General features: G+C 67.1%; 213 protein-coding genes, 4 pseudogenes and 1 riboswitch (2 of these 218 cut by a window edge). Of the genes and pseudogenes, 103 read left to right on the top strand and 114 right to left on the bottom strand.

The genetic code is table 11. The annotated features are described in order from the left end of the window. The 12 genes in view from ACFWO8_RS15815 to ACFWO8_RS15760 are tightly spaced (at most 40 nt apart) and all read right to left on the bottom strand, a layout consistent with a single transcriptional unit that may run on beyond the window. A protein-coding gene (locus tag ACFWO8_RS15815; protein WP_378950499.1) for a TetR/AcrR family transcriptional regulator crosses the window boundary here: on the bottom strand, nt 1–671 show its 5' portion. It extends 586 nt beyond the left edge of the window; the window shows 671 of its 1,257 coding nt (coding positions 1–671); it begins with the start codon at nt 669–671; its stop codon lies off the left edge, out of view. Nucleotides 672–711: 40 nt separating this feature from the next. Continuing rightward, the gene (locus ACFWO8_RS15810; RefSeq protein ID WP_378950496.1) at nt 712–1,365 is read right to left on the bottom strand and encodes a hypothetical protein; all 654 of its coding nucleotides are present in this window, start codon (nt 1,363–1,365) and stop codon (nt 712–714) included. 11 nt (nt 1,366–1,376) lie between these two features. Next, the gene (locus ACFWO8_RS15805; RefSeq protein ID WP_378950493.1) at nt 1,377–2,561 is read right to left on the bottom strand and encodes an MCE family protein; all 1,185 of its coding nucleotides are present in this window, start codon (nt 2,559–2,561) and stop codon (nt 1,377–1,379) included. After that, a complete protein-coding gene (locus ACFWO8_RS15800; RefSeq protein WP_378950490.1) occupies nt 2,558–3,670 on the bottom strand; it encodes an MCE family protein in 1,113 nt (370 codons plus the stop codon). Before ACFWO8_RS15800 ends, ACFWO8_RS15805 begins: the two co-directional genes overlap by 4 nt. Then, nucleotides 3,667–4,761 carry an MCE family protein gene (locus tag ACFWO8_RS15795; RefSeq protein WP_378950487.1) on the bottom strand — a complete coding sequence of 365 codons (1,095 nt, stop codon included), beginning with the start codon at nt 4,759–4,761 and terminating at the stop codon, nt 3,667–3,669. The genes ACFWO8_RS15800 and ACFWO8_RS15795 overlap by 4 nt, the downstream gene beginning before the upstream one ends. Beyond that, nucleotides 4,761–5,768 (bottom strand): MCE family protein, encoded by a 1,008-nt coding sequence (locus ACFWO8_RS15790; RefSeq protein WP_378950484.1) that lies wholly within the window; start codon nt 5,766–5,768, stop codon nt 4,761–4,763. The genes ACFWO8_RS15795 and ACFWO8_RS15790 overlap by 1 nt, the downstream gene beginning before the upstream one ends. Beyond that, entirely contained in the window at nt 5,765–6,787 is a 1,023-nt protein-coding gene (locus tag ACFWO8_RS15785; protein WP_378950481.1) for an MlaD family protein, read from the bottom strand. Before ACFWO8_RS15785 ends, ACFWO8_RS15790 begins: the two co-directional genes overlap by 4 nt. Next, nucleotides 6,784–8,214: an MCE family protein gene (locus tag ACFWO8_RS15780; protein WP_378950478.1), complete on the bottom strand. Its 1,431-nt coding sequence runs from the start codon at nt 8,212–8,214 to the stop codon at nt 6,784–6,786. Before ACFWO8_RS15780 ends, ACFWO8_RS15785 begins: the two co-directional genes overlap by 4 nt. A 9-nt stretch (nt 8,215–8,223) precedes the next feature. Then, on the bottom strand, nt 8,224–9,087 hold the full coding sequence (locus tag ACFWO8_RS15775) for an ABC transporter permease (protein WP_378950475.1): 864 nt from the start codon (nt 9,085–9,087) through the stop codon (nt 8,224–8,226). A 1-nt stretch (nt 9,088) separates the two neighbouring features. Continuing rightward, entirely contained in the window at nt 9,089–9,937 is an 849-nt protein-coding gene (locus ACFWO8_RS15770) for an MlaE family ABC transporter permease (RefSeq protein ID WP_378950472.1), read from the bottom strand. Further along, nucleotides 9,934–10,116 carry a hypothetical protein gene (locus tag ACFWO8_RS15765; protein WP_378950469.1) on the bottom strand — a complete coding sequence of 61 codons (183 nt, stop codon included), beginning with the start codon at nt 10,114–10,116 and terminating at the stop codon, nt 9,934–9,936. Before ACFWO8_RS15765 ends, ACFWO8_RS15770 begins: the two co-directional genes overlap by 4 nt. Then, on the bottom strand, nt 10,116–10,340 hold the full coding sequence (locus tag ACFWO8_RS15760) for a hypothetical protein (RefSeq protein WP_378950937.1): 225 nt from the start codon (nt 10,338–10,340) through the stop codon (nt 10,116–10,118). The genes ACFWO8_RS15765 and ACFWO8_RS15760 overlap by 1 nt, the downstream gene beginning before the upstream one ends. Nucleotides 10,341–10,615: 275 nt before the next feature. Here ACFWO8_RS15760 and ACFWO8_RS15755 point away from each other — a divergent pair, with 275 nt between their 5' ends. After that, the gene (locus ACFWO8_RS15755) at nt 10,616–11,782 is read left to right on the top strand and encodes a thiolase family protein (RefSeq protein ID WP_378950466.1); all 1,167 of its coding nucleotides are present in this window, start codon (nt 10,616–10,618) and stop codon (nt 11,780–11,782) included. A 5-nt stretch (nt 11,783–11,787) separates the two neighbouring features. Beyond that, on the top strand, nt 11,788–12,684 hold the full coding sequence (locus tag ACFWO8_RS15750) for an oxygenase MpaB family protein (protein ID WP_378950463.1): 897 nt from the start codon (nt 11,788–11,790) through the stop codon (nt 12,682–12,684). Here the strand turns inward: ACFWO8_RS15750 and ACFWO8_RS15745 are convergent. After that, nucleotides 12,677–13,960, bottom strand: coding sequence for an MFS transporter (locus ACFWO8_RS15745; protein ID WP_378950460.1), 1,284 nt, complete (start codon nt 13,958–13,960; stop codon nt 12,677–12,679). The genes ACFWO8_RS15750 and ACFWO8_RS15745 overlap by 8 nt on opposite strands. Before the next feature lie 112 nt (nt 13,961–14,072). Between ACFWO8_RS15745 and ACFWO8_RS15740 the strand changes: the two genes are divergently transcribed. After that, nucleotides 14,073–14,483 (top strand): winged helix-turn-helix transcriptional regulator, encoded by a 411-nt coding sequence (locus ACFWO8_RS15740; RefSeq protein ID WP_378950456.1) that lies wholly within the window; start codon nt 14,073–14,075, stop codon nt 14,481–14,483. Nucleotides 14,484–14,651: 168 nt separating this feature from the next. On the opposite strand, the gene rox is transcribed toward ACFWO8_RS15740, so the two are convergent. After that, a complete protein-coding gene (gene rox / locus ACFWO8_RS15735; protein ID WP_378950453.1) occupies nt 14,652–16,076 on the bottom strand; it encodes a rifampin monooxygenase in 1,425 nt (474 codons plus the stop codon). A gap of 323 nt (nt 16,077–16,399) precedes the next feature. On the opposite strand from rox, the gene ACFWO8_RS15730 reads away from it, so the two are divergent. Further along, entirely contained in the window at nt 16,400–16,876 is a 477-nt protein-coding gene (locus tag ACFWO8_RS15730) for a DUF1772 domain-containing protein (protein WP_378950450.1), read from the top strand. A gap of 82 nt (nt 16,877–16,958) precedes the next feature. Here the strand turns inward: ACFWO8_RS15730 and ACFWO8_RS15725 are convergent, their stop codons facing one another. Next, nucleotides 16,959–17,399 carry an SMI1/KNR4 family protein gene (locus tag ACFWO8_RS15725; protein WP_378950447.1) on the bottom strand — a complete coding sequence of 147 codons (441 nt, stop codon included), beginning with the start codon at nt 17,397–17,399 and terminating at the stop codon, nt 16,959–16,961. Nucleotides 17,400–17,599: 200 nt separating this feature from the next. On the opposite strand from ACFWO8_RS15725, the gene ACFWO8_RS15720 reads away from it, so the two are divergent. Both ACFWO8_RS15720 and ACFWO8_RS15715 read left to right on the top strand, forming a co-directional pair. Next, nucleotides 17,600–18,613, top strand: a complete 1,014-nt coding sequence (locus ACFWO8_RS15720; protein WP_378950444.1) for an NADP-dependent oxidoreductase — start codon at nt 17,600–17,602, stop codon at nt 18,611–18,613. Nucleotides 18,614–18,680: 67 nt separating this feature from the next. Beyond that, nucleotides 18,681–19,376 carry a class I SAM-dependent methyltransferase gene (locus tag ACFWO8_RS15715; RefSeq protein WP_378950441.1) on the top strand — a complete coding sequence of 232 codons (696 nt, stop codon included), beginning with the start codon at nt 18,681–18,683 and terminating at the stop codon, nt 19,374–19,376. A 98-nt stretch (nt 19,377–19,474) separates the two neighbouring features. Here ACFWO8_RS15715 and ACFWO8_RS15710 read toward each other — a convergent pair whose 3' ends face one another. Next, nucleotides 19,475–20,104 (bottom strand): winged helix-turn-helix transcriptional regulator, encoded by a 630-nt coding sequence (locus ACFWO8_RS15710; RefSeq protein ID WP_378950438.1) that lies wholly within the window; start codon nt 20,102–20,104, stop codon nt 19,475–19,477. Between the two features lie 59 nt (nt 20,105–20,163). Here ACFWO8_RS15710 and ACFWO8_RS15705 point away from each other — a divergent pair, with 59 nt between their 5' ends. Next, on the top strand, nt 20,164–21,108 hold the full coding sequence (locus ACFWO8_RS15705) for an alpha/beta fold hydrolase (RefSeq protein ID WP_378950435.1): 945 nt from the start codon (nt 20,164–20,166) through the stop codon (nt 21,106–21,108). On the opposite strand, the gene ACFWO8_RS15700 is transcribed toward ACFWO8_RS15705, so the two are convergent. Next, nucleotides 21,103–21,573: a polyketide cyclase gene (locus ACFWO8_RS15700; protein WP_378950432.1), complete on the bottom strand. Its 471-nt coding sequence runs from the start codon at nt 21,571–21,573 to the stop codon at nt 21,103–21,105. The two genes, ACFWO8_RS15705 and ACFWO8_RS15700, sit on opposite strands and share 6 nt — an antisense overlap. A gap of 330 nt (nt 21,574–21,903) precedes the next feature. Here ACFWO8_RS15700 and ACFWO8_RS15695 point away from each other — a divergent pair, with 330 nt between their 5' ends. The 3 genes from ACFWO8_RS15695 to ACFWO8_RS15685 all read left to right on the top strand — a co-directional run bounded on the left by ACFWO8_RS15695 (nt 21,904) and on the right by ACFWO8_RS15685 (nt 23,498). Further along, nucleotides 21,904–22,101: a hypothetical protein gene (locus tag ACFWO8_RS15695; RefSeq protein WP_378950429.1), complete on the top strand. Its 198-nt coding sequence runs from the start codon at nt 21,904–21,906 to the stop codon at nt 22,099–22,101. 170 nt (nt 22,102–22,271) lie between these two features. Further along, nucleotides 22,272–22,622 (top strand): HNH endonuclease, encoded by a 351-nt coding sequence (locus ACFWO8_RS15690; protein WP_378950426.1) that lies wholly within the window; start codon nt 22,272–22,274, stop codon nt 22,620–22,622. A 315-nt stretch (nt 22,623–22,937) separates the two neighbouring features. Continuing rightward, the gene (locus tag ACFWO8_RS15685; protein WP_378950423.1) at nt 22,938–23,498 is read left to right on the top strand and encodes a nitroreductase family deazaflavin-dependent oxidoreductase; all 561 of its coding nucleotides are present in this window, start codon (nt 22,938–22,940) and stop codon (nt 23,496–23,498) included. A 164-nt stretch (nt 23,499–23,662) separates the two neighbouring features. On the opposite strand, the gene ACFWO8_RS15680 is transcribed toward ACFWO8_RS15685, so the two are convergent. Beyond that, complete coding sequence (locus tag ACFWO8_RS15680) at nt 23,663–24,145, bottom strand: NUDIX domain-containing protein (RefSeq protein ID WP_378950420.1); 483 nt, start codon at nt 24,143–24,145, stop codon at nt 23,663–23,665. A 167-nt stretch (nt 24,146–24,312) separates the two neighbouring features. Between ACFWO8_RS15680 and ACFWO8_RS15675 the strand changes: the two genes are divergently transcribed. The 3 genes from ACFWO8_RS15675 (at nt 24,313) to ACFWO8_RS15665 (ending at nt 26,430) form a co-directional block, all read left to right on the top strand. Further along, the gene (locus ACFWO8_RS15675) at nt 24,313–24,600 is read left to right on the top strand and encodes a hypothetical protein (protein ID WP_378950417.1); all 288 of its coding nucleotides are present in this window, start codon (nt 24,313–24,315) and stop codon (nt 24,598–24,600) included. 355 nt (nt 24,601–24,955) lie between these two features. Next, complete coding sequence (locus ACFWO8_RS15670; protein ID WP_378950414.1) at nt 24,956–25,723, top strand: MerR family transcriptional regulator; 768 nt, start codon at nt 24,956–24,958, stop codon at nt 25,721–25,723. 287 nt (nt 25,724–26,010) lie between these two features. Continuing rightward, nucleotides 26,011–26,430, top strand: a complete 420-nt coding sequence (locus ACFWO8_RS15665) for a VOC family protein (protein ID WP_378950410.1) — start codon at nt 26,011–26,013, stop codon at nt 26,428–26,430. Nucleotides 26,431–26,606: 176 nt separating this feature from the next. On the opposite strand, the gene ACFWO8_RS15660 is transcribed toward ACFWO8_RS15665, so the two are convergent. From ACFWO8_RS15660 to ACFWO8_RS15650, 3 genes are all read right to left on the bottom strand, one after another. Further along, the gene (locus ACFWO8_RS15660; protein ID WP_378950407.1) at nt 26,607–27,062 is read right to left on the bottom strand and encodes an ASCH domain-containing protein; all 456 of its coding nucleotides are present in this window, start codon (nt 27,060–27,062) and stop codon (nt 26,607–26,609) included. Nucleotides 27,063–27,183: 121 nt separating this feature from the next. After that, nucleotides 27,184–28,236 (bottom strand): hypothetical protein, encoded by a 1,053-nt coding sequence (locus tag ACFWO8_RS15655; RefSeq protein ID WP_378950404.1) that lies wholly within the window; start codon nt 28,234–28,236, stop codon nt 27,184–27,186. Nucleotides 28,237–28,406: 170 nt separating this feature from the next. Further along, the gene (locus ACFWO8_RS15650) at nt 28,407–28,847 is read right to left on the bottom strand and encodes a pyridoxamine 5'-phosphate oxidase family protein (RefSeq protein ID WP_378950401.1); all 441 of its coding nucleotides are present in this window, start codon (nt 28,845–28,847) and stop codon (nt 28,407–28,409) included. A gap of 199 nt (nt 28,848–29,046) precedes the next feature. Here ACFWO8_RS15650 and ACFWO8_RS15645 point away from each other — a divergent pair, with 199 nt between their 5' ends. Beyond that, entirely contained in the window at nt 29,047–29,367 is a 321-nt protein-coding gene (locus tag ACFWO8_RS15645) for a hypothetical protein (RefSeq protein ID WP_378950396.1), read from the top strand. A 113-nt stretch (nt 29,368–29,480) separates the two neighbouring features. On the opposite strand, the gene ACFWO8_RS15640 is transcribed toward ACFWO8_RS15645, so the two are convergent. Beyond that, nucleotides 29,481–30,137: a TetR/AcrR family transcriptional regulator gene (locus ACFWO8_RS15640; protein WP_378950393.1), complete on the bottom strand. Its 657-nt coding sequence runs from the start codon at nt 30,135–30,137 to the stop codon at nt 29,481–29,483. A gap of 45 nt (nt 30,138–30,182) precedes the next feature. Here ACFWO8_RS15640 and ACFWO8_RS15635 point away from each other — a divergent pair, with 45 nt between their 5' ends. Beyond that, on the top strand, nt 30,183–30,992 hold the full coding sequence (locus ACFWO8_RS15635; RefSeq protein WP_378950390.1) for a thioesterase family protein: 810 nt from the start codon (nt 30,183–30,185) through the stop codon (nt 30,990–30,992). A 219-nt stretch (nt 30,993–31,211) separates the two neighbouring features. Continuing rightward, on the top strand, nt 31,212–31,640 hold the full coding sequence (gene arfB / locus ACFWO8_RS15630) for an alternative ribosome rescue aminoacyl-tRNA hydrolase ArfB (protein ID WP_378950387.1): 429 nt from the start codon (nt 31,212–31,214) through the stop codon (nt 31,638–31,640). Nucleotides 31,641–31,659: 19 nt separating this feature from the next. Here arfB and ACFWO8_RS15625 read toward each other — a convergent pair whose 3' ends face one another. Continuing rightward, nucleotides 31,660–32,688 carry an alpha/beta fold hydrolase gene (locus ACFWO8_RS15625; RefSeq protein ID WP_378950382.1) on the bottom strand — a complete coding sequence of 343 codons (1,029 nt, stop codon included), beginning with the start codon at nt 32,686–32,688 and terminating at the stop codon, nt 31,660–31,662. 19 nt (nt 32,689–32,707) lie between these two features. Next, a complete protein-coding gene (locus ACFWO8_RS15620) occupies nt 32,708–33,193 on the bottom strand; it encodes a DinB family protein (RefSeq protein ID WP_378950379.1) in 486 nt (161 codons plus the stop codon). Between ACFWO8_RS15620 and ACFWO8_RS15615 the strand changes: the two genes are divergently transcribed. Beyond that, on the top strand, nt 33,183–33,338 hold the full coding sequence (locus ACFWO8_RS15615) for a hypothetical protein (protein WP_378950376.1): 156 nt from the start codon (nt 33,183–33,185) through the stop codon (nt 33,336–33,338). The two genes, ACFWO8_RS15620 and ACFWO8_RS15615, sit on opposite strands and share 11 nt — an antisense overlap. On the opposite strand, the gene ACFWO8_RS15610 is transcribed toward ACFWO8_RS15615, so the two are convergent. Next, nucleotides 33,335–33,844, bottom strand: a complete 510-nt coding sequence (locus ACFWO8_RS15610; RefSeq protein WP_378950373.1) for a class I SAM-dependent methyltransferase — start codon at nt 33,842–33,844, stop codon at nt 33,335–33,337. The two genes, ACFWO8_RS15615 and ACFWO8_RS15610, sit on opposite strands and share 4 nt — an antisense overlap. Before the next feature lie 87 nt (nt 33,845–33,931). Between ACFWO8_RS15610 and ACFWO8_RS15605 the strand changes: the two genes are divergently transcribed. Next, nucleotides 33,932–34,528, top strand: coding sequence for a helix-turn-helix domain-containing protein (locus tag ACFWO8_RS15605; RefSeq protein WP_378950370.1), 597 nt, complete (start codon nt 33,932–33,934; stop codon nt 34,526–34,528). Nucleotides 34,529–34,624: 96 nt separating this feature from the next. Here ACFWO8_RS15605 and ACFWO8_RS15600 read toward each other — a convergent pair whose 3' ends face one another. The 3 genes and pseudogenes from ACFWO8_RS15600 to ACFWO8_RS15590 form a co-directional block, all read right to left on the bottom strand. After that, nucleotides 34,625–35,446 carry a CPBP family intramembrane glutamic endopeptidase gene (locus ACFWO8_RS15600; RefSeq protein WP_378950365.1) on the bottom strand — a complete coding sequence of 274 codons (822 nt, stop codon included), beginning with the start codon at nt 35,444–35,446 and terminating at the stop codon, nt 34,625–34,627. A 214-nt stretch (nt 35,447–35,660) separates the two neighbouring features. Beyond that, entirely contained in the window at nt 35,661–36,584 is a 924-nt protein-coding gene (locus tag ACFWO8_RS15595; RefSeq protein WP_378950362.1) for a helix-turn-helix transcriptional regulator, read from the bottom strand. Nucleotides 36,585–36,588: 4 nt separating this feature from the next. Next, a pseudogene (locus tag ACFWO8_RS15590) lies at nt 36,589–36,651 on the bottom strand (hypothetical protein); the annotation flags it as partial. Between the two features lie 134 nt (nt 36,652–36,785). On the opposite strand from ACFWO8_RS15590, the gene ACFWO8_RS15585 reads away from it, so the two are divergent. Then, nucleotides 36,786–37,160 carry a VOC family protein gene (locus tag ACFWO8_RS15585; protein WP_378950359.1) on the top strand — a complete coding sequence of 125 codons (375 nt, stop codon included), beginning with the start codon at nt 36,786–36,788 and terminating at the stop codon, nt 37,158–37,160. 232 nt (nt 37,161–37,392) lie between these two features. On the opposite strand, the gene ACFWO8_RS15580 is transcribed toward ACFWO8_RS15585, so the two are convergent. Both ACFWO8_RS15580 and ACFWO8_RS15575 read right to left on the bottom strand, forming a co-directional pair. Next, a complete protein-coding gene (locus ACFWO8_RS15580; RefSeq protein ID WP_378950356.1) occupies nt 37,393–38,544 on the bottom strand; it encodes a hypothetical protein in 1,152 nt (383 codons plus the stop codon). Nucleotides 38,545–38,556: 12 nt separating this feature from the next. Then, on the bottom strand, nt 38,557–39,483 hold the full coding sequence (locus tag ACFWO8_RS15575) for a metal-dependent hydrolase (RefSeq protein ID WP_378950353.1): 927 nt from the start codon (nt 39,481–39,483) through the stop codon (nt 38,557–38,559). 120 nt (nt 39,484–39,603) lie between these two features. On the opposite strand from ACFWO8_RS15575, the gene ACFWO8_RS15570 reads away from it, so the two are divergent. After that, a complete protein-coding gene (locus tag ACFWO8_RS15570) occupies nt 39,604–40,212 on the top strand; it encodes a TetR/AcrR family transcriptional regulator (protein WP_378950346.1) in 609 nt (202 codons plus the stop codon). Between the two features lie 142 nt (nt 40,213–40,354). On the opposite strand, the gene ACFWO8_RS15565 is transcribed toward ACFWO8_RS15570, so the two are convergent. Both ACFWO8_RS15565 and ACFWO8_RS15560 read right to left on the bottom strand, forming a co-directional pair. Next, nucleotides 40,355–41,170 (bottom strand): SDR family oxidoreductase, encoded by an 816-nt coding sequence (locus ACFWO8_RS15565; RefSeq protein ID WP_378950343.1) that lies wholly within the window; start codon nt 41,168–41,170, stop codon nt 40,355–40,357. 4 nt (nt 41,171–41,174) lie between these two features. Beyond that, nucleotides 41,175–41,954 carry a crotonase/enoyl-CoA hydratase family protein gene (locus ACFWO8_RS15560; RefSeq protein WP_378950340.1) on the bottom strand — a complete coding sequence of 260 codons (780 nt, stop codon included), beginning with the start codon at nt 41,952–41,954 and terminating at the stop codon, nt 41,175–41,177. 250 nt (nt 41,955–42,204) lie between these two features. On the opposite strand from ACFWO8_RS15560, the gene ACFWO8_RS15555 reads away from it, so the two are divergent. The 3 genes from ACFWO8_RS15555 to ACFWO8_RS15545 all read left to right on the top strand — a co-directional run bounded on the left by ACFWO8_RS15555 (nt 42,205) and on the right by ACFWO8_RS15545 (nt 45,527). Next, complete coding sequence (locus tag ACFWO8_RS15555) at nt 42,205–42,624, top strand: YciI family protein (RefSeq protein ID WP_378914396.1); 420 nt, start codon at nt 42,205–42,207, stop codon at nt 42,622–42,624. A gap of 6 nt (nt 42,625–42,630) precedes the next feature. Beyond that, nucleotides 42,631–43,908, top strand: coding sequence for an RNA polymerase sigma factor (locus ACFWO8_RS15550; RefSeq protein WP_378950337.1), 1,278 nt, complete (start codon nt 42,631–42,633; stop codon nt 43,906–43,908). Between the two features lie 251 nt (nt 43,909–44,159). Then, nucleotides 44,160–45,527 (top strand): MFS transporter, encoded by a 1,368-nt coding sequence (locus ACFWO8_RS15545; protein ID WP_378950334.1) that lies wholly within the window; start codon nt 44,160–44,162, stop codon nt 45,525–45,527. A gap of 56 nt (nt 45,528–45,583) precedes the next feature. Here the strand turns inward: ACFWO8_RS15545 and ACFWO8_RS15540 are convergent, their stop codons facing one another. The 6 genes from ACFWO8_RS15540 to ACFWO8_RS15515 all read right to left on the bottom strand — a co-directional run bounded on the left by ACFWO8_RS15540 (nt 45,584) and on the right by ACFWO8_RS15515 (nt 51,721). Continuing rightward, entirely contained in the window at nt 45,584–46,060 is a 477-nt protein-coding gene (locus ACFWO8_RS15540) for a nucleoside deaminase (protein WP_378950330.1), read from the bottom strand. Then, a complete protein-coding gene (locus tag ACFWO8_RS15535) occupies nt 46,057–47,037 on the bottom strand; it encodes an ornithine cyclodeaminase family protein (protein ID WP_378950327.1) in 981 nt (326 codons plus the stop codon). The genes ACFWO8_RS15540 and ACFWO8_RS15535 overlap by 4 nt, the downstream gene beginning before the upstream one ends. A 28-nt stretch (nt 47,038–47,065) precedes the next feature. Beyond that, a complete protein-coding gene (locus ACFWO8_RS15530) occupies nt 47,066–47,992 on the bottom strand; it encodes an ABC transporter permease (protein ID WP_378950324.1) in 927 nt (308 codons plus the stop codon). Then, nucleotides 47,989–49,050: an ABC transporter permease gene (locus tag ACFWO8_RS15525; protein ID WP_378950934.1), complete on the bottom strand. Its 1,062-nt coding sequence runs from the start codon at nt 49,048–49,050 to the stop codon at nt 47,989–47,991. The genes ACFWO8_RS15530 and ACFWO8_RS15525 overlap by 4 nt, the downstream gene beginning before the upstream one ends. Before the next feature lie 110 nt (nt 49,051–49,160). Further along, nucleotides 49,161–50,723: an ABC transporter ATP-binding protein gene (locus ACFWO8_RS15520; RefSeq protein ID WP_378950321.1), complete on the bottom strand. Its 1,563-nt coding sequence runs from the start codon at nt 50,721–50,723 to the stop codon at nt 49,161–49,163. Between the two features lie 5 nt (nt 50,724–50,728). After that, nucleotides 50,729–51,721 carry a BMP family protein gene (locus ACFWO8_RS15515; protein WP_378950318.1) on the bottom strand — a complete coding sequence of 331 codons (993 nt, stop codon included), beginning with the start codon at nt 51,719–51,721 and terminating at the stop codon, nt 50,729–50,731. Between the two features lie 135 nt (nt 51,722–51,856). Between ACFWO8_RS15515 and ACFWO8_RS15510 the strand changes: the two genes are divergently transcribed. After that, on the top strand, nt 51,857–52,591 hold the full coding sequence (locus ACFWO8_RS15510; RefSeq protein WP_378950315.1) for a GntR family transcriptional regulator: 735 nt from the start codon (nt 51,857–51,859) through the stop codon (nt 52,589–52,591). 13 nt (nt 52,592–52,604) lie between these two features. Here ACFWO8_RS15510 and ACFWO8_RS15505 read toward each other — a convergent pair whose 3' ends face one another. After that, nucleotides 52,605–53,750, bottom strand: coding sequence for an LLM class flavin-dependent oxidoreductase (locus tag ACFWO8_RS15505; protein ID WP_378950313.1), 1,146 nt, complete (start codon nt 53,748–53,750; stop codon nt 52,605–52,607). Between the two features lie 76 nt (nt 53,751–53,826). Beyond that, complete coding sequence (locus ACFWO8_RS15500; protein WP_378950311.1) at nt 53,827–54,699, bottom strand: LysR family transcriptional regulator; 873 nt, start codon at nt 54,697–54,699, stop codon at nt 53,827–53,829. Nucleotides 54,700–54,770: 71 nt separating this feature from the next. Here ACFWO8_RS15500 and dapA point away from each other — a divergent pair, with 71 nt between their 5' ends. Continuing rightward, nucleotides 54,771–55,661 carry a 4-hydroxy-tetrahydrodipicolinate synthase gene (gene dapA, locus ACFWO8_RS15495; RefSeq protein ID WP_378950309.1) on the top strand — a complete coding sequence of 297 codons (891 nt, stop codon included), beginning with the start codon at nt 54,771–54,773 and terminating at the stop codon, nt 55,659–55,661. Between the two features lie 86 nt (nt 55,662–55,747). Beyond that, nucleotides 55,748–57,280, top strand: coding sequence for a DHA2 family efflux MFS transporter permease subunit (locus tag ACFWO8_RS15490; protein WP_378950307.1), 1,533 nt, complete (start codon nt 55,748–55,750; stop codon nt 57,278–57,280). A 65-nt stretch (nt 57,281–57,345) separates the two neighbouring features. On the opposite strand, the gene ACFWO8_RS15485 is transcribed toward ACFWO8_RS15490, so the two are convergent. Then, entirely contained in the window at nt 57,346–57,777 is a 432-nt protein-coding gene (locus ACFWO8_RS15485) for an SRPBCC family protein (RefSeq protein ID WP_378950305.1), read from the bottom strand. 297 nt (nt 57,778–58,074) lie between these two features. On the opposite strand from ACFWO8_RS15485, the gene ACFWO8_RS15480 reads away from it, so the two are divergent. The 5 genes from ACFWO8_RS15480 to ACFWO8_RS15460 are packed head-to-tail and all read left to right on the top strand — an operon-like array spanning nt 58,075 to nt 61,971. Then, complete coding sequence (locus tag ACFWO8_RS15480; RefSeq protein WP_378950303.1) at nt 58,075–59,454, top strand: sensor histidine kinase; 1,380 nt, start codon at nt 58,075–58,077, stop codon at nt 59,452–59,454. Then, nucleotides 59,432–59,845 (top strand): roadblock/LC7 domain-containing protein, encoded by a 414-nt coding sequence (locus tag ACFWO8_RS15475; RefSeq protein WP_378950301.1) that lies wholly within the window; start codon nt 59,432–59,434, stop codon nt 59,843–59,845. The genes ACFWO8_RS15480 and ACFWO8_RS15475 overlap by 23 nt, the downstream gene beginning before the upstream one ends. After that, on the top strand, nt 59,842–60,192 hold the full coding sequence (locus ACFWO8_RS15470; RefSeq protein WP_194827562.1) for a DUF742 domain-containing protein: 351 nt from the start codon (nt 59,842–59,844) through the stop codon (nt 60,190–60,192). Before ACFWO8_RS15475 ends, ACFWO8_RS15470 begins: the two co-directional genes overlap by 4 nt. Next, nucleotides 60,167–60,769 carry an ATP/GTP-binding protein gene (locus ACFWO8_RS15465; RefSeq protein WP_378950299.1) on the top strand — a complete coding sequence of 201 codons (603 nt, stop codon included), beginning with the start codon at nt 60,167–60,169 and terminating at the stop codon, nt 60,767–60,769. The genes ACFWO8_RS15470 and ACFWO8_RS15465 overlap by 26 nt, the downstream gene beginning before the upstream one ends. After that, nucleotides 60,766–61,971, top strand: coding sequence for a cytochrome P450 (locus ACFWO8_RS15460; RefSeq protein ID WP_378950297.1), 1,206 nt, complete (start codon nt 60,766–60,768; stop codon nt 61,969–61,971). Before ACFWO8_RS15465 ends, ACFWO8_RS15460 begins: the two co-directional genes overlap by 4 nt. A 21-nt stretch (nt 61,972–61,992) precedes the next feature. On the opposite strand, the gene ACFWO8_RS15455 is transcribed toward ACFWO8_RS15460, so the two are convergent. Then, entirely contained in the window at nt 61,993–62,388 is a 396-nt protein-coding gene (locus ACFWO8_RS15455) for a nuclear transport factor 2 family protein (RefSeq protein WP_378950295.1), read from the bottom strand. Between the two features lie 99 nt (nt 62,389–62,487). Here ACFWO8_RS15455 and ACFWO8_RS15450 point away from each other — a divergent pair, with 99 nt between their 5' ends. From ACFWO8_RS15450 to ACFWO8_RS15440, 3 genes are all read left to right on the top strand, one after another. Beyond that, the gene (locus ACFWO8_RS15450; protein ID WP_378950293.1) at nt 62,488–63,366 is read left to right on the top strand and encodes a siderophore-interacting protein; all 879 of its coding nucleotides are present in this window, start codon (nt 62,488–62,490) and stop codon (nt 63,364–63,366) included. Nucleotides 63,367–63,463: 97 nt separating this feature from the next. Then, the gene (locus ACFWO8_RS15445) at nt 63,464–63,922 is read left to right on the top strand and encodes a MarR family winged helix-turn-helix transcriptional regulator (RefSeq protein ID WP_378950291.1); all 459 of its coding nucleotides are present in this window, start codon (nt 63,464–63,466) and stop codon (nt 63,920–63,922) included. Beyond that, complete coding sequence (locus ACFWO8_RS15440) at nt 63,922–64,299, top strand: DUF5313 family protein (RefSeq protein WP_378950289.1); 378 nt, start codon at nt 63,922–63,924, stop codon at nt 64,297–64,299. Before ACFWO8_RS15445 ends, ACFWO8_RS15440 begins: the two co-directional genes overlap by 1 nt. Before the next feature lie 36 nt (nt 64,300–64,335). Here ACFWO8_RS15440 and ACFWO8_RS15435 read toward each other — a convergent pair whose 3' ends face one another. Then, nucleotides 64,336–64,890 carry a TetR/AcrR family transcriptional regulator gene (locus ACFWO8_RS15435; RefSeq protein WP_378950287.1) on the bottom strand — a complete coding sequence of 185 codons (555 nt, stop codon included), beginning with the start codon at nt 64,888–64,890 and terminating at the stop codon, nt 64,336–64,338. A 209-nt stretch (nt 64,891–65,099) separates the two neighbouring features. On the opposite strand from ACFWO8_RS15435, the gene ACFWO8_RS15430 reads away from it, so the two are divergent. From ACFWO8_RS15430 to ACFWO8_RS15410, 5 genes are all read left to right on the top strand, one after another. After that, nucleotides 65,100–66,338, top strand: coding sequence for a cytochrome P450 (locus tag ACFWO8_RS15430; protein WP_378950285.1), 1,239 nt, complete (start codon nt 65,100–65,102; stop codon nt 66,336–66,338). Between the two features lie 155 nt (nt 66,339–66,493). Further along, a complete protein-coding gene (locus tag ACFWO8_RS15425; RefSeq protein ID WP_378950283.1) occupies nt 66,494–67,285 on the top strand; it encodes an N-acetylmuramoyl-L-alanine amidase in 792 nt (263 codons plus the stop codon). 420 nt (nt 67,286–67,705) lie between these two features. After that, nucleotides 67,706–68,533, top strand: a complete 828-nt coding sequence (locus ACFWO8_RS15420) for a carbohydrate-binding protein (protein ID WP_378950281.1) — start codon at nt 67,706–67,708, stop codon at nt 68,531–68,533. 125 nt (nt 68,534–68,658) lie between these two features. Then, entirely contained in the window at nt 68,659–69,051 is a 393-nt protein-coding gene (locus tag ACFWO8_RS15415) for a hypothetical protein (RefSeq protein ID WP_378950278.1), read from the top strand. Between the two features lie 257 nt (nt 69,052–69,308). Next, complete coding sequence (locus ACFWO8_RS15410) at nt 69,309–71,372, top strand: AMP-binding protein (RefSeq protein WP_378950276.1); 2,064 nt, start codon at nt 69,309–69,311, stop codon at nt 71,370–71,372. Here ACFWO8_RS15410 and ACFWO8_RS15405 read toward each other — a convergent pair. The 4 genes from ACFWO8_RS15405 to pruA form a co-directional block, all read right to left on the bottom strand. Further along, on the bottom strand, nt 71,355–71,978 hold the full coding sequence (locus ACFWO8_RS15405) for a TetR/AcrR family transcriptional regulator (protein ID WP_378950274.1): 624 nt from the start codon (nt 71,976–71,978) through the stop codon (nt 71,355–71,357). The two genes, ACFWO8_RS15410 and ACFWO8_RS15405, sit on opposite strands and share 18 nt — an antisense overlap. Nucleotides 71,979–72,008: 30 nt before the next feature. Next, on the bottom strand, nt 72,009–73,436 hold the full coding sequence (locus ACFWO8_RS15400; protein WP_378950272.1) for an amino acid permease: 1,428 nt from the start codon (nt 73,434–73,436) through the stop codon (nt 72,009–72,011). Between the two features lie 128 nt (nt 73,437–73,564). Further along, the gene (locus tag ACFWO8_RS15395; protein ID WP_378950270.1) at nt 73,565–74,530 is read right to left on the bottom strand and encodes a proline dehydrogenase family protein; all 966 of its coding nucleotides are present in this window, start codon (nt 74,528–74,530) and stop codon (nt 73,565–73,567) included. After that, nucleotides 74,530–76,176: an L-glutamate gamma-semialdehyde dehydrogenase gene (gene pruA, locus ACFWO8_RS15390; RefSeq protein ID WP_378950268.1), complete on the bottom strand. Its 1,647-nt coding sequence runs from the start codon at nt 76,174–76,176 to the stop codon at nt 74,530–74,532. Before pruA ends, ACFWO8_RS15395 begins: the two co-directional genes overlap by 1 nt. Nucleotides 76,177–76,308: 132 nt before the next feature. Here pruA and ACFWO8_RS15385 point away from each other — a divergent pair, with 132 nt between their 5' ends. Both ACFWO8_RS15385 and ACFWO8_RS15380 read left to right on the top strand, forming a co-directional pair. Then, nucleotides 76,309–77,946: a PucR family transcriptional regulator gene (locus ACFWO8_RS15385; protein ID WP_378950266.1), complete on the top strand. Its 1,638-nt coding sequence runs from the start codon at nt 76,309–76,311 to the stop codon at nt 77,944–77,946. Nucleotides 77,947–78,057: 111 nt separating this feature from the next. Next, entirely contained in the window at nt 78,058–80,052 is a 1,995-nt protein-coding gene (locus ACFWO8_RS15380; protein WP_378950931.1) for an alkyl/aryl-sulfatase, read from the top strand. A gap of 5 nt (nt 80,053–80,057) precedes the next feature. Here ACFWO8_RS15380 and ACFWO8_RS15375 read toward each other — a convergent pair whose 3' ends face one another. Beyond that, nucleotides 80,058–80,861 carry a VOC family protein gene (locus tag ACFWO8_RS15375; protein ID WP_378950264.1) on the bottom strand — a complete coding sequence of 268 codons (804 nt, stop codon included), beginning with the start codon at nt 80,859–80,861 and terminating at the stop codon, nt 80,058–80,060. A 247-nt stretch (nt 80,862–81,108) separates the two neighbouring features. On the opposite strand from ACFWO8_RS15375, the gene ACFWO8_RS15370 reads away from it, so the two are divergent. Beyond that, entirely contained in the window at nt 81,109–83,148 is a 2,040-nt protein-coding gene (locus tag ACFWO8_RS15370; protein ID WP_378950262.1) for a CocE/NonD family hydrolase, read from the top strand. Between the two features lie 113 nt (nt 83,149–83,261). Next, complete coding sequence (locus tag ACFWO8_RS15365) at nt 83,262–83,744, top strand: gluconokinase (RefSeq protein ID WP_378950928.1); 483 nt, start codon at nt 83,262–83,264, stop codon at nt 83,742–83,744. Here the strand turns inward: ACFWO8_RS15365 and ACFWO8_RS15360 are convergent. Both ACFWO8_RS15360 and ACFWO8_RS15355 read right to left on the bottom strand, forming a co-directional pair. Next, nucleotides 83,735–84,481 (bottom strand): M50 family metallopeptidase, encoded by a 747-nt coding sequence (locus tag ACFWO8_RS15360; RefSeq protein ID WP_378950260.1) that lies wholly within the window; start codon nt 84,479–84,481, stop codon nt 83,735–83,737. The genes ACFWO8_RS15365 and ACFWO8_RS15360 overlap by 10 nt on opposite strands. 71 nt (nt 84,482–84,552) lie before the next feature. Beyond that, nucleotides 84,553–85,959: pseudogene (locus ACFWO8_RS15355) on the bottom strand (RNA-guided endonuclease InsQ/TnpB family protein); the annotation flags it as partial. 297 nt (nt 85,960–86,256) lie between these two features. Between ACFWO8_RS15355 and ACFWO8_RS15350 the strand changes: the two are divergent. Beyond that, on the top strand, nt 86,257–87,255 hold the full coding sequence (locus tag ACFWO8_RS15350) for an SMP-30/gluconolactonase/LRE family protein (RefSeq protein WP_378950258.1): 999 nt from the start codon (nt 86,257–86,259) through the stop codon (nt 87,253–87,255). A gap of 2 nt (nt 87,256–87,257) precedes the next feature. Here ACFWO8_RS15350 and ACFWO8_RS15345 read toward each other — a convergent pair whose 3' ends face one another. After that, a complete protein-coding gene (locus ACFWO8_RS15345) occupies nt 87,258–87,836 on the bottom strand; it encodes a pyridoxamine 5'-phosphate oxidase family protein (RefSeq protein WP_378950256.1) in 579 nt (192 codons plus the stop codon). Nucleotides 87,837–87,970: 134 nt separating this feature from the next. On the opposite strand from ACFWO8_RS15345, the gene ACFWO8_RS15340 reads away from it, so the two are divergent. Further along, complete coding sequence (locus ACFWO8_RS15340; RefSeq protein ID WP_378950253.1) at nt 87,971–88,798, top strand: NADPH-dependent oxidoreductase; 828 nt, start codon at nt 87,971–87,973, stop codon at nt 88,796–88,798. 14 nt (nt 88,799–88,812) lie between these two features. Here the strand turns inward: ACFWO8_RS15340 and ACFWO8_RS15335 are convergent, their stop codons facing one another. Beyond that, entirely contained in the window at nt 88,813–89,805 is a 993-nt protein-coding gene (locus tag ACFWO8_RS15335) for an LLM class flavin-dependent oxidoreductase (protein ID WP_378950251.1), read from the bottom strand. 145 nt (nt 89,806–89,950) lie between these two features. Here ACFWO8_RS15335 and ACFWO8_RS15330 point away from each other — a divergent pair, with 145 nt between their 5' ends. Next, the gene (locus ACFWO8_RS15330; protein WP_378950249.1) at nt 89,951–91,366 is read left to right on the top strand and encodes an amino acid permease; all 1,416 of its coding nucleotides are present in this window, start codon (nt 89,951–89,953) and stop codon (nt 91,364–91,366) included. Nucleotides 91,367–91,493: 127 nt separating this feature from the next. Continuing rightward, nucleotides 91,494–92,489 carry a hypothetical protein gene (locus ACFWO8_RS15325; RefSeq protein WP_378950247.1) on the top strand — a complete coding sequence of 332 codons (996 nt, stop codon included), beginning with the start codon at nt 91,494–91,496 and terminating at the stop codon, nt 92,487–92,489. 65 nt (nt 92,490–92,554) lie between these two features. Here the strand turns inward: ACFWO8_RS15325 and ACFWO8_RS15320 are convergent, their stop codons facing one another. Next, a complete protein-coding gene (locus ACFWO8_RS15320; protein WP_378950245.1) occupies nt 92,555–92,905 on the bottom strand; it encodes a hypothetical protein in 351 nt (116 codons plus the stop codon). A gap of 100 nt (nt 92,906–93,005) precedes the next feature. Between ACFWO8_RS15320 and ACFWO8_RS15315 the strand changes: the two genes are divergently transcribed. From ACFWO8_RS15315 to ACFWO8_RS15305, 3 genes are read left to right on the top strand one after another with little or no spacing between them, the layout of a single operon-like run. Further along, nucleotides 93,006–94,064, top strand: a complete 1,059-nt coding sequence (locus ACFWO8_RS15315; RefSeq protein ID WP_378950243.1) for a TetR family transcriptional regulator — start codon at nt 93,006–93,008, stop codon at nt 94,062–94,064. A gap of 12 nt (nt 94,065–94,076) precedes the next feature. Then, nucleotides 94,077–94,934 carry a metal-dependent hydrolase gene (locus ACFWO8_RS15310; RefSeq protein WP_378950241.1) on the top strand — a complete coding sequence of 286 codons (858 nt, stop codon included), beginning with the start codon at nt 94,077–94,079 and terminating at the stop codon, nt 94,932–94,934. 55 nt (nt 94,935–94,989) lie between these two features. Continuing rightward, nucleotides 94,990–95,613 carry a hypothetical protein gene (locus tag ACFWO8_RS15305; protein WP_378950239.1) on the top strand — a complete coding sequence of 208 codons (624 nt, stop codon included), beginning with the start codon at nt 94,990–94,992 and terminating at the stop codon, nt 95,611–95,613. A gap of 9 nt (nt 95,614–95,622) precedes the next feature. Here the strand turns inward: ACFWO8_RS15305 and ACFWO8_RS15300 are convergent, their stop codons facing one another. Both ACFWO8_RS15300 and ACFWO8_RS15295 read right to left on the bottom strand, forming a co-directional pair. After that, the gene (locus ACFWO8_RS15300) at nt 95,623–97,047 is read right to left on the bottom strand and encodes an MDR family MFS transporter (RefSeq protein WP_378950237.1); all 1,425 of its coding nucleotides are present in this window, start codon (nt 97,045–97,047) and stop codon (nt 95,623–95,625) included. A gap of 209 nt (nt 97,048–97,256) precedes the next feature. Next, the gene (locus tag ACFWO8_RS15295) at nt 97,257–97,805 is read right to left on the bottom strand and encodes a hypothetical protein (protein WP_378950234.1); all 549 of its coding nucleotides are present in this window, start codon (nt 97,803–97,805) and stop codon (nt 97,257–97,259) included. 108 nt (nt 97,806–97,913) lie between these two features. Between ACFWO8_RS15295 and ACFWO8_RS15290 the strand changes: the two genes are divergently transcribed. Further along, nucleotides 97,914–99,062 carry a sensor histidine kinase gene (locus tag ACFWO8_RS15290; RefSeq protein ID WP_378950232.1) on the top strand — a complete coding sequence of 383 codons (1,149 nt, stop codon included), beginning with the start codon at nt 97,914–97,916 and terminating at the stop codon, nt 99,060–99,062. Beyond that, nucleotides 99,059–99,703, top strand: coding sequence for a response regulator (locus ACFWO8_RS15285; protein WP_378950230.1), 645 nt, complete (start codon nt 99,059–99,061; stop codon nt 99,701–99,703). The genes ACFWO8_RS15290 and ACFWO8_RS15285 overlap by 4 nt, the downstream gene beginning before the upstream one ends. 72 nt (nt 99,704–99,775) lie before the next feature. Here ACFWO8_RS15285 and ACFWO8_RS15280 read toward each other — a convergent pair whose 3' ends face one another. After that, nucleotides 99,776–99,922 carry a hypothetical protein gene (locus tag ACFWO8_RS15280; protein WP_378950228.1) on the bottom strand — a complete coding sequence of 49 codons (147 nt, stop codon included), beginning with the start codon at nt 99,920–99,922 and terminating at the stop codon, nt 99,776–99,778. A gap of 280 nt (nt 99,923–100,202) precedes the next feature. Between ACFWO8_RS15280 and ACFWO8_RS15275 the strand changes: the two genes are divergently transcribed. Next, nucleotides 100,203–100,493 carry a hypothetical protein gene (locus ACFWO8_RS15275; RefSeq protein WP_174555379.1) on the top strand — a complete coding sequence of 97 codons (291 nt, stop codon included), beginning with the start codon at nt 100,203–100,205 and terminating at the stop codon, nt 100,491–100,493. Beyond that, a pseudogene (locus tag ACFWO8_RS15270) lies at nt 100,385–100,678 on the top strand (hypothetical protein); the annotation flags it as partial. The gene ACFWO8_RS15275 and the pseudogene ACFWO8_RS15270, both read left to right, overlap by 109 nt. 101 nt (nt 100,679–100,779) lie before the next feature. On the opposite strand, the gene ACFWO8_RS15265 reads toward ACFWO8_RS15270, so the two are convergent. From ACFWO8_RS15265 to ACFWO8_RS15230, 8 genes are all read right to left on the bottom strand, one after another. Beyond that, a complete protein-coding gene (locus ACFWO8_RS15265) occupies nt 100,780–102,030 on the bottom strand; it encodes a serine hydrolase (RefSeq protein WP_378950226.1) in 1,251 nt (416 codons plus the stop codon). 47 nt (nt 102,031–102,077) lie between these two features. Further along, nucleotides 102,078–104,816: a fumarate reductase/succinate dehydrogenase flavoprotein subunit gene (locus tag ACFWO8_RS15260; protein ID WP_378950224.1), complete on the bottom strand. Its 2,739-nt coding sequence runs from the start codon at nt 104,814–104,816 to the stop codon at nt 102,078–102,080. Continuing rightward, complete coding sequence (locus ACFWO8_RS15255) at nt 104,813–105,556, bottom strand: ABC transporter ATP-binding protein (RefSeq protein WP_378950222.1); 744 nt, start codon at nt 105,554–105,556, stop codon at nt 104,813–104,815. Before ACFWO8_RS15255 ends, ACFWO8_RS15260 begins: the two co-directional genes overlap by 4 nt. Next, a complete protein-coding gene (locus ACFWO8_RS15250) occupies nt 105,553–106,488 on the bottom strand; it encodes an ABC transporter permease (protein ID WP_378950220.1) in 936 nt (311 codons plus the stop codon). Before ACFWO8_RS15250 ends, ACFWO8_RS15255 begins: the two co-directional genes overlap by 4 nt. Then, nucleotides 106,485–107,915, bottom strand: a complete 1,431-nt coding sequence (locus tag ACFWO8_RS15245) for an ABC transporter substrate-binding protein (protein WP_378950218.1) — start codon at nt 107,913–107,915, stop codon at nt 106,485–106,487. Before ACFWO8_RS15245 ends, ACFWO8_RS15250 begins: the two co-directional genes overlap by 4 nt. 17 nt (nt 107,916–107,932) lie before the next feature. After that, nucleotides 107,933–108,160: a ferredoxin family protein gene (locus ACFWO8_RS15240; protein WP_378950215.1), complete on the bottom strand. Its 228-nt coding sequence runs from the start codon at nt 108,158–108,160 to the stop codon at nt 107,933–107,935. After that, complete coding sequence (locus ACFWO8_RS15235; RefSeq protein WP_378950213.1) at nt 108,160–108,936, bottom strand: GntR family transcriptional regulator; 777 nt, start codon at nt 108,934–108,936, stop codon at nt 108,160–108,162. The genes ACFWO8_RS15240 and ACFWO8_RS15235 overlap by 1 nt, the downstream gene beginning before the upstream one ends. A 188-nt stretch (nt 108,937–109,124) precedes the next feature. Beyond that, nucleotides 109,125–109,799 carry a PaaI family thioesterase gene (locus tag ACFWO8_RS15230; RefSeq protein WP_378950209.1) on the bottom strand — a complete coding sequence of 225 codons (675 nt, stop codon included), beginning with the start codon at nt 109,797–109,799 and terminating at the stop codon, nt 109,125–109,127. 158 nt (nt 109,800–109,957) lie between these two features. On the opposite strand from ACFWO8_RS15230, the gene ACFWO8_RS15225 reads away from it, so the two are divergent. The 5 genes from ACFWO8_RS15225 to ACFWO8_RS15205 all read left to right on the top strand — a co-directional run bounded on the left by ACFWO8_RS15225 (nt 109,958) and on the right by ACFWO8_RS15205 (nt 112,928). After that, on the top strand, nt 109,958–110,614 hold the full coding sequence (locus ACFWO8_RS15225; protein WP_378950207.1) for an HAD family hydrolase: 657 nt from the start codon (nt 109,958–109,960) through the stop codon (nt 110,612–110,614). A gap of 81 nt (nt 110,615–110,695) precedes the next feature. Continuing rightward, nucleotides 110,696–111,193, top strand: a complete 498-nt coding sequence (locus tag ACFWO8_RS15220; RefSeq protein WP_378950205.1) for a hypothetical protein — start codon at nt 110,696–110,698, stop codon at nt 111,191–111,193. After that, complete coding sequence (locus ACFWO8_RS15215; RefSeq protein ID WP_378950203.1) at nt 111,177–111,707, top strand: MepB family protein; 531 nt, start codon at nt 111,177–111,179, stop codon at nt 111,705–111,707. Before ACFWO8_RS15220 ends, ACFWO8_RS15215 begins: the two co-directional genes overlap by 17 nt. A gap of 19 nt (nt 111,708–111,726) precedes the next feature. Continuing rightward, nucleotides 111,727–111,936 (top strand): hypothetical protein, encoded by a 210-nt coding sequence (locus tag ACFWO8_RS15210; protein ID WP_378950201.1) that lies wholly within the window; start codon nt 111,727–111,729, stop codon nt 111,934–111,936. A gap of 56 nt (nt 111,937–111,992) precedes the next feature. Next, nucleotides 111,993–112,928, top strand: a complete 936-nt coding sequence (locus ACFWO8_RS15205) for an ADP-ribosylglycohydrolase family protein (protein WP_378950199.1) — start codon at nt 111,993–111,995, stop codon at nt 112,926–112,928. Here ACFWO8_RS15205 and ACFWO8_RS15200 read toward each other — a convergent pair. Together ACFWO8_RS15200 and ACFWO8_RS15195 are read right to left on the bottom strand one after the other, a co-directional pair. Next, nucleotides 112,895–113,677 carry an ABC transporter ATP-binding protein gene (locus tag ACFWO8_RS15200; protein ID WP_378950197.1) on the bottom strand — a complete coding sequence of 261 codons (783 nt, stop codon included), beginning with the start codon at nt 113,675–113,677 and terminating at the stop codon, nt 112,895–112,897. The genes ACFWO8_RS15205 and ACFWO8_RS15200 overlap by 34 nt on opposite strands. Then, a complete protein-coding gene (locus tag ACFWO8_RS15195) occupies nt 113,674–114,345 on the bottom strand; it encodes a FadR/GntR family transcriptional regulator (RefSeq protein WP_378950195.1) in 672 nt (223 codons plus the stop codon). The genes ACFWO8_RS15200 and ACFWO8_RS15195 overlap by 4 nt, the downstream gene beginning before the upstream one ends. A gap of 264 nt (nt 114,346–114,609) precedes the next feature. On the opposite strand from ACFWO8_RS15195, the gene ACFWO8_RS15190 reads away from it, so the two are divergent. After that, on the top strand, nt 114,610–116,271 hold the full coding sequence (locus tag ACFWO8_RS15190) for a 2-isopropylmalate synthase (RefSeq protein WP_378950925.1): 1,662 nt from the start codon (nt 114,610–114,612) through the stop codon (nt 116,269–116,271). Between the two features lie 24 nt (nt 116,272–116,295). Here the strand turns inward: ACFWO8_RS15190 and ACFWO8_RS15185 are convergent, their stop codons facing one another. Then, a complete protein-coding gene (locus tag ACFWO8_RS15185) occupies nt 116,296–116,556 on the bottom strand; it encodes a hypothetical protein (RefSeq protein WP_378950193.1) in 261 nt (86 codons plus the stop codon). Nucleotides 116,557–116,641: 85 nt separating this feature from the next. After that, a complete protein-coding gene (locus ACFWO8_RS15180) occupies nt 116,642–117,649 on the bottom strand; it encodes a YeiH family protein (protein ID WP_378950191.1) in 1,008 nt (335 codons plus the stop codon). A gap of 107 nt (nt 117,650–117,756) precedes the next feature. Here ACFWO8_RS15180 and ACFWO8_RS15175 point away from each other — a divergent pair, with 107 nt between their 5' ends. Further along, nucleotides 117,757–118,362, top strand: a complete 606-nt coding sequence (locus ACFWO8_RS15175) for a YdcF family protein (RefSeq protein ID WP_378950189.1) — start codon at nt 117,757–117,759, stop codon at nt 118,360–118,362. 36 nt (nt 118,363–118,398) lie between these two features. Then, entirely contained in the window at nt 118,399–119,319 is a 921-nt protein-coding gene (locus ACFWO8_RS15170; RefSeq protein WP_378950187.1) for a LysR family transcriptional regulator, read from the top strand. 12 nt (nt 119,320–119,331) lie between these two features. On the opposite strand, the gene ACFWO8_RS15165 is transcribed toward ACFWO8_RS15170, so the two are convergent. Beyond that, nucleotides 119,332–120,477 carry a glycosyltransferase gene (locus tag ACFWO8_RS15165; protein WP_378950185.1) on the bottom strand — a complete coding sequence of 382 codons (1,146 nt, stop codon included), beginning with the start codon at nt 120,475–120,477 and terminating at the stop codon, nt 119,332–119,334. A 57-nt stretch (nt 120,478–120,534) separates the two neighbouring features. Here ACFWO8_RS15165 and ACFWO8_RS15160 point away from each other — a divergent pair, with 57 nt between their 5' ends. Continuing rightward, a complete protein-coding gene (locus ACFWO8_RS15160; protein WP_378950183.1) occupies nt 120,535–121,128 on the top strand; it encodes a TetR/AcrR family transcriptional regulator in 594 nt (197 codons plus the stop codon). A gap of 155 nt (nt 121,129–121,283) precedes the next feature. On the opposite strand, the gene ACFWO8_RS15155 is transcribed toward ACFWO8_RS15160, so the two are convergent. Further along, nucleotides 121,284–124,550 (bottom strand): arabinosyltransferase domain-containing protein, encoded by a 3,267-nt coding sequence (locus ACFWO8_RS15155; RefSeq protein WP_378950181.1) that lies wholly within the window; start codon nt 124,548–124,550, stop codon nt 121,284–121,286. Nucleotides 124,551–124,863: 313 nt separating this feature from the next. On the opposite strand from ACFWO8_RS15155, the pseudogene ACFWO8_RS15150 reads away from it, so the two are divergent. The 4 genes and pseudogenes from ACFWO8_RS15150 to ACFWO8_RS15135 form a co-directional block, all read left to right on the top strand. Then, a pseudogene (locus tag ACFWO8_RS15150) lies at nt 124,864–124,977 on the top strand (MerR family DNA-binding transcriptional regulator); the annotation flags it as partial. Nucleotides 124,978–125,071: 94 nt separating this feature from the next. Then, complete coding sequence (locus tag ACFWO8_RS15145) at nt 125,072–125,440, top strand: ketosteroid isomerase family protein (protein WP_378950922.1); 369 nt, start codon at nt 125,072–125,074, stop codon at nt 125,438–125,440. A gap of 30 nt (nt 125,441–125,470) precedes the next feature. Further along, nucleotides 125,471–125,713 carry a hypothetical protein gene (locus ACFWO8_RS15140; RefSeq protein WP_378950179.1) on the top strand — a complete coding sequence of 81 codons (243 nt, stop codon included), beginning with the start codon at nt 125,471–125,473 and terminating at the stop codon, nt 125,711–125,713. A gap of 77 nt (nt 125,714–125,790) precedes the next feature. Continuing rightward, a complete protein-coding gene (locus ACFWO8_RS15135; protein WP_378950177.1) occupies nt 125,791–126,618 on the top strand; it encodes an IclR family transcriptional regulator in 828 nt (275 codons plus the stop codon). On the opposite strand, the gene ACFWO8_RS15130 is transcribed toward ACFWO8_RS15135, so the two are convergent. Continuing rightward, complete coding sequence (locus ACFWO8_RS15130) at nt 126,615–128,303, bottom strand: FAD-binding dehydrogenase (RefSeq protein WP_378950175.1); 1,689 nt, start codon at nt 128,301–128,303, stop codon at nt 126,615–126,617. The genes ACFWO8_RS15135 and ACFWO8_RS15130 overlap by 4 nt on opposite strands. A gap of 96 nt (nt 128,304–128,399) precedes the next feature. Here ACFWO8_RS15130 and ACFWO8_RS15125 point away from each other — a divergent pair, with 96 nt between their 5' ends. Both ACFWO8_RS15125 and ACFWO8_RS15120 read left to right on the top strand, forming a co-directional pair. Further along, nucleotides 128,400–128,612 carry a hypothetical protein gene (locus tag ACFWO8_RS15125; protein ID WP_358059451.1) on the top strand — a complete coding sequence of 71 codons (213 nt, stop codon included), beginning with the start codon at nt 128,400–128,402 and terminating at the stop codon, nt 128,610–128,612. Between the two features lie 183 nt (nt 128,613–128,795). Further along, nucleotides 128,796–129,449 carry a cutinase family protein gene (locus tag ACFWO8_RS15120; RefSeq protein ID WP_378950173.1) on the top strand — a complete coding sequence of 218 codons (654 nt, stop codon included), beginning with the start codon at nt 128,796–128,798 and terminating at the stop codon, nt 129,447–129,449. A 6-nt stretch (nt 129,450–129,455) separates the two neighbouring features. Here ACFWO8_RS15120 and ACFWO8_RS15115 read toward each other — a convergent pair whose 3' ends face one another. Beyond that, nucleotides 129,456–130,058, bottom strand: a complete 603-nt coding sequence (locus ACFWO8_RS15115) for a TetR family transcriptional regulator (protein ID WP_378950171.1) — start codon at nt 130,056–130,058, stop codon at nt 129,456–129,458. 149 nt (nt 130,059–130,207) lie between these two features. Between ACFWO8_RS15115 and ACFWO8_RS15110 the strand changes: the two genes are divergently transcribed. The 5 genes from ACFWO8_RS15110 to ACFWO8_RS15090 all read left to right on the top strand — a co-directional run bounded on the left by ACFWO8_RS15110 (nt 130,208) and on the right by ACFWO8_RS15090 (nt 133,657). Then, nucleotides 130,208–131,434 (top strand): alkane 1-monooxygenase, encoded by a 1,227-nt coding sequence (locus ACFWO8_RS15110; protein ID WP_378950169.1) that lies wholly within the window; start codon nt 130,208–130,210, stop codon nt 131,432–131,434. Beyond that, a complete protein-coding gene (locus tag ACFWO8_RS15105; RefSeq protein WP_378914549.1) occupies nt 131,431–131,607 on the top strand; it encodes a rubredoxin in 177 nt (58 codons plus the stop codon). Before ACFWO8_RS15110 ends, ACFWO8_RS15105 begins: the two co-directional genes overlap by 4 nt. Further along, a complete protein-coding gene (locus tag ACFWO8_RS15100) occupies nt 131,604–131,786 on the top strand; it encodes a rubredoxin (RefSeq protein ID WP_378914490.1) in 183 nt (60 codons plus the stop codon). The genes ACFWO8_RS15105 and ACFWO8_RS15100 overlap by 4 nt, the downstream gene beginning before the upstream one ends. After that, complete coding sequence (locus ACFWO8_RS15095; RefSeq protein ID WP_378950165.1) at nt 131,783–132,976, top strand: NAD(P)/FAD-dependent oxidoreductase; 1,194 nt, start codon at nt 131,783–131,785, stop codon at nt 132,974–132,976. Before ACFWO8_RS15100 ends, ACFWO8_RS15095 begins: the two co-directional genes overlap by 4 nt. A 180-nt stretch (nt 132,977–133,156) precedes the next feature. Further along, the gene (locus ACFWO8_RS15090) at nt 133,157–133,657 is read left to right on the top strand and encodes a pyridoxamine 5'-phosphate oxidase family protein (protein WP_378950163.1); all 501 of its coding nucleotides are present in this window, start codon (nt 133,157–133,159) and stop codon (nt 133,655–133,657) included. A 28-nt stretch (nt 133,658–133,685) separates the two neighbouring features. Here the strand turns inward: ACFWO8_RS15090 and ACFWO8_RS15085 are convergent, their stop codons facing one another. Both ACFWO8_RS15085 and ACFWO8_RS15080 read right to left on the bottom strand, forming a co-directional pair. Further along, nucleotides 133,686–134,906: a globin domain-containing protein gene (locus ACFWO8_RS15085; protein WP_378950161.1), complete on the bottom strand. Its 1,221-nt coding sequence runs from the start codon at nt 134,904–134,906 to the stop codon at nt 133,686–133,688. Between the two features lies 1 nt (nt 134,907). Continuing rightward, complete coding sequence (locus tag ACFWO8_RS15080) at nt 134,908–135,381, bottom strand: RrF2 family transcriptional regulator (RefSeq protein WP_378950158.1); 474 nt, start codon at nt 135,379–135,381, stop codon at nt 134,908–134,910. Nucleotides 135,382–135,567: 186 nt separating this feature from the next. Here ACFWO8_RS15080 and ACFWO8_RS15075 point away from each other — a divergent pair, with 186 nt between their 5' ends. Next, on the top strand, nt 135,568–136,452 hold the full coding sequence (locus tag ACFWO8_RS15075) for an NAD(P)H-binding protein (protein WP_378950156.1): 885 nt from the start codon (nt 135,568–135,570) through the stop codon (nt 136,450–136,452). 57 nt (nt 136,453–136,509) lie between these two features. On the opposite strand, the gene ACFWO8_RS15070 is transcribed toward ACFWO8_RS15075, so the two are convergent. The 11 genes from ACFWO8_RS15070 to ACFWO8_RS15020 all read right to left on the bottom strand — a co-directional run bounded on the left by ACFWO8_RS15070 (nt 136,510) and on the right by ACFWO8_RS15020 (nt 151,134). Further along, nucleotides 136,510–138,522, bottom strand: coding sequence for an SDR family oxidoreductase (locus ACFWO8_RS15070; RefSeq protein ID WP_378950154.1), 2,013 nt, complete (start codon nt 138,520–138,522; stop codon nt 136,510–136,512). 274 nt (nt 138,523–138,796) lie between these two features. Further along, nucleotides 138,797–139,909, bottom strand: coding sequence for a glycosyltransferase (locus ACFWO8_RS15065; RefSeq protein WP_378950151.1), 1,113 nt, complete (start codon nt 139,907–139,909; stop codon nt 138,797–138,799). Continuing rightward, a complete protein-coding gene (locus ACFWO8_RS15060; RefSeq protein ID WP_378950149.1) occupies nt 139,906–141,246 on the bottom strand; it encodes a glutamate-1-semialdehyde 2,1-aminomutase in 1,341 nt (446 codons plus the stop codon). The genes ACFWO8_RS15065 and ACFWO8_RS15060 overlap by 4 nt, the downstream gene beginning before the upstream one ends. Continuing rightward, nucleotides 141,243–142,580: a GNAT family N-acetyltransferase gene (locus tag ACFWO8_RS15055; protein WP_378950147.1), complete on the bottom strand. Its 1,338-nt coding sequence runs from the start codon at nt 142,578–142,580 to the stop codon at nt 141,243–141,245. The genes ACFWO8_RS15060 and ACFWO8_RS15055 overlap by 4 nt, the downstream gene beginning before the upstream one ends. After that, the gene (locus ACFWO8_RS15050; protein WP_378950145.1) at nt 142,577–143,935 is read right to left on the bottom strand and encodes a glycosyl hydrolase family 28-related protein; all 1,359 of its coding nucleotides are present in this window, start codon (nt 143,933–143,935) and stop codon (nt 142,577–142,579) included. The genes ACFWO8_RS15055 and ACFWO8_RS15050 overlap by 4 nt, the downstream gene beginning before the upstream one ends. Then, nucleotides 143,932–145,212 (bottom strand): GNVR domain-containing protein, encoded by a 1,281-nt coding sequence (locus ACFWO8_RS15045; RefSeq protein WP_378950143.1) that lies wholly within the window; start codon nt 145,210–145,212, stop codon nt 143,932–143,934. The genes ACFWO8_RS15050 and ACFWO8_RS15045 overlap by 4 nt, the downstream gene beginning before the upstream one ends. Continuing rightward, nucleotides 145,203–146,501 (bottom strand): hypothetical protein, encoded by a 1,299-nt coding sequence (locus tag ACFWO8_RS15040; RefSeq protein WP_378950919.1) that lies wholly within the window; start codon nt 146,499–146,501, stop codon nt 145,203–145,205. The genes ACFWO8_RS15045 and ACFWO8_RS15040 overlap by 10 nt, the downstream gene beginning before the upstream one ends. Before the next feature lie 44 nt (nt 146,502–146,545). Further along, nucleotides 146,546–147,562, bottom strand: a complete 1,017-nt coding sequence (locus ACFWO8_RS15035) for a glycosyltransferase (protein ID WP_378950141.1) — start codon at nt 147,560–147,562, stop codon at nt 146,546–146,548. After that, entirely contained in the window at nt 147,559–148,800 is a 1,242-nt protein-coding gene (locus tag ACFWO8_RS15030; RefSeq protein WP_378950916.1) for an oligosaccharide flippase family protein, read from the bottom strand. The genes ACFWO8_RS15035 and ACFWO8_RS15030 overlap by 4 nt, the downstream gene beginning before the upstream one ends. A 139-nt stretch (nt 148,801–148,939) precedes the next feature. Beyond that, complete coding sequence (locus ACFWO8_RS15025; RefSeq protein ID WP_378950139.1) at nt 148,940–150,076, bottom strand: glycosyltransferase family 4 protein; 1,137 nt, start codon at nt 150,074–150,076, stop codon at nt 148,940–148,942. Next, nucleotides 150,073–151,134, bottom strand: coding sequence for a glycosyltransferase family 4 protein (locus tag ACFWO8_RS15020; RefSeq protein ID WP_378950137.1), 1,062 nt, complete (start codon nt 151,132–151,134; stop codon nt 150,073–150,075). Before ACFWO8_RS15020 ends, ACFWO8_RS15025 begins: the two co-directional genes overlap by 4 nt. Before the next feature lie 221 nt (nt 151,135–151,355). Between ACFWO8_RS15020 and ACFWO8_RS15015 the strand changes: the two genes are divergently transcribed. Next, a complete protein-coding gene (locus ACFWO8_RS15015; protein WP_378950135.1) occupies nt 151,356–152,192 on the top strand; it encodes a glycosyltransferase family 2 protein in 837 nt (278 codons plus the stop codon). Nucleotides 152,193–152,257: 65 nt separating this feature from the next. Here ACFWO8_RS15015 and ACFWO8_RS15010 read toward each other — a convergent pair whose 3' ends face one another. Together ACFWO8_RS15010 and ACFWO8_RS15005 are read right to left on the bottom strand one after the other, a co-directional pair. Beyond that, on the bottom strand, nt 152,258–152,890 hold the full coding sequence (locus ACFWO8_RS15010) for an MspA family porin (protein WP_378950133.1): 633 nt from the start codon (nt 152,888–152,890) through the stop codon (nt 152,258–152,260). 211 nt (nt 152,891–153,101) lie between these two features. After that, nucleotides 153,102–154,190: a methyltransferase domain-containing protein gene (locus ACFWO8_RS15005; protein WP_378950131.1), complete on the bottom strand. Its 1,089-nt coding sequence runs from the start codon at nt 154,188–154,190 to the stop codon at nt 153,102–153,104. A 14-nt stretch (nt 154,191–154,204) separates the two neighbouring features. Here ACFWO8_RS15005 and ACFWO8_RS15000 point away from each other — a divergent pair, with 14 nt between their 5' ends. Next, nucleotides 154,205–154,768 carry a dTDP-4-dehydrorhamnose 3,5-epimerase family protein gene (locus ACFWO8_RS15000; protein ID WP_378950129.1) on the top strand — a complete coding sequence of 188 codons (564 nt, stop codon included), beginning with the start codon at nt 154,205–154,207 and terminating at the stop codon, nt 154,766–154,768. Here the strand turns inward: ACFWO8_RS15000 and ACFWO8_RS14995 are convergent. Genes ACFWO8_RS14995 through ACFWO8_RS14980 form a run of 4 tightly spaced genes read right to left on the bottom strand, consistent with a single transcriptional unit; the run spans nt 154,746 to nt 158,480 of the window. Then, nucleotides 154,746–155,780, bottom strand: coding sequence for an NAD-dependent epimerase/dehydratase family protein (locus tag ACFWO8_RS14995; RefSeq protein ID WP_378950913.1), 1,035 nt, complete (start codon nt 155,778–155,780; stop codon nt 154,746–154,748). The genes ACFWO8_RS15000 and ACFWO8_RS14995 overlap by 23 nt on opposite strands. 2 nt (nt 155,781–155,782) lie before the next feature. After that, nucleotides 155,783–156,445, bottom strand: a complete 663-nt coding sequence (locus ACFWO8_RS14990) for a PIG-L deacetylase family protein (protein WP_378950127.1) — start codon at nt 156,443–156,445, stop codon at nt 155,783–155,785. Beyond that, the gene (locus ACFWO8_RS14985; RefSeq protein ID WP_378950125.1) at nt 156,430–157,206 is read right to left on the bottom strand and encodes a glucose-1-phosphate cytidylyltransferase; all 777 of its coding nucleotides are present in this window, start codon (nt 157,204–157,206) and stop codon (nt 156,430–156,432) included. Before ACFWO8_RS14985 ends, ACFWO8_RS14990 begins: the two co-directional genes overlap by 16 nt. A gap of 8 nt (nt 157,207–157,214) precedes the next feature. Further along, nucleotides 157,215–158,480 carry a methyltransferase domain-containing protein gene (locus tag ACFWO8_RS14980; protein WP_378950123.1) on the bottom strand — a complete coding sequence of 422 codons (1,266 nt, stop codon included), beginning with the start codon at nt 158,478–158,480 and terminating at the stop codon, nt 157,215–157,217. A gap of 486 nt (nt 158,481–158,966) precedes the next feature. Here ACFWO8_RS14980 and ACFWO8_RS14975 point away from each other — a divergent pair, with 486 nt between their 5' ends. Next, a complete protein-coding gene (locus ACFWO8_RS14975) occupies nt 158,967–160,466 on the top strand; it encodes a sugar transferase (protein WP_378950121.1) in 1,500 nt (499 codons plus the stop codon). 52 nt (nt 160,467–160,518) lie between these two features. On the opposite strand, the gene ACFWO8_RS14970 is transcribed toward ACFWO8_RS14975, so the two are convergent. Genes ACFWO8_RS14970 through ACFWO8_RS14960 form a run of 3 tightly spaced genes read right to left on the bottom strand, consistent with a single transcriptional unit; the run spans nt 160,519 to nt 163,700 of the window. Beyond that, nucleotides 160,519–162,150, bottom strand: a complete 1,632-nt coding sequence (locus ACFWO8_RS14970; RefSeq protein ID WP_378950119.1) for an ABC transporter permease — start codon at nt 162,148–162,150, stop codon at nt 160,519–160,521. After that, the gene (locus ACFWO8_RS14965) at nt 162,147–163,076 is read right to left on the bottom strand and encodes an ATP-binding cassette domain-containing protein (RefSeq protein WP_378950117.1); all 930 of its coding nucleotides are present in this window, start codon (nt 163,074–163,076) and stop codon (nt 162,147–162,149) included. The genes ACFWO8_RS14970 and ACFWO8_RS14965 overlap by 4 nt, the downstream gene beginning before the upstream one ends. 3 nt (nt 163,077–163,079) lie before the next feature. Beyond that, complete coding sequence (locus tag ACFWO8_RS14960) at nt 163,080–163,700, bottom strand: TetR family transcriptional regulator (RefSeq protein ID WP_378950115.1); 621 nt, start codon at nt 163,698–163,700, stop codon at nt 163,080–163,082. Nucleotides 163,701–163,801: 101 nt separating this feature from the next. Between ACFWO8_RS14960 and ACFWO8_RS14955 the strand changes: the two genes are divergently transcribed. Continuing rightward, on the top strand, nt 163,802–165,733 hold the full coding sequence (locus ACFWO8_RS14955) for an acyl-CoA dehydrogenase (RefSeq protein ID WP_378950113.1): 1,932 nt from the start codon (nt 163,802–163,804) through the stop codon (nt 165,731–165,733). Between the two features lie 34 nt (nt 165,734–165,767). On the opposite strand, the gene ACFWO8_RS14950 is transcribed toward ACFWO8_RS14955, so the two are convergent. From ACFWO8_RS14950 to ACFWO8_RS14940, 3 genes are all read right to left on the bottom strand, one after another. After that, complete coding sequence (locus ACFWO8_RS14950; RefSeq protein ID WP_378950111.1) at nt 165,768–166,328, bottom strand: phosphatase PAP2 family protein; 561 nt, start codon at nt 166,326–166,328, stop codon at nt 165,768–165,770. 64 nt (nt 166,329–166,392) lie between these two features. Beyond that, on the bottom strand, nt 166,393–167,271 hold the full coding sequence (locus ACFWO8_RS14945) for a nuclease-related domain-containing protein (RefSeq protein WP_378950109.1): 879 nt from the start codon (nt 167,269–167,271) through the stop codon (nt 166,393–166,395). A 96-nt stretch (nt 167,272–167,367) separates the two neighbouring features. Next, a complete protein-coding gene (locus ACFWO8_RS14940; protein WP_378950107.1) occupies nt 167,368–168,765 on the bottom strand; it encodes a DUF2252 domain-containing protein in 1,398 nt (465 codons plus the stop codon). Between the two features lie 121 nt (nt 168,766–168,886). On the opposite strand from ACFWO8_RS14940, the gene ACFWO8_RS14935 reads away from it, so the two are divergent. From ACFWO8_RS14935 to gcvP, 8 genes are all read left to right on the top strand, one after another. Continuing rightward, complete coding sequence (locus ACFWO8_RS14935) at nt 168,887–169,522, top strand: CDP-alcohol phosphatidyltransferase family protein (RefSeq protein ID WP_378950105.1); 636 nt, start codon at nt 168,887–168,889, stop codon at nt 169,520–169,522. 42 nt (nt 169,523–169,564) lie between these two features. Then, nucleotides 169,565–169,963 carry a glycine cleavage system protein GcvH gene (gcvH, locus tag ACFWO8_RS14930; RefSeq protein ID WP_378950103.1) on the top strand — a complete coding sequence of 133 codons (399 nt, stop codon included), beginning with the start codon at nt 169,565–169,567 and terminating at the stop codon, nt 169,961–169,963. Nucleotides 169,964–170,139: 176 nt separating this feature from the next. Further along, a complete protein-coding gene (locus tag ACFWO8_RS14925) occupies nt 170,140–170,625 on the top strand; it encodes an FHA domain-containing protein (protein ID WP_056817657.1) in 486 nt (161 codons plus the stop codon). Between the two features lie 70 nt (nt 170,626–170,695). Next, the gene (locus tag ACFWO8_RS14920; protein ID WP_378950100.1) at nt 170,696–171,484 is read left to right on the top strand and encodes a MerR family transcriptional regulator; all 789 of its coding nucleotides are present in this window, start codon (nt 170,696–170,698) and stop codon (nt 171,482–171,484) included. Nucleotides 171,485–171,643: 159 nt separating this feature from the next. Continuing rightward, on the top strand, nt 171,644–172,117 hold the full coding sequence (locus ACFWO8_RS14915; protein ID WP_067446263.1) for a bifunctional nuclease family protein: 474 nt from the start codon (nt 171,644–171,646) through the stop codon (nt 172,115–172,117). A 158-nt stretch (nt 172,118–172,275) separates the two neighbouring features. Next, nucleotides 172,276–172,833, top strand: a complete 558-nt coding sequence (locus tag ACFWO8_RS14910) for a MerR family transcriptional regulator (protein ID WP_378950098.1) — start codon at nt 172,276–172,278, stop codon at nt 172,831–172,833. 158 nt (nt 172,834–172,991) lie between these two features. Then, nucleotides 172,992–173,738 (top strand): MspA family porin, encoded by a 747-nt coding sequence (locus ACFWO8_RS14905; protein WP_378950096.1) that lies wholly within the window; start codon nt 172,992–172,994, stop codon nt 173,736–173,738. A gap of 84 nt (nt 173,739–173,822) precedes the next feature. Further along, a riboswitch (glycine riboswitch) is annotated at nt 173,823–173,922 on the top strand. Between the two features lie 167 nt (nt 173,923–174,089). Further along, complete coding sequence (gene gcvP / locus ACFWO8_RS14900) at nt 174,090–176,900, top strand: aminomethyl-transferring glycine dehydrogenase (RefSeq protein ID WP_378950094.1); 2,811 nt, start codon at nt 174,090–174,092, stop codon at nt 176,898–176,900. Nucleotides 176,901–176,983: 83 nt separating this feature from the next. Here gcvP and ACFWO8_RS14895 read toward each other — a convergent pair whose 3' ends face one another. The 4 genes from ACFWO8_RS14895 to ACFWO8_RS14880 form a co-directional block, all read right to left on the bottom strand. Continuing rightward, nucleotides 176,984–177,844, bottom strand: a complete 861-nt coding sequence (locus tag ACFWO8_RS14895) for an ABC transporter permease (protein ID WP_378950091.1) — start codon at nt 177,842–177,844, stop codon at nt 176,984–176,986. Then, a complete protein-coding gene (locus tag ACFWO8_RS14890; protein ID WP_378950088.1) occupies nt 177,844–178,644 on the bottom strand; it encodes an ABC transporter permease in 801 nt (266 codons plus the stop codon). Before ACFWO8_RS14890 ends, ACFWO8_RS14895 begins: the two co-directional genes overlap by 1 nt. Next, nucleotides 178,641–191,789: an amino acid adenylation domain-containing protein gene (locus ACFWO8_RS14885; protein ID WP_378950086.1), complete on the bottom strand. Its 13,149-nt coding sequence runs from the start codon at nt 191,787–191,789 to the stop codon at nt 178,641–178,643. Before ACFWO8_RS14885 ends, ACFWO8_RS14890 begins: the two co-directional genes overlap by 4 nt. A gap of 865 nt (nt 191,790–192,654) precedes the next feature. Further along, nucleotides 192,655–193,245, bottom strand: coding sequence for a TetR/AcrR family transcriptional regulator (locus tag ACFWO8_RS14880; protein ID WP_378950084.1), 591 nt, complete (start codon nt 193,243–193,245; stop codon nt 192,655–192,657). Between the two features lie 73 nt (nt 193,246–193,318). On the opposite strand from ACFWO8_RS14880, the gene ACFWO8_RS14875 reads away from it, so the two are divergent. Both ACFWO8_RS14875 and ACFWO8_RS14870 read left to right on the top strand, forming a co-directional pair. After that, nucleotides 193,319–194,233 carry an ATP-binding cassette domain-containing protein gene (locus ACFWO8_RS14875; protein ID WP_378950081.1) on the top strand — a complete coding sequence of 305 codons (915 nt, stop codon included), beginning with the start codon at nt 193,319–193,321 and terminating at the stop codon, nt 194,231–194,233. Further along, nucleotides 194,226–195,074, top strand: a complete 849-nt coding sequence (locus tag ACFWO8_RS14870; RefSeq protein WP_378950910.1) for a virginiamycin B lyase — start codon at nt 194,226–194,228, stop codon at nt 195,072–195,074. Before ACFWO8_RS14875 ends, ACFWO8_RS14870 begins: the two co-directional genes overlap by 8 nt. Nucleotides 195,075–195,104: 30 nt before the next feature. On the opposite strand, the gene ACFWO8_RS14865 is transcribed toward ACFWO8_RS14870, so the two are convergent. The 4 genes from ACFWO8_RS14865 to ACFWO8_RS14850 all read right to left on the bottom strand — a co-directional run bounded on the left by ACFWO8_RS14865 (nt 195,105) and on the right by ACFWO8_RS14850 (nt 199,152). Further along, nucleotides 195,105–196,772 carry a substrate-binding domain-containing protein gene (locus ACFWO8_RS14865; RefSeq protein WP_378950079.1) on the bottom strand — a complete coding sequence of 556 codons (1,668 nt, stop codon included), beginning with the start codon at nt 196,770–196,772 and terminating at the stop codon, nt 195,105–195,107. A 130-nt stretch (nt 196,773–196,902) separates the two neighbouring features. After that, complete coding sequence (locus tag ACFWO8_RS14860; RefSeq protein WP_378950077.1) at nt 196,903–197,157, bottom strand: WhiB family transcriptional regulator; 255 nt, start codon at nt 197,155–197,157, stop codon at nt 196,903–196,905. Beyond that, entirely contained in the window at nt 197,154–197,696 is a 543-nt protein-coding gene (locus tag ACFWO8_RS14855) for an HNH endonuclease (protein ID WP_378950074.1), read from the bottom strand. The genes ACFWO8_RS14860 and ACFWO8_RS14855 overlap by 4 nt, the downstream gene beginning before the upstream one ends. A gap of 223 nt (nt 197,697–197,919) precedes the next feature. Beyond that, on the bottom strand, nt 197,920–199,152 hold the full coding sequence (locus ACFWO8_RS14850) for an MFS transporter (protein ID WP_378950072.1): 1,233 nt from the start codon (nt 199,150–199,152) through the stop codon (nt 197,920–197,922). Between the two features lie 84 nt (nt 199,153–199,236). Between ACFWO8_RS14850 and ACFWO8_RS14845 the strand changes: the two genes are divergently transcribed. Beyond that, on the top strand, nt 199,237–199,689 hold the full coding sequence (locus tag ACFWO8_RS14845; protein ID WP_378950070.1) for a winged helix-turn-helix transcriptional regulator: 453 nt from the start codon (nt 199,237–199,239) through the stop codon (nt 199,687–199,689). 58 nt (nt 199,690–199,747) lie between these two features. On the opposite strand, the gene ACFWO8_RS14840 is transcribed toward ACFWO8_RS14845, so the two are convergent. The 5 genes from ACFWO8_RS14840 to ACFWO8_RS14820 are packed head-to-tail and all read right to left on the bottom strand — an operon-like array spanning nt 199,748 to nt 206,944. Further along, entirely contained in the window at nt 199,748–201,301 is a 1,554-nt protein-coding gene (locus ACFWO8_RS14840; protein WP_378950067.1) for a GMC family oxidoreductase, read from the bottom strand. Then, the gene (locus tag ACFWO8_RS14835; protein WP_378950065.1) at nt 201,298–202,812 is read right to left on the bottom strand and encodes an aldehyde dehydrogenase family protein; all 1,515 of its coding nucleotides are present in this window, start codon (nt 202,810–202,812) and stop codon (nt 201,298–201,300) included. Before ACFWO8_RS14835 ends, ACFWO8_RS14840 begins: the two co-directional genes overlap by 4 nt. Nucleotides 202,813–202,823: 11 nt before the next feature. After that, complete coding sequence (betT, locus tag ACFWO8_RS14830) at nt 202,824–204,968, bottom strand: choline BCCT transporter BetT (protein WP_378950063.1); 2,145 nt, start codon at nt 204,966–204,968, stop codon at nt 202,824–202,826. 42 nt (nt 204,969–205,010) lie between these two features. After that, nucleotides 205,011–206,300 carry an acyl-CoA dehydrogenase family protein gene (locus ACFWO8_RS14825; RefSeq protein WP_378950061.1) on the bottom strand — a complete coding sequence of 430 codons (1,290 nt, stop codon included), beginning with the start codon at nt 206,298–206,300 and terminating at the stop codon, nt 205,011–205,013. Between the two features lie 2 nt (nt 206,301–206,302). Next, complete coding sequence (locus ACFWO8_RS14820; RefSeq protein WP_378950058.1) at nt 206,303–206,944, bottom strand: TetR/AcrR family transcriptional regulator; 642 nt, start codon at nt 206,942–206,944, stop codon at nt 206,303–206,305. A gap of 234 nt (nt 206,945–207,178) precedes the next feature. Here ACFWO8_RS14820 and ACFWO8_RS14815 point away from each other — a divergent pair, with 234 nt between their 5' ends. Continuing rightward, on the top strand, nt 207,179–209,356 hold the full coding sequence (locus tag ACFWO8_RS14815) for a malate synthase G (RefSeq protein WP_378950056.1): 2,178 nt from the start codon (nt 207,179–207,181) through the stop codon (nt 209,354–209,356). A 167-nt stretch (nt 209,357–209,523) separates the two neighbouring features. Here the strand turns inward: ACFWO8_RS14815 and ACFWO8_RS14810 are convergent, their stop codons facing one another. From ACFWO8_RS14810 to ACFWO8_RS14800, 3 genes are all read right to left on the bottom strand, one after another. Then, nucleotides 209,524–210,108: a TetR family transcriptional regulator gene (locus ACFWO8_RS14810; protein ID WP_378950054.1), complete on the bottom strand. Its 585-nt coding sequence runs from the start codon at nt 210,106–210,108 to the stop codon at nt 209,524–209,526. After that, nucleotides 210,105–210,848: a nuclear transport factor 2 family protein gene (locus tag ACFWO8_RS14805; RefSeq protein WP_378950052.1), complete on the bottom strand. Its 744-nt coding sequence runs from the start codon at nt 210,846–210,848 to the stop codon at nt 210,105–210,107. The genes ACFWO8_RS14810 and ACFWO8_RS14805 overlap by 4 nt, the downstream gene beginning before the upstream one ends. A 340-nt stretch (nt 210,849–211,188) precedes the next feature. After that, nucleotides 211,189–211,809 (bottom strand): TetR/AcrR family transcriptional regulator, encoded by a 621-nt coding sequence (locus ACFWO8_RS14800; protein WP_378950050.1) that lies wholly within the window; start codon nt 211,807–211,809, stop codon nt 211,189–211,191. Nucleotides 211,810–211,906: 97 nt separating this feature from the next. Here ACFWO8_RS14800 and ACFWO8_RS14795 point away from each other — a divergent pair, with 97 nt between their 5' ends. Genes ACFWO8_RS14795 through fadD11 form a run of 8 tightly spaced genes read left to right on the top strand, consistent with a single transcriptional unit; the run spans nt 211,907 to nt 221,012 of the window. Further along, complete coding sequence (locus ACFWO8_RS14795) at nt 211,907–212,800, top strand: metal-dependent hydrolase (protein ID WP_378950907.1); 894 nt, start codon at nt 211,907–211,909, stop codon at nt 212,798–212,800. 38 nt (nt 212,801–212,838) lie between these two features. Continuing rightward, nucleotides 212,839–213,873 (top strand): PDR/VanB family oxidoreductase, encoded by a 1,035-nt coding sequence (locus tag ACFWO8_RS14790; protein ID WP_378950904.1) that lies wholly within the window; start codon nt 212,839–212,841, stop codon nt 213,871–213,873. 33 nt (nt 213,874–213,906) lie between these two features. Then, nucleotides 213,907–214,416 carry an SRPBCC family protein gene (locus ACFWO8_RS14785; protein WP_378950048.1) on the top strand — a complete coding sequence of 170 codons (510 nt, stop codon included), beginning with the start codon at nt 213,907–213,909 and terminating at the stop codon, nt 214,414–214,416. Then, nucleotides 214,416–215,915 (top strand): aldehyde dehydrogenase family protein, encoded by a 1,500-nt coding sequence (locus tag ACFWO8_RS14780; RefSeq protein ID WP_378950046.1) that lies wholly within the window; start codon nt 214,416–214,418, stop codon nt 215,913–215,915. Before ACFWO8_RS14785 ends, ACFWO8_RS14780 begins: the two co-directional genes overlap by 1 nt. A 5-nt stretch (nt 215,916–215,920) precedes the next feature. Continuing rightward, a complete protein-coding gene (locus ACFWO8_RS14775; protein ID WP_378950044.1) occupies nt 215,921–217,381 on the top strand; it encodes a flavin-containing monooxygenase in 1,461 nt (486 codons plus the stop codon). Continuing rightward, nucleotides 217,381–218,265 (top strand): short-chain dehydrogenase/reductase, encoded by an 885-nt coding sequence (locus ACFWO8_RS14770; RefSeq protein WP_378950042.1) that lies wholly within the window; start codon nt 217,381–217,383, stop codon nt 218,263–218,265. The genes ACFWO8_RS14775 and ACFWO8_RS14770 overlap by 1 nt, the downstream gene beginning before the upstream one ends. A gap of 20 nt (nt 218,266–218,285) precedes the next feature. Continuing rightward, a complete protein-coding gene (locus ACFWO8_RS14765; protein ID WP_378950040.1) occupies nt 218,286–219,194 on the top strand; it encodes an alpha/beta hydrolase in 909 nt (302 codons plus the stop codon). 18 nt (nt 219,195–219,212) lie between these two features. Beyond that, nucleotides 219,213–221,012, top strand: coding sequence for a fatty acid--CoA ligase FadD11 (fadD11, locus tag ACFWO8_RS14760; RefSeq protein ID WP_378950037.1), 1,800 nt, complete (start codon nt 219,213–219,215; stop codon nt 221,010–221,012). Between the two features lie 209 nt (nt 221,013–221,221). Here the strand turns inward: fadD11 and ACFWO8_RS14755 are convergent, their stop codons facing one another. Then, entirely contained in the window at nt 221,222–221,938 is a 717-nt protein-coding gene (locus ACFWO8_RS14755; RefSeq protein WP_378950035.1) for a TetR/AcrR family transcriptional regulator, read from the bottom strand. Nucleotides 221,939–222,132: 194 nt separating this feature from the next. Between ACFWO8_RS14755 and ACFWO8_RS14750 the strand changes: the two genes are divergently transcribed. The 4 genes in view from ACFWO8_RS14750 to ACFWO8_RS14735 are tightly spaced (at most 8 nt apart) and all read left to right on the top strand, a layout consistent with a single transcriptional unit that may run on beyond the window. Beyond that, complete coding sequence (locus ACFWO8_RS14750) at nt 222,133–223,707, top strand: acyl-CoA carboxylase subunit beta (protein ID WP_378950033.1); 1,575 nt, start codon at nt 222,133–222,135, stop codon at nt 223,705–223,707. An 8-nt stretch (nt 223,708–223,715) separates the two neighbouring features. Next, nucleotides 223,716–224,528, top strand: coding sequence for an enoyl-CoA hydratase/isomerase family protein (locus ACFWO8_RS14745; protein ID WP_378950031.1), 813 nt, complete (start codon nt 223,716–223,718; stop codon nt 224,526–224,528). Further along, entirely contained in the window at nt 224,525–226,468 is a 1,944-nt protein-coding gene (locus tag ACFWO8_RS14740; protein WP_378950029.1) for a biotin carboxylase N-terminal domain-containing protein, read from the top strand. The genes ACFWO8_RS14745 and ACFWO8_RS14740 overlap by 4 nt, the downstream gene beginning before the upstream one ends. Further along, nucleotides 226,465–227,063, top strand: the 5' portion of a protein-coding gene (locus ACFWO8_RS14735) for an acyl-CoA dehydrogenase family protein (RefSeq protein ID WP_378950026.1). 550 nt of this gene lie beyond the right edge of the window; 599 of the gene's 1,149 nt are visible here — the first part of the coding sequence; its start codon is at nt 226,465–226,467; the stop codon falls past the right edge of the window. The genes ACFWO8_RS14740 and ACFWO8_RS14735 overlap by 4 nt, the downstream gene beginning before the upstream one ends.

The raw sequence follows: 227,063 nt of genomic DNA, 5'->3' as shown, positions 1-227,063 counted from the left end.
CGAACCAGCGCGGCACTTCGCTCACCCGACAGATCGGCGTCGATCAATGCCCAGGCGGTCGCTTTGAGCAGCGGGGCAAGCGCTTTCGCTGAGACGGTCGCGTGATGGTCGCCGATGCTGCTGATCACCGCGTACAGCGAAACGGTGCGGACCACGCGGTCGTAGCCGTCGAGTTCGGGGTGCACGTCATGGATGAGGCCACGCACCGCGGCGATCGCGGTGGTGAACTGTGCGGTGAACTCGGTGAAGTCGGCGGGCTCGAGGTAGCGGCGCTCCCACCGGGCCAGCGCGACGGTCGGGCGGTTGGCGATGGTGAGCGCGATGATCGCGTCCAGAACGTGATCGAGGCGCTGGCGCGGTGACCAGTCGGCAGCGTCGTCGGGGAGTTCGACGGCACTGCGCGCCAGCCCCGACAACCGCAGTAGTTCCTCCCGGAACAGCGCGTATTTGCTCGGAAAATGGCGGTAGAGGGCGGTGGAACTGATCTCGAGCCTGCGGGCGATGTCGTCCATGCTGACGCCGTGGTAGCCGTGCGCGCCGAACGCGGCCGCCGATTCCGCCGCGATCTGCGCACGCCGGTTCTTCGGCCTGCGCTTGACCACCCGTGGTGGCGCGTCCGCCGTCGATTGTGCCGCGTGTTCGTTCGTCGTCCTGCCCATCTCGTCTGTCATGTTATCGCCCGGTAACCGCGGGCTAGCTCACCGGATTCGCTCACTGGGCAGGCGCGGTCGGCGTCGGGGAATTCACCTTCTCGACGAGCCACCGGCCGTTGTCGGCGCGCAGGCTCAGCACCATCGACAGCTGGCCGGGCTTGGGTTTGTGCTGGGTTCCCAGGCTGGTGATGGTCTGGCGGATCACCACGATCGCCTCGGCCGAGTCCGCGTCGGCGGTGCGGATCGCGCACTGGGTGTCGGTGACCTCCGAGGTGACTTCGCCCTGGGTGAGCACCTCGCGCAACTCGGTGCTGGTCGACTCGAACTGCTTCTTCCAGTCGCCGGTCGAGCCGTCGAGCACCGCTGCGAAGTACTCGTCGAGCTGCAAGCTGTCGTAGTCGGCCAGCACCGGCCCGTAGTGGCAGGCGGCCTCGCGTGCCTGTTCCTGGGCTCGCAGGAGGTCCTTGTTCTGCTGGTTCTGCACGAAGAAGACGACCGAGGTTGCCAGCGAGGCGCACAGGACCACAGCCACACCGACGCACGCGACGACAGCGGCCGTGCGTCCCCGCAACCACGACTCCTCGCGGTCGGCGGTCGCAGCCGATTCCGTAGCCGGTGGTTCGGCGGTCGGCGTCGTCTCGGGAGCCGGGTCCGCCGTGGTCGCGCCGGAATCGGTGATCGGTTCGTTCGAGTCTTTGTCGTCGCTGGTCATGCTGGAACTCCTCAACGTGGTGCGGGGACGGCGGGCTGGGACAGTTCGTTGCCGGTGACGCCGGGGGGCGGCCCCGCGCCGTTGTCGGGCCCCGGCGGCCTCGGCGCATTGGCCGAACCACGCACCTGCAGGGCCGGATTGGCGGTGACGCAATAGTTGTAGAGACGCACCCTGGTGTCGGTGGTCTCGGTCGTCGGCACCACCGGGACGGTGTCGTATTCACACGTCGGCCGTGGCCACGGGTCGATGAGGGTGAAGAAGCCGCCGTCGTGTGCCGGAACGCCGATCGCATCGGCGAAGCGGCTCAGCGACGGGAACAGCGCCTCGAGTGCCGGTTGCCGGAGTTTGGCGGCCTTGGTGATGGCGACGAAGTTCGTCACCAGATCGGTGATCGGATCGTGGGTGCGCGAGACGAACCCGCCCAACGTCGCCAACTGACCCGGGCCCTGTTCCATGAGGTGCCGTACCTCGGCGTCGGCGGCGGTGAACTGCCGGAACAGGGCTGTGCCCGACGCGGTGAGCGTGCTGAGGTCCGGTTGCGCGTGCGAGGTCGTTTCCGCGATGACCTCGAGATTGCGCAGCAACTGCTGAGTCTGTGGCAGTAGCTCGGTGAGCCCGGCCATCGCCCTGCTGATCCCGGAGATCATGTTGCGCAACCGATCCGGGCCCCCGGCGAGCGCCTTGTCGAGTTCGTCGACGATCACCGTGAGCCGTTCGGGATTCATGCCGCCGACCAGACCGCTCATGTTCGCCAGCACCGATTGCATCGGCACCGGCACCGAGGTCTGCGCGCGCTCGACGACCGAACCGTCGCGCAGATAGGGCCCGCTCTCGGAGACGGGACGGAAGTCCAGGTACTGCTCGCCCGCCGCGGACAACCGGTTGACGGCGACCGTGCCACCGACCGGAATCCTTGTGCCCCCGTCGATCTCGGCCACCGCCGCGACGCCGTCACCGGACACGCGAACCGCGCCGACCCGGCCGACCCGCCAGCCACGGAAGGTGACATCGCTGCCGGCGGTCAATCCGCCGGAGGTAGCCAGCTCCACGGTCACCACATAGTGCGAACGGCTCGGATCGATCCGCAGCACCGCGCCGCCCAGATAGAGGCTGCCGAGGACGAGCACGACCACGAGCCCGGCATTGGCGACGGCGACCCGCCTGCGCACCAGCCATTGCCACAGCGGTGAATTCATCGCGGACCCTCCTGCGGTGCGGGTTGCGGGATGCTGGTCACGCGACCGAACACCTTCGCGAGAACCTCGGCGAGACTGCCGATGAACGCGGGCACATCGCCCGCTTCGGGCCAGCGGCTGCCCGACGGGTCGGTGAGTGCGCCGATGTCGAGATAGGACACCGTCGCCGCGACCGCCAGCGTCGGGCCCTGCAGGCTGGCCATCAGCGAGGGATAGAGCGTGTGCAGACCATCGAGGGTGCCGGTGAGGTCGTCGCCCATCAGGGTGAATCCCGACATCAGGTTCTGCACGCTCTGGAACAGGCTCACGAACTGCGGCCCATTGCTGGTGCTGAAGTCGCCGAGCGCGTCCATGGTGACCGCTACTTTGCCGATCAGGTCGACGATCGACTGGTTGTTCTCCGCGACCAGGCCGATCAGCTGCGGAAAGCTGTCGGCGACGGCGCCGAGTTCGGCCTTGCGGCCCGCGAGCTCGGCGGTGAGCACCTGCAAGCCGTGCAGGGTGGCGTCGAGGTCGCCGGTGCGCTGGTTGAGCGCACCGATGACGTCGGTCATCTCGGTGATCAGGTGACGCAGGTGCGGTGCGTGCCCGGCGAAGATCGAATCCAGTTCGGAGGTGATCCGCGCGGCCTGGTTGATGCCGCCACCGTTGATCAGCATCGAGATCGACATCATCAGCTGTTCCACCGAGGCTGCCGAGCCGGTGTGCTCGATGCCGATCGTCTCGCCCGCGCGCAGCGGGGCGCCCGCGTCCGCGTCGGTGGGCAGGGTCATCGCGACGAAGATGTCGCCGAGTGGGGTGGCCTGACGCAGTTCGGCGGTGGTACCGCGCGGCAGCTGGATGTCCTCGCGGATCAGCATTTCGATGTCGGCCAGGAACGACGTGGTCGAAATATCGGTCACGACACCGATATCGGTGCCGCCGATCTTCACCTGGGCGCGGTCGGGCAGGTTCAGTGCGTCGCGGAAAGCGGCGTGCAGGGTATAGCCGGGGCCACCGATACCGGGTTCGGGCATCGGCAGCTCGCGCACGGTGAGCGAGCACGCGGTGCTCGCCGACACGACAACCGCGGCGCAGGCAGCGGCGGAAACGGCTGTGCGCAGGTTCATTTCGTGATTCCCAACAGTGCGGCGGTGAGCCCGAAGTCCGGGCCGAAGTCGGCGATCTTGCCGGTGCGGCAGCCGTCGAGGCGCATCTGGACGCGTTCGCAGAACAGCGACAGTGCCTCGCCGTCGAGCACCGCCTTGTCGAGTAGTCCGTGCAGGCGCAGCGCTTGGCGTTCCCTGCTCATCGCGTTGTCGATGTTGTCGAAGAACATCGGTCCGATGTCGATGATCTCGGTGAGTCCGCGTGCGTTGGCCCGCATCTGGGCGGCGATGGCGACGAACTTGCTGAGCGCGCCCGCCAGCTGATCCTGATTCTGGCCGACTACCGAGGAGGTGTTGGTGACGAAGTCGTCGAGCTGGGTCAGCACGGCCTGCAAACCGGGCGCCTGCGCGCCGAGCAGGGCCAGCAGTTCGGTGATCCGGCCGCTGAAATCGCGGACGGTCTGGTCGTTCTCGGCGATGATCTGGGTGATTTCGTTGAGCCGGATGACCGTGTTCGAGATCTGGTCGGAATTGGCGAAGGTCACCTCGAAGGCCGACGACAGTGCCTCTAGGGTTTCGCGGAGCCGGTCGCCGTTGCCGTCGAGCAGCGGGAACAGCACCCGGCTGGCCATCGGGCCCGCCTCGCTGTCGCCTTTCAGGGCGGCGCCGAGTTGGTCGAAATTCTCCAGGATGCGGTCGAGTTCGACGGGAGTTCTGGTGCGGGACAGGGGAAGATGCGCACCGTCGGCCAGTTCGGGGCCGGACCCGGTATAGGCGGGCGCCAGTTCCACATGCCGGTTGGTGATCAGCTGCGGCGAGATCAGCGCGGCCATCGCGTCGGCCGGGATCCGCACATCGCTGTTCACCGACATCACCACCTCGACGTAGCTGCCACGCGGCGTCACCGATTCCACGACCCCGACCGGAACGCCGAGTACCGACACCTCGTTGCCCACGTAGAGCCCGGCCACGCTCTCGAAATCGGCGCTGATGCGCTTGTTCTCGCCGAAGTACCGGTCGCCGAGACTCGACACACTGCTGGGTAGCAGCGAACAACCCGAGGCGACAACAGCGGCCACGCACAGCGCCGCCAGTTTGATTCTGCTTCTCATCAGTTGCACCCCTGTACGGCCTGCGCGAAGCACAGCCAGTTGTCGGGAAAGACCCACGGTGCCCAGACCTCGCCGTAGGGGCCGTTGCCGACCACGTTGTTGAACTGGCGCAGGGTGACCGGGGCGATCTCGTAGATCCGGTCCAGGTTCTCCTTGTTCTTGGTCAGGCCGTCGGCCATGGTGTCGAGGTTGGCGATCAGCGGACCGAGCTCGCCGTTGTTCTCGATACCCATGTCCTGCAACAGCTTCGACAGCGCCGCGACATTGTCGAGGAGCTGGGTGAGCAGCGTCTGTCTGGTCTGGACCGCGGCGCCGATCGCCTCACCGCGGGTGAGCAGCACGAGCACGCTGTTGCGGTTGTCGGACACGAGCTGGGAAACCTGGTCCATGCTTTTCAGCAGCAGGTCGACTTCGTCACGGCGGGCGTTGATCACCTGGGCGAGTGCGCCGATGCTGTCCAGTGCCTGCACGGCCATCGCGGGGGAGTCACCCATCTGCTTGTCGAGCAGGTCGAGCGCGGTCCGCAGCTTGCTCGGGTCGAGGCGCTCGATCCGTTCGAACGAGGACGTGTACTGCGGGTCCTGGATCACCTTGCTCAGGTTGTAGGGCACCGAGGTGTTCTCGACGGTGATCCGGTTGCCGCTCAGCGGGGTGCCCTTGCCCGGCTTCAGGTCGATGTGGAGCCTGCCGAGAATGGTCGACATCTTGATCGCCGCCTTGGCGTCGGCGCCCAGTCGCAGGTCACGGCGCACGGCAAGGGTCACGTCGACCCGATCGTTGACGAGCTCGACCGCGCGCACCGCCCCGACCTCGATACCGGAGATATCGACGGTGGCACCCGGCCGTAACCCGGCGGCCTGGGCGAACTCCGCGTGAATCGTCTTGTCGCCCAGGCGGAGCTGGGCGAGCAGGCTGGACCCGCCGAGCAGCACCGCCACCGCGAGCACCGCGGCCAGACCGAGGCGCAGGTTGCGGTTGTCGCGCAGGAACGCGAGCTTGCCGATCATCGGCACACCCCCGACTGCGATTCGCCGCCGATCTGGGAGAACAACCCCGGCGGCAATACCACGTTCCACAGCGAGACGTCGAGTCGGCAGATGTAGGCGTTGCCGTAGGCGCCGTAGCTGGTGAACCGGGCGACACCGTTGAGGAAGTCGGGAAGTTCCACGGCGGCGCGGTCGAGCGCGGCACCGTTGTAGAGCAGCATCATCACGCCCTCGGTGGCGGTGCGCTGCGCCTCGCCCATGCCTGGTTTCACCTGGCCGATGAGCGTGACCAGGGAGTCGGTGGCGCCTGCCACCCGGTCGACGGAGCTCTTCAACGTCTGTCCTTCCGCGTAGAGCCCGTCCATCAGGCTGCGGGTCTGGGTGATCAGGGTTTCCAGTTCGCCGCTGCGGTTGGCCAGACCCGACATCACCGCGCTGAGGTTGCCGAGCACGTCGCCGAGGATCTCGTCGCGCTGGCCGAAGGTGTTCGCCAGTTCGGCGGCCTGGGTGATCAAGGCGGACAGGGAAACCTCATTGCCCTGTAGTGCCTGGATGAGGGTTTCCGACAGCGAATTGATCTGGTCGGGTTGCAGCACACTGAACAGCGGTTCGAATCCCGACAGCAATGAGGACACGTCGAAGGACGGCTCGGTGCGGGTGAGCGGAATCTGTGCCCCCGGCGGCACGGTCACGCCGGCGTCCTTGCCCGCGGCCAGGGCGACATAGCGCTGGCCGATCAGATTCTGGTAGCGGACAAGCGCTTTCGTCGTATCGGTGAGGTGCTGGCGCGCCTCGATCCGGAAGTCGACGCGGGCGGTGTAGTCGTCGGTGAAATCGATCTTGTCGATGCGGCCGACCCGGACACCGGCCATCCGGACGTCATCACCCACGCGCAGCCCGAGCACATCGGTGAACAGTGCCGAGTAGCTGTGGGTACTGCCCGGCACGCTGCGCTGCAGTGTCGACCAGACGGTATAGGTGAGTGTGACCGTGAGGGCGACGAACAAGCTGAACCCGATGAGCGCTTTCGTCGATTTCATTGCGCGGCACTTTCGGTGTCGGGGACGAGGGGGACGTTGCCCAGGATCGAACCGAGCAGCAGCAGCTGGGTCACCGTGGGCCGCCCGCCGACCAGTGCCGCCACCGCGTCATATCCCCGCAGTGAGATCGGTGTCGCCGCACCGGCATTCGGCAGCGGTGCGGCGGCCGGTGCGGTGATTCCGGGGATGGCGGGCAGCCCGGGAATCGACGGTAGTCCCGGAATCGCGGGCAGGCCGGGGATCGTGGGTGCGATGGGTAGGCCGCCGCCGATGCCGGGAATTTCCACCGTCGGTGCGGGACCGGCCGCCTCGACGCGTCGCGGGAGCTGCTGGGCCGGATACTCCTGTGGCGGTGCGACGTCCGGCACTGTCGGCCCACCGCAGCGCGGCCCGGACATGTCGCCGTAGCGCGGACAATCCGCCGCGGTGTACTGCTGGAACGGAGTGAACGAGACGTCCATCTTCCACACCATCTGCTTGCGCGGCCCGAAGTGGAACACCTGCTGCAGCTTGTGCAGCGAGACATTGAGATTAGCCGCGGCCGACTGCAGGGCGGCGGGATCCTTGGCCAACGCGCCGAACACCGTGTCGAGCCCTGCCGCCAGGTCCTTGCCCGAATTCGGGTTGGCGGCGAACAAGCTGTTCACCGCTTCGACGGTGGAGTTGCCCTCGGTGAGCAGCGCGACCAGCTGGGTGCGGTGCTCGTTGAGGGTGTTCGCGGCGGTCAGCGAATCGCCGAGCATGCCGACCAGCTCGGGCGCGGACTGGCTCAACGCCATCGACGCACGGCCGAGATTGCCGAGCAGACCGCCGATCTCGGGAATCCGGTGCACCTCGGTGAGCCAGGTATCGAGGCGCTCGATGGTGGAGCCGGGCACGCGCGCGCCACCGTCGAGCGCGGCGGCCAGCGTCGCCAGCACCCGGCCGAGTTTCTCCGGCTGGATGGTGGTGAGCACGTCGCGCAGGGTGTTGAGCGTGGTTTGCAACTGAATGGTCGCCGAGCTGGTGTCCTCGCGGATGGTGGCGCCCGCACGCAGCGTGGCGGCGGCCGCGCCGTTGTCGACCAGCTGGATCGAGGTGACACCGAAGATGTTGTCGGGGATCACCCGCGCGGTGACGGTATCCGGAATCGTCGCGGCGATACCGGGTTTCAGCTCGAGGGTGGCGTGCTGGAGCCTGCCCTTGGCGACCATGTCGACAGCTGAGACCGCTCCCACGATCATTCCCCGGTACTTGACGTCGGCGCGCTGGGGTAGGCCGTCGCCGGTGCTGGTCAGTTCGGCGCCGACCACCACCGTGTTTTCGAACTCGCCGTTGTAGCGCAGCGCGAGCAGGTACAGCGCGACCGCGAAAGTGAGGGCCACGGCCAGGCCCGCGAGGGTGAGCTGGAGCGGTTTGGGCCCGCGGCCACTGGGATCGAGCATCATCGAGGCGACCTATCCCGAGATCCGGAATCCGGGGTCGATGCCCCAGATAGCAAGGGTGAGAAAGAGATTGGTGAACACCATCACGACGATGACCATCTTGATCGCACGTCCGGCCGCCACTCCGACACCTTCGGGACCGCCGGAGGCGGTGTACCCGTAGTAGCACTGGATGAAAGTGGCGATCAGCACGAAGATCACGACCTTGAGCACCGAGAAGAACACGTCGCCGCCCAGCAGGAACTGGAAGAAGTAGTGGTCGTAGGTGCCCGCGGTGGTACCGCCGAGGAACAGCACCGACAGCTTGGTCGCCACATAGGCGACCGCGAGGCCGAGGGTGTAGAGAGGGACGATGGTCAGCGTGGCCGCGATCATCCGGGTGGTGACCAGGTAGGGCAGCGGGCGGATCGCGATGGATTCGAGCGCGTCGATCTCCTCCGAGATCCGCATCGAGCCGAGCTGGGCGGTGAACCGGCAGCCGGACTGGATGGCGAACGCCAGGGTGCCCAGGATCGGCGCGATTTCGCGGGTGGTGGCGAAACCGGAGATGGCGCCGGTGAGTGGGCCCATGGTCAACAGGTTGAGCGCGGTATAGGACTCCACGCCGACGGTGATGCCGCCGAACGCGCACAGCACCACTACGACACCGACGGTGCCGCCGCCCACGATCAGCGAGCCGTTGCCCCACCCGACATCGGCGACCAGGCGCGCGACTTCCTTGCGGTAGTGCCGCAGCGCGAACGGAATCGCGAACAGCGCCTGGAAGAACACGATGGCCTGATGTCCGACCCGTTGGTTGACTCGCACAGGCGCTTTCGCCGCCGCACCGACCACGCGCACCGGCCGCAGCACGGGCGGGATGTATTCGGCTGCCATCTCAGACCACCTTCGACGGGAAGAAGGTGTTGTACAGCTGGGTGACGATGATGTTGGTGGCGAACAGCATCAGCGCCGAGGACACCACCGCCGAATTGACCGAGTTCGCGACCCCGCCCGGTCCGCCTTTGGTGTGTAATCCGATGTCGCAGGCGATGATCGCGGTGAGCACGCCGAAGATGGCCGCCTTGACCAGCGCGACGATCAGGTCGTTGGCTACCGCGAACGAGGCGAACGAGCCGATGAACGACCCCGGTGTGCCGTGCTGGGCGTAGACGTTGAACAAGTACGCGGTCGCGAAGCCGACGAACACGATGAACCCACACAGCAGCATGCTGACCAGCACGGCGGCGGCCAGTCGCGGCGCGACGAGCCTGCGCACCGGATCCACCCCCATCACCCGCATCGCGTCGATCTCCTCCCGGATGGTGCGCGAACCCAGGTCGGCGCAGATGGCCGAACCCACCGCGCCCGCGATCATCAGCGAGGTGACCAGTGGCGCACCCTGGCGGATGATGCCGAGCCCGGCCACCGCGCCGATGAAGGTGGTGGCACCGACCTGATTCACCAGGGCGCCGACCTGGATCGAGACCACTACCGCGACCGGGATCGCGACGAAGACGGTCGGCAGGGCCGAGACGTTCGCCATGAACGCGCACTGCTTGATGAACTCCTGGAACGGGAATCGCCGTTGCGCGATGGAGAGGAACAGCTGCGCGATCGTGGCCCTGGCGAGCAGAACCTGCCTGCCCAGTGTCTCGATCGACTGCTGCGGGTGCCGTCGCCAGAGCCCGGTGGCACTGTCGACAATCTTGTCGAGTTCCGACGGTTCGGTAGCGGGTCGCGTCATACGCTCAGCCAATGTTCGAGTAGGACCAGGAGTGCGCCGACCGCGGCCACGCCGAGGACGAGCACGCAGAGCAGCGCGATCCACATGCCCACGCGGAGAACGGGATTGACCTGTGTCCGCCCGCCCAGGATCTTGACGACGATCACCACGATGTCGATGAACCAGACCAGCGCCATCATCAGGTCATCGTCACGTTCGCGAAGGTGAGCACCGGCCAGCACACGATGGACCCGAGGAACGATATGACCAGGTCGACGCCGTGAAGGTCGCGGAGGTGACCGGTATGGGTGAGTGTCCAGACGACCCCGACGAGACCGTAGGGGATGCCGATGATGATGAGCGTGCCGAGGTATTCCGACACCTTCATCTCGTAACTGAGAAACCTGTCCAGCCGTCGCAACATGGCGATACCGGTGTTCCTTCCTTCACGAACCGGTCGGTGACGATGGCTGGTGGCCGATGTCGTTGACGGTCCGATGATGTTGCCGACAATTCTTGTCTGATCTGATGATGTTTCCGACAATTCTTCAAAGATGAGCGATGAGGCGACTGTGATCAGCGGATAGCCACCCTGCATGCCAGTGATAAGTTACTACCAATTCTCCCCGATGAGTCAAGAATGGTGATTAACATAGTCTCGGAAGGGGCGCCGACGGTCGGCGACTGTGCAGGAGGTTCGTGATGTCCGCGGTCATCGTTGATGTGGTTCGTACGCCGTCGGGCCGGGGCAAGCCCGGCGGTGGGCTGTCATCCGTGCACCCGGCCACGCTGCTGGCAGGCGTGCTGGCGGAACTGGTCGTGCGCACCGGGATCGATCCGGTCCTCGTCGACGACGTGATCGGCGGCTGCGTCACCCAGAGCGGGGAACAGGCCAACAACATCAGCAGGACCGCTGTACTGGCTGCCGGATTCCCGGAATCGGTCCCGGCCACCACGGTTGACCGGCAGTGCGGGTCGAGCCAGCAGGCCGTGCATTTCGCCGCCCAGGGCGTGCTCGCGGGCGCCTATGACGTGGCGATCGCCTGTGGGGTCGAGTCGATGAGCCGTGCGCCGATGTTCTCCAACACCCAGGGCAAGGACTCGCTGCGCGGTCCGCTCGCCGCCCGCTATCCGGCCGGGCTGATCGGGCAGGGGATCGCCGCGGAAATCCTCGCTGCCCGATGGAAATTGGATCGCACGGCGCTGGACGAGTTCGCCGCGCGATCGCACCGGCTCGCGGCGGCCACCGCGGCCGTGGGCGGGTTCGACGCCGAGTTGATGGCGTCCGGTGAACTCACCGCCGACGAGACGATCCGCGCCGCTACCACCGTCGACGGATTGGCCGGCCTGCGTCCGGCCTTCACCGATCCCGCTGTGCTGGACAGGTTTCCGGAGATCGACTGGTCGGTCACCGCGGGCAATTCCTCACCGCTGACCGACGGCGCGTCGGCGGCACTCATCATGAGCGAAGCCATGGCGGCGAAGCTGGGGCTCACCCCCCGCGCCCGCTTCCACTCCTTCGCCGTCGTCGGCGACGATCCCACGCTCATGCTCACCGCTGTCATCCCGGCGACCCGCAAGGCGCTCGAGCGGGTCTCGCTCACGGTCGACGACATCGACACCTTCGAGGTGAACGAGGCTTTCGCCCCCGTTCCCCTCGTCTGGCAACACGAACTCCACGCCGACCCGGCCCGGGTCAATCCGCGCGGCGGCGCGATCGCACTGGGTCACCCGCTCGGTGCTTCCGGCACTCGACTGCTCGCCACGATGGTCAACCACCTCGAACAAACCGGTGGTCGCTACGGGCTGCAAACGATGTGCGAGGCAGGCGGATTGGCGAACGCGACAATCATCGAACGGATGTGAGCACGATGACCATGGACTCCGTGGCGCCCGATCACGCGCTGACCCTCGACCGCGTGCGCCTCCACATTCCCGACACCTACCGATCCCCCCGCAAACGCCCCGCCCAACTCGCCGACGCCTTGGACTTCTGGATGTTCGCCGGTGCGGCCGCGAACGTCGCGATGCAATTCGCGCACCAGGGTGTCGCGGCCGGGGTGATGGAGAGCAAGGTGGAATCCGGTGCGCTGATGGTGCATCCGTGGAAGCGGCTGCGCACCACCTCCGCCTACCTCGCGGTCGCCGTGCTCGGCACCGACGAGGACAAATTGGCGATGCGGGAGGCGGTGAACGTCGCGCACCGCCAGGTCAGGTCAGGGCCGGACTCGAAAGTGAAGTACAACGCCTTCGACCGGAACCTGCAGATGTATGTGGCGGCGGCGATCTACATCGGTTTCGAGGACACCCATCAGCTGCTGCACGGCAAGATGACCCCCGACGAGCTCGAGGCGTTCTTCCAGGGCGCGGACACTTTCGGCACCACCCTCCAGGTCCACCCCGACATGTGGCCGAAGACGCGCGCGGAATTCGACGAGTACTGGCTCGGGGCCTGCGAACACGTCGTGTGCGATGACGAATTCCGCGCCTACATCGACGATCTGCTCCACTTGCGGATGATCCACTGGTCGGTGCGCGTGACGTTCGGCAGCCTCCTGCAGTTCCTGACCGCCGGCTTTCTCCCGCCGCATTTCCGCGACCAGATGGCGATCGAATGGACCGATTCCGACCAGCGCCGCTTCGAGCACCTGTTCCTGTTCGTCGGCTTCGTCAACCGCTTCATCCCGAAGTTCATCAGGTTCGCGGGCACCAATGCGATGATCCGCGATGTGCGTCGCCGAATCCGGAAACAGAAGGCGCTCATCTGATTCGGGAGCCGGTGGTGCCGAGCGCGGCGGCGGTGAGGCAAGCGAGGGCGGCGGTGATCCAGAGGGGAGTGTAGGAGCCGTTGATGTCGCGGATCAGGCCGCCGGTGAGAGCCATCGCGCCCGCGCCGAGTTGGTGGAAGACGCTGATCCAGCCGAAGGTGAGCGCGCTGTCGGTGCCGAAGTAGTGGCGGCACAGGGTCAGTGTCGGTGGCACTGTTGCGACGTCGAGGATGCCGAACACCACGGCGAAGACGACGAGGTCGGGGGACCATCCGCTGGTGAACAAGACCGGAAGGACGGCGAGCGAGAGGCCCCGGCCGAGGAAGAACACGGCAAGGAGCAGCCGTGGTTCGATCCGGTCGGTGAGCCAACCCGCGGAGACGGTGCCGAGAATGTTGGTGACGCCGATGATGGCCAGCAGGCCCGACGCGGCGGTGGCGGCCATCCCGTGATCGTGCGCGGCGGGTGTGAAGTGGCTCCACATCAGGCCGTTCGTGGTCGCCCCGCACAGCGCGAACATCGTGGCCAGGACCCAGAATCGGGTGTCGCGCAAGGCGCGCAGCAGAGCGGTGATCGTGCGGGCGAACGGATTGATCCGGCGATCGGTGTCGACCGGTTCGGCGTCCGGATCCGCGCCGTAGCGGATGGTGCCGACCGCGGCGGGGCTTTCGCGCAGGAAAAGCAGAACGCCGAGCAGCGCCACCGTGGCCAGGGCGCCGCACGCGAGCACGGGTGCGCGCCAGTCGGCCCGTTCGAGCAGCACCGACAGCAGGGGCAGCATCGCGAACTGTCCGAATACGCTTGCCGCGGTGAGTAATCCGGTGGCGAGACCGATCTTGCGGTAGAACCACCGGTTCGCCACGGTCGCGGCGAACACCGTGGTGATCGACCCGGTCCCGACACCGATGGCGAGGCCGAACCACAGCACGAACCAGAACACCGACGGGGTGACGAGCGCGGTGAGAACCGAACTCGCGATCAGCGCGATCAGCGCGTACGAGGTGACACGGCGGATGCCGTAGCGGTCCATCATGGCCGCCGCGAACGGCCCGACCACCCCGTAGAGCACCATGTTCACCGCCACCGCGGCACCGATGCCGGTGCGACTCCACCCCTTCGTCTCGACCAGCGGTTCGGTGATCAGGCCCGCGATCGTGGCGAAGCTTCCCGCCGCGATGAGCGCGAGGGCGGCCACGGCCACGATCGTCCACGCCGGATGAAAACGGGGCACCCGCCGGATCACGCGCTGCTCGATATCGACTTCGGAAATACTCACCGGAATCCTTCGCGTTGCTCGACGTCCTTATCCTCGTTTCTATCAACCACCGGTCAGGATCAACAGTATGCACAATCTTGTCCATATGGACGAAGCGGATACCATCGAGCGTATGGCTACCGAGGACGAAGTCCGTGCACCGATCGTGCGAGCGATGCGAAGCTGCCCCGTCGAAGTGAGCATCGCCGTGCTCGGCGGCGCCTGGAAGATGACAATCGTCAAATACCTCCTCGACGAGCCCCTGCGCTACGGCGAATTGCGCCGCAAGGTCGGCGAGGTGACTCCCCGCGTACTCACCCGCCAGTTGCGCGAGCTGGAACAAGACGGCATCGTCAGCAGACACGCCTTCCCCGAAGTCCCACCACGCGTGGAGTATTCGCTCACCTCGACCGGGAAAGCATTGCGCGGCTTCGTCACCGAGTTGAACCAGTGGGGTGCGGAATACGTCGAGAGTCTGGCCGAATCCTTGCCTACTCCGAGCCGCGGATCCGCTTCAACCGAATCAGCGTCACCGGGCACATGAACCTCGCCGCGGGGACAGTTCGGTATCAACAGCGGGCGGCCGAGGGTGCCTTGGGGTTCGTGGTGGTGAACGGTGAGGGTACGGCGGCGGACATGGTTGATCGTGCGAAGCCAGTGTTCGGAATCGCGCTGAGCGCGGTCAGCGTTCGTGTCGGATGCTCGGGTGAAATCAGGTGGTGGGCTTGCCGAACCAGTGGGAGAGGTGGGTGTTCAGGTCTTGTTGGTGCTCGCCGATCCAGGCGACGTGGCCGTCGGGGCGAAGCAGGAGCGCTGGAATATCCAGTGCCACAGTGGGATCGGTGATGAGGTCGACTCGGTCGGACCAGCCTTCGACGGTCAGGTGTTCGGTGCGGTCGAGTACCAGGCCGCGGCCCTGATGTAGCCGGTCGTAGAGGCGGCCCTGTTTCAGGTCGAGGTCGGGCAGACGGCGGCCGAGTAGGTCGGGGCCCGCGCCGAAGTCGTAGCGGATGTCGATCGCGGTGATCTTCTCGATCAGGTAGCGGGCCACCTCGTCGAAGTCCATCAGTTCGGTGAGCAGTCTGCGCGCGGCCTGCGGGCCCGGTTCGGTGGAGGTCAGTTCCACCTGGGCGCGGGTGTTGTCCAGGACATCCGCGGCCACCGGATGACGTTCGGTCTGGTAGGTGTCCAGTAATGTTTCCGGTGCCCAGCCATGGATCTGTGCGGCCAGTTTCCAGCCGAGGTTGACTGCGTCCTGAACGCCGAGATTCATTCCCTGACCGCCGGCGGGCGGGTGGATGTGCGCCGCATCGCCGGCCAGTAGCACCCGATCGACCCGATATCGCTCCGCCAGCCGGGTGGCATCGCCGAAGCGGGACAGCCAGCGGGGGGAGTGCACGCCGAAATCGGTTCCGGCGATGGCGCGCAACTGTTGTTCGAAATCCTCGAGAGTGGGTGGTTCCGAGCGATCATCGCTGACTCCCGCGGCGGGGATCACAACGCTATAGACCCCTGCGCCGAAGGGCCTGAGGCTGAATCGCTTATCGCCGATTTCGGTCACGATGGCAGTGACCTCCTCCTGCGACACACCCACTTCCATCTCGCCCATCAGCGTCTCGGTCCGTGAGGGCTCGCCGGGGAAGCCGACGCCGAGCAGCTTGCGCACCGTACTGCGCGCGCCGTCACAACCGACGAGATACCGCGACCGCAGCCGCTCGCCGTCCGCCAGCTCGACGGTCACCCCCTCGTCGTCCTGCTCGAAACCGGCTACCGCACAACCGCTCCGGACCTGCGCACCCAGTTCGATCGCATGTTCTTCGAGGAGATGATTGATGATCGGCTGCGGGATGCCCAGCTGATAGGCGTACGCCGAATCCAAGCCCTCGGGCGTAGGTTTGGCGATCGCGGCGAAGACACCGCCGACGGGACGCTGTCGTCCGCGTTCGAGAATACGATCCAGCAGTCCGCGCATCGCCATCAGCTCGAGGCTGCGAATATGCAGGCTGACTATGCGGACGAACGACGCCACAGGCTCGGGTTCCTTCTCCAGAACAAGCACCCGCACATCGTGCAGCCGCAGTTCGGCGGCCAGCATCGCGCCGGTCGGCCCACGCCCGGCAATGATCACATCGAACATGAACCACCCATTCGCCCAATCTCGCCCACCCAGTAGCCGCGCATCCCCGTCCGCAGGCGCCGCGCGTGCACGCATCTCGCAGATTCCGGATTTCCGCAGGTCCTGGCCTCGGCCGCCCATTGTGCGGCACTCCTGAGTCTTGCCGCAAGCAGATTTTTGCGCGCTCGCGTCGCGCTTCGGCCGGAACGGCATGTGCAGCTTGCTGATCCGAGTGGATCGTGCGGCCGCGATCTGAAATCTAGCAGCGCTAGACAGGCTGGCGGACGGGTGTTACCGTTGCTCCAGTATCTAGCGATGCTAGAAAGTTGGAAAGGAAGCCGAAAATGCTCATTGTCACCGGCCAGCTCATCGCCGCCGTCGCCGTTCTCGCCAACGCCATCGTCTATGGCACCGATGTCTGCGGGGCCGTGATCATGCGGTCCGTGTACCGCAAGCTCGATGACGCGACGGTGACCGTGAGTGCGGGCTGGGGTCACTACTACGGCGACAAGCGCATGCCGGTCTTCGGGGTGGGCGGTGTGGTCACCGCGGTGCTCACACTGGTGATCGCGCTGGCGGCCGGCCGGATCGGCGCCGCTGTCGCAGCGGGGATCACGGTGGCGGCGCTGCTCACCTGGCTCGCCTTCTACGTCCGCATCGCCAAACCGATCAATACCCGGCAGACCGCCGCTGCCATGAGCGGCATCATCCCGGCCGATGCCCGTGCGCTGCAAGACAAGTGGGACAGCATTCTGAAGTACCGGGTCACCCTGCAGTTCACCGCCATTGCCGGATTGTGCGCCGCGCTCATCCTGTTCTGAGCTCAGCCCCCACGGTGCGGGCACACCTGAAATCGAATTCACCGAGGAGTATTTGACATGATCTCGAGGGGCAGTGGCGCGGTCACCTGTACCAGCTGTCACCCTCGGCGCCTGCTCGCCGTTGCAAGTAGTCGGTCAACGAACCGGCAACCCACTTGCGGTCATCGGTTTCGTGATCCCAGACATACACGCCGGTGTTATGTCCCGATGGCAGTCGGACGTAGGCGAACTGGTCACCACCGCCGTTGTCACCGAAAAACATCAACTGGTCGAAGGACATGTACAGCTCCGCGAATTCGGCATCATGGCGGAACTGGGTGTTCTGATCGATGATCTCCTCGACCGACCACACGAGACCGGACCCCCACTCGGCGAGCACACCGTTAGTGTGCCGCAGCAGATCTCGCAACTCGTTCGGAACGGCCTGGCCCAAATGGCTCTCGACTTGGTCTACCTCCGTGCCGGAAGCTTCAGGTGCGAATTCCGCATCCGCATAGAGTTCTCGGATCAGGTCCTTCCACATTCGCCGATCTTGCCATGCGATGAACATCGTTGAACCCGTGTCTCTTACGACGAAATCTTGCCGTTCGATCGGAGTCGTCGAGACGTTCCGCAATAGGCCATATCGCGTGGGAGAGAGCCCGTGATCGCAGGCTGAGTCTCCGGTGCGGAACCAGGAAACTCGGATGACAGTGATCGGATCGGTAGGTTAGCGTCGATGGGATGAATCGCCAGTGGATTCTTGTCCAACGACCTGCGGGCATGGTTGACGACAGTAGCTTCGAGCTCAGGATCGGCCCGGTCCCGACCGCTGGGCCGGATGAGGCACTCGTCAGGGTGGTCTGGCTGGCTTTCGATCCGACTCAGCGAGGCTGGCTCAATGACGGCCCGAACTACCTGGATCCGGTGCCACTCGGTGCGGTGATGCGGGCAGGTGGTGTCGGTCAGGTAGTGGCATCCCGCAACGCCGAGTATGCAGTGGGGGAGTGGGTTTGTGGGATGGTCGGATGGCAGGACTACGCGATCGCATCGGGCCAGGGGCTGCTGGGACTCAATATCGTTCCCCCGGGTATCGACCCCAAGATGATGCTCGGCATCTTCGGGGCGACCGGCCTGACCGCCTACTTCGGCATGATCGATATCGGTAGGCCCTCGGCCGGGGATACCGTGCTGGTGTGCGGAGCCGCCGGCGCGACCGGTTCCATCGCAGGCCAGATCGCGAAAGCCCTGGGATGCAGGGTGATCGGGATCGCGGGCGGTAGCGCCAAGTGCGCCTGGGTCACCGAGGTCGCCCGGTTCGACGAGTGCATCGACTACAAGGCCGATGACGTCGAAGCGAGGTTTCGCGAATTGGCTCCCGATGGTATTGATGTGTTCTTCGACAACGTCGGCGGCGCCATCCTGGATGCCGGACTGGCGAATATCGCCGAGCGAGCCCGAATCGTGGTCTGCGGCGGCATCTCTTCCGGATACGAAGCGGGTGAACCGCCTCCTGGACCACGCAACTACCTGCAACTCGGGCTCAAACGGGCACGGATGGAGGGATTCATCTTTCTGGACTACCTCGACCGATTCCCCGAGGCATTCGCCCGGTTGCACGAATGGATGACCCAAGGCCACATCGTGTACGCCGAAGATGTCGCCGAGGGTTTCGAACTAGCGCCGGCCACGTTGCGCGGCCTCTTCGAAGGGCGCAACCTCGGCAAGCAACTGCTCCGCATCGCACCCGAGCCCTGACCTTGCTCGAACGGTTGGTCGCCGGAATCGATGGGGTTTTCTCTAGTAGACGGGCAGGCTTGCGCGTATGAGCTGGAACGAGGCATTCGCGGATCACTATGACGAATGGTCGGCCGATATGACGGCGGATATCGCCTTCTATGTCGAGCTTGCCGGTCGCGCCGACGGGCCGTTGGTCGAACTCGCGATCGGCAACGGCCGGGTGGCCATCCCGGTTGCCCGAGCCACCGGGCAGCCCGTGATCGGCATCGACACGTCTCCTCGAATGCTCGAGCAGGCCATGATCCGGGCCGATGAGGCCGGTGTGCGGCTCGAATTGCGCGAGGCCGACATGCGCGATCTGCGTCTCGATCAGCCGGCCGCATTGATCTACTGTCCATTCCGCGCGCTACTGCACCTGAACACCTGGGCCGACCGCCGCCGCGTCTTCGAACGGGTAGCCGCCTCCCTGCGGCCCGGCGGACGATTCGCGTGGAACGCGTTCGCCTTCGATCACCACACCGCGGCCCGCCTGGACGGCACCCGCCAGCTCGGACCGATCCCGCACACAATCCGGTATGCGGTGGGCGACAACCGAATTGACCTCGTCCGCGACGATGGCGCGGTGAGCTCCCTGTGGTGGGCGACGAAGAACGAGTGGCTCGGACTCCTCGACGTGGCGGGGCTGGAACTCGAGGCACTCCATGGCGGGTTCGCGGGCGAACCGTTCAGCGAGGACAGTCGCGAATATGTCTTCGTAGCCCGACGCCCGGATGGTGCGTAGTACAGCCACTTACCGGTGTATGCGGCCGTTCGCAGGCGTCGGACGGCGCGGTACGTCCAGGAGATGCTGCCGCCGTGCGCCTGCCGGATCGGCCACTGTCAGGCGGCGAAGACGGTGCGGACGACGGACTCGTCGCCGTCGATCTCCACCAGTCCGAGGGCGAGGGCGTCGCTGAGGGTGAGGGCGCCTGCGGCCAAGCCGAGAATGTAAGCAGGGTCGGCGCGGACGGTCGCGTCGAGGTCGCGGTCATCGTGTTGGCCGACTTCGAAGCCGGAGTGCGTCGCGCGGAGCTGGAGCAGGGGACCGCCGATCTCGAGCCCGACCGTCGCCGACGGGCGGACCTCGACCCGGGTGTCGAGCAGGGCGGGGACGGCGAGGGCGAGCCAGCCGGGGCGGAAGGAATCACCGTCGGCGGGGCCGTGGACCATCAACGGGGTGGACCAGCGGATCAGGCTTTCGATCGGCTGGCGCAGCTCGGCGCCCCACGGCGTGAGGGCGTACTCGACGATGCTTCCCTCGCCGGCCAGCCGCCGCTCGACCACGCCGGCGGCCTCGAGGTCACGGAGCCGATCGGCGAGCAAGTTGGTCGCGATGCCGGGAAGGCCGTCGATCAGGTCGCGGTAGCGGGCGGGGGCGATCAGGAGCTGGCGGACGATCAGCAGGTTCCACCGGTCGCCGACGACTTCGAGGGACCGGGCGAGCCCGCAGTACTGGCCGTAGCTACGCATTATTCCCTACAATCGCTTGAAATTCTCAAGTGCACGTGACATGCTCAAGCATACCGTTGATGCCGAGCCCGGAGGGGGCCGCCATGGCCGATATCACCAAGAGCGTGCGGCCCGGTTGGGTCGACGACGATCTGTTCCCGTTCGAGAGCCGGTTCATCGACATCGACGGGCACACCGTGCACTACGTCGACGAGGGGTCAGGTCTCACACTCCTGCTCCTGCACGGCAATCCGACCTGGTCATTCCTCTGGCGCGACGTGATCCGCGCACTGCGCGATGACTTCCGGTGCATAGCCCTCGACTACCCAGGCTTCGGAGTGTCGACGGCGAAGCCCGGCTACCGCTACCTGCCCGAGGAACACGCGGACGTGGTCGCCGGGTTCGTCGACGTGCTCGGCCTCGATCGGGTCACGTTGGTCGGGCAGGACTGGGGCGGAATGGTCGGCTTGGCGGTCGTGCAGCGGCGCTCGGCCGTCTTCGATCGGCTGGTGCTCGCCAACACCTGGGCCTGGCCGGTCAACGGGATATTCCATTTCGAGTGGTTCGGTCGCGTCATCGGCGGACTCCCGTTCCGCTTCCTGGTCCGGCGGTTCAACCTCCTGGTCAAAGCCTTCATCCCCACCTGCCACCGAAGGCGGAAGCCGACCACTGCCGAAATGGCCCACTACAGCCAGGCGCTGAACACCCCGGAGCGGCGCCAGGCTTCCGCCGTGCTCCCCGGCCGGGTCCTCGCCAGTCGGGACTTCTTCGCCGCGGTCGAAGCCGGGCTTGCCGACATCGCGCACCTGCCGACACTGATCGTGTGGGGTGACGCCGACATCGCCTTCCGCCCCCAGGAGCGCGAGCGCCTGGAAGCGACGTTCACCGACCACAAGACCGTGATCGTCGAAGGCGCAGGCACCTACGTGGAATCCGACGCGCCCGAGGAGTTCGTCGCCGCGATCCGCGACTGGACAGCGACGCAGCGTCGAGACGCGACCCGGGCGGGTGAGACAGAACTATAGGCTGCTCTGGACGGTGCGGGCGAGAATGCCGAGGGTGGCGCGCAGTGCCGACTCGGGAATGATCGGGAAGATGGCCACCTCGCGATAGCGGGGCGCGATCTTGCTCCAGTCGTAGTACGAGGTAACCAGTGTGCCGGTCTCGTCGGCCTCCAGGCGATAGCCGTACCGGTGCTCGATCGGCGGCTTGATCGTGCCCGCGATCGTCCATTCGAGCTGGGTGTCCTGCTCGAATTCGGTGATGATCACCGTCACGTCGTATTTGCCCATCGGCAGGTCGTTGAGCGACTCGCGGTCCATGTGCACGATGAACTCATCCCCGACGCCCGTGACGGGTTTCCCTTCCGCCGATTGCAGCATGCCCGAACTGTCGATGGCTACGTGCCCTTCGGGGGAGCACAGCAGCGTGAAGATTTCCGAAGGTGACGCGGTGACATGCCGCTGGACCTCGAACCGTTCTACCGTCATGCCACTACCCTCGCATACTCGTCGTCGACGCAGGACCGGGTGTGAGCCGCCGGAGCTGGGGTGGCGAGGCGACCGTAATCAGTTGCGATTGGCGGGTATTCGGTCGTGGTGAAAACTGCGGCCGTTGTCGAGACCACTTTCACGTCAGTCGAGGGTCACCAGCACTATCGGATGTTCTGAGCCGCCAGGGGGTACGAACTGCCGGGCAGTGCCCCCGGATCCGTGGGCCACGGAACCGGGGTCTAGTGGCTGAGCTGATGCCCCAATAGCGTGATCTTCGCCGCTCGGGCAGTTGGACAGTTCGAAAACGCAGAGCAGTAAGGAATTTCGATGAAACGATCACTCGCTGCGGCCACACTGGCCGGTGCACTGATGCTGGCCCCGATGGCTACCGCCCAAGCCGCCACCGAACAGGTCGCCCCCGTCGCAGGGTGCGTCGAGTTCCCCATCGGCGCGCCGGGCGGGTGCGACTTCTTGCAGAACATCCTGCAACTGCTGAGCGCCGGCTCGTCCAGCCTCAGCGGGTAGCCCGCAGCATCCTGAACTGAATATTGCGAGCGACCCGGTCACCTCGAATGGGCGACCGGGTCGCTTCGCGCGGTCAGCAATGCCGTTCCACGGTCTGCGCCTGGTCTCGTCGAACCATTCACGCCAGTCCTGCTGCTCGGCCGGCACCGTGACGCGTAGTGTCACCCCCCGTGCCGACTGGTGGTAGCAAACAGGTTCGCGCCGCGCGTAAGCGTAAGAAGCGGATGGCGCAGGTCACCCACGACCTCACCGACGCGCAATGGGACGCGCTCAAGGTGTCCTGGGGCGGGTGTGCTTACTGTGGTTCCCCTGTCACCTCGCTGCAGAAGGACTGTGTGCAGGCAATCTCGCGCGGCGGCCGCTACACGCTCGGCAATGTCGTGCCCGCGTGCGGGTCGTGCAACGCCAGCAAGTGCAACGCCGAGGTGACCGGCTGGCTGCGGCGCAAGAAGCTCGACGAACGCTCGTTCCTCGTGCGCCACTACGAGATCGCGACCGAGCTCACTACCCGGTTCGCCTAGTGACGTAAATCGGTGATGGAAGTTCTCCAGTAGTCTCGGGGGACACATCCTATTCGGCTACTCCCGCGTTTTCCGATGTCGGCCGGCCAACCAAATCGCGCGCACCATGCGCCGCCGTGCTGGTGAGGGTGCAATCTAAGCCGTCGCAACGCGCCACTCCGACTCGCCCACTCCCGAGCCGGCAAAAGCTGACCCTCCGCACCGCCGGTGGTTTCCGCCGACTGAACTCCCGATGCTGGAATGCGAACAGTCACAAGCTATTCAGCTGCGAGTGAGTAACAGTCGAGGTCCGTGGAGCGACACCATCCTCGGCGGATGGAGAGCCATCACCGGATGGTGCCGGCGACGTTATTCGCGTTCGGCCTACCGATCAGCCGAGGTGAGCAGTCCAGACGAGAAGGTCTGGCGGGGAGGAAGATAATCATGGCTCAAACCGCGGAGCAATTTCGCCGCAAGGTCGAGAAGTTCAACAAGGTGATCATCAGACTGCAGAAGATGGGAATCGCCCTAGGGCCCCACTACCTGATTACCACGACCGGGCGCCGAACCGGCCAGCCACGGATCGCGGCGATCGGGGTGATTCCCATTGCAGGGCAACGCTACATCTTCCAGGCATACCCGAAAGCAGCCTGGGTCGCCAACGTTCGCGCAGCGCAGACGGTCACCCTCTCGCGGGGCCGTCGATCCTCGGTCGTGAAGTTGGTAGAACTATCCGTCGAGGAACGTCGACCGATACTGCGCGACCACATCGAGAACAGCCATGCACGGGTCGGCAAGCTGTTCGTCACGACCGGCTTGGTCGAGGATCCGACCCCGCAGGCTATTGCTGAGGCCGCCGATCGGATTGCAGTATTCCGCATCGACGCCCACTCCTAGCTCGCGCTCGAATGGCACGGCGGGGCCACCAACAACACCGCTCGGCCGACTCGCTGGCCGGGCGGTGGTCGATTCGTGACCAGAATCCAGCTGCAAGCCGCCCGACTGATGCCCAGACTGCGCGACCAACCGACACCAGACTTCACGACCAAAGCCACGCTTGATCACGCAATGACAAAGCCATCCTCGAGATAGGCGACGCCACCATCCCGGCGGAGTGAGCGCGCGGCGGCCACGCGGCGAGCCAGCACCGCCGGCAGCCGCTCCGAGACCTCCGACTCATCACACCAGGCCCAACTGACAAGCTCTTGCGCTTGCAAGGCTATGGCCGCAGTCTGATCGGCTCTGAGCTGCCCGCCGTCATAGAGGAACATCACCCCGTCGTTGGGATATAGACCTGGCGGAACCCAATCCACCACCAGTAACCGGCCCATCGACACCGTCAGGCCGAGCTCCTCATCGATCTCCCGAACAACCGCGGCAAGGGGCGACTCGTTGGCTTCGACGACGCCTCCCGGTAATTCCCAGTAGTCCTTGTACGTCGGCTCGACCAGCAATACGCGGTCACACTCATCGACAAACAAGGCACCCGCTCCCATCCGCTTCCGCGGCAGCTCGGAAACGTCTTCGACTAGTTCAGACCCCATGGGGCACAACACTATCCAGCCCGACCGTCAGACGTTGCGCAGCAGCTCAGGTGGCCGCGGTAGGCGGTATATGCAGACACGCCTAGGCTCGCTGAGTGCATCTGAAGCTGGTTAGTCAGGTTCGGTGATCAACGGAAAGTCGGCCCCTCATCGGTACGCTCGTGGACATGGGCGGGGACTTGTTACTGCTGATCGCAACGATCGGCCCGTTGGCACTGTTCGGATGGGCGGCTGTTCGGGCGAAGCACCGCGGTCTCGGGGGGTCGTTCGTCGGGCCGTTTCAGGAGATGTTCGATCCCGGCGCGGCGCGCGCACAGATCGTCATCGAGGAGATCGCGGAACTGCCGGATCCTGCGGACTCCGGCGACCCGGACAACCACGACGATGCGCCGAACACCGTGGTGTACAAGGATATTCGACTCTCCATCAACCCTGATAAGGCTCGGCGGCGGTGAGGTGACGAGACCACCAGCGGGCTGGGTGAGCACTCGGCTGGCCAACGCCGAGATGACTGGCTGGCTGCGGCGGATGCACACGAGACGAACAGTTTTCGAACAGCCGTACTGGTGAGAACGCCAGGCGCTGTGACTAGCAGCGGTAAGTGGCGGTGTTTTCGCGCCATCTGATGGCCTCTGCGGCGGCCAGGGCGGACAGGTCCCGCAACGTACTCTGCGCGGTACCGATGGCAGCAGTCGTCCCCACGGCACTGGCGTGGAGGTCTCGGGCGCGCGGGTCTTGAGGTTTACGTTGCGTGCATGTTTAGCGTCGAGGTGCCGGATCGGCCGGCGGAGTTCGAGCAGGAGGATGGGTGTGTTCTGGTCTGTTGCCGAGATTGCCCGCATGTCGGGCGTGACGCCGCGCACGCTGCGGTACTACGACGAGATCGGGCTGCTATCGCCCGCCGGTATTCGCAGCAACGGCTACCGCGTCTACGAGCAGGAGCAACTGCTGCGGTTGCAGCAGATTCTCGTGTTGCGGGAGTTCGATATGCCGCTCGATGCCATCGCGGCGATTCTCGACGGCCAGACCGACCACGTGCAGGCGCTGCGCGAGCACCACGCGAGCGTGACCGACAAGCGTGATCGTCTCACTCGGGTGGCACACACGCTTGCCCGCACCATCGAGGAACTCGAGAGCCAGAAGGGCACAGGAGCTGTGACCGAAATCAATAGGCCGGAAAACCTTTTCGAAGGTTTCGATCCGAACTTGTACGAGGCGGTAAAAGGCGTCGATTGGCCGGATCAGGACCAGGCCCGGCAGCGATCGCAACAGTTCATCGACTCGCTCAGCGTCGAGGACATCGAGCGAATGCAGCGAGAAACGACCGCAGCGATGATTCGGATGGCCGAATTCATGGCATCCGAGACCGCGGTAAGTGACCCGTCCGTACAGGCGGAGATCGAGACGGCGTACCAGCTCGTGCGCACGAGCTGGTACCCGGACGCTCGTGAGTTCAAGGCACTGGCTCGTACATATGAAGAGCCGGCCTACGCCGAGAATTTCGACCGTATCGCTGCGGGGCTTGCGACGTACTACCGCGACGCGATGGTGGTCTTCGCCGACACCCGGCTCACCTGATGTAGGCGGCAGCCGCAGGGTCGGGTCGGCCGACCTTGGACGCGCAGCTTCAGGTAGCTGACGAGCACCCTGTATTCGGCAGAAGCGGACGTTCCAGAGACTCTGGCGGCCAACAGCTCTGGGCGGCTGTCCAACGCGCGCTCCGCCGCAAAAGCGGGCATTCCACGCTGGCGCAGCCGTACTCGAGTTCTACAAGCAATCACGACAGAAGGTGTCGTGATTGCTTGACAGGCTGACTTGGCGACCGGCGGACGGCCCGATCGGTCACGCGTCAAAAGGAGCGTCGAGTGAGTTCTGGAGTCAACCCGTGCATCGTGTTCAACGGCAACGCGCGGCAAGCAATGGAGTTCTATCAGGAGGTCTTCGGGGGCGAATTGGAGCTCGGAACGGTCGCGGACTTCGGCTCACCGGAAGCGCCCAACGCTGAAAATGTCATGCATGCCCGGCTCGACACACCGGCGGGCTACACGCTGATGGGTTGGGACTTCCCGTACGACCGGCCCGGGCACCCGCCCTACCAGCCGGGAAACAACGTTGCGGTCTTCGTCGGCGGCGACGACGAACTCCGCGGATACTTCGAGAAGCTTTCGGTCGGCGGCACCGTAACGCTGCTACTCGAAGAGCAGGTGTGGGGCGACGAGGCGGGCTCGCTCGTGGACAAGTTCGGGATCAGCTGGATGTTCAATATCACGGCAGTGCAGCACTGATCGAGCACCGAGAAGTTGCATTGAACGACGACTGAACCCCAGACACCCCTGGCCGGGCAAACATCTGGCTGCTTGTCCCCGGTGCGGCGGAGCAAGGGTAGAAGCACACTGTATTCGGCAGATGCGGACATTCACGGCCGCGGTATGCGGCATTACCGGGCGTTGTTCACCTGCCTTCAATCATCGGGGTGAACGTCGGTGATGAGGTGGAAGCGTTCAAGTACCACTAGTGTCGCATCGTCCACAGTGAACACTGGGTCGTCTAACGCTGCGCGGAACTGGCTACTGTGCCAAAACAACTCATGGTCTGCCCGCCACTCCGCGACGCTAGCGTGGCCCTCACCCTCATCCACCACGTGCGCGAGCTCCACCTGCGCAAGTGGGACGACACGCACGTCAGCGACCTCGATCACCGCGACCGGAAAGTCGTTCGAATCGATAACCACCGAATGACTCCCGGCCTCCGGCAGAGCCGCTCCCTCATGCTCGTACTCGACGACGAGCCCCGTCGTGGAGGTTTTGGAACCGTCGAGGATCGCTGCCACCAGCTTGTCCCGCAACGGACCGGGGAAGGCGAACTCGGCCCTGGGCATTCTCGCGAGGTCCACCGGCGAGGGTGCGTCGTTCGTCATGCAGTCACCTCACCATGAAGAACGGGCGCTCTCATAGTCGGATGCGTCCGTTCGCGACCACGCGATAGGCGGCATGTGCGGATGTTCAGGGCTGGGATCGAGTTTGCGGCAGTTGGCAAAGTCAGTAGTTGAAGTCTGGCGCGTCGATGGGAACGACGGGGGGCCAGGGGTTGTGGTGTAGGTCGCGTTCGGGAATGGGTGTCCCGTGGAACCATCCGTGGGTGCGGTCTGTGGGAGTGGTCTCGTGGGCGTCGATGTAGTCCAGATGTAGCCAGGACCATTGCTGGTGGGCTGGGCAGGGGCTGGTGCGTATGCGGGGGTCTGTGACTACGTCGGATTCGACCAGGACGTCGAGGTGGTAGGCCGCGGAGAACCACTGTGCGGTGTCACGTTCGGCGGGTCGGGGGTCGCGGTGCCAGGTGGTACTGAGTGCGCGGTCGTCACCGAGGCCGCCGGCGCCGATCGAGCGGGCGGCCAGTCGGCGGACAACGGGAGCGGATTCGGTCAGGTCTGCGCACAAGCCTTGGGTGACAAGGGAATTAGCGTAGTGCCCAGGCCCGTTCACCGAAATCATTACGCCGCCGGGTATTCGGCGGTCGTGATGTCGCCGTAGATGGGCACCGGTGTGGAATAGCTGCACACTGCCTTTGAACAACCGCAGCACCCCGTCGCGCCCACGCAGCGGGAGGGCCTCGGTGTAGATCACGTCCGGGTGGATTGGTGCCAGTTCGGAGAGATACAGGGAGGCCAGATCGGTGCATAGCCGGGCGAATTCGGGGCCGGGGCGGGCATGGGCGAGGCGGCGACTGTTGAAAATCACGAGGAAGGCACTGCTTTCACCGCGTGCAGAGCGTTCCTTCCAGATCTGTCGGTCCCCGGCGATTGCTGCGGCGACCGCGTGAGGCCCGGCCGTGAGCATCTGCTCATCGATCCAGCACAGGTTCATCGCCAAACCGTGGGCGGGTGTGCCGGACTTGGTGGCCATCCGGCCGAAGATGCACGGCTGGTGTCGTGCGACCCATGCGAGGAACGCCTCTCGCTTCGCGTCCGCACCGGCGTCGGACAGCAGAATCTCATGGGCAGTGTCGATGTCGGGGCCGAACGATGTCCCGGTTGGGTATTGAGGGAGTTCGGACAGTGCGTCGAGCGAGATACCGGCCGGAATCGGTGTCATCGTTGCCTCGGTGTCGGGGGCGATGGAGCTCTGGACCGCGCAAGTCTGCCCTGCGATCTCGCCGATCGCCCGCCGCCACTCCGGGCGCGCGGACGGTGGTAATGCGCTGTTCGCATAACGATGAAGGCGTTATCTCCGAGGGAAGATCGGCCGGAGGCATAGATGGCCGATCAGTTTCTCCGGGTGACCCTTACGCCGCTGCCGGGCTGCCAGTGCTGAATTACGAGCAACTCTGTGGCCGCGTCGACGTAGGTGAGAACTGCGCCGGTGAGGTCGAGGCGGAAGTCGTGGACACCCGGTGGCGATCCGAAGGCTACCTTTGCCGGTCCGGTGATTTCGACCGCGACACCCATAACCTTGGCGTCACCGTCGCCGGGATGGGCGTGGATGGCACACCTCCCGTCGCGCCGCAGGTCGGCTGCCTTCATCGCGTCGGGCATGGAACCGAACATCAGGTCTGGTCCGATGAACTCCACCTCCGATCCGCTCACTCGCGGGGCGCCGTCCCGGCGCAGTGTGGCCAGCACATGTGTCTTGTGCGCATCGAACCGTGATCTCACGTGGGCAGCCAACTCGGGTGCCTCGCTCGCAAACTGCTGCCATGTCGCCATGAAAGACAGGATGTCACCGCCCGCTGACAGCTCTTGTCAGGTTTTCCAGATCTCGACGCGTTCTTCCTTACGGGAGCTGTTTCGAGTCCTCGACGGTGTCCGCGAAGTAGGCGATCTCCAGGGTTGCGGCTGCGTGGCCTGAGTAACATTTTCGATCACCCAGCGATCTTCCAGACAACATCGATTCAGGAGGTTCTCAATGCTTTCTGCGAAAAGGCTTGCTGCAAGTGCCGTTGTTGTTACCGCCAGTGCTGCCGCAACGCTCGTCGGTGTCGGCGGTGTAGCCCAGGCCGACGTTCCGGTGTGGCAGGCCAACTGCCACGTGTACAACATCTTCAACACCGGCGGGATGGCCAATTGCGAGCTGCCGACCTGGCATCAAGTGAAGCTCACTTGCGTGGCGTGGCCCGTCCCGTTCGTCTACTGGAAGTACGGCCCTGCGCAGTACGGGCAGAACCAGTCTTGGGCCAGCTGCGACTCGCTCAACGCAATGGTGGGGATCGAGGTTATCCAGGCGTAGCCAGCCCTGACAACCGCACGGTATGCGGCATCGTGGGATCGGTCGGCGGAGAGGCTGGCGGAATGGTTCTCGGCAGGTCGGCTATCGCCGCCGGTCCGCCGACCTCTCCGGGATCAGGGCGAGTGCAGCCTATTCAGGGCGGTAGCGAGTTCGGGGCTGGTTCGCACCTCGGGCAGGCGCGCTTGGAGGGCGACGCCGAAACCTGCCATGCGGATCGTGTTGTCGATGAAGTCGTCCAGGTCTTCGGGCCATGGCAGGTGCGGTTGGGTGATGAGCAGTGAGACGCAGCCGTGCGCAGCCGACCAGAGATGCAGCGCCAGTGTTCCTGGATCGCCGTGCATCAGGCCGGTGGCGACGCAGGTGGTGATCGCGTCGGTCATCAACCGGAAACAGGTTGTCGCGGCAGGATTTTCGGAACTGGACGTGCGCATCAGCAGGACCCGGTACTGCACAGGGTGCTCGAGTGCGAACTTGACGTAGGCGCGACCGAACCGCCCCAGCGAATGGAACGGGTCCGCTACCTGGCAGCGGTGGAACAAATCTTCCAGTTGACCCCAGACCCGGATGCAGACCGCTTCGAGCAGGGCTTCCCGGTCGGTGAAATGTAGATAGACCGACGGAGTGGAAACTCCGGCGGCCGAGGCGACGGCGCGCACCGTGAGCGCGTCCTCGGTACCGGCGGTTTCGAGCAACTGCTCGGCGGCCGCCAGGATCTCTTCCCGCAGCCGCCCGCCCTGTCCCGGATTGGCTCGCACCCTTCTGTCCGTCACCTCATCACATTGACATTGTCAACCTGACGGTGTCAACCTGACGGTATGCAGACCTTCGCCGACGCCACGGCGGTAATCCCCGGTAGCGACGCTTTCGCAGCAGACCTCGACCCGCAATGGGCCGTGGGCGACAAGCTGCACGGCGGCTACCTCCTGGCTGTGCTGGCCCGCGCGGCCGCTGCTCGTTCCGATCACCCGCACCTGACCACGATCAGCGCCACGTTCCTGGCGCCCCCGTCGCCTGGTGCGGCGACGGTGACCGTCGAAGTCCTGCGCGCCGGCCGCGCCTCGACGCAGCTGCGTGCGCGGCTGGAGCAGAACGGCCGATCCTGCACCGAAGCCCTGATCACACTCGGCTTGCTCGAGGATTCCGACCCGTGGTGGACGACCTCGACAGCCCCGGCCATCCCGGCCGAACACGACTGCTTCCATTCCCCCTCGAACCCGCCGGGCGCCCCATTTCCCGTGCCGCTGCTCGATGTCGTCGAGCATCGCCTCGACCCCTCGACCCTGGGCTTCGTCGTCGGCAAGCCGTCCATGGATGGTCGTATCGCCGCCTGGCTACGCCTGGCGGATGGCTCCGACTGGGATTCCTTCTCCCTGCTGATCGCCTTGGACCCGATACCCCCGGCTTCCCTGACCTTGGGCATGCCAGGCTGGGCGCCCACCATCAGCTTCACCGCCTATCTGCGCCGCCGCCCCGCCCCGGGCCCCCTCCACGTCACCATGCAGGCCACCGACGTCACCGCAGGTCGAATGCACGAGACAGCCGAAACCTGGGACAGCAAAGGCAATCTCGTCGCCCGCGCCACCCAACTCGCCGCTGTCCGCATGCCTGCTGAACGCGCACGGTAGTCGCGTGTGAGTCCGCTCGGTAACGCAATACCAGCATACCCAGGGGAGGTGTACAGGCGGCTGCCCGCCGACCTGGTCGACGACACCGGATCGAGGTTGGCCGGCCTTGTTATACGTCGACAAGGTCATCGCTATCATTCATGACAAGGTCAGCATTCAGTCGTAACTAGACCGACGTGGCCGAGTTGACTCGCGGATCGGAAAGAGCGGCGTCGGATCATGGCGGAGGACCTGACCGTGACTCGGGTGCTGGTGATACCCGCGTCCGAGTTGCGCGAGCGGTTCTCACGGTCGTCCAGTCCGGGAGGACAGCACGTCAACACCACCGACAGCCGGGTAGAGCTGTCGTTCGACCTCGCGAACTCGCCCTCGGTGCCGGAGTGGCTGCGCACCCGGATGCTCGACCGGCTGGCCACCCGACTGGTCAACGGGGTACTCACGATCGCCGCATCGGAGCAACGCGCACAGCTGCAGAACCGCGCCGCCGCCCGCGAACGCCTGGTCTCGTTACTGCGTGACGCCGCTGCCGCCCCGCCACCTGTTCGCCGCGCCACCAAGCCCTCGCGCGGAGCGAAGGAACGTCGCATCTCCGCGAAGAAGCGGCGCGGCGTCACCAAACGCAACCGCCGCGCCTCCCCGGACGATTAGTGCCACCCTGCTCTCGAACTCATCCGTCGAGGAAGCGCAGCAGTTCTGAGGTGACGAACTGCGGGTTCTCCTCGACGAGCCAGTGTCCTGCGTTCGGTACGTCCACTGCCTGCACGATATTGGTCATCCGTGGGGCCACGGTCGCCCGGACCGGGTCGAGCTGCCCCTGGGCGGTCATCACCAGCGTGGGCACCTGTGTCGGTGCTGCTGCCACGGCATCGCGGACGTCCTGGTCGAGAGCGCGGTAGAGCTCGAAGCCGCCTGCCAGCGTTTCGGGTCGGCGGTAGGTCCGTGCGTACTCGTCGATCTCGGCGTCGGTGAACGGGGATCGGTCCGACGTGCCACCGAAGGCAGATCCGCCGAAGGAGACCTGCGGATAGAACAGCGCCAGGTACTCGCGGACATCGTCGCCGACCACTGCCTCGGGGACCCGCCGCTGGGAGTGGAAGGCGATATGCCAGCTCATTGAACGGTATGTGGGCGCATCGATCGCCGGCCCGGGTAGCGGCAGATCGAGGTAGCCGAGGCGTGCGGTGTCGGCGGGGAACTGGGTGGCGTATTGGAATGCCACCGCGGCACCGAAATCGTGCCCGACTATGCGGGCGTCACGCACTCCGAGCCGATCGGCGATCAGGGTGTGCACGTAGTGGGCCAGGGTGGCTTTGTCGTAGCCACTCGGTGAGCCGGTGCTGTCACCCAGTCCGGGAAGGTCGATGGCGTAGACGGTGTGTTTCTCTGCGAGGTCTGGCATGATCGGCCACCAGCCGAACCAGGTCTGTGGCCAACCGTGTATCAGCACCAGTGGCGTGCCGCTGCCACCGGTTACGTAGTGCATCCGGACCCCGTCGATATCGGCGAACTCGTGCCGGAAAATATTGTCGAACTCCGGGTCATTGTGGGTGGCAACGGCGTACGGGGGAACGTCGGCGGGGGTCGGCGTGGTGCACGCTGCGGTGCCGACCGTGAGCAGGAGGGCTAGCGTAACGGTCGCCATCGCGCGTACGGATCGGCGGAAGCGGCGCGGCGACGGCCGGGTTGCGGTGATCATGTGTTCCTGTCCTGGGAAGTCAGCGCCCGGTGGCGCCGTCGATCAATTCGCGGAGAATGTCGGCGTGGCCTGCGTGGCGGCCGGTCTCCTCGATCATGTGGACGAGTGCCCAGCGGACGCTGGGAGCGGGACGCGTCGACTGCGGCACGGGTCCGCCGAGATCGGTGCACCCATCGAGAACTTCGTTCGCGCGCTCGACCGTCTCGCGGTAGCGGGCGACGACATCGGCCACGCTGTCTGCCGGTGCGGCTCGGAATGTCGCCTGCCAGTCGGTCACGTCGGCCCCGAGGAATATCGAGTGTTCGACGAACGTCAGGTGATTCAGCAGTCCGAGCAGGTTCGTGTCCGACGGCACCGCCGCTGTTCGCACCTGCGGTTCGGGGGCGCCGTCGACCTTCGCGGCAATCGAGGCCCGCAGGTAGTCGAGAAATGCGCGCAGAGTCGCGGTTTCGCTGCTCCCGGTCCGGGGCGGCGGGGCATCGCGGCGCCGGTTGGTGGTGGGCACGGCGGTCTCCTTCGTCGGTGGCGGATCAGACAGTGCGGCGGATCAGCAGGACGTGGTCGGTGACCTCGGCGGTGCGGCCATCCGGTCCCGTCGCGATCCGGCGGGGTGCGTCGGCCCGCTCGACGAGCCACGTCGCCGGATCTAGATCGATACCCGCCGCGACTTCCCGCGGGCTCGGGTAGCGGAGGTCGGGGTCCTGATTCCACGACCATGGCGCAGTCGAGCCGTGGTCGACGACCAGCAGTCGCCCGCCCGGGCACAGCGCGTGCGCGGCCGCGCGCAGGACGGTGCCCGGTCCAGGCCGAAGGGGGTGTGTAGGTAGTGGGCCGAGATCAGGTCGAATCGGCCCTGCGGGAAGGACTTCCGCAGGTCATGCGGCTCGGTAGTGACGCGGCTACCCAGGCCGTGTGAGCTGGTGAGGTCGGTGAGCCGCGCGAGCGCCACGGCTGAGATGTCGACGGCGGTGACGTGCCAACCCCGGTCGGCGAGCCAGAGCGTGTCGCCGCCGTCGCCGCATCCGAGATCCAACGCGTCTGCGGGTGAGAGATCCGAAACCACCTCGGTGAGAAGGTCGTTCGGCTGCGGGTCGGTTGCTGGCGAACGGGTGGCGTAGACGCCGTTCCAGAAGGTGACCGCATCGGTAGCGCTCATCAAGACTCCTTTGATCGGGACATTCTCAGTGTTTCCGGACCCAGCACGATCTGGCACGCAATCTTGCTGTTCCGGCAAGATGAACTCATGGATACGGAAGACGTGCTCGACATGGTCGGCCCGCGGCTGCGGGCGCTGCGTCGCGACCGCGGCATCACCCTCGCCGACTTGTCGGCGCGGACCGGGGTATCGGAGAGCACCTTGTCTCGACTGGAGAGTGGGCAGCGCCGGGCGACTCTGGAGTTGCTGCTGCCCCTCGCACGCACCTACGACGTTCCGCTGGACGATCTCGTCGGTGCCCCGCGCACCGGCGACCCTCGAATCCACCTGAAGCCGATCCGGCGGTTCGGGCTGATCTTCGTGCCGCTGTCGCGGCGGCCGGGTGGGGTACAGGCGTTCAAGATGATCATTCCCGCGGTGCCCGAACCGCTCGAACCGACACCGCAGACACATGACGGTTTCGAATGGCTGTACGTGCTCAACGGTCGCCTGCGGCTGGTGCTCGGCGAGCGCGAACTGACATTGTCGGCCGGTGAGGCCGCCGAGTTCGACACATCCTTGCCGCACTGGCTCGGCAGCGCCGACGGCGGTGCGGTCGAACTACTGATCCTGTTCGGCGTGCAAGGGATGCGTGCGCACGTGCGCGCCGACGCAACTGGGTCATCGCACGGCGAGGGCCATTGATGTGTGACCATCTGTTCGCCACCGAACGCTCACCTGCGACCGGGCCCGGCGACGCGTGGTGCACCGGCGATTCCGGGAGGTCCGGAGGGGAACCGGTCAACGCCGGGTGACGAGCTTCGCACTGCGGAGCAGCCACACCGCCGGGACCAGGCAGCACAGCAGCGCGAAGAGGCTCGCTTCTGGACCGAATGTCGCACCGGTAAGCACCTCTGGTCCGGAAAGGACGGTGCGCAGCAGGCCGGGTTCGCCGTCAGCGCCGGATACCGCAGTGCCGAACACGCCGGACTCCGTGAAGTTCCAAGCGAAATGCAGGCCGATCGGCAACCACAGCGACCGAGTGGCGGTGTAGGCGATGGCCAGCAGCGCGCCACCTTCGACCGCGATGGCCAGGGTGCCCCATAGCGTGGCGTTGCTGTTGACCAAGTGTGTCAGACCGAAGATCAGTGACGAGACCGCGATCGCGACGATGCTGCCGGTCCGTTCCTCCAGGATGCGGTGCACCACGCCACGGAACAGCAGTTCCTCGGTGACCGCCACTGAGGCCATCGAGCCGGCCACGCCCAGGCAGGCCCCGAATGAGCCACTGGTGACGTCGGCGTCGGTGAACAGGACCGCAAGCAGCATCGTCGCGAGGAAAGCCCCGGCGCCGATGAGCGCACCGTGCCCGAGCCCGCTCCACCGCCCCGCGGCGGCCAGTTCCGTGACCTCCACCCGGTTCTCGACACGGCGGGAAAGCCACGTATAGGCGAAGACGGCCCCGGCGGCCGCGCCGATCCCGAGGGAGAACCGCAATACAGGCACACCCGAAACGAGCGCGTCCACCCCCCGGGCGGCGATCAGCAACACGACCGTCCCGACGAGCAGAACCGGCACCCGGAACCGCTGCAGCGGCGTTTTCCGCTCGGTAAGGATCGCCATCGAATGTCCTCTCGCCGTTTGTGCAGTCCGGCGAGATTACGAACGCGTCGCGTCGCGCCACATCACTCCGTGGGAGAGTTCCTCAGTAGTACTCGAGAGTGAGACCGTACTGTCCGCTCGCACTTGCTGATCGCCCAGATGGGCGTAGGGCATCTTGCCGACCAGTACGTTGCTCGGTGAATACCAAGCCGCGACAGCTGCACGGTCATCGGAACTATCGGATGTGGTCTGAGCCGCGACGGCTCGGCCCGCCGACACCCACAACGGTGGGTTTCGGATCTGACGTCGCCGCTGCCGTAAGTCGGCGGCCCAGGGCGCGCACGGCGTCGTTCAGGGCGTCGGGGTGTTCGATGATGAACGGGCGGTCGAGGCCGGCGAGGACGGGGGGAATCCAGTCGAGTTGTTCGGCTCGGATCAGGACCCGGACCCACGGGGCGGTGTCGGGGGGCGTGGAGATCTCGTGCACCGTCGCGATCGTCGCGGGGAGGAGTGGGCGGACTTGCGTGAGGTTGCCCTGGACTCGGATCGATGCCTCGTGCTGATAGGGCGCGGTGGCAAGTGCGGACAGCAGATGGGTGGTCGGCTCGAATTCGATGGGGGGAGCGAAGGTTTCGGAGAGAATGGTCACCTCGGTGATCCGATCCAGCCGGAACTGGCGTAGGTCGGCACTGTTGCTGTCCAACCCTGTCAGGTACCAGCGGCCGGAGTGGGCGACGAGCCCGTACGGGTGCACGGTCCGCGCACTGCGTTGTCCGTTCCGGTCGGTGTAGCCGATCGCGACCGGTCGGTGCTCGCGGGTGGCCTCCGCGATTGTCAGGAGGACAGCGGTCTCGACAGCGACTGCTGGGCGGGGGTCGGTGGTGAATTCGGCGGTGTTCATCAGTGCGTCCAGCCGGGCGGTCAGACGCTGAGGCAGCACGCGGCGGAGTTTGGCCGTAGCGCTGTCGGCGGCGTGGGCGGCCGTTGTCGACCGGCTGGTGAGGAGTCCGAGCAACACGGCCACCGCCTCGTCGTCGGTCAGCATCAGCGGCGGCATCCGGTAGCCGGGAGCGAGCCGGTAGCCCCCGTAGCGGCCACGGACCGATCGGGATATCCAGGTCGGTGAGATGGGTGACGTATCGCCGGACGGTGCGTTCATCGACGCCGAGCCGTCGGGCGAGTTCGCCGACGGTGTGGGTGCCGCCGGCCTGCAACAGCTCGAGCATGGCCAGCACTCGAGTGGTGGGGCGCGTCATCGGGAAATTCTCGCATCGATACCGGGCGGGAACTGTCCGGTATCGGCTCTACCGTGGCGTGCGGCGGTGGAAACCTCCGCCCCATCCGACAGCAGGAGCGCGCAATGAACCTCGTCTCGATCCGCCTGATCACCGACGACATCGAACAACTGGTCGGCTTCTATCAGCGCGTGACCGGCATCGAAGCCAGGTGGGCTACACCGGATTTCGCCGAGATCGTCACCCCGGTCGGCACGCTCGCGATCGGCAGCGTCCGTACCGTGGCGCTGTTCGGAGCGGGCAGCGCGCGCCCGGCGGACAACCACACCGCGATCATCGAGTTCATGGTCCCCGACGTCGACGCCGACTACCGGAGGTTGCGCGACGCTGTCGACGATTTCGTCAACGAGCCGACGACGATGCCGTGGGGCAACCGGTCGCTGCTGCTTCGCGACCCCGATGGCAACCTGATCAACCTCTTCACCCCGATCGCCACGTAGGCCGTGCACGCGAACCCATTCGGCAGCGTTGCCCGCGCGCGATTCGCCGACCGGTGCATCGGAGCGTCGAGCCAGAGGGAGAGCATCTTGCTCTGCTATCGCACGGTCTCCGACCAGCTGTAGAGGCAATGATGTCGGCGCCTGCCCTGTGCGGCGCCGACATCATCCGCTCCTGGTGCCAGTCCGCCCACGTCGTCGGGGAGCGCCGCGGCAACACTGGTGCGCAGCTGGATCAGATGGACACCTCCGAAGCCGCCGAAGCGGGGGCGTCCGGGGTCGTCTGGGTGCGTGGCACGGTGAAGGTAGCCAGGACCGAGGCGATGGCGATGGCGAAGCAAGCCGCTGTGTACCAGAGGTTTCCGATGGGGTCGCCGTTGCTCGTCTGACCGTCGACGGCGTCGAAGAAGGCGGGCAGTGACGCGATCCAGAGGACGGCGAAGACGGCGAGGTAGAGGGCGCTGAATCGTTGCACGAACGGGTCCACGTACTGCGGATCTGCCGCGGATCCTCGGCGGAGCTCGGACCATTGGCGAACCATCACGACCCCGGCGACCACCGCGAGGACGGCCAGTTCGAGTGCGTAGACGATGCCGCGGACGGTGGTGTTGCTCATGCCGATGACGGTCGCGGGGAGCGGGAGCAGGAAGGTGCCGACCGAGGCGAGCAGGCCGATGACGACTGTGCGCCAGGTCAATTCGATACCGGAGAAGGCTCTGCCGTCATCGACGTGGCGGCCGACGAAATACTGCACGCAGAAGGCCAGCGACATCGGCCACAATGCCGCGAAGACGACGACGCTGCCCATCGGGACCGAATCGAACATCGGCTGGTTGATCGGGTTGTCCACCGACCACTCCCACCAGCGCAGCTGCGGTCCGAGGTGATCGAAGATCTCGTAGAACGCGTGGTGCACGAAACCCACGCAGGTGGCGCCGATCAGAACGCCGTATCGACGGAAGATACCGAGCATCCGGACGATGCCGAACGCCATTGTCGCCATCAGTGGATAGATCGCGATGATGTAGATGGGCAGTCGGCCCCAGAGGAAGTCGACAGTGAACACGTTGTGCGCGAACATCGTGTCGACGTGGTCCTCGATGCCGAACGCGGCCGGGAAGTACAGCGGCGGTTCGATGACGAACAGGTAGGCGGTGGCGCCGAACCACAGGACCAGGTTGGTGGGGTCGCCGTGGCGGCGCAGGCGCACGATCGCGTACCAGAGCGCGAGAATCGCGCCGATGACGATGGTGAGTTCGAGGACCGGCAGGGTCCAGTTCTCCAGGGCGAACGGGCTGCGGAACTCGACGAGTCCGCCTGCTTCCTCGCAGGAGAAGCCGAGCTCGGTGGCGAGCTCGGCGAAGGTGTTCGAGCAATGGTCGGACATCAGGGTTACCTTCTACGAGCTGACGGAATCGGCGGTGTACCAACGGGTTACGTCGTAGCCCTCGTCGTAGCGGCGGAACCAATCGCCGGCGAGCGCGGGGAGCTGCTCGTGCTCCGGATTGTGCCGCGGCATCTGACTGCGGATGATGCCGCCCAGTGCGACGAGCTGTTCGCGCAGCCCGAGATCGTCGAACGCGCGCGGCATCGTCCCGTTGTCGGCCGGCTGCAGGAACGGCAGCCACCGGCGCAGCGTCTGGCCCCTGCGGTAGTTGGCGAACATCGACAGCGCGTCGACTTCCCGATCCTCCAGCGGCACATGCTCGTTGAAGCCCGCGCACGCCACCCGGATCACCTGCAGCACGTGCCGGAAGATCGACGCCGCCACCCGCATCCGGTACAGCTCACTGTCGACCACCGAATTGAAGATGATCAGCGCCGAGCTGCGATGCTCGACTTCCTCGACGAAATGCCAGATGAACAGGGAGGCGACGCGATCGTCGCCGGGGGCGAACAGATTCTTGTCGTTGTCGAGCATCAGCTTGAACACCGGCGTGAACGTCGCCTCGAGGTCGGCGGTGTAGGCGAGGCGGTACTTCACCGAGGTCTCGGCGGTGAGCTTGTCGAACTCGCCGATCACCGCGTCCAGGGTCTGTTGCAGACCAGGATAGCGGCGGATCAGCGCCTTCACGTGCTGGCGGTGGGCGGTGGAATGCTGACCCTCCTGACGCATGAACGCGTCGGCCTCCGAGGCCACCTCGGGGTCGGTGATCTGCGGTTTCGCCTGCGTGATCAGCTGCACGATCATCTTCTCGAAGCCGATCGCCAGGAACGAGACGGCATTGGCCATCGACGAGAACGCCGGGTTCTGTGGGTTCCACAGGAAGGGCACGTCGTAGTCGGAGAACGCGAAATCCATTTTGCGGACGTGAAGTTCGGTCACGGTGGGGCTACCTCGTTGTCGGCCACGGTTGATTAAAAGCAATCATACGATTAAGCCGTCGAGTGTATGATCACTTTCGAGGAATTCGCCCTGACCTGGGGTTGTGCTAGCGTCCACCTGGTGGCGCGTAGACGTGGGTGGGGCGGCAGTCCGCCGGGTGACGATGCGGAGGCGACGCGCCGGATCATCGCTGCCGCAGTCGAACTCATCGGCCGGACCGGTGCGGAGATCAGCATCGCCGACGTGGCGGAATCGCTCGGCGTCATCCGCCAGACGGTCTATCGGTATTTCCCCAGCGCCGACGCGCTCATGACCGCCTCGGCTATCGCCTCGGTCGACGATTTCCTCGATCGACTCACCCGTCAGGTCAGCGGCCTCGGCGACCCTGTCGAAGCGATGACAGAGGCCGTCGTCTTCACCCTCACCGACGTCCGCCGCACACCCCACCTGGGCATTCTGCTGTCGAGCTCGTATTCCAACGCCCACCCGGCGGACATGACCTCCGACGAGGCTCAAGCCTTCGGTATGACGATGATCCGCCGCTTCGATGTCGACTGGACCGCCCACGGCTACGACGACCCCGCCCTGCGCGAACTCGTGGAATACGTGCTTCGCACGATGCAGTCGTTCTTCCTGTCGCCGGGTAACCCGGCACGCTCCGATGACGAATTGCGTCGATACCTGCACCGGTGGATGGGATCCGCGATCGGCGCGCAGCAGAAGGGCTGAACGCCGAGGGTGCCCGGCTGGGTCCTCGGCGGTGGAATCGGCCGCCCCCGTTGACATCGCGCGTTCGACGAGTTCGAAGAAGTGATCGAGCGCGGCGACGAAACGCGCTTGGTCAGGTGAGTGACTGTGCACTCACTCTCAGTCAATGCGGATGGCGGAGTTCGTCGAGTGCGGTATCGACGTCCGGGCCGGTCAGTTTGTGCCGATTGCTCCGCATGACCAGGCGCAATGGTCGCGGGCAGTCCTGGACGGTGGAGTAGCGATCGGTCGCCACGATGCGTGCCGGTGCGGCGAGGCGGTCGCGGACCCGGGTCATGAGTTGATAGCGGCTCAGTGTTTCCGCGCCCGCGATGTGCACGACGCCCGATTCGTCCGCGAGCTGCTCGAGCGCCGGCGCCAGGCTGGGTAGATACAGCGGATTGCAGACGATATCGGTGCGCGCCTGGATCTCGGGTGCGGCGAAGCGGGCCAGGAATTTATTCGACAGTGGGCTGCGCCCATAGACGAGCGGAAGGCGGACAACCAGGTGGCGGTCGTGTTCGAGGACCAGGTCCTCGGCGGCGACCTTGGTCTCGCCGTAGACGTTGATCGGTGTGCGCGTTGCGCTTTCGTCGTAGTTCTCGGCCGTGCCGTCGAAGACATTGTCGGTCGACAGGTAGATGAGTTTCGCGCCCGTGCTCGCGATGGCATCGAGAAGTGGCACCATCGGTGCGACGTTCGCCGCGTAGGCCGCGGCGCGATCACGTTGCGCGGCACCGAGATCCACGACACCGGCGGTATGGACCACCAGGTCGAACCCCTGCCCGACGAGTGCCCGCACCGCGCCGGTGTCGGCGAGATCCACCGGGACGAGCCCATGCCCGCCCCGGCTGGTCCCGACGACCTCGTGGTTCTCGGCGAACTGCGCGTGCAGTGCGCTGCCGACGAAACCGGAGGCGCCGAGGATCAGGATCCGCATCGTGTCAGCGCGCCTGCCACTTCGGCTTGCGCTTCTGCGCGAAAGCGATGGCGCCTTCTCGCATATCGTCGGTCGCCGCGACTGCCATGATCTCGCGGTTGGTCTGGTCCCAGGCGGCGTCGTCGGCGAGCTTGCCGTCGATCATGCCCAGTGCCACCCGCTTGCTCGCCTGCACCGCCAGCGGTGCGTTCTCGGCGACCCGGCCGGCCAGTGCCAGCGCCGCATCGAGAACCTCGGCGGCGGGAACGACCCGGTTGATCAGGCCGAGTTCCAGCGCGCGGGCCGCGGTGATCGGCTCGCCGGTGAGGATCATCTCCATCGCGACCTTGCGTGGCAGCTGCTCGGGCAGGCGGAACGCGCCACCGGCCGCGGCGAACAGGCCGCGGGCGACCTCGGGCAAGCCGAACGTGGCGGTCTCGGCGGCGACGGCGAGATCGCTGGCCAGGACGAGTTCGGTGCCACCGCCGAGCGCGAAACCGTTCACCGCCGCGATGGTCGGCTTGCTGATCGGGTGCCGGACGTACCCGGCCAGGTTCCAATCCTCATGTCCCGGGGCGAGAATCGACTCACCGCGACTGAGCGCCTTCAGATCCGCGCCCGCGCAGAACGCCCGCTCGCCTGCTCCGGTGAGTACCACCGCGCGGATCTGCGGGTCGGCCTCGGCTCGCTCGAGCGCCTCGCCGACCCCCGCGCTCACTTCGGCGTTGACCGAGTTCATGGCCTCGGGCCGATTCAGCACGATGACGAGCACATGCTCGCGTTGCTCGACGAGAACTGCGCTCACGAGTGACTCCTTCAGTTGGTGTCTGCCTGCATGACAAACCTCTTCGATCTGTATCACGTCGGATGATCTTGAATACCCGAATCGGGAATTCGTGTCCGTCACCGGCGCGCACACCCCAGTCGTCGTAGGCTGCCGAACACTCGCGAAAAGAAATTTCGGCCGGGTGTCGATCCGCAGGGGTGCCCGTTCGACCTAGGGATGAACACAGGGCCCGGCAGACGGGTCCACACCGATCCGAGGAGACGAAATCATGAAGTACATGCTGATCATGCGCGCTACCGACGAAGCCTGGGCCGCGGCCGCCGATATCGACTTCAACGAGATGCTCGAGACCATGGGCAAGTTCAACGACGAGTTGATCAGCGCCGGGGTGCTGGTCGCCGCCGAGGGGCTCGACGACGCGGCCCAGAGCGTCGTCGTCGACTACTCGTCGGAGACTCCGGTCGTCACCGACGGGCCCTACGGGGAGACGAAGGAACTGTTCGGCGGGTTCTACATTCTCAACGTGGCCTCCAAGGAGGAGGCGATCGAGTGGGCCAAGCGCATGCCGGTCGTCGTACCGGGCACCAAGACCGAGATCCGGCGGGTCCCGAGCATCGATGAATTCCCGCAGGACAATGTCTGGGTCGTGAAGGAGCGCGCGTGGCGTGAGGCCACCGGCCAGATCTGAATCACGATGAGCGACCACACCGGCCGCGAGGCCGTCGCCGCCGTGTGGCGGATCGAATCGGCCCGCATCGTCGGTGCGCTCGCGCGCTACACCCGCGACTTCGCGATGGCCGAGGACCTCGCCCAGGAGGCCCTGGCCGAGGCGCTGGTGACGTGGCCGCGCGAAGGCGTGCCACGTCAGCCGGCCGGGTGGTTGCTCACCGTCGGCAGGCGCAGGGCGATCGACGCGTTCCGGCGCCGCGCCGCCCTCGATGACCGCTACACCGCCCTCGCCGCCGACCTCGGCGAGGGCGATGCGCTCACCGGCGGCGACCCCGTGCGGGCGGCGCAGGACGTGCTGTGGGATCCCGATCAGATCGACGACGACGTGCTCGCGCTGATGTTCATCTCGTGTCACCCGGTGCTGTCGCGGGAGGCGCGGTTGGCCTTGACGCTGCGCGTCGTCGGCGGTCTGACCAGCGACGAGATCGCCAAGGCGTGCCTGGTGCCCACCGCGACCGTGCAGGCCAGGATCACCAGGGCGAAGAAGACGCTCGGCGCGGCCGAGGTCGCTTTCGAGGTGCCGCCAGCCACCGAGCGCCGGGCTCGGCTGGGATCGGTGCTCGGCGTCATCTACCTGATCTTCACCGAGGGATCGTCGGCCAGCACCGGCGGTGACCTCATCCGCTTCGATCTCGCCGGGGAAGCGCAGCGGCTTGCCCGCGTGTTGTCGCGGCTGATGCCCGCCGAACCCGAGGTCTACGGCCTGCTCGCGCTGCTGGAGCTGACCGCGGCGCGGTTTCCCGCCCGTACCGGTCCCGACGGTGCGCCGGTGTTGCTCGAACAGCAGGATCGCCGCCGCTGGGACCGCTCGGCGATCCGGCGTGGCCGTGCCGCGCTGGTGAAAGCCGGCGAAGTCGGGCGCGGACTCGGCGCCTACGGTTTGCAGGCCGCGATCGCCGAATGCCATGCGGTCGCGCCCTCGGTCGAGCGGACCGATTGGGAACGGGTGGTGGTGCTGTACGAGGCGCTGGGCAGGCTCGCGCCCTCGCCGGTGGTCGACCTCAATCGTGCGGTGGCGGTGTCGATGGCGAACGGGCCCGCCGCGGCCTTGCCGATCGTCGACGAGATCGCCGCATCCGGCGCCCTGTCCGCCTCGCACCTGCTGCCCAGCGTGCGCGGCGAACTGCTCACCCGGCTCGGCCGCACCACCGAAGCTCGCGAAGAGCTCACCGACGCCATCCGCCGGTGCGGCAACGAACGCGAAAAAGCCGTCCTCGCAAACAAACTCGCTGCCCTCGCCTGACGGATCGTCGCCGGGATCGGCGTTCGGCCACCAGCGGCACAGGGAAAGCCGGTATCCCGTGGTCCGCGCTCGACCGCGGTCTCGGCAGGCACTGGCGAGTCGGCCGGTTCGATAACGGTGGCGGATATACCCTGTGACGCAGGACCATATTCACAGTTCAGAGGCTATAAAGGCCGGTCTTCGCGCGCTCGTAACGTTTGCTCACACAGAGGCGGGGTATTCGTGAAAGGCGACGACGAGAGGTGTTGTGGATGTCAAGGGAGTCAAAGGAATCGAAGTCGGTGCTGCACCGGGCTATCGGTGCTTCGGCGATCGGTAATGCGGTCGAATGGTTCGACTACGGTGTCTATGCCTACTTGGCGACATATATCGCGAAGTCGTTGTTCCCCGGCGACGGCGAGTCCGGAATGGTTTACACGCTGCTCGGGTTCGCCGTATCGTTCCTGATCAGGCCGGTGGGTGGCATGATCTGGGGTCCGCTGGGCGACCGCATCGGGCGAAAGCGTGTGCTCGCCACCACGATTATTCTGATGGCCGGATCGACGCTCGCCGTCGGCCTTATCCCGAGCTTCGAGATGATCGGCATCGGCGCCCCGATTCTGCTGTACCTGTTGCGCATGATCCAGGGACTTTCCGCCGGTGGCGAATACGGTGGTGCCGCGACATTCATGGCCGAATACGCGCCCGATCGCAAGCGCGGATTCTATGGCAGTTTCCTCGAGGTCGGTACGCTCGCCGGTTTCACCCTCGGTAATCTGGTCGCCCTGCTGCTGGTGAATGTGCTCGACGACGCGTCGATGAATTCGTGGGGCTGGCGCATCCCGTTCATGATCGCCGGTCCGCTCGGCCTGATCGGCATGTACCTGCGCAGCCGGGTGGAGGACACGCCGGTGTTCCGCGAGGTCGAGCGCAAGGACGAGACCGAGGAAGTCTCCGGCGTCTACCGCGATCTGGTGACGAAGTACCTGCGTCCGGTGCTGACCCTGTTCGGCCTGGTGATCGCACTGAACGTCGTCAACTACTCGTTGCTCAGCTACACCCCGACCTACCTCGGTTCTACCCTCGGCATGGAGGAATCCGATGCGTTGCTCGTGCCGTTGATCGGCCAGGTCGCGATGCTGTGCACCTTGCCGTTCCTGGGTGCACTGTCCGACCGGATCGGGCGCAAACCCATGTGGATGTTCTCGTGCGCGGCGATGATGATCGCGGTGATCCCGGTCTACCACCTGATCGGTTCCTCGCTCGCCGGCGCGATCGCGGGCTTCGCGATCCTCGGGCTGCTCTACGCACCACAGTTGGCGACGATCTCGGCCACGTTCCCCGCGATGTTCCCCACGATCGTGCGTTTCGCCGGTGTGGCGATCGGCTACAACGTCGCCACCTCGATGTTCGGTGGTACCGCGCCGGTGATCAACGAGGCGATCATCAGCGCGACCGGCAACAACATGATTCCGGCGTACTACATGTTCGGCGCGTGCGCGGTCGGCCTGATCGCGTCGTTCTTCCTCATCGAGACCAAGGGTGTCTCGCTGCGCGGCACCCAGGTGCCGGGCACTCCCGAGGCGATCGAGGAACAGCGTGACCTGGGCGAGCCCGAAGAGGTCGTCGCGGTGAAGTGAACCGCACACGGAGGGCGCGGCGTCGAGACGGCGCCGCGCCCTCGGTGTGTCCGGGACTAGCTCTGCGCGGCCGCGCGGAACACGGCGAGAGCTTCCTCGCCGAGGTGCGGTCCGCTGATCTCGACCGGGACGTTCGAGCTCGCGACAACCTCGGCGCAGGTGAGCTCGAAGCTGGTCCCAGGGGGCAGGATCGGCCCGAATTCGGCTGCGGCCGCGGCGAAGACGATGCGGCCGACCCCCGCCCACACCATCGCGGCGGCGCACATCGGGCACGGTTCGCCGCTGGCGTACACGGTGGCGCCACGCAGGTGCGCGGCGCGGCCCGCCGCGGTCGCGAGGGTGATCGCGACCAGTTCGGCGTGGGTGGTGACGTCGCCGGTGGTGTTCACCGCGTTGACGCCCTCGGCCAGAACAGCACCGTCGTCGGCGACCGCGACCGCGCCGAAAGGCCGGTCGCCGAGCGCGGCGGCGTGCCCGGCGAGGTCGATGGCGCGGCGCAGGTGGGTGATGTCGATATCGGTCAGCTCGCTCATGAGGTGAGATCCACTTCCGTTCCGATGCCGTTGGCGCGGGCCTTGTCGATGAGCAGGCGGGCGGCGGCCAGGTCCTGCAGGCCGATGCCCACCGAGTTGAACAGGGTGATGTCGCGATCGCCGCGACGGCCGGGGGCCCGGCCCGCGATCACCTCGCCCAGCTCGGTGCCCACCGCGTCCTGGGTGATCGCGCCTTCGGCGATGGCCACCAGGGTGTCCCCGGACTTGGTGAGCGTGGTGCCGATCGAGTCTACGACGACCATGGACCGGCGCATGGCTTCGCCGTCCACCTCGCGGTGATCCGCACGCGGCGGCGCACCGACGGCATTGATGTGCAGGCCGTCACCGAACCAGGCGCCGCGGACGATCGGTTCACGTGACGGAGTGAGGGTGCACAGCACGTCGGCGGCGCGGGTGACAGCCTCCGGGCTGTCGAGGGCGCGCACCTCGAGTCCGAGATCGGCTATCGCACTGCGGAATCGGTCGACCGTGGCCGCGGTGCGCGACCAGACCAGCACGGTCTCGAGTTCACGCACTGTCGCGATCGCACGGGTGTGCTCGACGGCCAGATTGCCCGCGCCGATCACGCCGAGAACTGAACTGTCTTGTCGCGAAAGGTATTTCGTCGCCACGGCGCTGGCGGCGGCGGTGCGTACGGCAGTGACGAGGCGTCCGTCGATCAGCGCCTCGCACGCACCGTCGGCCGCCGAGGTCACCACGATCACCGACCGCTGGACCGGCAGTCCACGCTCGCGGTTGGCGGGCAGGTCGGCGAGCAGTTTCACGGCGGCCGCTCCGGCGGATTCGGCGGCGGCGACCATCGGCACGAAGGCCGCGCCGCCCAGCGCCATCGCCGGTGGGGCGGGCACGAACGCGGTGCCGAGCGCGAGGTCGGCGTGCGCGCGCTCGACGGCGGTGAGCACCTCGCCGCGATCGAGTACGGCGGTCACATCGGAGTGCGACAGGATCAGAGTCAACGGTGGCTCCTACGAAAGTAGTGGCAGGTCAAGAAGTTCGGGCGAAGGCGACGGTGAGGTCGCGCGGCGAGCGGCTGTTGCCGACCAGGCCGCTGACGGCGACGATCGCGATCAGGTAGGGCAGCATCACCAGCAGCGCGAACGGCACATCGACACCGAGTGCGGGCAACGCGAACTGCAGTGCCTGGGCGATGCCGAAGAACACCGATGCCCAGATCACCCCGAGCGCGCGCCAGCGGCCCGCGATCACCGCGACCACGGCGAGATAGCCGATGCCGCCGGTCATGTTGTCGCTGAACGAATGCACTTCCGAGAGCGCGAGTTGCGCACCGCCGAGGCCCGCGGCGAACGCGGCCAGCAGCACGCAGCCGTAGCGGACGGTCCGCACGGACAGACCGGTGCGGTCGGCGGCGACGGCGTCCTCGCCGATCGCGTCGATCACCAGGCCCAGCTTGGTGCGGCGGGAGAAGACGAACGCCAGGACGGCGACGACCGCGATGCACACATAGCCGAGTGCGGTCTGCCCGAACAGGGCAGGTCCGATGACCGGGATGCGGTGCAGCAGAGGGATTTGCAGCGGGTCGAAGCCCGGCACGCTGTGTCCTTTGCCGTCGGCGAGCAGGAGCCGCGCACCATAGGTGGTGGCGCCGAGCGCCAGCGCGTTACTGGCGATGCCGACGACGATCTGGTCGGCGCGCAAGCCGATACTCCAGATCGCTTGCAGCGCACCGAAGAGCAGCGCGGCGATCACCGCGGTGGCGGCACCGAGGACCGGCGAACCGGTGGTGACGGCGCCGAGCACACCCGCGAACGCGCCGGTCAGCATCATCGCTTCGAGGCTCAGATTGAGCACGCCCGCGCGCTCGCTCACCAACTCGCCGCTCGCGGCCACCAGGATGGGCAGGGTGAAACCGATTCCGCTGGTGGCGATGTCGGTGACCGTGTCGAGGCTCATCGCGGCGCTCCTGCCAGATCGGTGGTGTCCACGGAGGGAACCGGTTGTGGTGCAGCGGGTTCGGACTTGCGGACGCTTCTGGTCCAGATGGCGGCGCCTGCGATGAACACGATCATCAGCGACTCCACGACGGCGATGGTCGAGGCGGGCACGTTGGCCGCCAGTTGCAGGTTGATCCCGCCGGAAACGAGGAAGCCGAGCAACAGCGAGACGGCGACGACCGCCGACAACGAGCCGCGAGCGAGCAGGCCGACGACAAGCCCGGAGAAGCCGTAGCCGGAGGAGAATCCTTCGGCGAGCACGAAAGGCGCTGTCGCCACCAGCAATCCGCCCGCCACACCGGCGAACGCGCCCGCGCTCGACAGGCTCAGGAAACGCAACCGCTGGACGGGGAGCCCGAGCCGCGCGGCCGCGTCGGGATTGAGCCCGACCGCGCGCAGGCGGGTGCCGAGTGCGGTGTGGCGCACCAGGATCGCGGTACCGAGTGCCGCGATCACCGCGATCCACAAGGCGATGGTCGCGGGGGAGCGTTCGATGCCGAGCAACGGTAGATGCGCTGCCTCGGTGAGCTGCTCGGATTGGGGGAGCGTCTCCGAGGAGGTCACCGGCTGACGCAGCAGCGCTGGCTCGTGCACGACGAGCAGCACCAGTGCCAAGCCGACGAAGTTGAGCAGCAGCGTGGTGATGATCTCGCTGGTACCGCGTCGGACCCGTAGATACGCCGCGATCGCGGCCCACAGCCAGCCCGCGGCCGCGGCGCCGATCAGGACGGCGGGCAGGGTGATCGCCGTCGGTGCGCCGGTCAGTGTGGTGCCGATCGCGGTGGCCGCGATGCCGCCGGCGCAGATCTGGCCCTCGCCACCGACATTGACCAGCCCGGCGCGGTGCGCGATGGTGAAACCGACCGCGACCAGCATCAGGGTGGCCGCGACATTGAGCGAGGCGCCGATGGCGTAGTCGCTGCCGAACATCCCCTCCCACAGCGCGGTCATCGTCGCGCCCGGCGCGGCGCCGGCCACGGCGGCCAGGATCAGACCGATCACGCCTGCGGCGACCATGGCCGCGGCGGCGACGACGATCGGCTGATGCGCCCACTGCCGCAGGTCGATCCGGCCGAGTCCGGCCGTGATGGCCGGTCGCCGCGCGGGGCGGTTCTCGTTCGCCGCGGTCATGCCGATACTCCCATCATCATTTCGCTGATCTGTTGTGCCGCCGCTGGGTCGGAGGTTTCCACCGGTCCCGCGAGTGCACCGCGATAGGCGACGAACACGCGGTCACACAGGGCGAGCAGCTCGGGCACTTCGCTCGAAACCACCAGCACGCCGCAGCCGTCGGCAGCCGCGCGGCGCAGCTGAGTCAGCACGAAATCGACGGCGCCGATATCCAATCCGCGCGTCGGCTGGGCGGCGACGAGGCAGCGCAGGTTCGCGGCGGACAGTTCGCGGGCCAGCACCACCTTCTGCTGGTTGCCGCCCGAGAGCGAGCCCATCCGCACCCACGGTCCCGCCGCTCGCACATCGAACCTGTCGAGTTCGGTCTGTGCCGCGCGGCCGATGGCCCGTTTGTCGAGCAGGCCGAAACGCCGGAATCGGCCGAGTCGGCCGAGGAAGAGGTTCTCGGCGATGGTCATGTCGGCGACCATCGCGTCGCGATGGCGGTCCTCCGGGACGACACCGAGTCCGAGTTCGGTGCGGGTGGCGGGGCGCGCGGCGGTGATGTCGGTGCCGTCGAGGGTGACGGTGCCGCCGGACGCGGGAGTGCTGCCCGCCAGGACCGCGACGAGTTCGCTCTGGCCGTTGCCCTCCACGCCGGCGATGCCGACGATCTCACCGGGGCGCACCAGCAGGCGCACTTCATCGAGTGCGGTACTGCCGTCGGCACGTCGCGCGCTGAGTCCGTCGACCGCGAGCACGGGCGTCGACTCGAGTGAACTCGGCTCTCTCGCTGCCGGTTTCGGTGCCGACGACGCAGCGTCGATACCCAGGGTGGCGGCGACCGTGGGGTCGAGGTCGGCAGCGGTGCGCCCCACCATGGCGGTGAGCAGCCCGGCGATGCTGGTGTTCGACATCCGCCCACCACCGGCGACCGTGCCGCGCCGCAGCACCGTCGCGGCGTCGGCGACCCGGGCCACCTCGCCCAGTTTGTGCGTCACCAGGACCACCGCTTTGCCGTCGGCGGCGATGGCGCGGCAGGTGTCGATCAACGCGTCGATCTCGGCCGGATCGAGCACTCCCGTCGGTTCGTCGAGCAGGATCAGGGCCGGATCGCGCAGCAACGCCTTGACGATCTCGACCTTCTGCCGTGCGCCGACCGGCATCGTCGCGACCTGCTGGTCGAGATCGATCCGCAGGCGGTAGCGCTGCGCGATCTCGTCGAGCCGGTCGGTCAGGTCCTTGCGACGCATCCGGAGTCCGTGCTGGGTGAGCAGCAGGTTCTCCGCGACGGTCATGGTGGTGACCAGGCTGAAGTGCTGGTGCACCATGGCGACCCCGGAGGCCATCGCGGCGGCGGGGGAGTCGGGCCGGAAAGTTTTGTCGCCCAGTCGCATTCGGCCGGAGTCGGGGCGGTAGCCGCCGAACACGAGATTGCACAGCGTCGACTTGCCCGCGCCGTTCTCGCCGAGAATGCAATGGACAGTGCCGGATTCGACGGTGACGTCCACATCGTGCAGTGCCTGCACGTCACCGAAGCGCTTACCGACCCCCTGCAGGGTCAATGCGGGAGTGCTCATGGTGCTCAGTACGGCTTGACGGCGCCGGTGGACAGGGCCGTTTTCGCCTTCGCGAGTGCGTCTACGACCCCGGAATCCTTGCTGCACAACACGAAATCGGTGCCGTCGTTGGGCGAGGTGAGCCCGAATCGCACGTTCTCGGCCTTCCACGAGTTGTCGAGCGCGGCGTTCACCGCGAACTCGACCTCGGCGCCGATATCGGTGTGCACGTAGCCCAGGTACACGGGGTTGGTGCAGTCACCGGGGATCGGGCCGCCGACCATCGTGGCACCGGACTGGGCCGCGGCCTGCTCCATGCCCGCCTTGCCCAGGTTCACGATCTGGCCGAGCGTGCCCGCGCCCGCGCCGTAGTCGGCCAGTGCGGCCTGCTTGGCCTTGGCGGGGTCGTTGAAGTCGCCGACATACTGCGGGGTGAGGACCTTGACGTCCGGTTCGGCGAAGCGGGCGCCGTTGCTGAAAGCGTTGGCGGCGTTGACGATCGCGGGCAGCTCGACACCGCCGACGAAGGCCACCGCACCGGACTTGGAGCCCGCCGCCGACACCGCGCCGCTGAGGAATTCGGCTTCGGCCTGCTGCGGGTCGTAGTAGGCGAGATTGGCCAGGGGCTTCGCGTCGGCCGGGCCGCCGATCTCGACGAACTTCACGTTCGGGAACTGTGGCGCCACCTTGCGCACGTCGGCGTCGGTCTGGCCGCCGAGCGAGATCACCAGGTCGTTGGTGGAGGCGAAGCGGACCAGCGCCTGCTGGTAGTCGCTGGCCGCGACCTGCTCGACCTTGCTGAGTTCCACCTTGTCGCCCAGCGTGTCGGCGATGCGCTGGTACCCGAGATACCCCGACTGCATGAAGCCGGTGTCCGAGAGCGAGCCGGGGAAGAACACACCGACCTTCAGCTTGCCCCCCGATGCCGAGGTGTCGGCGGAACCGCAGGCCGACAGGAGGGCAGCGGCGGCGAGGGCGGCCGAGCCGAAGGCGATCGCGCGCCGAGTGGACTTGTGCACGGGGTACTCCTTGTTCGAACGAACCGCTCACTTAGCGGTATACCGTTAAGTGTCAGCCTGGGGCTCGTAGATGACAGGCGGATTACGGAAAAGTAAGAAACGGTCGCACGCCGCGAGCGGGCTACCGTTGTGGGCGTGCAGGAGCAGAAGGATGATGCGGTGGCAGACGAACCGGCGAAGAAGTCGCTGCGGGATCAGGCCTACGAGGAGCTGCGTGACCGGATCATCGATCTGCGCTTGAGCCCCGGTCAGCGGCTGGTGGAACGCGACCTCGCCACCGAATTGGCCATCTCGCGGATCCCGCTGCGCGAGGCCCTGCAGATGCTCGAACGAGAAGGTCTGGTGGTGATCGTGCCGCGGCAGGGCGCGATCGTCGCCCCGTTCACGGTGACCGATGTGCGCGACCTTTTCGATGTTCGCGAGAGCCTCGAGGTCCTCGCGGCCCGCCTCGCCGCCGAACGCGCCGAACCGGCCGACCTCGCCGCTCTCCGTGCACAACTGACCGCGGCCCGTCAGGCAACCGCCCGTGGCGACCAAGCCGCGATCGCCGCCGCGAACGCCGGCTTCCACGCGGTCATCGTCGAAGTCTCCGGCAACCCGCTGTTGCACTCGTTATTGCGCCCCTTGGAATCCCGAGTCCGCTGGCTGTTCCACCTGACGAAGGAACGCGACCCCGGCACCCAATGCGACGAACACGAAGCCCTCTACGCCGCCATCGCCGCCAACGACCCCGACTCGGCGGCCGAAATCGCCTATCGCCATGTGGCTTCCGGTCGTGAACCCAGTCTTGCCCTGTCGGCGCAATGGTCCATGCCCGCCATCGACCCCGTGTCGGCTACCCGCACCCGTCAGCGCGGCAAGAGCGCCTGAGGTATCTGATCGGTCATAGTCGGCGGATTCCGCGCGCGACCTTGGCGAACGATGACCCGGTTCCGAGTCCTGTACGCAGTTTCGGATGGCATGCGCCGAGGTCGACCATCACGGCGTAGGTCAGGCCGTGGTCGCGTCGTTCGGCGAACTGGTCGATCACCTCGTCGGGTGTGCCGACCTGGAAGACTTCCCTGATCAACGACAGAGGTGCGCGACGACCGTACTCCAGCGCGGTGGCCTCGTCGATGGTCTGCGGGAGAATGTCCTGTGCACCGGAGGACGTGGGGCCTAACGGATGCTCGACACCGTGGCGTGCCCAGGCTTGCGCGGACGCGGCGAGCGCGTAGGCGCGGATCACGGCAGAGTCGAGGATCTCGTCGACAATCGTCTGCGACTTCGCGGTAATGACCCAATGCCATCCCGCGGCTCGGACCGCGGCGGGGTCGCGCCCCGCGTCCGAGGCCGCGGCCCGGATGGTGTCGAGCTTGTCGCGGTATTCGGCCGGACTGCTCGGAAAGGCAGGCAGCCACGCGTCGGCGAATCGACCGGTCAACCTGAGCATGCGCGGCCCGTGCGCTCCCATCCAGAGCTCCGGTCGGGTGCCGCGGTGCGGCGGCAGCGCGAAGACCGCGTCGCGCAAAGGGAAGAATTCCGAATCCCGGGAGATCGGCTCACCGTTGGATTCCCACAATGCCCGAATCGTCGCGACAGCTTCCTCGAAGCGCGCCACCGGGCGTTGCCAATCGACACCGTAGGGCTCATTGTTCTCGCGTTCCCCGGGACCGATCCCGAGAATAGCTCGCCCGCCGCTGAGCAGATGCAAGGTCGCGGCGGCCTGTGCGGTCACCGCCGGATGCCTGCGACCGGCGTCGGTGACGCCAACCCCGAGCCGCAGCCGACTCCACCGATTCCGTGCCGCCGCGCGCCCGAGCAGGGTCCACGGTTCGTAGAACGCGTCCGCGGCGGGGGCGATCCGCGCGCCGCCGACATGGCTCGGCTTCCATACCGACGAGGGAAACAGCCCGATCAAGTGGTCGATCACCCACAGCGAGTCGGCGCCGGTCGTCGCGGCGACGAACTTCGCCGTGCGCTGGGTGAAATCGGGCGCATAACGGGAATGAAGGCCTGGGTCGACAATTCCGGTCTTGACTCGTGCCATGGGTTTCTCCCACTACTCGATGCCGCTTCGCCGGTCTCCACGCGACCACCTCGATTGTCCCACCGGTCGGCGGTCGCTATCCCGCGGCGTGCAGGGCGACGCGGGCGGCGTGGATGGCGGGATGCAGGCCGGTGCCGTTTCGGTAGACCAGTTGGGTGTGGCGGCGGATCGGCAGGGGGGTGAGCGTGATGTGTTCGGGGGGTGCGTAGAGGGCTAGAGCGGGGACTATCGCGGTGCCCGCGCCCGCGGCGACGAGGGTGAGAACAGTGTCGAAGTCGTCGGCGTGGTGGCGGATATGGGGGGTGAATCCTGTTGCCTGGCAGGCTCGGATCGTCAAGGTGTGGCACAGGGTGCCGGGAGTTCCCGCGATCCAGGCGGATCGGCGGTGCGCGGCCAGCGGATCCTGGGTGGGCGCGGGGGTTCGCGTGGCGAGGTACACGGTTTCGGTGTGCAGGGGTTCGGTGTGTAAGGAGGCGTCGGCGTCGGCGGGGACCAGGTCGTAGTCGTGGGTGAGCGCGATGTCCAATGTGCCCGCGCGCAAGGCGTTCGGGATGTCGGCCGGGTCGATTTCGGTGACGGTGAGTTCCAGGCGCGGATGATCGGTGCTCAGGGTGACCAAGGCGGGGGACAGCAGGGTACGCGCCGCAGTAGGGAAGGTACCGATGCGCAGGGTTCCCGCCAGTTCGTCACGGGTGCAGGACAATTCGGCGTCGGCGTGTTCGAGGGCCGCCAGGATGGTCTCGGTGTGGCCGACCAAGAGATGGGCGGCGGGTGTGAGGGTGACGCGGCGGCCCGAGCGTTCGAGCAGCGGGACGCCCGCTTCGCGTTCGAGGGCGGTGAGCTGCTGGGACACCGCCGAGGGCGTATAGCTGAGCGCCTCGGCGACCGCGGCGATGGTGCCGCGGTGGGCGAGTTCACGGAGCAGGCGAAGTTTGCGGACATCGAGCATCAGTTCAGCTTACGGTCGGCGTTATGAATGTGAACTAGACCTGATGATAGGTCCGGCTCGATGATGGAGCCATGACATCGCTACACGGCCTCTTCGTCCCCCTGATCACGCCGTTCACCGCTGACGGGGCACTCGATCCCGCCGGACTCGAACGCCACGCGCACGCCGTCCTCGACAGGGGCGCGACCGGCCTCGTCGCGCTCGGCACCACCGGGGAACCCTCCGCGCTCACCGGTGCTGAACGCGCCCGAGTCCTCGACATCTGTGCGAGTGTCTGCGCCGACCGCGGCGCACCACTGATCGCCGGTACGGGGGGCAACGCCACCGCTGAATCGGTCCGAGCGATCGCCGAACTCGCGCGGCCCGTCGCGGCCGTGCTGGCGGTGGTGCCGTACTACGTGCGACCCAGCGAAGACGGTGTGATCGCGCACTTCACGCAGCTGGCGGCGATCAGCCCGGCTCCGCTGCTGGTCTACGACGTGCCGCACCGCACAGGGCGCCCACTGAGCGGTAGCACACTGATTCGTCTCGCCAACACCCCCAATATCGTCGGCTTCAAACACGCCGTCGGCGGAATCGACGCGGCCAGTGTCGAATTGATGGCCGCACAGACCTCGGCGACCGTGCTCAGCGGCGACGACCGATTCGCCTCCGCCCTGCTCGCCCTCGGCGCGCACGGCGCGATCCCGGCCGCGGCCAACATCGCGCCCCGCGCATACGCCGATCTCATCGAGGCCTGGCACGCCGGTGACGTCACCCGGGCCCGCGCCATCGGCAACAGCCTCGACGCACTCGCCGCGGCCCTGTTCGCCGAGCCCAACCCCACCGTCATCAAGGCGGTACTCGCCGAGCGCGGCCAGATCTCCAGCGCGGCCGTTCGGCTGCCGATGCTGCCCGCCTCGCGTGCCGCGACCGAGGCGGCGCTGGTGGCGAGCGAGGCGGCGACGATCACGCGGGTGTGACACCGAGGTCTCGGTATCGACGGCGCCGGGATTACGAACAGTAGATTTCACTGGTCTTCGGCACCGAAAAGTGCTTGGGTTAACCGGTGACGAAACCTCCGGATATCGGTGCCGCCGCGCCCGATCGCACTCCCGACAAGTTGGATGCCGCCGTGCTGAAGGTGGCGGGTGTAGTCGTTCTCGGTGCGGTGATGTCGATTCTCGACATCACCGTGGTCACCGTGGCGATCCCGACCTTCATGCAGGACTTCAACGCCTCCGTCGAGGTCGTCGCGTGGACCATGACCGGCTACACCTTGGCGCTGGCCTCGGTCATCCCGATGACCGGCTGGGCCGCGGACCGCTTCGGTACCAAACGCCTCTATATGGCGGCGCTGACCTTCTTCATCATCGGGTCGGTGCTGTGTTCGATGGCATGGAGTATCGAGTCGCTGGTGGCGTTCCGCGTCATTCAGGGCATCGGCGGCGGCATGCTGATGCCACTGGGCATGACGATCATGACCCACGCGGCAGGCCCGCAGCGGATCGGTCGCGTGATGGCGGTGCTCGGTGTGCCCATGCTGCTCGGCCCTATCTGCGGCCCGATCCTCGGTGGTTGGCTCATCGACGCCTTCAGCTGGCATTGGATCTTCCTGATCAATCTGCCGCTCGGCATCATCGCGCTGGTCCTGGCCTATGTCGTGTTCGCTCCCGACAAGCCCAAGCCGTCGGAGTCGTTCGACTTCCTCGGCATGCTGCTGGCCTCGCCGGGCCTGGCGCTGTTCCTGTTCGGTGTTTCCTCCATTCCGGAGAAGGGCACCGTGATGGCCGCGCGTGTGCTGATTCCGGTGATCATCGGCGCGGCGCTGTTGGTGGCGTTCGTGTTCCACGCGCTGCGCACCGAGCATCCGCTGATCGATCTGCGGCTGTTCGCCAACCCGTCGCTGCGCTACTCCGTGCTGACCATGTCGCTGTTCGCGACGGCGTTCTTCGGCGCCGGATTCCTGCTGCCGAACTACCTGCAGCAGGTACGCGGTGAGACGGCGTTCGACTCCGGCTTGCTCATGGCGCCACAGGGAATCGGCGCCATGTTGACGATGCCGATCGCGGGATTCCTGGTCGACAAGATCGGCCCCGGCAAGATCGTCATGTTCGGCATCACCTTCATCACCATCGGCCTCGCCGGGTTCACCCAACTGGGCGCCGACACCTCATACCTGCTGATCGGTGGCGCGCTGTTCGTGATGGGTCTCGGGATGGGCTGCACCATGATGCCGGTGATGACCGCCGCCATCCAGACGCTCTCGCACGCACAGGTCGCGCGCGGTTCGACGTTGATGAACATCGTCAACCAGACCGCGGCCTCGATCGGCACGGCGACGATGTCGGTCGTGCTGGCCGCCCAGCTCAACGATCATCTGGAGGCCAAGGCGGCCATCGGCGCCAACGCCAGACCAGATCTCGCCGCCCAGATTCCGCCGTCGGTGATCGAGCAGGGGCTGGAGCTGGCAGCGACAGCGTTCAGCAACACCTACTGGGTCACCGTGGTGCTCGCGGTGCTCACACTGGTCCCGGCGTTCTTCCTGCCGCGGACCAAGCCGAAGGTGCCGGTCGACGCCGAAGCGGTGGCGCTGGCCTGATCCGTCATCATGCCGAAAGCCCGGGCGCAACATCATGTTCCGTCCGGGCTTTCGTCGTCGAACACTCAGCTGTAGAGCTTGACGAACGTCTCGAGCGAGCGTTCGATATCGCCGCGCAAGGCCTTGGCGATGGTCGAGCCGATCGGGCCGAACAGCGGTGCGCCGCCCAGTTCGATGTCGAGGCTCACCTTGGAACCGCTGCCGCTCGGTTCGACGCGCAAGCTGAGGCCGAACTTGGTACCACCCATGCCCTTGCCGCTGAGGGAGAGCTCGCGCGGCGGCTCGGCGGTGCGCACGGTCCAGGTGACCTTGTTGCGGAAGCCCTTCACGCTGGCGATGCCGACGAGAACGGTGCCCGGCGTCAATTCCTCGGGCAGCGTGCCGCGCCACGCCTCGTGAATGGTCAGCCAATCTCCGAGATGCGGAAGGTCGGACGCGTGCGCCCAGGCCTGGTCCGGCGGGACGGGGACATCGACGGAGAGCTTCAGTTTCGCCACGGCGGGGATGTTATCCGGTACCCGGGGTTCCGTAAGCAGCGGCTCGAGACATAGCAAACCAGAATAGATCAATTGTCCAGTAGTGTGGACCGTTTTGCGCGGGAATTATGATGTCTGACAGCATGATCCGTGTCGCGATCGTTATGCGTGCTGCTAATGTGTGCGAGTCGCTGAAAACGGGGCGTGTGAATCGGGTATTCGAAATCACACCGCGATCGACGGCGAATGCCTCGTCGGGACGGCCGACGAGGGCCAGGCGGCAACAGCGTCGTGTGGTCGAGAACGACGAAAGATCTGATGAACTCAGGAATCGCGGTGCTGTTGCTTGTCATCGGTGCGCCGCTGTTACTGCTCGCGATCGCGGTCAGTGTGTTGGCCATGCGGAACGAGCGCCGACAGCGGCAGCGGGCCGATGCCGCCATCCGTGAGCGCCTCGCCTGCGAGAACGCCCTGATGCAGCTGGCACATTCCACGCTGCCCGCGATCACCGCCGCCGTGCGTCGGCACGAGATCCCGGCGGTCGCCGTGGATCTGCCGGTGGAACTGGGTGATTCGCAGTTCGGCCAGGCGCTGCAGTGGATCGCCACGGGCCATGCCGAAGATCTGCGCGTGGTCACCGAGGAGACCAGGGCGATGGTCGAACGCTACGTCGAGCAACGCCGCGTGAGCGAGATACAGGCCGCGCAGGAGCAGACCCGCGGCGAGCTGTCGGCGTCGTCGCGGGCGGCCACCAGCGCCGCGGTGCGCTCCTTCGGTACCTCGGTGGTGAGCCTCGGCACCGACCTCGGCCAGGTCGTCAGTGCGGCGCTGCGCGAACATCGCGACGACGCGATCTACGAAACGCTCACCCGGATCGACCACACCGTGCAGCAGATGATCCGGCAGGCGCAGTCCTATGTGATCGTCTCCGGCGGTCTGCCCGGTCGTCGGTGGCCACAACAGTCGCTCACCGATGTGGCGGGCGGCGCCACCGGGCGGGTCAGGGAATTCCTGCGCGTGCGGACGACGCAGTCCGACCGGATCGTGATCAGCCGCGCAGTCGAACCGCTCGTGCACACCATGGCGACCCTGCTCGACAACGCGCTGCGTTACTCGCCGCCGTCGTCGTTCGTCGAGATCGGTTTCCAGGAGGGCCATCACGGCGTCACTGTGATCATCGACGACGCGGGCATGCGGATGAGCCCCGAGCAGCTCGAGGACGCGCGCCTGGTGCTCAGCGGCGAACGCCCGGTCGACATCCACGATCTCGGTCCAGCGCCGAAGGTCGGCTTCCCCGGCATCGCGGCACTGGCCCGGCGCTACGGATTCTCCGTGCACGTCGACGGACCCAACATCTTCGGTGGCATGCGGGCCATGGTGTACGTACCGTCGGCACTGCTGGTGAGCGGGGACGCACCGCGGCTGCCCGAGCCCGAACTCGCCGCGCCCGCCCATATTCCCGTTCCGGTCGCCGAGGTCGAATCGCCCGGCGCCGATGTCCACGAGATCACCAGCGGCGGGCTGCCCAAGCGCCGCCGCAGACCGGTTGCCCCGGATTCGGCGGGGGTAACGACCGAGTCGGGGCAGGGGCGCCCCGACCTCGCCGCTGCCTGGCGCAGCGGATCCCGCAGCGGTCGTGCCGCTGCGGCCGAGCGAACCACGGAAGGAACTGCCGATGAGCACACCGGTTGCCGATAGCACCAACCGATTGGCGTGGCTGCTCGAGGATCTCGAGATCCCCGGCGTCCGCTTCGCGGTCCTGCTGTCCGAGGACGGACTGCGCATCGCCCACTCCCGTGGCGTGGTCAAAGACGACGCCGAACGGTTCGCCGCGGCCGCCTCCGGTCTGCGCTCGCTCGGCAAGGCGCTCGGCGAGTTCTGTGGCGGCACGTCGAATACGGTGCGCCAGAACATGACCGAGTACGACGAGGGCATGATCATGATCACCGCGGCAGGCGCGGGCGCCCTGCTCGGGGTCGCCACCACCCCCGATGTCGATGTGGCACTGGTGGCGCATCGGATGAACGAACTGGCTTCGCGCGTCGGTCACGAGATCGGTAGCGCACCCCGACTAGGCGGGAGGAATTGAGCCGCGGCAGGCGCGATCCCGACCTGGTGCGGTCCTATGTGCGCACCGGCGGGCGGGTGCGTGCCGCGCATGACCTGGATCTGGTGACACTGGTCCGTGCCGTCGACGACGCGCGCCCCGATCACCGCCCCGATGAGCGCCGCCTGCTGGCACTCACCAGCCGCCGCGGCGCACTGTCGATCGCCGAATTGTCGGCCTATCTCGACCTGCCCGCCTCCGTCGTGAAGATCATCGTGTCCGATCTGCTCGACAGCGGCCACCTGCACTGCCCCACCCCGGCACAGGTGAAGCCGGAACTCGCACTGATCAAGGAGGTGTTGCATGGCCTCCGCGCCATTGCGGGATGAGGTCGACTACGTCGCGGAAACCGTGACACGGTCGGTGAAGATCCTGGTCGCAGGCAATTTCGGCGTCGGAAAAACCACCTTCGTGTGCGGGGTGTCCGAGATCAGGCCACTGCGCACGGAAGAGACGATCACCGAGGCCAGCATCGGGGTCGACGACATGGCCGGGCTGGGCAGCAAGGTGTCGACCACTGTCGCACTGGATTTCGGCCGCATCACCCTGAATCCCCAACTGGCGCTGTACCTTTTCGGCACTCCGGGCCAGGAGCGGTTCGCCCCGCTGTGGGAGGAACTGGCACGCGGCGCCCTCGGCGCGCTGGTGCTCGTCGACACCCGGCGCATCGAGAAGGCCGACGACGTGCTCTCGGCGCTGGAACAGCGTGGCGTGCCGTATGCGGTGGCGGTGAACGAATTCGAGGGCTTCCGGCGCTATCCACTCGAGGAGGTGCGCGAGGCACTCGACCTCGCCCCCGGTACCCCGGTGATCGCGCTCGACGCACGTCGACGTGATCAGGGTCTGCGCGCGCTGATCACGTTGGCGGAGTACCTCTTTCGCAGACAGGAAGCGACAGCGTCATGAGGGTGGATATCGCCGCCGACGAGCGGGTGGCGATGTGGGCACCCGAGTTCGCCGCCGATCCGCAGGCGGCCTACCAGCGGATGCGCAGCCGGTTCGGCTCGGTGGTGCCGGTGGAGTTGTCGCCGGGCATCCGGGCCACGCTGGTGATCGGCTATCACACCGCCGTGCGCATCCTCAACGATCCGGAGCACTTCCCGGCCGACCCGCGCATGTGGGAACGCGACATCCCACTGGACTGCCCGGTGCTGCCGATGCTGCAATTCCGGCCTGCCGCGCTGCGCACCACCGGCGCCGAGCACACCCGGTACCGGCAGGCCAATGTCGCCGGTATCGCCGGGGTCGATCTGTACGCGATGCACAGCACCGTCGAACAGTTCGCCATCCCGCTGATCAACAGCTTCTGCGTGACCGGATCCGCGGACCTGTTGAGCCAGTACGCGTTTCCGCTGGTGTTCCAGGCGCTGAACTCGATGCTCGGGTGCACCCCCGAGATCGGGCAGCAGGTCGCCACCGGGATGGCGCAGATCTTCGAAGGTGACGACGCCGAGGCGGGCAACAACCTGCTCGCCACGGCATTGGCGGATCTGGTCGGCCTGCGTCAGCGCGAACCCGGTGACGATGTCGCGACCCGCCTGCTCCAGCACCGGGCAGCCCTGACCGACGAGGAGATGGTGCACCAGCTGCTGGTGCTCTACGGCGCGGGCATCGAGCCCATGCTGAACCTGGTGGTCAACACCTTGCGGCTGATGCTCACCGACGACCGGTTCGCGGGCAATGTGCTCGGCGGCAGCCTGTCCACCCGCGACGCGCTCGACGAAGTGCTGTTCACCGACCCGCCATTGGCCAACTTCTGCATGACCTACCCGCGTCAGCCGATCCTGGTCGACAACACCTGGCTGCCCGCGCACGAACCGGTCGTCATCAGCATGTCGGCATGCAACAACGATCCGGCGATCGCCGGGCGTGATGTCGTCGACAATCGGGCGCACCTGGCGTGGAGTGCGGGTCCGCATGGTTGTCCGGCCAAGCCGGTGGCGTACCTGATCGTGCAGGACGCCATCGACCAATTGCTCGATGCGCTCCCGGAATTGGCCCTCGCCGTGCCCGTCGAGGACCTGGTGTGGCGGCCCGGCCCGTTCCATCGGTCGCTCGCGGCGTTGCCGGTGATATTCCCGAAGACACCGCCACTGCCGATGCCCTGACACCGGCGAACGCGTGGTGGCTCAGGCGATCTCGGAGGGCGCGCTCAGCGCGGCCTGCATGGCGACACCGTCGACGTAGGTGTGCTTCTCCTTGACCGCGCCGTCCTCGACAGTCACCATGTCCGCGATATCCACATCGACGGTGCGGCCGGTGACGGAGGTGCCGGACAGCTTCCATCGCACCACCCAGAAGTCGTCGCCGACGCGCAGGTCGACCTGGGTGAAGGTCAGGTCGGGGACGAGCGCGAAGTTCGCGGCCGCGGCGGTCCGGATCTCGGCCCGCCCCTGCGCGGGTGCGCCCCCGGAGTGCAGGTGGAAGACCGAATCTGGCGTGTGTAGCGCGGCGATGCGGTCGGGGTCGCGCTCGGCCCAGCAGGCGTGATAGCGCTCGAACAGATCCTTGGTGACATCGGACATGGTCGTATGTTCCCGAATCGGGAGTGGCTGGTCTAGGGGCGAAGGGCCTCGCTGTCGACTGGCGCAGTGAGGCTTGCTGAAATAGGTTAGCCTTGCCTAATGACGACTGAGACTGTGAATCGACCGGCCATGGTCTACGCGCCGGCGACGGTTCGTCGCGCGGTACGGCTGACGCCGCGCATGGTGCGGGTTACCCTCGGCTGTCAGAACTCGGCCGCCCTCGCCGACATCGGGCCCGATCAATACACGAAGCTCTTCTTCCCGCTCCCGGGCAAGCCGCGTCCCGTGGTGCCGCCGCCGCTGGACGACTCGGGCAGCGTAATGAGTTGGTACCAGCGGTATCTCGCGATGCCCGACGAGGTTCGCCCGCCGATGCGCACCTACACGATCCGCGCGCAGCGGCCCGAACTCGGCGAGCTCGACATCGACTTCGCCTTGCATGCCGAGCATGCGGGCCCCGCCTCGGACTGGGCTTCGACCGCCGCGCCGGGCGACGAGCTCGGCCTGCTCTGCCCGCCGCACGCGCTGTACACACCGTCCGGTGATTCCGGCTGGCAGTTGCTCGTCGGTGACGAGACCGCCGTTCCGGCAATCGGCGCGATCATCGAACGCCTTGACGTGGGTGTGCCGGTGCGAGCGTTCATCGAGGTCGACGGTCCCGCTGACGAGCAGCGGTTCGAGACCCGCGGCGACGTGGGGGTCGAGTGGGTGCATCGCGGCGATCGCTCGCACGGCGACGCGGTGGTCGACGCGGTGCGCGCCGCCGCGCTCCCCGCGGGCGCGCCCTACGCGTGGATCTCCGGTGAGGCCGAGTTGGTGAAGCTCGCCCGGCGTAATCTCGTCCGCGACCGTGGCGTCGACAAGCGCGCGATCACCTTCACGGGCTACTGGCGTCAGAACCGTACCGAGGAGGACAACGGCCGCGAGAAGGTGCGCCGCGCCGCCGCCGGTGAGCCGCTGGTCCTCGACGAGGACTGATGCGCATCGACCTTCCGAATGTCTGTGACGCCACTAATAGTTATTGCACTAATTATTAGTGGCGTAATAGTGTGTGAGCTAAGGAAGGTGGTGGACGATGCAGGAGCTCGACGACCCGTTGCGGCTCGATCGGCAGGTGTGCTTCGCGCTGGCGGTGGCCAATCGATCAGTACTGGCGGTCTACCGGCCGCTGCTCGAACCGCTCGGCCTGACACATCCGCAGTATCTGGTGATGCTCGCCCTGTGGGGTGAGGCGCCGATGTCGGTGAAGGCCGTCGCCGAGGCGATCCAGCTCGACTCCGCGACATTGTCACCGCTGCTCAAGCGGCTCGAATCCGCCGGTCTCATCACCCGCCGCCGCGATCCGCACGACGAGCGCACGCTGCACATCGACCTCACCGAGGTGGGCCGTGACCTGCGTCAACAGGCCGAGCAGATCCCGCCCGCCGTCGTGGCACGCCTCGGCGTGAGCCTGGCGGATCTGGAAGAACTGCGCGATGTCCTCGGCCGGGTCAACGCGGCCGCGCGACGCGCATCCGACGTGAGGGAGCAGTAGTGAGCAACTCGACCCCGAATCTCTGGCAGCGCGTTCGCTACATCACCGGCGGCACCCTGCCGGCCTCGATGGCGGACTGGGTGCTGGCCGACCTCACCGGCCCCGGCGCGACCCGCCGATACCTGATGCGCTTCCTGCTGCCCGTGCTTCCGATGCTGTGCCTGTTCTTACTGGTGCCGGGCCCGCTGTGGATCGGGCTGTCGATGATCGCGCTGCTGTACCTGCCGCTGCTCTACTTCACCGTGGCGTTGGTGTACGTGTACCGCCGGCACCGCCTGGTCAGCCATGGCTTCGATCCCGAGTTGGCGAACGAGGCCGAACGCCGTCGGGCCGAAGTCGAACGCGTTGCCTACGAGAGTCGCCACCACCGCGGCTGAGCCGCAGGCAACGGGTCGAGGTCGAGAACGGGGGAGTCAGCCCGCACGCAGAGTGGGCCCGACGAATCGTTCGACCATACGACGTTCCGCCGTGGCGTCGGGCAGCGGCCAGGTGAGCAGCGACAAGACGACGCGCACGACCCAGCCCGCGGCCTCGTCGTCGGGGGCGATTCTGGTCAGCGCGGTCGCGATGTTACCGAGTTCCGGTGCGCCGGCGAGGAATTCGTTGGTTTCGGGGGAGCGGTGCCGGATCAGCCACTGCCGCAGCACCGGGTCGGCGCGGATCGCGGCGACGGCGGCCAGGATCGCCTCCACGGGGCGTCGGCCGGGCGGGGCCGAGTCGAGGACCGCCTCGACGCGCGCGACGACGGATCCGGCGGCCCTGACCATCACCGCGCTCACCAGTTGTGGTTTGCCGCCGACGTAGCGATACAGCGTCGCGCGCGAGCAGCCCGCGGCCGCGGCGATGTCCTCGGCGGTGACGTTGTCGATGCCGTATTCGAGGAACAGTGCGAGGGCAGCGCGTTCGATGCGGTCGACCGCGATGGTGCGTCGGTCACCACCGGTTAGCCAGTCCACTCGGTCGGTCATCGGCGAACCTCCATTGTCTCACAGTGAGACGCGCATCGGAATCTGTCTAGCCGGAACTTACCGGGCAGGGACTTGTTTCGATGAAATACGCGACGGGTTCCAACAGCAACGATATCGCTGTGCTGTCTCACTCTGAGACGGTCGTTGACCGTATGCCTCTCGTCGTTGCACGGTGAGCGCCGACAGCCTGACCAGGAAAGGCGGCGGCCATGACCACGGACCTCGAAGCGATCGACCTGTTCGACGCGGCGGTGCTCGACGATCCCTACCCGATGTATCGCACTCTGCGCGAGCAAGCGCCCGTCTACCGGGTTCCCGGCACGGACTTCTACCTCGTCGCCTCGTGGGCCGCGGTCGCCGAGGCGACCCGGCGTCCGGCGGAGTTCTCCTCGCATCTGACCGGCGTGCTCGTCGCCCAGCCGGGTGCGGCGCCGACGACCTTCGACCTCGACGCGACAGGACAGGGCATCCACGTGCTCGCCACGGCCGACGGCGACATTCATGCCGCCCATCGCGGCGTCGTCGGACCGGCGCTGGCCAAACGGGTTCGCACCCTCGGCCCGTTCGTCACCGCACTGACCGAACAGCTGTGGGCGGCGGAGCTCGACGGCGATCGGATCGACTGGGCCACCGGGGTCGCCGATCGATTGCCGCTGGCGCTGATCGCCGAACTCGTCGGACTGCCAGGCGCCGATGTGCCGAAACTGCTCTCGCTGGCCTACGACTCCACCGAGATGCTGGGCGGTGTCGTCGCCGACGGCCGGATGACCGCGCTGATCACCTCGGCGGCCGAGCTCGCCCACTACGCGTACCTGGCGATCAGCGGCGCGAAAGAGCGAGTGGCCGATCGAGATTCGCCGCGAACGGTGCTCGAGGTACTCGTCGCGGCGATGTTGGCGGGCACGATCGACGAGCAGCAGGCGGTACTGATCGTGGTGCAGCTGATCGGAGCGGGCGGGGAGTCGACCGCAGGTCTGATCGCCTCGGCGGCACGACTGCTCGCCACCGACCTCGCCCTGCAGGCCAGTCTGCGCGAACGGCCCGAGCTCATCCCCGCGTTCCTCGACGAGGCGCTGCGCCTGGAGTCACCCTTTCGCGGCCACCACCGCCACGTCGTGTCGGATACTCAGCTGGGTGGCGTCGACCTGCCCGCGGGGAGTCACCTGCTGTTGCTGTGGGGATCCGCCAACCGCGATCGGGCCGCCTACCCGGATCCGGACGTCGTCGATCTTGGCCGGCCGCGTGGACGTGGGCACGCGGCGTTCGGTGCGGGCGCCCACTTCTGCATCGGGTCCGCCCTGGCCAGGCTGGAAGCAACCGCCGCGATCACCCTGCTCCTCGAACGCACCGAGCGGTTCGGGCTCATCGATGAGGAGCCGCCACGGTGGGTGCCCAGCCTGTTCGTGCGCCGCCACGCGACTCTTCCGCTACGCGTTACGCGCGCCTGAGGACGGTTCTGGTCCTGCGGCTCGGGTTCTCATGGGGGCGATAGCGCTTCCACCGGGTGGCAAGTTCGGGCCTGAGCCGGATCGGGCTCGGGTCGGCTGGATCGCGGTCGGCGCGGGCGGAGTTGCCTCCTGGCGGGGTGTGGCACGGTGTCGGGGTGCGCCCCTGTCTGTTCCTGCCCGCCTGCCTGCTCGCGACGACAGCGCTGTTCGCCGGATGCGCGTCCACGGACGCGACCTCGGCAATGTCGACCGCGACGGCCGTTTCCTCGGAGAGTGCCGTGCCGCCTACTTCCCCCGTCGTGAACCGCACGGTGGTCCTCGATCCCGGTCACAACGGTGGCAATGCCACCCACCTCGCGCAGATCAACGCGCCGGTGCCCGACGGACGCGGCGGGACGAAGGCCTGCAACACCACCGGGACCTCGGCCGACAGCGGCTACACCGAGCACGAGTTCACCTGGGATGTCACCGTGCGCGTGCGAGACCTGCTCGCCGCGCACGGTGTTCGGGTGATCCTCACGCGCTCCGACGACACCGGCGTCGGACCGTGCGTCGACCAGTGCGCCGCCATCGCGAATCAGGCGGGCGCCGACGCGGTGGTCTCGATCCACGCCGACGGCAATACCGGCGCGGGCGCGCACGGATTCCACATCGCCTATGCCGAACCCCCGCTGAATCCGGTGCAGGCCGAGGCGGGAACGCGGCTGGCCACTGCGCTGCGCGATGCCATGGTCGCCGGTGGCGCGGTGCCGTCGACCTATGTGGGGTCGGCCGGCCTGGATCCGAGGGCGGATCTGGCCGGGCTCAATCTGGCCGAGCGGCCGAGCGCCCTGGTCGAATGCGGGAACATGCGCTCGGCGACCGATGCCGCGCTGATCGAGACTCCGGCGGGGCGGGCCCGCTGTGCCGAGCTCATCACCGCCGGAATTCTCGCGTTCCTCGGCTGATTCGCCGACTGCCTCCGCCTGATTTTGGAGGAGTCGCGCAAAGTTCGCCAGGCCTGCTTCGGCCGTGCCCGCGCTCGAACAGTAAGGCAGCTTGTTACCAACATGGCTACCTATTGTCGATAGCTGGCAAATCTGTACACCCGCGATAGCTGGTCAATTAACTCGCCAGTTGCTCCGAGTGGGAACCGGTTGGTCTGAAACGTGTTCATTCGCTGAATTCGCACTCCTGCAAAACGGTTCGCGAATACCGGTCGGTAGCAGTATTTTTCGCTACCGGGGCGGTTGACGGTTGATCTTCGCCGCCTTAATGTCCCTGTCACAGTTCGATATCGAAGTGTTCAGTGTCATCGCTCGAAATGTTTCCCGGACGGCAAGCCGGCCCCTGCCGTCCTCCGCGTGCGTTTCCAAGGAGTATTGATAGTGAGAAGCCGAATTCTGTTCTTCGCCGGAGCAATGGCATTGGCGCCCATCGTCACCGCGTTGGTCCCGGCCGGGAGCGCTACTGCGCACGGCTGGATCGCCGGGCCCGCGAGCAGGCAGGAACAATGCGCCCGTGGCCTCGTGCCCTGCGGCGCGGTGAAATACGAACCGCAGAGTGTGGAGGGTCCGAAGGGGCTCACCAACTGCAGTGCGAACAAATACCCCGAGCTCGATGACGACAGCCTCGGCTGGGTGCCGCAAAAGGTTTCCGGCAGTGCGAGTTTCACGTGGAAGAACACCGCGAACCATCGCACGCTGAATTGGGAATACTTCATCGGAAATACCAGGGTCGCCGTGTTCGACGGTCGAAACGAACAGCCGTCCATGGAGGTGACCCATACCGTCGATTTGACGAAATATTCCGGTCGGCAGAAATTGCGGGCAGTATGGAATATCGGTGATACCGCAGCGGCGTTCTACAGTTGCGTCGATCTCGAGATAGGCGGCACACCCGGGGCTACGACCACCCCGAAGCCGACCACTTCCCGGCCGACCACCAGCACTCCTGCCCCCACCACCACGCCGCCCGCGACCACCACGAAACCTCCTGCCACGACCACGAAACCGCCGGTGACAACCACTCCCGGGCACGAGCACCCGACGACAACGGCTGCCCCCACCGGATCGGCCTGGCGTCAGGGTGCCACCTATGCCATCGGCGACAAGGTCACCTACCAGGGCGCCACCTATAGCTGCAGGCAGGCGCACACGGTGCACGACCCGAACTGGACACCGCCGAACACTCCCGCACTCTGGTCCCGGGTGTAGCCGGCACGACGAGGCAGGCGAAACGGTTCGTGTGTTCTCCCACCATCGGTCCCACGATGGGGTGAGGATGGGGACCGACTCGCCGGCCTCGCGTTCGGTCGGCCCGCAGCACAAGGACGTGAGATATGAGTGACAGGAAATTCGCCATCGCCGTCGCGGCCATCGGGACGGCAATGCTGGCCACGACCCTCGGCGCTCCCACCGCCTCGGCCGGTGTTTCGCACTTGACCGTGAAACCCAACCTCAGCGTCGGCTCGGCAACCGACTACGGCACCGGATGCACCCATCAGCTGCTGGCCAGGCTCAGCGTCGGCATCGTTCCTGTTGCCTTCTACGACAACGGCGCGCTCCTGGCCGTGGTCGCCCCGACCGACGGCGTCGCCATGTTCAACTGGGTGCCGTCCTACACCGGTGCCCACGCGCTGACCGCCGTCCAGGACGGTATCGCCAGTAGCGCGAATGTGACGGTCGGCCGGGGCTTCCGCTTCGGGGAATCCTGTGTGGTCACCGGCGGCTGACCTGCCAGCAATACTTCGGCATCCGCGGGAAGCGTGCAAGCGATTGGATAGTTTCACATCGGCGATGTCGGCAGGTGTGGCCGACAAACCAAAATCCGGCCGAAACGGTCCCGAACTACCGGTTTTGTCTGATTCTTGTTGAAGGGGCGCCGCGGCCGGGTAGCGTGGCGACCCGCGAGGTGGTAATGACCGCAGCGCCCATTTTTGCCCGCCGACCAGCTGGGTCGAAAAGGCCGACGGGAAGTAGAGCACGGAGTTTGGTCACCGACGTCATCGATGTGAGCGCGGATTTCACCATCGCGCGACAAGCGTTGTGGGATGTGCTGCTCGATCCTCAGAGTTATCCACGGATGTTCACCGGCATCGGCAGTTGTGAACCGGTGGAACGTCCCGACGGTGCGGTCCACTGGCAGGTGCGGATCGGATCTGCGAGCGGCGGGATCAGGACGCACGAGTTCATCCTGGTCATCGGCCGTTGGTACGAGAGTTTCGAACTGCGCAGCCCGGTGCTCGGCAGCTTCGCCGCGATCCGCTTGCGCGGCGATCAGGAGCGGACCCGACTCGACATCACCCTGTTCGCGGCCGCGCGTGTCCATCCGCTGATCGAGCAGGGCGGCAACTCACTGGTCACCGACTGGGTGAAGGCGGGGCTGCGCCGTACCGCCGACGCGATCGCGGGCACCCGTTCCTCGGTGGTGATCAATGCCGAGCGTTCGATGGTGCGCCGCAATGCCGGGGTGGCGCGCAGTATCGCGGCCACCGGGCTGATGCGGCCCGAGCCGAGGTCGATCGTGAGACAGCTTCGCTCCCTGTCGAAGTGGGGTTTCAACCTGGCAGGTGGTTACGCGGCGGGCGCGGCCTACGCACCTGATCGGCTCGCGCTGATCGACGCGGGCGGGCACCGCACCTTCGCCGAGGTCGACTCCAGATCCACCGCGCTGGCCGCGGCGATGTACTCGATCGGTCTGCGCAAGGGTGACGCCATCGGCCTGCTGGCGCGCAATCACGCGGGCATGGTCGAAACCATGGTCGCCGCGGGCAAACTCGGCGTCGACGTGGCGTTGCTCAATGCGGGATTGTCGGGGCGGCGGATCGAGGAGATCGTACAGCGGCACCGGTTGAGCGCGGTCTTCGTCGACGGTGCGCTGGAAACGCTGATCCGCTACCTGCACAGCGAGGTCCCCCGCTACACCACCGACGACTGTCCGCCGGACCCGGAGCGCACGACGGTCGACGACCTGATCGCCCAGGCGCACAACGACTTCCCGGTTCCCGCTCATCCCGGCAGGCTGATCGTGCTCACCTCCGGCACCAGCGGTTCGCCGAAGGGTGCGCGCCGCCCGCACGCCAAGGGTTTCGGCACCATCGCCGCGCTGCTCTCGCGGATCCCGCTGCGCGTGGAGGAGGTCCTGCTCATCCCCGCGCCGCTGTTCCATACCTGGGGCCTGGCCGGGTTGCAGCTCAGCACGGCATTGCGGGCGACCGTGGTGTTGTCGGACGGTTTCGATGCGATGGACTGCCTGCGCGCGGTAGCCGAGCACCGGATCACCACGTTGATCGTGGTTCCGACCATGGTGGAACGCCTGCTCGAGGTGCCCGACGAGGTCCGGGCCGGCTTGGATCTGTCGAGCCTGCGGTTCGTGGTGAGCTGTGGTGCGCCGCTGGCCGGGGCCACCGTGCTGCGATTCCTGGACAGCTACGGCGACCTGCTCTACAACGTGTACGGCTCGACCGAGGTGTCATGGGCCAGCGTCGCCACCCCCGACGACCTACGGGTATCGCCCACGACCGCGGGCCGCCCGCCACTGGGCACCCGGGTCGCGGTGCTCGGTCCCGACCTGCGTCCGGTGCCGGTGGGCTCCACCGGGCACATCTTCGTCGCCAACCACATGCTCTTCGATGGCTACGTCAACTCCGCGCCGCCGGAGGAGGCCGACGGCATGCTCGATACCGGCGACCTCGGCTACCTCGATGCCGCGGGGCGGCTGTTCGTGGCGGGCCGCGACGACGAGATGATCATCTCCGGTGGTGAGAACGTCTTCCCGCGACCGGTCGAGGAGGCGCTCGCCCACCTTCCCCAGATCAGCGAAGTGGCGGTCGTCGGCGTTCCCGACCGGGAGTTCGGTCAGCGGCTGGCCGCCTTCGTGGTGAAACGTGAAGGGGCCGGGCTGGATTCGGACATGGTGCGGACCTACATCCGCAACCGTCTGAGCCGATTCTCGGTCCCGCGTGATGTCACGTTCCTGAGCGCGCTGCCACGTGGGGAGACCGGCAAGATCCTCAAGCGGGTGCTCGTGCCGGGGTCAGCGCTGAGCGAGTAGCAACCCCACCGCGCGCTCGATCGTCGCCGACGCCTGCTCGCCCGACAGTCCGCGCCGGTCCTGTAGATGGTGGCGCGTCGGCCAGGCCAGGGCGCCGTCGACCAGATCGAGCAGCCTGCCGTCGAGCTCACCGTCCGGCCGGGACAGTTCGGGTGCGAACAGCGCGGCCAGCACGGCGCGGATGCGTTCGTCGGTGCGCCGCATCCGTTCGTCGATCGCGGCGATCGATCGAGATTCCTGCAGACCGGGCAGCCGGGGCACGCGCTGCAGATCGAAGATCGCGGCGCTCTGGCGCACCGCGACCGTGATCCGCTCGGCCAGGGCAGTCGAGGGATCCGGGACGACCAGGCACGCCTCGACCATCTCGGACTGGCGTTCCGTCGCGGCCACCAGCAACGCTTCCCGATCGGGAAAGTGCACGAAGACACTGCGTTCGGAGGTGCCCGCTCTGGCGGCGATCTCGCGCGCGGTCGGTGCGAAATCGCCCGCGGTCACCGCGGCGAGCAGTCCGTCGATGATCGCTTCGCGCGTTTTCGCCGGATCTCGCCGCCGCCGCGGCGCGCGCGCCTGCCTCGCGCCCGCCGCGGCGTCCTGCTCCGATCTCATCGACCCATCACAGCACAGTCCGCCGCCGACCTACTTGCTCGGCTCCGGCGCGGCCCGGTTCATCAGCGAGTGCTTGCGCGAATAGGCGAAGTACACGATCAGGCCGACTGCAAGCCAACCGGCGAACCGCACCCAGGTCTCCCACGGCAGCGACCAGATCAGGTAGGCCGAGAAGCCGATCCCGACCAGCGGGATCACCGGCATCAACGGCAGCCGGAACGAACGCGGGGCGTCGGGCCTGGTGCGCCGCAACACGATCACCGAGATGCACACCACGATGAAGGCCATCAGAATGCCGATATTAGTGAGCTCGGCGACGGTGTTGATCGGCAGCACACCGGCCAGGATCGCCGCGCCGAAGCCGACGATCCAGGTGACCCTGGTCGGTACCTTGCGGGTGGGGTGGGTCTTGGCGAACCAGATGGGCAGCAGCCCGTCGCGGCTCATCGCGAACCACACCCGGGTGACGCCGAGCATGAAGGTGAGCACGACGGTGATGATGCCGACGATCGCGCCGACCGCGATGATATTGGCGACGCCCGGCATCCCGACCGATTCGAACGCGGTGGAGAAACCGCTGGTCGGGCTGATTTCGGTGTACTTCTGCATGCCGGTGAGCACGAGCGTGGCCAGCACGTAGAGCACCATCGCGATGGCAAGGGAGTAGATGATCGCCTTGGGCAGGTGCTTGCGCCCGTCGATGGATTCCTCGGCCGCGGTACTCATCGCGTCATAACCGAACACCGCGAAGAACACCGTCGCCGCGCCCGTCCACACCGCGCCCGTGCCGAAGGGGAAGTACGGGTCGTAGTTGGCGCTGTCGATGTGGAACACCCCGAGCACCACGATGAGCATGACCAGTGCGACCTTGATGCCGACCGCGACCGTCTCGAACCGGCCGACGCTGCCGATACCGCGTGAGAGAACCCACGCGGTGCCCAGACAGAACAGCACCGCGAACAGGTCGATCACCCGGCCCTCGCCGGTATCGGGCGCGCCGAGCATCCACTCCGGCAGGGTCAGGCCGACCTGATCGAGCAGGAACCCGAAGTACCCGGACACGCCGATCGCGACCACCGCCGCCACCGCGATGTATTCGAGCAGCAGGTCCCAGCCGATGAACCAGCCCGCGAGCTCGCCGAGCGAGACGTAGCCGTAGGTGTAGGCCGAGCCGGCTTTCGGGACCATGCCCGCGAATTCGGCGTAGCACAGTGCTGCCGCGGCACTGGCGACACCGGCGATCAGGAACGAGATCAGTACCGCCGGACCGGTGACCGAGTGCGCGACCGAGCCCGCCAGGGTGAAGATGCCCGCGCCGATGATGCCGCCGACGCCGATGGCGGTGAGCTGCCAGAGCCCGAGTGATTTGGCCAGGCGCTCGTCACTGGGGATGTCGTCGTCGACCTCTATCAGTGGTTTGCGGCGCAACATCTGGGTGCGCAACTCTGCGAAAGACATTCGCGTTTCCTTCCATCGGCGCACACCGTCGCGTCACGGTGGGCTCATCCGAGTACACCGCCACGCGCGAGGAGCGGGCGTCGAGAGTGAATAATGTTCAGCGGCAATGATTGTTCGGCCGAAGCCGGTTATCGCCCGCGCACGCCGACCAGTGCGCGCAGGAAGAACCCGAGGTTGGCGGGCCTTTCGGCCAGCCTGCGCATGAAGTACCCGTACCACTGGTCACCGTAGGGGACATACACGCGAACATGGTTGCCCGCGGCGGCGAGTCGCTGCTGTTCGTCGGCGCGAATGCCGAACAGCATCTGGTACTCGTACTCCTCGGTCTTGCGCTGCGCCGACTGTATGCCCACGCCGGCCGCGGTGATCACCGCCGGGTCGTGTGAGGCGATCATCGGATAGCCCGCGCCCGCGGTGAGCACGCCGAGGCACCGCAGATACGACGCGTCGACCTCGGCCTTGTCGCGGAAGGCGACCGACTCCGGTTCGTCATAGGCGCCTTTGCACAGCCTGATTCGCGACCCCGGACCCGCCATGGCGCGGCAGTCGTCCTCGGTGCGGCGCAGATACGCCTGCAACACCGCGCCCAGCCACGGGTAGTCCGCGCGCAGTTCGCGCACGATCGACAGCGTCGAGTCGGTGGTGGTGTGGTCTTCGGCGTCGACGGTGACCCAGATCCCCGCGGCCTCGGCGGCGGCACAGATCTGGCGGGCGTGCTCGCGGGCGATGGCGTGACCGTCGCTCGGCAGGGCCTGTCCGAGTGCGGAGAGCTTCACCGAAACCTCCAGTGGCCGAACAGCTCCCGTCGCCACCTCGGACTGGGGGAGTGCACCGAGGGCGGCGATCAAGGTCCGGTATTGCGCGACGGTCGCCACTGCGCTCGCCAGATCGGTGGTGTCCTCACCCAGATAGTCGATGCTGACGAAACGCCCTGAGCGCAATAGGGTTTCGGTGGCAAGCACGGCCTGCTCGGTGGTGGTGCCCGCGACGAAGCGGGCCACCACCGCCCGACTGACCGGCAGTCGGGTGATGGCGCGTTCCAGCCGGGGTGAGCGGGCGGCGGCGAGCATGGTCGAACGCAGCAGAGCCGACATCAGCCGACCTCCGGTGCCTGGTGGGGGTAGCCGTGCTCGGTCGGCGGGACGAAGGTTTCCTTGATCGTGCGCGCGGAGGTCCAGCGCAGCAGGTTCTGGGGGGAACCTGCCTTGTCGTTGGTGCCGGACGCGCGTCCGCCGCCGAACGGCTGCTGGCCGACGACGGCTCCGGACGGTTTGTCGTTGATGTAGAAGTTGCCCGCGGCGAAGGTGAGCCGCTCGGTCGCCGCGGAGATCGCGGTGCGGTCCTGCGCGATGACCGAGCCGGTGAGGCCGTAGGGGCTGCCGCTGTCGACGAGGTCCATGGCGTCGGCGAAGGCGGTCGGGGTGCTGTCGTCGTAGACGTGCACCGCCAGGATCGGGCCGAAGTATTCGGTGCGGAAGATCTCGTCGGCCGGATCGTCACCGACCACGATGGTCGGGTCGACGAACCAGCCGACGCTGTCATCGCTGTGTCCGCCCGCCACCACGGTCAGGCCCGGTGTCGCCTTGGCCCGCTCGAGTGCGGCGGCGTTGCGGTCGAAGGCGGGTCGATCGATCAGCGCCCCACCGAAATTCGTGAAGTCGGTGACATCGCCGTAGCGCAGGTTCGATGTCCGTTCGATCAGGTCCTCCGACATCGCCGCCCATACCGAACGCGGGACGAACGCGCGGGAGGCGGCCGAACACTTCTGGCCCTGATAGTCGAACGCGCCACGCACCAGTGCGGTGGTGAGCACCGCCGGGTCGGCTGACGGGTGTGCGAGCACGAAGTCCTTGCCACCCGTTTCGCCGACCAGTCGCGGATATGTGCGGTACCCGTCCAGACGCTGCGCCACCTCGCGCCACAGGTGCTGGAACGTGGCCGTCGACCCGGTGAAATGCACGCCGGCCAGCCGTGAGTCGGCCAGCACGACATCGGAGATCACCGGGCCTGCCCCATTGACCAGGTTGATCACCCCGGGCGGCAGTCCGGCGGCTTCGAGCAGCCGCATCGTCAGGTAGGCCGCCACGGACTGGCTCCTGGCGGGCTTCCACACCACGGTGTTGCCCATCAGTGCGGGCGCGGTGGGCAGGTTGCCCGCGATCGCGCTGAAGTTGAACGGTGTCACCGCGTAGACGAACCCCTCGAGCGAGCGGTACTGCATCCGATTCCACACACCCGGCGAGGAGAGCGGCTGCCCGGCGAGGATCTCGCGGGCGAACGAGACATTGAACCGCCAGAAGTCGATCAGTTCGCACGGCGCGTCGATCTCGGCCTGGTAGGCGGATTTGGATTGCCCGAGCATCGTCGCGGCCGCGATCTTCGAACGCCACGGCCCGGCAAGCAGGTCGGCGGCGCGCAGGAAGATCGCGGCTCGATCGTCGAACGGCATCGCCTGCCAGGCGGGCGCCGCGGCACAGGCGGCCTCGACCGCGGCGGCGGTGTCGGTGGTACTCGCGTCACGCAGGGTGCCGAGGACGGCGGCGTGGCGATGCGGTTGAACCACGTCGTAGGCAGGGCCGTCGCCGGGCAGATGGCGGCCGCCGATCACGTGGGTGATCTCGGTGGGGGAGGCGGACAACTCGGCGAGCGCGGTCTGGAGGCGACTGCGTTCCGGGCTTCCCGGAGCGAAGGTGCCGACGGGTTCGTTGACCGGTGGCGGGGTGGTCGCGATGGCGTCCATGAGTGCGGCTCCTGCGTCGTGGCGGATAGCGGGATGTGACGTAGTCAACACCGATCGGCGGCAGGCATAATCATCTGATCGGATGAAGATCTGCCCTCGCATTTGTCCGATCGACCAAGATGGAGGTGCTCGATGTCCGACGGGGCCACAACGCTGCGCGAGCTGCTCGCCGCCCTCGACCACACCGTCGCCACCCTCGTCGACGCGCCCGCGGGCGATGAGGTCGCGGTGCGAACCGTTGCGCTGGCCGAGCCGGCCGACCTGCCCGAACACCTCAACGACGAGGGCGCGTTGCCCGAGGTGTATCTACTCGTCGGCGTCGATCCCGCCGCGACCGCGCGCTGGTTGCGCGAGGTCGTCGACCGCGACCCCGCTGCGCGGCCGCGAGTGCTGATGACCAAGAGCGCCAACGACTCGCCGGCGGTGCGCGCCGCTGCCCATGCCTCGGGTGTCGCGCTCGTGCACGTCCACCGGCAGGCGCGCTGGGACCAGGTGTTCTCGCTGATCCGCCGGATGCTGGCCCGTTCGCCCGGTCAGCGCGCCGCCTCCGACGAGCACGACCTGCTCGCCCCCGACACCGACCTGTTCGGACTGGCCCAGGTGCTGGCCAGGGAAACCGGCGGCATGGTCTCGATCGAAGACCCCCAGTCGCATGTCCTGGCCTACTCGGCCTCGGACGCGTCGGCCGACCAGCTGCGCATCCAGTCGATCCTCGGCCGGGAAGGCCCGAGCGACTACCTGCGGATCCTGCGTGAGTGGGGTGTGTTCGACCGGGTACGGCGCGGTGACGAAGTTGTCGACGTCCCGGAACATCCCGAGCTCGATATTCGGCGCAGACTCGTCGTCGGCATCCGGCGTGGGGAAGGCGCGCAATCCAGAATGCTCGGAACCATCTGGTTGCAGCAGGGCGCGGGCGCGCTGCGTCCCGACGCGGCGCAGGTGTTGCGTGGCGCGTCGGCGGTGGCAGCCAGGATCATCGCGCGGCGGCTGGACGCGCCCTCGACCGAGGCATTGCTGATCCGCAGATTGTTCGGCACGCACGGTGACGGCGTCGACGTGCCATCGGTGGCCGCCGCGCTGAACCTGCCGACGACCGGTCCCGCCGCGGTGATCGGGTTCGCACCGGTCGGACCCGCCGCGGGACTGGCCGCGTCGAGTGGCTTGATCCGGTTGCACGCCAGTGCTTTCCGCGATGATTCGGTCACCGAGTCGATCGGTGAGCGGGTCTATGTCCTGCTGCCCGCCTACCATTCCGAGCGCAGCGTCGGCTCGTGGGTGCGCAAGCTGGTCGCCCAGCTCGAGCAGACGCGCGAATTGATCGTGCGGGCCGCGATCGCCGCACCGGTCGCCGGTCTCACCGCGGTCGCTGCCGCGCGCGCCGAGGTCGACCGGGTGCTGGACAGCCCGGTCGCCGACCCCTCGGGCAGCCGGGTCGCCACGCTGGCCGACGCCAGGACCGCGGTGCTGCTCGCCGAGATCATGGAGCTGATCCGCGAGCGTCCGCGCCTGCACGATCCGCGCCTGGCCGCCCTCGACGCCTACGACCGAACTCACGCCGCCGACCTGCGCGTATCGGTGCAGGCGTATCTGCGCGCGCACGGGGAGGTGCGCGTCGCCGCGGCCACGTTGCGCGTGCATCCGAACACGCTGCGCTATCGGCTGCGGCGGGTGGAGACCGTTCTCGGCATCGACCTGACCGATCCCGAGGATCGGCTTCTGCTCGATATCCAGCTGGCGGCGCTGCCGACAATTCCGATTGCTCAGAGGTAACACAGGTATTGCAGTTAGTCTGCAATAGTGGTCCGGTTCGGACTGTCGTGGAACGAAGGAGTAGCGGTGAACAGTGCACACAGGGGTCGCGGCGAGCTGTCGCGGCGCGGGATGCTGGGTGTCGGAGTCGGCGCGGCCGCCGCGGTCGCGGTCGGCGCGACCGTCACCGGATGTGGTGACCAGCCGAGCGGAGTCACGCCGTCGAGCGCCCAGACCGAGCCGACCGAGGCCATCCTGGATGCCAACCGCGCGCTGGCCGACACGCTGCCCTTCGGCGACACCGCCGACTTCGCCGATGCCGACCGCGGCTGGATCGCCTCTCTCGAACCTGGCAAGGTGGCCGATCAGTCAGGGAAAGTGTTGTGGGACAACGACTCCTACGACTTCCTCGCCGGGTCCTGTCCGCAGTCGGTGAACCCGAGCCTGTGGCGCCAGTCCCAGCTCACCGTCAAGCAGGGCCTCTACGAGATCGCGCCGGGCTTCTATCAGATCCGTGGTCTCGACCTGTCGAACATGACGTTGATCGAAGGCGAGACCGGCGTGGTCGTCATCGATCCGCTGGTCTCCGCGGAGACCGCGGCCGCCGGACTCGCGCTCTATCGCGAACATCGCGGTGACCGGCCGGTCACCGGCCTGATCTACTCCCACTCCCATGTCGACCACTTCGGCGGCAGCTACGGCGTCATCACCCCGCAGGACGTCGCGGCCGGACGCTGCCCGGTGATCGCGCCCTCGGGGTTCATGGAGCACGCCGTCGCCGAGAACATCTACACGGGCACGGCGATGGCCCGTCGTGCCGCCTACATGTACGGCGCCGCCTTGCCCCGCGGCCCGAAGGGGCAGGTGGGATCCGGTCTGGGACAGACCACTTCGGTCGGCACGATCAGCCTGATCCCGCCCACCGTGCACGTCACCCGCACCGACCAGGAAGAGACGGTCGACGGTGTGCGGATGGTCTTCCAGCTGACGCCGGGCACCGAAGCGCCCTCGGAGATGAACTTCTACTTCCCCGACCGGCGCATTCTGTGTATGGCCGAGAACGCCACCCACACCATGCACAACATCGTGACCCTGCGCGGCGCGTTAGTCCGCGACCCGCATGTCTGGTCGAAATATCTCACCGATTCGATCAACCGCTACGGGCGCCGGTCCGATCTGGTGTTCTCCTCGCATCACTGGCCGGTCTGGGGTACCGATCGGATCGTGGAGTTCCTGTCGCTGCAGCGCGACATGTACGGCTACCTCAATGATCAGACGCTGCGACTGCTGAACCAGGGGTATGTCGGCGCCGAGATCGCCGACATGCTGCGAATGCCGCCCGCGCTCACCGCGTCGTGGTCGACGCACGGGTACTACGGCTCGGTGAGCCACAACGTCAAGGCGGTGTATCAGCGGTACATGGGCTGGTTCGACGGCAACCCGGCACACCTGTGGGAACACCCGCCGGTGGAGAACGCCCGACGCCACGTCGAGGCGATGGGCGGTGCCGACGCGGCACTGCGGACCGCGCAGAAGGCCTACGATGCCGCCGACTTCCGCTGGGTCGTGCAACTGGTGAACTACGTGATCTTCGCCGATCCGGCCAACAAGACGGCAAAGCACTTGCAGGCCAGTGCCTTCGAGCAACTCGCCTATGGTGCGGAGAACGCCACCTGGCGCAACTTCTATCTCAGCGGCGCCCACGAACTGCGCCATGGTTCCTTCGGCACGCCGACCACGGCCAACTCCGCGGCGATGGCCGCCGCGCTGAGCGTGGAGCAGGTGTTCGACGCGGTGTCGTTGCGCATCGACGGTCCGAAGGCCTGGGCTGCCCGAATGGCCACGGACTGGCGGATCAGCGACGAGGACAACCGCGTTCACCGCGTGGAACTGCGCAACGGCGTGCTCGTGCACCACGACCGATTCCCCGGTGACGCGCTGCCCGCGCCCGACGCGACGATCACCCTCACCCGCCGGACTCTGATCGCCACCCTGGTCGGCGGCGCTGACCTGCGCAAGGGTGTCGCGAGCGGTGACATCGCCATCGATGGCGACGTCACCGCCCTGGCGAAGCTGCCCGGCTTGATCGACAAGCCGGACCCGAACTTCGCCATCGTCACCCCGTGACGATGTCAGGACCCGGTGGGTACCTCGCCTACCGCCTTGGCCGGATCGATCACGCCGAACACCTCGCCCTGCGGCGCGGCTAGGATGCCCATCCGGCCGAACGGGCTGTCGTCGGGGCCCATGATCACCGAGGCGCCCAGCTCGGTGGCCCTGGCCAGGGATCCGTCGGCGTCGTCGACCTGGATCCAGGTGAGCCAGTAGGGCGGGGTGCTCAGCGCTGAGGCGTCCATCATGCCGCCGACTTCGCGGCTGTCACCGGGCAGTGCGAAGGTGGAATAGGTGAAGGTCTCCCCGTCGCCGATTTCGTTGTACTGCCAGCCGAACACCTTGTTGTAGAACTCGTGCGCCTGCTCGTAGGCAGGAGTGTGCAGTTCGTTCCAGCAATAGGCACCGTTCTGGTTGAATATGCCGGAACCGTTGTGCGCCTTGGCTTCCCACACGCCGAATACGCCGCCTGCCGGGTCGGCGGCGATGAACATGCGTCCCACGTCGAGCACATCGAACGGTGGCATGAACACCTGCCCGCCCGAGGAGCTCACGCGTTCGGCGATCTCGTCGGCGCGCTGCGCGGCGAAGTAGGTGGTCCACACCGACGGCATCGCCGCCATGTTCTGCGGTTTCGGGCCGATGCCCGCCGCAGGGCGGCCGTCGAGCGTGGCCATGAGATAGCCACCGGCTTCGGCGGGACTGTCCTGGACCTCCCAGCCGAACAGGGTGCTGTAGAAATCGCGGGCGGCGGTGGTGTCGTCCACCTGACAGTCGATCCAGCAGGGAGTTCCCTGCGGCCAGGCTTCGTCGCGTGTCGGCATGTCGAACGTCCTCCTCGGCGATGGATGAAGGCCGGCCCGAATCGCACCGGCACGAGGCAAGTCAACCACCGGACACCGACAAGAAGGAGGAGCCCGGAGCCGCGCTGAACTGGAACAACGCGTGTTCACAGCGACAGCCCGAGCGGGCCGAGGATCGCCTGACCAGCTCGTTACCGCTGTTACAGTTTCCGCGCCGATCGTGCGGTGGCTTGGTCAACGTTGGAGACGAACCGGTCGGGAGCGATGCATGGTGAGTAAAGGTTCGGAACGCGGGTTGGTCCGGATGCTGTCGACCATCCTCGCGGTGGTCGTCGTGCTCGGCTGCGGCGGTGGTCCCGCCGGTGGGCAGCCCCCGGACGCGCCGGCCGCGAAGTGGACCGCCCTGCACGACGGGCCGGGCGCCTACCCCGAGGTGCGGGTGGAGCGCGGCGTCCAGATCACGATGAGCGACGGCGTGGTGCTCAAGGCCGACGTCTACCGCCCCGCCGACGCCGCCGGCGTGATCGAGCAGAAGCCGCTGCCGGCAATCGTCAGCCTGACCCCCTATTCGAAACTCATGACCGGGCTGATCGAATCGGCCGCCGCGATTCCGGGCCTGCAGTCCACCGCCGTCGACATCGTGCGCAGGCTGAACCTGTCCGCCACCCCGATCAGTGGTTTCGGTGACCTCATGCAGGCACTGGACGGCGGCATGATCCAGACCATGCTCGGCGTCGACCGCAAACTCGTCAGAGCCGGATACACCGTCGTCGTGGCCGACGTACGCGGAACCGGGCTGTCCCAGGGTAAATGGGACACCCTCGGTACGCGCGAACAGCTCGACACCCTCGAAGTGATCGACTGGGCGGCCACGCAGCCGTGGTCGAACGGCCGCATCGGGATGAGCGGCGGCTCCTACTCCGGCATCAACCAGTTGCGTGCCGCCGAGAACGCACCGCCCGCGCTGCAGGCGATCTTCCCGGTCGAGCCGGGCAGCGACCTCATGCGTGACGTGGTCGCCCCGGGTGGCGGCGTGGGCACCACCTTCCTGCCGCTGTGGCTGAACTCGGTCAACCAGCTCAAACTCGTCCCCGACGTGGCCTCCATGGTCGACGGCAGCTTCGACTGGACCTGGTTCAACGACCGCATCGCCGATCCGACCACCAATTTCGACCTGCTCGCCCAGTCGCTGCTCACGCCGTCGCTGTCGAACATGCCGCCCGCGCTCGACGGCGCGCTCGACGACACCTCGGACTTCCGCGAGGCGATCATGGGCCACCCCGAGAACGTCACGGTGCCGACCTTTGTCTACGGCGGCTGGCACGACATCTTCGCCAACAGCGCGACCAAACTCTACGAACAGATCCCGCTGCCCGCCGGACGCAAGCAGCTCATCGTCGGCGACACCTATCACGCCAATCCCGGTGCAGGCACCGGTGTTCCCGGCGCGCCTCCGCGCCTGGACGTGCTGCAGCGGGCCTGGTTCGACAAGTGGCTCAAGGACATCGACAGCGGCATCGAAGAATTCGGGCCCGTCACGGTGAAACAGCAAGGCGGTAGCTGGGTTACGCTGCAGGAGTTCCCGCAGCCCGGTGTCACGCATCGCCGCGTCTACCTGTCCGCCGCGCCCAGCGGCAGCACCGAGGACAGTCTGCACGATGGATCGCTCAGCGCCACCGGGCCGGCCAGTACCGAAACACTCACCGTCGCACCAGGTTTGAATCAAGTCTGCTCGCGCGACGCGGCGCAGGGCTCGGCGGGCATGACGGCCGCCTTCGATACCTGCGCGAAGGACTCCCGCATCGCCGAACGCAACGGCCTCACCTTCACCAGCGCCCCGCTGACCGAACAGACGGTCATCTCGGGCCCGATCAACGTGCGGCTCAACACGATCCACGACGCCACCGACGGATTCTGGAACGTCACCGTCAACGATGTGGCACCCGACGGGACCTCGACCGTGCTCACCACCGGCCAGCTCACCTCGTCGATGCGGGCCGTCGACGAACGACGCAGCGCACGCTCGATCAACGGCGACTTCACCGCGCCTTTCAACCCGCTCACCGTCGACCGGCTGCTCCCGGTGGTACCCGGCGCACCCACCGCGATCGACATCGCCGTCATCCCGACCCAGGCGGTACTGGCACCGGGGCACCGGCTGCGCATCGACGTCTTCGCGGGCAACGCGCCCAAGGCCTTACCGTTCCGGCCGATGCTGAACGCCAGCGGCCTCGAGCCCCAGCACGTTCGCCTCGACCCCGCGGCGCCCAGTTTCGTCAACCTGCCCACCGACCGCCCGATTCCCTGACCGACCCTGGGGAATCGCCGCCGACTACCCTCGATCGAGCAGGATGCGTAGGCATGCTGTGCCGAGTTCTCTTCGACGAGGAGGTCGCTGTGGTCGAACCTGTCATCGTGGTGATGGGGGTGTCGGGATGCGGGAAGACGACGGTCGGCGCGCTGACCGCCGACCGTCTCGAGGTCCCGTACGCCGAAGGTGACGACTTCCATCCGCAGGCCAATATCGAGAAGATGGCCGCGGGCATTCCGCTCACCGACGAGGACCGGCTGCCCTGGCTCGACACCGTCGCAGACTGGCTCGCCGAACACCAGCAAACCGGTGGAGTAGCGACCTGCTCTGCGTTGCGGCGGATCTACCGTGACCGCCTGCGCGCGAAGGCACCGCAGACCTATTTCGTGCACCTGGCCGCCACCCGCGAGGAACTGCTGCGGCGGATGACCGGCCGACTCGGCCATTTCATGCCGACGATCCTGCTGGATTCCCAGCTCGACACCCTCGAACCGCTGCAATCCGACGAAGTGGGCGTCACCCTCAACGCGCTACAGCCGCCGAGCGCGCTCGTCTCCGAGGCCGTCGACGCCTGGATCGCCGCTCACCGCTGAAGCAGCGGATGCAGCTCTTCGACCGGCGCGAGCATCAGCAGCGCGCCCACGACCAGCGCCGCCAGACAGACGGCGGTGAAGAACAACACCCACAGCAGCGCGGGTAGGTGCGTCAACCGAGCCAACTGGTCCGCATCGGAATCCGAGCGACCAGGCTGCCTGCGTCGGCTCCGTTGTAGTTCGAAGACCGGCCGCACCGCGGCGGCCAGCAGGAACCACGCCGCCAGATACGCGAACGCGGCCTGCAGCAGATCGCTGCCGAACCAGGACACCCCGAACACCAGCGCACCGAGCACCACCACCGTGAGCAGCCCGTACATATTGCGCACCTTGATCAGCACCGCGGCCAGCATCACCAGCGTCGCCCACAGCATCACCGTGACCCGGCCCGTCCCGAGCAGCGCCGCATAGCCCAGCCCGAGCAGCGCGGGCGCCGGGTACCCGGCCGCCGCGGTGAGGATCATTCCGGGGCCACTCGGTTTGCCGCTCGATACCGTCAGCCCCGAAGTATCGGTGTGCAGGGTGATCGCGTGCAGCCTGCGTCCGGTGAGCAGCGCGACCAACGCGTGGCCACCCTCATGCGCCACCGTCACCGCGGCCCTGGTCAGCCGCCACAGCGGTCGGTATCCGACCAGGATCAGCGCCACCGCGGCGGTGGCGAGCACCAGCCACCACGCGGGCGCGGGTTGGGGTGCGAGGAGACGGTCGAGCAGTGAGCTGGCGGATCCGGTGTTCACCGCCGCACTTTACAGCGTGTCTGGAAAACCTCGATGGTTTCCAGACACCGCCCTTCTCGGGCGTTGTCGGTTCACGCCACAAGCGTGGCGTGAACCTCGGTTCCCGCGTCAACCGGGACGGTTTCACCGACACCCACAAGGTGTCGGTCAGTGCCTTCCCGTCGGCGGACTTTGGTAACCCGGCCTCCTGCTCGGGGGTCCGGGGATCGTGAAAAGTCTTGTTCCATCGTCGGCCATTGGGCGAGGTTGATCGCCGCGTTACGGTCACGGTCGGCACGAAACCCACACCCGCAGACGAATACTCGATCAGACAACGACAAGGCAGGGTTGACCGTGCCGCAAGCCGAGCAGCGTTTACTCGACGGATACCAACGATCCGCGACGGTGACCGTGCCACCACGCCATGCCTGTTTGTAGACCAACAGCCGAGCGAAGTCAGCCCAGCCGACATCGCTGATCGCGCGAGCCAGACAACGATTGCCGATCATCCCCGCCACGTTCAAGTCTTCGACAACGAGCCGGTCGTGAGTCTTGACCAGCTTGTTGGTGACCTGATGAGCGAAATGACGACGAATATTGGCGACCCTGTGATGGTGGCGGGCCAGCCGGGCGACCGCCTTCCGATGGTTGTGGGATCCTCTCTGTTTCCGAGCCGCTGACTTCGCCAGGTGTCGTTGCCGATCCAGTCCGGCGGCCAGTGGTTTGGGAGCGGTGTCGATGCGAGCGACCTCGGTTCCGTCGGCGGATGCGGCGACCGCGAAAGCGGTCAACCCGCGGTCTACCCCTACCCAACCACCATCATCGTCGTGTTCGCGTGGCCGGTGGTGGTGTGCCGGGTGCAGTTCGGATGCTTCGGTAGCCAGGCTGATCCACCAGCGTCGTGCACGAAAGGAGATCGTGGCGTAGAGGATCTTCGCCCGTTGCTTGCCGAGCATCCGCCGCAACCGGCGGGTGTCGTCACGCACTCTGATCGCGCCGATCCCCGGCAACGTCACCGCTCGAGCGATCTGGTCGTCGCCGATCCGGATCGCGGCCCGCCCAACCTTGCTGTTTTTGTTGCGGATCCGAAACGCCGGGACGGTTTTGTCCTTCTTCTTGAATCGGGGAAACCCGACCCGTTTACCCGCGCTTTTGCCGGTCCGGGAGTCCGAGAACGCGGCCAGGGCCCGACCGCAGTCAACCGCGGCTTCCTCGAAAACTTGCTGACACACCTGCGTACGCCACGCCAACCCGGTCACCTGTACTTCGGTGACCCCGTCCGCGCCAACCGCGAATACCCGGCCTGCGGCCTCGGTCTTCTTCCAGGTGTTGAACTCGTTGATCAGATCGAACCGGGTCCACGGGACCGGATATTCTGGGCAGGTTTTACGGTGGGTGAGTGCGGTTTTCACGAAACGCAGGCTTTGGTTGAACGCGAACCGAGCCGCACCGGCATGTCGGGCAAGTACGTCGGACTGCTCGACCGTGGGGTCGAGGCAGTACCGGAGTCGTGTGGCGGCTCATCATCGACGAGTGTGACACAAGCCACCGACACTGATTCGCGAGCCGACAGGTGTAGACGCCGTCAGCCCCCTCATAGGGGATGGTCCACCTTGCCGTGATCGCTGTCGTGTCATACCGCCGAGGACTCCGATGACCGAAGTTCTCAGACACGCTCTCAGACACCCTCTTACGGGCATATCCATTGTACGAGTAGCTGTTCGAGGTAATGCCGGTACCGGACGTGCAATTCGCGCACCGGCCCCGTGACGGTCCCCGTCGTGATAGCAATGGGCATGCAGATGCGCCCTCTCCGCTGGACTCCGCCGCGCCCCACCGCTCGTGCGCACCAGACCCACAGCGATCCGCCGATGCCGCCGACCCGGCTGTTGCCGCTGCCGGGAAGTGGCCCGGAGGACGTCGTGGTGCTGCCCGACGGCCGGCTCGTCACCGGGACCGACGACGGCGCGATCTGGCGGGTCGATCCGGCGAGTGGCACGGTCGAGCGGATCGCGGACGCCGGTGGCCGGCCACTGGGCATGCACGCCGACGCCGACGGCTCACTGCTGATCTGCGTCGCGGGCCGGGGCATCCTTGGCCTGGCCGAGGCGGGCGCCGAACTGGAAGTCGTCGTCGGTGAGCTCGACGGTGTCCCGATCGCGTTCCCCAGCAATGTGATTCGCGACGACGACGGCACGATCTACTTCACGATCTCGTCGCGGCGGTGGCCGTTCGAGGAGTGGATGACCGACATTCTGGAACATTCCGGCAGTGGACAGCTGGTCCGCCGCGATCCCGACGGACGTCTGGAGGTACTCGTCGACGGTCTCCAGTTCGCCAATGGCCTGGTACTCGCCCCGGACCGATCCTGTGTGCTGGTCGCCGAGACCGGGTCCTACCGGATCACGCGATACTGGCTGACGGGTCCGCGCGCAGGCACCACGGACTACGTCGCCGAGAACCTGCCCGGCTCACCCGACAACATGCTGATCGGCAGTGACGGACTGGTCTGGGTCGGCATCGTCTCGCCACGTAACCCGTTGCTGGACAAGCTCTTCCCGCTCCCCGGCATCGTGCGCCGAATCGTCGACGCGCTGCCGGATCGGCTGACACCCGCCCCTGTCCGATCGGTCTGGGTGCTCGCGCTCGACTTCGACGGCACCATCGTGCACGACCTGCAGCGCGACGGCGCCGACTACGCGTTGGTCACCGCGGTGGCCGAACACAACGGCACCCTCTACCTGGGCAGCCTGTCCGAACCCGCGATCGCGGTGACCTCGGTACCGGCGACCTGACCTCAGCGGCGAACGCTGGACGGCACCGGATGGTCCGGCTCGAGCGCGGGCAGCCCGTCGATGCTGGTGGCGTTGTCACCGGCGATGCGCCGGGCGAAATCGGCGTCGGTGCGGCGGGTGTGGGCCTCGTCGAGGATGAAGCGCTCCTCGACGAGGTCCAATTTGGGCACCGACCAGCCACACGAGTCGGCGATCCGGTCGACCGAGATCTTCACCACCGACCGGATGCCGGTGTGGCCGGTGCCGAAATATTCACGCAGCGTGTCGAATTCGTCGGAGTCGGGGCGAACGACGCGGCCTGCGCCGAAGAGCCGGAGGATGCGGGCGGTGCGGGTGAACGAGCAGAACATCACGGTGATCCGGCCGTTGTCGCGCAGGTGGGCGATCGTTTCCGAACCGCTGCCGAACAGATCCAGGTAGGCGACGGTGTGGTCGTCGATCACGGCGAAGGTATCGCGATAACCCTTGGGGGAGACGTTGACGTGGCCGCCGACGGAGGGAGCGGTGCCGATGAAGAACATCGGCTGTTCGGTGATGAATGCCCGCAGCTTGTCGTCGATCCGATCGAACACCTTGCCCATTGCACACTCTCTTGTCCCACCAGTCGGTGAGCTCCCCGCGTCCACTGTATCGACCCATCGAATTGGGACGGCCGTTCGGTTCACGGTGAGGGTTACCGCAGACGCCGACCGCGCGGTGTCCGACGATGTCTCCTATGACGCAGACCGCACCGAGCCCCGCCCACCCCGTCCAGCAACGCTACGCGGACCAGGCCACCGAGATTCCCGCCCAATGGAATCCGGTGCTCGAGGTCCTGCACGCGCACAAGTCGGTGCGCCGCTATCTCCCGGATGCCGTGTCGCCGGAGACGATTCGGCTGTTGGTGTCGGCCGCGCAATCCGCGGCCACCTCGTCGAACCTGCAGGTGTGGAGCGTCATCGAGGTGCGTGATCCGGCGCGCCGGGCCAGGCTGGCCGCGATAGCGGGTGGTCAGGCTCATATCGAGCAGGCGCCGGTGCTACTGGTGTGGACCGCCGACTTCGCCCGGCTACGTCAGCTCGCCGACGATCACGGCGCTCCGCTGGAAGGCGCCGACTACCTCGAATCCAGCTACGTCGGTTTCGTCGACGCCGCGCTCGCCGCGCAGAACGCGGTGGTGGCCGCCGAATCCCTCGGCCTGGGCACGGTCTACATCGGCGCGCTGCGCAACGACCCGGAAGCGGTCGCGGCCGAGCTGAATCTGCCCGATCACGTCTTCGCGGTCTTCGGCCTGGTTGTCGGCCACCCGGACCCGGCGGAGGGCACCAGGGTCAAGCCGCGCCTATCGCAGGCGGCGGTGCTGCACCACGAGACCTACGACCTCCTCGCCCAGCGTGCGCCGGTCGCCGAGTACGAACAGCGGATCGGCGAGATCTACACCGATCAGGGCCTGCCGTTCTCGTGGACCGAGCGCACCCTGGCCCGCTTGGCCTCGGCGGCATCCCTCAACGGCCGTCACCGTCTACGGGAGTCCTTGGCCGCCAGGGGATTCCGGCTGCGCTGAGCGGGCAGGACCGCTCAGCCGTCGATCGCCTTCTTCGTCAGGTCGAGCGAGCGGATGCGGGCGTCGAGGTCGTAGACGAGGGTGTTGAGCATGAGCTCGTCGGGGGAGGTGGCGTCGAGCAGCTGCGCCGCCTGGGCACGTACCGTCTCCGGCGAACCCTGCAACTGCCCGGCCCCGCGCTGCGCGGCGAAGTGGCGTTCGGCGTCGTTGCCGGGGAAGCCCGCTGCCTGCTCCGGCGTGGCCAGTGCCTGCGGACGACCCGAGCGCAAGTTGGCGAAGGCGAGATCACGGGGTGCGGCGAGGCGGTCGGCCTCGGCGTCGGTGTCGGCGCAGATCGCGGAGGCGGCCACGATCGTGTACGGCTCGCTCAGGGTCTGCGACGGCCGGAAGTTGTCGCGGTAGAGCGTCAGCGCGGCGACGGTGTTGTCCGGCGCGATGTGGTGGGCGAACGCGAACGGCAGACCCAGCACCGCGGCGACCTGTGCGCTGTAGCCACTCGAACCGAGCAACCACACCTCCGGTTCCGCGCCGAGTCCAGGGCTTGCCACGATCCCGTTCGGATCGGCGCCACGGAAGAAGCCGATCAGCGCGGTGAGCTCCTGGGGAAACGCGTCACCGCCGAGCCCTTCGGCACTGCGGCGCAGTGCGCGCGCGGTCACTGGATCGGTGCCGGGTGCGCGTCCGATCCCGAGATCGATCCGTCCGGGATGCAGCGACTCGAGGGTGCCGAACTGTTCGGCGACCACCAGCGGCGGATGATTCGGCAGCATCACCCCGCCCGAACCGACCCTGATCCGCGAGGTGGAAGCGGCCAGATGCGCCAGCACCACCGCGGGCGCCGCACTCGCGATGCCGGGCATGTTGTGATGCTCGGCCACCCAGAACCGGCGAAAGCCCTGCTCTTCGGCGTGCTGTGCGAAGCGCGTCGTCGCGTGCAACGCCGCACCCGCCGTCGCATCGGACTGCACCGGTGCCAGATCCAGAACCGACAGCGTGACGGCGCTCATGAGCCTCCTCGAGTGTGTATCAACCCCTATGGAAGCCAACCCGCGCCGGGCCGCCGGTATTTCCGCGCACCGGTGGCGGTGACACCGGCCACGGTAGCCGGGCGGTAGCGTGCACGACTGACCGATGCGACGGAAGGACTGTTCGATGTCAGCTGACGGCTCCGGCCTATCCACGGATGCCGCCGAGGCGCCCGCCCAGACGGCCGGATCGGAGGGATACGAGCGCGGCCTGAACCCGCGCACCATCCAGATGATCGCCATCGGCGGTGCGATCGGCACCGGCCTGTTCTACGGCTCCGGCGCGGCGATCGAACAGGCAGGTCCGTCGCTGATCCTGGCCTACCTCGCTGCCGGTCTGGCGATCTTCGTCATCATGCGCGCGCTCGGCGAGCTGCTGACCTACCGCCCCGTGTCGGGCAGTTTCGCCGAGTACGCGCACGAGTTCCTCGGTCGTTTCGCCGGTTTCGCGACCGGCTGGTCGTACTGGGCGGTGTGGGTGTCCACCTGCATGGCCGAGATCACCGTGGCCGGTCACTACGTCCAGTACTGGTTCGACATCCCGCAGTGGGTGACCGCGCTGGTAGTGCTCGCGGTGCTGTTCGCCGCGAACCTGATCTCGGTGCGGTTCTTCGGCGAGGGCGAGTTCTGGTTCTCCGCCATCAAGATCACCGCCATCCTCGCGATGATCCTGATCGGCATCGGTGTCCTGGTTTTCGGTTTCGGTCATGCCGCCGACCCGACGGTGACCAATCTGTGGGCCGACGGCGGGATGTTCCCGCACGGCTTCGGCCAGACCCTGCTGGTCTTGCAGATCGTCGTGTTCGCCTATGTCGGTGTCGAACTGGTCGGTGTGACGGCGGGGGAGGCCCGCGACCCGAAGACCACCCTGCGCAAGGCGATCAACACCCTGCCGTTCCGCATCGGGCTGTTCTATGTCGGTGCGCTCGTGGTGATCATGTCGGTGGCGAGCTGGCGCAGCTTCCACGCGGGCCGCAGCCCGTTCGTCGAGGTGTTCGAGCAGATCGGTATCCCCGCCGCGGCGGGCATCATCAACTTCGTGCTGCTCACCGCGGCGCTTTCCTCATGCAACTCCGGCATCTACTCCACCGGCCGGATGCTGCGCAGCCTGGCTCTGCGCGACGAAGCGCCCGCGAAATTCGCGACGCTGAGCAAGCAGTCGGTGCCGTTCACCGGCATCTGCGCCTCGGCGGGCGCGATGGTGATCGGGGTGCTGGTGAACCTGATCTCGCCGGACAAGGCCTTCGCCTACATCACCTCGGTGAGCACCGTCGGCATCATCGTCGTGTGGAGCGTGATTCTGGTGTGCCACAGCAAGTATCGCGCCAAGGTGCGGGCGGGCGAACTGCCCGGTAGCGACTACCGGCTGCCTGGTGCGCCCGTAACCACCTGGGCCGCACTGGGTTTCCTCGGCTTGGTCGTGGTTCTGTTGCTGTGGACCGATGGTGGACGCACCGCGCTGGTCGTCGGCGCGGTCTGGGCGGCACTGGTATGCGCGGGCTATTACGCCTTCGGCCGCCGCGAGGCCGTGCACACCCGATAGCCCCGTTTGCTGGAAAGCCGCTGGCAGAGAGCCGTTTTCTGTCATACCCCCCCGGTATCGTCGAAGTGTCACACAACCAGCCCGGACGCGAGTGTGGCCGGGCGGTGCGAGAACGGGGGCACACGAGATGAGTGACGAGAACAGCGGCGATCTGCGGCCGCCACGCCAGCACGGAACCACCTGGCGGGAATCGGAATACCGGATACTGGCCGACGATCTGCGCGCGGGTGCCGATCTCGCCCGCACGGCGATCACGGTGGGGCGCACCGAATCGGCGGTGCGCACCGCACTGCGGAATTTCGTGCCACCAGAGGAACGGGTAGCGACCGCCGAACGGGAGCGCTGGATCCGCACACGCCTTGTCGCCGAGCCGGAGTGGGACTGGTGGGCGGTAGTGATCGACCACCACCGCCGCTCCCGCAGCGGCCTGTGGTTCACCCGGCACGAGCACTGCGCCCGCATCGGCTGGCGCAGACGCACTCCCATGCCCGCACTCGCCCAGGAACTGGCCACCTCGGAACTGTCGGTCGCCGAGCTGCTGCGCGCGCTGGGGTTGGTCGAGAGCATCGAGGAAGCCGCCGACCGCCTCGGTGCCACCCCGGGTCTCGCCCTGGCCAAACGAGTCACCGCCCGCCGCGACGACGCCGTCGGCGCGCGCTGGATCCTGGTCGTCGACGGTGCCGCGGGCACCACCCGTCCCCGCAACGCCCCGGTTCGCCGTCAGCTGTCCCTGCACGAAACCCGCGCCGCCGCCGAAGCCGAACGCGACCGAATCCTGTCCTGGCACCGGCGCATCGGATCCGAGGAACCCGAGGCGGTCGTCTGGTGGACCATCGCCGAACGCGGGCTCGGCGCCACCGTCGGCCACACCCGGTGTGGCACCCTCGACCCGGCTGCCACCGGCGGCCAACTCCGCGCCGAAGCCCTTGCGGTCGGTGACATCATCCGCGTTCCCGTCCCCGACGGGGGCCACCTCCAAGACCGCATCACCGCGATAGCCCACTATGCCCCGACCGGTCCGATCACCGTCGACCTCGCCCCGGTAGCCAACTCGCGCGTCCGCCGCGTCGTCGAGTTCGCTCCCGACGAGCTGGTCGATGTGGTTCACAAACAGCAGGACTGACCGCGATCCGCCGCACCCGCCCGGTGCGGCGGATCGCCCGACCTCGGTCGGCGATCCCGGAGTTTCTACGCGGTGGCTTCGGGTCCCCGGTTGAGCGGAAACAGGATCGGGCTGAGCAGATTCTCGGACCGACCCGGCGTCGCCGCGTTGTCGAACTGCGGTGCGATCGCGGCGCGCAGGCCGGTGATCAGCTGCGCGAGTTCGTCGGGGTCGAGCCACAGCGAGTGCTGTCGAAAACCGACGAGGTCGTCCACCGGATCGGCGCGGTCATCGGTGATATAGGCGTCGAATTCGGCGAGCAGCGTGGCCATCGCGGCGACGAAGATCTGGCGCTGGTCCGTCGGGGTCACGGCGGCGCCGTCGATGCGCGCGCGTTCGCGGCGCAGCCGGTAGCGCCGTTCGACCGCCCCGCGCACGGGCCCGCACCCGGCGGTCGTCCTCCTGTCCGGTGGCGGCGCGTTCGACCGTGATGGAACGATCGGCCCGAACCAGATCTACCGCGACCTCGCGTGGGGATTGGCCTGCCGCGGCATCGCGGTCCTGCGCTTCGACAAGGTCACCCTCACCCATGCCGACACGGTCGCGGCCACAGCGGAGTTCACCCTGCGTGAGGAATACCTTCCCCATGCCCTTGCTGCGATCGAAATCCTCAGCGCGGCGACGGATGTCGATGCGAGGCGAATCCATCTGGTCGGCCACAGCATGGGCGGCAGGATCGCGCCGCGCGTGGCGGAGGCCGCCGGCTCGGTCGCCGGGATCGTGGCGCTGGCCGGTGACACGGAGCCGATGTGGTGGTCGATGGTGCGAGTTCTGCGCCACCTCGCGGAGATAGATCCGGCTGCCGTCGCGGCATTTCCGCCGGTCGAGACGGTCATCGGGCGGCCCGGCATCGCCGGGGTTAACTTAGAAGAAACCGTGTCTGTTTACGGTTTATTGTGCGATGCTGATGTCATGTCGACACAGCGAATCCGGCGAACGCAGGCCGAACGACGGAGTGAGACGCGCCGCGTCGTCCTCGACGCGGCGTTCGACGCGTTGGTGGAGTTCGGCTTTCGTGGGACGACGACCAGTGAGGTCGCTCATCGCGCAGGGGTGTCGATGGGCGCCCTGCTGCACCATTTTCCCGCCAAATCCGAACTGCTCACCGCGGCGGTCGGCCACGCGTTCGACCGTCGGATCGAGGAGTATCAGGAGTCCATGGCGCGTCGGGACCCCACCGCCGACCCCATCGACAGTGCCCTGGACATGTTGTGGGCGATGTATTCGCGACCCACTTTTCTCGCCTGGAACGAATTGTGGACCGCGGCCCGCACCGATCCCGAGCTGGCTACCGCCGTCGCGGCGATGGACCGCCACTTCCTTGCCGCGAGCGAGCACGTCTACGCCGCGCTGTTCCCCGACATCGAATTCGATCCGAGAACCACGCTGCACCTGGTGTATTCGCTGATGACAGGGCTGGCCGTCGCCGATTCACTGCCCGGTCACCAGCCCTACGACGCCGCGGCGGTCCTCGACCTGTTCAAGACGATGGTGCGCGCCCAGCTCGCCGACGATCCAGCACCGGCAGACGCCTGAAACGGAGTTCCCATGGCACACGAACCGACCGCCGGAAAACGCCTGCCCCGAGTCCGTCGCATCCGCTTCGACTATCCCAGTGGATCATTGGATCGCCACTACGTCGACGGTGACCTGGTCTCGAGCCATCTGATCGCCTACCTGTCCGCGACGTTTCCCGAAGGCGAGGAGTTCTTCGTCCGCTCGGTGCGCACGTTCGCGGACGAGATCACCGATCCGGGCCTCCTGCGTGAGGTTCGCGGTTTCGTCGGACAGGAAGTGACCCACGGTCGCGAGCACCGCGTGCTCAACGAGCGGCTCGCGCAGATGGGCTACCCGACCCGATGGGAGGACCGCACCACACATCGGATCCTCGCCACCTACGAACGGGTCTTCTCGCCGTTGACGTGCCTGGCGATGACGGTCGCACTGGAGCATTTCACCGCGGTGCTCGCCGAAACCCTGCTCACCGACGAACGCGCCCGCCAGCTGCTGGGCTCGACCGAGGTCCGGTCCATGCTGCTGTGGCACGCCGTCGAGGAATCCGAACACCGTGCCGTCGCCTTCGATGTCTATCGCAGTGTCGGTGGTGGCGAACGACGGCGAATCATCGTGATGGGAGCGATCATCGCCCTGTTCGGTGCCGGCATCGCCGCGCACACCGCGGTGTCACTGCTGGGTGACCGCACGGCCTATCACCCGCTCGTGCTCGGCAAGAGTCTGGCGAAGCTTCGGCATTCCCCGTTCGTCGCGCGGTCGGTCCGCCGCCGCGTGCGCGACTACCTCCGGCCGGGATTCCATCCCGACGATGTCGACAACGCCGCCGTCCTCGAACGGTGGACCACCGAACTGTTCGGCACCGATGGCTCCCTGACCGACCATCTCCACTGACGCGTAGCGACCCGCGGGTAGCGAATGGTGGTGGTAGGCAGGAAGAATCGCCGGTATGGATTGGACCAATGTGTCAGTCGCCGCGATCACTGTGGTCGGCACGCTCGGTGGCGGAATCGTCACGCAGGTGTTCGCGATTCGCAGCAAGCGGATCGACGCGCAGATGCAGCGTGTCTATCGAACAGAGGAACTGCGCGAGCTCGGTCGCAAAGAGGCGACCGATGAGAAGCGAGTGATCTACGCGGCTCTCAACACCGCGGCTCATTCCCTGCGTGCCGCGGCACGCAGCTACCTCGATGAGAAGCGCGATGGGCGTAATCCTGACCTCGCCGGACTGGAGGGGGCGTGGGATACCCTGCGCGAGAGCTATTCACGTGCGCAGATGGTGTTGTCGGATCGGGCGATCGACTTCGCGTCCGAGGCGAATCGTTGCCTCGGCATCGGCCATCGAGCGGTGCTCGAAGTGGACGCGAGCGATCCCGCGGCGGTCGCGGCGGTGGATTTCTACGTGAACGACACTCTGGGATTCGCCGTGCGCCTGCTACGTAGCGGGATTCGAGAGGATCTCGGGCTCGAATCAGCCGCCGATATCGATCTGAACGAACGGCTCGCAACCCTCAAAGAGACGCGCAAGGAGTTCGATCGTCGCGACACCCCGCAACCGGATCCGCACGGCTGAGCGCCGACGCTAGGTGACCGGGGCGCGGCCACCGGATGCGCGGCCCGGCATGGTCGCGGCGGCGATGAGCATGATCACAGCCATGGCCAGCATGGCGACGAACACCAGGTGGATGCCGTGGGCGAGTTCGCTGGATGCCGGGTGGTCGGGGTCGCGGATGCCCGCGTTGACGATGGCGCCGAACACCGCCACGCCCAGCGCGCTACCGAGGGAGCGGGCGAACATATTGGCGGAGGTGACGACGCCACGTTCGTGCCATTGCGCGCTGGCCTGTGCCGCAATGAGGGTGGGGGAGGCGACCAGGCCCATGCCGCTGCCGATCAGGAAACACGAGGCCGCGATCTGCCAGGGGCTCGCCTGGGGGCCAACGAGTAGCGTGGTCGCGCAGCCGAGCACGGCGATCGTGCTGCCGATCACGCCGCTGATGCGAAAGCCCCAGCGCAGGTACAGCTTTCCGGACAGGGTGGCGGCGAGCGGCCAGCCGAGGGTGAGTCCACCGACGGTGAGACCGGCCACCAGCGCGCTCGTCCCGAGCACGCCCTGGGCGAACGTCGGCACATACGAGGTCAATCCGAGCACGACGGCGCCGACCAGCAGGGAGACCGTGCTGCTCGCGATCACCACCCGCCGGGTGAAGATCCACAGCGGCAGAATCGGATTCGCTGTCCGCAACTCGACGACCGCGAACAGTACGAGCACCGCCACGCTGCCCACGAACAGGGTCAGGGAGATCGGCGAGGTCCACTGCCACGCCTGCCCACCTTCGAGCAAGGCCAGGATCAAGGCACCCGCCCCGACGGTGAGCAGGATCGCGCCGAGGTAGTCGATTCGCTGGGTGCTGCGCACCGCCGATTCGGTGAAGTGGCGCACCAACATCCAGCCCGCGACCGCGCACAGCGGCAGGTTGATCAGGAAGATCCACCGCCAGCTCAGATGGTCGGCGAACAGACCGCCGAGCAGCGGCCCGAGCACGGCCGAGCTCGCCCACACCCCGGCCAGATAACCCTGGACCTTGGCGCGTTCGGCCAGCGTGTACAGGTCACCGGCGATCACCATGGTCATCGGCTGGATCGCACCCGCCCCGATGCCCTGGATCGCCCGAAAAGCGATGAGCGCCACCATGCTCGTGGCCAGTCCGCACAGCAGTGACCCCACCGCGAACGCCACGATCCCGAACAGGATGACCGGCTTGCGCCCCACCATATCGGCGAGCTTGCCGTAGATCGGCACCGTAACAGCCTGCGCGAGAAGGTAGATGGAGAACAACCACGGGAACATCGCGAACCCGCCGAGGGTGTCGGTGATGGTGAGGACCGCGGTCGCGATGATGGTCGAGTCGAGGGCGACCAGCCCGGTGGAGAGCATGAGCGAGGCGAGAATCGCACCTCGTTCCGAACGCAGGCCGACGGCCGGGCTCACGGTATCGGTCGCCACCGAGGTCCTCTCATTGCTCTGACTAACCACTCGGTTCAAGGTATCGGCCGCATGGTTGTTCCCGCGCGCCATTTTCCCAGGGTGTGACGCGATCGGCGGCCGGCGCGGTCTCAGTCCTCGGCGAACCTCGCCGAGCGAGGACGGCACCGGACGCGGGGCGGGCTGGGAGGCGGCGCTCTGCGGTTCCCGATCGCCACCCTGCACCGGCCTCAGCCGTTACGCGACCCCGTGACCCATACCGGCCCGGTGACCAGCCAGATCACGGTGATCACACCGAGGCTGCCGAATACCCCCATCAACTGCTCGCGCTGCTCGGCATCGGCGACCGTATAGCTCAGCACCAAGGTGAGCGCGCCGGCGATGGCAGCCGCACCGAGCCAACGGGAGAAGTCGGCCCACTCCTTGCGGGTGCGCTCAGGCCCGTATTTCGGGACTTTCGCCGGAACCGGCCCACTGGCGAACCGGTGGGCGAACCGCTCATCGGCCCATCGGATCATCCGGCCACCGAACATCACCGTGCAGCCGAGATAGATCCCGGCGACCCGATGGGCGAAGGTCACCTCACCGCCACGATGCAGGTCGATCGCCACCGCGACCACCAGCACCACATCCAGGACCGGCACCAGCGCCAGCGTGACCGCGCTCGCGCGCGGCAGCCGGATCGCGTAGCGCAGCAGCAAACCGCCCACCACCAGCACCCAGAAACCGACTTCGCACGCGGCGATCGTCAGCAATACGGGGTTCCTCAGTTCGTCCATTCCCTCACTGTGCCGGGGACACCGCAGGACCGTCGTCCCGCTTCGGGTCGTTGGCCGGTCCGCCTTTCGGGGGACCCGCGGCGTCACGGCTGTGTGCTGAAATGGGGCATGCCCGCACCCCGCACGCCCCTGAGCCGGCTCGCGGAAGTCTTCGACAGCGCGACCTCCGCCGCCGTCGGGGTGTTTCTGGTGGGGCTGCTGCTGTGGGCCGCGGGTGGCTGGGCGGTCGTGGTGGACCGCGACCTGTATCCGCCGCCGGCGAAATTGGCGCTGCTCGGCGCGGCGTTCGTGATCCAGATGACCGCGCAACGCAGGCCTGCCCTCGGCTTCGTCCTGATGGTCGCGCTGCTGGCCGGTGACTTCGTGCTCGGTCCGTCGCTGCCGCTGTGGATCGCGCTGACCGACGTGATCTACCTGGCCGTCAGCACCGGATCGGACCGGCTGGGCGCGGTGGTCGCCTGGTTCTCGCTGACGGTCACCGTGGGCGGTTCGTTGCTCGCGCTGAGCGTGTTCGGCGTCAGAGCGGCGTTGTACACCGGCCTGATCGGCGTCGCACTCACCTGGTCACCGCTCGGATACGCCCGCGCGGTACGAGCCTCCCGCCGCACGGTCGACGCCGAACGCGACGCTGCCCGTGCCGAGCTCACCGCGCGCGACGCCGAACGGTCCGCCGCGATCGGCGAGGAGCGCAGGCGATTGGCCCGAGACCTGCACGACGCGGTGGCGGGCCACGTCTCCGCCGTCGCGATCCTGGCCGAAGTGGCGCAGAAGGATCCCGGCAATATGGCGGTCCTGCGGACGATCCGCTCGGGCAGTCTGGCCGCGCTGGAGGAGATGCGAACGACCATCGAGTTGCTGACCGCACCCGACGACACCGCGGTGACCACGCGACTGTCCTCCCTGGACGGCCTGATCGACGCGGCCGAGGCAGCGGGCGGCTCGGTGACGATGCGACGGCCCGCCGATCTCGAACTGCCCATCGCGGTCGAAGCGGTCGTCACCCGGATCCTGAGCGAGACCCTGACGAACGCGACCAAACACGCGCCCGGCGCACCCCTCGACATCGAGTTGAGCCGCGATGCGACACGATTGGTGATGACCGCGACGAATTCGGTCCCACCGGGAGCGGCTCAGGGCGAGGGAAACGGATTGCGCAACATGATGTTTCGCGCGGAATCGGTCGACGGCACGATCACCGCGGGCCCACACGAGGGCAACTGGCGCGTGTGCGCGCGAATTCCACTGGGGGACAAGTGACAGTGACCGTGCTGGTGGCCGACGATCACGCCACCATCCGAGCGGGACTGAAGATGCTGCTCGAGGTTTCCGGCGAAGTGCGGGTGATCGGGGAAGCGGCCGACGGTGCTGCCGCGGTGCGGCAAGCCCGTGCGCTGAGTCCCGATGTGGTGCTGATGGATGTGCGCATGCCGCGCGTCGACGGGCTGGAGGCCACCGCCGCCGTCGTCGCCGAGACCAGCGCGAAAGTACTGGTACTCACCACCTTCGCCATCGACGAATACGTCCTCGGCGCGCTCTCGGCCGGTGCGAGCGGATTCCTGCTCAAATCCGTCGGCGGCGACGACCTGGTCAGCGCCGTGCTGGCCGTGGCCGAAGGCGATGCGGTCCTCGACCCGAAGGTGACGCGCGCGGTGATCGCCGCGCTGCCCCGCGTGGCAGACACCGCGCCTGCGCCGGACCTGTCCGCGCTCACCGACCGCGAACGGCAGGTACTCGCCGGTCTCGGTGCCGGCCTGTCCAATATTCAGATCGGCACGCGCCTGCGCATCGGCGAGGCCACGGTCAAAACGCACGTCTCCCGGGTGCTGAGCAAGCTCGGCGTGCAGTCGCGCGTGCAGGCCGCCGTGATCGCATCGCAGTCCGGTCTCGATCTGCCCTGAGCACGATCGGGAGCGAAACCGACGATGTCCCGGTACCGCGCGGGATACCGGGACACCAGGTCGGAACGGGGCTCAGCGTGCAGGTTGCGGGTCGGACTGTTCCGGACGGATCCGGCGTGATTCAAACCAATAGGTCAGGGAAACCGTGGCGTAGGAAGCCACTACCACTGCTGCGGTTACCAGAAGAAACGCGAAGAACAAGGGAATCAGGAAAGCCATCGTGCCCTCCTCGCGGTACGGTAGTCGTGCGATGAAGGTGGTGGTCAGCGCCTCGTCGCGCCGAATCTGAACAAGCCCCGCACGTTCGATAGTAGGGGCACGGCGCGACGCGGGCACGGATCCGCGCGTGTGACGGCAGTCATGGTTTGCGCGGAGTGTCGCCCACGTCACCGAAACGCCCATGAGGTTGAATGTTCAACATATCTGGGTTCTACCGCGTCACGAGTTCTCGACATCGGCTTCACCACGAACAACCGACGAAGGAGCACCGATCGTGAGCATGATCCTGGCCGCAGTGCACGACACCTATGGCATCGTTGTCGCCCAGGTGGGCAATCCCACGCCGGAGGCACCGCCGATGGCCGACAAAGTGATGCAGCTGGGCCGGTATTTCACCTGGATGATCCTGTTATCCGGCGTCACCGCCATCACCTACGGCGGTGGCCGCTTCGCCTGGGAGAAGTGGAACGGCGGCGGCCTGCAATCGCCGAAGATGATCGCCAGCGCGATGGCGGGCGGCGCGGTCGCCACCAGCGCGGGCACGATCATGAACGCGGTCATCGGGGCCTGAATACCGCCCCCGCTACTGTCGGGGGCGTGCGTATCTTTCGCGCGGGCGCCACCGGCGTCATCGGATCACGGTTGCTGCCATTGCTGGTCGGCGCCGGTCACGAGGTGGCCGGCCTGACCCGTTCCGCCGGTAAAGCGGCTGCCGTCCGCGCGAGCGGAGCCGACGCGGTGGTCCACGACGTCTACGACGCCGACGGGCTCACCACCGCGGTAATGGACTTCGCTCCGGAACTGGTCATGCACCAGCTCACCGACCTCCCCGACGATGTGCCCTTCTGCTGGTCCGATCAGGGACGAAAGAGCCGATCGGCAGGGGACAGCGGGCGCAGGGTATCGGAAATCTGGGCGACCAGCCGCCATGGTCTATCGAGATCGGTGGTCGCCTTGCCGTTGGTCAGAATGGCACCCGACAGGCCCCGGTCGGGGTCGGCCCAGCCGTACTGGGTGGTGAGGCCGCTGCGGCCGAAGTGCGATCCGGTGTCGCGGCCGAATTTCGAGCGGCGCGCGCCGAGCTCGAATCCGGCGCGGCTGACGCGACCGGCCAGGCCGGGCAGGCGATCGGCGGGGGCGATCGCATCGCGCAGCGTGCCGGGACCGATGATTCTTCTTCCGTCCAATTCGCCACCGCGCGCGAGTATTTCGTAGAAGCGCGACAGTTCGTAGGCGGTGGTGACCAGGTTGCCGGAGGGGAGTTCGGCGGCGAGGAAGGCGTCGTTGGTCGCCTTCGATGCCTTGTCCATATGGCCGCCGAGGGCCTTGTTGGCCAGGAATCGGGCGAGGCGGGGCTGGCGCGGACCGGTCTTCACACTGGGCACGACCTTGTCGACATCGCTGGGATCGACGCCGAAGTTGGTCCAGCGGAAGCCGAACGGTGTCAGCACCTGTTCGGTGAGGTGCTCGCGCATTCGCTTGCCGGTCGCTCGCTGGACGAGCAGTCGCTGGATCAGTCCGCTGGTCAACGCGTGGTACACGCGGAAACGGCCGGGCGGCCAGCTCGGTACCAGATCGGTGAGGGCGGTGAGGGCCAGTTCCTCGTCGAGGACCGCGGCGGTTCCGCTGTGCGGTGCGGTGATGAACGGAATGCCCGCCGAATGCGACAGCACATCGCCGATGGTGATCACGCCTTTTCGGTGGGCCGCGAACTCGGGAATATAGTCGGCCACCGGGTCTTTCAGCGCGAATGCGCCCTGCTCGATGAGCATGAACATCAGTGTGGCGGCGACGCCCTTCGCGGTGGAGAACCCGCAGAACGGTGTCTGCGGTGTCGCCGGAATCCGCTCGGCGTCCGGACCGTCGCTCGGTGCGTTGCCCCAGCCGTGACCGATGGTCCGGTTCAGGACGATCCCGCCGTTGCGCCGCAGACAGACCTGGATGGCCGGGGTCGTGCCCATCGCGTACCACGCGCACACCGACGCCCAGATCGCCTCGACGTCGGCACGTGAGGACCCGGCATCGGCCGGATCGTCCTCGTGGCCGATCGTGGTCACCGCGTCGAGGTCCTCGGTAACCCTCACCAACGTGGCTGGAAGTGCACTCATCGGGCCAGCCTACCGACGGCGAGCTGTGATAATCCTGAGCGTGACGGTCATGCCCCGGCCTCGGTCAGCGTCGCGTCGACGCGAACAGCGTCGCCCGGCACACGACCCGCGGCGGTCACCGCGCGGCGGGCATAGGCGCGGACGTCGGCATCGGGATCGGCGATCGTCGACTCCAGTGCGTCGAGGGCGGCAGGGCTACTCGGCCAGGTGGACAGGGCGAGCACCGCTGCCTTGCGCACGTCGAGGTGACGGTCGGTGAGTGCCTCGCTCAACGGCACCACGCCAGCCTCCGGGGTCGAACCCGCCAGCCCACGCGCCGCACCGACACGCACCTGCCATGCGGAATGGTTGAGTGCCGCAGCGAGTTCGGCGATATCTGCCTCGTCGGTGCCCAGTGCGGCATACGCGGTGAGCGCGGCGGCGCGGACCAGCGGATCGGGGTCGCCCGCGAGCACCCGGATCACCTCGACACCGCCGTCACCGATCGAGGCGAGCCCGTGCGCGACCGCGATGCGCACCTCACGGTTGGTATCGCCCGCGATCGAGGACACCGCATCGGCGTCGTCGAGCGAGACCAGTGCGCGCACCGCTTCGATCCTGACTCGATGGTCGGTATCACCCAGTGCCACACGGTAATCCGGTGCCGATCCGGCTCGCAGCGCACGCAGCAGATCGACGACGGTCGCGCGGACCAGGGGATCGGGGGAGCCGAGATGCTCGCTCAGCGCACCGGCACCCGCGAGCACCTCGACCAGTTCCCGCAGACTCTCGGTGGCTGCTCGACGCACCGAGGCCGCCTCATCGCCCAGTGCCCGGATCAGCTCATCGGCGAATCCGTCGGGGGTGTTCTCGGTGAGTACCGACAGCGCCGCGACCCGTACCACCGGATCGGCGTCGGCGAGGTAGCTCGAAAGATCCTGGACCGCAGGTGAATCCAGTGCGAGCAGGGTGACCAGCCGAGGCGAGGACGGCGACACCGGCGCGGCCTCGGTGCGGACGGGGGCCGCGCGCTGTGGCGCCCGCGTCCCCACCAGCTCGGGCTGCGCGATCACTTCGACGATCGGCTCGGCCGAGGGCACATCGTCGAGGCCGGGCACCGGAACCAGGTAGGGCGCCACCGAACGCTTCACGAATTCCATCGCCCCGCCGACCGTCTTGCGTAGGTTCAGATGGAAATTCCACGACTCGTCGTCGCGCTCGGGCAGATCGGCGCGATCGTGATAGAGACCCCACCGCGACTCGGTGCGGGTCAGCGAACTGCGCGAAGCCATTTCGGCGCAATCGCGGATGAACTGCACTTCGACGGCGCGCATGAGTTCGTGCGGCGTCTGCGCGCCGATGCCGTCGACCTCGGTGCGCATCCGTTCGAAGGTCTCGACGGCGATCGAGAGCTTGGCCGCCGTTTTCGGTGGCGCCACATAGTCGTTCACGAACCGGCGCAGCTTGTATTCGACCTGTGGCTGCGGCGGGCCCTCCGGCTGGCGCAGCGGCCGGTAGATCAGGTCGTGGGCGTCGGCGAGCTGGTCTTCGGGCAGGTCGGCCGGTGCGTCGATCCCGGCCAGTGTCGATGCCGCGTGCGCGCCCGCCAGATCGCCGTAGACGAACGCGCCGATCATGTAGTTGTGTGGCACGCACGCCAGGTCACCCGCCGCGTACAGGCCGGGCACCGTGGTTCGCGCGTTCTCGTCCACCCACACGCCGGACGCGGAATGTCCACCGCACAAACCGATCTCGGAGATGTGCATCTCGATATCGTGCGTGCGGTAGTCGTGTCCGCGATTGGCGTGGAAGGTTCCCCGGGTGGGGCGCTCGGTGGTGTGCAGGATCGATTCGAGCGTCGACAGCGTCTCGTCCGGCAGGTGCGACACCTTGAGATAGATGGGCCCACGCGCGGATTCGATCTCCTGCTTCACCTCGGCCATCATCTGCCCCGACCAGTAATCGGAGTCGACGAACCGTTCACCCTCGGCGTTGACCTGATAGCCACCGAACGGGTTGGCCACATACGCGCAGGCCGGGCCGTTGTAGTCCTTGATCAGCGGGTTGATCTGGAAGCATTCGATACCGGAGAGTTCCGCACCGGCGTGGTAGGCCATCGAGTAGCCGTCACCGGCGTTGGTGGGATTCTCGTAGGTGCCGTACAGATAGCCCGACGCGGGCAGTCCGAGCCGACCGCAGGGGCCCGTCGCCAGAATCACCGCTTTCGCGGCCACCTCGACGAATTCGCCGGTGCGCGTGTTCAACGCGGCCGCCCCCACCGCGCGACCGCCAGCGGTGAGCACCCGCACCGGCATCAGCCGGTTCTCGATGCGGATCCTCTCGCGCATCTTCCGTTGCCGCAGCACGCGGTAGAGCGCCTTCTTCACATCCTTGCCCTCTGGCATCGGCAGTACATATGACCCCGACCGGTGCACCCGGCGCACCGCGTATTCGCCGTATTCGTCCTTCTCGAACTTCACCCCGTAGCGCTCGAGCCGCTGCACCATCGCGAAACCCCGTGTCGCCGTTTGATACACGGTGCGCTGGTCGACGATGCCGTCGTTGGCGCGAGTGATCTCGGCGACGTAGTCCTCCGGTTCCGCCTTACCCGGGATGACGGCGTTGTTCACGCCGTCCATGCCCATGGCCAGCGCACCGGAATGGCGCACATGTGCCTTCTCGAGCAGTAGCACGTTCGCGCCGGACTCGGCGGCGGTGAGTGCGGCCATGGTGCCCGCGGTGCCGCCACCGATGACGAGCACATCGCAGTCGAGACGGATGCGGTCCGATAGTTCGGGAATGTTCACAGAGCCTCCAGGATTCGGGCCCGCAGGGCGCTGCGGTCCACCGGTTCGCGCGCGTCGGGCACCTCGACGACCGCGCGCAGCGAACCGGCGCCGAGTACGGCGATCCGGTCGCCGAGCAGCAGGGCCTCGTCGAGGTCGTGGGTGACGAAAACGATCGTGGTCGGGTGCGCGCGCCAGGTGTCGACGAGCAGGCGCTGCATCTCCGCACGGGTCTGGCTGTCGAGCGCGCCGAACGGCTCGTCCATGAGCACCGCGCGCGGCGAGCCGGCCAGGCTGCGGGCGAGCTGAACGCGTTGGCGCATCCCCCCGGACAGATCGCGCGGTAGGTACTCGGCGTAGCCGCTGAGCCCGACCTCGTCGAGCCAGCGTTGCGAACGCGCCGCACGCTCGGTCCGCGACACTCCACGAAGGCGCAGCGCCAGATCGATATTGGCGCGAGCGGTGCGCCTCGGGAGCAGCGCGTCGTCCTGGAACACCAGTGCGCGATCGGCCGAGGGTCCGGTAACGGTGTCCTCATCGGCGCGGATCACCCCGGCGGCGGGTTTGCGCAGCCCGGCGATGGCGCGCAACAACGTCGACTTGCCGCAGCCGGATTTGCCGACCAGGACCAGGATCTCCCCGGCCGCGACCGTCAGATCCAGGTCGTGCACCACGGTTGTGCGGCCGTAACTGATCCGCACGGACTCGAGGTCCAATCGCATGCCGACGGAGACGGCGGGCGCGGCGGTGGTCGTGGTCATGTGGCAACCTCTCGCGGCAGCCAGCGGGTCACCCGACGGCCTGCCAGTTCGACGATTCCGGAGGTGAGGAAACCGAGAACACCGATGGTGATCATCCCGACGAACACGGCCGGGTAGTCGACGATGGTGTAGGACTGCCAGGTGCGGTAGCCGATGCCGAGGCGTCCAGAGATCATCTCGGCGGAGATCAGGCAGATCCAGGCCACGCCCATGCCCACCGACAGCCCGCTGAACACACCGGGCAGGATGCCGGGCACGACGACACGGGTCAGCACCTCCCGCCGCGAGGCGCCCAGCGTGCGGATGGCGTCCTCCCAGATGGTCGGCAGCGCCCGCGTCGCGTGCCTGGTGCTCACCAGCACTGGGAACAGCGACGCGGTGAAAGTGATGAACACGATGCCGGATTCGTCGCTGGGGAACAGCAGGATCGCCACCGGCACCAGGGCGATCGCCGGAATCGGCCGGATCAGCTCGGCCAGCGAACCGAACACATCGGCCAGCAGCCGCGACCGGCCGAGCCCGATCCCCGCCAGCACACCGACGACCGCGGCCAGACCGAATCCGGTGACGATCCGGATCAGCGACTGCGCCACATCGAGGTAATACTGGCCGGTCCCGAGATGTTCACCGAACTCGGCGACGATCTCGGTCACCGTCGGCAAGATGTCGAACCGGAGGCCCGCGCGGACATCGCCTGCGGTGAGCAACTGCCACAGGCCGATCGCCGCCGCCACCGAAGCGACCCTGATCGTTCTCGATATCCAGACCGACCTGACGGGCACGATGTCTTCGTGAAGGTCAGCGGCATCGGCAGGCTCGCTGCCCGCGGCGCCAGGTCTGCTGACCGCGGCGTTCGCCGAACCAGCAGTGGCAGTGCGTAATTCGGTCGCGTCAGCGGCAGTTCGGCCGACCTGCCCGGAAACCGTGCTCATCCGCGAACTTCCGTCACGGCCTGGTCATAGGAGACCGGTGCGGCGGCGGGATGGGTGGCGCGGTAGCGGTCGGCTGCTGCCTGTGTGGTGAACGGCAGGTACTGCGCGCCCTCACGCAACCAGATGGCCTTGTCCGCGAACCAGCGAGTACCCAGCTCGGCATCCGGGACATACACCGCACGAATCGTCTTGCGCTGCGCATTGGCTGCCTGCACCGCCCGCAACAAGCAACCGGGGTTCGCGGCGGGTTGGGGCTTGTCGGCGCCGTCGACCCAGACCTCGCCAGCCAGTGCCGGATCACTCACGGGCACAGCGCATATCGGATCGGAACCGGTCACCTTGCTCGGGTTGACCCCCGACGCCAGCGCGGTGTCATAGTCCCCACGACCGGTCTCCGCGAAGGCCTTGCGCAGCGGGCCGTCCTGGACGAAGGCATCGATGTCGAGATCGGCGAAATCGCCGATCGACTTCAGATAGTTCACGTCGTCCTTGAACGCAGCGATCAGGTTCGCCTTGAGCGTGGTATCGAAACTCGTGCCACCAGGCCCGTTGTAGAGATAGACCACCTCTTGCGGCAGGCCGGATCCCTTCGCCACGAGATCCGCTGCCTCGAACGGCTTCTCGTTGAGGAACGCGGTCGCATCCAACTGCGCGGCGAGGAATGCCTGCAACACCTCCGGATGATCGGCCGCGTAGGCACGGCGAGCGACGACCCCGTGGAAAGTCGGCACATTCAGCTCCGCACCGTCGTAGAGCAGCTTGGCCTTGTTCTGCTGCACCAGCAGACCGGGCCACGCCACGAACTGCGACAGGGCGCTCACCTGATGCGATTCCAGCGCGGTCGCCCCGACCTGCGGCTGCTGGTTGAGCACCTCCACACCCTTGGCCGGGTCGATCCCGGCCCGGCTCAGCGCCTGCACCAAGGTGCCGTTGCCCGCCGAACCCACGCTGGCCGAGATCTTCTGCCCGGCCAGATCGGTCAGCGAGCGCGCCGGTGAATCATTGGGCACCACCACCATATTCAGAGCGCCCTTGGGGTTGTAGCCGGTGATCGATACCAGCTCGGTTCGTGCGCGATCATTGGCCTGCGTGCGAGATCCGTTGATCAGCAACGGATAGTCGCCCATCGAGCCGATGTCGATCTTCTCGGCCACCATCTGAGCGGTGATCGGCGCGCCGGTGTCGTAGTCCTGCCACTCCACCTGATACTTCGCGCCACCACCGTCGGTGATCTGCTGTAGCCGCTGCTCCAGGTAGCCCTGCGCTTTCAGCAGCGTGCCCGCGGTGACGGTATTGATGGTCTTGGACTGGTAGCCGACGACGACCTTGACGGTGCCCGCCGATGCGGCGTCGGTGCTCTCGAGCGAGCAGCCCGCCGCGGTGAGCGCGAGAGCCAGTGCGACAGGGGCGAATCGAGTGATCTTCATGCGTGGGATTCCCGGGTTCAGCGGAGCAGATAGGGCATGTTGACGGTGACGGCGCCGGTGGGGCAGCGCGCCGCGCACGGCCCGCAGTACCAGCACTCGTCGACGTGCATGTAGGCCTTGCCCGAATCATTGTGAATGGCAAGGGAATCGAGCGGACACATGTCCACACAGAGAGTGCAGCCGGTGATGCACAGCGATTCGTCGATCGTTACCGGGACGTCGGCGCGCTGGGGGACCAGTGCCATTACAGGACCTTCCATTCGGGGGTGCTGCGGGTGAGGCTGCCGCGCATGGTGATGCGGTCACCGCGCATGCGGATGTATTCGAGGTCGACGGGGCGCCCGTCGTCGAGGTGGGTGAGGCGTTCGAGCATCAGCAGCGGCGCACCGGCCGGGGTATCGAGCGTGGTAGCGGTGTGTGGGTCGGCCGCGACGGCTTCCAGCGCGAGGTCGGCGGCACCCAGCGACTGGCCGGTGACTTGTTCGAGCAGCACGAACACGTCGGTGGTCTCGAGGTCGTGGGTGAGCAGTTCGGTGCCGATATCGGGTGCCAGGTAGGTGAGGTCCAGGCTCAGCGGCAGATCGGCGAGAAACCGCAGGCGTTCGATGTAGACGACCTTGTCGCCCGGGGCCAGCTCGAGCCGGCGCGCGACGGCCGGGGGAGCGGTGATGGTGGTGGCGGCCCGGACCTCGTTGCGGACTGTGCCGTGCCCTTTGAGCGTCTCCTGCAGGCCCAGCAGGGCATCGAGGCCGTGGTCGAACTTGCGGGCGGCGACCCGGGTGCCGAGTTTCGGGGCACGATCGATGAGCCCCTCGTCGCGCAGCAGCGCCAGCGCTTCGCGCACGGTATTGCGGGAGGTGCCGTGCTCGGCGGCGAGTTCCTGCTCGCCGGGCACCGTGCCCTGCACTGCGCCCGCCAGGATCTGGTGGCGCAGGATATCGGCGACCCGGCGTGCCCGATCGGCGCGCTGACCGCGGATCGGGGTGGGCTCCGGCGTCCCTGTTTTCTCGCTGACCTGCATGAACAGCGACGATAGCGGCGATTACGCGGCACTCGGCCCGCCGCGATTCCGGCGTGAATTCAGGGGATGTTTCTACGCCGGGCGGTGGTTCGCGGGACCTGCGGATATCGGCCGGGAAACCGCTATTGCGCCACCTCGGGTCTCGCGGCCGACATTGCGATCACGTCGATCGCAATGTCGGAACGGATTCAGGGCTGGCCGGGCTTGAGCACGATGAACAGTCCGTTCGCCTCGGCGCATAAACGTTCGTCGTCGTGCAATGTCGCACGGAGGTACACCTTGCGGCCCTCGACGCGTTCGGTCCACGCGCGGACCGTCAGTTCGCGATTGAGCGGTGTGATCGACCGGTAGTCGAGGGTGAGCGAGGCCGTGCGGGTCACCGACTTGGTGGACAGCGCGGCGGTCATGCCGATGATGTCGTCGAAAGCGAGCGCGATGTGTCCGCCGTGGGCGGCGCTGTTGCCGCCCAGGTGGAAGGTGCGGAAGGTGACCTTCGCGGTGACACCGTCGCGGTCACCGCTGATCACCGTGTAGGGCGGCAGGGTGATGTTGCCGCGCGCGGGCAGGTCGGTGCGCGACCAGCTGGGCGAGGACCACTCGTCCACCACCGCCTCGCTGAGACGGGCATTGAGCTGCTCGAGGGTGGCGATGGCGTCCTTGGCGAGCTCGTCGGACGGGTTCACCAGCCGTGCCCGGTCCATCAGCACGCGGACCTGTTCGATCAGCTCGCCGTACTGCGGCCCGCCCGCGGTCGACTCGCCGCTGCGATCCTTGCGTGCCTGGATCAGCTCGGCAACCGGCCGGAATCCGCCTTCGTGATGCTTCTCGTCCGGGAGCGAGTTGCCGACCTGTGTATCGTCCATATGCAACACGTTATCGCTGCCGAGCTGGCTGTTCGCGTCGGGGATCGGTGTCAGGTCATCTAGGCTGGGTGCCGATCACCGAGTAAGTCTTCTTGGTACCGGAGCGTCGGCGCACCGTCGGTGGTGCCCCTCCGGGTGAGCGGCGAAAGGCTGAGCGCATGGGTATCGCGGCGGTTGTGTTCGACATGGATGGCGTGCTGATCGATTCCGAACCCATCTGGGAGAAGGTCAGGCACGATTACGTCGTTCTGAATAATGGCCGGTGGCAACCGGATTCGCAGAAGAAGATGATGGGGATGAGCACCGTCGAGTGGTCGTCGTACCTGGCCGACGATCTCGGTGTGGCCGCACCGGCCGACAAGGTGGCTGCCGACATCATCGATCTGATGGCCGACGAATACGCCCACCACGTTCCGCTGCTGCCCGGCGCGGTCGACGCGGTGCGGCGGTGCGCGGGTTCCTGGAAACTCGGCCTGGCCAGCTCATCGCCTGCCGCGTTGATCAATCTGGTCCTCGCGAAGTCCGGGCTGCTCGACTCTTTCGCCGTGGTGCTGTCCACCGAGGAGGTCGGTCGCGGCAAGCCCGCACCCGATGTCTACCTCACCGTCGCGCAGCGCCTCGGCCTGGATCCGAATGTCTGTACAGCCGTGGAGGATTCGACCAACGGCCTGCGCTCCGCCCACAGTGCCGGGATGCGTCTGATCGCGGCACCGCGCCCGGAATTCCCGCCGTCGCCCGACGCGCTCGCCCTGGCCGACGCGGTCATCGACGACCTCGACCAGCTCACTTCCGACCTCGTGATCGGTACGACCTGACTCGCGACTCACCCTGAAGATGCGTCACCGATTCATCGGTCCGGCTCTCCGGTGTCCTTTCCGATCCGGCACACTGGCCCGATGGGTGAGCACAGCGACGACCAGCCCGAAGTCGTCGTCCACGTCGGTGACGGCTCGGCGGAGCCACACCCCGTCGATCCGGCCCGGCCCGGCGCCTCCGCCACCGATCCGGCACCGGAGCACCCCTTCCTCCTGCTGACGCGCACCCCGACCGATTACATCCAGGCGCGCTACCTCGACGACGGCACCTACGAACTCGAGCACACCACCGGCGCCGAGCAGCGCCAGTTGTTCACCACCGACGCCCTCCTCGTCCGCGACATCGTCTGGTCCTGGGTCCAACGCGACACCTGGTGGTCCGACACCGTCGCCTGGACCACGGTCGACCCCGACATCGCCGAACTTCACGCCCTGCACACCGAACTCTCCGACATGCTCGACGGCATCTCCGTCATGGACTCCGTCGCCGACGAGCTGGACCAAGCCCTCTCCCGCGCCGACGAACTCCTCAACGACTTCGATCTCGGATTCGGCGGGACCGATGACCGTGCACCCTGACGTTGTCGAGGCACACAATCTCATCCTTGTTCTGGGACTGGACATTTCGGCTGCGGTTCCCGAGGCGGAGAACGCTGACTACGGAGCGTTCGTGTCCGGGATCGGCCGCGGCGCGGTCCGGTTCCGGGTGGGCAAGCAGACCCCGACGAAGGTGGGCCTGTTCGTTTCCGTGTGGCGGCGTGCCCAGGACGGTTCGACGGAGCCTTTCGCCGCCGAAGACTGCGCCGACCTACTGGTGATCACCGCCCGCGCGGGACCGCGTTCCGGGCAGTTCGTGTTCCCGACGAGCGCACTTGTCGAGCACGGGATCGTGTCGGTCGCCGGTCGCGGCGGCAAGCGCGGGTTCCGGGTGTACCCACCGTGGTCGATGGCAGCGAACAAACAGGCGCGACGGTCGCAGGAGTGGCAGTGCGGCTACTTTCTCGATCTCGACAAGATCGATCCGCGGGCCGCGCGGGCTCTCTACGAACCGGTGCGGCCCGCTGGCTCATCGCCCACCGACGAGACACGCTGATATGAATTACAGTGGCGCGGTGGGGATTACCGAATATGGTCCGGGCGACGTCGTGTATTTCCCGGCGGGTCCGTTCAGTGGCATCTGCGGGGTTGTCCGGGAAGTCGATGCTCGGCGGGCGGAGTTGCGCATCGAATTCGGGGAGGGGACCGTTCACCGGGAAGGGAATGTCCTGCGGGAGCGGCGGCACAAGCTGACGGTCGGCTTCGACGAGGTCGAGTTGATGTAGCCGTTCGTACTTCGGGTTGCGGCGCCTGCTCCGGCTGGGCAATGATTGTGCCCAGCATGCTGAATTCCGATCCCTCGTTCGACAGCCTCGAAGGCTTATCCGTAGGGGATGCGCTGGGCGCTCAATTCTTCGTCCCCGGGCGCTCCGTCCCTGATCTGCTCGCCGGACGACCACCGGCCGCACCCTGGCAATGGACCGACGACACCGAGATGGCGTGTTCGGTGTACGCCGAAATCCGAGACCGCGGCAGTGTGGATCGCGATGCTCTCGCGGCCGCGTTCGCGCGACGTTGCGAGCCGTATCGCGGCTACGGACCAGGCACAGTGGTTGTGCTGCACGAGATTCGAGACGGGCGTCCGTGGGCGGAAGCCGCGGGTGCGGTGTTCGACGGACGCGGATCGTGGGGAAACGGTGCGGCGATGCGGGTGGCGCCGCTCGGGGCCCATTTCGCCGGAGACCTGGATCGGGCCGCAGCGCAGGCAGCGATGTCCGCGGAGCTGACCCATCGGCACCCGGAAGCGATCGTGGGTGCGATGGCAGTCGCGGTCGCGGCCGCACACGCCGCGATCACCCGTGAAAAGGGCTGTGCGCCTGATGAATTGCTGCAGGCGGTCGATCCGTATCTGGTTGACGGGCGCACCGCGCAGGGTGTCCGTCGCGCCCGGCAACTGCTCGGCCGAACGGTAGCCGAAGCGGCCTACGAACTCGGCAACGGCGCACGGGTCAGCGCTCAGGACACCGTGCCCTTCACGTTGTGGGCGGCCGCCACCTATCTCGACGACTATCCTGCGGCGGTCCTCGCCTGCGTCGAGGCGGGCGGGGACGCCGACACCACGGCCGCGATCGTCGGTGGAATCGTGGCAGCCCACACCGGTACCGGAAACCGGGAGCGCACCCGTGGGATTCCGGCGGAGTGGCTTGCCGCGCGCGAACCGTTGCCCGAATGGGCGCTGGGTCCTCAGCGGGCGCGGGCGCTCCAGCGGCCGTCGTAGCGGACTTCGATCGGGTGGTCGAAGGCGGTGGAGACGTGGTCGGTGGTGATGACTTCGGTGGCGGGGCCAGTGGCGACGGTGTGGCCGTCGGCGATGAGCATGGCGTGGGTGGTGGTGCTCGGGAGTTCCTCGAGGTGATGGGTGACCAGGATCGAGGCGACCTCGGGGTGGGTGTGATCGAGAGTGTCGATGGTGCTGAGGAGTTGTTCGCGGGCGGCCAGGTCGAGGCCGGTGGACGGCTCGTCCAAGAGCAGCACCCGGGGTTCGCTGATCAGTGCGCGGGCGATGAGGGTGCGGCCGCGCTCGCCCTGGGACAGGGTGGGCCAGATGTCGTCGGCCCTGCCGGACAGGCCAAGGGTGTCGATGATCGCGCCGGCCCGGGCGAGGTCCTCGGCGGTGGGTGACCAGCGCATCGGAGTATCGATCGTGCTGGTGACACCGGTGAGGACGACCTCGCGCACCGTGAGCGCGGAGCGCAGGGGGTGACGCGGGTTGACGTGGCCGATCGAGCGGCGCAGCCGGGCCAACTCCACCCGGCCGAACTGTTCGCCGAGCACCCGCACGGTTCCGGTGGTGGGGAAGGTGACCGCGCCGCAGAAGCCGAGCAGCGTGCTCTTGCCCGCGCCGTTGGGGCCGAGCAGTGCCCAGTGCTCACCGGCCCGCACGGTGAGCGAGATGCCGTTGATGATCTTCTTGCCGTCACGCCGGAAGGTCACGTCGTCGAGTTCGATCACGGGGGCGCCGGTCATGTGAAGGCCTCCTTCAAAGCGGCAAGGTGGGTTCGGCTGAATTCCGCTGCGGCAGTGGGGATTCGGTCGGCGATTGCCTGGGCGAGCTGCTCGTGCGCGCAGTGGTCGGCCTGCTCGGAGCGGACCGGGCGCAGCTCGAGCATGTCGATCATGGCCAGGCGCAGGCGCGGGAGGAAGCTGTCGAACAGCTGGGTGAGCACATCGTTGTGGGCGGCGACGATGACCGCGCGATGGAAGGCCATGTCGGCGTCGACGTGATCGGCGACGGTCTGGCCCTCGGCGCGGCGACCAGCCAGGGCGCGCCGGATGGCCCGCAGGTCGGCGGGGGTGCGTCGTTGCGCGGCGAGGGCGGCGGCCTCTGCCTCGATCGCGATGCGCGCCTCGATCACCGCGGCGATGGTGGCGCCACGCAGCACGACATCCCAGTCCTCGGACACGTCGAGAGCGGTGACGAACACCCCGGAACCCTGCCTGCTGTCGAGTAAGCCTTTGCCCGCCAGTTCCCGGATCGCCTCGCGCAGGGTCGAGCGGCCGACGCCGAGTTGGGCGGCGAGCAGCGTCTCACCCGGTAAACGATGGCCCAACGGCCACTCGCCCGCCCGGATCCGCGCGAGCAGAAGTTCGGCCGCTTGTGCGGCCAGCGGCTGACGTCGTACCTGCGATACCACCGGCAAACCTCTCTACTTGTCTGAGGAGTTGTGGTAGAAGTGTACCCATTATGACCTACACCGCGCTTCTTCTCGTCCGCCACGGCGGGGCCTGACCGACCGGCCGCCCCGCCGTGGGGCTCGGTCGTGGCCGGTCGCCGTCGTCTCGTGGCCCGTCGTGGTCAGGAAGCAGAGCAAGTCATGACCGAATTCCCCACCCTGGTAACTCCCACGGGCGCTGTCGCCGACGGTGCGCCCGCGTGGAATCGGCAGCGCCACTCGGCGATGCCGTCGTATCGATACCGCGACATCCATCGACGCGTGAATATCCCTGTCGGACAACGTCACTGGCCGAACGCGCGGATGACCGCCGCACCACTGTGGGTCCCGGTCGACCTGCGCGACGGCAACCAGGCGCTGGCCGAACCGATGGACCCAGCCCGCAAACGCCGATTCTTCGAACTGCTGATCGCCATGGGCTACAAGGAGATCGAGGTCGGCTACCCGTCCGCCTCGCAGACCGACTTCGATTTCGTGCGCCTGCTGGCCGGCACTCCGATCGCCCCGCCGGACGTGGCCGTCGTCGTGTTCACCCCGGCGCGTCGTGACCTGATCGAACGGACCGTCGAGTCGGTGCGCGGCATCACCAACGAGGTCGTGATGCACCTGTACACGGCCACCGCGCCGGTCTGGCGTGAGGTGGTTCTCGGCAAGGATCGCGCGCAACTGCGCGAGCTGATCGTCGCGGGCGCTCGCGATGTCCTCGAGTTGGCGGGTGACCTGCCGAACACGCGCTTCCAATTCTCGCCGGAGGTGTTCAACCTGACCGAACCGGATTTCGCCCTGGAGATCTGCGACGCCGTCACCGAGCTGTGGCAGGCGTCCCCGCGGCGGCCGGTGACGCTGAATCTGCCTGCGACAGTGGAGGTCGCGACCCCGAACGTCTACGCGGACCAGATCGAATACATGCACCGTAACCTGGCGCGCCGCGACGGTGTGATCCTGTCGGTGCACCCGCACAACGACCGGGGGACCGGTATCGCCTGCGCCGAACTGGCCGTCCTGGCCGGCGCGCAACGCGTGGAGGGCTGCGTCTTCGGAAACGGTGAACGCACGGGGAACGTCGACATTGCCACGCTGGCGCTGAACCTGCACGCCCAGGGCGTCGACCCGATGATCGACTTCTCCGATATCGACGAGATCCGTCGCACCGTCGAGCACTGCACCCGCCTGCCCGTCCACGAAAGGCATCCGTACGTAGGCGATCTCGTCCACACCGCCTTCTCCGGCACCCACCAGGACGCGATCCGCAAGGGCATGGCCGAACATCGCGAGCGGGCAGCGGCCGAGGGCATCCCCGAACGCGAATCACACTGGCAGGTGCCGTATCTGCCGATCGACCCCGCCGACCTCGGCCGCTCCTACGACGCCGTGATCCGGGTCAATTCGCAGTCCGGCAAGGGCGGCATCGCCTACCTGCTGCACACCGAATACGGACTGGACCTGCCACGCCGCCTGCAGATCGACCTCGCGAAGCGGGTACAAGAACGCGCCGATGAGACCGGCGCGGAGATCACCGCCAAGGAACTGCGCACGCTGTTCGAGCAGGCCTACACCGCCCCCGATCAACGAATCACGCTGGTGCGGTGGGAGATCGCCGACGGCACCACCGAGATCGTCCTCGACGCCTACGGCACCGAACGGCGCTCGGTACACCACAGCGTCGGCCCGATCGACGCCCTGACAGCCGCCCTCGCCGGGGCGGGCCACTCCATCGAGATCCTCGGCCTGACCGAGCATTCCGTGGACAAGGGCGCCGACAGCGCCGCAGTGAGTTACGTCGAATACCGAGCGGCGGGCCGCACCGGTTGGGCGTTCGGTCGCCACATCTCGGTCGTGGCGGCCGCACTGGCAGCGGTGGTGAACGCCGTCAACGCGACAGGGTAGGTCGATCGGGGCGGTCGCTCCGCATCAGTCCGCGTCGCCCTCGCACCAGTCGTCGAACGCGTCGAACTCCGCTTCGTACTGGGGTGGGACCGAGTCCTCGATCGCATCCTCGATCGGATCCCAGGCACCATTGCACCACTCGGGTGCGGGCGGCCACGACTCGATGTATTCGACCAACGGCGACGAGGGCGGCTCGGCTTCCTGTGCTGTCGCGATACCCGCGGTGGCCAGGGTCAATGCCGCGGCGGCACCCGCGGTGGCGATGATCCGGCAAACGCAGTTCATAAACATCCTCCTGTCCGCGCCGACATGCGATGTCCGGTAATCGTAGCTCCGGGCAACCGCGGGACTGAACGCGACGTTTGCGCTGTCACCACCATCCCGTCAGGTACATCAGGCCGAGGCTGGTGGTGCCGAGGATAAGTCCGAGGGTGCCGCCGAGGATCAGCGGACGGATACCTGCGGTGCGCAGGCGGGCGAGGCTCAGGGAGGTGCCGATGGCGGCGAGGACGGCGGCGATGAGCCAGCTGCTGGTGGTGGCGAGCGGCTCGGTCAGTTCGGTGGGGATGATGTTCAGGCCCGCGATGACGGAGGCGGCCAGGAACAGGACCACGAAGAGGGGAACCGCTTGGCGCAGGGAGGCCTGGGGTAGATCGGTCTGCTCGGCGATGTGGCGGCGGCCGACGTGCAGGCCGAGGCAGAGCGGGATGATGGCGAGGCTGCGGACCATTTTCACGATCACCGCGAAATGGGCCGCACCGGCACCGAAGATGACGCCCGCGGCGAGGACCGACGAGGTGTCGTTGATCGCGGTGCCCGCCCATAGTCCGAACGCCTCCTGTGACAGCCCGAGAGCGCGGCCGAGCGGCGGATACACCAGCACGGCAGTCACATTGAAGATGAAGATGGTGCCGAGGGCATAGGCGACACGTTGCTTGTCGGGTCGCAGGACCGCGGTGGCGGCGGCGATCGCGGACGCGCCACAGATCGTCGTGCCCACGGCTATCAGCGTCGCGGACTCCTTGTCGACCGCCAGCATCCGCCCGACGAAGAACGCCGCCACACCGCCGACGACCAACGTCCCGAGTAGCACGACGGCCGTCTCTCTCCCCACACTCAGGACCGACCCGAGTGGCAGGCCGAGTCCGAGCAGCACGATCGCCAGCCCGAGCAACCGCTGCCGGGCGACGTCGAGCCCCGGGCCGAACGTCGCGCCTGTCACGTCCTTGCGACGCAGCACCATCCCGGCGACAGCGCCCGCACCGAGCGCGAGCACCGGCGCGCCGATCATCGGCAGCGCCTTGCCGACCGGCGTGGCCACGGTGGCCAGGAGCGCGGCGAGGGCCAGGCCGGGGGCGAGAGTGGGTACGCGATTCACTCCCTCACCATCGCGTCACCGAGGATTCCGAGGTAGAGGGCGAATTCGCAGGTGCCCATCAATGTGGCTTATGGCCCCGTCGACGGAGCGTGTGGTTTGCTGGAGACGTGCGGAAACGAACCGGGCTGACTGTTGCCACCGGTGTCGGGCTGATGCTGTGGGGTGAATGGGCGAATCGGCGCGCCTCCCATCGGGGCGTCGGATCCCCGCGTGCCGGGTCGGAAGCGGTCGTGGTGCTGGGGTACCGCAACGCCGGTTCGCGGGCGAACGGCATGAACCGGTGGCGGGTGCGTGCCGGCCTGCGATCCATCGATCCGCGCGCCACCTCGACCCGCCTCGTCCTGTGCGGGGGCGCCTGCGCCGGTCCGGCGACCGAGGCGGCGCTGATGGGGCGCTACGCCGTGCAAACCTGTGGTTATGACGGCGAACTCGTGCTGGAGGAGTCGAGCCGATCCACTTGGGAGAACATCGCTTTCGCGATTCCGTACCTGCAGGATGTCGACCGGATCAAGATCGTCTCACTGCCGACACACGCCGAGACCGCGCGCGCCTATCTCGCGGAACAGAGCCCGGAATTGGCCGTCCGGCTCGTCCCGGGACAGGAGTATCGGTTCGGCGAATGGATGCCACTGAAACCGGTGTTCGCCCTCTACGGTGTGGCGAAGAAGCTGCGCGGCCGATTCGGCCTGGATCACGGCGGCGACGGTGCCTGATGTGGCGTGGCACCCCCTGTCGCCCATAATCGGGCCATGACCCTGCCACCCGGAACACCCGACCTGGAGGTCCTCGACCTCCTCGTGTCGGTGGCCGAGCTGGGCAGCCTGGGCGCCGCCGCCCGCAGACACGGGGTCAGCCAACCCGCCGCGAGCATGCGGGTCAGCGCGCTCGAACGCCGCCTGCACGTGAAGCTGCTCGACCGCGCACCGACCGGCTCCGAACTCACCGACGCGGGTCGCGCCGTCGTCGCCCACGCTCGTACCGTCCTCGCCGCCGTGCACGACCTCGTGGACGACGTCGCCCGGCTCCGCGCCGCACAGGCCCCGCGGCTACGCATCGCCGCCTCCAAAACCATTGCCGACCACCGCATTCCGCATTGGCTCGCCGCCCTGCGTGCTGATCACCCCGAAGTCGTGATCTCCCTCGAAGTCGAGAACTCGACCCAGGTCGCGGGCCTCGTGCGCGACGGCACCGCCGATCTCGGCTTCGTCGAAGGCCCACATCCACCGGCCGGACTCGGCAGTCGGGTACTGGGCGCCGACGACCTCGTCGTAGTCGTGGCACCGAATCATCCATGGGCGCAACGGAAGACCCCGGTCACGCTGACCGAGCTGGCAGGCACCGCGCTGCTGTGGCGTGAACCGGGTTCTGGCACCCGCGACACCGTGTGGGACCTGCTCGCCACCGCGGCCCCACCCGCCGGCCCGGCCGCGGAGCTCGGGTCGACCGCGGCGATCGTGGCGGCGGCTCGCACCGGCATGGCACCGGCGGTCCTGAGCCGATTGATCGCCGCACCTGATCTCGTCACCGGCACCCTGGTGGAAGTCGCCTCGGCCGATGCCGCCCGCCTGACCCGCAAATTCCGGGCCATCTGGCGCCGCAACACCCCGCCGACCGGGCCGGGCGAACTGCTCGTGGAGCGGGCCGCGTTGCTCGAGAACGCGCGTGGTTGAGCGTCGCCCGTCCTAGCCGAGCGTTTCGAGCACGGCAACGGCCTTCGCCGCGCCGCCGTAGCCACTGATGGCGACGGCCAGCTGTTTCGCGGCCGACGCGAAGCCGCTGTCGCCGAGGATCTGTGCGGCGGTCCGCGCGATCACCGCGCTGCTCGCGTCGGGCATCAGCATCAGGCCCGCGCCGAGGGTTTGGACCTGTTCGGCGTTGAAGAACTGATCGCGGCCCATCGGGGTGCACAGCAGCGGCACACCACGACCGAGCGCGGCCATCGTCGTACCGAGCCCCGCGTGGGTGATCACCAGCGATGCCGACGGAAGGATCTCCGCGTGTGGCACATACCGCACGACTTGGGTATCCGCCCCCGCACGAACTGTCGCCGGGTCGATCGCCGCTCCGGTCGTGACGATGGCGCGCACCGGCATCTGCGCGACCGCATCGACACACCGCTGCAACAGCTCGGCCTGACCTTGCTCGCTCGTGCTCAGTGCGACCAGGACCAGCGGCTTCGACCCGTCACCGATCTCGACCTCCTCGATCTCGCGTGACAGCGCGGGTGCATCGAGGACAGGCCCGATGCGCACCACGTTGGCCGCGTCCGGCACGTCGGGCTCGAACTCCTTCGGCGCCGCGACGAGCGCCAGCGCGCACGCGTCGTGGATATCGGCGAGACGCTCGATCGCGGGCAGGCCGAGCTCCGCGCGCGCCGCGTTCGCGATCGCGATACCCGGCGCGAACATCTCGACCAGCGGCCCGCCCCGAAAGATCGTGTACGCCGTGTGGACCAGCGTCGCGGTCGGTGTGCCCGATGCCAGCGCGACGTCGATTGCGGTGATCAGCAGACAATCGACGATCACCGCATCAGCAGGCTCGCGGTCCAGCTCCCGCGCGAGGTCACGCGCGATGGCCGAACTGAAGCACAGCTCCTCGATCATGAGCTTCACCTCGGCTTCGAAGTCGTCCGGGGTAGCCATCGCGTCCCAGCCCTCGCTCTGCGTCAAGGCGAGGAAGCGGGCGCCGACATCGGCGCATCGTTGCGCGATCGTCTCGTGGCCGAGTATTCGGACGTCGTGGCCGCGATCGACCAGGGCACGCGCGATGCCAAGTGTCGGGACCAGGTTCCCCGCGCCGTCCCAGGTGGTGATCAGGTAGCGAGCCATGACGTTCCTCCTCGAGGATTTGCTTGACAGCTTGTAAAGTACGGTATGGTTTACAGCGTGTCAAGTGGCGGACGTCCCCAAACCCGGACTCAGATCCTCGAGTCGGCGCGCGCGATGTTCGAGGAACACGGCTATCACGGCGCCGGCCTCGGAGCTATCGCGAAGGCGGCCGGGGTCTCCCGCCAGGCGATCTACCTCCATTTCCCGTCGAAGGTCGAGTTGCTGACGGCCCTGCATCTGCACATCTACGCCACCGATGTCGTTCCGGCACTCGAACGGCATCCGATCACGGACACGATGACCGCGTGGGAGGCGCTCGACGCGACGATCGCCGCCGATGTCGAGGTCGCGTCCAGGGTGTGGCGGATTCACGAGGCGCTGGTGGTGGCTCGGCGCCAGCATCCGGAAGTCGAGGAGACCTTGCGGGTCCGCGAGGCGGATCGCTACGGCGAGCTGCTAGATCTCGGGCGGCGGCTCGAGCGAGGTGGCGCACTGCCGCCGAAGGTCGCTGCCGATTCGGTGGCCGACATGCTGTGGGGCCTCGTCAACACCGGTACCTACGGGAATCTCGTCAACGACCGAGAGTGGTCACTCGACCGGTACAGGTGTTGGGTACGCGACACCATCCGCCTCCATCTCGCCGCGGACTGATCGCGCAGGAGTCCGCCGGGCACCGAGTCCCATTCCGGTATTTGCTCTTGTCAACGTAATGTCAGGGTGATTGGTCCTATCGACGGAATGTTGTCGTCGGCCTGGTGCCGCGCGTGCCCAACAGTGGACGGGCGCTTGGACAGCGGCGTTCTCTTCTATCGGATGCCAAAGTTGATTGGTCCGGGAGTCCATCGAGCCGATCGATCGACGGTGACTGTGTCGAGTTCTGCGGGTGTCGCGGTTGGCTCGAACGGCACGAGGCGGTGGATCTCGCCCCAGTTACGTTTCCAGTCATCCTTCAAATAGGAAGGCAGGACATCGGTGCGGGTCACGAGATCGGTGTAGCCGAGGGGGCCGCCGGAGGCGTGGCTCTGCCAGTTGCTGGTCATGATCGCCGCCGAAAACTCCGGAAGGATGCGGTATTCGGGAATCTCGGCCACTCCGTAGCGGTGCCGCATCGGCTGCTGGCAGGGGAACTGCAGGCCGACCAGCCAATCCAGGAGCACCGGCCTGGTATGGCCGACCAATTCATCGAGGGTGCGCAGGTCAGGCACACGCGGCGGTGTCACCGCCACCCATTGCTCGGCATCGGAGCTGTTGACGGTGGCAACGATACGAACCGCATCAGCGTGGGACGGCAACTGCTGCAGCGGAACCCGAAGGTTGCGCCAGGAAGGTTGGAGCACGCTGACGTCATCAGGGATAACTCGCCCGAGTGGTACCACCTCGGCCGCGCTCGTGCTTCCGTATTCGATCTCAACACTCTGACCGATCACCGGGAGGCCGTCGAGATCGGTGGTGGCGACGCGTCCAGCAGTTGCGATCGCGAGGATCTGGCCACGGCTACCGCTCGAGTCGGGCGCCGGGAGTCGATACCAGCCGGAGACAAGCGTTTTCGTGACACCAGGGCTGCCGAAACTGCCGAGCACTGGCGTAGCGGCCGGATCCAGCCCGAACGGGAGCGCGAGCGTGCTGCCGTTGATGCCACGCGGGCTGGACCCGCCGAGCCCACCGCCCTCGGTCGAGCCGGATTCGGTAGTGGTTCCCGCACTGCCGAGCGACTGGCCGACCGAAGCCGAGGCTGCGTCGGAAGCATCAGGGACCAAATCGTTGGTGTTGACGCCGTTCGGAGTGAACCCGTCATTGTCTGCGCCCAAGGCAGTAGCTCGGTCGCCGGACAGCGGTTGCAGCATCCCCGCATTCGGATCAGGCTCGACCAGCACCTCGTCGGCCAGCCCGCACGGTTCACCAGCAAGCGCGGAAAAGTTCGACTTCGCCAGCGAATACGCCGGATATTGATCGATTCCGGCCTTGACGAATGATACGACCTCGAAGGCCACTACCAGCCCGACCGTGATGGTCAGAGCCGGAATCCGACGGTGTGTCCGGTGTTCTGCGCTGCGGAATGGTTCGCGGATATGCAACCAGCCTGCGAATGCGAGCAACAGGATCGCGACTATGAGCAGGGCAGTGCCCGCGCTGGTGCCCTTGACCGAGATCGGCTTGTCCCACCAGGGAATTCCGTAGGCGGCGACATACCACCAACTGTTCGAACTGGTGAAGGCCAGCGCTAGCACGGCGGTGACGACGGCCGCGAACAGCGCGCGGTTGCGTGGTGATCTCACGACTCGGGGCCCTGCCGCGACCGCGGCCACGACTGCGACAGCGCCGGCGAGCCCGGCGAAGACGCCGAAGTGGTGGGTGAACTTGGTCGGCGAGAGCGCCATCAGCGGAATCGTGGCAACGGTGGTGCCCAGAATCCGGCGCGTGGGTCCGGCTGCCAGACCGGGGATCCGGCCGCCGTGGCGCACAAGGGCCAGTACCGACACTGCCAAGGTCAGAAATAGCAACAGCATGGCGAATCGGCGCGCCATCGAACCGTCAGGGCCGACCTGGAACAGGGATTGATAGACGAAAGTTTCGTCGTACCACGGCATGTTCGGGCCGACCACGGCGTGCGCGTCGCTCATCGCCGAGACCTCGGAGAACGGCTGACCAATGAACACGAGCGCCAGAATCGACACACCGACCGCCGCAGCCGGAGCCAGCAGTGCCAGGTAACCAACACTGCGCGCCCGTTCGACGATGATCTGCACCAGCGGACGAGCACCGGCCAGCAACGCAGCGAAACAGATCACCCCTGCGGGATTGGTGACCACTGCCAGCGCGGCCGGTATCAACGCAATCGCGGCGGGCGCGAGTCGCCGTGTCGCCAGGGTTCGCTCCATCGACACCCAGACCAGCAAAACGCCGAGGGCGACGGCAGGTTCGGGCCGCAGACCGTTGTTGTACGGAAGCCAGAACGCAAGCAGCGCCAAGCCACCCGCCCAGATCGCTGCCTTCTCTTGACGTGCGGCAATTCCTAGACGCGGCACGACCTCGCGGCTGATCAGGAACCAGCACACGATGCCGAACATCAACTCCGGTAGTCGCACCACGATGCTCGCGGTCGAAATCTGTGCCAGCCAGCCGACAACGAGGTCGTAGGGAATTCCGATCGGTGTTTCGGGCACCCCGAAGTAGGCGAAGTAGTTCGCCAGGTATCCCGCATGTCCGGCTGTTCGTGCCATTCCCAGGATGTAGCCGTCGTCGGCGGTACCGGCACCGATGAAATACCACAGAATCAGGGTGCCGATGACTACGCCGTCGACCCACCGCGGCCGCCACCAACGTTGCGGCAAGACCCGCCGATTGCGGCGCCCGTCGCGGCAGTCGAGGCGGTGCAAGGCGAACAGTGCCACTGCCGCGGCGATGAAGACGCCGATGATCGCGATCAGTTTGAGCGCTGTCGGTGCGGTCGTGAATCGAGAATCGATCTCCACATCGGTCCGCATCCCCGCGGGAACATCGCCGGCCAGATCGGTGAATAACCCGACCAACTGCGGCCGGAAGTCACCTTCGACGATCACGGGCTCAGAACCGCTGACCTCGACAGTGGTTCGGGCGCTGGTGGATACGACCGAAACTCGACAATCGGCGGACAAGTCCACCACCGCGGTATCGACCAGAGTTTTGTCGCGCAGGACGACTTGCAGACGATTTCCGGCGTCAGCTGTCGCGACGAGCACGTTCAGGCCGTAGTGCCAAGCCTGCCCGGATGCTGGTGGCACCGTCGCCATCAGGTACCCACCGCGAGGGCTCAATCCCGAAGTTGCAGCACACGGAATCGTCGCGTCGACGCTGACGGGTGAATATGAGACCAAAGGCGATGTCACGCTGGTTGCGCGACCGTCCTGCGGCCATGAGAACGACGCTTGTTGCTGCTGCACGGGAAGAAACGGCACCGCTAACGCGAGTAGCACGCCGACGATTCCTGCGACAATCGCGACAATTCGCCACAATCGGCCAGAATCTTGCTGCTGGTCCTGGGGATCGAAGGGTTGATCGTCGGACGGCCGCCGTCGGCTGAGCAACAAGGTCACGATTTCCGATCCTAGCCACCCGCCAAAAGTGCATCGGCCGGCACCGAATACCCTCCGCGACAGCATGCTTCGAGTTAGATGAGTTGCCCGAAATGGATATACCACTATGCGTGACCCGATCACACCGACGGCTCGAACCGGTCGCGCCGACGATCTGCTCGCTCGCGCGAGTAGTGTGCCAAGGCCATTCCGCAAGTTCGAGCTGTTGTCGCGAGATTCAGCAGGAAGCTTCGGCTTGCTCCTGACGTAACGTCAGGCTCTAGCGTCGGCGGTACCAGCGCATGGTGCGTCGGTGGAAGTGAGATGGAAGCGGATGGACGAGACCGGAATCGAGCAGGTGTGGAAGGTCGGTGAGCTCGCGGCCGAGGCCGGATTGACGGTTCGGACGTTGCACCACTATGACCGCATCGGGTTGGTGCGCCCAGCGAGGCGCACCAATACCGGTCACAGGCTCTACACCGAAGCCGATGTCGGGCACCTGTATCAGGTATCACTTCCTGGGATTGATCAGGAGGACTGTCATGGTCGACGACACCGTCAAGAAATACTTCACCCGAGAGAATGTCCAGGCTTTCACCGCCCTCTACTTCGCGCAGCTCACGGCCCGCCAGAGCGCACTGGAGCTTTGGTACGCCGAGGACGCGCAACTCACGATCGGGGACACTCGGTACGCGGGCACAACGGCAATCTTTGAGCAGCTCGTCCAATTCCCGCGGGCTGGGTACAACGTCAACACGATTGATGTCCAGTCGGACACCGATGCCTCTGTGCTTGTTCGGGTGACGGGACATCTCATGCTGGACGGAACTCCAGATGCGCGTTCGTTCGAGACATCCTTCGCGCTGAACGGATCCTCGATGATCGCCGACCAGACCTTCCACGGTTTCTAGATCGCGATTGGACGACCCCGCGAGACCTTCGTGTCCCGCGATGCCGCACATTGGCTGCAGCTGAAGCGCGCGTTCTCACTCGACACCCATTTGCCCCGTCATCGGCCGGATCCCGTTCGACCCGGCGGTCCGGCAGGTGATCGGGGCGCTCCGTTCGTCGACACCGACCCCGACTCCGCGCCTGCCAGGGCCATCGGAGAGATCGCGGCAACCATCGCGACGATCGTGCGCCGCCCGTTGCCCGTGACGCCGGTCAGCCCGGCGATGGTCTGAGATCGAGGCGAAATAGTGCGTAAGCGGAGCTAACGGCTCTAGTCTGTTAGCGCTACGCACTGTGGAGGTTGGATCAAATGACGGTCGAGATCGTGACCGAGCCGGCGCCGGAAAGCCTGTGGACCGGATCGGGCCGGGCGACCGGAGCACCGCCGACGTCGATGATCGAGCGGATGACGCTCATTCTGGACGCGTTCGACGCCGCCACACCCACGCTGACGCTGCTCGGGCTCGCCGAACGCACCGGCCTGCCGCGCTCGACCGTGCATCGCATCCTCGACCAGATGATCCGGTTGCGCTGGCTCGCACACACTCCCGGCGGTTACCGGCTGGGCCTGCGGGTGCTCGAACTCGGCGGGCTCGCGGCCGAGCAGAACGAGCTGCGCGAGGTGGTCGGGCCGCTGCTCTACGAACTCAGTCAGCGCACCGGGCTGGTGGGGCACCTCGCGGTGCTCGACGGGCGCGAGGTGTTGTTCCTCGATCGTTCGGGTGGTCGCGGGCGGGTGGTCATCCCGACCCGCGTCGGCGGCAGGCTGCCCGCACACTGCACCGCGGTCGGCAAGGCGCTGCTGGCCACGCTGGAGCCCGGCATCGCGGAGGCCTCGCTGCGTGGCAATGCCGTGGCACGGACCGCGCGCACGATCGTCGACCGGGCCGAACTGCACCGCGAACTCGCCCGCATCCGCAACCGTCAGGGCGTGGCCGTGGACACCGAGGAATCGCTGCCGGGCGTCGGCTGCGTGGCGGTGCCGATCCGTGGCCGCGGTGTCGCGGTGGCGGCGATCTCGCTGTCGGGCACGATCAAGGGTGAGCGCACCGCACTCGACACCGCGCGGCTGGCTCGGGCGCTCGCCGAGGTGGCCAAGGAAGCATCGCGCACCCTGGCCCCCCGGCACCCGCACTAGGGCGTGCGCCGCGCGATCGCCCGACCGGCCGCGCGACCCGAGAAGATGCACCCGCCGAGGAACGTGCCCTCCAGCGCGTTGTAACCGTGCACGCCGCCACCGCCGAACCCGGCGACCTCACCGGCGGCGTAGAGCCCCGCGAACACCGAGCCGTCCGGGCGCAGCACCTGCGAATCGAGGTCGGTCTGCAGCCCGCCGAGGGTCTTGCGGGTCAGTACATTGAGGCGTACCGCGATGAGCGGGCCGTGCGCCGGGTCGAGGATGCGGTGCGGTTTGACGACGCGGACCTTGTCGCCGAGGAACTTTCGGGCGTTGTTGATCGCGGTCACCTGTGCGTCCTTGGAGAACGAGTTCGCGACTTCGCGGTCCCTGCCCACGATCTGGTGTTCGAGGGCGGCCACATCCAGCTTCGGCCCGCGGGCGAGCTCGTTCATGCCGTCGACGAGCTCGGCCAGCGAGTTGGCGACAACGAAGTCGACGCCGTGCTGCTTGAACGCCTCCACCGGGCCCGGCGCGCCCTTGGCCAGCCTGCTGCGCACGGTGAACTTCAAGTCCTTGCCGGTGATATCGGGATTCTGTTCCGAACCCGACAGCGCGAACTCCTTCTCGATGATCGACTGGTTCAGGACGAACCACGAGTAGTCGTAGCCGGTCGACAGAATCTGGCGCATGGTCTCGTTGGTGTCGAAACCGGGGAAACACGGTGCGGGCATACGGTTTCCGTTCGCGTCGAACCACAGCGACGACGGGCCGGGAATGATACGGATGGCGTGGTCGGGCCAGATCGGATCCCAGTTGTTGATGCCCTCGGTGTAGTGCCACATCCGGTCGCGGTTGACCAGCGCCGCCCCTGCCTCCTCGGAGATGCCAAGCATCCGGCCGTCCACATAGGCGGGGACACCGGAGATCATGGTCTCCGGGCACGGGCCGAGACGTTCGGTGGGCCAATTGCGGCGGATGAGGTCGTGGGCGTGACCGATACCGCCCGAACTCACGATCACCGCCGGGGCGTGGAAGGTGAACTCGCCCACCACATCCCGATTCGACGCCTGGCCGCGGTCGGTGTCGGAGGGCGCGAGGACGCTGCCGCGCGCACCGGTGACGGCGCCGTCTTCGACGATCAGCTCGTCGACGCGATGCCGGAACGCGAAGCGCACCAATCCTTTCGCCTCACCGGCCAGGACCGGCTCCAGGAAGACGCGGAGCACTTCGGGCCCGGTGCCCCAGGTGAGATGGAACCGCGGGACCGAGTTGCCGTGCCCGCCGGCCAGACCGCCGCCCCGCTCGGCCCAGCCGACCAGCGGGGTGAAGCGCAAACCCAAGGCCTGCAGGTAGTCCCGCTTCTCGTCGGTGGCGAACCGTACGTAGGCCTTCGCCCATTCGCGGCCCATCCGGTCCTCGTCCTCGCGGTCGAAACCGGCCGAACCCAGCCAATCCTGCAGTGCCAGTTCGTAGGAGTCCTTGATGCCGAGCCTGCGCTGCTCCGGGCTGTCGACGACGAACAACCCACCCAGCGACCAGAACGCCTGCCCGCCGAGGTTGGCGCGATTCTCCTGATCGAGCACCAGTACCTTGCGTCCGGCGAGTACCAACTCGTGCGCGGCGACCAGGCCCGCCAGTCCGGCGCCGACGACAATCGCGTCGGGGGAGAAATCTTCGGTGGGCTCAGGCGCTGTGCTCGACATGCCTGGAACGTAGCATTGGTTCGTCGACGGGTGGGGACAAGTCCTGGAAAACGCCCTGACCAGCGATATTTCATTCTAGGAAAGGCTCGACAACACATGAACGTCCGTACCCGTACCGGCGCTGCCGTCCTCACGCTCGCCGTGGTGGCCGGCCTCGGCGCCACCTCCTGCTCGAAATCGCGTTGGTGTGAGCGTGACCAGGGCGATGTCCACGTCGCGGACTCCTACTGTGAACGTGGTGTCGCGGGCTATGAGTGGGAGCCCGATCACGACAAGCCGAAGTACAAGAAGAAGCCCAAGAAGCACTGAGTTTCGGCAGCGGTGTTGTGCCGCAGGCGATCCGAGATGTAACCGTGGCGCAGCCGATGCCGAGTTCGCGCCATGGAGATGCAGGTCAGCGGGTATTCCACCACTGAGCACACCGAATGCTGTTGGGCAGGAGGTGAATCGCTCTTTCTCTATTTCTCACAACGGCGTGAGTAGGTGGGCACGATGACCTATCGGAAGGCAATTCGTATCGTCGCAAGGCATACAGCGCGAGCGCTGTCGGTGTTGCTACTGGCCGCGGGAATCGGGACAGCGATGTCCCCTGGACTGACAGCATGGGCGCAGAGCTGCGCCACGCTCGACGTCGTGATCGCCCGCGGCACAGCAGAACCCGGCTATCTGGGAGCCGCCATCGGCGACCCGCTCTACGCGGTACTGAGTGCGCAACTACCGGTGGACACCACCGCCCACCGGGTCGAGTACCCAGCCGACCTCCTGGTACCGAGCTCGGTCAGCGACGGCACGCGGGCCATGACCAGCCACCTGATCGATCAGGCCGCCGCCTGCCCTGAGCAGCGCTTCGTTCTCGTGGGCTACTCCCAGGGTGCGGTGGTCGCCCACGGTGTGCTCGGCTCAGCGCCGCTGCCCGGCGTGTGGGTACTGCCGCACGAACTGTCCTCGCGCGTCGTCGCGGTGCTGCTGTTCGGTGACCCACTGCGACTCATCGGCGGCACGGTCACACCGTTGTACGCCGATCGCACCGCGAACTATTGCGCCGCAGGCGATCCGGTGTGCGCGGGCGGGGTGTTCCCGGCCGCGCACGGCAGTTACGAGTGGGCGTTCGCGGCCGCGGCCGGACAGGTGGGCACGCGATTGTGAGCCCGCTCAGACGGCGGGCATGACCCCCGACATCACAGCGCCGATCTGCGCCACCGCGCGATCGACGCTGCCCGTCGGCTGGAACAAGTGACTCAATGTCAGCCGGACCATGATCTCGACGATCGAGGTCAGCTCGTCGTCGGTCAGGTCGGCGAATTCGTACCGCTCACGTGCGGTGGTGGTGAGCGCGGCGACGGCCCGTCCGAGTACCGGTTCCGGGTCGCTCACCAGGGCGGGCAGCAAGGCCGTGTCGGCATCCTGGCGAGCCGATAGCACGGCTTTGATCAGGGTGTTGTCGCCCGCGGTGCGCAGTGTGTACTCGGCGGCCGCCGTCATTCCCGCGCGTGGGTCGGCCGGGTGTTCGGCCAGCGTTTCGGCGATCCCGGCCAGGTAGATGCCGGTCTCGCGCTCGATGAGGGCATCCGCGAGCGCTTGCTTGGTGCCGATCTCCTTGTAGAGGACCGGCCTGCTGATGCCGACCTCCTTGGCCACCCGCGACATGTTGACCGCGCCCCAGCCCTCGGTGACGACCATCGTGCGCGCGGCGTCGATCATCCGGTCGCGCAGCAGCTGGCGCATTTCTGCCTGAAAGTTCGGTGGTTCGGCCACCCGATCATCCTACATGTGCCGGTCGATGTGCTCGATTGCTGACAATCTGCTCACTTGTGTATCTATTCGGAACAACACGAGCTAATGTGTAAACGAAGGCGACTTCGGGCGGGTATGTGTTCGGAGTCTCGGTGATCAGGAGAATGGCAATGACGACATCTCGAAGCATCGACAACGAAGCATCGACCACCCCGCCGCACTGGCGAGATCCCAAGCGCTACCTGTGGCTGTTCGGCCTCGTCGCCCCCAGCGCGACGATGCTGGCAGCCGGATTCGTGTGGGTCTTCAACCAGCTCGGTTGGCAGGTCGTCGCGCCCGTGTGGTGGTGGATCGGACCGATCCTGGTGTACGTCTTGCTGCCGACCCTCGACCGATTCTTCGGGCCCGACGGCAAGAACCCACCCGAGGCGGTGATGGCGCAGTTGGAGAACGACAAGTACTACCGCTACTGCACCTACGCCTACATTCCCCTGCAGCTGTTCAGCCTGGCGTTCGCCTGCTACCTGTGGACCGCGGACAACCTGTCCTGGCTCGGCATCGACGGTGGTCTCGGCCTGATCTCCAAGATCGGCCTGGCCTTCTCCATCGGCGCGGTGGGCGGTGTCGGCATCAACACCGCGCACGAACTCGGCCACAAGAAAGACGAACTCGAGCGCTGGCTGTCGAAGATCACCCTCGCGCAGACGTTCTACGGGCACTTCTACATCGAGCACAACCGTGGCCACCATGTGCGCGTCGCGACGCCGGAGGATCCGGCCAGCGCACGGTTCGCCGAATCGTTCTGGACCTTCCTGCCGCGCAGCGTGTGGGGCAGCCTGAAGTCCTCGTGGGAGCTCGAGCGCACCCGCATGCAGCGGCTGGGCAAGAGCACCTTCTCGCTGCAGAACGACGTGCTCAACGCCTGGCTCATGTCGGTCGCGCTGTGGGTGGTGCTGGTCGCGGTGTTCGGTCCGTCCATCCTGCCGTTCCTGGTGATCCAGGCGATCTACGGCTTCTCGCTGCTGGAGACGGTGAACTACCTCGAGCACTACGGTCTGCTCCGGCAGAAGACCGCGTCTGGTCGCTACGAGCGCTGCACGCCCGAACACAGCTGGAACTCCGACCACATCGTCACCAACATCTTCCTCTACCACCTGCAACGGCACAGCGACCATCACGCCAACCCCACCCGCCGCTACCAGATCCTGCGGCACATGGACGGCGCGCCCGAGCTGCCCAGCGGCTACGCGAGCCTGATCGGCCTGGCGTACCTGACTCCGTTGTGGCGCAAGGTGATGGACCATCGCGTCCTCGCCCACTACAACGGCGACATCACCCGGGTGAACATCCAGCCAAGCAAGCGGGCGAAGGTACTGGCGAAGTACGGAGTGAACTGATGGCTTACCTCTGCCCCGTGTGCGACTACGTCTACGACGAGCGATTCGGCGCTCCCCGTGAGGGTTTCGCGCCCGGCACCGCCTGGACGGAGATCCCCGACGACTGGTGCTGTCCCGACTGTGGCGTGCGCGAGAAGCTCGATTTCGAACCGAAGGAAGGCGTGTCCCGATGAACGACTACCGATTGTTCCAGTGCGTCCAGTGCGGCTTCGAGTACGACGAGGCGCTGGGCTGGCCCGAGGACGGCATCGAACCCGGCACCCGCTGGGACGACATCCCCGACGACTGGTCCTGCCCCGACTGCGGCGCCGCCAAGGCCGATTTCGACATGCGGGAGGTGAGCCGCGGATGAGCGGGCGGATCGTCATCGTCGGCACCGGTGTCGCCGGTGCCACCGCGGCGCAGACCTTGCGCCGCGAAGGGTATGCCGACGAGATCGTGCTCGTCGGCGCGGAGCCCAACCTGCCGTATCGACGGCCCGCGGTGTCCAAGGAACTGCTCGCGGGGACCACGTCGTTCGACCGAGCGATGCTGAAACCGGCGAAGTTCTGGGCCGACAACGCGATCGACCTGCGGCAGGCAACCCTGGTGCGTGCGGTCGATACCGACAGCGCGACAGTGCAATTGAGTACCGGAGAGGTGCTCGGATACGACAGTCTGCTGCTGGCCACCGGAGCCAAAGCGCGCACTATCGATACCGCGTCCACCCGCGTGCACACTCTGCGAACGCAGTCCGACGTCACAGCGCTACAGAATGCGATCGATGTCGGCGGCTCGCTGCTCATCATCGGCGGCGGATTGATCGGCTGTGAAGTCGCCGCCACCGCCCGCGGTCTCGGCGCCGAAGTGACCCTGTTGAACGCGGGCCCGGCATTGCTCGATCGGATCGTGCCGCGGACCGTTTCGGACCTGGTCCGCGACATCCATGTCGAGCACGGCGTCGTTGTCGAAAACAGTGTCGCCACAACACAGCTCGTCGACACCGCCGACGGTGTCACGGCCACAACCGCCGACGGCCGGGCCTTCACCGCGGCCGCCGCCCTGGTCGCCATAGGTTCGGTCCCCGACACCGCCTTGGCCGAAGCAGCGGGCATCGCGGTGAACGACGGCATCGTCATCGACCAGCACCACCGCACCTCGGCCCCGGCCGTCTTCGCCGCGGGCGACGCCACCACCGGATTCAACCCCCGCCGTGGCGAATTCGAACGCGGCCAACACTGGAACACAGCGATGTCCGACGGCGCCGCCGCCGCGAAAGCCATCCTCGGCCACCCCGCCACCTCGGCCGAAATCCCCTGGGGCTGGACCGACCAACACGGCCTGTCGATGCAATTCGCAGGCTGGATCCACCCCCACGACGACCTGGTCGTCGACGGCGACCTGCCTTCCCGAGACTTCCTCGCGATCGCCCTGCACAACGGCTGCCCCGTCGGCGCCGTCGCCATGGCAAGACCGAGAGAACTCCGCGCCACCCGGACTCTCATCGCCGAAGGAGACCCGTGGTCGCTGAGCGCTTCCCTCGACCTCGTTCGATCACGCTGAACTGTGGGCCGACCGACTGAACCACAGCCCGGAACAGGTTGTCCCGGCCCGGCCGCGAGATCGCCGACTACGCGATCGCGCGGGGCGTCGGCTCGGGTGAGGTTCTCGTGTTCGGATTCGGTGGGGGAGGTGACTGAGTAGGGTCGGCGGAAAGGCGTCAGGGATGGAAGGTGGACAGTAGTGGGAGTCAATCAGCGGGCGGCGGTGCAGATGAGCACGGACGAGATCGCGCAGTTTCTCGATCGCACCCGGGTGCTCACGCTGGCCACGCTCGACAGGGCCGGGAAACCGCATCTCACCGCGATGTGGTTCGGGCATGTCGATGGGGTGGTCTACTTCGAGACCAAGGCGAAGTCGCAGAAGTCGGTGAACCTGCGCCGCGACCCCACCATCACCTGTATGGCCGAAGCCGGCGACACCTACGACCAGCTGCGCGGCGTCTCGATCGAGGGCACCGCACACCTGATCGAGGACACCGACGACGAGGAGTACTGGCGGGCCGCCATCGACATCTACGAGCGTTACGTCGGCCCGTACAGCCCCGAGGTCCGGCCGTTCGTCGAGACCATGATGAACAAGCGCATCGTGATCCGGGTCGACCAGACCAGGTTCAGGTCATGGGACCACCGCAAGCTGGGCCTGCCCCCCATGCCACTGTCGGGCAGCACCGCCGGGGCCTGAGCGATGGGCCGCGGTAGTGCCCGGAAGCCTACGGCGCCGGTGCCAAGCGGTCCGGTCCGAAGACCTCGTAGTGGATGTTCTCGGACGCGACCCCCTTGTCCAGCAACGCCTCTCGCACGCCGAGCATGAAGGGAAGTGGCCCGCACAGGTACGCGCGGGTGCCCTCGGCGATGGTGATCTCGCCGAGGTCGGCGCGGCCTTCCCGGAGTCCGTCCTCGGGACGGCGGGCGCCAAGATCCTCGTACCAGCGGTGCATGACCGCGAACGGCAGCCGGTCGACGAGCTCGGCCAGTTCGGCACGATGGGCATGGCTGCTCGGCGCGCGATCTGCGTGGATCACCGAGATCGGGCGCGGGTCGGCGGTCTCGGCGAGGTGGCCGAGCATGCCCATGATCGGGGTGCATCCGATGCCCGCGGAGATCAGCAGCAGCGGTGCGTCGTCGTCCTGGAGCACGAGATCGCCGAACGGAGTGGTCACATCGAGCGCATCGCCTTCGAAGGTGTTGCGGTACAGGAAGTTCGACACTTCGCCGGCCGGAGTCGTCGAACCGTCCGGCCGGGCATGGGCATCGACCCGCTTGACGGTGATGCGCCAGTCCTCGCCCGACGGTGCCGAGGACAGGCTGTATTGGCGGATCTGGCGCGCGCCGTCTTCGAGGTGAACGCCCACCGAGAGGTATTGCCCCGGTGAGAAGGACGGTAGGGGAGCACCGTCGAGCGACGTGAGGACGAAGGAGACGGCGTCGTCGGATTCGTGACGCCGCTCGCGCACGCGCACCTGTCGCCAGACGTCACCGTCGACGACACCCGCTCCCCGGTACAGTCCCCGCTCCATCGTGATCAGGGTCTCGGCCATCAGCCAGTACAGCTCATTCCAGGCTGCGGCGACCTCGGTGGTCACGGCATCGCCGAGCACCTCGGCGATGGCTTCGAAGAGGTACTTGTGGACGATCGGGTACTGCGCGGGCTGAATTCCCAAGGAGGCGTGCTTGTTCGCGATCCGCGACAGGATCAGATCGACCCGTGCCTGATCCGGTTCGAGTTGCAGCGCGGCGAAGGCGGCGATGGCGCCGGCGAGCGCCTTCTGCTGGCCGCCCTGCTGCTGGTTGCCGCGGTTGAACAGGTCGCGTTCGAGTTCGGGCGCAGCGGCGAACATCTTGCGGTAGAACAGGGTGGTTATCTCGCCGATGGCGGCGCCAACGGCGGGCAAGGTGGCGCGGATGGTCTCCTTGGTGGTGGCTGAGAGCATGTCATTCTCCATTCGTTGCATCGATCTCGTAGCCCGTGCCGCCTACTCGAGGTAGCGCGAGTAGCACTGTGCGCGTGGGGTTTCGGGTGAGGTCTTCGATGGCGACGGTGTCCAGGGACGCGAAGAAGGCTTCCTGGGCGCGGCCCAGCGCCGACCGCAGCAGACAGCCCGTCCGCAGCGGGCAAGGGTGGGCTCCCTCGCATTCGACGACTTCGCCCTCGCCTTCGAGGCGCCGCACCAGCCAGCCGACCGAGGCGCTGCGCCCGAGCTCGGTGATGGCCAGACCACCGCGGCGTCCGCGGCGGGCGTCCACGACACCGAGTTCGGCCAGTCGGGTGATCACTTTCGCGACGTGGGCGTAGGACACCACCAGCTCGTCGGCGACCTCGCGGCTGCCCGGCCGATTATCGTCGCCGACCACCGCGAGCCGCATGACGACGCGAAGCCCGAGGTCGGTGAACCGGGTGAGTTGCATGGCCCGAACCTATAATAATTCGCATTTCGGATACCAGTTTTGTGAGCGGGGTAACCAGCCGGTTCGCGTCGGTATCAACCAACGGCGATCGGCACTCGGCGGGCGTACTTGTCGCCGTCTGCGGGTAGCCGGGATTCGTGGTTGTCGCGGTCAGGAACTGGCCGCGATGGGTTCTAGCGTGGGGTTATGGGACTTCGAGAGGGTCAGAAGCGGATTGTTGTGACGACGCCCGTTGGGCATGTGGGTGCCCGAGTGGTGCAGTTGTTGGTGCAGGCGGGAGTTCGGCCGACGGTGCTGATGCGCGATCCTGGGCGGCTCGATCACGCGATGCGCGGGTTGGTCGATGTTGTGCAGGTCGACCAGGGGGATTCGGATGCGGTGGTACGGGCTACCGTGGGGGCTGATCGGTTGTTCTGGGTTGATCCGCCCTCGCTCGTGGACGGTGATCCGGTGGCGGGGTATGCGCGGATGGGGGCATCGGCGGCGCGCGCTGTGGCGGAGAACGGGATCGAGGCGACGGTGTTCGTCAGTAGTGGGGGTGCCGAGAAGCGGGGTGGGGCCGGGGAGATCGATGGGTTGGCGCGGACCGAGGAGTTGCTCGACGACACCGGAGCGAATGTGGTGCACCTGCGGTGCGGCTACTTCTTCACCAATCTGCTGACCCAGCTCGACGAGATCCGGGCAGGCACGCTGTCCACACCGTGGCCGTTGGACCATGCGATGGCGTGGGTGGACCCGCGCGACATCGGTGAGGTGGCTGCGATCCGGCTGCTGTCGGACGCGTGGTCGGGGCGTGTCGTGCAGGCGGTGCACGGGCCCCGGGATCTGACTTTCACCGAGGTTGCCGAGATCGTGGGTCGGCAGCAGGGGCATGAGGTCACCCCGATCCACCTCGCCGACAACGAGTTCCGGGAAGCACTGCGATCGGCGGGCCTAGGACAGGGGCACATCGATGGCATCGCCGGTATGTCAGCGGGATTGAGTTCCGGTTATGTCGCCGAGAACCCGCGCACGGTGCTCACCACTACTCCGACAACCCTCGCAGCCTGGGCAAGCACCTACCTGCGATGAACGGAACCGGCCGGCCGCGACAACGAGCATCGCGACCGGCCGGGTATCAGTGCGAGGTCACCAGTGCACCCCGGGCAGTACCCGGCTCATGCGGGCCGCCGAGTTGGGCATCACCATCAGTGGTGCGAGGACCGGGCCGAGCACGGTGAGGGCGTTGCGTGTCGGTTCGGCAGCATCGGCGGTCGCCCTGGGAGCCGACTTGCCTTGTGCAGCAGTGGATTCACCGAAGAAGCGGAAGCCGGTGTGCAGGATTGTGCGCTTGAGCGACGGGAGGAACATCTCGACCGCCTGGGCGAAAGTGCCCACGGGGGTGTCGATGCGGTCGGGGCGTTCCAGCAGCGCACGGACCACGATGTCGGCTGCCCGGTCCGGGTCGGGCAGCGGCAGCGATCGGTAGAGCTCGGTCGGAGCGATCATCGGAGTACGGACCAGTGGCATCCGGATAGAAGTGAAAGTTACTCCGTCGCCACGGTTTTCGACCGCGGCGATATCGCTGAAGTTGTCCAGTGCGGACTTGCTCGCCGCGTAGGCGGCGAAGCGGGGGACCTTGGTCTGCACGGCGATGGAGGAGATGTTGACGATATGGCCGAAGTGGCGTTCGCGCATCGACGGGAGCAACCCCAGGATGAGGCGCACGGCACCGAAGTAGTTGACCGCCATGGTGCGCTCGAAGTCGTGCATACGATCCACGGAGTTGGCTACCGAGCGGCGGATGGAGCGGCCCGCGTTGTTGATCAGGTAGTCGACGTGGTGGTGTTCGGTCAGCACGGTCTTCACCAGGAGGTCCACGGACTCCGCGTCGGTGATGTCGCAGGGGTAGGCGAAAGCGGTGCCGCCCTCCGCGCGCACGGATTCTACTGCGGCCGTGAGGTCTTCGACGCCACGGGCGATCATCAGCACGATCGCGCCCCGGCGGGCGACGGTGTGCGCGGTGGCCAGACCGATGCCCGAGGAGGCCCCGGTGATCAGCACCGTGCGCCCCGAGAGCGGCTGCGCGTCGGCGGCGATACGGCCGCGGTGTGGGTCCAGGTTGGTGCGCCAGAAATCCCAGAGCCGGTCCGCGTAGGTGTCGAACGCGGGCACGGTGAGTCCGGGCAGTTGCGCCTGGGTGGAATCGGCGACGAACTCGGCGGTGAAACCGACATGCGGCGCGACCTCGGCCGGGATGCCCGCCTGCTCGAACAGGAAGTCGCGTACCGCGTTGGCGCCGGGGACGTGGCCGAGCCCGTTCAGCGCACGGGCGCTGCCGGGCACGGTGCCGATGCCGACAGGACCGCCCGCGGCGGTGGCCAGCGCACGGTAGATCTCCCCGAACGGCTGCGGTCGCGGGTTGACCAGGTGGAACGTGCGCCCGTCGAGACCCTCGCGCCGGACCAGGCGGACCATCGCCTCGGCGACGTAATCGACCGGCACTACATTGGTCGCGCCCAGGTCGGGCAGCGGCAACGGCAGTTCGGACGGCAGGGTGGCCAGCGTCGAGATGGCGGAGAAGAAGTAGTAGGGGCCGTCGATCTTGTCCATCTCGCCGGTCCGTGAATCACCGACCACGATCGCCGGGCGATATACCCGCCAGCGCACGTCGGTGGTCTCGCGAACGAGCTTCTCCGCCGCGAACTTGGTGCGGTGATACGGCGAGGTCAGGTTCTGGCCGAGGTCGAAATCCTCCTCGAAGAACTTGCCGCGATGATCGCCCGCCACCGCCACCGAGGACACATGGTGCAGGGTGGCATCGAGGCTGCGGGCCAGCTCGATCACCGAGCGGGTACCCGCGACATTGGCCGCGTGGGCGGTCTCCTCGTCGGCGGTCATGTCGTAGACCGCGCCAAGGTGCAGCACGTGATCAGCGCGCGGCGCACCGTCGCCGAGACCGAGGCCCTCGGCGGTCAGGTCGCCGACCAGCGCGAACACGCGGTCGCCGTCGAGATGTTGCGCATTGTGCGCGGTGAACTTGGTCAGCGACTCGGCGCGCACCAGCACGTGCACGATCGCGGTGGGGTCGGCTGCGAGCAGCCCCCGCACCACACGCCGACCCAGAAATCCGGTACCGCCTGTCACGATGTAGGAAACCATCGCCCCTCCTGAAAATCTCGAAACACAGTGTCATGCAACAGTGATCGGCATGCGGCGGTGGATGCGAAATCAACGGTTGAGGTCCAGCAACTGAATGGCTGGAGAGAAACCGGGCACATCGTCGTCTCGGCTACGCCTACCGTACTCGCCAGTAACCTAGGCGGGCAAGCGAATGGCGCGGCATCGCCATGTGGGAATTGTCACCTGTCGTCGCAGGTCAAAGGGTATGTGTGACAGATACTTTCAGTAACCGGGAGTTTCAGGCAACTTGTCGCTACCGCCGTGGCTGGTCCGCCAGGACGTCGCGGACGGTGCTCGCGATCCTGGCTCGGAACACCTCGGGGGCGAAGGTGTTGGCGTGTTCGCGGATCGTCGTGGGATCGTAGGCCGCCGATCGAAATTCGCGCATGCGGTCGGCCAGCGCCGCGACGACGTCGTCATCGGATCCGGCCGGGACGTATTCGCCGGTGACACCGGGGCGCACCGTGTCGAGGGCGCCGCCGGCGCCGACCGCGAGCACCGGGGTGCCGCAGGCCATCGCCTCCACCGGGACGATGCCGAAGTCTTCGATGCCGGGCATCAGCAGGGCCTGGCAGCGCCGGTACATGTCCTGCAGCAGCTCGCCGGAGGTGGCGCCGAGGAAGGTCGTCTCCGATCCGGCGATCTCGTCGAGTTGGGCGCGGAACCGGCCATCGCCGAGGACGACCAGGCGAACCCCCGCTCGTTGCGCGGCGCGAATGGCGAGGTCGGCGCGCTTGTACGGCACCAGCCTGCCCGCGCACAGGAAGAAGTCCTCGCGCTCCACCGTGGGGTCGGGGGTGAAACGGCTGACCTGCACGGGCGGGTTGACGACCGAGGCGGGCAGACCCCACCAGTTGGTGACCCGCTCGGCGACCGCGTGCGAGTTGGCGATGACGTGCGTCAGCCGCGGTGCGGCGCGCAGTTCGCCGCGCCGAGCCAGGGTGCCCAGGGCGCCGAGGGCGAGTTGACCGACCCTTCCGCCTGCCTCCTGCGCGCGGAACTCGCGATCCCAGGCCCAGCGGGCGGGGGAGTGCACGTAGGCGACGACGGGCGCGTCGCCGGCCAGGGCGGCCTGGGTGGCGAACGCGTGATGGCTGATCACGACGACATCGAAGTCGCGCAACGGCATTCGACGCAGCGCGCGGGGGACCAGCGGGAGCAAGGGGGCGTGCCTACCGCCGGTGTAGGTGTGCGCCTTGCTGAGCCAGGTGTCGTGCACGGTGCGCACGGGTTCACGCAGGCCGCCCGGCGCGACGATCGGCGCGAAAACCTCGGCATCGGGCCAGGTTTCGACGAATTCGCCGACGACGGCCTCGGAGCCGCCGAACTCGGTGAAGCGTTCGTGGACGATGGCGACACGGGTCATCGCAGGGTGCTCGCTTCGATCTGTCGGGGCGCCGCGGTGCGGCGCAGTGCGGGGGCGACGGGACGGCCGCGCAGCAGTCCGTCGACGGTGCCGCGCTCGATCGCGCGGCGATAGACCTCGGCGGCCTCGGCGCACGCGGCGATCGTGGTGGTGATCGCGTCCGGGTCGTGGGCGGCGGAGGTGACGAACGATTGGCCGAGGACGCCGCGGACCAGCAGTTCCTGGAGGAACAGGGTTCGAAATGCTTGCGAGGGTGCGCCTTCGGCGTCCATGGTGCGATAGATGAGGCAGGACGGCCGACCGCGCACCTGGAGGAAATCGGCGATGCCGAGGTCGGCGGCGATCGCGTTCACCCCGTCGGCGAGTGCGCGGCCCGCCTGTTCCATGCGTCCGACGGGGTCCTCGGCGCGGTAGGCGTGCACCACCGCCCGGAACGCGGCCAGGGAGGAGGTTTCCGGGCCGTGCGTCGTCGAGAGCAGGAATACCCGCTCCTGATCGGTGCGCAGCCCGCCCCGCTCCAGGTATTCGCGCTTGCCCGCTAGCGCGGAGATCGGGAAGCCGTTGCCCATCGCCTTGCCCCAGCACGACAGGTCGGGTGTCACGCCGTAGACGGCCTGGGCGCCGCCCGCCGACCAGCGGAAGCCGGTGATCATCTCGTCGAACACGAGCAGCGTGCCGTGCCGATCACACAGTGCGCGAACACCTTCCAGGTAGCCGGGGAGCGGTTCGGCCATAGCGGTCGCGGCCTCCATGAAGACCGCGGCGACGGCGCCGTCGGCCAGTGTCGCCGCGAGCGCGTCGAGATCGTTGTACGCGAACTTCACGGTGTCGACGGCGGGGATGCCGCCCGCCATCTCGGTGGTGCCGATGAACCAGTCGTCGACAGAGAAGAACGGCTGATCGCAGACAGCGATGGTGGTGCGGCCGGTCACCGCTCTGGCCAGGCGGACCGCGGCGGTGGTGGCATCGGAGCCGTTCTTGGCGAACTTCACCATGTCGGCACCGGGTACCAGCGACAGGAAGTCCTGTGCGGCAAGCAGTTCCAGCTCGGTGGGTCGGCTGAAACTGACACCGTCGACGATCGCCGCCGACACCGCGGCGAGTACGGGGGCGTAGCCGTGGCCGAGAGTTACCGCGCGTAGGCCCATCCCGTACTCGACATAGCGATTGCCATCGGCATCCCAGACGTGAGGGCCGTTGCCGCGCACCAGGATCGGCGCCATGGACTCGGGATACTGGTCGGCGCCGCGGGCGTAGGTGTGCGCGCCGCCGGGAACGAGGTCGTGCAGGCGCGCTTGCAGCGCGTTGCTGCGATCGAAGCCGTGGTGGGCTGTCATGGGTGTTCCCCTCCGGTGCCGGGTACGCACGTCGCGGTGGTGCGTGCGGTGCTGAATGCCCACAGCTCGTGATCGGTCAGTTCGCCGTCGACACCGCGGTAGTGGTGCATGGTGCCCTCGTGGCGCAGACCGGCGTCGAGGGCGATCGCCGCACCCGCGTGGTCGGCGGACGGTACAGCCAGTGCCACTCGCCAGATGCCGAGCCGCTCGGTGGCGTGCGTGATCAGCAGACGTAACGTGCCGACCGCGATCTCCGGGGGATCCTCCGGTGAAACCCACACGGCCACACGGACATTGCGATCGAACATGTCCTGATCGAAGAGACGACACTCGCCGGCGTATCGGCCTGCTTCCTCGATGACGAGGACGACGCCGTACTTGCCGCGAAGCCCCATGCGAGACGACGCCCTGGCCCGCCACCACTCCCGCCTGGTGTGCAGCCGAGCCCAGTCCGCGGGCTGTGCCGTCGGTGCGAGCAGTGGCCTGGCGCGGATCCGCGCGGCGCGGCGGGACCTGAAATCGCCGGTGCGCCAGCGTCGTAACGTTATCGAACCCCGCTCGTCGCGGGGCGTGCCCGCGGTAGCGGCGCGCAAGGGGTCGGCGATGTGGCGCATCCTGCCGAGGCAGTAGCGTGTGCGGGCTCGCAGAACCGTGCGCCTCGATATCGTGGCACCGGTCGTCGAGCCGGGGTGGTCGGGCGGGGTCTCGGCAGTGGGGTGCGTCGCGAGGTAGCCGTCGAGCCAGTCCGCGGCGAACCCGCCCGCGGGTATCCGATCGCTGGTCACCGACCACAGCTCATGGTCGACGCGGCCGCTCCCGACGTCGAAGTACCCGGCCATGACCGCTTCCATCGTCCAGCGCTGCCGGACCGCGCGCCGTGCACCGGCATTGGTGACGGCGATCGGCGCGGTGATCCGCTCCAGACCGACAGTGCCGAAGCCGAAGTCGAGCAGCAGCGACCCGGCGAGCCCACCCGCACCGCGCCGGGCTACCTCGGCGTCGACCCACACGCTGAGCTCGGCGGCACCGGAGTCGATACCGACCAGCTCGAGCTGCCCGGCGAACCTGCCGTCGATCTCGAGCACGGTGCTCACCCGTCGTCCCGCCCTGGCTTCGGCTCGGGCAGTGAGGCATTCGCGCACCCAGCGGGTCGCGGTGTGCCGCTGCTCCCAGGTCAACGGCGAACGAAACCAGAACGGTTCGAGACAGTCGCGATCCCGCAGGCGAATTCGCTGCCACTCGGCGAAATCACCGAAAGCCGGCGGTCGCAGCCGCACCGTGACACCGTGCAGGCGCACCGGTCCCAGCACCACCGAGGCATACGACGAACTCATTGTCGCGGCCGTTGTTTGCCCATGGCCACGGTGCGCAACGCGCCGTCGGTGCCGACGGCCAGCCGCCAGTAGCTACCGGCGGGGTCCTTGAGCACGAGTCCGGCCTCGGCGTGGTCGGATAGCCAAGCGCCGCTGGACAATACGGCCGAGCGGACGGAGCCGTCGTTGCCCTGCGCCTGGAACAGATCGGCGTCGCCGTGCCCGGCGCGGGTGATCACGGTGCCGGTGAACCGTGAGGTGCGCATCCCGCTGCGCCCGATCACCTGCCACCCGTCGGGAAACACTCCGGCCCGCAGATCGTCGGAGGTGCCGGAGATGAGGTTGATCGCGGTGCCCTCCGCGCAGTCGGTGGGGTCGATGCGCAATTCGGCGGCGGGACGGTCGGATTCCTGATCGAAGACCACATTCGCCAGATACGGCTGCCTGCAATACGCGAGATCGATCCCGACCGAGCGGGCCGCCACCTTGCAATTGACCATGCCGAACTGGGCGGGTCCGCCCTTACCGCGTGTCCCGACCGAGACCGCGATATCGGCGCCCTCGAACCAGATATTGGTGAGCCACCAGTCGTTGGCCGCACCGTCGACCATGAGATGGCGATCGGTGGTGCGCGGATCGCGATCGGAGACGAATTCGACGTTGGTCAGCGCCAAGCCGGCATTGTGGTCGTTGCCGGTACCGAGCACGCCGACATAGTTACTCGTGAATTTCGATGAGGTGACGTAGTTCTGGATGCACTGCGTTTCCAGCCCGACCCCGAAATTGTTGATATCGCAGTTGATGAACGCGGTGCCACCGGTATTGCGATCCAGCACGACGCCACGCTGGGCGAGGAAGCGAGGATGGTTGTCGCTGAGGTGATTTCCGCGGATCACGACACTGTCGAAGGAACAGCGGAAGCATTCCGACAGCACGAAACCGGTGGCGCGCGGTCCGGTGAGATAGAAACCGATGCGGGAGAACCGTACCCGGCTGCGCTTCTCCAACCGGATCAGCGTGACATCTTCCTCGCAGAACACGACGCTGGAGTCCCCGCCGTCGCCGAGAACCGTTGCGTAGTCCGGCATTTCGGGCCACGACCGGACGCGATAGGTGCCCGCCGGGAAATACAGCACCACCGGTCGGTCCCTGGCGGCCGCGGCTGCCGCGATAGCCGCCGTATCGTCGGCTTTACCGTCGCCGATCGCCCCGAAATCGCGGACGTTGCGGGCCGCGGGCGTATCGCTGACGTGCGGTGACCGGAACTCGGCACTCGGTTCCGGGTCGGCGGCACACGCCGCGGCCAATGGCAGCACCGCCGCCGCGCCGAAGGTGGCCGCGAGCAGCCGCCGCCGCCCCACTGATTCCTCGTTCACAGGGGCAGCCGTTCCAGGAAACGGGCCAGAGGAGCCGACGGTCTGCTGTACACCACCGCTCCGGTGAGTTTCGCGGCGCCGAGAGTGGCGAGCGCGCCACGCAATCCGGGCCTGGACAGCGCACCGAGTTCGACGATGCCGACGGTCGCGTCGCACAGCGGTGCCACGCCGATCGCGTCGGCGGCGACGGTGACCGGCGCGGTCTCCACGATGACATGGTCGAAACGCGACGTCAGGTCGGTGAGCAGATCGGCGAACCGGGCCGACACGAGCAGATCCGGCGTCTGCTGATCGGCCGCACCGAGCGGCAGGAACGCGATCCCGGTCTCCGACCACGGCGTCAGCGCCTTGGCGACGGGCAGGGTGGCGCGCAGCACCGCCGCCAGCCCCGGGCTGTCGCTGGTGATGAACTCGGTGCTGCCGCCGCCGCTGGTGTCGGCGTCGACGAGCACCACGTGCTGACCGCTGTCGGACAGCGAACGGGCAAGTGCCATCGCCACATCCGGCTCCGACCGCGGCGACAGACTCGTCAGCTGCACGGACTTCGCGGGGTCGTGCTGAAGCAGGCGGCTGCGCAACCGCCGCGTCTCACCCGCGGCACCCGGCCTGCCCGCATCGATCACACCGAGCACCGGAACGGGCAACGCGGCCGCCACGGCATCCGAGGTCCGCAGCGAACGGTCGGTGCGCTCGCGCAGCAGCGCCGCGCCGCCACCGAGAGCGAGACCGGCGATCAGACCCAGGAGCACGATCCGGCTCGGCGGCGGTTCCAGCGGCGTGCTCGGCACCTGCGCCCGGTCGACCACGGCGACCCGCGCTGCCGGTGCCGCGTCGCGCTGGATGGACTCGAGCTCGTCGACCAGCTTGCGGAACTGTGCCACCGCGGCATCGGTGAGATCGCGGGCGCCGGCCGGCGTCGAATCCTGCACCGAGATCACGATCACCGAGGTGGCGGGCGGGGAACTGGCGGTGATCCGCGCGCGCATCTGCTCCGGCGTGAGCTTCAATCCCCTCTCGTCGACCACCCGCGCCGCGACCGTCGTCGAGGCCGCCAGATCGAGGTAGGACCGCACGCGCTGCTGCGCGGCCAGACCACCCTGATAGGAGTCGTTGACCGAGGTGCCCGTCGCCATCGACACATACATCGAACTCGACGCCGCATAGGTGCTCGGCAGTGTTTGCGCGTAAGTCCACGCGGCCGCCGTGCACACCAGCACAACACCCACGATCAACAGCCATCGCTGTCGTACGATGCGCCAGATATCGATCAAACCCATCGCTGGGACTCCATTTCCCCTGATACCACACATGATTCGGTGCGCCGGAACTCCTCGACCACCAGATACACCAGCCACGCCAGCACCGCGGTCTGCACGAATTTGCCGAGATTCTCCATGCTGCCGAGAATCCCGCGCTCGAACAGCGTCGAGGCGCCGGTGATCGCGAAACCGAGCACGACCACCGGAAACCACCGCGAATACAGCGAATACGACCAGGCCAGCAGTAGCGCGAAGGTGAACACCGCGCACACGACGACCCCGGTGTAACCGCCGAGCACATAGCCCTCGTTGAAATTTCCCTCGGCGAGCGAGACCGTCACGGTGCTCATATCCACCGAGGCGCCGCGCACCTCGTTCGCCCACGCCGTCCCGGACTGGAACTTCTCCAGCCCGAGCAGCGGCGCCGGGATGAGGCTCAGACTGGCGTGCTGGGCCACCTCGGTCGGTGTCAGCCAGCCGCCGGGACCGTAGAACAGTGCGTCGGTCGCGGCCTCGAGTAGATCGAACCGGCGCAGGATGCTCAAGAACGGTTGCACGGTTTCCGGGTAGATCGCATCGACCGAGGCCGCATCGCGGGCCGCGGTGCCGGTGGACTTGAACGACTGCAGCCAGCCGAAGCCGATCACACCGATCACGCCGATGCCCGCGACACCGAGGGCGGTGCGCCGATTCCAGCCCATCATCGAGAACCGGATGGCCAGTGCCAGGGCGGCGCCAAGGATCGGGGTCTTGGACTGCACCACCGACGACCACCACAGCTCACCGACCAGGAGACAGCCGAGGATGACGGCGGTGCGGCGCGGGTCGGGTGGTCGCAGGAAGATGATCAGGCCGATCGCGGCGATCGAGGCCGGGACGGCGAGGAACGCCAGCAGCGGGTTGGCGCTGTCGACCTCACCCGCGGTGCCCGCCGACCCGGACGCGGTGCCTGCCGCGCGCCCGAGCATGCCGAGCACGTACAGCGCGATCAGCGCGGGCACGAAATCCGGATCGTCGAGGGCGGCGGCACGGCGCAGGGGCCTGCGGTGCGCCCAGATCGCATAGGCGACAACCAGCGCCGCGTACACCCACAGCCCGAAGACGACATGCTGCAACGCGAGCGCGATCCCGCGGTCGTAGCCGAGATCGGCCAGACGCGGATCGGGCACGTTGTCACCGAAGTGCGGTTCGGGCCGCACCGCGAGCAGCACCAGCGGTCGCGCCACATACGACAGCGACCAGAACACGGCCTGCGCGATGAGGAACACCCGGGCGACGCCGGGCACCCACAGGGCAGCGACCGCGATGACGAGCAGCGCGGCGGCGACGGCGGCGACGGTGGCAGAACCGGTCAGGACCTGACCTCCTGCGCCAGCGCGACGATCTCGCGCGCCCGATCCACATAGCGGTGCCCATCGGCTACGACGCGGCGGTGCCCGGCGGCGGCCACCGCGGCGACGGTGTCGGGTTCGGCCGCGCACCGGTCGAGGATGTCGTGGAGTTCGCCGGTATCGGAGAACAGGAAGCATTCGGTGGTGTCGTCGAGCAGCTCGGCGTGCTCATCGGTGCGTTCGCCGACAAAAAGTCCACCGGCAGCGGGCACTTCGAATGTGCGGCAGGTGTGGGTGTCGCGGTTGTCGGAGTTCAGCAGCACCAGGTTCGCGCCGACCTGGGCGACCGCGGCCGAATACTGGGCACCATAGACGGCCCTGCCCACGTGGGCACCGGTGGCGCGCAGTTCGGGTACCCGGCGCCAGCCGGGCCCACGCACCAGCATGCGCTCGCCGTAGCGCCCGGCCAGTTCGACCATCGCGGCGCGGCGGTCGGGGCGGCACACACCGATGAAGCCGACCAGGTAGTCACGTCCGTCGCGGCGGGCGGTCCGGTGGTGCCAGGCCGGATCGTAGGCGCTGCGAACGAAACCGACGGCCCGGGCGCCGCGCGCCCGCAACTCGGGCACATTGTGGCGCTTGGTGGTGACCACGAGATCCCACTCGGGCTCGTGCGCGAGGTAGGCGGAGGTGAGATTTTCCGGGTTCGCCACATCGTCGGCGCTGTAATGCACATGCAGCGCGGCTGGCAGATCGAGCAATCTGCGCTGGTCGAGATGGATTCCCTTGAACACGAACACCATATCGGGATCGAAGGCCTCAGCGCTACGTTCGATTCGCTCGTGTAATCCGCGCACCTCCCACGGCGCCCGTTCCTTGCGTGCTTTGGCGTAGATCCAGGGCGGCGACAAACGGGTCGGCAAGGTGATCGCGGTCGAGTCGACGACGAGCACATCGTGGCCCGCCTGACGGAAACCGTCGGCCAGCGAGCGGGCATTGCTGCCGATCCAGTCGTCGCCGATGAAGAGGATTTTCATGCGGAGTGGTCCTTGTTACGCCGGTCGCGCAGGACCAGCATCCTGACCCGCGCGAGATACCAGGCAGCGACGGTGTATTCGACCAGCACGCTGCCGTAGACGAGGGTGTGTACCGAGTGGGTGCGGAAGGTCAGCCCGAGCGCGCAGGCCGCGATCACCGTGCCGATCACGGCGCCGGCGAGCACACCGAAGGTGTCCTGGCGGACCGGCAGGATCGCGGTGGTGACGAACGAGGTGACGGTGGTGGCGGGCAGGATCAGGATTTCGATCCGCAGCAGTGATGTCGCGCCGAGGAATTCGGTGCCGAAGATCACCTCGATCAAGAACGGGGCCGTGACCCACACCAGGGCACTCACCAGCGCGGCCAGCGCGACACAGGCCGCGAGCACCCGCACACTGTCACGCCAGAAGTTGCCGTCGCTACTGCGTCGCGCCATGCGCGGCAGTAGGGCGAAACCGATCGGGTCGAGCAGCGATTGCAAGGCCCGAACGAGGCGATCGCCCGCGGAGTACAGGCCGAGGGCGGCCGCGTTCAGTACCACCGAATAGATCGCGGCGGCACCCTGGCCGTAGGTGGTGATCAGCAAGCGGGAGGCGAATACCGGCGCGCCCGTGCGCAACAGCTCACCGACATCGCGCGGCCGCGATGGCCGGCCGTAGCGCCGGGACGTGTCGATCCAGGTGGCCACGACCGTCGGTACCGACGACACCAGCAGGCACAGCACCGCGACCTGCGCACTCGGCATGCGCGGCAGCACGCCGACCAACAGGGCGAGGTAGCCCAGCCGCCCGATGCCCTGATAGACCGTCGACGCGCCGAAACGGCCCTGACCGATCAGCAGCCAGTCCTCCGACATCGACCAGAACCCGCCCGCGAACAGGCCGAGCAGGATCATCTGCACCGGTTCGGGCACCCCGAACACCAGGCCGGCACCGAGTGCCAGCCCGAGTATCAGCAGCAGGCTCAGCCGCACGGCGAGGTAATCGCCGCGCAACTGGTTGATCGCCGCGAACCGTGTTCCGGCACCGTGGTTGTCCTCGGCGTCGGGCACGCGCGCGGCCATGAACGAGGTGATGCCGAGATCGACGATCAGCGAGCCGATGAAATAGGCCGACATCGCCATCGCGAGCAGCCCGAGACCGTGCGCGCCGAGCACCCGGGCGATCAGCGGCACCGTGATGAAGGTGACGAGATACTGCCCGTACTTGCCGAAGCTGACGAACCCGATATCGCGCAGGACCGCGAGCGGGCTGGACTTGTCGTGCTTGCCGGATCCGTGCTCGTCGTCGGGTCGGCGCTGCGCGCCGGTTTCCGGGGGGACCGCCTGTACGTGCGGGAAGACGTCGGTGGTGACGGTGGCCAGGTAGCGATCGTGCTCAGTCACCGCGGGTCACCATGGTGTCGAGGAAGTCGGCGACCGTCCGGGCACTGGTGTGGATGTCGAAGTCGCGCGCGCGGTCGCGACCCGCGATGGCGAGGCGGGCACGGTCGGCGGGGTCGTGGAGGAGGGTTTCCAGCGCGGCGGTGAGGGCGGCGACGTCGCCACCGGGGACGAGCAGGCCGTCGATCCCGGTGCGGATGATCTCGGCGGGACCGCCCGGTGTCGCGGCGACCACCGCGCAGCCCGCGGCCATGCCTTCGACGACGACCTGCCCGAAGGGCTCCGGCAGGACCGAGCAGTGCACGAGAATGTCCGCGGCGGTGAGATATTCGGCGGGGTCGTCGACATGGCCGGTGAATTCCGCGGCCACGCCCAACTCGGCCGCGAGCTTCTCCAGCTGTGCGCGGTACGGTTCCTCGCAGAAGAACGTGCCGCCCACCAGGACCACCCGGCCGGGCCGCACGCGCAGCGCGGCGATCGCGCGCAGGAAGACGTCCTGGCCTTTCCACGGACTGAGCCTGCCGACTACGACGACAACAGCCGCCGCGGCCGGGCGAGTACGCGGAACCGCTGGTGCCGCAGGCAGTTCGACACCCGGATAGGCGATCGCGGTAGCTGGTCCGGCGGGCAGGGTGGCAGCGGTCGCGCGGCTGTTGGCCAGCTGTCCCCGGCACACGAGCCGGGCCAGCACGCGGATCGCCAGCGCGGGAAGCTTGCCGAAGTAGTCAGGGGAGACCCGGTCGTGGACTTGCCACACCAGGGGAACACGCGCGCGGCGCGCGGCGACAGCGCCGAGGACCAGTGCCTTGGTGCTTTCGGCGACGACCACATCGGCGCGGGTCTCGTCGACGACCGCGCCGACGGCCCAGCCCAACCGCAGCAGGGCGATGAAGCCGATGATCAGTCCGAGCGCCCCGGTACCGATACGCATGGCGCGCGAGTCGAATTGTCCCGCTACCACCCGGGTTTCGATGTCACGGGCCCGCATCCGGGCCACCATCGGTCCGTCCTCGGTGTAGATCATGGTGACCTGATAGCGGCCGGTGGCGCGCAAGGCGTCGAGCAGTCGCAGCGTGGCGAGTTCGGCGCCGGACGGTGCCGCGGTGTGTGCGAGGAAGACAGCCCGGGTCATCGCAGGTCCCGATACAGGGCAGCGTGCCGGTCCGCGGCGATGTCCCAGGTGAAGGTCTCCGCGTGCGCGCGGCAGGCGGCCGGGTCGGGGACCGTGCCGTCGAGGGCGGCGACGAGCCGGGCGGCGAGCGCGTCGGGCTCGCCGGCGGGGACGACGAGGGTGGGGTCGAGACCGCGCACGGCATCGGGCAATCCGCCACAGTCGGTGACGATCGGCGCCCGGCCCGCGGCCAGCGATTCCAGGGCGATCAGGCCGAAGCCCTCCAGCGCGACCGTCGGCACAACAGAGACGGCGGCTTCGGCGTACAGCTCGGTGAGCCGGTCGTCGCTGACCCGGCCGGTGAACTCGACGGTGCCCGCGAGCTGCGCCGCCTCGGCGCGCAGATCCGCTTCGGCGGTACCGGTGCCGACGACCACGAGTCGAGCGTCGGGATGCGCGGCCGATACCCGCGGCCAGGCCCGCAACAGCACATCGATACCCATGCGCCGCTCGAGCCTGCGCACGCACAGCACAGTCCGGGTCGTGGCGGTGGTGTCGAGCGGTGCTGCGCGGAATCGGTCCAGGTCGACGCCGGGCGCAATGATCGAGATCCGGTCGGCGGGCACGTGGTAGTCGCGTTCGAGCACGTCACGGAAGTGGCCCGACAGCACGATGAATCGGTCGGCGCCGCGGTAGCGCAGTCGTTCGAACAGGTACTTGGCCCGCACGGCACGGGCCGATTCGCCGGCCATCGCGCTCTCCTGCGCCCACGGCCCGTGGAAGTGGACCACCAGCGGCAGCTTCGTCGTCGCGGTCCGGGCGAGGGGGCCGTACAGGCAGAAGTGCCGGTCCAGGACGGTGCCGGGGGTGAGTTCGGAGCGTGCGAGCAGCGCGGTGCGGGTGCGGTGCAGTGTCGAACCGCCCGTCGGTCCCCATGATCCGGCGCTCGCGTCGTCGGCGGTGCCGAACGCGGACGCGGTCACCGTCATCTCCGGCTGACGCGCGAGTGCTCGATACAGATCGGTGAAATACCGGTTGAGTCCCCCCGGTGTGGAACCGAACCATTCCGATCCGGTCATGTGCACACCAACCATGGCGGTCGCAGTCGTCAACCCCGGCACCCTTCATCATGTGTCCCGCGAAGTGCATCCCGACCGGCGAATTCGCTATCAGCCCACAGTCTAGGGGAGTAACCACGTTCGGGCCTACCGGGCGGCAGACATTAGGGGGGTGGGGTAGATTCGTCGCAGGGGATGGCGGGGGTGCAACAGGGCATACCCCGGTGACAGGGAGTGCGACGATGGTTTCCGCGTTGACGGTGTGTGTGCCTGCCTACGACGCCGAGCGGACGCTCGCGGTGACTTTGGAGTCGGTGCTCGCCGAGGACGCCGACTTCGAACTGCTCGTTCTCGACAATGCCAGCGCCGACCGCACCGGCGAGATCGCCCGCTCCACCGGCGATCCCCGGGTGCGGGTGCTGCGCAACGAGTCGGTGCTGCCGATCGGGGCGAACTGGGACCGAGTGATCCGGGCCGCGTCCGGTGATCTGGTGAAAGTGGTGTGCGCCGACGACGTCCTGCGCCCCGGCGGGCTGACCGAACAGTGGGCGCTGATGGCCGACTCGTCGGTCGCGATCTGCGCGGGACGTTTCGATGTGATCGATGAGCAGGGCGGCTTGCTCGAGACCGACCTCGGCCTGCCGGGCTTGCTCGGGCGCCGCACGCCACGGGAACTGGCCAAGGTCATCGTGCGTCGCGGTCCGGCCGAGTTCGGGCCGACGGCCGCGGCGATGTTCCGGCTGGCCGACTACCGGCGCGTCGGCGGCCTGCGCCCCGACCTGGTGTTCCCGATGGATGTCGACCTGTTCGCGCGCGTCGCCACCGGCGGTCACTTCGTCGGGATGGACCGGATCGTCGCCGCCTGGCGCAATTCCTCGTTCAACCTGTGCAGTCGCACCACCACCAGGTCCAAGCTCACCGACATGTACCGCTTCCACCATCGGCTCGTCGTCGACCACCCCGAATTGGTGACGCGCGCGGATGTTCTCACCGGTGACCTGCGCCTGGTCGGCCAGATCATGGAGCGGGTCAGGGTGCGGACACTGGGTGCGGTCGGCGCGGTCCGCCCGGGCGAATGAGCTAGCACCGAGACCTACGGCGTCCCAGTGCCCCGGCGAGTGAATGCCCGCCGGGGCAACGAGGATCAGATCGAGAAGGTCTTGCCGTAGGTGACGACGGTGTCGCCGCCGGACCCGACGATCTTCACGAACGGGCGGACGTTGGTCTGGCCGAGCACGCCGGTGACAGTGCCGTGGAAACCCGAAAGGCGAAGCACGCCTTCGGCTCCCGAGATGTCTCCACCGGCGACCTCGACCTCCTGGATGCCGGGGCCGAAGCCGACGGCGAGTTCGATGCCTGCGCGCGGGATGAGGCCGTCGATCGTGGCGCTCGGATCGGAGCCGATCTCGACGCTCAAGCCAGGGGTCGACCACTCGAACTTGATTCTGCCGTCGAGGGTGGCGGGGTAGCCGACCTGATAGCCGATAGTGATGCGGCCGGACCAGGCTTCGGCCTCGGGGCCGGTGACCAGGTAGGAGGCCGCGCCGCTGTGGAACCACTCACGGGTGAGCGGATTGCCGTCGAGCGGTGCGACGAAGTCGATCCTGGTGTCGGACTGGATTGCTTCGACGGTGCGGTTCTTGCCGTCGAGAACGACACTGCTGCTGTCGATTCCGGCAGCGGCGGAGCCTGACCCCATGGCGAGACCGACGGCGACGGCCGATGCCATCGCCGCGATCCGGAGCGCGCGCGGTACGAGCACGGTGATTCCCCTCATCAGATTTCTTCCCCTGGCTATCCGCCCGCCGAACGGTGCGTTCGACGCCGCTTCCCCCTGCGATCCGGGCACCGGCCACCGCGACGCTGCGACGGTCCAGCAGTGACCGGAGCTCGATCATGGTGCGGCGCTGGGCGATCCGAGTATCCCATGGGATCCGATCATGCGCCGATCTACGTAAGGTTGTCTATGCCACAGCCTCGGCGCGAGACTATTGTCGGCGTGGGCCCGCCGGATCGTCGATCATCCACCGTCCGGCGAGTTCGGGCAGTCCGGTGCTCACCTCGGCGAGCAGGTCCGGCAGCGTCAACAGCACCACGTCGGGCTCGGCGGCGACGAGTTCGGCGGGGGAGATGATGGGTACATCGGTGCCGGGCATTCGGCGACCCTGTTTGCCGGGCGCGGCGTCGGCGACACCGGCGAGCAGGCCGCGGTGCGCGCCTGCCATGCTCAGCAGGGCTACCGCCCGCGACGCGGCACCGTAGGCGTAAACCCGATCGCGATGTGCGGCAGCAGCTTCCAGCCAGCCGCGGAGAGCACGGACGTGGCGGTCGACCGTCTGCTGCAGCGCGGCGGTCGAGCTCAGCGCATCGGCTTCCGTCGCGAGAATTTCTTCGACGCCTGCGTCCGGAGCGTGGTCGCCGTGGCGAACCGCGAGGAGCACGGTGCCGCCGTAGAGGTCGAACTCCCACGCGGTGACCACACTCATTCCCGCGGCCCCGAGCAGAGTGCACAGGGTGGACAACGAGTAATACGCGAAGTGCCCGTGCCGCAACGCATTCCACTGTCCCTGCGCGACGATGGCGGCCAGGGAGTGGTACTGCACGAGCAGGACACCGTCGGGAGCCGTCGCCGCGGCACGTGCCGCGAAGGCCGCCCGCTGATCGGGTTCGTGCATGATGCCGAAGCAGTCGAGCACCACATCGGCCGGTCCGCCGGTGTTCTCGGTGAAGCCGTGCGCGGCGAGCAGGGGCAGCCAGGTGCCGCCGTGGGGGCTGCCGAATTCGGTCACCGTCGAACCACGCAGCAGCCCAGCGGCGAGCACCAGACGCACCGCCGCGGCGGCCTGCTCGCGCAGGGCCAGGGGTTCGATGCCGCGGGGTTCGGCTGTGACGGTGTCGTCGTCGGCGAGTTGAGCAAGGCCGCACGCCGCGCACTGGTCCATCCGCAACGGATGACCGGATTCGGTGTCGGCGACCGGAGTGTCACGTGGCGGAAAGTGGTCCGCCGCCGGGACCGAGCCCAGGTCGAGAAGGGGAGTGAGCGCGGTCTTCGCGCAGCCGCGGCATCGGCGGGTCATGACAAGATGTCCTCGTGCGTATCGAGCGGACCGAATTGGCTGACGTGGTGGTTCTCGTTCCCGAACCGTTCCGCGACGATCGCGGGTTGTTCACCCGCACCTTCGACGCGGGCGAGTTCGACGCCCATCTCGGGGTGCCGGGCGCGGCGGCGGCCTTCGTGCAGGATTCGCAGTCGCGGTCGGTGCGCGGGGTGATCCGCGGCATGCACGGACGCGGTGGGCGCGGCGAGGCCAAGCTGGTGCGCTGCGCGCACGGCGCCGTCCACGACGTGCTCGTCGACATCCGCCCCGGATCGCCGACTTTCGGTGCACGCCAAGCCTTTCGGCTCGACGACGAGCAGTTCCATCACCTGTACGTGCCCCCGGGTTTCCTGCACGGATTCCAGGCGCTCACCGAGATCGCCGACGTCTGCTATCGCATCGACCGTCCGCACGATCCCGCCGAGGACCTCGGGGTCGCCTACGACGACCCCGAGCTGGCCATCGACTGGCCGCTGCCCGTCGGCCCCGTCTCCGCGCGTGACGCGGGAGCTGGGAGCTGGCCGGCGCTGCTGGCTACGCTGACGCCGACGCACTGATCCGGCGCAGCTGTGCGTCGAGCACTCCGGAATCGCACAGGCCCTGCAGATGCGGCAGCCGGGTGAACCGGCGGAAGAACGCGTCCGAGGTGAGCCCGCGCGCGGTGTACTCGGTGAACAGCTCGGCCGCACCCGCGGGCACCGTCCACTGTGCCTCGAAGCCGAGAACCTCACGCGCGTAAGAGAAATCGACCCGGTAGGACCGTGGGTCCGCGCCGCTCTCGCCGGTGATCAGCAACCGTGAGCCGGGCACCGCGTCGACCACCGAGGCGGCGATCTCGGCGACGGTCAGGTTGTTGACCTCGGTGCCGATATTGAACGCCCGGCACGAGACGTCGGCGGCGGGCGCGGTGAGGCAGGTGGCGAACGCGGCGGCGATGTCGGCGGCGTGTACCAGGGGGCGCCACGGGGTGCCGTCGGAGAGCACCTTCACCTCGCCGGTGAGCACCGCGTAGCCGACCAGATTGTTGAGCACGATATCGGCCCGCAGTCGGGGCGAGAAGCCGAAAGCCGTTGCGTTGCGCAGGAACACCGGGACGAAGCCGTCGTCGGCGAGGGCGGCCACATCGTCTTCGACGCGCACCTTGCTCTCGGCATACGGGGTGATCGGGCGCAGCGGGGCGTCCTCGGTGACGAGCTCGGCACCGGCCGCGCCGTAGACCGAGCAGGTCGACGCGTAGAGGAACCGGGAGACCCCGGCCTCCTTGGCGAGGCGGGCCAGGCGCACCGACGCGTGATGGTTGATGTCGTAGGTGATCTCCGGCGCCAGGGCGCCGAGGGGATCGTTCGACAACGCGGCAAGATGGATCACCGCGTCGAAACCGCGCAGCTGTTCGACGGTCACCTCGCGCAGGTCCACCGCCAAACCTTCGGGGTCACCGGCGAATTCGCCGAGCAGGCAGTCGGCGAAGTAGCCGATGTCCAGGCCGGTGACCCGGTGGCCCGCCGCCCGCAGCACCGGCACCATCACGGTGCCGAGATAGCCCTGGTGCCCGGTGACCAGTACCCGCATGTTCACGTCTGTTCCCATCTGATGATCGCTTTGTCGAGCACGAACGCCTCGGCATACGGTGCGTGGCACTGCACGCCACGCAGCCGGGCCAGTCCGAGGAAGGCCTGTTCGTCGAACCAGTCGCGGCCCGTCTGCGACGGATAGTGCTTGTGCAGCAGTCGCGACTTCTCTTGTGCGAGTTCGTGGCTCAACGGGTGGTAGAGCGTGGGAGCCGGGGTGTCGGTCTCCCATTTGAGGATCTCGTAACCCAGGGTCAGGTGATCGCGGAACTCGGTCGGCACCAGTTCGGCGAGCAGACGGTGGTCCTGGTGGGCGTCGCCACGATGCGGTGCGAACACCACCTCGGGTTCGCCGCCACGGCGAAAGGCCGCCAGTGCGTCCTTGATCCGGTCCCAGTGCGCCGGTGCGCGGCCGTCGGGCACATCGAGGACCCGCAGGTCGGGTTCGGTGCCCGAGCAGAACGCGGTCAGTGCCGCGCGTTCCTCGTCCTCGCGTGCGGTGCCGCCGCCGGAGAGCACAAGGGCCCGGATCTCGACGTCGGGATCGGCACCGGTGAGCGCGAGAAGTGTTGCCCCCATGCCGATCGCGATGTCGTCGCAGTGCGCGCCGAGCACCGCGATCCGGCGCGGTGGGCGGGTGAACAACCCGATCACGGCTGGTCCCACACCATCCACGGCCGGGTGCCGTTGCGGTAGGCGTCGTCGAGTTCGGCGCGTTCCTTGAAGGTGTCGGCGGGCTTCCAGAAGCTCATGTGCTGATACCCGAAGAGCCTGCCCTGCCCGGCGAGGGCGCCGCACGCGTCGGCCACCAGATCGCCGCCCGGCGGCAGGAGATCGAAGATCTCCTGGCTGAGTACGAAGTATCCGCCGTTCTCCCACAGGGGCATCTGCGCCACCGGCACGATGTCCTTCACCTCGCCCGTCGGTGAGATGTCGACGCAGTGGAACGAGGACTGCGGTGGCACCACCATCATCGACGCGGCCGCACCCGAGGCGCGGAAGCGTTCGATCATGGTGTCCAGTGGTGCGTCGGTGAGGACGTCGGCGTAGTTGGCCAGGAAGTACTCGTCGCCGTCGAGGTGCTCGCGCACGCGGCGCAGGCGCTCCCCGATCGCGGATTCGACGCCGGTGTCGACGAAGGTGATCGACCAGTCGCTGATGTCACTGCCGAGCAGTTCCACCGCACCGTTGCGGATCACGAAGTCGTTGGACGCCGACTCCTGGTAGGTGAGGAAGAAGTTCTTGATGTGTTCGGCGCCGTAGCCCAGACACAGGACGAACTCCTTGTGGCCGTAGTGCGCGTAGTAGCGCATCACGTGCCACAGCAGCGGGCGCGGGCCGACCAACTGCATCGGCTTGGGGACGACGTCGTCGGATCCGCCGCGCATGCGCATGCCGTATCCGCCGCAGAACAGTACGACCTTCATCAGTTCGTTCACTTTCCTTCGGAGTGTGCGCCGGCCGCGACCGGTTCGCTGATTGTCGTGCCGCGATGCAGCACCGGCAGCGGATAGATCAGTTCGCCACCCCACTCAGCGACCTGGCTGAGTTGGGCGGTGATCTCGGTTTCGAGATTCCACGGCAGGACCAGCACCACATCGGGCCGGTCGGCGTCGATGCGCTCCGGCGGATGGATCGGGATCCGGGTGCCGGGGGTGAATCGGCCGTGCTTGTAAGGGTTGCGGTCCACGGTGTACTCGAGCAGGTCGGGCCGGATACCGCAGTAGTTGAGCAGGGTGTTGCCCTTGCCCGGCGCGCCGTAGCCGACCACCCGCTTGCCCGCCGCGCGGCAGTCGAGCAGGAAACGCAGCAGCTCCTGGCGGACCGACTCCGCGCGGGCGCCGAGCGCGGCGTAACCGGCGGGCTCGTGCAGGCCCGCCGCCCGCTCGAGGTCGAGGACCTCGGCGACCCTGGCACTCGGTTCGGCGACGGCGTCGGGGCGTGCCCACAGCCGGATCGAGCCGCCGTGGGTTGCCAGGAGTTCCACATCGACGACAGTCAGGCCGGCGATCGCCAGCGCGCGCTGCGCCGAATGGACGGTGTAGTACTGGAAATGCTCGTGATAGATGGTGTCGAACTGGCCGAGCTGGACCAGGTTCAGCGCGTGATGCACTTCGATGCTGCACCAGCCGTCGTCGCTGAGCAGGGTGCGCAGCGCGTGGGTGAACCCGCGCAGGTCGGGCACGTGGGCGTAGACGTTGTTGGCGACCACCAGGTCGGCCGGGCCGTGCTCGGCGCGGATCCGTGCGGCCGAATCCTGTTCCAGGAACGCTGTTTCCGTCGGCACGCCGACCTCGCGGGCGGCCAGGCCGACGTTGACCGACGGCTCGATACCGAGGCAGCGGATGCCACGGGCGACCGCGTGCCGCAGCAGATAGCCGTCGTTGCTGGCCACCTCGACGACGAACGAATCGGGGCCGAGGCCGAGTCGCTCGGCGGTGGTGGTGACGAACTGCTCGGCGTGCCGGACCCAGCTGTCGGAGAACGAGGAGAAATACGCGTACTCGGTGAAGGTGTCCTCGGGGGTGATCAGCGCCGGGATCTGCAGCAGCAGGCAGTCCTCACACAGCCGCAGGTGCAGCGGATACGTCGACTCCGGCAGGTCGAGTTCCGCTACGGCCAGGAAACTCTCGCACGGCGGAGTAGCACCCAGGTCGAGCACGCTCGTGAGCCGTTCGGAATCACAGAGTCGACATTGCACGTTAGAGCCCCCACCTTCTTGCACGTTCACCCAAGCTGTCACGGCTCATGCCGGTCATGCCGGAAGTCGGATCGACCGGCCGAGACGTTACAGCCGCGGGCGCTAGGGGGTGCCCCGAAACGTGCGGGGCAGAAAGAGATTCATGGTATGTTTCGAAGTTCGACCAGGTCGATACGGCACCGGCAAACCGCTGGCGAGCGCGACCATTCCTCATTCTTTGTGATGCCGATCACTCATGAAGGTGATTGTCCTGCATTCATAGCGAAAGGTAATAGCAACTCGGTGATAGCTGCCCCATCGCGCTGTGATGTGGCTAACCACTGGAATCCGTTGCGGCGGTGAGTCTTCGGCAAGAATGCCTGCTCGGGGTCTGTAACAATCAGCGGGCGGGTATCGAATCGACGGAAGTAGGACGGCCGCAACGGCCGCGTTCCGGTCTGCGGGGATCGGGAAACGATTCGTCTCCCGAAGGGGAGGTGTGGGTTCATGAGCTACGAGCTCACCGGTACTGGCGACGTCGATGTTGTCAACGGTGTCCAAGCGCTGCGCCGTACGCAGCGCGAGAGTTGGCAGACCGCGTTGGTCCAGCGGTTGGTCGTGACCGATGTGGTCGCGGTGTTCGGGGCGGTCGCGGCCGCGCAGGTGATCCGCTTCGGCGGGCCTGCCGCGCCTCCGCTGGCCTGGCCGCTGCCGTATGAGGTCGGCTACTCCGTGGTGTCGCTGGCTTTGGCCGCCGGGTGGCTGGCGCTGCTGCACGGGTACGGCAGCCGGACGCCGCAGGTGGTCGGCACCGGCAGCGAGGAGTTCCGCAGGCTGGTGTCGGCGACGCTGCGGCTGTTCGGTGTGCTCGCGATCCTGGCGCTGCTGTTCCGGGTGGAGGTCGCGCGTGGCTATCTCGCCATCGCGTTGCCCGCCGGGCTGCTCGCACTGGTCGCTGGGCGCTTGGCGTGGCGGTGGCGGCTACGACGGTGGCGCGCGCAAGGCCGGTGTCACACCGCGGTGCTGGTCGTCGGTTCGCCGGAGGCCGCGCACGCGATGGCGTCGGCCTTCACCGGCGATCCCGGCTCGGGCTACCGCGTGGTCGGCGTATGCGTGCCATCGGGATCGATCGGCGCGCAGTTCGATACGACCGACGGGCCGTCGGTGCTCGGGGACGATCGCTCGGTACTCGAGGCGGTCCGCCGCGGTGGGGCCGATTCGGTGGCCGTGGCCGCGACCGATCATCTGGGCCCCGCCGAATTGCGGCGAATGGCATGGGCATTGGATCCACTGGGCGTCGATCTGATCGTGGCCCCCGGTGTCGTCGATATCGCGGGGGGTCGGTTGACCAACCGGATTGTCGCGGGAATGCCGATGCTGCACATCGACCCGCCGCGCTACGGACGCGCGAAGTCGAGTCGTAAAGCGTTGTTCGACTTGTGTTTTGCCGCGATTGTGTTGGTCCTCATCGCGCCGATGCTGGCCGCCATCGCGATCGCGGTGAGGATGACGAGTGCGGGACCGGTGTTCTACCTGTCGGAACGGATCGGTCGTGACGGAATTCCGTTCCGGATGATCAAGTTCCGCAGCATGCTCGTCGATGCCGACAGCGCGGTGGAGGCGCTCATCGACCGCCACGGTGGGAATCCGTTGTTCTTCAAGGTCAAAGACGATCCGCGGGTAACCGCTGTCGGCCGGTTCCTGCGCAAGTACAGCCTCGACGAGTTGCCCCAGTTCTTCAATGTGCTGCGCGGGGACATGAGTGTCGTCGGCCCGCGCCCGCAGGTGCAACGTGAGGTCGACAGCTATGACGGGGAAATGCGACGGCGGCTGCTGGTGAAGCCGGGCGTCACCGGGCTGTGGCAGGTCAGCGGGCGGTCGGATCTGTCGCCCGAGGATTCGGTGCGGCTCGACCTGTCCTATGTCGAGAACTGGTCGATGGTGCTGGATCTGGCGTTGATCGCGCGCACCATCGGGGTGGTCACCCGCGGCGACGGCGCGTACTGAAGCCGCGGTGGTGAGTCGAACTCACCACCCCGGCTTCAGTACACGCCCACCGTCAGCGCAGGTCGCGGCGGCGGAAGGCCATGAGTCCCACAAGGATTCCCGCTCCGGCGAAAACCGTCAGGTAGGCGATCGGTGCGATGTCGAACGCCGCGCCCGGCAGCTTCGGCGGGTGGACGAAGGGGACCAGATCGAGGATCCACTGGGAGAAGCTGCCCAGCGAGCCGAGCAGGAAAATCACGATCATCGCGCTCAGTACGCCCCAGGCAAGCGCCGCGTACTTCGGCAGGGCGCCGAACAGCAGCATCGCGATGGCGGTGATCACCCAGACCGCGGGCAGCTGCACCGCGACCGCGCCCAAGGATTCGCCGACTTTGCCGGGGAGGTCGCCATCTGTCGCACCCCAGACGATTCCGATGGCGAGGCTGGCGGCCAGCAGTGTCACGACGGGTCCGCCGATCGCGAACAGCAGGTGGCTCGACGCATAACGCACGCGCCCCACCGCGGCGGCCAGGACCGTCTCGGCGCGGCCCGAGTTCTCCTCCTCGTGCAGCCGCAGCACCGCCGAGACCGAGTAGGCGGCGGCCGCGGCGGCCAGCATGGTGACGGCGTAGGCGATGAACGACTTCTCCAGATCAGCCGACCCGCCCATTGAGGTGACCACGTCCTGCAGGGTGCCGCTGTCGTCGAGCATGCCGCCGATGCTGTTCACCGCGCCGCCGATGAGTAGGCCGTACAGGGCGAATCCGGTCGTCCAGGCGACGAGCGAACCCCGCTGCAATCGCCAGGCCAGACCCACCGGACCCGTCAGTGACGTGCCCGCGGTGGCCGGTCCGGGGCGCTCGGCCAGCAGGCCCGCACCGATATCGCGGGTCCGCAACAACCGATAGGCGAGCAGGGTCGCGCCGGTACCGAGGGCGGCCAACGGCACGAGCGCCCACCAGCGTTCGTCGGCGAACGGACGGACCTGCAAGCACCAGCCCAGCGGCGAAAACCACGACAGCACACCATTTCCCGCGTCACCGACCGCACGCACCGCGAACGCGGCGCCCAAGCTGCCGAGCGCGATGCCACGGGCGAGCCGGGCGCCGGTGCTGACCTGAGCGGCGACGGCCGCCACCGCACCCCAGACGACACCGGATGCGGCGAGCGCGGCACCGAAGGCGACCGAACCCGCGACAGGCAGATCGGTGGCCATCAGTGAAGCGGCGCAAGCGATTCCGGCGACCGCCGATGCGCCGAAGGTGAGCAGAAGTGCTCCGGTGAGGCCGGCGAACCGGCCGATGCTGGTAGCGCCGACCAGTTCCGCGCGCCCGGTCTCCTCCTCGACCCTGGTGTGACGGATCACCGTGAGTACCGCGGCGATCGCGATCATCGCGTACATCGCGCCGGCCTTCCACGTGCCGATGGAACCCAGTGCCGAGCTGAAAACCGGTCCGTACATGGCGATCAGCGCCGGGCTCGCGGCCGTGGTCGCCGCGAAGTGATCGAGCTGTTGCGGTGTGGTGTAGATGTCCCTGATCGAGACGATCTGCAGCGCGGGCATCAACCCGATCAGCAGCGACCACAGCGGGGCGACCACCCGGTCGCGGCGCAGGTACAGGCGCAGCATCTGGCCGGTGCCCGCGAATTCGCCTGCGGTGCGCGAGGTTCCGGTGAAACGGGGGAGAGCGGCGATAGTGGTCATGCCCGCACCTTCTCGGCGGTCTCGGTGTCGTCGACGTGGTAGTGGCGCAGGAACAGATCCTCCAGCGTCGGCGGCGCGCTGGTCAGGCTGCGAACGCCCGCGTCACCGAGTACCCGGATCAGGGCGCCGAGATGGTCGGCGTCGACCTGGCAGCGCAGCGTCGAGCCGTCCTGTTCGACATCGCCGACACCGGGCATCGCGCTGAGATCGCCGGGATCGCCGATCAGATCGGCGGTGATGGCGGTGCGGCTCAGGTGGCGAAGGTCGTCGAGTGAACCGGATTCGACCGTGCGGCCCGCCCGGATGATCGTTACCCGGTCGCACAGGTGCTCGACCTCGGACAGGATGTGGCTCGACAGCAGTACCGTCGCGCCGCGCGCCGCAGCGTCGCGCACACAGTCCTGGAAGACCTGTTCCATCAGCGGGTCGAGACCCGATGTCGGTTCGTCGAGGATCAACAGGTCCGCGTTCGCCGAAAACGCTGATACCAGTGCGACTTTCTGCCGGTTGCCCTTGGAATAGGTACGCGCCTTCTTGGTCGGGTCCAGCTCGAAGCGTTCGATCAGCTCGTCGCGCCGTGCCTCGTCCAGGCCGCCGCGCATGCGGGCGAGTAGATCGATCGTCTCGCCGCCCGACAGTGACGGCCACAGAGTGACATCGCCTGGGACGTAAGCGATCCGGCGATGCAGCTCGACCGCATCGGTCCACGGGTCACGGCCGAAGACCATGGCTTCGCCGCCGGTCGCGCGCAGGACGCCGAGCAGGATTCGGATGGTGGTGGACTTGCCTGCGCCGTTGGGACCGAGGAAACCGTGGATTTCGCCGGTACCGACATGTAGGTCGAGTCCGTCCAGCGCGGTGAAGCGGCCGAACGTCTTTCGCAGGTCCGCGACATCGATGACCCGGGCGGGGGTGGGTTTGGGCATCGTCTACTCCTCGAAAAGGGTGTCGAGCATGGTGGAATCGGTGAGCAATCCTTGGGTGTAGAGCTCGAGCGCCGGAAAGGTGATCTCGTCGGAGAGCTCACGAATCGCCTTGCGGTAGTCGAGTTTTCCTTCGCGTTGCATGCGCATCTGCAGATAGAGGTTCATGGCGCCGACATGGCAGAGCACGATGTAGCGGGCGCGCGCCGCGTGATTGCGACTCGGCTTGACCTTGCCCGCGTCGACGGCGGTCTGCATGTACTGCTCCGCGTCGGTGATCATGTGCTCGAGCAATGACTCCGAGAGCGCGCCGCCGGCCTGGAAGCTACGCAGCATGTAGGCCACCAGGGGGGCGTACATCTCGATCTCGGCCATCGCGGTGAGCATCCCCGCGGGACCCGGTGCCGCGATCGCACGCAGCTTCTCGTCGCGGATGATCTCGAGCACACGATCGTCGCAGACCGCGCGCAGGCCGTCCTTGGAACCGAAGTGATGGTTCACCAGGCCGGGCGAGACGCCGGCTGCGGCGGCGATCGCCCGAACTCCGACACCGAAGCCCTGCTCACCGAACAATTCGATCGCGGCATCGCGAATCCTGGCTGCGGTAGTGAGATCGACTGAACGCATGTTCAATATATTAAACGCGCGTTCAATCGGTTGGCAAGACTTTGGCCCGAACCGAGTTTCGGGCCTGGGTGACTGTTCGTCGGCGGGCTAGTGTCGAAGCCATGGCTACCGGCACATCGACGACGGCAGAACATCTGCGCGCAGCGCTGGACGGACCGTGGCGCACGGTCAGGGAGCAGGCGCGCACGCAGCTCGCCGGCGAGGAATTCACCGACGACCCCGAACTCGACATCCACGCGGCCAGGGCTCGCGTGCTCGACCAGATGCGCGTCATCGCGACCATGGGCTATCCCGAGCGCGGCTTCCGGTCCGAGAACGGCGGCACCGGCGACCCAGGCGGTGCGGTCACCGGGCTCGAGATGCTGGCCTACACCGACCTGTCGCTCTGGGTGAAATCCGGTGTGCAGTGGGGGTTGTTCGGTGGCGCGGTGGAGAACCTGGGCACCGAACGACACCGCGACTTCATCAAGCGCCTGATCTCGCTCGATCTGCTCGGCTGCTTCGCGATGACCGAGTCGGGGCACGGCAGCGATGTCGCCGATCTGGAGACCACGGCCACCTACGATCCGGCCACCCAGGAATTCGTCATCAACACCCCGACGCCGTCGGCGCGCAAGGACTACATCGGTGGCGCCGCGGTTCATGCCCGGATGGCCGCGGTGTTCGCCCAGCTGATCGTCGGCGGCGAGAGTCAGGGCGTGCACTGTCTGCTGGTGCCGATCCGCGACGACCGCGGCGCGGACCTGCCCGGCGTGACCACCTACGACGACGGCCTCAAGGGCGGGCTGCCGGGGGTCGACAACGGCCGGATCGTCTTCGACCAGGTGCGGATCCCGCGCGAGAACCTGCTCAACCGCTACGCCGACGTCTCCCCGGAGGGCGCCTACAGCTCCGAGATCGAGAACCCGAGCCGCCGCTTCTTCACGACCCTCGGCACGCTGGTGCGTGGCCGGGTCAGCGTCGGTGGCGCGGGCGCCGCGGGCGCGCGGGTGGCACTGAGTATCGCCGTGCGGTACGCGCTGGCGCGCCGCCAGTTCGCCGACCCCGACACCGGCGAGGAAACCCTGCTGCTGGACTACCGCAGCCATCAGCGCAGGCTGCTGCCATTGGTGGCGAAGTCGTTCGCGCTGGCCTTCGCCCAGAACGACCTCGTTCGCCGGATGGATCTGATCCAGCGCGGGCAAGACACCGAACCGAGCTCACAGCGAGCGCTGGAGAAACGTGCCGCAGGTCTGAAGGTCGCCCAGACCCGCCACGCCACCCGGGCTATTCAGGAATGCCGCGAAGCCTGCGGCGGCGCGGGCTATCTCACCGAGAACCGCCTGGTCACGCTGAAGGCAGACACCGACGTGTTCACCACCTTCGAAGGCGACAATGTCGTCTTGACCCAGCTCGTGGCGAAGGAACTGCTCACGGCGTACTCCGACGAGGTCCGCGACCTCGACGCGCTCGGCTGGGTGCGTTTTGCCGCCACCATGGCCGGTGACGTGGTGCGGAAACGCTCCGGTGTGCGTCAGCTGATCCAGACCCTGCGCGACCGCAACGACGAGACCGTCGACGAGGGCGACCTGTCCAAACGCGATGTCCAGCTGCAGTTGTTCGCCGACCGCGAGGACTACCTGCTGCGCACCGCCGCGCACCGGCTGCGCGCCCGCGCCGCCGACACCGGCCCGTTCGAGGCATTCAACAACGCCCAGGACCACATCCTGGCCGCCGGCGCCGCGCACATCGACCGCCTCGTGCTCGAGGAGTTCGTCGACGGCATCGCCGCCATCGAGGACCCGGACGCGAAAGCCCTCGCTGAAACAGTCTGCGACCTCTATGTCTACGCCTCGCTGGAGGAGAACCTGGCCTGGTACATCATGCACCGGTTCATGTCGGTGGAGCGGGCCAAGGGTGTGCGGCGCGGGGTCAACGAACTGGTCGACCGCCTGCGTCCCGACGCGCTGACCCTGGTGGAGGCGATGGGCGTGCCCGAGACGATGCTGCGCGCCGAGATGCTGCACGACGCCAGCGTTTTCGACCGCCGATAGCGTGCGCGCCGCGCCTTGCCCGTCCAGCGGCGGGCTAGGCGCGGTTTCGGGTACGTAGCGCATCGGAGATCCAGCACAGGCCGATCGCCATCGCGGCCGCCGCCGCTGCCCCGCCGAGGACATCGGTGGGATGGTGGTATCCCAATTCGGCCATGCCGGGAGTGATCGCGATCAGTGCGAGCACGGTCAGCGTCGCCACTACGATCCGTGCCCGGAGGTCGGTCACCAGGCACGCGAAAGTTGTTGCGACAGCGACCATATGGACGGTGTGTCCGCTCGGATAGGCAAGATGGTCGTCCAGCCGGCGATCCCACAGCGGTTTCAGCAACCAGGTGTTGACCGCCAACGCGATCTCGGGAACCACCAGCATGGTCACGGCCCGCCACCACTGCCGCCGTAGCGCGAACCAGGCACACGCGGCCAAGAGCAGCGTCACAACCACCGGCGCGTTGCTCGGCGCGACGAGCACCTGCGCGAGGCCGGGGGAGACGGTGTCCTCGGACACCACGGAGTCCAGCTCGCTCGCTCCGCCGTGCGCGGGGAACGTCAACGGAATCGCCGCGGTGAGTGCGGCACCGGCGCCGATCGCCGTCACCCGGACAACGGTGGCAGTGCGACGTCGTTCGATCACGGACGCGACGACTGCCGCCCGGCCCCGCTCAAGCCGGACCGTAGGTGAGCACCGCCGTGACCAGGAACCACAGCACCCACACGATGGCCACGATCATGCCGAGGGCGAGGGTGATCCGCAGGAACGCCCGGCCGAAATCGAGATCGCCGCCGACCCGCGGATACAGCTTCCACGGGCTGTACCACGGCGCGACCATGCCCCGGGACTGCGCTTGGCGTTCGAGCTCGGCCTGCTCCTCGGCGTAGGCCTCCGCGGCCGCCTGGGTGGGCCCGCCGTGCCACAGCGTCACATCGATGGGGCCGAGGAAGCCCTCGTTGAGCAGGTCCTGTGGTGCGGGCAGGAACGGCAGGATGCCGAGGCCGCGGAACGCGATGGCGATGTCGTTGGCCGTCCAGAGATTGTGTTCCTTCTCGGCCAGCAATTCGAAGTACATCTCGAGGCGGTGCGGGTCGTCGGTGACGATCACATCGAAGCTCGGGTCGCTCCAACCCTGGTGCACGTCGATCTGGGCGCCGGGCATCGGCACGATCAGGCCGAGGCCGTGCACCGCGCGCTGGCCGAGCCCGCGGGCGGCGAGATAGTCCTGCAGGGCGAAGGTGTGCTCACGTGACCGCTCCAGCGGCGTCGACTTCTCCGAACCCGCGAACTGGGCGAGCTCCCCGGAGACCATCCACGGGCCGTTGAGCGGGATCTCCAGCACGCCGTCCTGCGGGGCGGTGAACGTCTCCGCCTCGATGATCACGCAACTGGTGGGGGTCCAGACCACCGCGTCGAACTGGTGTAGCCGATCCTGGTGGAACAGGCTGCAGTTGATCGTGGCGACGCCGTGCGGGCTCGACGGGTCCTTCCATGTTCGCAACCAGTCGATCAGTGCCGCCTCGGCATCGCTGCCTGCCGCATTCTGCACGCGCACGAGCATGGAGACCGCCCTTCGTTGGTCGTTGGCGCGGCACTCGGCACACGCGAACTGTGCCGAGAACCGTTGGCGTACATCGTAGCTGGGTCAATCCTGTTCGGCGTCGAACGTGCCCGCGGCGACGGCGGCGACGAGGTCGGCGTGATCGGCCTCGGTGCGGTCGGCGTAACGCACCGCGAAGCGTGCCACCGATTCCTCGAACCGGTCGTCATCGTCGTCATCGGTTTCCAGATAGCCGGCGAGCGCGCGCGGATCCAGCGAGCGGGCATGCGCGCGCGCCAGCAGCGCACCGGCGAGTCGACCGTAGTCGTCGAGATCGTCGGCCGACAGCGTCGCCGGGTCGATACTGCCCTTGAGATTGCGGAACTGGCGCACGATGAACGGCAGCGATTCGTCGAGCTCGATGGTTGTCCAACCGAGCAGGATGTCGGTCTCGGACTGCACGGTCCGCGCGCCGACCACGATCCGCTCGCCCTCGTGGCGGGGCGCGGTCGATGGCAGGAACGGGCTGAGTGCGGACGGCCGCGCCTGCTTGACCTGCAGTACCACCGCCTCACCGTCGTTACCGTGCAACAGCGCCACATAACTGTGCAGGCCGACGCTGCCGGTGCCGACGATGCGAAACGCCACATCGGAGACCGCGAACCGGGCCAGCAGATTGCGCCGGGACTCCCGGATGGTGCTCGCGTAGCGTTCCAGGCCGTCGATCACCGCTTCCGACACCTGCGCGTCAACGGGAGTCAGCACGGGCGGGTCGCTGACGAAACGATGCTTGCGGATATCGGTCTCGTGATCGTCGAGGTGCTCGGTCCACTTCGCCACCACTTTGGCGCTGGTGTTCTTGCGTGCCTTCTTCGCGGCCTTCTTGAAGTCGTCGAGCAGGTCCTCGGCTTTGGCGCTGGCCAGGATCGACTCGTCGGGCAACGCGGTCCACGACTGCATGAACGGCATATCGGCCAATTCGTCGACGGTGTGCCGGTAGGAACGGGCGGCATCGCGTGCCGCGCGCAGGCAATCGTCGGCGTCGACGCCGCCTTCTCGTCCGGCCAGCACGAGGCTGGCCGCCAGGCGCTCCAGATCCCACTCCCACGGGCCCATGACCGTCTCGTCGAAATCATTGATATCCATCACGATTTCGCCACGTTGAGTGCCGTAGAGGCCGAAGTTGGCGGCATGAGCGTCACCACAGATCTGCGCGGCCAGACCGCTGTCAGGTCCGGCGGCGAGGTCGGCCGCCATCAGGCCCGCGGCGCCGCGGAAGAAGGTGAACGGCGAGGCGATCATCCGGCCGATCCGCAGCGGAATCAGCCGCTCGATCCGGCCACGGTTGCTGGTATCGATGAACTCGCGCACCGTCGGCCGCTCGGAACTCTCCGCGGCACGGTCGCGCTCGCTGACAGGCACCCGTTGCCTGGCAGCCCGGCCACGCTCGCGGGCGTCCTCGGCGGAGACGTAGGAGCGCAGATCAATACCACTGTCGGACACGACTGCCCAGGTTAGCCGGTCGCAGCATGGTGAGCAGTGCCACGCTCGATACGCAGCGGAGTTGACGGCGTTTCGGCGTGGCCGGATGGCGCGAGCAGGGGTCGGTGCGGTAAGCAGGGGCGTGGCAACCGAATCAGGAACGCCGGGCACGCACGACACCGAATCCGGTGGCGTGTTCAGCGACCGCATCCTGACCGTGCCGAACGCGCTGAGCGTTGTGCGGCTGATCGGCATTCCCGTCTTCCTGTGGCTGCTGCTGGTCCGCCACGCCGACGGCTGGGCGTTCGCGCTGCTGATCGCCAGTGGCTTCACCGATTTCCTCGACGGCAAGCTCGCCAGGCTGCTCGATCAGTCCTCGCGGCTGGGCGCGATACTCGACCCGCTCGTCGACCGGCTGTACCTGGTGACCACCCTGGTGGCCTTCGTCGCGCGCGGTCTGCTGCCCTGGTGGCTCGCGGTGATCTTGATCGCACGCGATCTGGTACTCACCGCGACCCTTTCGGTGTACAAGCGGCGAGAGCTGCCCGCACCGGAGGTGATCTACCTGGGGAAAGCGGCGACCTTCGCGCTGATGGCGGCGCTGCCGTGGATGCTGACCGGGGAGATGGACTGGGCGGGGGCGAGTTTCGGGTGGGCCTTCGGCTGGGCGCTTCTGATCTGGGGTACCGCACTCTACGTCTGGACCGGGGTGCTCTACGCCGGGCTGGCGGTCGCGGTCGCGCGATCGATACCGCCTGTGCCGCACCGCGGGAGCTAGTCGATACTGTTGCGTGCAACGTCGACGATGAAAGGACGTCCTGTGACCCGGACCCCTGAGGAACTGCGCTACACCGAAGAGCACGAATGGGTGCGGCGGACCAGCCCCACGGCGGTCCGTGTCGGCATCACCGATTACGCCCAGTCACAGCTGGGTGACGTCGTGTTCGTCCAACTGCCCGACGTCGACAAGGATGTGACCATCGGCGAGAGCATCGCCGAGGTCGAGTCGACCAAGAGCGTGTCCGACATCTACGCTCCGCTCAGCGGCAAAGTCGTTGCGGTGAACGAGGATCTGGTGCAGTCACCGGAGACGCTCAACACCGATCCCTACGACGCGGGCTGGTTGTTCGAGCTCGCGTTCGACGACGAGGCAACCCTGGATTCCGCCCTCGGTGAACTGCTGGATGCAGCGGGTTACCAAGGAGTTATCGGGGGCTGACGCAGCCTTCACAGTTCTCCCTGCACGGGCACGCCCCGGCAGGGTACGGTCAAAGCCAAGCGGATACGTCGGGGAATCGACGCCGGGAACTTTCCTGGCGATGTGATCGCGCCGGTCGTGTCGCCGAATACAGCACCTGCTTGCATGGATAATCAGGTTCGAGGAGGAGAGAAACGGTGAGCGAGAACAGGGACCCGGGTTACGGGGAAACCGCGGCCGAGACGACGTCGGTCTTCCGCGCGGACTTCCTCAACGAGGTCGACGCGTCGCGCTCCGCAGAGCCGACCGGCGAACAGCCGGTTCAGGGCGTCGAGGGCCTGCCGGCCGGCGCGGCCCTCCTGGTGGTCAAGCGTGGCCCGAACGCGGGCTCGCGTTTCCTGCTGGATCAGCCGACCACTTCGGCCGGCCGCCATCCCGACAGTGACATCTTTCTCGACGACGTCACCGTCAGCCGTCGGCATGCCGAGTTCCGTCAGGACGACGACTCGTTCCAGGTCGTCGATGTGGGCAGCCTCAACGGCACCTACGTCAACCGGGAGCCGGTGGACTCCTCGGAGCTGCAGAACGGCGACGAGGTCCAGATCGGCAAGTTCCGGCTGGTCTTCCTGACCGGTCCGCGCGCGCAGGCGAACGAATCGGCGTCGGGCGCGGGGTCGCGGTGACCCCAACGGTACTGGTGCCCGCGAAGGGCACAGTGCTGTGACAGGGGCGGCGCAGTGGGCGCGCGGAGGAATGTCGATCGGCTCCGTACTCGACCTGCTGCGACCAGATTTTCCTGACATCACCATCTCCAAGATCCGGTTCCTCGAATCCGAGGGCCTGATCCGGCCGGAACGGACGCCGTCGGGATACCGGCGGTTCTCGGTTTCCGACTACGAACGGCTGCGTTTCGTACTGACCGCCCAACGCGATCAGTACCTGCCGTTGAAGGTGATCAAGGAGCAGTTGGAAGCGATCGACAGTGGTGCGGCGACGATGGGCGTGCGTGAAGCGCGCGCCCGCGCGCACTCCCACCACGGGTCCGCGGAAGCCGGGCACGGTGTGTCCGGCTCCGCGGATGCCGACGATGAGCCGGCGAGCCCGGCCGTGCCGCGCCGCCTCGGTATCGTTCCCGGTGAGATCAGGCCCGAGGAACTGCGCGTCGATGTCGGCGTGCGGCTCACCAGGACGGATCTGCTCGCCAAGGCCGATATCGACGATCGTTTCCTCGACGATCTGCTGCGCGCGGGACTCATCGTCCCCGGCGCCGGCGGATTCTTCGAGTCCGATGCGGTGACGCTCGCACACGCCGCGAAAGCGATGGCCGAATTCGGCTTGGAAGCCCGTCATCTGCGTGCCTTCAAACTGGCCGCCGACCGTGAGGCAGCGCTGATCGCACAGATCGCCGCGCCCATCGCGAAGAGTCGCGATGCCGACGCGCGCGCACGCGCGGAAGAGACCGTCCGCGAACTCGCGGCACTATCGCTGAACCTGCACGCCGCACTGGTGAAAGCCGCGGTACGCACGGCCCTCGGCGGCTGACACACCCGGCCGGGTGATCAGGTATCGCCCCGGCTACACACCGATTTCGGCTCGAACGTCTTCCTTCCGCGCCCCAGAATTCGCCTAGACTCGTTGATACGGCGAGCTGTGCAGCTGTCGTGCCGGCCGGCGGCCGAGTATGGGAGGCAGGACTTACTCATGAGCGAGATGCGTGTTATCGGCATCCGTGTGGAGCAGCCACAGAACCAGCCCGTGCTGCTGCTGCGGGAGGCTTCGGGGGAGCGGTATCTGCCGATCTGGATCGGGCAGGCCGAGGCCACCGCGATCGTGCTCGAGCAGGAGGGGGTCACGCCGATCCGTCCGCTCACTCACGATCTGATCAAGATTCTGATCACGGAGCTGGGACACACACTCAAGGAAGTGCGGATCGTGGATCTGCAGGAGGGCACCTTCTACGCCGACCTGGTCTTCGACGGCGACCTGCGGGTCTCGGCGCGACCTTCCGACTCGGTGGCGATCGCCTTGCGCGTGGGGTGCCCGATCTACGCCGAGGAACCGGTCCTCGCCGAGGCGGGACTGGTGATGCCCGACGAGCGGGAGGACGAGGTGGAGAAGTTCAAGGAGTTCCTCGAGTCGGTTTCGCCCGACGACTTCAAGGCGACCGACAGCTGATCACGATCTTCTAAACCTTAAGTAGAGGTCCAGGGAATCGCGGCGTTTGGTGCTTGGTGCGACTGCACCGCAGGTCCGACAATGGCAGGAGTAACCTCGAAAGTCGGGCAACATCCGTCGTGACTCCGACCCGAGAACGTCGGCAGAAGGAGCGATCAGTGGAAGAACAAACGCAGGATGTCGTACAGCCTGGCTTGTTCCCGGACGACTCGGTTCCGGATGATCTGGTCGGCTACCGGGTGCCGAGCGCCTGCCAGGTCGCCGGTATCACCTACCGTCAGCTCGATTATTGGGCCCGTACCGGGCTGGTCGTGCCATCGATTCGTGGTGCGGCGGGGTCGGGCAGTCAGCGGCTGTACTCGTTCAAGGACATCCTTGTCCTCAAGATCGTGAAGCGGCTGCTGGACGCGGGCATCTCTTTACAGAACATCCGGATCGCCGTCGATCACCTGCGCAGTCGTGGCGTCGGCGATCTCGCCGGGATCACCCTGTTCTCCGACGGAACCTCGGTGTACGAGTGCTCCTCGCCCGAGGAAGTGGTCGATTTACTGCAGGGCGGCCAGGGCGTCTTCGGCATCGCCGTGGGTGGCGCGATGCGGGAACTGACCGGCGCGATCGCGGATTTCCCCGCCGAGCGGGCCACCGCGATCACCGACCGTCCCGAGGACGAACTGTCCTTCCGCCGCAAGGTTCGGGAGAACCGCAAGACCGGGTAGTCACGAGCGCTGACCGCATCACCTGCTCGAACCGGTGTGGTGCCGGATGAACGAGGGAACAAGAAGCCGCATCGGTCGGGACACGCGCCCGCGCGACGCAGGGGAAACAGCCGTCGGATTCACTAGTGTCCGGGGTCATGTTGCGAATCATCTGGAGAGTGAGTTTCATCGCCTCAGCGCTGGCCATTCTGTCGCAGCCGACCGCACATGCCGATAGCGTCAATCTGCCACCGCACGAGAAGACTTTCGAGTCGGATATGGGCAGTTTCACCGTCGGCACCCACGATGAGGTCATCAATCGAATCGCGCCGTTGAACAGCGTCCCCACCAGCCGGGAAGCGTTGGTCTCCACCGTCGCGTACGGACGGCTCGACGGGCAGGCCGAGGGCGTGCTCAAGACCGGATACTCCGTCGGCTGTGCGGCCAAAATCGGTGCCGTGACCCCCGGCATCGATCCCACTACCGAATTCGGGCTCGAGGGGCCGCAGCAGAACTACGCGACGGAGCAGGCGCAGCGGCAGGCGACGGAGCAGGCGCAGTCGGAGACCGTCGAGCGGTCGAGTTCCGGCGAGTCGGTGCAGTCCCAGACGCAGGAATCCGGGCAATCCCAGGAGTTCGAATCGGCCCAGGTGCAGGAGTTCAACGGCATCCTCCCGTCCATCCTGTTGGACCCGGGTCTGTTCCTGGAATTGGAACTGCAACCCGGCGACATCACCAACGTCGATATCGGGGAGGGCAAGCCGCTCATCCCGGGCGAGACCGTGCGGATCGTGACCCGCGACTTCCACATCAAAGTCGACAACTGCGTGGGCCCGGTCACCATCCGCCAATACACCTACGTGCAAACCAGAACACCCCAAGTCGACGACAGCGGAGCCGTGTTCGGCGACCCCACCAGCCTGTAGTGCGTGTGGGTGACGAGCGCTACACCCTGAGCGGGGTCGCGGTGGTGCTGCGGGGGTTTGTCTGCCATTAGACTGGACGGGCGTCGCCGCCGTGCGGGAGAGTCCTCGGTTCGCGAGAATCGGGGCGCCGAAGGAGCAGCACCTCCCCGTCAATCTCTCAGGCAACAGGGACCGCACGGTGATTCGACGCCTCTGGAAAGCGGTGGCATCCGGCTGCCCGCCCACGGGGAAAGGGACACGGTCTTACCCATTTCGGGGGACCGGGTTTCCGAATCTCTCAGGCGCACAGACAGAGGGGGAGGGCTGGTACCCGTCGACCACGAGGTCGACCCGCCCGACCTGGAGCTGCCCGTGACCCGTTCGTTCGCCGACCGCCACATCGGACCCGATTCCGACGAACTCGCCCGGATCCTCGCGACCATCGGCGTCGAGTCCATCGACGCACTCGCGACCACGGCGCTGCCCGCCACGATCCTCGACGAGTCCGGCCTCGGCGCACTGCCCGCGCCCGCCTCCGAGCACGAGGTGCTCGAGGAACTGGCCGCGCTGGCGCACGCGAACACCGTCGCCACCTCGATGATCGGCCTCGGCTACTACGACACCCTCACCCCGCCGGTGCTGGTGCGCAATCTGCTCGAGAACCCCGCCTGGTACACCGCCTACACCCCGTACCAGCCCGAGATCAGCCAGGGCAGGCTCGAGGCGCTGCTCAACTTCCAGACCATGGTGTCGGATCTGACCGGCATGGACGTCGCGAACGCCTCCATGCTCGACGAGGCCACCGCCGCGGCCGAGGCGATGACGCTGCTGCGCCGCGCGGGCAAGTCGAAGTCGAACCGGCTCCTGATCGACGCCGACCTGTTCCCGCAGACCAAGACCATCATCGGCACCAGGGCCGAGCCGCTCGGCATCGAGATCGTCGAGGCCGACCTGCCCACCAGTGTGCTGCCCGAGGGCGAGTTCTTCGGCGTGATCGTGCAGACGCCGGGCGCGTCGGGCCGCATCGTCGACTGGACCTCGCTGTTCGCCGCCGCCCACGAGCGTGGCGCGCTGGTCGCCGCGGGCGCCGATCTGCTCGCCATGACGCTGGCCACCCCGCCTGGCGACCAGGGCGCCGATGTCTGCTTCGGCACCACCCAGCGCTTCGGTGTGCCGATGGGCTTCGGTGGCCCGCACGCGGGTTACCTCGCCGTGCGTACCGCCTTCGCTCGTCAGCTGCCCGGCCGCCTGGTCGGTGTGTCCGTCGATGCCGACGGCGCGCCCGCGTATCGGCTGGCGCTGCAGACGCGTGAGCAGCACATCCGTCGGGAGAAGGCCACCTCCAATATCTGTACCGCCCAGGTGCTGCTGGCCATCGTCGCCGCGATGTATGCGAGCTACCACGGTGCCAACGGGCTGCGCGCCATCGCACGCCGGGTGCACGAGCACGCCGCCGCTGTCGCGACCGGTCTCGGTGGCGCCCTCGTGCACGGCGCCTTCTTCGACACGGTGCTCGCTCACGTGCCCGGTGGTGCGGAAGCCGTTGTCGCCAAGGCGAAGTCGAAGGGCATCAACCTGCGCCTGGTCGACGCGGACCATGTCGCGATCGCCTGCGACGAGGCCACCACCGACGCGCATGTCGCCGCCGTGGTCGAATCCTTCGGCACCGCACTGACTCCCGACGCGGGCACGGGCACCGAGCTCACCACGGTCGAGACGCGCACCTCGGACTACCTGACCCACCCGGCGTTCACCCGCCACCACACCGAGACCGCCATGCTGCGCTACCTGCGCGCGCTCTCGGACAAGGACATCGCCTTGGACCGCAGCATGATTCCGCTCGGTTCATGCACGATGAAGCTCAACGCCACCGCGGAGATGGAGCCGATCACCTGGCCCGGATTCGCCCGCTTGCACCCCTTCGCGCCCACCGAGGACACCCCGGGTATCCGCAAGCTGATCGGCAACCTCGAGCAGTGGCTGGCCGAGATCACCGGCTACGACGCGGTGAGCCTGCAGCCCAACGCCGGTAGCCAGGGCGAGTACGCGGGCCTGCTCGCGATCCGCCGCTACCACCTCGATCGTGGCGACGACCACCGCGACACCTGCCTGATTCCCTCCAGCGCGCACGGCACCAACGCGGCCTCGGCGGCGATGGTCGGCATGCGCGTCGAGGTGGTGAAGTGCCGCGCGAACGGTGACGTCGACCTCGACGACCTGCGCGCCAAGATCGCCGACCACGCCGACCGGCTGGCCTGCATCATGATCACCTACCCGTCCACCCACGGCGTCTACGAGCACGAGGTCGCCGAGCTGTGCGCGCTCGTGCACGATGCGGGTGGCCAGGTGTACGTCGACGGCGCGAACCTCAATGCCCTTGTCGGCCTTGCCCGTCCGGGCAGGTTCGGCGGCGATGTGAGCCACCTGAATCTGCACAAGACCTTCTGTATCCCGCACGGCGGCGGCGGTCCCGGCGTGGGCCCGGTCGCGGTCGGCGCGCACCTGGCGCAGTACCTGCCCGGTGACCCGCTGGAAGCCGGTTCGCACGCGGTGTCGGCGGCCAACTACGGCTCCGCTTCGATCCTGCCGATCACCTGGGCCTACATTCGCATGATGGGCGCCGAGGGCCTGCGCGCGGCGACCCTGACCGCGATCGCATCGGCCAACTACATCGCCCGCCGCCTCGACGCCTTCTTCCCGGTGCTCTACACCGGCGAGAACGGCATGGTCGCCCACGAGTGCATCCTGGATCTGCGCGAGATCACCAAGCAGACCGGCGTCACCGTCGACGACGTGGCCAAGCGGCTGGCCGACTACGGTTTCCACGCGCCGACGATGAGTTTCCCGGTCGCGGGCACCTTGATGGTGGAACCCACCGAGAGCGAGAACCTCGAGGAGATCGACGAGTTCATCGCCGCCATGATCGCCATCCGTGGCGAGATCGACCAGGTGGCCGCCGGGGTGTGGCCGGTGACCGACAACCCGCTGCGCGGCGCACCGCACACCGCGGCCAGCCTGGTCGCCGAGTGGGAGCACCCCTACAGCCGTGAGACCGCGGTGTATCCGCGCGGGGTCGGCCATGCCCGCCCGAAGGTGTGGCCGTCGGTGCGGCGCATCGACGGTGCGTTCGGTGACCGCAATCTGGTGTGTTCGTGCCCGCCCCTGGATGCCTACGAGGACTGAACCGCATCCCGGTAGAGCGGTCGCCGCAACACACTCGATGGAGAAGTTGCGGCGACCGCGTCGATTTCCGGGGTGATCACCGATCAGCGCCGGGACGCGCGCCGATAGCCACGGACGGCGGGGATGGCGAATACCGCGATCGCGCCCACCGTCCACAGGGCGATTCCGGTCAGCGGCCCCCGCACCTCACCACCGAGGGCCAAACCGCGCATCGTCTCGATCGCATAGGTCATCGGCTGGTGTTCGACCAGCGGTTGAGCCCACTGCGGATACGCGGCCAGCGGTACGAATCCCGTGCAGAAGAACATCAGCAGCGAACTGATCAGGGTCACGCCCTCCACCACCAGGGTGGTTTCGGCGGTGTGTACCGCGATAGCCGTAACGAATGTGGCGTACGCCGCGCCGAACAACACCGGCACGAGCAGCCAAGCCACCGCGGCGGGAATACCCTGCTGGAAACGGAACCCGAGCGCGAGACCCGTGCCCGCGATCACGAGCGTGGTGACCGCGATCCGCACGATTTCCGCGGCGATCCGCGCCGATAGCCCCGATGCGCGATGTACCGGCAGGACCCAGAGTCGAGCCAGCCAGCCGTTGTCACGATCGCGGCCGAGTGAGACAGCACCGGCGGTGGCTCCTGACATCGCCGCGACAAGTGTCACCATCGGCACCGAACCGTAGAGGGCATTGTTTCCCGCGAAGGCCGAGATCTGTCGGCCCAGGACGGTATTGAGAATCACGAGTAGCAAAGCAGGGAAGACCAGCGCCTGTAAGACCATGATCGGATCGCGGGACCAGCGCAGCAACAACTGCCGAGTTTGGACGAGCGTCTGCACGATCAGAGCGTGGATCGAATTCTCCCGCCGCAACCGCGAATGCGACGGTGACGGAAATCGCCGCGCCGATGTCAGTGCGGGTTCGGACTCGATACTCAGTGACGCCATCACGGCCTTCTCGCTATCAGAAACGTCGCCACCGGCACGAAGACCACGATCAATCCGACAGCCCAGGCCAGCGGTGGACCCATCACCGACCACGTGACCGCGGCGACACCGGCGGTGGTATCGCCGGCGAGAACGCGTAGCGCGGACGCGAACTGCGAGATCGGCTGATTTCGCACGAAGGGCTGAATCCACTGCGGGAATTGTTGTGCCGGCGCGAACCCGACGGAGAGCATGCCGAGAATCAATTGCGGGAGCGTGAGCGCCTGTGTGGTTGCCTCCGGACTCTTCGAGATCGTCCCGAGCACATCGGCTCCGAGCGAGAGCGCCGCACCGACGAGCATCGCGAACAGACAGAAACCGATCGCCGGAACAGGACCGCGGTCGAAGCGGAACCCGATCACGTATCCGCACACGATCGCGGCGATCAACGCGACGCCGCAGCGGAGCATATTGGCCGACATTCGTGCTGCCAGCGGCGTCGCGACGCCGATCGGCATGGTGGCGAACCTGCGATTGATCCCCCCTGTCGCGTCGGAGGCCGCCCGGAACGCGGCAGCGATCGAGGTGAACGCGATCGCCTGCAACACGATCATCGGCATGAGAAATTGCGCGTAGCTACTGAGTCCGTGCCCGAAGACCGTCATCACCAAGTTCAGCGGGACATAGAACCCGAGGGTGAACACCACCGGCGTGATGATCGACAACGCGATCTCGCCGTTGCGCAACGAGGGTGCGATCAATCGACGCGTCAGTACCCACCATTGCCCGAGCGTGGACCGTTCGGGATTGGTCGTAGTCACGATTTCTCAGGCACGATCGAGAGATAACTGTCGACCACCGTGGCGATCTCGGGAAGCACTTGCGGGGTGGTCATCGCGTCGTGGTCGGTATCGACCACGACATTGCGCAGGAAGCCGGTGACGAAGGGCCGCCAATTGCCGACGCCCCGGTCGGGGTCGTCGGCATCCCGAAGGGCGGTGAAGTACAGCAGGTTTCCGTCGAAGACCGGCGGCAGATAACCGGCGACCAGCCGAGCCGATCGATTGTAGGAGTCGGCCAGCCGCTCGATATGGATCGGTTCGACGAGCTGTCCACCGATCGAATTGTTGATCAGCGCAGCGGCCTCGGTGGCTGACATCTGTGCCGGGATCGACTCGAAGCCGAGGGTCGCGCCGAACTCGTGGACGAACTCGCCGGGCGTGAGTGGCGCGCCCGGATCGGCATCACGCACCGCGAGATCGGCGTCGAGCACCGCGAGTAGGGCAACGGATTCACCCTGCTGTTGCAGCCGTGCTGCCACGGCATGGGCGATGAAGCCGCCGAATGACCATCCGAGCACGTTGTATGGTCCGTGCGGTTGGCGGGCCCGGATCTCGCGCACATAGCGGTCGGCGTACGCGTCGATCGACTCGGGTGGGTCCCCGTCGCCGGTCAGCTCGGGGGACTGCAGCCCATAGATCGGTCTGCCGGGCGTCATGAGCTGGGACAGACCGGCATAGGACCAGGCCAGCCCCGAGGCCGGGTGAATGCAGAACAGCGGTGGCAGCTCACCCTCGGTGCGGATCGGCAGCTGTACGGCCAGTGGCGTGCCGGCGGAATCGACCGAACCCATGCCGGGCATGGCCGCCGCGGTGACGATCCGCCGCGCCAGCTGTTCGACCGTGCGTTCGGTGAACATCCACAGCACCGCCACGTCGGTGTCGAGTTCGCGTCGAAGCTGGTCCACGACGCGGGTGGCGAGCAGGGAATTACCGCCCAGTTGGTAGAAATCATCGTCCAACCCGACCTTGGGGGTATCCAGGACCTGGGCGAACGCGTCGGCGACACTTCTCTCGATCGGTGTCATCGGCGCCCGGAACGGTGTCGGCAGAAGTATCGGTTCGGGCAGTGCCCTGCGGTCCAGTTTTCCGGTGAGTGTCCGTGGAATCGCGTCGAGCACCGTGATCGACGCGGGCAGCATATGGACGGGCAGCCGGGTGGACAGGAACTTGCGCAGCTCTCCCAGATCGGGAGCGCGATCATCGGCGAGGACGACGTAGGCTGCCAGCACGGTGGTGCCGGGCTGGGCCTCGTGGCCGATGGTCACCGCGAAATCGACCCCGGCATGAGCGGTGAGGGCGGCGTCGACCTCGCCGAGTTCGATCCGGACCCCACGGACCTTCACCTGGAGGTCCGAGCGTCCGACGTACTCGAGTTCGCCGGCCGTCGTCCAGCGGACGAGGTCACCGGTCCGGTACATCCGTGCACCGTTGTCGAACGGATTCGCGACGAACCGCGTGCCGGTCAGGGCCGGTCGCCGGTGGTATCCCCGGGCGAGGCTGGGCCCGGCCAAGTACAGCTCACCTGTCACGCCGAGCGGGACCCGCCGGAGCCAACTGTCGAGAACGTGCACTGTGGTGCCACGCACCTCGGTTCCGATCGATACGGACTCGCCCGCTGCGATCGCATCGGTGCCGGTCGCCCAGATCGTGGACTCGGTCGGCCCGTACAGGTTCAGCATCTCCCGGCCGACAGACCACCTGGTGATGAGTTCCGATCCGACCGCTTCGCCTGCCACTGCGAGGACTCGCACGCATTCCAGGTCGACCGGGTCCATGGTCGCCAAGGCGGTGGGGGTGATCACCATGTGCGAGACCTGATGGCTGCTGATCAGGTTGGCGAGTTCGTCGCCGCCGAACACGGTGGGCGGCGATACCACCAGCTGGGCGCTGGATCCGAATGCCATCAACAGCTCGAATACCGCGGCGTCGAAACTGGGTGAGGCGCAATGCAACACGCGTGCCGAGGAGGTGAGGCCGAGCCGTTCTTGTTGGGCCAGGACCAGGTTCGCCAGACCGCGATGGGTGACGGCGACGCCCTTGGGGAGTCCGGTGGAGCCGGAGGTGTAGATCAGATACGCGGGGTGGTCGACGTGGAGAGGGCGCACTCGCTCCTCGTCGGTGACCGGTGCCGCCGACATCGACGCTGACCCATCGACCGATGCCGGGTCGTCGAGGATCAACCACTTCACCGACTCCGGCAGCGTCTCGTGCGTCGAGCTGACGGTCAGGCCGACGGTGGCCCCCGAGTCGGCCACCATGTGCGCGATCCGATCCGCGGGATAGGTCGGATCGGTCGGCATGAAGGCCGCGCCGGCCTTGGCGATCGCCCATACGGCCAGCACCGATTCCAGCGAACGCCGGATACCCACCGCGACAACGTCTTCCGGACCGATCTGATGGTGAATCAGCAGCCGGGCCAGCCGATTGGACCGCTCGTCGAGATCGCGGTAGGAAAGCTCGATCCCACTCGCGGACAGCGCGATCCCGTCGGGATCGGCCTGCGCGGCGGATGCCAGCAGCGACGCCAATGTTCTCGGTTCGATTCGGTTCGGCTTCGTGGCGGTCATCGCGGCCAGCTCCGGCTCGGACAGCACATCGAGCCGCGCATTCGGTAGGTCGGGAGTTGCGGCGAAGGCTTCCAGAACCCGGACCAGTCGTTGGGAGATCCGTTCGAGCGCAGGGCGATCGAAGGTCGCGGTCAGGCCCTTCACCTCGAGCCGGAGCCGTTCTCCGGGGATCGCCAGCAGGATCAACGGGTAATGCGTGTCGTCGGTGGCGTGCAGGTCGCTCACCCGCATTCCGGCGATGTCGGTGGTGTGCAGCAACTCCCGCTGCTCGATCGGGTAGGACTCGAAGACCGTCATGGTGTCGAAGAGTGTGCCGAGTTCGGCCGCCTGCTGAATATCGGCCAGACCGAGATGCTGGTGATCCAGCACCGCGGCGTGCTGCGCCTGCACGCGGCTGAGCAGTCCGGACAATGATTCAGTGGGATCGAGTCGCACCCGGACCGGCACGGTGTTGATGAACAGTCCGATCATCGATTCGACCCCGGTTACCTCGCCGGGCCTCCCCGACACCGTGGTCCCGAAGACGACATCGCGGCGGCCGGTCGATATCGACAGCAGGATCGCCCAGGCCGATTGCACGATCGTGTTCACCGTGATTCCGCGCTCCCGCGACAGGTCATTGATCGCCGCGGTGGCAGACGCGGGCAACTCGACTGACACAGTGACGGTCGGAGGTGTGGTGAGCGACTGTGTGTGTGCGTCGGCCGCCGGTGCGATCAGGGTCGATTCTTCCAGTCCGGCAAGAGCTTTCGACCATGCTTGCTGGGCCGCTGTGTGGTCGCGGCGGGCGAGCCAGGACAGGAACTCACGATAGGGCGGCGCCGGGGGCAACGCCGAGCCATCCCCATCGATGGCGTAGAGCGTCAGTAACTCCCGAATCAGCAGCGGCATCGACCATCCGTCGAGGACGAAATGGTGGGCGGTGATCACCAAGCGGCAGTGGTCGTCGGCGACCGTGATCAATCGAAAGCGAACCAAGGGTGGCGTGCCCATGTCGAACGGTGTGGTGCGGTCGATCCCGGCCAGTTCGGTCATGCGCTGCGTGGTCGCGCCATCCGATCGGTCGAGGACGTCCTCGGCAAAGGGCAGGGTCGCGTGTTCGAGCACGATCTGGACGGGGTCGTCATCACGTTCGACGACTGCGGTGCGCAGGTTCGGATGCCGATCGATCAGTGCCTGTCCCGCACGCCGGATTCGATCCGCTTGTACGTGTCCGCGCAAGTCGAGAGACATCTGCACGGTGTAGAAATCGATGCCGTGCGCGGCTAGACGGGAATGGAACAGCAGCCCCGTTTGTAGTGGGGTCAGCGACCAGACATCGGTGAGGGTCGGGAACTGGTGCTCCCACGCATCGATGTCTGTCTGGCTGGCCCGAACCAGGTCCAGATCCGACGGTGTCAGTCCACCGGCGGCGGGGCTCTCTGCGTGGGTGGCGAGGGCGATCATCGCCCGTGTCCAGTACCCGGCCAATTCCTGCACCGCCGCCCTGGTGAGCAGGCCGGTCGGATACGACAAGGTCGCGGTCAGTCGCGGCCCGGCCGGGCTGTCCTCGGTGCGTGCGTCGACGGCGAGCACGGCACCGGCGGGCATGTCGTCGTTGTGGGTGGCGCCCAGCGCATCAGGTCCGGCGATCGGAAGCCACGGTCCCTGGGGAACCGCCGCGTCGACGCGGCCCAGATAGTTGAAGCTGATCTGCGGGGCCGGGAACTCACGCAGGCTCGCTGCGGTAGCGGGATCGAGGTATCGCAGGAGCCCGAATCCCATACCGTGGTCGGGTATCGCGCGCAACTGTTCCTTGACTCGTTTGATCGTGATACCAGCGGCCGGACCGGCCGCGAACGCGTCGTCGATGTCGATACCGGACAGGTCGAAACGCACCGGGAAAACACTGGTGAACCAGCCGACGGTCCGCGAAAGGTCCGCGCCGACCACGTCTTCCTCCCGGCCGTGCCCCTCCAGCCCGATCAGTACCGAATCGGCGCGATTGCCGCGCCAACGCTGCACCGCGAGCGCCAACGCGGCCAGCATCGGATCGTGGACGCCGGCGCGATAGGTCGCCGGGATGGCGGACAGGAGCGATTCGGTTATCTGCGCCGATACCTGTACCTGCACCTCCTCGACCGTGGCGGCCACGTCGACGGCGGGATCGAGCGCGCGGGTTCCGAGCAGCGGATCCGGGCCCTCGAGGATGCGGCGCCACAGGTCGAGCTCACCCGTCCGCGTTGCGGCGGCCTCGACCAGACCATGTGTCCAGCGACGCCACGAGGTGCCGACCGGTGGCAGCGACGGACGTTCTCCGGCACTGATCTGTCCCCATGCCGCAACGAGATCCGGTACCAGCGTGCGCCAGGAGACACCGTCCACGACGAGGTGGTGCACGACCAGCAACAGGCGCGGCTCGCCGCCCGCGTCGGCGGTCGGGTCGAACCAGACAGCCTGCATCATCAGCCCGGCTTCCGGGAAGAGCCGATCGGCCGCTGCCGACATTTCTTGTGCGACAACGACATCGAAGTCCGTGTCGGCGCCCACGACGACGCGGTGGATCAGCGCCGATGCGGCGACCGACCCGGGCGGGGCCACGTGCAAGGACCAGCCGGTCGAATCGTGGACCAGTCGCGCCCGAAGCGCGTCGTGATGGTCGAAGATGGCCTGCAGCGTCGCCGCGATCGACTGGTGGTCGATCCCAGCAGGCAGGGTGAGCATCATCGTTTGACCGAACCGGTCGAAATCTCCGTTCGAGGATTCGATCAGCCACCGTGCGATCGGGGGCAATGCGACGGTGCCGATCCCGCCACCGGGAAGCTCGTCGACGAAATCGCGGCTCTGGGCGCCGCCGCGAGCGGAGACGATCTCGGCCAGTGCGGCAGCGGTGGGATTCTCGAAGACATCACGGGGGGACAGATACAGGCCCTCGGCTTTCGCGCGCGAAACCAGCTGGATCGACATGATGCTGTCGCCGCCGAGCCCGAAGAACGAGTCATCCGCGCCCACCGTCTCGACACCGAGGGTCTGGGCGAAGAACCCACACAGCTGTCGCTCTATCTCGGTGGCCGGCTCGCGTGTGTGCGTCCGCGCCCGGTCGAACGACGGCGCGGGCAGCGCCCGGCGATCGAGTTTGCCCACCGGCGTTCGCGGAACAGATGTCAGGAATTCGACGGCGGCCGGCACCATATAGCTGGGCAGTGAGCTGCGCAGGGCCGCTGTCAGATCATCGGCGTTGTGCTCGGCACCCGGTGCGGCCTGCACATAGGAGACCAACACCGTTGCCCCGGTGGGTCCTTCGCAGCCGATCGTCACCGCGAATTCGATCCCAGGGATCGCGATCAGGGCGGCATCGATTTCCCCCAACTCGACACGGAAGCCCCGGATCTTGACCTGGAAATCGGTGCGTCCGACATACTCGAGCTCGCCGACCGTCGTCCAGCGGACGAGGTCGCCGGTCCGGTACATCCGTGCACCGTTGTCGAACGGATTCGCGACGAACCTCGTGCCGGTCAGGGCCGGTCGCCGGTGGTATCCGCGGGCGAGGCTGGGTCCGGCCAGGTACAGCTCACCTGTTACGCCGAGCGGGACCGGCCGGAGCCAGCTGTCGAGAACCTGAATTGTGGTGCCGCGCACCGCGGTTCCGATCGCGACCGAGTCGCCCGCTGAAAGCGGGTCGGTGCCGGTCGCCCAGATGGTGGACTCGGTCGGTCCGTACAGGTTCATCAGCTCCCGGCCGACCGACCATCGGGTGATGAGTTCCGCTCCGGCCTCTTCGCCTGCCACGGCGAGAACTCGGACACTGTCCAGGCCGACCGGGTCCATGGTCGCCAAGGCGGTGGGGGTGATCACCATGTGCGAGACCTCATCGTCGGCGATCAGGTCCGCGAGTTCGTCGCCGCCGAACACGGTGGGCGGCACCACCACCAGCCGGGCGGCTGATCCGAATGCCATCAACAGCTCGAACACCGCGGCATCGAAACTGGGTGAGGCGCAATGCAACACCCGTGCCGAGGAGGTGAGGCCGAGCCGTTCTTGTTGGGCCTTGACCAGATTCGCCAGCCCGCGATGGGTGACGGCGACGCCCTTGGGGACTCCGGTGGAGCCGGAGGTGTAGATCAGATACGCGGGGTGGTCGACGCAGAGCTCGGACAACCGGTCCGCGTCGGTGAGCGGCCGGTCGGAAGCGGTGGCGATGCTCTCCGTCGTCGATGTCGCGTCGATGTCGAGCCACTGCGGCCCAGCGGGCAGATGGTCACGAATGTCGGTGGTGGTCACGCCGATCGCGGCGCCGGAGTCGGTGAGCATGAGTTCGATCCGCTCGGCCGGGTGCTTCGGGTCGATCGGCAAGAAGGCGGCGCCAGTCTTGGCCACCGCCCACACCGCGGTGACCGATTCGACCGAGCGGTGCAAAGCCAGGGCGACGCAGGACTCCGGTCGCGCACCCGCGTCGATCAGTACCCGTGCCAGGCGGTTGGACTGCTCATCCAGCTCGCGGTAGGTCACCGAGATTCCCGCGTATCGCAACGCAGTCGCGTTCGGGTCGCGCGCCGCGGCGTCGGCCAGGATCTCGGCCAGTGTTCGAGCCGAGATCGACTCCCGGCCTGCCACGGTGGTCAACTCCTGGAGAACAGCGGAGTCACAAGGCTGCACGGTGGCCACCCGCGACTGTGGGGCGGCGGCGATCTGTTCGAGGTAACGCACGACCTGCGCCAGTAGCTGGTCGGCCTGGTCGTGGTCGATCGCCGCGTCACGGAACAGCAGCTCGAGCGTGAGGGATTCGCCCGGCACGACCATCAGGTTGACGGGGTACGGTGCTGCGTCGGAGCTGTCCACCGCGAGGACCTTCAGCCCCGCGGCATCGAGCGCCTGGCTCAGCACCGAGTGATCGACCGGATAGGACTCGACCACGATCAAGGTATCGAACAACTCGGGCATATCGACCGCGTGGTGGATGTCGGGGAGCCCGATATGGTGATAGTCGAGCAACCGACTCTGCTCGAGTTGGATGCGCGTGAGCAACTGCGACAATTCTTCGGCCGGGTCGAGTCGGATGCGTACCGGCAGTGTGTTGATGAACAGCCCGAGCATGTGCTCCACGTCGGCTACCTGCGGCGGCCGCCCGGACACGACGCAGCCGAATACCACGTCTGTGCGACCGGTGAGCGTGGCTACGACCATGGCCCAGCACGCCTGCACGGCAGTGTTCAGCGTGACCCCGTGCCTGCGGATCGTGGTGGTCAGCGCCGCCGTCGCGCGGGCACCGAGCTCCGAACGGACCACGCTCGCAGCGGTTTCCGATTTCCAGTGCTCGGTGGTCGTCACCCTCGTGGCGGAATCGAGGTCGGCCAGCGTCTCTTGCCACGCGGCGATGGCCGAGGCCGTATCACCTTCGGACAGCCACGCCAGGTAGTCACGGTAGGTGTGGGCGGGCGCGGGCTGTGCTGTTCGCGCACCGTCCATGTACAGGTCGATGAGTTCTCGCACCAACAGTGGGGTCGACCAGCCATCGAGCAGAATGTGGTGGCCGGTCACCACGAGTCGGTGGCGGTCGGTATCGGTCCGGATCAGCTGAAACCGCAGCAGCGGTGGGTCGGCAGTGTCGAACCGCCTGGCGCGGTCCTCGGCGAGTAGTCGTTCGACGATGTCGTCGCGCGCGTTCCGTTCGCTGAGATCCAGCTCGTGCCAGCAGATCTCGACGTCGCCGACGACGAGCTGCCGCGGCCCGGACTCGGTGTGCTGGAAGGCGACCCGCAGGCTGTCGTGGCGGTCGAGCAGGGTTTGCGCGGCGGCGCGCAGCCGGTCGCGATCCAGCGGCCCGGCGATCGTCAGCACGGATTGGTCGATGTATTCGTCGGCGGTGTCGGCGGCGTAGGCCTCGTGGAAAAGGATTCCGGTTTGCATCGGCGACAGTGGCCAAACATCCGACAAGGTGGGGTACTGCTGTTCCCATCGGTCGATCTCGGGTTGTGTGGTCGCCACCAGCGCGAAATCCGACGGCGTATGCCCGCCGATATCCGGTGAGCCGGTGACCGCGACCAAACCCCGCAGCGCCGACAGCCACAGCTCCGCCAGTGCGCGGATTTCCTGATCGCTGAACAGGGCGGCGGGATAGGACCAGGTCGCGGCCAACTCGGTCCCCGCCGCAGTGTGCCGCACGCTGGTGTCGACAGCGATTTCCTGGCGCGAGCGCGCCTGTGGGTCGCGGGCCCGTGTGCAGGTCACCGGCTGCCAGCCGTCGTGCTGCCAGGCCTCGGTATTGCCCAGATAGGTGAAACTCAGCTGCGGTGCAGCGATCTCGGCGAGCTCTCCGGAGAGGTAGCGCAGCATCGAATAGCCGACGCCGTCGCCGAGCTGGCGCAGCTGTTCCTTGACCGTCTTGAGTACACCGCCGGCGCTGGGACCACCGGCGAACGCGTCGTCGAGGTCGATCCCGGTGAGGTCGAGACCCGCTGGATACGCGGCATCGAAACCGCCTACCGTGCGGTCGAGTTCAGCACCGGCCACCGCGTTGCGGCCGCTGCCGTTCACCATGACTCGAAGGGAATCGCCTGAGCCGCCGCACTCATGACGCCAGCGGGTGACCGCCATGGCCAGCGCGGCTAGTAGCGCGTGCTCGACATCGGCGTGGAACCGGTCGATCACCGTCCCCAGTAGCGCCGCCGTCACCGGTACCGGGACGAATACCTGCATGGCACCGGTTTCGGCCGAGTCGAACCGCGGTACCTCGGCCCGAGCGGCGAGGGATGGATCGGGGGTGGATATCACCTGCTGCCACATCGCTACCTCGCCGAGTCGGCGAGGGGTCTGCGCTTCGGCAGCCAGCGCCGGTACCCAGGCAGGCAACGACGTCACGGGAGCCTGGAGTTCCGGAGCTTCGCCGACCATGATCGACGAGCATGCGGCAGCCAGGTCGGCCACGACGATCGGCCAGGACGTTGCGTCGATCGCGAGCTGGTGCACCACCAGCCACAGCAGGCCGGTCTGTTCGTCGTCGGTGGGGTCGATCCACACGGCCTGCACCAGATGTCCGGCGGCGGGGTCCAGCCGATCGAGGGCGTAGCCGAGTTCGCGGTCGGCCACGGCCATAGGCTCATCGGGCGTGGTGACGTGCCGGACCAGGTCGTCGGCCGGGACCGCACCTGTCGGCCGTATGTCGATGAACCAATCGCCGGTGAGGCCGGAATCCGGCCCTGACGTGCGTGGTATCGCGCGGAGCATGTCGTGGCGATCGAGGACAGCCTGCAGGGCTGCCGTGAGGACCGATCGATCGACTCCGTGCGGGACCGTCAGGAGCAGCGCCTGGGCGTCGCGAGTGATCCCACCTGCGCGATCGAGCATCTCGTAGGCGATCGGTGTGCGGGTGAGTCCCACGTCGCCGGGCAGCGTCGACAACGCAGACCCGAGGTCGGTGGCGGCAGCAGCCAGCCCGGCCACGGTCTTGTGTTCGAAGACATCCTGAGCGCTGAACTCGAGTCCGAAGGCCCGTGCGCGCGCCACCAGTTGCACTGAGCTGATGCTGTCGCCGCCGAGCGCGAAGAAGCTCTCATCGGTGCCGACCGTGGCGACGCCGAGCAGCTCGGCGTACAACCGGGCGATGATGTGCTCGCGCGGCGTGGACGCTGCCCGGCCCGAACCGGCAGGAGCGGTGAGGTCTGGCTGCGGTAGAGCCTTCCGGTCGACTTTTCCGGTCGGGCTCATGGGTATCGCATCGAGGACTGTGATCGCCGAAGGCACCATGGTGGGCGGGAGAAGTTCCGCGGCGAATGCCTGCAGTGCCGTGGGATCGATGTCGGCGCCCGCGCTCGGCAGCACATAGGACACGAGAATCGTCGCGCCCGACGGTGTCGGCGCGCCGACGGTGACGGCGAAGTCGACGGCATCGTGGCTGGTCAGCACGGAATCGATCTCACTGAGTTCGATCCGGACGCCGCGGATCTTGACCTGGAAGTCACTGCGCCCCAGATACTCCAGCGACAGTTCCCACGCCGATCCCTCGGTTGCCCGGTCGTCGAGCCCGGACCAGCGCACCAGATCTCCGGTGCGGTACATCCGGGCACCCGAACCGAATGGATCGGCGACGAAACGGTCCGCGGTCAGGCCTGGCTGCCCCTGGTAGCCCCTGGCCACACCCGGGCCGGCCAGGTAGAGCTCGCCGACCGCCCCGACCGGGACGGGCACAAGCCTGCGATCGAGCACCACTGCCGACACTCCGCGGGCCGGGCCGCCGATCGTGATCGGCTGGTCGGCCCGCATCGCCGCGCTGAAGGTGGCCGAGACCGTGGTCTCGGTGGGTCCGTAACTGTTGACGATCCGGACATGGGGTGCCCACCGGGATACCAGCTCCGGCGGGCAGACATCGCCGCCGACGACAACACAGGCGAGTTCTTCCAGCCCGGCCGGATCGACCGTTGCCAGCACCGCGGGCGTCACGTGCAGCCGATTGACCCGCTGTTCCCGTAGGAGGGCGGTGAGCTGTTCTCCGGCATAGGCATCCGGCGCTGCCACCACGACAGTCGCTGCCGACACGAAAGCTATCAGCAGCTCCTCGATCGAGGCGTCGAAGCTCGGTGAGGCGACCTGGGCAACCCGCGATCGGGTGGACAACGGCTCATCGCCGATCGCGCTGTGCACCAGGTTGATCAGACCGCGATGACCGACGATCACACCCTTGGGCTTGCCGGTCGACCCCGATGTGTAGATCAGGTAGGCGCTGTTGTCGACATGGAGCGGAGCGAGCCGGTCGGCATCGGTGATCGAGGACGCCGGTGTGGTCTCATACCGGTGGTCGAGGGCCGGATCGTCGATCACCAGCCAGTCGATCTCGTCGGGCAAGGTGTCGCGCGCCGCGGTGACCGTGAGCCCGATTCGAGCGCCGCTGTCGGCGATCATATGGCCGATCCGCTGGGTCGGGTACCGCGGGTCGATGGGAACGAACGCCGCACCGGTCTTGGCTACCGCCCAGATCGCCGTCACCGAATCGGCCGATCGCGGCATCGCCACCGCGACCGAGGTTTCCGGGCCCGCACCGGCACTGATCAGCATTCGGGCCAGCCGGTTCGACTGTTCATCGAGCTGGCGGTAGGTCATCCGCCGGTCACCGGCGATCACGGCCACCCCGCCCGGGTTCGACCTGGGCCCCGCCGCCAGCAGGTCCGGCAGGAGCACCGGCAGCGATCCGGAAGGCCCGCGGGCGGGCACGATCGCGGCGTGTTCACCGGGTGACAACAGCGGCACCGACGATGCCGGGGTATCGAGACCAGCGGTGACGAACTCGTGCAGGAACTCGATGAAACGGTGGTAGTGCCGACCGAGTTCGGCCTCGGTGTACAGGTTCGGGTTCGCCTGAAAGTCCAGGTGTGTGGTTTCCGTACCCCGGGCCGGATACAGGTTCACGAACAGATCCTCGATCAGCCCGGAGGTGAGCACATGCAAGTCGCCGACGACGCCGCCGAGATCGATGACCCGGTCCGAGGGCATGATGTTCACCGAGGGTCCGAACGACGCGGCGCGGTCGCTGCTGAAACCGAGATCCCGGAAAATATCCTCCTGGCGATACCGTTGCCGACGCAGCGCTCCGGTCAGTTCATGCTGAGCTGACCGTATCAACGCTCCGACGGTGGGATCGGTCCCGATGCCGAGCCGCAACGGCACGACGTTGGCGATCATGCCGCCGGACCGGCGCAGCGAGGCGTTGGTCCGTGCCGATACCGGCAGACTCAGGCTGACCGTATCCTCGCCGGTCATCCGCGCGAGATAGACACCGAACGCCGCGACGACCACGGGCGCTACCTGTGAATTCGCTGCCGCCGCGATGGCGTCCATGGCGGCCGCGGTCGCCGCGGTGAGGGCACCGCCGACTCGGACGGGATGCGAGTCCGCGTCGGCGGTGCGGCCGGACAGGCTCACCGGTGCCGGCGCGTCGGCAAGGTGGTCTCGCCAATACTCACGATCCGCGGCGAACCGCTCGGAGTCGCGGTATTCGGCATCTGCTCGCACGATCTCGCGCAGGTCGTCGGCGTTGCACGGAGGGGGCGGGTCGCCTGCCTTGCCGGCCGAGTACAGCGCAGCGACCCGCTGCATTATCGTCATCGCCGCGTATCCGTCCAAGGCGATGTGGTGGATCCGCGAATAGAAGTAGTAATGAGCCGTTCCTACCCGCAGGAGCGCCGAGTGCACCAACCGGCCACTCACCATGTCCAGCGGTGCGGTGTACTCGCGAGTCATCCAGTCCCGCGCCGCCCGGATCGGGTCCTGGCAGTCACGGAAGTCGATCTGGGGCATCGTCTCGTCAAGGGTGTCGTCGATCATCTGGTACGGCACGCCGTTGGTCTCGGCCAACCGCAGAAACCCCGACCCGAACTCCCGTGCCGCGCGGCGGCTGCACACCGTCAACAGCTCGCCATCCACATCACCGACAAACTCCACATAGTGGGCGATCGAGATGGGTATTTCCTTACCGGCGATGTGCTGGGCAAACCAGATACCCCGCTGGGCCGCCGACAATCCGAACGCCGAGGTCGGCACGGTGGGAGTTTCGCGCCATTCTTCGGTTTTGTACGGTTGTTCGCTCACACGTATCCCCTGACTCGCGTTCGTGCCCGGTCAAAGCGCAGAACTCCTGTCAGCCTCAATCTGGTATCGATATGCACCAGACCGCAAGCCGGGCTGATCCGTGTCGATTGATTGCGCTATGTCACCCGGTGATTTCATCAGTGAACAGCCAAAAATGCGCTGAGCAGAATAGAGAAGGGAAGGGCTGGAGCTGTTCCCTGCTGAGGATTAAACATCTATTTCCGGCCGATACTAGCCAAGACGGGAAGGCGCGTCGACCCCGAAAATCGACGGCCACCCGAGCGCCCGGCACCCAGCTTCACATGGCTCGCCCAGATGGGTTGGGAGAGCTCATCTCATGACGGGGTGAAGTCTGTTAGTTCGACGAAACATCCATCGGACCTGCATAAATGTGCGGTGCGCAGGTTCGCCGACTGCGACCGGCTGGACTCGGAGCGGCACTGCTCAGCGCTGTCGCCGTTGCCCCCGAGCCTGTCGAGGTCAACTCGCCCAGCCGTCGAACTGGACCGAACCGTCATTTTATTTGTCACAGAATATCGGCAATCGAATATCAATTCGAATGCGCCGGGTTCAGCGTCGAAAATCACGGTACCGCGTGGGTACGGAAATGCGGCCTGCGCGGGCGGTTCGGTGGCTGGGGTACAACGGGGGGTAGAGAAATGGGGCTGCGGTGCCGTATCCTCCACCATCAGCCATGGATCGACCGTATCGCGCCGCCCTGGTTCTTTGTCGTACCCTTTTCGTCTGCGCGGCCGCCCATTCCTCGGTCTGCGTGGCTAACCTGCGTTCCTCGTTGCGGCTAATTTGTTCTCGCCGGCGGGTGATGCCGGTTTGCGGGTAACGATTTCGCCAAGTGTCATCGACTTCAGGTATCGACTGGGATTATTGCGAGTGCGGCCGCGACGTCTGCGGATCGGCGCGCCTGCTCGGCGGTGACCGGTTCGTGGGTGATGAACAGCCGGTGGAACAGCGGTGCGATGGCGAGCCGGATGATCTCGGCCGCGTCGACGTCCGGCTCGACCTCGCCGCGCACGATCGCCCGCCGCACGATCGCCGCCGCCTCGTCGTGGCGTGCGGCGTAGAAGCCGCGCAGCGCGGCGGCGGCATCGGGATGCTGCATGCCCGCTGCGACAAAGGCTGTCGCCACGGCGCCGGCGTCGGGATCGGCGAAGCCCGAGCGAACCAGCTCGGTGAGCGCACGGAGATCGCCGGTGAGGGCGCCGGTATCCGGGATCGGCCACGACTGTTCCGCGGCGCGCTCGAGCGCGTCGGCGACGAGGCCCTCCGGGCCGCGCCAGCGCCGGTAGACGGTGGTCTTGTGGACCCCGGCCCGCTGGGCGACCGCATCCACGGTGAGGCCCTGATAGCCGTGCTCGGCGAGTTCGGCCGTGGTCGCGTCGAGAACAGCTTCCCTGACCCGGGCGCTACGTCCGCCAGGGCGTCGTTGCGGTTCCAAAAACTACTCCTGTTGCGTTAGCTGTCGCGGGTTTGTATGGTTAAAGCTACATGAGTAGCGATTGGAGCAATGTTTGACCACTCAACTGACCTTGCGCGGAGTGTCGAAGTCCTATGCGGACCATCCCGTGCTCGACGCCATCTCAGCCGCGATCCGGCCCGGTGAAACAGTCGGTGCGGCAATCGAACTGGCGCTGGCCGAACTGCGCGACCTCGACAGTGGCATGCACGCCGCCGCACAGGCGCAGGACATGGACCGCTACGGCGAATTGCTCGCCCGTTTCGAGGCGCGCGACGGCTACGCCGCCGACGCCAGGGTGGACGCGTCGATGCACGGACTCGGCGTGGCGGGCATCGGCCGGGACCGCCCGCTCGAGAGCCTGTCCGGCGGGGAACGCGCCCGGCTCGGGGTGGCATGTCTGCTCGCGGCCTCGCCGGAAGTGTTACTACTCGACGAACCGACCAACCACCTCGACGAAACCGCGCTGACCTGGCTGGAGAATCGCCTGCGCACCCATCAGGGCACGGTCGTGGTGGTCTCGCACGACCGGATCTTCCTCGACCGGGTGGTCACCGCGATCATCGAGGTCGCCGACGGTGCGCTGACCCGATTCGGCGGCGGCTACACCGGATTCCTGACCGAGAAGGCGGCCACGCGAATTCGCTGGGAACAGGCATACGCGCAGTGGCGCAGTGAGATCGGGCGCTTGGAGGAGTTCGCGACGAGCACTGCCCGGCAGATCGCGCAGGGGCGCGCGATGACCGACAACAACAAAATGGCCTACGACCGCAATGCCGGGCGGGTGCAGAGTTCGGTCGCGTCGCGGGTGCGCAATACCGCCGAGCGGTTGCGCCGACTGCGCGAGGACCCGGTGCCGCGACCGCCCGAGCCGCTGCGGTTCCGCGGCCGATTCACGGCGGTGTCGCACGATCGGGCATTGCGCCGTCGTTTCCGGGGAATACAGAAGGGAATTGACGACGTTGCCTGAGATCGTGCGAGTGATCGACGTGCCGGGCGCGCCCTACGGGATCACTGTCGGGCCCGATGGTGCGCTGTGGTTCACGCTGGTCGCGCAGGGCGTGATCGGACGATTCGCGGATGGGCTCGTACAAACCCATCCGCTCGAACAATCCGACGGACAACCCACTGTGATCGTTGCCGATTCCGGTAATGCATTGTGGTTCACCGAGTTCCGGGGCGGCAGGCTCGGGCGCATCACCATCGACGGTGCGGTGACGAGCATGTCTGTAGACGGTCCCTACGGTGCGTGCGTCGGGCCGGACGGGGCGCTGTGGTTTACCGAGTTGCAGGCGGGTCGGGTCGGGCGGCTGGCCGCGGACGGCACCATCACCCGCGTCGAGGTCGACGGCATGCCCTCGATGATCACACCGGGGCCCGATGGTGCGCTGTGGCTCACGGTGAACCAGGGCAACGCGATCGCGCGCATCGACAAGGACCTCGCGGCCCGAGTCCACCCGCTCCCGACGCCTGCGGCGGGTCCAGTGGGCATCACCGCAGGCCCCGATGACGCACTGTGGTTCACCGAGATCGGCGCCGGTGCCATCGGCCGCATCGACCTCGACGGCACCGTCACCGAGTTCGCCCTCCCGGACACCGACGCTCGCCCGCACGCGATCGTGGCAGGCCCCGACGGTGCGCTGTGGTTCACCGAGTGGGCGAGCTGCCGTCTCGGCCGGATCACCATCGACGGCGAGATCACCCACCTCGACCTACCGGGCGCCGAACCGCACGGACTCACCGTCGACCTTGTCGGCGACCTCTGGGTGGCGATGGAATCCGGTGCGCTGGTGCAGGTTTCGCTGTCATGATGCCGGTGTCGCGCGCATGGCCATCCGAGCCTAGGGAGTGGTGAGTGCCTTGACTACCGCGGTGCCGAAGCCGAGGTCGTTGCTCGTCGGCATCCGTGCGTAGGTGCCGCCCGTTCGGTCGGCGAGGGTCTGCAGTGTTTGGGTGCCCTCGCCGCCGACCACGACGACGTCGATGCGGATGGGCTTGCTCGCATCGGTCGCCGCGGTGATCTCGCTGACCAGCGTGGTGCCGGTCAGCGTCGAATCGTCGTCGGGGCCGTCGGTGATCAGCAGGATCGAGTTCGTGCGCCCGGGGGAGTATCCGGCCACCGCGGCGCGGTAGGCCGCGAGCAGGGTCGGATACGCCTGGTCCGCGGTGAGCTGGCTCGGTTTCACGGAGGTGACCGCCGTGCCGACCGCGTTGCGTTGGGAGTTGGTGAGCAGGTCGGTGGCCACCTGCACCTTGTACGGGGTGGTGCCGTCGATGTTCTTACCGAACGTCCAGAGGCCGAGCCCGAAATCGGGCGGCATCACCTGCAGTGTCGAGGCGACGGCGGCGATCGCGTTCGACAGCCGGGTGGTCGATCCCTCCGCGGTGCCCATCGACGACGACACATCGAGCAGGACCGTGGCGTTCACGCCGAGGACCGGGTTGGCCAGCGTCGACTGCACCTTCTCCAGCGCCGCGCGCGGGGGATTCGCCGGTGCCGAGCCGATGGCGGGCCCGAAGCCCTCGGTGGCGAGTGCGCCCGCCTGCTCCGGTGCGCGCAGGAAGTCGATGAACCGCGACGCGATCAGATTCTGGGTCTTGTCGACCCATGGACCCGACAGCAGGGCCGCCGGATAGTCGGCCAGCGGCGCGGAGCCGACCGGGCGAAACGCGGTGAGGCCACCGGTGCCGAGTTGTTGCTGGGTCGCGGCGACCGCGTGCACCTCGTCGTCGGTGGGGTTCGCGGTGATCTCCGACATGGCGGTGATCAGGTCGGCCGGTGCCTGCGCGCCCGCGGCCAGTCCGGAGATCGCGGCGACGACCTGACCGGATCCGGCGGCCTGCTCGGTCAACGGTTCGGTGCCGGAGACCGCGGCGCCGATCGACGCCGCGGCGGCGGTCGTCGCGTCACCCACGGGCAGGGCCATCTGCAGCCCACCCCACCCGCTCAGACCGACTTCGTCGAGCGAGCCCTGCTGCAGTCGCGGCAGGTCGGCCCACGTGATCTGGTGTTGCTCGAGCGCCTGGCGCAGGGCATCGGGCACGGCCAGCACGATCGGGCTGGTGGCGATGGAGGCGGGCGTGCCCTCGATCAGACCGGGCACCCGAACCAGTTCGACAGTGCGGCTCGAATCGGCGATCCACAGGCCCGGCTTCGGACCGAGCGTCGGATCCCATGTCGCCATCTCGGCCAGGCCGCCTGCCAGGGCACTCGACGGGTGTGCCGACACCTTCACCTGGGCGCAGTGGTCGCGCACCCGGGGTTTGGTCGCGTTGAAGCGCTCGGCCGCGGTCCGCACCGGACCGGCGATCGCCGGGTCCACCGCGACATCGAGGGCCGCGGCCCCTTCGACGCACTCGGCAGCCGCCGCCACATCGGAGTTCTCGGCACGATCGCTGAGCTGGAACCATGCGAACACGGCGACGATCACCAGGACCAGTGCCGATACCGCGATAACCGGACCCTTGCTGATACTTCGAGATCTGGTCCCGTTGCGATGCGTACCCACGCGGCAAGTTTAAGGACATCGCGTCGTTCCGCAGCACAGTGCATGCCTCGACGCATCGCCGCAGGTCACAGCCACGTAGCTGGGCCCGAGTGCGGCCGGATGTCGGTGCCGACACCCGGCCGAAGGGCGATCACGCTCGAATCACGCGGCCGCGGTCGTATTCGCGACCGCCCCACACCCCCGACTGACCCGTCTGCGCCGCGTACTCGGTGCACCCCGCGAGCAACGGGCAACCGGCGCAGATCCGGCGGGCGTAGTCGAAGTCCTGCGACGGGTACGGAAACCACGCCTCGTGGTTGGGGTCACCGCGGCAGGCGGCGCGATGCCACTGCCCCGAATCGGACAGGGTCAGCAGTTCGGTCAGTGCGAGTTCGGTGGTGGTCACGGCGCGTACTCCTTCCAGATCCGGCGCTGCTTACGGGCGAGCGGGTCGGGAGCCTTGGGCTCCCACAGCAGCCGCATCCCCGCCTCTTCCGGGGTGCGGTCAGCCTTTCCTGTATTGCACGGTGCGCAACAGGCGACGAGATTGCTCCAGGTATTGGGTCCGCCCCGGCTGCGGGGGCGGATGTGGTCGACGGTGTGCGCCCAATCAGCGCAGTAGCCGCACCGGTGCTTGTCGCGGCGCAACACCCCGGACAGCGTGGCCCGGCTGTCGTCACCGATCGGCGCCACGTGGGCCAGGTAGACATAGCGCACCAACCGGATCGTCTCCGGCAACCCGATCACCAGGTGTTGCGACCGGATCGGGAAGTGTGGCACCCGCTCGATCACGGTCTCCGCGGCGCCGCTGATCAGCAATGTCACGGCCCGATCGGCGGTGATCTCGTCGAGGGCCTCGTAGCTGGCATTCAGCACGAGCACCCTGGTGTGTATCCAGGTGTCGGCAGCGGGCACCGTCGGGTCGACGGCATGACGAATCATCATGGGAATCACCATGTTTCGAGAGAAGTGAAGGTCAGGAGCAGAAGGGGCTCGGGCCGGTCAGGCCACAACCAGGAGACGGCCGGAGCCATCGATATCCAGGCGCATCGCGCAATGGACCGAATTCGCGCGGCGATAGGTCTTATCCGATTCTCGCTGTGGCGCTTGCTGTTTCACGGCCGTCTCCTCCTCTCGATGCTGCTCGTCGGTTCTCGCCCGATGCGAATCACCTGCGTGAAATCATGGTGACATACCGTGCCCGAAATGTCGGCTGATTTATTTTCGGCCGACGGCCGCGCATCCGGAGCTGGGCCGACCCCCACACGGCGAAACCGGCCAGGGCGTAGAGGGCACCTGTCAAGCAAGACGCCAACCATCCCCACGAGGTGTACGCCCAGGCCGTCGTGACCGCGCCGAGGGCCGAACCCAGCGAGTAGAAGGCCATGTAGGCGCCGATGACGCTGCCGGCGCGGTCGGGGTGTGCGGTGGTCAGCAGATGCTGGCTACTCACATGCACGGCTTGGACGGCGAAGTCGAGCACCACGACGCCGACGACGAGCAGCGCCAGCGTCGGCCCGGTCTGTGCGATGAGCAGCCAAGACGCGGCGAGCATCAGTAGCGACCACCCGCTGATCAGTTGGGCGTGACCGGCATCGGCCCACCTGCCCGCCCGGCCCGCGCCGAGGGCTCCCGCGAGTCCCGCCAATCCGAACAGTCCGATCTCGGTGGTGCCGAAGGACCAGGGTCGCGCACCGAGCGGGAGCGCGAGGCCGCTCCACAGCGATCCGAAGGAGGCGAAGAGGAAGAAGGTGATCAAGCCCCGGCTCAGGAACAGTCGATCCGAGGTCACGAGGCGTCCCATCGACCGCAGAATCTGTGTGTATCGATCACCGGATGTCCTGATGTCCGGGGCCAAGCACCCTCGGGTGACGACGGCGAGCCCCGCGCACAGCACGGCGAGCAGGACATAGACCGCGCGCCAGCCGAGCGTGTCACCCAGCAACCCCGCGACGACCCGGACCCCGAGGATGCCGATCACGACACCTGACGTGACAGCGCCGATATTGCGGCCGCGTTCACCGGGCGCGGAGACGGCGGCGACGTAGGCGACTGTCACCTGTGTGACGACCGCGAACACCCCGGCGAGCGCAAGTCCGGCCACCGCGATAGCGCCGTTCGGCGCGGCGGCCGTGATCGCGGCCCCGACCGAAGTGAGCGCAAGCAGTCCACCGATGAGCCGACGTCGGTTCACCAGATCGCCGAGGGGCACCAGCAGAATCAGCCCGGCGAAGTATCCGATCTGCCCGGCGGCGATCAGGACACCCAACGACTCCGGCGACAACCCCAATTCGGGGCCCGCCACCGCCAGTACCGGCTGGATCGCGTACATCGTGGATACCGCCGCGGCGCACACCATCGCCAGCACCAACCGCTGTGCTCGCGTGACTCCTGTCGCCATCAGACCTCCAAAGAGTAGCAAAATGAAACCAATTCACGGTAAGCAATAATGGTTTCGAATTGCAACTCATAAGGAGGTGGCCCCATGGCACCAGCGTCCGGCGCCGACCGTGAATGGACCGACCCCACCTGCCCGGTCGCACGTACCGTCGACCTGGTGGGTGACCGGTGGAGCCTGCTCATCGTGCGTGACGCCATGGCCGGACCTGCGTCGTTCACCGTATTCCGGCAGCGGCTCGGGATCGCGCGCAACATCCTCGCCGACCGCCTACGCCGACTCGTCGAGGACGGCATCCTCACCACCAGCGCGACCCCGGGTGGCAAACGGCACGTCTATGAGCTGACCGGCGCCGGCCGGGATCTGTTCACCACCATCGTCGCACTGCGGCAGTGGGGAGAAAATCATGCCTTCACTGCCGACGAGCCCCGCTCGACGCTCGTGGACCGCGACGGACGACCCCTCGCCGCCCTAGATCCTCGCGGTCAGGACGGAGCGTTGGTCACTGCCGAGACCACCGACGTGCGGCGAGTGGACTGAGACCTCGATCGGTGGGCGACGAGGTGGCGAGCTTCTGCGCGGACAGGGGTCGGCTGATTTATTCTCGGTCGGCGGCGACGAGTTCGGCGCAGCGTTCACCGACCAGCATGACGGTGATGTTCGGGTTCACCGTGGTGTGCGCGGGGAACACCGAGGCGTCGGCGACTCGCAGACCGTCGACGCCCTTGACCCGCAGCTGCGGGTCGAGCGGGCTCATCGGGTCGTCGACCGCGCCCATGCGGACCGTGCCCACCGGGTGGTAGACGGTGTTGTGGGTCAGGCGGATGTAGTCGGCCAGTTCGGCATCGGTCTGTACTTGCGGCCCCGGATACAACTCGCGCTTCACCCAGTCCGACAGCGGTGCCGCCGCGGCGATCTCGCGCGCCTTGCGCAGGCCGGCGATCATCACCCGCAGGTCGTGGCCCTCGGGGTCGGTGAAGTAGCGCGGGTCGACGCGCGGCTTGTCGCGAAAGTCGCGCGAACGCAGCCGCACGGTGCCGCGGGAACGAGCGTGGGTGACGTTGGGGGTAAGGCAGAAGGTGTTCTCGGCGGTCGGGTATCCCTGCCGCAGCGTATGCATGTCGAACGGCACACTGCCGTAGTGCATCATCAGGTCCGGCCGGTCGAGTTCGTCGACGGTCGTGGTGAAGATGCCCGCTTCCCACCACTGCGTGGAGTGGCGCACCATCGGCCGCGTTGTCTCGAAACCGATCACGCCCTCCGGGTGGTCTTGCAGATGCGCGCCGACCCCGGGCGAGTCGGTGATGATCTCGATTCCGTTCTCGCGCAAGTGATCCGCGGGGCCGATGCCGGAAAGCATGAGCAGCTTCGGTGAGTCGATGGCACCGGCGCTCACGATCACCTCGCGGTGCGCGGTGATCCGGGTGGTGCGCCCGAACGCGTTGTCGGTCAGGTCGACCCCGACGGCGCGTCCACCGTCGATCACGATCTTCTTCACCCACGCGCCGGTGCGGATGGTGAGGCCGGACCGGTCCAGATTCGGGTGCAGATAGCTGACCGACGACGACGAGCGCGTGCCGTCCGGAAGGCTGTTGATCTGAAAGAAGTTGGCGCCGTTGACAACTGTGTTTCCGGCATTGAACTCGGCGCGGGGGATGCCGACGGCCTCGCAGGCGTCGAGCACGGCCACACCGCACGGATCGTTCGGCGGCACCGTCATGATGTGCACCGGACCCCGGCGACCGTGGTGCTCGCCGGGGCCGTCGTTGGTCTCGATCCGCGAATACAGCCGATACACCGAATCGGCGCCCCAGCCGGTGGCGCCGTGGTCGCGTTCCCAGGAGTCCAGATCCTCGCGCGGCGCCCAGAACGCGATGCAGCTGTTGTGCGAGGAGCAGCCGCCGAGCACCTTGGCACGGGCGTGGCGCATCAACGAATTGCCGTTCTCCTGCGGCTCGATGGGGTAATCCCAGTCGTAGCCCGATTCGAGGAGTTCCATCCAGCGGTCGAGCCGCAGGATCGCCGGGTCGTCGACATCGGACGGTCCCGCCTCGAGCAGGCAGACCGTCACCGACGGATCCTCCGACAACCGGGCGGCGACGGCCGCGCCCGCGGAGCCCCCGCCGACGATCACGTAGTCGTATGCGCTCACCGTTGTTCCTCCCGGTCGGCGAACCAGCCGGTGACACCCGGCCGGAGATTCTCATAGACGTGTTTGGCTTCGCGATACTCGTGCAGCCCGGAGGGCCCGAGCTCGCGGCCGACGCCCGATCGGCCGAAACCACCCCACTCGGCCTGCGGCAGATACGGCCCGAAGTCGTTGACCCACACCGTGCCGTGGCGCAGCCGGGCGGCGACGCGACGCGCGCGTGCGGCGTCACCGGACCACACCGCGCCCGCGAGACCGTACTCGGTGTCGTTGGCGATGGTGACGGCCTCGTCCTCGGTGGTGAAGGTCTCCACGGTGACAGTGGGCCCGAACGCTTCGTCGTGCACACACGCCATCGCGCGGGTGGCGCCGTCGATGACCGTCGGCAGGTAGAACCAGCCGTTGTCGAGATTCCCGGAGCCCTCGTCGCCGGTGGCGAACGCACCACCGGTGCGGATGACGGCACCCTCGGCGCGGGCCTGTTCGACATAGGCGTTCACCTTGTCGCGATGGGCCGCCGAGATCAGCGGCCCGGCCTCGGTGCCCTCGGCGAAGGGCAACCCGAGCCGGATCTGCTCGGCGCGACGCACCAGCTCGGCGACGAAACGGTCGTGTGCCGATTCCTCGATCACCAGGCGCGCACCCGCCGAACACACCTGGCCGGAGTGCAGGAACGCCGCGTTCAGTGCGTTGTCCACGCTCGCGGCCAGCCGGTCGTCGGTGTCGCAGGCGTCGGCGAACACGACATTCGGGTTCTTGCCACCCAGTTCGAGTGCCACCTTCTTGACCGTGGCGGCCGCCTCGCGAGCGATGATCTTGCCGGTGGCCAGCCCGCCGGTGAACGAGACCAGGTCGACATCGGGATGCTCCGACAGCGGCGCACCCGCGGTGGCACCCGCACCGAGCACCAGATTGCACACCCCGGGAGGCACACCGAGGTCGTCGAGCACCGACATCAGCAGAATCGCGGTGTGGGGGGTCAGCTCGGCCGGTTTGAGCACGAAGGTATTGCCTGCCGCCAACGCCGGGGCGACCTTCCAGGCCGCCTGCAACAGCGGGTAGTTCCACGGCGTGATCAACCCGCAGACGCCGACCGGTTCATAGACGATGCGAGAGTCGATGTCGGGGGAGCCCGCGTCGACGACACGGCCAGCGTCGTCGGCGGCGAGCTTGCCGAAATACCGGAAGCAGTTGGCGATGTCGGACATGTCGATGTCGGACTCGTAGGGTCGCTTGCCGGTGTCGAGGGTTTCCGCGCGTGCGAACTCGGCTCGCCTGGCGTCGATCGCGTCGGCGACGCGCAGTAGCAGGTCGCCCCGTTCGGCGGCGCTGGTTCGGGGCCACGGCCCGTCGTCGAAGGCTCGGCGGGCCGCGGCGATCGCGGCTACGGTGTCGTCTCGGTCTGCCTCGGCGACGACGCCGACAAGGGAATTGTCTGCCGGACAACGGATATCGCGAGTATTCCCGGAAACAGACGGTCGCCAGGAGCCGTCGATGTAGAGGGTGTCGCTCATGATGGATCCCTTCACAGATCGCTCTCGGTGTCGCCGGCTTCGGGCTCGTGGTGATCTGTCGCCGTCCGGCGCAGGTGCAGATAGCCGAGGTGGCGTTCGTACTGGTCGAGAATGTCGCCGATGACCTGTTCGCGGCTGTAGCCGTTGAGTGAGTAGCCCTGCGATCCCTCGGCCAGGTAGACCTCGCAGCGGAAGTACCGATCGCCGGACCGCTGCGCGAGCACGGCATAGGTCGGGGTCGGTGCGGACACCGGCCACACGCCGTATTCGAACCGGGGTTCGTTGGCCTGATCGACCAGCAGGCGTGGCGACGGCAGCCCCTCGCCGGCCTGGGAATCGTCGATGGTCGCCGTCATGCCCATCCGGTCGAATTCCGCCGCGACATCGTGCATCGCCGGAACGACGGTGCCGGTGATGAGCTTGCGGCTCGCCGCTGCCCCCGGATAGTGGATGGTCGCCAGCAGCCTGCGTCGCCAACTGCTCGGTTCGGCCGGGCCACGGCCGGACGCGAAGGCCTTGGGCAGGGAGGTGCGGTAGCTGTCGAGCTTGTAGGACTCGTTGCGCACGGCGCGCAGCATCGCGATGCCGATCAGCGCCAGCACGAACGAGAAGGGCAACCCCATGATGATGGTGGCGTTCTGCAGGGTCTTGATGGATCCGCCCGCACCGGCGAACAACATCGACAGAGTCAGCAGACCGATCGCGGCTGACCAGAAGATGCGGGTGCTGCGCGCGCAATCAGCCATCGGGTCAGGCAGTTTCGAGGTGAAATTGCCCATGACCAGCGATCCAGAGTCGGCGCTCGTCACGTAGAAGAGCAGCCCGGTGATGGTCGCGATCCCGAGCAACAGGGTCGCGCCGGGATACTGCTCGAGCAGGGAGTAGAAGCCGAGTTCGGCTCTGGCCGCGGTCTGCTCGGCAAAGGTCTTGTCGTCTCTGGCGACCTCGAGCGCGCTGTTGCCGAAGACCGAGATCCACAGCAGGGTGAAGCTGAACGGCACGACGAGGACACCGAAGATGAACTGGCGCAGCGTGCGTCCGCGTGAGATGCGCGCGAGGAACAGGCCGACGAACGGTGCCCACGCCACCCACCACGCCCAGAAGAACAGCGTCCAGCTGTCCAGCCAGCTCGACGGCGCGTTCGCCGTCTCCGGATTGCGCTCCCACGCGAAGGTGTCGAGAGTCCGGCCGGGCAGGGTCGAGAGATAGTCGCCCGCGTTCTGCGCCAGGCCGTTGAGCAGGAAGTCCGTGTTGCCCGCCACCAGGATGTAGACCAGCAGGGCGATCGCCATGATGACATTGAGCTCCGACAACCGCCGGATGCCCTTGTCGACGCCGGTGGTGGCCGAGATCGTGGTGATGGCGACCGACAGGGCGATCAGCCCGATCTGGGCGGCCTTGCCCTGGGAGATGCCGAACAGTTCGTGCAGGCCGTAGTTGAGCTGGACGATCCCGATGCCCAGCGACGTGGCGATGCCGAAGATGGTGCCGAGTACCGCGGCTACATCGATCGCGTCGCCCCAGCGGCCGTGTACCCGCTTGCCGAAGATCGGATAGAGCGCGGCACGGATCGTCAGCGGCAGATTGTGCCGGAAGGCGAAGTAGGCCAGCGCGCCACCCATCAGCGCGTACATCGCCCAGCCGGTGATGCCGTAGTGGAAGATCGTCCAGGCGACCGCGTCGCGGGCGGTCTCGTTGGTTTCGGGCGGGCCGAGCGGTGGGTGCAGGTAGTTGTAGACGGGCTCGGCGACCGAGAAGAACATCAAGTCGATGCCGATCCCCGCTGCGAACAGCATCGATGTCCAGGAGAACAGGCTGTACTCCGGCCGTGATTCCTCCGGCCCCAGCCGGTAGTTGCCGTACCGGCTGGCGCCGAGGAAGACGACGAGGCCGAGAATGGCGGTGGCGAGCGCGAAGTACCACCAGCCGAACCAGGTGGAGATGAAGGTCTTGACCTCGCCGACGACGGTCTCGGCGCTCGCCGGTGCGGCCAGCGCCCAGATCCCGAAGGCGAGCACGGCGCCGGCCGCCAGCAGGAACACCGGCTTGTTGACCGAGCGCCGGTCGGCTACGGGGTGTACCGGGACCACGTCGTGCGCGGTCCCTGTAGGTGTTGGTTCAGTGCCGTTGTCCCCGGATTTGCTGACACCGCCCATGCGAGGCAGGTTAGTTCGTGCTCACCCGCGGATCGGGGACCTTCAGTGGTTGCCGACCTCGTGTTCCAGCCTGCGCGCCACCAGATCACGGGCTTGTTCACGCAGGGCGGGCCGGTAGCCACTCGGATACACCGGATCCCCCGGCGCGTAGTTCTTGAGCACTTCCTTGGCGAGGGTGATCTTGTGGACCTCGGTCGGGCCGTCGGCGATGGCCATGACCTCGGCGTAGGTGGTCATGTCGAGGAAGGGGAGGTCGGTGCTCACGCCCATCGCGCCGTGCAGATGCAGTGCGCGGCGGGCGATGTCGTTCATGACGGTCGGCATGGCGATCTTGATGGCGGCGATGTCCTTGCGGACGGCGCGGTAGTCCGCGGCCTGGTCGATCCGCCAGGCGGTGCGCAGGACCAGCAGGCGGAACTGCTCCATCTGGATCCAGCTGTCGGCGATGCGTTCCTGGGTCATCTGGAAGCCGCCGACTACACCCTTGCGGGCCGGGCGCGACACCGCGCGCTCGCACATCATGTCGAAGGCTTTGCGTACCAGCGCGACCGTGCGCATCGCGTGGTGCACCCGGCCGCCGCCGAGACGGGTCTGCGCGACGATGAACCCCGCGCCTTCCGCGCCGAGCAGATGATCGGCGGGCACCCGGACATCGGTGAATCGCAGGTGCGCTTCGTGTTCGCTGAACCCGGGCACGGTGAAGTTGCGCACCAGTTCGAGGCCCGGCGCATCGGCGGGCACGATGAACATCGACAACCGCTGGTGCGGTTCGGCTTCGGCGTCGGTCACCACCATCACGATGTGGAAGGTGGCGAACTCGGCGGCGGAGTTGAACCATTTCTCGCCGTTGATCACCCACTCGTCACCGTCGCGCACCGCGGTGGTGCGGAACGCGGTCGGATCCGAGCCGCCGGTGGGTTCGGTCATCGCGTAGCAGGAGCCGATCTCGCCGTCGAGCAACGGCTGCAGGTATTTCGCCTTCTGTTCCTCGGTGCCGAAGTGCGCCAGGATCTCGGCGTTGCCGGAATCCGGTGCCTGACAACCGAAGACGAGCGGCGCCCACATCGAGGTGCCGAGCACTTCGTTGAGCAGCGCCAGCTTCAGCTGGCCGAAACCGGGACCGCCGAGTTCGGGGCCGAGATGGCAGGCCCACAGGCCCTGATCCTTGACCTGCTGTTGCAGTGGCCGCATCAGCGCCCGGATCTCGGGGTCGGTCCGGTCATAGGGATTGGGGTAGAGCAGATCCAGGGGTTCGACCTCGGTGCGGACGAACTCCGCCACCCAGTCGAGCTTGCGCTGGTAGTCCGGATCGGTCTCGAAATCCCAAGCCATGGTCAGCCTTTCGTGGTGTCGCCCGTGGCGCGGAGCCCGGACAGGACGGTGTCGGTGAGGATGTCGGCGATCTCGGCGGGGGAGTGGGTGCCGCGCTCGCGGTACCAGTAGCCGAGGGAATTGAGCATGCCGAGCATGCCGTTGGTGACGATGTGGTCGGCGGTGCGCAGTTGCCCGGCCGCGTGGCCCGCGTCGATGACGTCTTGCCAGTGACGCTGCAGCCGATCGCGTAGCTGCTGCAGGACGACCGCGTGTTCGTGGGTCAGCGCGCCGGCATCACGCAGGTGCACGGCCACCGCGCGCCGATGCGTGACGATCAGTTCGACATGGCTGCGAATCAGCCGACGCAGGGTCTCGACGGGGTCGGTGCCGACCTCGACGATGCGTTCGGCATCGGCGAGCAGCAGCCGGGTGTAGTCGCGCAGGATCGCCCACAGCAGGTCTTCCTTCGACCCGATGTGGTAGTACAGCGCACCCCGCTGGACGTCGGCCCTCGCGCCGATCTCGGCGACGCCGGTGGCGTGGAAACCGCGTTCGGCGAACAGTTCGAGCGCCGCGTGGTGGATCCGCTCACGCGTGTCCGCGCGCTCGGTGGCGCGGGGACGGCCGCGACGACGCACAGGGGATGACGGTTCGGTTGTCACGGCGCCTCCGTTCGGTCCGCCTCGCGATTTAATGTTCCGATCAGTACATTAATTGTCCGCGCACCTACAATCAAGGGGCGATCCGCCGCGCCCATGTCGTCGACCTCGGCGGCTCGGCGTGGCGGAATGGACGGAGCCCGCAGGGCGTTCGAACCCACGCGAGGTGTCACCGCTACCCACGGGTAACATGACATCGACTATTCCCACCCGGTTTTCACCAAAGTGAGGCATCAGATGACAGAGCGGATTCAGGTCGGCGGGCTCCAGGTGGCGAGCGTTCTCCACGATTTCATCGAGAACGAGGCGCTCCCCGGTACCGGCGTAGATTCCGCCGCGTTCTGGGCCGGTGCCGAGCAGATCATCAACGACCTCGCCCCGCGTAACCGCGCTCTGCTCGCTGAGCGCGACGAGTTCCAGGGCAAGCTCGATGCTTGGCACGGCGAGAACCAGGGCACCGGCTACGACAAGGCCGCCTACAAGCAGTTCCTGACCGAGATCGGTTACCTGCGGCCCGAGCCGGCGCCGTTCCAGATCGGCACCGGCAACGTCGACGCCGAGATCGCCACCACCGCGGGCCCGCAGCTCGTGGTGCCGGTGATGAACGCGCGCTTCGCGATCAACGCCGCCAACGCGCGCTGGGGTTCGCTCTACGACGCGCTCTACGGCACCGACGCCATCCCCGAGGCCAACGGCGCCGAGAAGGGCAGCGGCTACAACCGCGTGCGCGGCGACAAGGTCATCGAGTGGGGTCGTAACTTCCTCGACGACGCCGTCACCCTGATCACCGGCTCGCACCTGGGTTCGGCATACTACAAGATCGTCGACGGCGAGCTCGAGATCGGCCTGGAAGACGGCACCGATATCGGCCTGGCCGACCCGTCGCAGCTGCTGGGCTACCTGGGCGACCCCGAGGCCCCGACCTCGATCCTGCTCAAGCACAACGGTCTGCACATCGAGATCCAGGTCGACGCCACCTCGCCGATCGGCTCCACCGACACCGCCGGTGTCAAGGACATCGTCCTGGAGTCCGCGCTCACCACGATCATGGACTTCGAGGACTCGGTCGCCGCGGTCGACGCCGACGACAAGGTCGTCTGTTACCGCAACTGGCTCGGCCTGATGAAGGGCGACCTGGCCGAGGAAGTCTCCAAGGGCGGCAAGACCTTCACCCGCACCATGAACCCCGACCGCGTGTTCACCGCGCTCGACGGCTCCGAGTTGGTGCTGCACGGTCGTTCGCTGCTGTTCGTGCGCAACGTGGGCCACCTGATGACCTCCGACGCGATCATCGACGCCCACGGCAACGAGGTTCCCGAGGGCATCCTCGACGGCCTGATCACCTCGCTGATCGCCGTGCACTCGCTCAACGGCACCGCCTCGCGCGCCAACACCCGCACCGGTTCGGTCTACATCGTGAAGCCGAAGATGCACGGCCCCGACGAGGCCGCGTTCACCAACGAGCTGTTCGGCCGGATCGAGGACGTCCTCGGCCTGACCCGCAACACCCTCAAGGTCGGCATCATGGACGAGGAACGCCGCACCACGGTCAACCTCGCCGGCTCGATCGAGGCCGCCAAGGACCGCGTGGTGTTCATCAACACCGGCTTCCTCGACCGCACCGGCGACGAGATCCACACCTCCATGGAGGCCGGGCCGATGGTCCGCAAGGCCGAGATGAAGGCCCAGACCTGGATCTCCTCCTACGAGGACTGGAACGTCGACACCGGCCTGGCCAAGGGTCTGCCCGGCAAGGCGCAGATCGGCAAGGGCATGTGGGCCATGCCCGACCTGATGGCAGGCATGCTCGAGCAGAAGATCGTGCACCCGAAGTCCGGCGCCAACACCGCCTGGGTGCCCTCGCCGACCGCCGCGACCCTGCACGCCACCCACTACCACCTGGTGGACGTGTTCAAGCAGCAGTCGCAGATCGCCAAGGGCGGCCCGCGCGCCACCGTCGACCAGATCCTCGAGATCCCCCTCGCCCAGTCCACCGACTGGACCGAGGAGGAGAAGCGTCAGGAGCTGGACAACAACTCCCAGGGCATCCTGGGCTACGTGGTCCGCTGGATCGATCACGGTGTCGGCTGCTCCAAGGTGCCCGACATCAACGACATCGGCCTGATGGAAGACCGTGCCACCCTGCGCATCTCGAGCCAGCTGGTCGCCAACTGGCTGCGCCACGGCATCGTCTCCGAAGCCGACGTGATCGCCAGCCTCGAGCGGATGGCCCCGGTCGTCGACCGCCAGAACGCGAACGACAAGACCTACCGCCCGCTGGCCCCGAACTTCGACGACAACATCGCGTTCCAGGCCGCCAAGGAACTGGTCCTGGAAGGCACCACGCAGCCCAACGGCTACACCGAGCCGATCCTGCACCGCCGCCGCCGCGAGTTCAAGGCCGCGCAGAAGTAGTGCTTGAAAAGTAGCTCGTAGCAGCTCTTTTCGTTGGAGGCCCCGCGTCGGAGACATCCGAGGCGGGGCCTCTGCCGTCCCCGGAGATCACCGTGGATACCGGCTCGTCAGGGAACCGCGGGGTTCACGGGTGGGCGGATACTCCCGATGGGGTGCCTGTGTGCCGGTCAGTCTGCGACGATCATCCGAACGACGGTGGCACGGAAGAGGTCTCTGATCTGTTCCAGATCTGCGAAATCCGGCAACGTCGGTGGCAGCAAGATGTACGAGTGCGATAGCCGGGTGATCAGATCGGTGCAGACCTCCGGCGAGGCCGTCAGGCGGTAACCGGCCTCGGTCAGCTTCTTCAATTCACCGACCATGAACGCTCGACCGAAGGCGAGAATCGGCTCGGCCTGCGTCGTCAGTTGCGGCAGGACGGTCTCGGGATCCGTTTCGACGAGACGCCGCAGCACGACGTTGTGTGGAGCGACCTCGCAGAACCGGACGAAGGTCTCCACCAGCCGGTCGACCGGATCGTCGACGGCGTCGAGCCGTACCGCGAGGTCGCTGAGGAAGCGCGCGACCTCGCGGGCCATCAGGGTGTCGAACAGTTCTGCCCGACCTGGAAACCGCCGGAACACGGTCGCTTTCGACACCCCGGACTCGCGGACGACGTCGGCGATCGTCGTCCGCCGTAGCCCGTGGCGTGTCAACAGCGCGAAGGCGGCGTCGAGGATGCGGTCGACGTACGGGTCGGCCGGTGCCGTCATAGCTTCGGGACCCGGCCCCGCAACCGCTGGGCCAGGCCGGGGAGCCGCGCGGCTTGCATGATCGCCTTGAACTGCCAACTGTCGTCGCGGGGCGCGATGCCCGCTGTCTGTGCCATATCCATGAAGTCCCACAGTGTTTCGCCGAAATACATCAGGCCGTCAGGGGTGAAATGATAGCGGTCGACCGCGCACGCCTGCACGAAGGTGCCCATACCTTGCAACGCCGGCGCCGTGTCGTCGTAGGGATAGAGCCGCAGCGTGCCGTCGAAGAAGCCGCTGCCCATGTACCGGACGACCAGGCGGGTTTCGCCGTCGGGCGTGACGTCGATGTACATCTGATCGGGGAACGGGTCGTATCGCCAGTTCGAGATCGCATCGAAGAACGACATGTTGTATTCGACGAACTCGTCGAGACCGACCATCGTCCGCCCGAACGTCGTCGGATCCACATACCGCAGATCGTGGGTGTAGATCTCGTGGTTGCGGCTCATGTCCTGGGTCAGCCAACTCCACGTGTACTTCGCCGCCCATTCGTAGAGCCACGCGACGTCGATGCCGTGACCGGCGAGGAACTCGATGCGGCGTTCGAGCTCGATGAACCAGTTGCGGTGCATCCGGCTCAGTTCGTCTTCGGGGACGACGCGGGTGCGCGCACCACGATTCGACGGCAGGAACTCCGGTAGCGGCTGCCGCAATCGGGGCTTGTCCAATTCCTGAAGAACGAGGTCGAAGTCGAACATCGGCAATCCTTCGGTTGATACCAAGAGAGTAGATTGGTCTCAGAGTATCTCAGCGCGTGGGGGAGCGCGTGGTTTCGGGCGCTACCTTCTGGAACGACTCACTGACCTCAGCGGGCGTCCTCGACCCAGGCGGGCCCGGAGACGACTCGGCCCCCGCACCGAACTTCGGTGCGGGGGCCGAGAGCAATTGCGTATCAGGGCATTACGCAGGGCGAGTCGTACTCGATCTTCTCCAGCGTTGGCGCCTTGTAGTTGGCCTCCACGGTGGCGGGCCGGAACCTCGGCTTCGCGCGGCACCGGGCACCTGAGTGCCGGAATTCCGGGGGCATCGCCGTAGCGGTCAGTGTGTGATGATCGGCACGAGGTGCGTTCGGGCGAAGTCGCGGAGTTCTTGGTCGGTGCTCAGTGGAAGCACGCCGGACGGCGCCAGAATCATCGAGTGCACCACCCGGCAGAGGACTTCCGTGCGAGCGCTGAGGTTCGGGGGTTCGACGAGCTGTCCGGCGGCGATCGCCTCGAGCAGGATGGATTCGGTGGTCGCGATCGACAACGCGATGGTGGTAGCGCTGTCGTTGGTGAGGCGGGGTAGCACTCGTTCGGGTTCGAGCAGCAGCAGGCGGTTGACCAGCGGGTGTTCGCGCCAGCGGCGGACGACGGTCACCAGGATGTCGGCTACCAGGTCGTCGAGGTTGTCATGCTGTTTCGGCAGGCTGGTCAGGTCCGTCAGCACGCGCGTGACCTCGCGGGCGAAGACGGCGCCGACCACGTCGTCGCGCGACCCGATCCGCCGATAGACCGTGGCCCGGTCGACCCTGGCCTGGCGGGCGATGTCCTCGATCGTCGTCTTCTTGACCCCGACGTGCCCGAACTGGACCAGTGCCGCGTCGAGGATGCGGGACTCCACGGAGTCGGAATCGTCGGATTCGGGAGCACTTGTCGAGGTCACGTGGGCCGTGGTCATGCCGTCAACGGTAGCAACCAGGCGGTTGATGCAACAGAGCGACGCTTTTTGTTGCCGCAACATTGCAATTGAATATGTTGCATCGTATCGTTGTGACATGGCTCATGCAGTTGACGCAACGAGGCGTCATCACCGCGAGGAAGCGCACGCGATCAACGCGCGGGACGTGCACTTCGACTTCGGTGATGTGCCGATGCACTACATCCCGGGCGAGGTCTTCGCGACCCATGTCATCAATGTCATGCACCTGGTGCTGCCGGAAGGCGAGCGCGCGATGGCGCAAGCGCTGGCCGAGTCGCTGCCCTACATCGATGACCGGCGGCTGCGCGAGGAGGTGCAGGGTTTCGTCGGTCAGGAGACGATGCACGCCAGCAGTCACGCCGGTGCGCGCGATCATCTGCAGTCGATCGGCCTCGATGTCGAGGCGATGGTCAAGACCTTCGCCTGGTTCGTCGATCGCATCCTCGGTGACCACGGCCTGACCGGTCGGGCGAAGGAGGAATGGCTCAAGGAGCGCCTGGCGCTGTTCGCCGGGATGGAGCACTACACCGCGGTCATCGGCCAGTGGTTGCTGGAGAACGACAAGTTCGAGGACCTCGGGATGGATCCGACCATGCTGGATCTGATCCGCTGGCACGGCGCCGAGGAAGTCGAGCACCGCAGCGTGGTCTATGACGCCTACATGTACGTCGACGGCAGCTATGCGCGCAAGGCGCGCACGGCGGTGGCCGCCAGTGCGACGCTGTTGGCTACCTTCCTGGTGTCGTCGGCCTATCTGTATGCCAAAGATCCCGCCCCGCGGAAGGGTGCGTTCTGGCCGATGCAGCTGGTTCGGGCGACCGCCCGTGGCGTCGTGCCGAACTTCGGTATTTTCATCAGCGAGATCCCGCGGTACCTGCGGCCGGGCTTCCATCCGTCCCAGCTGGGGCCGATGGATCGCGCGCTGCGCTACCTGGCTCATTCACCCGCGGCCCGCGCGGCCGAGCAGTGACGGCGGCGGTGAGTTCGCAGGCGCACACGCCACCCGTCATGCTGCGTGCGCTGGGCGCGCTGGCCGACGGCTACCTGCAGCTGTTCGTAGCCGGTCGGGCCGCGCCGTTGATTTCCAAGCCGAATCCGGTGCGCCACAGTGGATTCGAGATCCCGCTGATGGTCGCGCAGGTCCAATCCGTTGCCGAGGACGTGGTCGGTCTGACCTTGACCTCGCCTGCCGGTGAACTCCTCCCGCCCTGGCGGCCGGGTTCGCACCTCGACGTCGTGCTGCCCTCGGGCAAGCAGCGTCAGTACTCCCTGTGTGGTGACCCCGAAGACCGTCGCCGGTACCGGATCGCGGTGCGTCGCATCGCCGACGGCGAAGGGGGATCCGTCGAGGTACACGAGCAGCTGGCGGTGGGGGACACGATTCGTATTCGTGGTCCCCGCAACGCCTTCGACTTCATCACCGCGCCCTCCTACCTCTTCGTGGCCGGCGGCATCGGGATCACCCCCATCCTGCCCATGGTCGTGGCAGCGGCCCGGGCCGGAGCACGCTGGCAGCTGATCTACCTCGGGCGGTCGCGCGCGACCATGCCGTTCCTGGCGGAATTGGCCGCCATGCCGGGCGGCCGGATCGACATCCGTCCCGATGACGAGTTCGGCACGCCCGATATCGCCGAACTGCTCACCCGCGCCGAACCCGGCGCGTCGGTGTACGTCTGCGGCCCGCCACCTGTGCTGGCGGCGGCCCAGCGTCACGCCTTCCGGATCAACCCGACGGGATCGCTGCACACCGAACGCTTCTCGGCGCTGCCGGTGGTCGACGGCAAAGAATTCGACGTGACTCTGGCGCGTTCCGGGACGACCGTGCGCGTCGGTGCCGAGGAAACCGCGCTCGCGGCCATCGCCCGGGTGCACCCGGATGTCGTGTACTCGTGCCGGCAGGGGTTCTGCGGTACGTGCAAGGTCGCGGTGCTGGCCGGTGCGGTAGAGCATCGCGACCGCAAGCTCCTGGACTCCGAGCGCAGCAGCCAGATGCTGACCTGCGTGTCCCGCGCCGCGGGCGAATCACTCGTGCTCGACCTCTGAACAGAGCAACCACTCCTCGAAAGGACGACGTCCATGGGGCGCACCTTCCCGCTGACCGAATCGAACGATGCCTTCCTGGCGAACGCATCCCGACGGTATGTCCATATCGTGAACATTCCCGCGGCACCCGAACAGGTGTGGGCGGCGCTGAGTGCCGATGACGCGCTCGTGTCGTGGTCGCGCGTGGTCACCGGCATGCGGTGGTGCTCACCGCGGCCGCACGGTGTCGGCTCCACCCGCATCGTCACCCTTGCCGGTGCGGTGGCGCTGACCGAACGCTTCTACCGCTGGGACGAGGGAAAGCGGATGACGTTCACCGTCGACGCGGCATCCATTCCAGGTCTGCGCCGCTTCGCCGAGGACATCGTCGTCGAACCCACCGGTGCGGGCACTCGCTTGACGTGGACGTTCGCGCTGGAGGGCGACGCAGCGCTGCGGCCGCTGCTGTGGGCGGGCGGACCACTCAATAGACAGGTCACCGGGTCGATCGCCCGGGGTATCACCCGCCGGGTGCTCGACCTCGCGCAAAAGGAGTCCCGCTGATGGCGGCACCGACGAAAACCCAGCCCGCGCAGCGCGAGTCGAGCTTCGAGGTGATCTCGCCCGCGACCGGTGCCGTGGTCGGCAGCTATCCGGTGCACACCGCGGCCGAGGTCGAGGCCACGGTCGCCGCCGCCCGCCCGGCGGCGGACTGGTGGGCCGGCATCGGCTTCGCCGAGCGGGCGCGACGGCTCGACGCCTGGCGCGGCGAGATCGTCCGCGGGCGAGACGAACTCGCGCAGATCATCCATGACGAGATGGGCAAGCCGCTCTCCGACGCCCGGCTCGAGATCGTCATGGCGCTCGAACACCTCGCGTGGGCCGCGGGCAATGCGCGCCGGGTACTCGGACCGCGCTCGGTGCGGCCCGGGCTGCTGACTGTCAATCAGGAGTGCACTCTGGAGTACCGCCCGTTCGGGGTGGTCGGGGTGATCGGGCCGTGGAACTACCCGGTATTCACCCCGTTGAGCTCGGTGTCCTTCGCGCTCGCGGCAGGCAACGCGGTGGTGTTCAAGCCGAGCGAGTACACCCCAGGGGTAGGGCACTGGCTCGCTGAGCGGCTCGCCGCGGTGGTTCCGGAACAGCCGGTGTTCCAGGTGATCACGGGCCTGGGGGAGACCGGTGCGGCGCTGTGCCGGTCCGGTGTCGGCAAGATCGGTTTCACCGGGTCCACCGCCACCGGCAAGCGGGTCATGGCCGCCTGTGCGGAGACCTTGACGCCGGTGCTGATGGAGCTCGGTGGCAAGGACGCGCTCATCGTCGACGCCGACGCCGACCTGGACGCCGCCGCCGACGCCGCGGTGTGGGGCGGAATGTCGAACGCGGGCCAGACCTGCCTCGGCGTGGAGCGCGTCTACGTGCACACCGACGTCTACGACGAGTTCCTGACGAAACTCGTTGCTTGCGCACAGGATCTGCACGCGGGAGCCGATACGGCCAAGGTCGGGCCGATCACCATGCCCAAGCAGATCGCGATCATCCGTCACCACATCGAGGACGCGCTGTCGCGCGGAGCGCGGGCGCTGCTGGGGGGCGCCGGCGCGATCGAGGGGCAGTACGTGCAGCCGACCATTCTGGTCGATGTTCCCGAGGATGCCGCGGCCGTCACCGAGGAGACCTTCGGCCCGACCCTCACGGTGGCGCGGGTGCGGGATATGGACGAGGCCGTGGAACGTGCCAACGCCGGCGCGTACGGCCTGGGCGGCACGGTCTTCTCCCGCCGCAACGGCAGGCAGATCGCCGATCGCCTTCGCGCGGGCGGCACCTCGATCAATGCCTATATCGCACATGCCACGATCGCGCGACTGCCGTTGGGCGGCGTCGGTGATTCCGGCTTCGGCCGGGTGCACGGTCCCGATGGCCTGAAGGAATTCACCTATGCCAAATCCACCACCCGGCAACGATTCCCGTTGCCGTTGGCGCTGACCACGTTCACCCGCGGCGACACCACTGACGCCATCGTCGATCGGCTGGTCACCCTGCTACATGGAAGGAATCGGTAAAGAAGATGACAGCAACCGAACACCGTCACATCGTCGTGATCGGTGCCGGATTCGGCGGTATCGGCCTCGCGATCAAATTGCGCGAGGACGGATTCGACGATCTCGTGATCCTCGAGCGCGCCGCCGACCTGGGCGGGACCTGGCAGGCCAACACATACCCGGGCTCCGCGTGTGACGTGCCGTCGCATCTGTACAGCTACTCCTTCGCACCCAATCCCGACTGGTCGCGGACCTACGGACAACAAGCCGAGATCCTCGACTACATCCGGGACGTGGCGACGAAGTTCGATGTCGTCGGGCACATCCGGCTCAACACCGAACTGCTCGATGCTCGCTGGGACGAGGCCGATTCGCGGTGGCATCTCGACACCTCGGGTGGCAAGCTCACCGCGGATTACCTGATCTCGGCGACCGGCATCTTCGCCGAGGCGAAGTACCCGGACCTTCCTGGCCTCGGCACCTTCCAGGGCAAGGCTTTCCATTCGCTGCACTGGGATCACGAGCACGACCTCACCGGGGAGCGGGTGGCGGTGATCGGCACCGGTGCCTCCGCGGTGCAGTTCGTGCCGGAAATTCAGCCGAAGGTGGCCGCGCTCACGGTGTTCCAGCGTTCCGCGCCGTGGATCGTGCCGCGGATGGATCGCCACACCTCCGGCGTCGAGCGGTTCGTGCTGCGCAAGGTGCCCCTCGCGGGCAAGGCGATCCGGAGTGCCTGGTACGCGGCGATCGAATCGTTCGGCCTGGTCGGTTTCGTCGACAATCGGTTCCGCCACCCCTACGAAATGCTGGGCCGGTGGCAGCTGCGGCGCCAGGTGCGCGATCCCGAGTTGCGCGAGAAGCTGACGCCGGACTACATGCTCGGTTGCAAGCGGGCGATCTTTTCCGACGCGTACCTTCCTGCCCTCGATCAGGACAACGTCGAGGTGGTGGCCGACGGGATCGCCGAGGTACGCCCGCATTCCGTCCTCACCCGAGCCGGAGTCGAGATCCCGGTCGACACGATCATCTACGGCACCGGCTTCAAGTCGGCACCCTCGGCCTACGATCGCATTGTCGGCGCCGACGCGGTGTCCGTCGGTGAGATCATGCGCAAGCACCGCCGAACCTACCTCGGTACCGCCATCGCGGGCTTCCCGAACTTCTTCCTGACCCTCGGCCCGTTCGGTGCGGTGGGTAACCAGTCGGCGATCTTCATGATCGAATCGCAGGTCGCCTACATCGTCGATGCGCTGAAGACCTTGCGCGACAAGGGTGCTCACCGGGTGGAAGTGCGTCAGCAGACGCAGGACGAGTTCATCGAGGAGATGCATCGGCGTAGCGCGAACACGGTCTGGCTCACCGGCGGTTGTGACAGCTACTACACCACACCGGACGGGCTCAACGCCGGCCTCTACCCGAGCTGGAGTTTCGAGTACCGAGCGCGCACCAGCGCGTTCGATTCCGAGTCGTACGAGGTGAGCGCGTAGTGGACATCGCAGCATTCAACCCACTCGGCCTGCTCTCGCGCCGTTCCTATGACCTTCGGGACAAGACCGTGCTGATCACCGGCGCCGGGCAGGGCATCGGACTGGAGCTGGCCGGGATCGCCCACGCCCGCGGCGCGTTCGTCGCCATCGTGGATGTGGACGAAGCCGCTGCCGAGGCAGCCGCGGGAGCACTCGGTGCGCGTGCGCTGGCGATTACGGCCGACGTCCGCGACCGTGCGGCGATGGCCGCGCTCACCCAGCGGGTCGTCGACACCTTCGGTCACCTCGACGTCGTCGTCGCCAATGCCGGGGTCACCCCGGCACCGGCGACCGTGCGTTCGATGGACCCGCGCGATTTCGATCGCGTGATGGCCGTCAACCTCGACGGCTGTTTCAACACCGTGCATCCGGCGCTCGATCACATCGTCGCAGCGCACGGGCATGTGGTGGTCGTGTCGTCGTGTGCGTCGTTCGCGCCGGGTATGGCCGGATCGCCGTACATGATGAGCAAGGCCGCGGTCGAGCAGTTCGGTCGCGCGCTGCGGGTGGAACTGAGTGCGGTAGGCGCGAGCGCCGGCGTGGCGTACTTCGGCGTCGTCGACACCGGGCTGACCCACGCGACGCTCGACGACGACGACATCGGCCGCGAACTCGGCGAGATGCTGCCCTGGCCACTGAATGTCAGGATCAGCGCGGCCCACGCCGCGACCGTCATCGCCGACGGCATCGAGCGGCGCGCAGCCCGGACCATCGCGCCCAGCGGATGGGAGCCGTACGCGCTGCTGCGCGGCGCGGTGAACGTGGTGCTCGACGCCCAGCTCGCAGGCAGTGGGAAAGTCAGGGATCTGCTCGCGCGCGTCGAGGACCGGGCCGTCGGCCGGTGACCGCGCCCGAACGAGGATCGTTGCGTACCCGCGCTGCCAGGCTGGTCGCGCAACGAACGGTACGTCCACTGGCCGCCGCGATCCCCGTCAACACCACGACTGTGCCGTTCGCCCGGTTGGCGATCGATGCGGCGATGCGCGTCGTCGGGCCGAGTCCGACCGGAACGGTGGTGGATCGCATCGATGACGGAGCAGTACGCGGCGAGCTGGTCACCGGGCCGAAGGTGACCCGCACCGACGCGGTCGTGCTGTACGTTCACGGCGGCGGCTTCGTCGCCGGGTCGGCAGCGGCGTATCGCGGTGTGGCGTCTCGGCTCTCGACGGCGGCCAGGATGCCGGTGTTCGTCGTGGACTACCGCCTGGCCCCCGAGTACCCGAGCCCCTGCGCCCAGCAGGATGTGGCGCAGGCCTACCGGTGGTTGCTCCGGCGCGGAGTCGATCCGGACCGGATCGTGCTCGCCGGCGATTCGGCGGGCGGCTTCCTCAGTGCCGACTTCGCCATCACCAACGCGGGCCAGGGGCTGCCCAACCCGGCTGGGTTGGTGCTGTTCTCCCCGATAGCCGATCTCAGCCTGGAGATCGCGCAGAGCGGGGGTGCGAACCGCGACGGCGTGATCTCATTCCCCTTGTCGGTCAAAGCGGTCGCCCAGTTCACCAGTGAACGTCTCGAACTGTGCCCCGAGCGGGGAATGCGACTGCCGCCGACCTTGATCCAGACCGGCAGCGCGGAGTACTTCGCCGCCGACGCGGTCGAACTGGCCGATCGTTTCCGTGCCGCGAACGTCGCCTGTGAACTTCAGGTCTGGCCCGATCAGATGCATGTTTTCCAAGTCATGCCCGCGCTGGCACCGGAGGCGCGCTTCGCCTTCGATGCGGCGGGCCGATTCATCACTTCGATCATCGACTCCGAAACCGCCGCTGCGGTCTGAACAACGGAAGACTCACACATGTCGACACCACGTTTCGAAACCCTCTGTGCCGCATTCCAGCACAACGCGACCATCGATCCCGACGCGATCGCGTTGCGTACTCCCGGTGACGCCACGACCATGACCTGGCGCGACTACGCGGCCGGTGTTCGTGCCACCGCGGCCGGCCTGGCCGCACTCGGGGTCCGCCGCGGCGACACCGTCGCGCTGATGATGAGCAATCGCATCGAGTTCTACCCACTCGAAGTGGGTGCGCAACACGTGGGCGCGACGTCGTTCTCCGTCTACAACACTCTCGCCGCCGACCAGCTCGCGCATGTGCTGGGCAATGCCGGCGCCCGGGTGGTCATCTGTGAGGCGCAGTACGTGCAGCGGCTGCGCGACAGCGGCGTGGCGCTCGACCACATCGTCTGCATCGACGACGCCGTCGAAGGAACCGTTCCGGTGGCGGACATGATCGCGGCGGGCAGCCCCGACTTCGATTTCGATGCCTCGTGGCGAGCGGTCACGGCCGACGATGTGGCGACCCTGATCTACACCTCGGGTACCACCGGCAACCCGAAGGGTGTCGAGACGACGCACGCGAACCTGATGTTCCAGGCCTACGGGCTCGGCGATGTGCTGGGCTTCGAGTTCGGCGATTCGATCACCTCGTTCATGCCGAGCGCGCACATCGCCGACCGGCTGACCGCGCTCTACCTCCAGGAGGTATTCGGCATCCAGGTCACCTCGGTGTCGGACCCCAAGCAGATCGCCGGCGCGCTGGCCGACCTGCGGCCGACCATCTGGGGTGCGGTGCCGCGAGTGTGGGAGAAGCTCAAGGCCGCCATCGAATTCGTGGTCGCCAACGAACCGGACCAGACCCGCAAGCAGGGCATGCAGTGGGCACTGTCGGTGGCTGCCAAGCGCAGCGAGTACCAGCTGGCCGGGCAGCCGGTGCCCGACGAGGTCGCCGCCGAATGGGCCAAGGCCGACGAGTTGGTGCTGTCCAAGTTGCGGGCCAAGCTCGGCTTCGACCGCGTCCGCTTCGCCCTCTCCGGTGCCGCGCCGATTCCGCCGCAGACGCTCGGGTTCTTCGCCGGGCTCGGCGTGCCGATCTCGGAGATCTGGGGGATGTCCGAACTGTCGTGCATCTGTACGGTGAGTCACCCGCGCGACACCCGCCTCGGGACGGTCGGGCGGCTGCTGGCGGGCATGGAATCCCGCATCGCTGACGACGGTGAGCTCTTCGTCCGCGGCCCGCTGGTAATGCAGGGTTATCGCGGCGAGCCGGAGAAGACCGCCGAAGCCATCGACGCCGACGGCTGGCTGAGCACCGGCGACGTGGTGACCGTCGACGAGGACGGCTACTACCGGGTGGTCGACCGGAAGAAGGAGCTGATCATCAACGCGTCGGGCAAGAACATGTCCCCGACCACGATCGAGCACGCGATCAAAGCATCGACGCCGCTGATCGGTGCCATGGCCACTCTCGGCGACGGGCAGCCGTTCAACACCGCGCTGATCGTCCTCGACGCCGAGAGTGCCGAACCGTATGCGGCTCAGCACAATCTGCCCGATGCCTCGGCCGCGGCGCTGGCCGTGAACTCCGAGGTGATCAAACAGATCGCCGCGGGTGTGGCCGCGGGGAACGAGAAGCTCTCACGGGTCGAGCAGGTCAAGCGATTCCGGATCCTCCCGGTGTTCTGGGAGGCCGGTGGTGACGAGGTGACGCTGACCATGAAGCTCAAGCGGAAGGTGATCGCCGAGAAGTACGCGGCCGAGATCGCCGAACTCTACGCGGACGACCCCGTTGCCGAGGTCATCGAACCTGCCTGATCGGTAGGCAGTGACGTAGCAGTCCTTGTGGCGGGCCATCGGATGATGGCCCGCCACCTACTATGCCGACACCCCTCCGGCTAGGCCCTGGCTCCCGATCGAGTGCGCGGTTCACGTACGAACGGGCACGCCACCGTTCCGGTGTATCTGCACGCCGACTAGTTCGAATCAGCCGTCTCCGGTACTCCTCCGGAGGCGGCGAATCGCCGTTATCTCGGCACTCCATCGTCGTCATCTGTTCGTGGCTGGTCGTCTGCGCCTACCCGCGAGAGCAGTCGATCCAGTTTGGCGTCCATCGCCGTGAGCCGGTCGTCGTCGAGAGTCGTTTCGTGTGGGGTGAGCAGCAAATCGACGGTCTGCTGTCCGGTCCGGCGCACCTGTAACGGTTTACCCGCGGCGATCTGGCCGCGCGCGGTGTGTTCCAGGGTCCCGAAGACCATGTCGCGCAACAGTGTGGCGGGTGTGGTTGCCGGTAGTCGGGCTTCGGCTTGTAAGTCCTTGATGAGAGCGAGGAACAGGCGAGTGTAGGCGCGGCTGCGCGCATGCATGGTCGCGGCCAGTTCGGAATCGGGCGTGTCTTGGGCGCGGTGCACGAACACGCTGATGAGGTCCCAATCGGTTTCTATTCGGCTCGCCCACCCATCGACGAGGACCCGGAACCGCTCCACCGTTGTCCCCGGGCGAGCGAGCGAGCGTTCGGCCTCGGTCTGCAGGAGGTCGTAGAAATCGCTCATCACGGCCGTGAGCAGGCCGAGCTTGTTGCGGTAGTGCAGAAACACGGTGCCCTCGACGACCCCGGCTCGCCGGGCTATCTCGGCGCCGGTCGCATCGAACCCGAACTGGCGAAAGCACTCGTCGGCCGCCGCGCGAATAGCGTCGCGAGTCCGGTCGCCCTTGGTCTGCGTCTCGATGTGAGTGGTACTCATATCGAAAGTATGGCAGCGAACGGCTCCTACGTCGAACTTGTGCATTGACTTCGGCAAGTCACTGTGTCTAACTCATATGAGTGTCACTCATATATGACTGAGTGGCACTCATGAGAGGTGGTTGCGCAAACGTGGCTGTGTACCGAACGCGGGTCGATCCCGGCTCCGAGCAGTTTCGATCGAATCGAGCGGCGATGCTCGCTCTGATCGACGAGTTCCGCGAGCTGGAGGGGCGTGCCCGAACCGCCTCGCAGCGTTCGGCGGCCCGATTCTCGGCGCGCAAGCAACTGCTGCCACGGCAGCGGTTGTCACGGCTACTCGATCCGGGCGCGCCCTATCTCGAACTGCAGAACCTCATCGGCTACGCGGCGACGGAGAACGGGCTGACCGACGCCGATCGCGCGAGCTCGGTGCCGGGCGGGAGCCTGCTCGCCGGAATCGGCTTCGTCTCGGGCGTGCGGTGCGTGGTCGTCGTCACCGATTCGGGCATCAACGCCGGGGCGCTGTCGGCTTCGTCGCTGACCAAGATCATGCGGTGCCAGCGCATCGCGATGGAGAACCGGTTGCCGTTCGTGCACCTGGTGGAAAGCGCGGGCGCGAACATTCCGGCGTACCGCGTCGAGGGCTGGGTGCTCGGCGGTGAGATGTTCGCCAACCTCGCGCGCCTGTCCGCGGCCGGTATCCCCGTGATCACGGTGTTGCACGGCTCGTCGACCGCGGGTGGGGCGTACATGCCAGGACTGTCGGACGTCGTGATCGGCGTCCGGGGCCGCGGTAAGGCGTTCCTGGCCGGTCCGCCACTGCTCATGGCCGCCACCGGTGAGATTGCCACCGACGAAGACCTCGGTGGCGCGCAGATGCATGCCGACGTTTCCGGCCTGGTGGAATATCTCGCCGAAGACGACGGCGACGCCATCCGGCTGGTCCGTGAGGCAGTCGCGCGCACGGGCTGGGGCACCGAACAGTTACGCGGGGTACCGTCCGGATTCGCCGACCCTGTCTATGATCCGGACGAGCTGGCCGGGGTTGTTCCCCTGGACTACCGCCAGCCCTACGACGTCCGAGAGGTCGTCGCCCGCATCGCCGATGCCTCCGACTTCTCCGACTTCAAGGGCCGCTACGGTCCGCAGACGGTGTGCCTCGAGGGCGAAGTGCACGGGCGCGCTGTCGCTTTCATCGGCAACAACGGTCCCATCGACAACGAGGGCGCCGCCAAGGCCGCGCATTTCATTCAGCACTGCTGCCAGCTGGGCACACCCATCGTCTACCTGCAGAACACCACCGGCTTCATGGTGGGTACCGCCTACGAGCGTGGCGGCATGATCAAGCACGGGTCGAAAATGATTCAGGCGGTCTCGAATGCGACCGTGCCGCAGTTCACCTTCATGACCGGCGCCAGTTTCGGTGCCGGAAACTACGGCATGTGCGGGCGCGGTTACGGGCCGAGGTTCCTGTTCGGCTGGCCCGGTGCCCGCATCGGGCTGATGGGACCGGAGCAAGCCGGTACGACCATGCGCATCGTCGGCGAGGCCGCCGCGAAACGGCGCGGCATGGAGGTACCCGAGGCGGTGCTGGCCGCCAACGAGCGTGCCGTGGTGGATCTGCTCGAGACGCAATCCGACGCCTTCTATGTGTCCGGGCGCGGCGTCGACGACGGGGTGATCGACCCCCGCGAAACCAGAAATGTGCTCGGGTTCCTGCTCGCGACCGTCGACGAGGCGCAACAGATCGACCCCCGACCGGTCAGCTTCGGCGTGGCCAGGATGTGAGTGCAGCGATGACGACAACTCTCCCTGAACTCGAGGAAATACTCCTGAAGGAACGCGGTGGCGTCCTGTACGTCACCTTGAACCGGCCCGAACAGCGCAACGCGCTGTCGACCGAGGTGCTCAACGGCCTGTGCCGCGTGGCCGACCACATCGAGAAGGCGCAGCTGCGCGCGGTGGTGCTGCGCGGAGCCGGGAGTAACTTCTGCGCGGGCGGCGACCTGAAGTCGTTCCGTGACGTATTCCAGGGCGACACCCCCGATCCCGCGCAGATCGCCGCGGTGAACCGCACCTACGGCACGGCGTTGGCGGCGTGGGATCGCTTGCCTGTCGCCGTCATCGCGGCCGTCGAGGGCGCGGCGATGGCCGGTGGCATGGGCCTGGTGGCGGTCGCCGACATCACGATCGCCACGGAGTCGGCGCGTTTCGCCCTCACCGAGACCAAGCTCGGCCTGACCCCGGCACAGATCTCGCCGTTCGTGATCGACCGGATCGGACTGCATCACGCGCGTCGCCTGATGCTGACCTCCCTGGTCATCGATGCCACCGAGGCCAAGCGGCTCGCCCTGGTCGACGAGATCGTCGCCGATACGGCCGCACTCGACGCGGCCGTGGCGCGGACCGTGAATCAGGTGTTGCGCTGCGCGCCAGGCGCGAACGCGCTCACCAAGGAACTGGCGCACACGGCGTTGGACATGGACCGCGAGGCCCTGCTCGACCATGCTGCCGCGCGATTCGCCCAGACCATGCTCGGCGCCGAAGCGCGCGAGGGTGTCGCGGCGTTCCTCGGCAAGCGCGACCCGGAATGGGCGGTGACGGAATGAGATTCGATACCGTACTGGTAGCGAACCGCGGGGAGATCGCGGTCCGGGTGATCCGGACGGCGAAGGAGCAGGGTTATCGCACGGTCGCCGTCTACTCCGACGCCGACGCGAATGCACCGCACGTGCTCGCCGCCGACACCGCCGTCCGCCTGGGCGCGGCGCAGGCAGCCGAGTCCTATCTCGATGCCGGGAAACTGATCGCCGCCGCGAAAAGCAGTGGCGCCCAAGCGATCCACCCTGGTTACGGGTTCCTGTCCGAGCGCGCCGACTTCGCGCAGGCGTGCGCGGACGCCGGCATCGTTTTTATCGGGCCGACCCCGGACTCGATCCGTTCGATGGGTGACAAGGCCGCGTCGAAGCGGCTGATGGCGCAGGCCGGTGTGCCGATGCTGCCCGGCTATCAGGGGGAGGAGCAGTCCGACGCGCGGCTGCTCGCCGAGGCCGAGCGGATCGGCATGCCGCTGATGGTCAAGGCGTCCGCGGGCGGTGGCGGCAAGGGCATGCGACTGGTCACCGAACAGGGAGCCGTGGCCGAGGCCATCGCGGCCGCGCGCCGTGAGGCGTTGTCCGCCTTCGGCTCCGACGTTCTGCTGCTCGAGCGTGCCCTGCTCGGTCCGAGGCACGTCGAGATCCAGGTGCTGGGCGACGAGTACGGCAACGTCATCGCGTTGGGCGAGCGGGACTGCTCGATCCAGCGGCGGCACCAGAAGGTCGTCGAGGAGTCGCCCAGTCCAGCGCTGACGGCCGAATTGCGGCGGAAGATGTGCGATGCCGGGGTGACCGCCGCGGCGAGTATCGGCTACGTCGGGGCGGGCACCGTCGAGTTCCTCCTCGGTGCCGACGGCGAATTCTCCTTCCTCGAGATGAACACGCGGCTGCAGGTCGAGCATCCCGTGACCGAACTGGTCACGGGCCTGGACCTGGTCGATTGGCAGCTGCGGATCGCGCAGGGCGAGCCGTTGACCATCGCACCTGACGATGTCGTCTTGGCCGGGCACGCGATCGAAGTCCGGCTCTACGCCGAGGACCCCGCCAACGACTATCTGCCCGTGACCGGTGCGATCGTCGCGTGGGAACCGCCGGTCGGAGAAGGGATCCGAGTCGACTCCGGCATCACCTCCGGCAGCGTCGTCAGCAGTCACTACGACCCGATGCTGGCCAAGATCATCGCCTACGGCAGCACACGCGAACAGGCCCGCCGCCGACTGATCGGCGCACTCGAACGCACCAGGGTGTTCGGGCTCACCACCAACCGTGGGTTCCTCGTGCGGGTGCTGCGCGACGAGGGATTCGCCGGGGGCGAGGCCACGACGGCCTTCCTCGGCGAGGTCGATCTCACCGGGCCGCGGGCACACTCGCCCCGACAGCTCGCGGTCGCGGCTGGTTGGCTGCATCGGGAGCGCGAGCGCAGGGCGGCGCGGCGTTCACCGGGACTGGCCGGGTGGACGAACAAGGCCGCGCAGACATCGGTGGTTGTTCTCGACGGCAAGGAGATCGGCCTCGAACGCGACGACCGCGGGCTCTCGGTCACCGTCGAGGGCACCACTCATCGCCTCACGTGGAGTGGCGATCAGCTGCTCGTGGACGGGACCGCCGCGGCAGCACAGGGCCTGTGCCCGAGCCCGGACCGGATCCTGCTGGCGTTCGCCGACCGTGACCTCGATCTGTCCGACACCCTGTTCGCACCGCCGGACTCCGCGACGGCCGGCGGCAGTGGGGTTCTCGGCGCACCGATGCACGGCACCGTCACCACCGTGTTCGTCCGGGAGGGCGACATCGTGGCTGTCGGCACGCCGCTGCTGGTGCTGGAGGCGATGAAGATGGAACGTCCCGTGGTCGCCGACGTGGCGGGTGTGATCAGCGAGATCGCCACGGCTGGAAAGCAAGTGGCCGCCGACGACGTCCTGGTCCGCATCCGTACCGAGGAGGGCGAGCAGTGACCGATCCCTTCGAGACCCCGGAGCGGCGAGCACTGCGCGACTCGGCTCGCGGCTTCGCCGAACGGGAGATCGCGCCCTGCTTGGAGCAGTGGGAACGGGACGGATTCGTGCCCGGCGAGGTGGCCGAGAAGGCCGCTGCGGCGGGGCTGCTCGGCGTCGGCTACGCCGAAGAACTCGGGGGCGAAGGCGGTGATCTGGTCGATGCGATGGTGCTCGCCGAGGGCTTGGTGGCCGGTGGCGCCTCGACCGGCGCACTGGCGGCCCTGCTCACACACAACGTGTCACTGCCGCACCTGGTGAAGGTCGGTACACCCGATCAGGTGACGCGATTCGTGAAACCCGCGCTGGCCGGCGAGAAGTGCGGCTCGCTCGGGGTCACCGAGGCGGACGTGGGTTCGGACCTGGCGGCGACCCGCACGACGGCGCGTCGCGACGGTGCGGACTACCTCGTCAACGGCGCGAAGATGTTCATCACCTCGGGTGCCCGCGCCGACTTCGTCACCACGCTGGTGCGCACCGGCGGACCGGGTCCGAAGGGCCTGTCGATCCTGGTGATCGAATCCGGGACACCGGGCTTCACCGTGTCGCGCACGCT

The organism is Nocardia sp. NPDC058480 (genome assembly GCF_042720495.1).
In the GTDB taxonomy this organism is placed as follows: Bacteria; Actinomycetota; Actinomycetes; order Mycobacteriales; family Mycobacteriaceae; genus Nocardia.
This window is presented reverse-complemented; position numbering and strand designations above follow the sequence as displayed.

Coding starts and splice junctions, on each gene's coding strand:
- ACFWO8_RS15460 (WP_378950297.1), top strand. CDS start 60,766: ATGAGGGTGGATATCGCCGCCGACGAGCGGGTGGCGATGTGGGCACCC.
- ACFWO8_RS15085 (WP_378950161.1), bottom strand. CDS start 134,906: ATGCTCTCAGCCACCACCAAGGAGACCATCCGCGCCACCTTGCCCGCC.
- ACFWO8_RS15695 (WP_378950429.1), top strand. CDS start 21,904: ATGAAACGATCACTCGCTGCGGCCACACTGGCCGGTGCACTGATGCTG.
- ACFWO8_RS15100 (WP_378914490.1), top strand. CDS start 131,604: ATGAACGACTACCGATTGTTCCAGTGCGTCCAGTGCGGCTTCGAGTAC.
- ACFWO8_RS15345 (WP_378950256.1), bottom strand. CDS start 87,836: ATGGGCAAGGTGTTCGATCGGATCGACGACAAGCTGCGGGCATTCATC.
- ACFWO8_RS15165 (WP_378950185.1), bottom strand. CDS start 120,477: ATGGCTCGCTACCTGATCACCACCTGGGACGGCGCGGGGAACCTGGTC.
- ACFWO8_RS15525 (WP_378950934.1), bottom strand. CDS start 49,050: ATGGTCGCCGCAGGCGTGATCGGTCTGATCCTGGCCGCCGTGGCCGGC.
- ACFWO8_RS15305 (WP_378950239.1), top strand. CDS start 94,990: ATGGATTGGACCAATGTGTCAGTCGCCGCGATCACTGTGGTCGGCACG.
- ACFWO8_RS15200 (WP_378950197.1), bottom strand. CDS start 113,677: ATGACCGGCGCCCCCGTGATCGAACTCGACGACGTGACCTTCCGGCGT.
- ACFWO8_RS15220 (WP_378950205.1), top strand. CDS start 110,696: ATGGGTGAGCACAGCGACGACCAGCCCGAAGTCGTCGTCCACGTCGGT.
- ACFWO8_RS15395 (WP_378950270.1), bottom strand. CDS start 74,530: ATGTCGGCTCTGCTGCGTTCGACCATGCTCGCCGCCGCCCGCTCACCC.
- ACFWO8_RS15290 (WP_378950232.1), top strand. CDS start 97,914: ATGCCCGCACCCCGCACGCCCCTGAGCCGGCTCGCGGAAGTCTTCGAC.
- ACFWO8_RS15715 (WP_378950441.1), top strand. CDS start 18,681: ATGAGCTGGAACGAGGCATTCGCGGATCACTATGACGAATGGTCGGCC.
- ACFWO8_RS14995 (WP_378950913.1), bottom strand. CDS start 155,780: ATGCGGGTACTGGTCACCGGGCACCAGGGCTATCTCGGCACCGTGATG.
- ACFWO8_RS15530 (WP_378950324.1), bottom strand. CDS start 47,992: ATGAGCCTCGACACGGTCACCGACATCGCCACCAGCGGAATCGGTTTC.
- ACFWO8_RS14775 (WP_378950044.1), top strand. CDS start 215,921: ATGACAGCAACCGAACACCGTCACATCGTCGTGATCGGTGCCGGATTC.
- ACFWO8_RS15405 (WP_378950274.1), bottom strand. CDS start 71,978: ATGAGATCGGAGCAGGACGCCGCGGCGGGCGCGAGGCAGGCGCGCGCG.
- ACFWO8_RS15255 (WP_378950222.1), bottom strand. CDS start 105,556: ATGACCACGACCACCGCCGCGCCCGCCGTCTCCGTCGGCATGCGATTG.
- ACFWO8_RS14915 (WP_067446263.1), top strand. CDS start 171,644: ATGAGCGAGATGCGTGTTATCGGCATCCGTGTGGAGCAGCCACAGAAC.
- ACFWO8_RS14745 (WP_378950031.1), top strand. CDS start 223,716: ATGACGACAACTCTCCCTGAACTCGAGGAAATACTCCTGAAGGAACGC.
- ACFWO8_RS15170 (WP_378950187.1), top strand. CDS start 118,399: ATGACCCTGCCACCCGGAACACCCGACCTGGAGGTCCTCGACCTCCTC.
- ACFWO8_RS15065 (WP_378950151.1), bottom strand. CDS start 139,909: ATGACCCGTGTCGCCATCGTCCACGAACGCTTCACCGAGTTCGGCGGC.
- ACFWO8_RS15595 (WP_378950362.1), bottom strand. CDS start 36,584: ATGAACGCACCGTCCGGCGATACGTCACCCATCTCACCGACCTGGATA.
- ACFWO8_RS15110 (WP_378950169.1), top strand. CDS start 130,208: ATGACGACATCTCGAAGCATCGACAACGAAGCATCGACCACCCCGCCG.
- ACFWO8_RS15645 (WP_378950396.1), top strand. CDS start 29,047: ATGCTTTCTGCGAAAAGGCTTGCTGCAAGTGCCGTTGTTGTTACCGCC.
- ACFWO8_RS15650 (WP_378950401.1), bottom strand. CDS start 28,847: ATGGCGACATGGCAGCAGTTTGCGAGCGAGGCACCCGAGTTGGCTGCC.
- ACFWO8_RS15080 (WP_378950158.1), bottom strand. CDS start 135,381: ATGCAACTCACCCGGTTCACCGACCTCGGGCTTCGCGTCGTCATGCGG.
- pruA (WP_378950268.1), bottom strand. CDS start 76,176: ATGGACGCCATCGCGACCACCCCGCCACCGGTCAACGAACCCGTCGGC.
- ACFWO8_RS15025 (WP_378950139.1), bottom strand. CDS start 150,076: ATGACCCGGGCTGTCTTCCTCGCACACACCGCGGCACCGTCCGGCGCC.
- ACFWO8_RS14975 (WP_378950121.1), top strand. CDS start 158,967: ATGAGCTACGAGCTCACCGGTACTGGCGACGTCGATGTTGTCAACGGT.
- ACFWO8_RS14755 (WP_378950035.1), bottom strand. CDS start 221,938: ATGAGTACCACTCACATCGAGACGCAGACCAAGGGCGACCGGACTCGC.
- ACFWO8_RS15610 (WP_378950373.1), bottom strand. CDS start 33,844: ATGAGCGCTACCGATGCGGTCACCTTCTGGAACGGCGTCTACGCCACC.
- ACFWO8_RS15810 (WP_378950496.1), bottom strand. CDS start 1,365: ATGACCAGCGACGACAAAGACTCGAACGAACCGATCACCGATTCCGGC.
- ACFWO8_RS15775 (WP_378950475.1), bottom strand. CDS start 9,087: ATGGCAGCCGAATACATCCCGCCCGTGCTGCGGCCGGTGCGCGTGGTC.
- dapA (WP_378950309.1), top strand. CDS start 54,771: ATGACATCGCTACACGGCCTCTTCGTCCCCCTGATCACGCCGTTCACC.
- ACFWO8_RS15480 (WP_378950303.1), top strand. CDS start 58,075: ATGAACTCAGGAATCGCGGTGCTGTTGCTTGTCATCGGTGCGCCGCTG.
- ACFWO8_RS15550 (WP_378950337.1), top strand. CDS start 42,631: ATGAGCGACCACACCGGCCGCGAGGCCGTCGCCGCCGTGTGGCGGATC.
- ACFWO8_RS15795 (WP_378950487.1), bottom strand. CDS start 4,761: ATGAGAAGCAGAATCAAACTGGCGGCGCTGTGCGTGGCCGCTGTTGTC.
- ACFWO8_RS15230 (WP_378950209.1), bottom strand. CDS start 109,799: ATGGACGATACACAGGTCGGCAACTCGCTCCCGGACGAGAAGCATCAC.
- ACFWO8_RS15275 (WP_174555379.1), top strand. CDS start 100,203: ATGATCCTGGCCGCAGTGCACGACACCTATGGCATCGTTGTCGCCCAG.
- ACFWO8_RS15310 (WP_378950241.1), top strand. CDS start 94,077: ATGGCACACGAACCGACCGCCGGAAAACGCCTGCCCCGAGTCCGTCGC.
- ACFWO8_RS15240 (WP_378950215.1), bottom strand. CDS start 108,160: ATGGCACTGGTCCCCCAGCGCGCCGACGTCCCGGTAACGATCGACGAA.
- ACFWO8_RS15455 (WP_378950295.1), bottom strand. CDS start 62,388: ATGTCCGATGTCACCAAGGATCTGTTCGAGCGCTATCACGCCTGCTGG.
- ACFWO8_RS14835 (WP_378950065.1), bottom strand. CDS start 202,812: ATGAGCGACACCCTCTACATCGACGGCTCCTGGCGACCGTCTGTTTCC.
- rox (WP_378950453.1), bottom strand. CDS start 16,076: ATGTTCGATGTGATCATTGCCGGGCGTGGGCCGACCGGCGCGATGCTG.
- ACFWO8_RS15265 (WP_378950226.1), bottom strand. CDS start 102,030: ATGAGTGCACTTCCAGCCACGTTGGTGAGGGTTACCGAGGACCTCGAC.
- ACFWO8_RS15555 (WP_378914396.1), top strand. CDS start 42,205: ATGAAGTACATGCTGATCATGCGCGCTACCGACGAAGCCTGGGCCGCG.
- ACFWO8_RS15660 (WP_378950407.1), bottom strand. CDS start 27,062: ATGACGAACGACGCACCCTCGCCGGTGGACCTCGCGAGAATGCCCAGG.
- ACFWO8_RS15705 (WP_378950435.1), top strand. CDS start 20,164: ATGCCGAGCCCGGAGGGGGCCGCCATGGCCGATATCACCAAGAGCGTG.
- ACFWO8_RS15070 (WP_378950154.1), bottom strand. CDS start 138,522: ATGGTTTCCTACATCGTGACAGGCGGTACCGGATTTCTGGGTCGGCGT.
- ACFWO8_RS15675 (WP_378950417.1), top strand. CDS start 24,313: ATGGGCGGGGACTTGTTACTGCTGATCGCAACGATCGGCCCGTTGGCA.
- ACFWO8_RS15245 (WP_378950218.1), bottom strand. CDS start 107,915: ATGAAGATCACTCGATTCGCCCCTGTCGCACTGGCTCTCGCGCTCACC.
- ACFWO8_RS15750 (WP_378950463.1), top strand. CDS start 11,788: ATGACCATGGACTCCGTGGCGCCCGATCACGCGCTGACCCTCGACCGC.
- ACFWO8_RS15475 (WP_378950301.1), top strand. CDS start 59,432: ATGAGCACACCGGTTGCCGATAGCACCAACCGATTGGCGTGGCTGCTC.
- ACFWO8_RS15190 (WP_378950925.1), top strand. CDS start 114,610: ATGCCGTCGTATCGATACCGCGACATCCATCGACGCGTGAATATCCCT.
- ACFWO8_RS15805 (WP_378950493.1), bottom strand. CDS start 2,561: ATGAATTCACCGCTGTGGCAATGGCTGGTGCGCAGGCGGGTCGCCGTC.
- ACFWO8_RS15605 (WP_378950370.1), top strand. CDS start 33,932: ATGGATACGGAAGACGTGCTCGACATGGTCGGCCCGCGGCTGCGGGCG.
- ACFWO8_RS15330 (WP_378950249.1), top strand. CDS start 89,951: ATGTCAGCTGACGGCTCCGGCCTATCCACGGATGCCGCCGAGGCGCCC.
- ACFWO8_RS15800 (WP_378950490.1), bottom strand. CDS start 3,670: ATGAACCTGCGCACAGCCGTTTCCGCCGCTGCCTGCGCCGCGGTTGTC.
- ACFWO8_RS14795 (WP_378950907.1), top strand. CDS start 211,907: ATGGCTCATGCAGTTGACGCAACGAGGCGTCATCACCGCGAGGAAGCG.
- ACFWO8_RS14965 (WP_378950117.1), bottom strand. CDS start 163,076: ATGCCCAAACCCACCCCCGCCCGGGTCATCGATGTCGCGGACCTGCGA.
- ACFWO8_RS15780 (WP_378950478.1), bottom strand. CDS start 8,214: ATGATGCTCGATCCCAGTGGCCGCGGGCCCAAACCGCTCCAGCTCACC.
- ACFWO8_RS15500 (WP_378950311.1), bottom strand. CDS start 54,699: ATGCTCGATGTCCGCAAACTTCGCCTGCTCCGTGAACTCGCCCACCGC.
- ACFWO8_RS15385 (WP_378950266.1), top strand. CDS start 76,309: ATGTCCGACGGGGCCACAACGCTGCGCGAGCTGCTCGCCGCCCTCGAC.
- ACFWO8_RS14970 (WP_378950119.1), bottom strand. CDS start 162,150: ATGACCACTATCGCCGCTCTCCCCCGTTTCACCGGAACCTCGCGCACC.
- ACFWO8_RS15540 (WP_378950330.1), bottom strand. CDS start 46,060: ATGAGCGAGCTGACCGATATCGACATCACCCACCTGCGCCGCGCCATC.
- ACFWO8_RS15435 (WP_378950287.1), bottom strand. CDS start 64,890: ATGACCGACCGAGTGGACTGGCTAACCGGTGGTGACCGACGCACCATC.
- ACFWO8_RS15625 (WP_378950382.1), bottom strand. CDS start 32,688: ATGATCACCGCAACCCGGCCGTCGCCGCGCCGCTTCCGCCGATCCGTA.
- ACFWO8_RS14790 (WP_378950904.1), top strand. CDS start 212,839: ATGCTGCGTGCGCTGGGCGCGCTGGCCGACGGCTACCTGCAGCTGTTC.
- ACFWO8_RS15235 (WP_378950213.1), bottom strand. CDS start 108,936: ATGCAGGTCAGCGAGAAAACAGGGACGCCGGAGCCCACCCCGATCCGC.
- ACFWO8_RS14785 (WP_378950048.1), top strand. CDS start 213,907: ATGGGGCGCACCTTCCCGCTGACCGAATCGAACGATGCCTTCCTGGCG.
- ACFWO8_RS14845 (WP_378950070.1), top strand. CDS start 199,237: ATGGCACCAGCGTCCGGCGCCGACCGTGAATGGACCGACCCCACCTGC.
- ACFWO8_RS15225 (WP_378950207.1), top strand. CDS start 109,958: ATGGGTATCGCGGCGGTTGTGTTCGACATGGATGGCGTGCTGATCGAT.
- ACFWO8_RS15765 (WP_378950469.1), bottom strand. CDS start 10,116: ATGATGGCGCTGGTCTGGTTCATCGACATCGTGGTGATCGTCGTCAAG.
- ACFWO8_RS15785 (WP_378950481.1), bottom strand. CDS start 6,787: ATGAAATCGACGAAAGCGCTCATCGGGTTCAGCTTGTTCGTCGCCCTC.
- ACFWO8_RS15130 (WP_378950175.1), bottom strand. CDS start 128,303: ATGTCGAGCACAGCGCCTGAGCCCACCGAAGATTTCTCCCCCGACGCG.
- ACFWO8_RS15010 (WP_378950133.1), bottom strand. CDS start 152,890: ATGAGGGGAATCACCGTGCTCGTACCGCGCGCGCTCCGGATCGCGGCG.
- ACFWO8_RS15400 (WP_378950272.1), bottom strand. CDS start 73,436: ATGTCTTTCGCAGAGTTGCGCACCCAGATGTTGCGCCGCAAACCACTG.
- ACFWO8_RS15075 (WP_378950156.1), top strand. CDS start 135,568: ATGGGACTTCGAGAGGGTCAGAAGCGGATTGTTGTGACGACGCCCGTT.
- ACFWO8_RS15380 (WP_378950931.1), top strand. CDS start 78,058: ATGCTGGGTGTCGGAGTCGGCGCGGCCGCCGCGGTCGCGGTCGGCGCG.
- ACFWO8_RS15600 (WP_378950365.1), bottom strand. CDS start 35,446: ATGGCGATCCTTACCGAGCGGAAAACGCCGCTGCAGCGGTTCCGGGTG.
- ACFWO8_RS14895 (WP_378950091.1), bottom strand. CDS start 177,844: ATGGCGTCACTGAGTATCGAGTCCGAACCCGCACTGACATCGGCGCGG.
- arfB (WP_378950387.1), top strand. CDS start 31,212: ATGGCGGAGGACCTGACCGTGACTCGGGTGCTGGTGATACCCGCGTCC.
- ACFWO8_RS15295 (WP_378950234.1), bottom strand. CDS start 97,805: ATGGACGAACTGAGGAACCCCGTATTGCTGACGATCGCCGCGTGCGAA.
- ACFWO8_RS15635 (WP_378950390.1), top strand. CDS start 30,183: ATGCAGACCTTCGCCGACGCCACGGCGGTAATCCCCGGTAGCGACGCT.
- ACFWO8_RS14955 (WP_378950113.1), top strand. CDS start 163,802: ATGGCTACCGGCACATCGACGACGGCAGAACATCTGCGCGCAGCGCTG.
- ACFWO8_RS15005 (WP_378950131.1), bottom strand. CDS start 154,190: ATGACCCGCCGATGCCGCGGCTGCGCGAAGACCGCGCTCACTCCCCTT.
- ACFWO8_RS15505 (WP_378950313.1), bottom strand. CDS start 53,750: ATGGCACGAGTCAAGACCGGAATTGTCGACCCAGGCCTTCATTCCCGT.
- ACFWO8_RS15095 (WP_378950165.1), top strand. CDS start 131,783: ATGAGCGGGCGGATCGTCATCGTCGGCACCGGTGTCGCCGGTGCCACC.
- ACFWO8_RS15580 (WP_378950356.1), bottom strand. CDS start 38,544: ATGTCCGACCATTGCTCGAACACCTTCGCCGAGCTCGCCACCGAGCTC.
- ACFWO8_RS15725 (WP_378950447.1), bottom strand. CDS start 17,399: ATGTGGAAGGACCTGATCCGAGAACTCTATGCGGATGCGGAATTCGCA.
- ACFWO8_RS14850 (WP_378950072.1), bottom strand. CDS start 199,152: ATGGCGACAGGAGTCACGCGAGCACAGCGGTTGGTGCTGGCGATGGTG.
- ACFWO8_RS15760 (WP_378950937.1), bottom strand. CDS start 10,340: ATGTTGCGACGGCTGGACAGGTTTCTCAGTTACGAGATGAAGGTGTCG.
- ACFWO8_RS15335 (WP_378950251.1), bottom strand. CDS start 89,805: ATGAGCGCCGTCACGCTGTCGGTTCTGGATCTGGCACCGGTGCAGTCC.
- betT (WP_378950063.1), bottom strand. CDS start 204,968: ATGGGCGGTGTCAGCAAATCCGGGGACAACGGCACTGAACCAACACCT.
- ACFWO8_RS14825 (WP_378950061.1), bottom strand. CDS start 206,300: ATGGCTTGGGATTTCGAGACCGATCCGGACTACCAGCGCAAGCTCGAC.
- ACFWO8_RS15215 (WP_378950203.1), top strand. CDS start 111,177: ATGACCGTGCACCCTGACGTTGTCGAGGCACACAATCTCATCCTTGTT.
- ACFWO8_RS14815 (WP_378950056.1), top strand. CDS start 207,179: ATGACAGAGCGGATTCAGGTCGGCGGGCTCCAGGTGGCGAGCGTTCTC.
- ACFWO8_RS15055 (WP_378950147.1), bottom strand. CDS start 142,580: ATGAGTTCGTCGTATGCCTCGGTGGTGCTGGGACCGGTGCGCCTGCAC.
- ACFWO8_RS15680 (WP_378950420.1), bottom strand. CDS start 24,145: ATGGGGTCTGAACTAGTCGAAGACGTTTCCGAGCTGCCGCGGAAGCGG.
- ACFWO8_RS15350 (WP_378950258.1), top strand. CDS start 86,257: ATGCAGATGCGCCCTCTCCGCTGGACTCCGCCGCGCCCCACCGCTCGT.
- ACFWO8_RS15450 (WP_378950293.1), top strand. CDS start 62,488: ATGACGACTGAGACTGTGAATCGACCGGCCATGGTCTACGCGCCGGCG.
- ACFWO8_RS15205 (WP_378950199.1), top strand. CDS start 111,993: ATGCTGAATTCCGATCCCTCGTTCGACAGCCTCGAAGGCTTATCCGTA.
- ACFWO8_RS15280 (WP_378950228.1), bottom strand. CDS start 99,922: ATGGCTTTCCTGATTCCCTTGTTCTTCGCGTTTCTTCTGGTAACCGCA.
- ACFWO8_RS15015 (WP_378950135.1), top strand. CDS start 151,356: ATGGTTTCCGCGTTGACGGTGTGTGTGCCTGCCTACGACGCCGAGCGG.
- ACFWO8_RS15045 (WP_378950143.1), bottom strand. CDS start 145,212: ATGGGTTTGATCGATATCTGGCGCATCGTACGACAGCGATGGCTGTTG.
- ACFWO8_RS15185 (WP_378950193.1), bottom strand. CDS start 116,556: ATGAACTGCGTTTGCCGGATCATCGCCACCGCGGGTGCCGCCGCGGCA.
- ACFWO8_RS15720 (WP_378950444.1), top strand. CDS start 17,600: ATGAATCGCCAGTGGATTCTTGTCCAACGACCTGCGGGCATGGTTGAC.
- ACFWO8_RS14805 (WP_378950052.1), bottom strand. CDS start 210,848: ATGTTCGACTTCGACCTCGTTCTTCAGGAATTGGACAAGCCCCGATTG.
- ACFWO8_RS14920 (WP_378950100.1), top strand. CDS start 170,696: ATGTCGATCGGCTCCGTACTCGACCTGCTGCGACCAGATTTTCCTGAC.
- fadD11 (WP_378950037.1), top strand. CDS start 219,213: ATGTCGACACCACGTTTCGAAACCCTCTGTGCCGCATTCCAGCACAAC.
- ACFWO8_RS15730 (WP_378950450.1), top strand. CDS start 16,400: ATGCTCATTGTCACCGGCCAGCTCATCGCCGCCGTCGCCGTTCTCGCC.
- ACFWO8_RS15060 (WP_378950149.1), bottom strand. CDS start 141,246: ATGACAGCCCACCACGGCTTCGATCGCAGCAACGCGCTGCAAGCGCGC.
- ACFWO8_RS15790 (WP_378950484.1), bottom strand. CDS start 5,768: ATGATCGGCAAGCTCGCGTTCCTGCGCGACAACCGCAACCTGCGCCTC.
- ACFWO8_RS15365 (WP_378950928.1), top strand. CDS start 83,262: ATGGGGGTGTCGGGATGCGGGAAGACGACGGTCGGCGCGCTGACCGCC.
- ACFWO8_RS15375 (WP_378950264.1), bottom strand. CDS start 80,861: ATGCCGACACGCGACGAAGCCTGGCCGCAGGGAACTCCCTGCTGGATC.
- ACFWO8_RS15655 (WP_378950404.1), bottom strand. CDS start 28,236: ATGACACCGATTCCGGCCGGTATCTCGCTCGACGCACTGTCCGAACTC.
- ACFWO8_RS15445 (WP_378950291.1), top strand. CDS start 63,464: ATGCAGGAGCTCGACGACCCGTTGCGGCTCGATCGGCAGGTGTGCTTC.
- ACFWO8_RS15585 (WP_378950359.1), top strand. CDS start 36,786: ATGAACCTCGTCTCGATCCGCCTGATCACCGACGACATCGAACAACTG.
- ACFWO8_RS15770 (WP_378950472.1), bottom strand. CDS start 9,937: ATGACGCGACCCGCTACCGAACCGTCGGAACTCGACAAGATTGTCGAC.
- ACFWO8_RS15370 (WP_378950262.1), top strand. CDS start 81,109: ATGGTGAGTAAAGGTTCGGAACGCGGGTTGGTCCGGATGCTGTCGACC.
- ACFWO8_RS14780 (WP_378950046.1), top strand. CDS start 214,416: ATGGCGGCACCGACGAAAACCCAGCCCGCGCAGCGCGAGTCGAGCTTC.
- ACFWO8_RS15135 (WP_378950177.1), top strand. CDS start 125,791: ATGACGGTCGAGATCGTGACCGAGCCGGCGCCGGAAAGCCTGTGGACC.
- ACFWO8_RS15145 (WP_378950922.1), top strand. CDS start 125,072: ATGGTCGACGACACCGTCAAGAAATACTTCACCCGAGAGAATGTCCAG.
- ACFWO8_RS15120 (WP_378950173.1), top strand. CDS start 128,796: ATGACCTATCGGAAGGCAATTCGTATCGTCGCAAGGCATACAGCGCGA.
- ACFWO8_RS15685 (WP_378950423.1), top strand. CDS start 22,938: ATGGAGAGCCATCACCGGATGGTGCCGGCGACGTTATTCGCGTTCGGC.
- ACFWO8_RS15250 (WP_378950220.1), bottom strand. CDS start 106,488: ATGAGCACGGTTTCCGGGCAGGTCGGCCGAACTGCCGCTGACGCGACC.
- ACFWO8_RS15545 (WP_378950334.1), top strand. CDS start 44,160: ATGTCAAGGGAGTCAAAGGAATCGAAGTCGGTGCTGCACCGGGCTATC.
- ACFWO8_RS14855 (WP_378950074.1), bottom strand. CDS start 197,696: ATGATGATTCGTCATGCCGTCGACCCGACGGTGCCCGCTGCCGACACC.
- ACFWO8_RS15430 (WP_378950285.1), top strand. CDS start 65,100: ATGACCACGGACCTCGAAGCGATCGACCTGTTCGACGCGGCGGTGCTC.
- ACFWO8_RS14960 (WP_378950115.1), bottom strand. CDS start 163,700: ATGCGTTCAGTCGATCTCACTACCGCAGCCAGGATTCGCGATGCCGCG.
- ACFWO8_RS15125 (WP_358059451.1), top strand. CDS start 128,400: ATGAACGTCCGTACCCGTACCGGCGCTGCCGTCCTCACGCTCGCCGTG.
- ACFWO8_RS14985 (WP_378950125.1), bottom strand. CDS start 157,206: ATGAAGGTCGTACTGTTCTGCGGCGGATACGGCATGCGCATGCGCGGC.
- ACFWO8_RS15710 (WP_378950438.1), bottom strand. CDS start 20,104: ATGCGTAGCTACGGCCAGTACTGCGGGCTCGCCCGGTCCCTCGAAGTC.
- ACFWO8_RS14810 (WP_378950054.1), bottom strand. CDS start 210,108: ATGACGGCACCGGCCGACCCGTACGTCGACCGCATCCTCGACGCCGCC.
- ACFWO8_RS15700 (WP_378950432.1), bottom strand. CDS start 21,573: ATGACGGTAGAACGGTTCGAGGTCCAGCGGCATGTCACCGCGTCACCT.
- ACFWO8_RS14740 (WP_378950029.1), top strand. CDS start 224,525: ATGAGATTCGATACCGTACTGGTAGCGAACCGCGGGGAGATCGCGGTC.
- ACFWO8_RS15740 (WP_378950456.1), top strand. CDS start 14,073: ATGGCTACCGAGGACGAAGTCCGTGCACCGATCGTGCGAGCGATGCGA.
- ACFWO8_RS15465 (WP_378950299.1), top strand. CDS start 60,167: ATGGCCTCCGCGCCATTGCGGGATGAGGTCGACTACGTCGCGGAAACC.
- ACFWO8_RS15415 (WP_378950278.1), top strand. CDS start 68,659: ATGAGTGACAGGAAATTCGCCATCGCCGTCGCGGCCATCGGGACGGCA.
- ACFWO8_RS14800 (WP_378950050.1), bottom strand. CDS start 211,809: ATGACCACGGCCCACGTGACCTCGACAAGTGCTCCCGAATCCGACGAT.
- ACFWO8_RS15520 (WP_378950321.1), bottom strand. CDS start 50,723: ATGAGCACTCCCGCATTGACCCTGCAGGGGGTCGGTAAGCGCTTCGGT.
- ACFWO8_RS15325 (WP_378950247.1), top strand. CDS start 91,494: ATGAGTGACGAGAACAGCGGCGATCTGCGGCCGCCACGCCAGCACGGA.
- ACFWO8_RS15035 (WP_378950141.1), bottom strand. CDS start 147,562: ATGAAAATCCTCTTCATCGGCGACGACTGGATCGGCAGCAATGCCCGC.
- ACFWO8_RS15340 (WP_378950253.1), top strand. CDS start 87,971: ATGACGCAGACCGCACCGAGCCCCGCCCACCCCGTCCAGCAACGCTAC.
- ACFWO8_RS14750 (WP_378950033.1), top strand. CDS start 222,133: ATGCTCGCTCTGATCGACGAGTTCCGCGAGCTGGAGGGGCGTGCCCGA.
- ACFWO8_RS15020 (WP_378950137.1), bottom strand. CDS start 151,134: ATGACCGGATCGGAATGGTTCGGTTCCACACCGGGGGGACTCAACCGG.
- ACFWO8_RS15565 (WP_378950343.1), bottom strand. CDS start 41,170: ATGCGGATCCTGATCCTCGGCGCCTCCGGTTTCGTCGGCAGCGCACTG.